Here is a 224,697-nt window from a genome sequence, read left to right as displayed (position 1 = left end):
GGGCCGGCGCGGACCTGTCGGAGGAGCAGCAGGCCCGGCTGCGGGAGCTCAACGAGGAACTGTCGAGGCTGTCCACCGAGTTCTCGCAGAACCTGATCAAGGCCTCGACGGAGTCGGCGCTGGTCGTCGAGGACCCCGCCGAGCTCGACGGGCTGGACGAGGCCCAGATCAAGGCGCTGGAGAAGGACGGCACGTACGTCCTGCCGCTGCTGAACTTCACCAACCAGCCGGCGCTGGCCCAGCTGACCGACCGCGACGTGCGCCGCCACCTGTACACGCTGAGCGTGGAGCGGGCGCCACAGAACTTCGCGCTGGCGATCAGGACGGCGACGCTGCGGGCCGAGCGTTCCGCGCTGCTCGGCTTCCCCAACCACGCCGCCTACGCGGTGGCCGACCAGACGGCCAAGACCGTGGAGGCGGTGGAGTCGATGCTCGGCCAGCTGGTGGAGCCCGCCGTACGCAATGCCCGCAAGGAGGCGGAGGCGCTGGCCGAACAGGCTGGGTTCCCGATCGAGCCGTGGGACTGGTCGTTCTACACCGAGAAGGTGCGCGCGGCGCGTTACGACTTCGACGCCGACGCGATGCGGCCCTACTTCGAGCTGAACCGGGTCTTCCTGGACGGCGTCTTCTACGCCGCGACGCAGCTGTACGGCGTCACGTTCACCGAGCGGACCGACCTGAAGGGCTACCACTCGGACGTGCGGGTCTTCGAGGTGTTCGACAACGGAGCGGCGAGCCGGCTCGGAGAGAGCGAGCGCAGCGATGCCAACGGAGAGCCGAGGGAGCGCGACCATGAGCACGCTGGCACGCTGGGGCTGTTCGCGCTCGACCCGTACGCACGGCCCACCAAGCGGGGCGGGGCGTGGATGAACAACCTGGTCGACCAGTCGTTCCTGTTCGGCGAGAAGCCCGTGGTGATGAACAACCTCAACCTCACCAAGCCCGCCGAGGGGCCGACGCTGCTCACCTTCGACGAGGTCAACACCGCCTTCCACGAGTTCGGCCACGCGCTGCACGGGCTGTTCTCGCAGGTGCGCTACCCGCGGGTGTCCGGCACCAACGTGCCGCGCGACTTCGTGGAGTACCCCTCGCAGGTCAACGAGATGTGGGCGACCTGGCCGGAGATCCTGGCCAACTACGCCAAGCATTACGAGACGGGCGAGCCGATGCCGGCCGAGCTGGTGGCGAAGATGACTGCCACCGAGAAGTTCAACCAGGGCTTCAAGACCGTGGAGTACCTGGCGGCGACGCTGCTCGACTGGGCCTGGCACAAGCTGGGCGAGGGCGAGACCGTGGCGGACGCGCAGGCCTTCGAGCAGGCCGCGCTGGAGGCGGCGCAGATCGCTTTCCCGCTGGTGCGGACCCGCTACCGGACGAACTACTTCGCGCACATCTTCGCCGGCGGCTACAGCGCGGCCTACTACTCCTACATCTGGAGCGAGGTCCTCGACGCCGAGAGCGTGGAGTGGTTCAAGGAGAACGGCGGGCTGAAGCGGGAGAACGGCGACCACTTCCGCCGCGAGCTGCTGTCCAAGGGCGGCAGCCTCGACCCGCTGACCCAGTTCCGCAACTTCCGCGGCCGCGAGCCCAGCATCCAGCCCCTCCTGGAGCGCCGCGGCCTGCTCTAACCCTCCCCGCCAGCCACTACACCCCGCCCAATCCTGGACAGGCCACACATCACCGGAGCATCGCGGCAGGGCGTGATCCCGGACGAGCCACGCGCCACCCGAGTGGTGCGCCAGGGCGTGGCCCTGGACGGGGCCAGGCGCCACCGGAGCGGCACGGTAGGGCGTGGTCCTGGGCGGGACAGGGGCTACTGGGGGGTCGGGGCGTGGGGTGATTCCAGCTGGGTCAGGCGGTCCTCGAGCCAGGCGCGTTCTGCGGTGCCGGTGGCTCGGGCGATGAGTAGCATGCCGCGCCGGTTGGGGTCGGGTTCGTCCTCGGCCCTGACCGGGCGGTCGCCCTCGTAGAAGAAGCTGGCGGGTGCGCTCAGGAAGTCGAGCCGGCGGCGCAGCACCGCCGCCTGCTCCTGCTCCGGCAGCACCGACAGGAACGTCAGCAACGCGAAGAACCGGCTCTGGTCGCTGACGTCCAGGTCCGGCGGCTCCCTGAGCCGGTTCGTCAGCTCCTCGCGGCCCTTGCCCGTGAGCGTGATCACCAGCCTGCGCGCCGCCGCCGCGCCCTCCTCCTCGTGCCGCTCGACCAGCCCCTTGGCCTCCAGGCGGGCGACCGCCGGATAGAGCGCGCCGTCGCTGAGCGGCCGCAAGTGGCCGCTCAGCGCGTTGAGCCTGGTCTTGAGCTCGTAGCCGTGCATCGGCCGCTCGTTCAGGAACCCCAGGATGGTGAGAGTCAGGTCACCGCCACTTGCCATGGGCGCATCGTATCGCTATACATCTAAACGATATATAGCGAAACGAGGTAAAAATCATGATCCGGTTGGCTCTGCCGGTCTATGTGGAGTTGCTCACGGCCGTGGTGGCGGTGAGCGTGATCGACCTGCTGTGGGTGTCCGGGCTCGGCCCGGAGGCGATCGCCACGGTCACCGTGGCCACCACGCTGGAGTACCTGGCCTACGGGGTGTTCCTGGCCATCCCCTTCGGCCTGACGGTCGTGGTGGGCCGCCTCGACGGCCGCGCTCCCCTGGGCCCGGCGATCAGGTCCGGCTGGGCGCTGTGGGCCGCGGCGTCGGCGGTGATCGTGATCCCGGCGCTGCTGCTGCGGCATGTACTGGCGCTGGGCACGCACGCCGAGGGGTTCCTGCTGATCTCGCTCGGCGGGCTGCCCGTGTACTTCGCCCAGACGGTGGCCGACGGCATCGTCAAGGGCCTCGGCAACACCCGGATCCCGATGCGCAACGCGCTGATCTGCAACGCGCTGGTCATCGCGCTGGACCCGCTGTGCATCTACGGGCTCGGCCTCGGAGTGAACGGCGCCGCCTGGGCCACGCTGGCGGCCCGCGCGATCACGCTCGCGGTCTCCTGTCGGACGCTGGTACGGCTGACGCGGCCCGGAGCCCACAACGGGTCCTCAGCCGAAGCGACGCGGCCCGGAGCCCGCACCACAGGGCACAGGTCCTCCGCCGAAGCGATGCTGGAGAATGCCGGAAACATCATGAAGGCCGGACTGCCCATGTCCGGAGATTTCCTGGCACGCGACATCGTGGGGTGGCTGCAGACCGGGCTGGTGGCTTCCTTCGGCACCGCCGCGCTGGCCGGGTTCGGCATCGGGCAGAAGATCATGCTGGCGGGCGTGATGGCGTTCTACGCACTCAAGCAGGCGGCCATGATCCAGACCGCCCGCTCCCAGGCCTCCGGGTCGCCGCTGTGGCTCGGGCTGGGAGCGGGGGTGGTGGTCGCCGCGGGATTGAACCTGCTCGCCGTACCGGCTGCTGGGTTGTTCACCGCGGACCCCGAGGCCGCGGTGAGCTACCTGCGGTGGATGGCGCTCTACTTGGTGCCGTTCGGCGGGCTGATCGCCGTGGGCGGGCGCATGCAGGCCGACGGCAGGGGCGGCCGGCTGCTCGCGGCCACGCTGGCCGGCTTCGCCGTACAGCTGCCCCTGGCCTATCTGCTGAGCGCCCGGATCGGCGTCACCGGGGTGTGGCTGGCGTCGGCGGCGGGCGCCGTCGTCAGCCTCGCAGGCGTGCTAGCGCGGCGCGGATCCGCTCCTGCGACCGCTCCCGGCCGAGGACCTCGATCGACTCGAACAGCGGCAGCCCCACCGTCCGGCCGGTGATGGCCACCCGGACCGGTGCCTGTGCCTTGCCGAGCTTGAGCCCCTGCGCGTTGCCGACCTCCTCGAGCGACTCCTTGAGCGACTCGGTGTCCCAGCTGACGATCTCGAGCTTGGCCAGGTAGCCGGAAAGGATCTCCTCCGCCGAGCTCTTCATCGCCTTGTCCCAGGAGGCCTGGTCGAAGACGGGCTGGTCGAGGAAGAGGAAGTCGACGTTCTGCCTGATCTCCGACAGGACCGTGAGGCGGGTCTGGGCCAGCGGCGCGACCTTGCTGAAGGTCTCCAGGTCCCACAACGGGTCGAGGTAGGGCGCGCAGCGCTCCTCGAACACCTCGGCGGGCAGCGCGCGGATGTACTCGCCGTTGAAGGCGCGCAGCTTCTTCTCGTCGAAGAACGCGCTGGCGGAGTTGACGTTGTCCAGCTTGAACAGCGGCATCATCTCCGACCACGGCAGGATCTCGCGGTCGTCGCCCGGGCCCCAGCCCAGCAGCATCAGGTAGTTGACCATGGCCTCGGCCAGGTAGCCCTCGGCGCGGTAGTCCTCCAGGGCGACCTTGTCGCGGCGCTTGGACAGCTTCTTGCGCTGCTCGTTGACGATCACCGGCAGGTGCGCCCAGACCGGCGGGGTGGCGCCGAGCGCGGGCCAGAGCAGCTGCTGCTTGGCGGCGTTGCCCAGGTGCTCCTCGCCGCGCACGACATGGGTGATGTTCTGGGTGATGTCGTCGACGGCGTTGGCCAGCACGTACAGCGGCGTGCCGTTGGTGCGGGCGATGACGAAGTCTTCCTGGGCCTCGTTGGGGAACTCGACCCGGCCGCGGATCACGTCGTCGACCACCGTGATGCCCTCGTCGGGGGTGCGGAAGCGGACCGCGCCCTCGGCCAGGCCGCGGTCACGGCAGTAGCCGTCGTAGCCCTTGTGCTCCGAGCCCGTCCTGGCGACCAGGTCCTCCCTGGTGCAGTCGCAGTAGTAGGCGCGGCCGTCGGCCAGCAGCTTGGCCACGGCCTCACGGTGCTGCGGCTCGAAAGCGGACTGGAAGTAAGGTCCCTCGAAGACCGGGTTCGAGCCGTTGATGCCGATCCAGTCGAGCGCCGAGATGATGCCCTCGGTCCACTCCGGCTTGTTCCGGCTGACGTCGGTGTCCTCGATGCGCAGCACGAACTGGCCGCCGGACTGCTCGGCCATGGCCCAGTTGAACAGCGCCGTGCGGGCGCCACCCACATGGAACATGCCGGTCGGGGACGGGGCGAAACGCACCCGGAGATCAGTCACGGGAGACCACCTTGTTCGTCAGGGTGCCGATGCCCTCGATGCCGACGCTGACCTCGTCGCCGACCTCCAGCGGGCCCACGCCCGCCGGGGTGCCGGTGAGGATCACGTCGCCGGGGATCAGCGTCATGACCGCGCTCACGTATGCCACGAGCGCGGGGATGTCGTTGATGAGCTGGCTGGTGCGAGTGCTCTGCCGTACCTCGCCGTTGACCGTGGTCGTCAGCGCCAGGTCGCTCGGGTCGAGGTCGGTCTGGATCCACGGGCCTAGCGGGCAGAAGGTGTCGAAGCTCTTGGCCCGGGTGAACTGGACGTCCTTCTTCTGCAGGTCGCGCGCCGTGACGTCGTTGGCGCAGGTGTAGCCGAAGATCACGTCCTTTACCCGATCGACCGGCACCTCGCGGCACAGCCGCCCGATCACCACGGCCAGCTCGCCCTCGAAGTCGACCCGGTCGGACAGCGCCGGATAGGCGATCGCCTCGCCGTGGCCGATCACGGAGGTCGACGGCTTGAGGAAGATGAGCGGCTCTTCGGGGACCTCGTTGCCCAGCTCCTTGGCGTGGTCGGCGTAGTTCCTGCCGATGGCGACGACCTTGCTCGGCAGCATCGGGGCCAGCAGCCGCACCTGGCTGAGCGGTTGCCGCTCGCCGGTGAACTGCACCTGCCCGAACGGGTGGCCGGAGATCGTGGAGATGAATTCCTCGCCCGAGCCGCCCTCGACGACGCCGAACGACACGCCTTCGCCTGTGGAGAACCTAGCTATACGCACGTGACAAGGCTATCGCTGGCGTCCAATCCAATTCGCCGTCCCCAACCTCCCACCGCATGCCATAGAGGTGCGAAAAGGAAGTCACCAGGGTCCCCCATGGGGTTCGCGCTCACGGCCGAGGAGTTGGAGCCCGTGGCGTGGGCGGGACGCACGAGCGAGGGGCCCGTGTCGACGCGACGATGCGGCTGAGTCAGGAATGCCCCACAAGCGTCTATAGAGTGCGTCTTCAGGCGCATTTTTCCTGAATTGGCGGTAATTGTCCCGAGCATAGTGACTCAGCGAACGTCGGGGGTGACGGATCGTGGCGGACCCAAGCGTCAAAGAGCAAGCGCCGGCGGTCCCGGGGCAGAGGACCCAGGAAACCGCAGCGCTCAAGAGCGAGAAGGGCTCGACCACCATCGACGACGCCGTCGTCGCCAAGATCGCCGGGCTGGCCGCGCGTGAGGTGGACGGCGTGTACGCCATGGGTGCCGGCACCGCCAGAGCGCTGGGCGTGATGCGCGGCATGGTGGGCGCGGAGAAGAGCGTCGCCCAGGGCGTCTCCGTCGAGGTGGGCGAGCGCCAGGCCGCGTGCGACCTGGCCCTGGTCGTCGAGTACGGCACCGCGATCCCGGAGATGGCGGCAGCCGTACGCGCCAGGGTCATCGCCGAGGTCGAGCGGATGTGCGGCCTGGAGGTGACCGAGGTCAACATTAAGGTCGACGACGTGCACCTGCCGGGAGAGAAGACCGAGACCTCAGATCAGCCCCAACCCCGGGTCCAGTGAGGGAGGCGTGATGAACAACAGCGCAGTACTGCCGCTGATCTGCATGGCCGTGGGCATCGTGCTCGGGCTGGCCGGGGCCTTCGGCGGGCTCGGGGCGTTCCTGCTGGTGCTCGTCCTGGGGGCCGTCGGGCTCCTGGTCGGCCGGATTCTGCAGGGCGGTGAGATCACTCTGCCCAACCTCACCGCGAAGAGACGATGACCACCGCCGCCGTCGGGCAGCGCGGGCGCACGCGGATCGCGGACCGGGTGGCCACCCGGATCGCCGTCCAGAGCGCGGCCGAGCTGCCGGCGGTGCTGCGGGTCGAGGCCGGCGGGCTGCCGTGGTCGCCCACCTCGGATGCGAAGGTCGCCGGCGACGTGATCGCGATCCGCCTGGCGGTGACCGTGGCCTACCCGGCGCCGCTGCGCGAGCTCTCGGCGCAGATCAGGGATTACGTGGCTCACCGGGTGGCCCAGCTCACGGGACTGTCGGTCTCGCGGGTGGACGTGACGATCAACACGGAGCATCCCTCATGAACGCCACACCGGCAGACAAGGCGGCGCTGAAGGCGTTCCGCCCGTCGCGGACGGTCCTGTCCTCGGTGGTCGCGCTGCTGATCACGGTGGTGGGCGTGCTGGTGGCCGTCGAGGTCGTCTCGGCGCTGCTCAACCGCCCGGTGGTCTCCTACCTCAGGCTGTACGGCTGGGCCGCCACCAATCCGTGGCGCAACCCGCTCGTCCTGCTCGTGGCCCTGCTGATGCTCCTGGCCGGGCTGGCGTTGCTGGTGACCGCGTTCCGTTCCGGGCGTTCCAGCGTGATTCCGGTGCGCACCGGCGATCCGGAGCTGATCGTGGGGGTGCGGGCCAAGAGCTTCGCCGGCGCCCTCGGGCATGCCGCCGAGCAGGTGCCGGGGGTCTACGAGGCGCACGCCTCGATCCGCGGGCCCACGGTGACCGTCACCGGCCGCATCGCCGGGCCGGAGAAGGAGCAGGTGACGGAGGCCGTACGGGATGCCGTGCTGACCAGGATGGCGGCGCTGGAGCCCGTGACGCCGCTCGCGGTGCGAGTCAACCTCAAGGAGCGGACATGAACCGGCGGACGGCGCGCGGCAACAGGATCGGCCTGACCGTGGTCGGCGTGCTGCTGGTCGTGCTCGGCGTGCTGGGCGTGCTGCTGTGGCTGATGGCGCCACTGCGCCAGCCGGTCCTGCTCTCGCAGCTGCGCGACCCGATGGCCTGGTGGGGCGTGGCGGTGGTCGCGGCGATCGTGGCGCTCCTCGGCCTGCGCTGGCTGGTGGTCCAGGGCCGCCGTGCCACGACCGGCATGATACGGCTGGAGTCGGGGCCCACGGGGGTGACCAACGTCTCCTCGAACGGCATCACCCAGGCGGTGGCCGCCGACGTGGCGGCCAGCCCAGCGGTGTTGAAGGCCAGCGCCAACCTGGGCGAGTCGGGTGAGGTACGGCTCAACCTGGTGGCCGACGAGCAGGCCCCGATGGGCCAGGTCGTGGCCCAGCTGTCCGACGTGGCGATCCCGCGCATGCGCTCGACGCTGGAGACCGAGCACCTGCCCGCGGTGGCCCAGGTGACGCTGGAGCACGCGCAACGGCGGGTGGTCTAGCGGTCCAGCGGGTTGGCCGCGATGCGCTCGGCGACGCCGGAGCGCACGAAGCGGCCCGCCACGCTGTCGGGCTTGCGGGCCCCCTGGTCGGTGACGCAGGCCGTGAACTCCTTGGCGATGTCCAGTCGCGGGTAGCGCGCCAGCACGTCCGCGCGCACCCCGCTGGGGATCTCGTCGGTGCGGCGGCCGGAGATGTCCATCCCGGTGGACAGCTCGAGCAGGTGCCCCTCGGGGTCCTGCTCGACGGGCACCTCGTCCCACATGTGGCGGATGATCACCTCGGCGGCGCGCACTCTGCGCTCGACCGGCCAGCCGGCGCCCGCGCCGAACACCCACGCCACGTGCCCGCCGGCCTCCTCGAAGGGCACGGTGTGGCTGTCGAACTGCGGGGTGAGCCCGATGTCGTGCAGCATCGAGGACACGAACAGCAACTCGTCGTCGAACCCGATCCCGTGCTCGCGCCCGTAGGCGGCGGCGAACAGGTAGGCCCTGATGGAGTGGTTCAACAGCGACGGCGTGTGGTACTCGGTCGCGACCTCGAGGGCGGTACGGCAGGCAGGGGTGTCCGGGAAGTGCGTCATGCGTCCACCATGTCGTGAGGTCGCGGGGTAGCGCGAGTGGCCGGGTGGTCCGCTTCCGCAATATTCCGGCCAACGGCCAGCCCGGCGGCCAGGCAGATCAGCGGTACGGCGGGCAGCACGTACCGGTGGTCGAAGGCGGCGATGAGCACCGGCACGACCAGCAGGGCCACGCCGACCGTCCACGGCAGCAGCACCGCTCCCCCGAGACGCCGCCAGCGCGCCACGACCCCGGCCAGCCCGATCGCGAGCAGCACGGCCAGGAAGGGCCCGCGCAGGAACCCGAATTCCTGATATTTCCGGATCAGACCGGCGTAGGGCTCGACGGTCATCGCCTCGCCGGTGAAGCCCTGGTAGGCGGTCGTGAGCTCGGCGGCCGTCCTGCCCTGGGAGGCGGGTCCCTTCTTGAAGGGCGCCGGGTGCTCGGGGAAGACGTAGGCGCTCTGCGGCCCCTCTACCGGGTACACCCACCGGTCCCAGGTGAACACGTGTGCCACGTCCCCCAGCCCGGTGAGCAGGAAGTCCAGCGGCTGGGCCAGGATGATCCGCTTGGCCTCGGCTCCGGCGGCCGCGTCCCTGCCGGCGGAGTCGGTGCCGAGCCGGTTGATGGGCGAGTCGGCGCCCCAGATGTACTCCGGCGGCGCCTTGCGCTGGCCCAGGGGCTCCTTGGGGCACAGGCCGTGCCCGGGCTCGCACTCGGCGAAGGTCATGGTCCGCGCCCACAGGAACGTGTTGCCCCGGCTCAGCCCGAGCTGGCCGTACTCGCTCTGGAACCAGAGGGCGTAGCCGGCGAGCGGGACGGCGCAGGCGGCGGCGAGCGCGACGAGCGGCCGCCAGCCCGCGCGGCGCAGCAGCAGCCCGACCAGAACCACCGCGATCACCGGCAGCCCCATCGTGCGTGTCACCGTGGCCGCGGCCAGCAGCAGGCCCGCGCACGCGCCCATCCACACCGTGGGGCGGCGCCGCCACAGGACCAGCGTCACCGCGGCCATCACCAGGAAGACGAACAGCAGGTCCGCCATGATCAGGTGCTCGAGCTGGATCTGGAAGGCGTCGAGCAGCGCCGGCAGCGCGAACAGCGTGGCCGCCCAGCCCGGCAGGGTCGTGAGCCGGCGCAGCAGCAGGTAGATGAACACGCCGACGGCCAGGCCCATCAGGTGCTGGACGACGACCACCAGCTCCAGGCTGGACAGCGGCTTGAGCGCCCACAGGAACAGCGAGTAGCCCGACGTGCGCGACTCCAGCGGCCGCGGGTCGAGCGCGGCGCCCAGGTAGGCGAAGGAGTCCGCCCAGAACCAGATCGCCGGCCGGTACCCCAGCAGCGCCACGAACCGCAGGGCCAGGCCCGCCAGCAGCGCCACCAGGAAGATCGCGTGCGTGCGGACCTGGGACATAGCCCCCGACAATACCGGCGAAAACGCCATAACGATCGCGCATTCCGGCTTGACCGGTAGATCAGGATTCCGTCAGCATGTCTCGCTCTCATCTTTCATCCGGAAGGAACCGGCGTGCGCCGCCTCGCGATACCCCTTGCCCTCGTGCTGGCCCTCGGCGCCGCGACGAGCCCCGTCCAGGCCGACACGAAGCAGGGCGCCGTGAAGCGCACCGCCCAGTGCCAGGGCGACTGGCTGCCCGCCACGCCGACCGCCGACGACGTCATGCGCGGCGACATCTCGCTGGTCGGGCTGCCGTCCTACAAGCTCGGCAAGAAGATCAACTGGGGCGCGAGCCCGTACCACAACCGCTCGTGGGAGTTCGTCTTCCAGTCGCTGCGCTGGATGGGCACGCTGGTCGTCGCCTACGAGGACACCGGCGAGCAGCAGTACCTCGACCGGGCCAAGGAGATCGCCAAGGACTGGGTGGACCACAACAAGCGCGGCGCCGCCGGCACCAAGCCCTACGTATGGAAGGACCACCCCGTCTCGCTGCGCTCCCAGGCGCTGATCTGCCTGAGCATGCACGTCAAGGACGGCTGGCTCAAGGACAGCCTGCAGGTGCACGCCAAGCTCCTGTCCGACCCGCGGCTGTACAAGAAGGGCCACAACCACGGGATGGACCAGGACATCGCGCTCATGGGCATCGGCTGCCGCTACGGCCGGTCCGACTGGACCGCCCTGGCCACCAAGCGCCTGGTCGGCACCGTGAAGCTGGACATCGACTCGCAGGGCGCGCTGATGGAACAGGCGCCCCGCTACGCGGTCTACGTGTACGGCAGGCTGCAGGTCGCGATGGAGAACATGCGCGCCTGCGGGCGCAAGGTGCCCGGCGAGATCGCCCACCGCGCCGACGCGCTCAAGGACTTCGTCGCCCACGCCACGCAGCCCAACGGCTACATGGTGCCCATCGGCGACGGCGACGCCGAGACCGAGCCGAAGATGGACACCGGCACCCCGAAGGACGCGGTCAAGGTCTACAAGGCCGGCTACGTCTTCGGCCGCACCGAGTGGAACAAGCCGGAGTCGGCGTTCTACTCGATCCGTTTCGGGCCCGCCATGAAGTTCCACGGCCACGAGGACCACCTGGGCGTCACCTACTACGCCAAGGGCCGCGACATCCTGGTCGACGGCGGCTTCAACTCCTACGAGAAGAGCGCCTACCGCTACTGGACGCTCGGCCCCACGGCGCACAACATCCCCGTCGTCGTGGGCGAGCGCTTCAGGCCCCGTACGGCGAGCAAGCTCGTCGAGACCGCCTACGGCAAGGACCGCCAGGCCTTCCGGTTCACCGACAAGGCCTACGGCACGGCCAGGACCCGTTCGGTGCTGGTCAACCACGGCGCGGACTTCATGGCGGTGCTCGACAGCGCCGCGGGCGGCAAGAAGATCCAGAGCCTGTGGCGCTTCGACCCGTCGCTGAAGGTCGTCTCCAACGACGGCGGCCGGGTCGTGCTGTCCGACGGCAAGTTCCGCGTCACGCTGGTGCAGCTGTCCGGGTGCAAGCCGATCGGGGGCCAGCGCGTGGAGCGCGGCGGCAAGCTGGGCTGGGTCTCGCCCGCGTACCTGTCCAAGAAGCGGACCAACGTGGTGATCTCGCCGCAGGCGAGCGACCTGCTCACCGTCATCGTGCCCGGCGACTCGCCCAGCGTGTCGTGCTCGGGCGGCAAGGTCTCCGTGGAGGGCGTGAAGCTGCCGGCCAACCTCCTCTGAGAATCCGGGGTTGACGCTTCTGGCTAATGGCATTAGCTTTCTGGTTATAGCCATTAGCCACTTGGAGGCGGCCATGATGCTGAACATCGACGGCGGACAGCTGGCGTACGACGTCATCGGCGAGGGCCCGCTGATCGTCCTGGCCCACGGGATGGGTGACAACCGGTCCGCCTTCGCCGAGCTGGCCGACCGGCTGGCCGCCTCCGGATACCGGGTGGCGAGCCTGGACCAGCGCGGCCACGGCGAGTCGAGCACCGGCTGGGCCTCCTACACCCGCACCGACGCGGCCGGCGACCTGCTGGCGCTGGTGCGGCACCTGGGCGGGCCCGCCGTCCTGGTCGGCCACTCCTTCGCCGGCGGCGCCGCCACGATCGCCGCCGCCCAGGAGCCCGGCCTGGTCACGGCCGTCGTCGAGATCAGCCCGTTCACCCGGGCGCAGAAGATGGACGCGGGCGCGCTGTTCTCCAACGCCCGCTACCGCACGGGCATGACGCTGCTGATGGGCACCGGCCTGCTGCGCAGCCTCGGCCTCTGGAAGCGCTATCTCGACCACGCCTACCCGGGCACCAAGCCCGCCTCCTACGCCGGGCGCATCGCCGGCCTCGATGCCGACCTGCGCCGTCCCGGCCGGATGGCCGTCGTCGCCAAGATGGGCATGTCGGCCCCGACGGACGCGGGCGCCCGCCTGGCCGACCTCCGCTGCCCCGCCCTCGTCATCGAGGGGACTCTCGACCCCGACTGGTCCGACCCGCGCGCGGAGGCCGAGGGCATCATCGCCGCGATGCCCGCCGGCCTGGGCAGGATCGAGATGATCGAAGGTGCGGGCCACTACGCCCACGCCCAGTTCCCCGACCAGGTCGCCGACGCCATCCTGCGCTTCCTCAAGGACGGTGACCGTGACTAGGACAGAACCTTCCGGCAGCCCGCGGATCAAGGATGGTGGACGTGGCTAGGGCGGCGCTCTCCGCTGAGGCGGTCGTGGACGTGGCGTTGCGGATCGTCGACGCGTCGGGGCCCGGCGCGCTCACGCTGGCCGCCGTGGCGGGCGAGGCCGGGGTCGCCACGCCCTCGCTCTACAAGCACGTGCGCAACCTGGCCGAACTGCGGGAGCTGGTGTCGTCACGCATCCTGGGCGAGCTCGCGGAGCAGGTCGGCGCGGCCGTGCTCGGGCGGTCGGCGGACGAGGCGATCAGGGAGCTCATGCTGGCCTGGCGCCGCTACGCCCTGGCCCACCCGCACCGCTACACCGCCATCATCCAGGCCCCCGTGCCCGGCACGATCGCGGCCGGATCCCGCATCATCGACGTCATCCTCGCGGCGCTGCGCGCCTACGGCTTCACCGACTCGGCCGCGGTCCACGCTGCCCGATGCCTGCGGGCCGCCATCCACGGCTTCGCCATCCTCGAAGCGGAATCCGCCTTCGGCCTCCCCGAGGACCTCGACGAAACCTACGACCGCCTCATCGCCCTGCTCATCGCCGGCCTGAGCGACGCTGGCGGGGGCTCCCCTGAGGGAGCCCCGGGACGCTAGGAGGGTTCGCGGCCGGCGCGCAGGAGGCCGTAGGTGACCGCCTGCTCGAGAGCCTGCCAGGAGGCGTCGATGATGTTCTCGGCGACGCCGAGCGTGGCCCACTCGGAGGTGTCGTCGCTTGAGGTGATGAGGACGCGGGTGATGGCGTCCGTGCCGTGCGTGCCCTCCAGTATGCGGACCTTGTAGTCGATGAGCTCCAGCTTGGCCAGCTCGGGATAGAGCTTCTCCAGCGCCAGGCGGACCGCGCGGTCGAGGGCGTTGACGGGGCCGTTGCCCTCCCCGGTGGCCACGATGCGCTCCCCCTTGGCGTGCAGCTTGACCGTCGCCTCGCTGACGAGCTCGCCGCCCTTGGTGCGCTCGACGATGACGCGCCAGGACTCGACCTCGAAGTGGCGCTTGCGCTCGCCGTGGACGGTGTCGCGCAGCAGCAGCTCGAAGGAGGCGTCGGCGGCCTCGAAGGTGAAGCCGCGGGCCTCGAGGTCCTTGACGCGGTCGACCAGCGTCTTGGTGTGCTCGGGCGTCAGCGAGTAGCCGAGCTCGCGGCCCTTGAGCTCGACGGAGGCGCGCCCGGCCATGTCCGAGACGAGCATCCGCATGTCGTTGCCGACGGCGGCGGGGTCGATGTGCTGGTAGAGGTTGGGGTCGACCTTGATGGCGCTGGCGTGCAGGCCGGCCTTGTGCGCGAAGGCGGAGGTGCCGACGTAGGGCGCGTGCGAGTTGGGGGTGACGTTGGTGACCTCGGTGATGGCGTGCGCGATGCGGGTCATGTCCGCGAGCGCCGTCGGGGGCACCAGGTCGAAACCGCGCTTGAGCTGCAGGTTGGCCACCACGGTGAACAGGTTGGCGTTGCCCGAGCGCTCGCCGTACCCGTTGGCGCAGCCCTGGACGTGCGTGGCGCCGGCCCTGACGGCGGCCAGGGTGTTGGCCACGGCACAGCCGGTGTCGTCGTGGCAGTGGATGCCGACCCGGGCGCCGAGCTGCGCGACGTCGTGCACGACCTCGCCGAGCTCGTCGGGCAGCATGCCGCCGTTGGTGTCGCACAGGGCGATGACGTCGGCTCCGGCCTCGGCCGCGGCGAGCAGCACCTCACGGGCGTAGGCTGGGTTGGACTTGTAACCGTCGAAGAAGTGCTCGGCATCGAGGAAGACTCGCTGTCCCCCCGCACGAAGGTGAGAAACCGTATCGCGGATCATCGCGAGGTTCTCCTGGAGAGTCGTGCGGAGGGCCAGCTCCACGTGCCGGTCGTGGCTCTTGGCGACAAGGGTCACGACCGGCGCGCCGGATTCGCGCAAGGCGGCTACCAGAGGGTCATCTGCGGCCTTCACACCGGCCCGGCGGGTCGCGCCGAACGCGGCTAGTTGCGCGTGCTTCAGGTCGAGCTCGGTTCGAGCCCGCCGGAAGAACTCGGTGTCCTTGGGGTTGGCGCCGGGCCAGCCCCCCTCGATGAAGCCGACGCCCATCCCGTCCAGATGACGCGCGATCGCCAGCTTGTCGGCCACCGTGAGGTTGAGGCCCTCCTGCTGGGCGCCGTCACGCAGCGTCGTGTCGTAGACGTGGAATCTGTCGTCGGCCATCTCAAGCTCCTGTAGAAACGAAAAAGACCCCTCACGGACGTGAGAGGTCTGCGCGCTGGCGTTGTCCCTTGTCAGCCAGCGCGCCTGCCGATAATGAGCAGACTGTAGAACATGGTGCGACCGAGTCTGCCACATGAAATCACCATGTGGCACATCGATCTCACGTTGTGGACAGCAAAGCTTTCAGACAGTGGTTCCCTGGCCGCCGGTGATGGCCCGCTCGAGCGCGGCGGCGTCGAAGGCGGCGTCGCCGAGCTGCTGCCCGTCCAGGACGACGGTGGGCGTGCCGTCCAGCGGGATCCTGTTCGACTGCGCCAGGTGCTCCTGGGCGTAGGACTGGCGGGTGATGCACGAGTCCACGTCGGTCGCGCCCGCCTGATGGGCGGCCTTGACCAGTTCCTCGACGGTGAAGCCCGAGGCCTCGCCGTGGGGTGCGGGCTGCATGCCGTACAGCTCGTCGCGGAAGGCCAGCCAGCTCGTCTCGGGGACGCAGCGCGCGGCCGCGGCGGCGCGGATGGAGTTGGAGCGCATCGGCTCGTCTCGGAAGATCGTCACGGTGTGGAAGACGACCTTGACCTTGCCCTCCCTGGCCAGCCTGAGCACGGTGCCGTTGACCCTGCTGTGCAGCTCCTTACACACCGGGCAGTCGAAGTCCTCGTAGAGGTCCAGGACGGGTGCGCTGCCCTGCGATGCGGCGAGCACCATCGAGCCGTCCTGCTGCCGCACCAGCCCGACCACCCCGGCCGATCTTCCCGGCGCCGCGAGAGCGACGATGCCGAGAACGGCCAGTGCCGACACGGCGGCGATCAAGAACCTCGTTCTCACCGAGCACCTGCAGGCTGGAGGCCCCGTCCTTCAGGGCGGGGAGGAAGGCCGGAACGGTGGCGCATTTTGGTCTCGCCGCCATCCCGGAGCCGATCCCCGCGCCCGGGACGGGTGAGATCGTGGGATTGGACCGGGGCGTTACCGTGTCCGCGGCGCTGTCTACGGGCCAGATGCTGAACGCGCCCACTCGGCGGGAGAGCGAGAAGCGTCGCCTTCTCCGACTGCTCCGTAGGCTGGCCCGCGCCAATCGAGGCTCCAATCGGCGCGGCAGGGTCAAGGCCGCGATTGCGCGGCTGAAAGCACGCGAGACGGACCGGCGCAGGGATTGGGTCGAGAAAACCAGCACTGACCTGGCCAGGCGTTTCGATGTGATCGCCGTCGAAGACCTGAAGATCTCCAACATGACCCGTTCGGCCAAGGGAACGATCGACGCGCCAGGGGTCAACGTCCGGCAGAAGGCCGGGCTCAACCGTTCGATCCTGGCGGCGGGCTGGGGTCAGCTTGTCCAACGACTGGAGCACAAGGCCCCCGGCCGCGTCCAGAAGATCAACCCGCGTTACTCGTCGCAGACCTGCAACGTCTGCAAGCACATCGCCAGGGAGAGCCGCGAGAGCCAAGCCCTCTTCCTGTGCGTCGCCTGCGGGCACCGAGACAACGCCGACGTTAACGCGGCCAAGAACATCCGAGACACCGCCGTGGGGCACACGGTGGCTGCGCGGGGAGGCACGCCATTGGGCGGGCCCGTGAACCGCGAACCTCAACACGACCTCCTCCTCGTGGGGTAGTTGCTGTTGGAATCCCCCGCCTTCAGGCGGGTGGAGGATGTCAACGTGGTGACCCTACACAATGGGGTTCATGAAGGCATTTCTGCTCGATGAGGCCGTTGCCCAGTACATCCTCGACCACTCCACCCAGCCCGACACCCTGCTGCAGGACTTGGCGGAGGAGACGCGCGCCGCGACCGGCGACAGCGCGGGCATGCAGATCTCGGTGGACCAGGGCCAGCTGCTCACCATGATCACCCAGTTCGTGGCGCCCGAGGTGGCGGTGGAGGTGGGCACGTTCACCGGATACTCCTCGCTGTGCATCGCGCGCGGGCTGTCGGGTGGCCGCCTGCACTGCTTCGACGTGAGCGAGGAGTGGACGGCGATCGCCCGCCGCTACTGGGAGAAGGCCGGGGTGGCCGACCGGGTCACGCTGACCCTGGGGCCGGCGGTGGAGACGCTGGCGGCCTTCGACCAGCGGATCGACCTGGCCTTCCTCGACGCCGACAAGCCGAACTACCCGGCCTACTACGAGCTGCTGGTCAGCAGGCTGCGCCCGGGCGGGCTGCTCATGGTGGACAACACGCTGTGGACCGGGTACGTGGCCGACCCGGCGCACAACGAGGCGACCACGGTGGCCATGCGCGAGTTCAACGACCTGGTGGCGGAGGATCCGCGGGTGAGCGTGGTCATCCTGCCGGTGGCCGACGGGCTGACGCTGGTCAGGAAGCGCTAGATCACCACCAGAGCTGGAGCACCATGCGGATGACGTCCCTGTCCTTTTGCTTCTCCGGCTCCGAGAGCAGGTTGTAGGGCAGCTTCTGCTCGGTCGAGGCCCACTCCCCGTTGCGCCCCAGCCATTTGTCGTGCACCACCGAGGAGGACTGCTCCATGAACTCGGGGCTGTGGACGTCGACGCCGCTCGCGCGGGCCTCGTCGACCAGCTGGACTCCGATGCGGGCCGACTCCCGGTTCTCCAGCTGCCAGTCGGCGGGCAGGTGGCGGTAGCGGGTGTTGGCGATGTCGACCTGGTCGGTGCCGTGCTTTTTGATCCAGGCCTGGTCCGTGGTGGTCTTCATCCTGGGCTCGTAGGTGCCGTCCGGCAGCCGGCGCCCGGCACGCCACTCGTCGTGGAAGCGGGCCGCCACTCGATCGACCCTGCGCTTGGTCAAGGTCTTGGACATGCCGCGCATGATCGCGCCGATGCGGGCGGTGATCTCGCGGAGCCGGTGGACCAGCTTCGCGGCCATGGTCCTGAGCTTGGCGAGCAGCTCGGGGTGGACGGCCACGGCCAGGGCTAGCGCGCCCAGGCCCACCAGCATGCCCTCGACCCACACCAGCACGCCCCTGGTGACGCGCAAGGCGCCGGCCGTCCTGGAGAAGCGGTCCGCGAGGTGGTCGGCCACGTTCGCCTCGGCCAGGTGGGCGTCCAGCGCGTCGCTGGCGGGGCCGCTGTTGCCGGCGGCCAGCAGCTGGGCGCCGCGGCCCGACTCGGACAGGCTCCTGTGGTGGGCGGCAGCCTGCTCCAGCTCCGCGATGTGCCGGTCGATGCCCGCAACACCGGGCAGCGGCGCGACGTCGAGCAGCGCTAGCCCGTTCACGCCTGCTCGACCCGTTCGTTGACCGCGGCCATGAGCACCTGCCCGTCACCGACCTGGCGCAGCGTCCGTGTGAGCTGCTCGCACGACTGGCGCAGGCCGTCACGCAGCTCCCGGTACGGCCCTGCGAGCTCCTCGAACGGCAACGGCTCGTCCTGCGACCAGGTCAGGCCCCGTTCGTACTCCTCCGCCAGCCTGCCGAACGAACGCCCGGAGGCGTCGCGCCCGGCGGCGTCGATGATGATCTCCATCAGTCCGCGAGCCTCCTGATCGTGTCGTCGAGCAGCGCGGTCAGGTGCTCGAAGTCGCGGGCCGCCTGGACCTCCAGCTCGTCCAGCCGTCTGGACAGGTCGCCAGGGTCGAGGGCGGGTGGCGCCACGTGCCTCAGCTGCGCCGCGCGCACCACCCCGAGCAACCGCTCGGCGAGCTCTCCCGAGCCCAGCCGCATGGCCCGCGGATCGATGCGAATCCGCGTGACTAAACCGTCTTCGCCGACGTCGGCGCCCACTAATCCATCCATGATCAGCGGGATTCTAAACGAGCACCGTTCCACCGTCGATAGTCAGGACCGCCCCCGTGGCGAAGGGCTGGGTGACGAACGACAGGTAGGCGCGGGCGATGTCGTCCACCTCACCCACCCTCCCGGCCGGGATCGCCCCGCCGACCTGCTCGAAGAAGGCCTCGGGGTCGGGCATCGCGGACCACAGCGGCGACCGCACGACGCCCGGCGCCACCGCGTTCACCCGGATGGGCGCGAGCTCGACCGCGAGGGCCTTGGTCAGCGACTCCATCGCGCCGCAGATCCCGGCCGCCACCGCCCAGCCAGGCCCAGGCCGGTCCTTGGCGGTCCCGGTGGTGAGCGTGATCGATTCTCTGACGTACGGCAGGGCCGCGTGCACCGCCCACAGCGCGCCGAAGAAGCGCAGGGTGAAGAAGTCCTTCGCGCTAGCCAGGTCCAGGTCGGCGACAGGCATCAGCCGGAGCGGCTCCCCCGCGGTGTACACCAGGTGGTCGAAGGCGCCCAGCTCGCGGAAGAGGGCCTCCACCGCGGCGGGATCCGTCAGGTCGGCCACGTGCCCGGCGGCGGGCACCTCCGCCACGGCCCGCGCCACGCCGGCGGGGCGGCTGGACACCACGACGACCTCGGCCCCCTGCGAGGCGGCGAGCTTGGCGGTGGCCAGGCCGATGCCCGAGGTGCCACCGAGGACGACAATGCGCTGGTCATTAAGTTCCATGCCGTCCACGATGCCGCCGCGATGCCGCGGGCGTCCAAGACCCTTTTCCGGCGCTGTAATACCTTGAGGGTATGAGCGGGGATCTGGACCTGCGCAAGCTGCGCTACTTCGTGGCCGTGGCCGAGCACCTGAACTTCGGCCGCGCGGCCCAGGAGCTGCACATCGCGCAGCCGGTGCTGTCACGCCAGATCAGGGCGCTGGAGGACGACCTGAAGGCGCGCCTGTTCGACCGCACCAGGCGGGCCACGACGCTCACGCCGGCCGGGCAGCGGCTGCTGGAGGACGCGCGGCCGCTGCTGGCCGCGGCCCGGGCGGCCAGGCGGCGCGTGACGGGCGATCCTCTGGTGCTCACGGTCGGCTTCATGCCAGGGCTCATCGTCACACCCGCCGTACGGGCCTTCGGCCGGCGCCATCCCGAGGTCACGGTGGAACTGCTGCGCACCAGCTGGGACGACCAGGTGGCGGTCATCCACGACGGGCGGGTGGACCTGGGCTTCGTCCGGCTGCCGATCGACGAACGCGGGCTGGAGGTACGCCCGCTGCTCGAGGAGCCGCGGGTGGCGGTGCTGCCGCGGGATCACCCGCTGGCGGGCAAGGAGCGCGTCACCCTGGCCGACCTGGAGGCCGAGCCGCTCCTCCAGGCTCCTTCCGTGGTGCCCGAGTGGCACGGCCGTCGCCCTCGCGAGCTCCCGCCTCAACGCAGCGTCGAGGAGAAGCTCGAACACGTGGCGGCCCACCACGGCATCATCATCCTGCCCCTGTCGGTGACCACGTTCTACACCCGACCAGACGTCACCCACGTCCCCGTCGACGGTTTGGCGCCCAACCGCGTCGCCCTGGCCTGGCCCGCGACCCGCCGCACGCCCCTCCTCCTCGACTTCGCGGAAGCCGCCCTTACGGCGTGCGACCCGGGATCGCCGGGACAGGGGTCCCGTGCGCCGTAGCGGCGGGCAACCGTCACCGACTCGCCGGAAGCGCCGGGCGCGGGCCCTCAGGCGAAGTACGGCGGGCGGCCGGGAGGCGTGGCCCGCCGTACAAGAACCTTGAGAAAAGGTCTAGGCGATCTTGTGGATCCAGTCGTGGGCGTCGGGGCGGGAGCCGTACTGGACGCCGACGAGCTCCTCGCGGATGCGCATCGTCACCGGCCCTGGGGTGCCGTCGCCGATGGTCCAGGCGCGGCTGACGCCCTTGACCGAGCCGACCGGCGTGACCACCGCGGCCGTGCCGCAGGCGAAGACCTCCGTGAGCTCGCCCGACTCGCACCCGGCCTGCCACTCGTCGATGCTGATCGTGCCCTCCTCAGCCTCGAGCCCGAGGTCGGCGGCGAGGGCGAGGATCGAGTCGCGGGTGATGCCCGGCAGCAGCGTCCCGGTCAGCGCGGGGGTGACCAGCTTGTCGCCGAAGACGAAGAACAGGTTCATCCCGCCCATCTCCTCGACGTAGCGGTGCTCGTTGGCGTCGAGCCAGACCACCTGGTCGCAGCCGTTCTCGATGGCCTGGCGCTGGGCGACGAAGGCCGCGGCGTAGTTGCCGCCGCACTTGGCGGCGCCGGTGCCGCCGGGGGCGGCGCGGGTGTACTCGGTCGACAGCCACACCGACACCGGCTTGATGCCGCCGGTGAAGTAGGAGCCGGCCGGCGAGGCGATGACCATGAAGGTGTAGGTCTTCGACGGGTAGTTCACGCCGAGGCCGACCTGCGTGGCGATGATGAACGGGCGCAGGTAGAGGCTGTGCCCCTCGGTCGTCGGGACCCACTCGCGATCGGCCTGGACGAGCAGCTCCAGCGCCTCGACGAAGAGGTCCTCGGGGAGCTCCGGCATGGCCATGCGCACACAGGAGCGGTTGAACCTGGCGGCGTTGGCGTACGGGCGGAACGTCGCGATGGACCCGTTGACCTGGCGGTAGGCCTTGAGGCCCTCGAAGAGCTCCTGGGCGTAGTGGAAGACCGAGGTCGCCGGGTCGAGCGAGAGCGGCCCGTAGGGGTGCAGGCGCGCGTTGTGCCAGCCCTCGCCCTCGGTGAAGTCGATCGAGATCATGTGGTCGGTGAAGTGCTGACCGAACCCTGGGTTCGCCAGTACCTGCTCCCGCTCGGCCGCGGTGCGAGCGTGGTCGGAATGCTGCACATCGAAGCTGAGCTTCTGAGCGATGGTCATGACGTGGGTTCCTTCTCTCTACGGGTGCCAGATAAGTACTAGTGTCTCGCTATTTGGGATGGCAAGGGTTGTCGGGCATGCAAAAGCGCCTGGCGGTCCTTTGGAGGAACCGCCAGGCGCGTTTCTGAGCTAGGCGGCCCTAGCCGGATACTCGCGCGGTGATGTCGTCGCCGATCTCGTGCGTGGTGCGGCCGGTCCAGCCGGTGAGGCGGTCGACGATGTCGTCGGCCACGGCCTGCTCGACCTTGGCGGCCTCCGCGTGCAGGCCCAGGTGGTCGAGGAGCATGGCGACCGACAGGATCGTGGCCGTCGGGTCGGCCTTGCCCTGGCCGGCGATGTCCGGGGCGCTGCCGTGGACCGGCTCGAACATGCTCGGCGCGGCGCCCTCCGGGTTGATGTTGCCACTGGCCGCCAGGCCGATGCCGCCCGCGATGGCGGCGCCGAGGTCGGTGATGATGTCGCCGAACAGGTTGTCGGTGACGATCACGTCGAAGCGCTCGGGCTGGTTGACGAAGAACATCGTGGCCGCGTCGATGTGCACGTAGTCGGTCTCGACGTCCGGGTACTCCTCGGCCAGCCGGTTGACCGTGCGCTGCCACAGGTCGCCGGCGAAGGTCAGCACGTTGGTCTTGTGCACCAGCGTGAGCTTCTTGCGCGGCCGCGTCTTGGCCTTCTCGAAGGCGTAACGCACGACGCGCTCGACGCCGTAGGCGGTGTTGATCGACTCCTGGGTCGCGACCTCGTACGGCGTGCCCTTGCGCATGATGCCGCCCGTGCCCGCGTACAGGCTCTCGGTGCCCTCGCGGACCACGATCATGTCGATGTTCTCGGCGGGCGTGTCGGCGAGCGGGGTCTCCACGCCGGGCAGCAGCTTGATCGGCCGCAGGTTGACGTAGTGGTCGAAGTCGAAGCGGATGCGCAGCAGCAGGTCACGCTCGAGCAGGCCCGGCGGCACCTTGCGCGGGTCGCCGACGGCGCCGAGCAGGATCGCGTCATAGCCGCGCAGCTCCTGGAGCACCGAGTCGGGCAGCACCTCGCCGGTCCTGTGGTAGCGCTCGGCCCCCAGGTCGTAGTGGGTGATGTCGAACTTGGGCCCGACGGCCTCCAGAACCTTCAGCCCCTCGGCCACGACCTCGGTACCGATCCCGTCGCCGGGGACGACGGCCAGGCGAATGTTGCGCGACTCCATGGCCGGTACCTTACCTGCTCGTCTCGGCTGCCGAACACCTCATCTCACTTCCCGGACATGGTCGCTTTAACCGATTTGCGCCCTTTTGACCGTTTCGTTAGAGTCCCCCCCGCCTAATCCGTGGAGCCCCTCCACGGAGCCGGGGACCCACTTTCCCCCTGGGGCGAATCCGATCTTTTTCGGTAGGGCGCCTTCCACGTCCGAGCCCGTCAGCTAACCCGGCCGGCCTCATGGAAGGACAGACCCCTGTCTACCATTGCCACTTTGGCATTCCTGGCGATCGCCGCCACGTCCCCCACCCCCTCCTCTGATTCGACCGTCACCCTCACCGGGGCGCAGGTCAAACAGGTCCAGGTATCCCATCTCCCGACCCCCGCCTGGAAGATCGCCCTGAAGTTCGCGATGGCCAAGCGCGGCACGCCCTACGTCTGGGGCGGCACGGGCAACGGCGGTTACGACTGCTCCGGCCTGATGCTCCGTGCGTACGGCAAGGCCGGCATCACCCTCCCCCGCACCGCCGCCGAGCAGTACTCGGCCTTCTCCCGCAAGATCGCCTGGAAGGATCTCCGACCCGGAGACCTGGTCTTCTTCCACGACCTCGGCCACGTCGGCATGGTCTCGCGACCGGGCTACATGGTCGACGCGCCCCACACGGGCGACGTGGTCAAGGAAGAGCCCCTGTCGGGCTGGCGCCGCTCCAGCTTCGCCGGCGCCGTCCGCCCTGACCCCAAGGGCGTCAAACAGTGGGCCAACCAGATCAAACTCCGCAAATCCCCCGCCCCCGCCATGCCCACCGCAACCCTGTAACTCCTCCTCTTTCGGGGCGGCTTGCCGTCGTCCGACAGGCGCGCCGTTGTTCGACAGGCTTGCTGTGGTTCGACAGCTGCTGTTCGACGGACTTGCTGTTGTTCGGCGCTTGCTGTTGTTCGACAGGCTTGCGGTTGTACGGCAAGCCGCCCCACCCGCCGCCCGCCGTCGCGCCTTACCGACGCGCTTGCGGCGCCACGCTCATGGGGTGCCGCTACCTCGCCGTCACGGCGCCCACGACCCGCTTACCCAGGTCCCGCGTTGCCCGGCGTACATGGGCGCCGCCCTCCACCGCACCACGTCTCGCCGACCCGGCGCCTAGGAGAAACCCAGGTGCTGCAGGGATCGGGACCCCTGTGGGCCCTCCCGGCGCCGGGTCGGCGAGACGTGGGACGGCGGTCGGCGGCGCTGTCGTACGGCGGCAAGCCCGGGCCCAGGCAGGTGCATCCCGGGCGCCGTGACGACGAGGTGGCGGCCTCCCGTGAGGGACACGCCGCGAGCGCGCCGGAAAGCCACGACGGCGGGCGGCCGGTAGGGCGGCTTGCCGTACCGGAGAAGACGAGGGAAAGGCCGCGTACCCCAGAGACGCCGGACGGCCTGCCGTACCGGAGAACACGCAGGGAAAAGCCCCGCACCTCAGAGACGCCGGACGGCGTGCCGTACCGGAGAACACGCGGAGAAAAGCTCCGCAGCCCAGAGACGTCGGGCGGGCCGAGGAAGACAGCTATGCCCGGCGGGAGTCGAAGATCAGGTCCCAGGCGCGGGAGCGGGCGTGGGCGACGGCGCCGAGTAGGACGCCGCTGTCACCGAGCGCGCTGGGGACGACCACGGGCCTGAGCGGGCCGAGCTCGTCGATGCGCGACTGGATGGCCTCCCCGAGGAGGTCGAGGTTGCGTCCCACTCCGCCGCTGAGCACGATCACTTCGGGATCAAGGACGGCGGCGACCGTCACCAGGAGGGCGCCGATGCGGCGGCCCTCCGCCTCCACGACCGTGCGCGCCACCGGATCGCCGCCCGCGGCGGCGGTGAAGACCTCCTTCGCCGTGGCGAGGTCGAGGCCGGCCGAGCGGGCCGCGCGCACCACGCCGGTCGCGGCGGCGACCGCCTCCGTCGAGCCGTGCGCCTGGAGATCACCGGTATCCCACGGGTCCTCGGCGGCGGGAACGTAGGAGACCTCGCCGGCGGCGCCCCTGGCGCCCACGTAGAGCTCGCCGTTGACGACGATGCCCATGCCGACGCCCGTGCCGATGGAGACCAGCGCGAAGTTGCTCTTGCCCTGCCCCTCGCCGTAGGCGTGCTCGCCGACGGCCGCCAGGTTGATGTCGTTCTCGATGACGAGGTCGACCGCGAGCGCCGAGCGCAGCCGCTCGGCGATGTCCGGGTCGGGCAGGTTCGGGGCGAACAGCAGCTTGCCCACCGCCTGGTCGTAGACGCCGGGCGTGCCCACGACCGCGCAGGCGATCGAGCTCCAGTCCAGGTCGGCCTCGCGGGCGGCGGCCCTGGCCAGTTGGTCGACCACGGTGGCCAGCTCGGCGGAGCTGCGCGCGGTGTTGCGCCCGTCGGTGCGGCCGACGAAGGCGCCCCGCAGGTCCGCCACCGCCACCCTGATCCAGTCGCGGCCGATGTCGATGCCGGCGACGTGGGCGGAACCGGCGTTCATGTCGTACAGGGACGTGACGGGACCCGGCCTGCCCGACACCTCGCCGACCAGGTGGACGAGCCCGTCCTCCTCCAGTCCGGCCAGCGCGGCCGACACCGTCGGCTTGGACAGCCCGGTGATCTTGGCCAGATCGGCACGCGACGCGGGACCGTGCTCATGGAGCTGGTCGAGCAGCCGTCGCTCGTTCAGCACCCGCAGCAGCCGCGGATTACCCAGCTCACCCCGCATCTTTCGCCTCCTCAGAGGAGAACTCTAGCCAATACCCCTAATAGTAAATTACCTTTCTTACCAAGCAGCCGGCAGAGGGCTCGAGAGGACGATGGGCGATGCATCGAGCATGGCGAACAATTCCTGTTGCGGCGGTCCTGCTGGCCGCTGCCTGCGGGAACAACACGACCACCGCCAGCCAGTCACAGGCGCCGGCGGCGGGTGAGAAGGGCGGGACGATCGCGCTGTTCCTGCCCGAGTCCAAGACCACGCGGTACGAGGCGTTCGACCGCCCGCTGTTCGAGGCCAAGGTGAAGGCGCTCTGCGGCGCCTGCAAGGTCCTCTACAGCAACGCCGAGCAGGATCCCGCCAAGCAGCAACAGCAGGTGGAGGCGGCGATCACGCAGGGCGCCAACGTCCTGGTGCTCGACGCGGTGGACGCCAACGCGGTGGCGCCGCTGGTCAACCAGGCCAAGCAGAAGAACATCCCGGTGGTCGCCTACGACCGGCTGATCTCCGGCATCGACTACGCCTACTACGTCTCGTTCAACAACGTGCGCGTGGGCGAGATGCAGGGCCAGGCCCTGCTGGACGCGATGAACGCGCGCGGCACCGCGGACAAGGGCCAGATCGTGATGATCCACGGCTCGCCGACCGACCCCAGCTCCGCCGACTACAAGAAGGGCGCCAAGAGCGTCCTGGACGGCAAGGTCAAGGTGGGCAGGGAGTTCGACACTCCCGACTGGAGCCCGGACAAGGCTCAGCAGGAGATGGAGCAGGCCATCACCGCCATCGGCCGTGACCAGGTCGTCGGCGTGTTGAGCGCCAACGACGGCATGGCGGGCGGCGCGATCGCGGCCATGAAGCGGGCCGGCTACAAGATGCTGCCGCCCATCACCGGCCAGGACGCCGAGCTGGCCGCCGTCCAGCGCATCCTGACGGGCGAGCAGTACATGACCATCTACCTGGACATCAGGTCGGAGGCGGAGAAGTCCGCGGAGCTGGCGGTCTCGCTCGTCAAGGGCGACAAGCCGCAGGCGACCGACAAGGTCAACAACGGCACCGCCGACATCCCGGCCTTCCTCCTCGACCCCATCGCGGTCACCGCCGACAAGATCAAGGACACGATCGTGAAGGACAAGTTCTACACGGTCGACCAGATCTGCACCGCCGAGGTCAAGCAGGCCTGCGCGAAGGCGGGCATCCAGTAAATGCTCTCCGCGAAGGACATCACCAAGCGGTACGGCGCGGTCCAGGCTCTCAGCGGCGCGAGCCTGGACCTGCGCGAGGGCGAGGTCGTGGCGCTGGTCGGCGACAACGGCGCGGGCAAGTCCACCCTGGTCAAGACCATCGCCGGGGTGGTCAACCCGGACTCGGGCACGATCACCGTGGACGGCGAGCCGGTCAGGATCAGCACCCCGCACGACGCCCAGGCCCTGGGCGTCTCGACCGTCTACCAGGACCTCGCGCTCTGCGAGAACCTCGACGTGGTGGCCAACCTCTTCCTCGGCACCGAGCGCAGGAGGTTCAGCGTCCTGGGCCACATCGCCATGGAGAAGGCCACCCGGGAGCTGCTCCACCAGCTCGACGTGCGGATCAGGGACATCAGGGTCCCGGTCGCCATGCTGTCGGGCGGCCAGCGCCAGTCCGTTGCCATCGCCAGGGCGCTGATCGGTGAGCCCCGCGTGGTCATCCTCGACGAGCCCACCGCGGCGCTCGGCGTGGAACAGACGGCGCAGGTGCTCGCCCTGATCAGGCGGCTGCGCGAGCGCGGCCTGGCGGTGCTGGTCATCTCGCACAACCTCGCCGACGTGCGGGCGGTGAGCGACCGGGTGGTGGTGCTGCGGCTGGGACGCAACGAGGGCGAGTTCGAAACGGCCACCGCGACTCAGGAAGAGATCGTGGCCGCGATCACGGGAGCGAGGCAATGACGGACACGCTGGTGCGCAAGCCGTACACCCCGAAGGTCGCGGTGGAGCGGCTGCGTCAGGGCGATGTGGGCGCCTGGCCGGTCGTGGGCGGGCTGGTCGCGATCGCGATCGTGTTCAGCCTGCTCAACGACCGCTTCCTGGCGCCGGTGAACCTGACCACGCTGGCGCTGCAGATGGCCGCGACCGGAACGATCTCGCTGGGCATCATCATGGTGCTGCTGCTGGGCGAGATCGACCTGTCGGCCGGCTCGGTGAGCGGGCTGTGCGCCACGATCATGACGATCCTGCACGTCAAGCAGGGCTGGAACCCGCTGCTGGCGATCCTGGCGGCGCTGGTGATCGGGGCGGCGATCGGGTTCCTGCACGGGCTGATGCTGACCAAGCTGCGGATGCCGTCGTTCGTGGTCACGCTGGCCGGGTTGATGGGGTGGCTGGGCCTGCTGCTCTACCTGCTGCGCGAGGGCGGGACGATCAACCTGCCGTTCACCGGGTTCATCTCCAAGCTGAGCGACACCTGGCTGCCCGGCTGGCTGTCGTGGGGGCTGGTCGTGCTGCTCGTGCTGCTCTCCGGCGGCTCGTCGCTGCTGGCACGGCGGGCCAGGCTGTCCGCGGGGCTGCCCGTGACGCCGGTGTGGTGGCTGCTGGTCAGGACCGGCGGGCTGGCCGTGCTGCTGGGGGCCGTCGTCTTGATCATGTCGGCGGACCGGGGCGTCCCGCTGCTGCTGATCATCTTCGGCGGACTCGTGGTGATTTTTGATCTCATTCTGCGAAACACCACATTCGGCCGGCACATCTACGCGGTCGGCGGCAACGCCGAGGCGGCCCGTCGGGCCGGCATCAACGTCGTCAGGATCAGGATCCTGGCGTTCATGCTGGCCTCCGCACTGGCCACGGCCGGCGGCATCCTGGCCGCGAGCCGCCTGTCGGCGGTCAACCAGGCCTCGGGCGGCAGCGACATCCTGCTCATGGCGATCGCGGCGGCCGTCATCGGCGGCACCTCGCTGTTCGGCGGGCGCGGCCGTGCCTACGACGCCCTGCTCGGCGTGCTGGTCATCCAGGCCATCACGAACGGCATGTTCCTGCTCAGCGTGGACTCCTCGGTGCGCTTCATGGTCACCGCGGCGGTGCTGGCGCTGGCCGTGGCCATCGACTCGGTGGCCCGCAGAGGCGCGGCCCGGTGAGCCGGGTCCTGGGCATCGACGTCGGAGGTACGAAGGTCGCGATCGGGGTCTCCGGGGCCGACGGTCCGTTCATCCTGACGCGGACCCGGCTGGACACCGGCCCTGACACGCTCGCCCGCGCGCTCGCGGCGGCCAGGGCGCTCGACGGCGCCCCCGCCGCGGTCGGCTTCTCCACGTGCGGGGTGATCCGCGATGGCGTGGTACGGCTGGCCCCGAACGTGCCCGGCTGGGAGGGTCTCGAACTGCCGAGGCTGCTGCGAGAGGAGTACGGCGTCACGCCGGTGGCGATCGACAACGACGTGAACGCGGCCGCGGCGGCGGAGCTGCGCTGGGGCGCGCTCCAGGACGTCTCCACCGGGCTCTACCTGAACCTGGGCACGGGTTTGGCGGCGGCGCTGGTGGCGGGCGGGCGCGTGGTGCCCGGCGCGCACGGCGCCGCGGGCGAGATCGGCTACGTGCAGGTGCGGCCCGGCCGGCCGGCCTTCGCCGAGGGCCGGGCACCGCTGGAGGAGCTCGTCTCGGGAAGCGCGCTCGCCGCCCAGGGCAGCGCGCTGCTCGGCCGCCAGGTGACGGCCGCCGAGGTCCTGTCCGTGACCGACGGCCCGGTGGCCGACCTGGTGGACGAGGCGCTGGCCACGCTGGCGATGAGCGTGGCCAACCTGTGCGCGATGGTCGACCCGGAACGCCTGGTGGTCGGCGGCGGGATGATGGGCGCCGCCGAGCTGATCCTGCCCAGGCTGGCGGACGAGCTCCGGCGGTCCGTGCCGTTCCCGCCGGAGATCAGAGCAGCCAGGTTCGCCGACGACGCGCCGCTGCTGGGCGCGCTGGCCCTGGCCCACGCGGCCACTCAGGACCTGTCTTAGCCGGCCCTCAGCGCTCGGTGGGGGCGCCGCCGTTGTCTCTGCGGTCCAGGGCGGTCTGCAGGGCCTCGGCGGCCTCGTCTTTGCCTTCCTCGGATCGGTTCCAGGGGTACATCTCGTACATGAGTCTCATCTCTCTTCGCGGGCGCGGATGAACGGGAGCCGGACTCCGGTCGCGAATTTGACCGGGTCTGATGCTCGCGAGATCCGGGTCACGGACCTCCGGAGGGAGGGACTTATCGGCCGACACACGCCGCTCCACCGCGGCGAGTCGTCGACCTGCCCTAACAGGCCCCGCCGCGGCAGGTAATAAGTACGAGAACCTGGCGCATTAGTCGCCAGGTTACCTCGGAATCTCGTTGGATGTCCTAGCATCTCACATCTTGAGACGCGCTTGGAGATCGCACTGTGTGACCAGCTGAGTACGTCCTACTCAGGCGGCGAGTGCGAAAAGGCCCCACCGTAGGCGCCAGACAGTACCTAGGGAGGGGAACCAACCATGCGTTTAACGCGCCTGGCCGCCCTCGTGGCGAGCCTGCTCGTCGCCGCGCTGCTGTCCGCAGCGCCGGCGCACTCCACGGCCACCCGGCCACTCGCACTCACCATCACCAAGGTCAAATGCATCGACGACTGCCGCAACGACGGTCTGGAGAGCGATGGCGAGTCGGCCGCCGACTTCTTCACCTTGGTCTGGATCGACGGTGTGCAGCAACCCAGACCTCCCCGAGCCCCCGACGACCAGGAGGAGGTGACTCCGTTCTGGGTGATCCCCGCCAACGTGGACTCGACGCACACGCAGGTGCCCATCACCATCCAGATCTGGGACTGGGACACCACCTCCGGCCACGACCTCGGCGACGCCAGCCCGAACAACGGCGACAACAACCTGGACCTGACCGTCTCGATGGACACCGGCCGCTGGACCGGTGACGTCAACTGGCCACAGGCCTGCTCCATCGGCGACGGCGGCGATGACGACGAGCCGCGGGTGGAGGTCTGCTTCGACATCTCCACCGACACCACCACCGGCGACGCCGACGGCGACGGCCTGCTGGACGGCTGGGAGCGCAACGGCTACAACGACAACGCCGACTCGGTCATCGACGTGGATCTGCCCAAGATGGGGGCGAAGCCCGATCACAAGGACCTCTTCGTCGAGCTGGACTACGTGGGCGACCACTTCCCCTCCAAGGAGGACGTGGAGGCCGTCAGGGCGGCCTACGCCGCCGCGCCTGTCGACGCCGGCGGGGTGCGCAACCCCGACGGCAAGCGCGGCATCACCTTCCACCTGGACATGGGCGCGCGGGCCGATTCCGACCTGCGCGAGGGACAGGCCAAGGGCACCTGCGGCGACGGGATCGACAACGGCGGCGACGGAGACATCGACGGTGCCGACGCCGACTGCACGTTCCTCGACGGCAGCGTCGAGGACCCCCAGCCCGGCAACTGCCTCGACAACGTCGACAACGACGGGGACTCCAAGACGGACGCCCAGGACGACGACTGCCTGATCGGCGACGACTTCCATGACCTGTGGAAGGGGAGCGAGCTCCTCGGCGTCGCCCCGTTCTGCGGGTTCGACGGCAACGCCTTCTACAACACCAAGCGCACGGCCTTCGACCCGGCCAGGCGCTTCATCTTCCACTACGGGATCAGCCTCGCCGGCTCGGCCAAGTGCGGCAAGGGCGGGCAGGGCGAGATCGGTGGCAACGACATAGTCGATCACAACGGCACAGGCCGCACCCTCTTCCACGAGCTCGGTCACAACCTCGGGCTGCGACACGGCGGATTCGAGAACAACCCCTGCAAGCCCAACTACGTCAGCCTGATGAACTACACCTACAAGCCGGGCATCCCACAGCAGCAAGGCGGAGCCATCCTGGACTACTCCCCGCCGCGCACCGCGCTGGACGGCTCCAACCGGGACACGGCTCCGCTCGCCCCGCTGGTCGAGAACATGCTCAACGAGAACGTCATCGTGGATCCCAGCGACAAGGTCAACCGCTTCAACTTCACCGACAAGAAGGGCAACCTGGCACCCCACAACCTCAACGGCAATCCGGACTGGGACGGCGACGGCGCCGACCCGCCGTACGAGAACCCGGTGACCGCCAACGTCGACAACGCCGATCCCAGCGGCAATCCCAAGAAGTGCGTCAACACCAGCACCACCAGCACGCTCAAGGGTTACGACGACTGGAGCCACATCTCCCTGCCGTTCCACGAGTCCGCCGACTCCGCGGACGCCCCCGTCAACCCCGAGACGGAGCCCGAACTCACCGAGGAGGAGATCCAACAGCTCTGGCAGACGTTGAACACCGCCGACCTGTCGGTCGCCCTGTCCGACTCCCCCGACCCGGTCGGCGCGGGCACCGACCTCACCTACACGGTGACCGTACGCAACGACGGCCCGGCTCCTGCGACCTCGGTCCTGGCCAAGGTCACCTTGCCGGCGGAGGTCGCCTATGTCGGCAGCACCGCCACCTGCAACGCCACCGGCTGCCATCTGGGTGAGATCCCGGCGCACGGGCAGCGTTCCTTCACCGTGACCGCCCATGTGCCGGAGGACCTCGTCTACCGCAACGGCGGACCCAAGACGATCAACGCCGTCGCCGAGGTCTCCAACCAGGCCGGTCCCGATCCCGACTCCTCAAACAACCGGGCCCAGGAGAGCACCAAGGTGGTCGCGATGGCCGATCTGGCGGTGACCGGGCTGACCGCCACGGCGCCCGACCAGATCCTCATCGGTCAGACCCAGCAGATCCCGCTCCACGTGACGGCCGCGAACAAGGGGCCTTCCACGCCGATGAACGCCACCGTGAAGCTCTCCGCGAGCGCCGAGTCCGGCGCCTCGATCACCCCGTCCACCGGTGAGCTTGCCGTACCGGCACTGGCTGTGGGCAGCCCACGCGAGCTCGACTCCGACTTCACGGTCGGCTGCACGCGGCCCGGCCACCACACCTACAAGCTGACCGCCTCGATCGAGCCGGCCAGCGCGGAGGACATCGATCCCGAGCCGGGCAACAACACGCGCACCGTCGAGTTCACCCTCGACTGCGTGGTCCCGGTGGCGATCAACATCAAGCCGGGGAGCAACCCCAACTCCATCAACCCGCCGAACGCACTCGTCCCGCTGGCGGTCCTGACGACCACAGCCGGCGAGTACGGCCTGCCACTCGCCTTCGACGCGGCGACCGTCCAGCCCCTCACCGTGCGGTTCAGCCCGCGCGGGACGGCGTGGGCCGGCAACGGCGCGAGCGAGGTGCACCAGCGCGGCCACCTGGAGGATTCCCTCGAGCGAGGAGAACGCGAGACGGTGCGCGACGGCGACACCGACATGGTCCTGCACTTCAACTCCGGTGACGCCGACCTGCAGCCGGCCATGACCGAGGCCTGCGTCAAGGGCTCGTTCACCGGAGAGGGCGGGCAGGTCTACCGCTTCTTCGGCTGCGACGCGGTCCGCGTCCTCTAGGTTCCCACCAAGGGCGGGTACGGCATGCCGTACCCGCCGTCGGGGTCAGTCCTCGAGGTCGACGGTGCGGCCGCTCTCCGCGCCGATCTCCGTGGTGATCTGCTCCACGATGTCCGCCGGGATCACCGAGTCGACCGTGAGGGCGATGAGGGCCTTGCCGCCCTTGGTGTCGCGGGCCACCTGCATCGAGGCGATGTTCACCCCGGCCTCGCCGAGGAGGCGGCCGACCACGCCGACGATGCCGGGACGGTCCGTGTAGGTGAAGAACGACAGGTGCGCCGTCGGCTCGATCTCCATCTCGTAGCCGTTGACCTCGACGATCTTCGTGATCTGCCGCGGACCCGACAGCGTGCCGGAGACCGACACCTGGCGGCCGTCGGCCAGCACGCCGCGGACCGTGACCACGTTGCGCCAGTCGGGGCTCTCGGAGCTGGTGACCAGCTCGACCTCGATACCGCGCTCCTTGGCCAGCAGCGGGGCGTTGACGTAGGTGACCTGCTCCTCGATGACGTCGGCGAAGACGCCCTTGAGCGCGGCCAGCTCGATGACCCGCACGTCCTGGGAGGCGATCTCGCCGCGGACCTCGACGTCGAGCTTGGTGGCCACCTCGCCGGCCAGCGCGGTGAAGACGCGGCCCAGCTTCTCGGCCAGCGGCAGGCCCGGCTTGACGTCCTCGGCCACGACGCCGCCCTGGACGTTCACCGCGTCGGGCACGAACTCCCCGGCCAGCGCCAGCTTGACGCTGCGGGCGACCTGGGTGCCGGCCTTCTCCTGGGCCTCGTGGGTGGAGGCGCCCAGGTGCGGGGTGACGACGACCTGGTCCAGCTCGAACAGCGGGCTGTCGGTGCAGGGCTCCTTGGAGAACACGTCGATGCCCGCGCCCGCGACCCTGCCCTCCTTGATCGCCGAGTAGAGCGCGCCCTCGTCCACGATGCCGCCGCGGGCCACGTTGATGATCCGCACGTTGGGCTTGACCTCGTGCAGCTCCTTGTCGCCGATGAGGCCGACGGTCTCCTTGGACTTGGGCAGGTGGACCGTGATGAAGTCGGCCTGCCTGATGACCTCCTCCAGGCTGACCAGCTTGACGCCCATCTGCGCGGCGCGGGCCGGCGGCAGGTACGGGTCGTAGGCGATCAGCTCGACGCCGAACGGCTGCAGGCGCTGGGCCACCAGCTGGCCGATCTTGCCCAGGCCCAGGATGCCGATGACCTTCTCGTCCAGCTCGACACCGGTGTACTTGGAGCGCTTCCACTCACCGTTCTTCAGCGCGGCGTGCGCCTGGGCGGTGTTGCGGGCGCTGGCCAGGATGAGCGCGAGCGTCTGCTCCGCGGCGCTGGTGATGTTGGAGGTCGGCGCGTTGACGACCATGACACCGGCCTTGGTCGCCGCCTCGACGTCGACGTTGTCGAGGCCGACTCCGGCGCGGGCGACCACGCGCAGCTTGGGCGCGGCGGCGATGGCCTCCGCGTCGATCTGGGTGGCGGACCGCACGATCACCGCGTCCACGTCCGCGAGAGCGGGCAGCAGCTGCGAGCGGTCGGCGCCGTCGGTGTGGCGGACCTCGAAATCGTTGCCGAGCACGGCGAGGCCTGCCGGGGACAGCTCCTCTGCGACCAGTACGACGGGCTTTGTCACGAGTGGATCCTTATGAGGCATGCGGCGGGCTGAGGGACACGTCAACGGGCCCCTCGGGATCCCTCTGAGTCTATCCACGCTTGTGAACGCATTCACGAGGGTCCCGGGATCTGAGACGCGTGGCGCCCTACCCAAGCCGGCCCAAAGTCATCCACGTTGGGCCCATCTTTGTCTTGATCGGGAGATTTGTTGGCTATTAGCCTGTTAAGCCGTGGCCAACTACCTATGGTTCGTCATATGAGCATCGGGAATCCTGCGCTTGCCGACGTGCTCGCCCAGCATGGCTCTCCGCACCGCCTGCTGGCAGCGCTCGCCGACGGTGGGGTCCTGGTGGCTGTGCGGCCGGATCGCTCCGTCGTCCTGGGCACCACCCAGGCCGGCGACCGGGTGCTGCTCGGCTACACCGGGCCCGTGACATACGCCCGGCACCGTGGCAGCCATACTCTGTCGGCCTGTGACGCCGACACCATCCTGGACATCCAGCGTGTCACCGGGGTCCGGGAGATCGTCATCGACGCGGCGGGTCCTGCGGCGGCAGCCGTACCGATCGACGACCTGCAGCGCTATCTGACCTCCACCCGGACGGGACCGACGCCGGTGCTGTCGGGGGCCGTGCCCGCGGCGTACGCGACCGGGGCGATGGCCACGATCTCGCGAGGAGGCGTGGTCGCGCAGGCCGCTCCCGAGACCGTCACCGACGCGCCGCCGCTGCCCTGGATCCCGGCGCCGCGGCCGCACCTGTCGGGGCCGATGCAGCAGGTGGACCCCGGCTACCGCCGGTGCGCGCACCCGATCCTGCCGGCGCTGCGGTACGCGATCGCCCACCTGCTCATGGACTTCCCGCTGGTGCACCACGTGTGGATCTCCGAGGCGCGCACGGCCTCCGGGGCGCCGGGGATCATGCTGCACGTCAAGGTGCACATGTCGGCCGCCGAGGACGTGGTGCGCGACCTGCACAGGGGCGTGCGGGCACGGCTGCCGCAGTTCGCGGCCAGCGAGGCGCCGATCCTGATGGCCCGGGTGGCGGACGCCCGCAGTGAGCGGCGGATGATCGAGATCGGCGCGCACGTGGTGTGCGCGGACGTGACGGACTGAAAACCTTACAAACAAGCGCTCGGTAGGCTTCAATGTGAGGCGTGATCACGGTCTCCCGCGGCGTGCGGCTCGGCTACGGCGTGGGCTCCTTCTGCACGGCCACCTTCGCCGCCGTACCCGGGCTGTTGCTGCTGTACTACATGACCAACTACCTGGCCGTGCCCGCGTGGCTGGCCGGGGCGGTGGTCACCGCGCCCAAGGTCTGGGACCTGGTGATCAACCCGCTGGTCGGCCGCTGGTCCGACCGCACGACCTCCCGGTGGGGCCCGCGCCGGCCGTGGCTGCTCGCGGGCGCGTGCACGCTGCCCGTGCTGTTCTTCCTGGTCTTCGCGGGCCCGCCGCTGCGCGGGGTACCCGCCGCGCTCTACGTGGGCGCCTGCTTCATGGCCGCCGCGACCGCCTACGCCCTGTTCGAGGTGCCCTACAAGGCCATGCCCGCCGAGATGACCGGCGACTACCACGAGCGCACCTCACTGCTGCAGTGGCGGATGGTCTTCATCGGCGTCGCCACCGCGATCAGCGGCATCGCCGCCCCCGCCATCGTCAACGGCTCCGGCTACCGCACGATGGCCCTGGTGATCGCGGTGGTCCTGCTCGCCGCCATGCTCGGCGCGTTCTTCGGTACGGCAGGCGCCCCCATGACCGGGGCTCCCGAGCCCGACGCGGGAGGCTGGCGCGCCCAGCTCGCAGCGGCCAGGGGGAACCCGGCGTTCGTGCGGCTGCTCGTGCTCAGCTGCACGCAGATGGTCGCGGTCAGCATGATGGAGGCGGCCGCGCCGTACTTCGCCGCCTACACGATCGGCGACCCGCGGGCGACCAGCAGCCTCTTCGCGGCGCTCGTCGGGCCGATCCTGCTGACGATGCCGCTGTGGGTGTGGCTGTCGCGCCGCTACGACAAGCGCGGCGCGATGGTCCTGGCCGGCCTGCTGTTCGGCGGCGGAACCCTGGCGGCCACGCTCACGCCGCTGGTCGGCGCCTGGTACGCGCACGTCACCCTGTTCCTGGTCGGAACCGGCATCGCCGGGGTCCAGCTGCTGCAGTTCTCGATGCTCGGGGACGTCATCGCCCTGGACGCCTCGGCGACAGGCAAGCGCCGCGCGGGCGTGTTCACCGGCCTGTGGACGGCCATCGAAAGCGGCGTCTCATCCCTGGGAGCGTTGCTGTTCGGCGCCGTCCTCACGATCGGCGGCTTCGTCTCCTCGGACCCCTCGACCCCGGTCACCCAGCCGGACACGGCCACCACCGCCATCCTCCTCGGCCAGACCGCCATCCCCGCCGTCATCATCTTCACAGCAGTCCTGATGACCTTGAAATACCGCCTCGCCATTCCCGCTGCGGTCCCGGAAGGCCGGTGAGATCGGCGTATTCTGGACAGGGGGTGGCGATGAGGCCGATACTCGGGGCATGAGCTCGACGCATCCGCACTTTCGCGCATCTGATGGCGAACGTGACCGAGCGATCGACGAGCTGCGCGACCGCGCCGTCGAGGGGCGGATCTCGCACGACACGTTCGTGGGGCGGGTCGACCAGGCGTTGCGGGCGCAGAACCGGTACGAGCTCGACGAGCTGGTCGCCGATTTTCCCGAGCGGCCGACGTTCCGCAAGCGGCTGACCGATGTGGTGGCCGCCGTCTCCGACTTCACGACCAAGGTCCAGTCCGCCTGGCGCAAGCCGCGGCTGCCTCGGCTGGCGCTGCCCGATGACAACAGGCTGCGCTACGTCGTGGGGCGGGGCTCCGCCTGCGATCTCGTGCTGTCGGACCTGACCGTGTCACGGGTGCACGCCGAGCTGCGGCGCGAGGAGGAAGGCAGCTGGCTGCTGGTCGACCTCGGCTCGCTCAACGGGACCCGGTTGAACGGCTGGCGGCTGGTGGGGCCCGCGCGGGTGCGCTCCGGGGACGAGGTCTCCTTCGGCGACTGCGGGTTCCTGATCTCCTCGGGGAATCCGTCCGCATAAAGCTCCGATAAATACGGAGATTTGCGGATTCCAAGCCCGTGGGGGCTGGCTCATGATCCCAGGCGAGACCCCCAGTCCTTTGGAGTTCCCATGCGGCGCACCTCAGCCACGCTCGTCGGGGGCGCGCTCGTCGCGGCCCTCGCGTGGGCGTCCAGCCCGACCTCCCCGGCCACGGCGCTCGAGCCCGCGGTCGGCGTGCAGGACCTGACCCAGGACATCAACCAGATACTCAGCGACTCCCGGCTCACGATCGCCCGGGCCGGCGTGGTGGTCCGCAGCGCCGCCAGCGGCGAGGAGCTGTACTCCACCGACGCCGGCAAGCTGCTGACCCCGGCCTCGAACACCAAGCTGTTCACCTCGGCCGCCGCGGTCGACACGCTCGGCCTGGACTACCGCTTCCCCACCACGGTGCTCAATGCGGGCCGCAAGCTCGGCTCGGCGATCACCGGGGACCTCGTACTCAAGGGCACCGGCGACCCGACCATGCTGGCCGAGGACTACGACGCGCTGGCCGCCAAGGTGGCCGACCAGGGCGTGAAGGTGGTGACCGGCAGGCTGGTGGCCGACGACACCTGGTTCGACTCGGTACGCCTGGGCCAGGACTGGGCCTGGGACGACGAGACCGCCTACTACGCCGCCCCGATCTCGGCGCTGACGGCCTCACCCGACAGGGACTACGACGCCGGGTCGGTGATCGTGTCCGTGGCGGCCGACGGCGACAAGGTCAAGGTGTCCACGACCCCGGAGACGGACTACCTCAAGATCGTCAACAAGGCCACCGTGGGCGCCGAGACGGACGTGCTCATCGAGCGGCAGCACGCCAGCCGTACCGTCGTCATCACGGGCACGGTCAAGGACCCCTACCAGGAGTGGGTCGCGGTCGACGACCCCACGACGTACGTGTCCGACCTGTTCCGCAAGGCCCTGGCCAAGCACGGTGTCCACGTGCTCGGCCCGACGGTCACCGGCGCGGCCCCGGCGAACGCCGCCGAGCTGGCCAGGCACGACTCGATGCCGCTGAGCGAGCTGCTGGTGCCCTTCCTCAAGCTGAGCAACAACATGCACGCCGAGATCCTCACCAAGGCCATGGGCCGCAAGGTCGCCGGCGAGGGCAGCTGGTCCGCCGGACTCAAGGTCACCACGGACTTCGCCAAGGCCAACGGCGTCCAGGTGCTCAACATGCGCGACGGCTCCGGCCTGTCGCGACGCGACGGCTTCACGCCCACCTCGATCGCGCAGATCCTGACCGCCGCCCGCGGCAAGCCCTGGTTCAAGACCTGGTACGACGCCCTGCCCATCGCCGGCAACCCGGACCGCTTCACCGGCGGCACGCTCCGCAGCCGGATGCGCGGCACGGCCGCGGCCAACAACGTCCACGCCAAGACGGGCTCGCTGACGGGCGTCACCTCGCTGTCCGGGTACGTCACGGACGCCGACGGGGAGCCGCTGATCTTCTCGATCATGCTCAACCAGTACCTGTCGGGAGCGCCCAAGGACATCGAGGACAAGATCGCGATCCGCCTGGCCAACTTCTCCCGCACCAAGGCGGTCGATTCCGTTTCCCCGCTCCGCGCATCCACCGATTCCGGCGACCTCGAGTGCTCCTGGCTCAAGCCCGCGGAGTGCTGACGTCTCGTTCCTAGTCGTTCCTAGGAGCTCCTGTACCGCTCATTCTTAGGAGCTCCCGAACGGCAGGGCCGCCCCACCGCCAGTCACCGCACTTCGGCCGGGCTCTGTCCAGGGAGACGCTCCTCCGGTGACACATGGCTGGGCGCCGCTACGGCGCCCAGCCATCCGCGTCCCCGGGCATGCGAACCGTGGCCGACGGAACGGTTGGGGCTCCAGGTGTTGGTGGGTTTTGGGGGACATGCGGCTTTTGCGGGGTCCAGAATGCGGGTTCGACGCAGTGTCTAACCCCCATCGGAGGACAAAGTGCGCAGACAACTCCAGGCGCTGGCCTGCCTCGGAAGTCTGGCGGCATTGAACATCCCCGTGCCGGCGATGGCCCAGGCGGCCACCGCACAGGCGTGCCGCGTCACGGCGGCCAAGCCGTACGTCGACGGCAAGGGCATGATCAGGGGCATCGCTTCGAGAGTCGGCTGCACCGACACGGCACGGCTGCGCGTACGGATCGTGCAGGTCGTCGCCGGCAAGAGCCGCGCCGTCAAGAGCGGCTCGCGCGACGTCGCCACCGGCCGCCTCACCACGACCGTCCGCTGCACCACCACTCCGCGCCGCTACTACGTGGTCGCGATGGACTACAAGAGCGCGCCCGCGAAGTCCCCGGTCGCCACCCTGTCCTGCAAGACGCCCAGGACGCCCACCACGCCCGCGACCGGCGGTTCGAGCGTCGAGGACCAGGTGGTGAGCCTGACGAACAAGGCCAGGGCGAGCAACGGCTGCCGCCCGCTGGTCAGCGATCCCAAGCTGAGCGCCGCGGCCCGCGAGCACTCGGCCGACATGGCCGCCAAGGGCTACTTCGACCACACCTCCAAGGACGGCAGGTCGCCGGGCGACCGCATCAAGGCGGCCGGCTTCTCCCCCATCAGCACGTGGGGCGAGAACATCGCGATGGGCCAGCGCACGCCCGCCGACGTGGTCGAGGGCTGGCTGAACAGCCCCGGGCACCGCGCCAACATCATGAACTGCGCCTTCACCCACATCGGCGTCGGCTACGCCAAGCAGGGCCCACTCTGGACCCAGGTCTTCGCCGCCCACTGACTCACGCAGGCGGGTTATGCCAGGTCATGACATGACAGTTCGGAGGTTCGCACGATACCGGCGGGTCCGGTTTACTCGGTCTCATGCGGCCCAAAGCGGAACTCCACCTGCACATCGAAGGCACCCTCGAGCCGGAGCTCGTCGTCGAGCTCGCCCTGCGTAACCGGCTCGAGCTGCCCACCTTCGACCCGGAGGCGATCAGGGCCCGCTACGACTTCGCCGACCTGCAGTCCTTCCTGGACATCTACTACGAGAACATGGCGGTGCTCCGCACCGAGCAGGACTTCTACGACCTGGCCGCCGCCTACCTGCGCCGCGCCCAGGACCAGGGTGTACGGCGGGCCGAGATCTTCTTCGATCCCCAGGCGCACCTGGTCCGCGGCGTGCCGCTGGAGGTGGTGTTCGGCGGGCTGACCGCGGCGCTGAAGGACAGCCCGGTGTCGGCCGACCTCATCCTGTGCTTCCTGCGGGACCGGGGAGCGGAGGAGGCCGAGCGGGTGCTGCGGGCGGCCCTGCCGTACCGGGAAGGGTTCATCGGCGTGGGGCTGGACTCGGCGGAGGTGGGCTACCCGCCGTCGCTGTTCAGGCGCGTGTTCGAGATCGCTGCGGCCGAGGGGCTGCACCGGGTGGCGCACGCGGGCGAGGAGGGCGGGCCCGACTACGTGTGGGAGGCGCTGGACATCCTGCACGTATCCCGCGTGGACCACGGCATCCGCGCCATGGAGGACCCGGCGCTGGTGGCGCGGCTGCGCGACGAGCGGATCCCGCTGACGGTGTGCCCGCTGTCGAACGTGCGCCTGCGCGCGGTGCCCTCCCTGCAGGACCACGTCCTGCCCGCGATGCTGGACGAGGGCCTGCTGGTCACGATCAACTCCGACGACCCCGCCTACTTCGGCGGCTACGTCGAGGACAACTACCGGGCCCTTCAGCGGGAACTCGGCATGACCGACGACCAGCTCGACCTACTCGCCCGCAACAGCCTCGAGGCGGCCTTCGCCTAGCCGCCGAACCAGGTGCCGACCACGACAGTCGCGCCCAGCTCGTCGTCGAGCCGCACCTCCGCCGCCAGGCCCGCCGCGCGCACCAGCCCTGCCGCCTCGCCGGCCTGCCGCTCGCTCATCTCCACCAGCAGGCTGCCGCCGTCTGCCAGCCACTCGCCCGCCTCGGCGGTGACTCTGCGGACCAGGTCGAGCCCGTCCGCGCCGCCGTCCAGCGCCATGCGCGGCTCGTGCTCGCGCGCCTCCGCCGGCAGCAGCGTGATCGCCTCGGTCGGGACGTACGGCGGGCTCACCACCAGCAGGTCGACGGTCCCCCGCAGCTCGCCGGGCAGCGCCTCGAAGAGATCCCCCTCGTAGACGTGCGAGAGGTTCCGGCGAGCGCACCGCACCGCCGCCGGGTCGAGGTCCGCCGCGTACACGCGGGAACCCGGCAGCCCCTGGGAGATCGCCAGCCCGATCGCCCCCGTCCCGCAGCACAGATCGACGATCGTCGACCCGCCCAGGGAAACGGCCTGGGCCACGAGGAACTCGCTGCGGCGCCGGGGCACGAACACCCCCGGCTCGACCGTGATGCGCAGCCCGCAGAACTCCGCCCATCCGAGCACCTGCTCGAGCGGGAACCCTGCCACCCTCCGCTCGACCATGGTGTCGAGCTCATCAGGGCTGGAGGCGGCGGAGACGAGCAGGTCGGCCTCTTCCTCGGCGAACACACAGCCCGCCGCCCGAAGCCTGGAAACAATCGACATGGAGCGCCTTTCGATCAGGGCGCCCCCGCGTGATCACCTATACCCGGTGAGCGCCCAACCACCTGTCCGTACGGAAATGGGTCTCACCTCCTAGGCCGATTCCTGCATTGGCGACCAGTACTGTACCCCGTCCGCGGGCAGCAGGTGATCGAGCCCCTCCTTGCAGGCCTTCGCGGCCTCCACCGAGCGGGGCATCATGACGCTCTCGTAGGCGCGCACCGCCGCCTCGACCGTGGGCTCGGTCACCAGAGCGGTCGCCAGTTCGGCGCCGTCGAGCATGGCCAGGTTCGCGCCCAGGCCGAGCGGCGGCATCAGGTGCGCGGCATCGCCCACCAGCGTGAACCCGGGCACGTCCCGCCAGACGTGCGGCACGGGCAGCGCGTACAACGGCCGGTGGATGAAGGGGCCGTCGTTGTCGCGCAGGAGGTCCCGCAGGTTCTCGCTCCACCCGTCGTACAGGCGCAGCAGGTGCGCGCGCACCCCCTCGGCGTCGTCGAAGTCCAGCCCTGGATTCTCGGGCGCGCGCACAGCGGCGTAGACGCGGATGTGGCCGTTGCTGTTGCGCTGGGCGAACAGGCCCTTGCCCGGCACCTTGGCCACCATGGTTCCGTTGCCGACCAGGTGCGCGATCCGCGGATGCCGCCGGTCGGTGTCGTCGAACCAGGCCTCCACGAACGTCACGCCCGTGTACTCCGGCACGGCCCCCGTCACCGCCGCGCGAACCCGGGACCAGGCCCCGTCGGCCCCCACGACCAGGTCGAAGTCCTGGCTGGTGCCGTCCTCGAAGACCACCCGCCCAGGCGGTGCGACCGCGGCCACCCCACGCCCCCACCGCACCGTCCCCTCGGCCAGCGCCTCCAGGAACAGGCCGCGCAGCTGCCCCCTGTCGATCTCGGGCCGGTCGTCGTCGGGCCAGTCGTGCCCCACCACGGTGCCGTCGGGCGTAAGCGTCCGCCACTCCTGCCCCTCCGGCCGTGACAGCGCGCGAAACCGGTCGAGCAGCCCCGCCGTACGCAGCGCGACCTGCCCCGAGTCGGCGTGAACGTCGAGCGTCCCGCCCTGGGAGCGGGCACCGGGGGACGGCTCACCCTCGAAAACGGTGACCGAGCGGCCACCCATCTGAAGTATCCGGGCGCAGGCCAGGCCACCAAGGCCGGCGCCCACTATGGCGATGTTCATGCCCACAGAAAAGCACAGTCACTAAAAAAAGGGCAATCACTACACTTTTTTAGCGAGTACGGCTTGCGGTATCGTTGGGCACGTGACGGAGACGATCGGGCGCAGGGAGCGCAAGAAGGCCCAGACCCGCCAGGCCCTGGCCGACGCGGCGCTGAGCCTGTTCCTCGAGCGAGGCTTCGACCAGGTAGGCGTCAAGGACGTGGCGGAAGCCGCGGATGTCTCGCTCACCACGCTCTTCAAGCACTTCCCCAGCAAGGAAGCGCTCCTGTTCGACCAGGACGCGGACATCGAGGCCGCCCTGATCGCCGCCGTCCACGACCGTCCCGCGGGCTGGTCGATCCCCCGCGCCCTCGGCGAACACATCCTCCGCTCAACCACAAGCTCCCAGACCCCGGAGATGGCGGCCTTCATGCGCCTCATCCAGGACACCCCCGCCCTGCAGGAGTACGGGCGCAGAATGTGGATGCGCCACGAAACGGCCCTCGCCCACGCCATCGCCCAGGAAACCAGCGCCCCCGCGGACGACGTCACCTGCGCGGCCCTGGCCCGCTTCACCCTGGACTCCCGCGACCTCATCCACCGCTCTCCGGACCCCCGCCAAGCCACCGACCAGATCATCACCCTCCTGGAATCCGGCTGGCCCGGGACTACGACTTCTGGGCCGAGATGATCATGTGAGTGCCGAAGAACTTCTTCTTCCACGCTATGGAGGCGAAGCCGACTCGACGCAGGATCGCGGCGACCTCGGTTGGAGTCATGAATCCGAGCGTGGACTTCTCCAGGTACGCGTATGACTCACGATCGCCTGCGACCAGCTGGCCGAGTAGGGGAATCAAGACTCGAACACCCAGAGTCACCGGGTATCGGAGCGGTCCTCGCGGTGGGCAGGTCTCCAGAATGACGACCCGGCCTCCGGGTTTGAGCACCCGGTACTGCTCTTCGAGCACGCGCTCGGCATCATCAACGTTGCGGAGGAGGTAACCATGCGTGACGGCATCGAAGGACTCGTCACCGAAAGGCAGCTCGTTCGCATCCGCATGCTGCCACGTGATGGCGGAGGCCCCCGGTTTGCCCGCTGCTTCCGTCAGCATCCGCTCCGAGAAATCGACGGCATGGATGGTCGAGTTCGGATACTTCTCCAGTGCGGCAAGAGCGATGACACCGGTTCCGGTGGCGACATCGAGCATGCTTCCGCCTGAAGGGACTTTCGCACTCGCTGCGACGTCACGACACCAGGCGGCATGTCGCCCCAGCGTCATGATGCGATTCATGCGGTCGTAGTAGTCAGTGATCTTGTTGAACGTCCGCTGGACCTCCAGGCCCTTGGACAACACCGGATCATGCTCAGTCACCCTGCCACTCTGCCAGGGGTCACCGCCGCCCTTCCTCCCCCGCACGGGGGATCACGCACCACCCAGAACACCGACGATCCTGTCGTATGGACCGACACCTGGCCGAAGCCAAAGCGCTCCTCACCCCGGGCGGACTCGGGTGGGCGTCAGATGGGTGGAAGGCCAGGTGGGTGCCGGGTGGGTTTCAGAGAACGCGTCTGAGCGAAGTGAAGGCCTCTTTGCGGGAAGGCCCAGCCACCGGGGTGGCTGGGCCTGCCGTACGGGAGTCAGGCCTTCAGCCAGCTCATCATGGGGCGGAGCTTGGCGCCGGTCTTCTCGATCGGGTTCTCGGCGAGCTCCTCGCGGTAGCGGGTGAACTCCTTCTGGCCGCCGTCGAACTCGGCGACGAGCTCGCGGGCGAACGCGCCGTCCTGGATCTCGCCCAGGATGCGGCGCATCTCGGCGCGCGTCTCGTCGGTGACGATGCGCGGGCCGCGGGTGTAGCCGCCGTACTCGGCCGTGTCGGAGACCGACCAGTACATCTTGGAGATGCCGCCCTCGTACATGAGGTCGACGATGAGCTTCATCTCGTGCAGGCACTCGAAGTAGGCGACCTCCGGCTGGTAGCCCGCCTCGATGAGCGTCTCGAAGCCCGCCTTGATGAGCTCGGACACGCCGCCGCACAGCACGGCCTGCTCGCCGAACAGGTCGGTCTCGGTCTCCTCGGTGAACGTGGTGCGCAGCGCGCCCGCGCGGGTGCCGCCGATGCCCTTGGCGTACGAAAGGGCCAGGTCGAGAGCCTTGCCGGAGGCGTCCTTCTCGACGGCGACGAGCACGGGCACGCCGCGGCCTGCCTCGAACTGGCGCCTGACCAGATGCCCCGGACCCTTGGGGGCGACCATGCAGACGTCGACGCCCTCGGGGGCCTCGATGAGGCCGTAGCGGATGTTGAGGCCGTGGCCGAAGAAGAGCGCGTCGCCCTCGACCAGGTTCGGCGCCACGTGCTGGGAGTACAGGTCGCGCTGGATGTGGTCCGGCGCGAGGATCATGGTGAGGTTGGCCTCTTCGACGGCCTCGGACGGGGTCAGCACCCGCAGCCCGTCGTTCTCGGCCTTCTCGCGGCTCTTGGAGCCCTCGGGCAGTCCGACCCGGACGTCGACGCCGGAGTCACGCAGGGAGAGCGCGTGGGCGTGGCCCTGGCTGCCGTACCCCAGCACGGCCACGTGACGCCCCTGGATGATCGACAGGTCGGCCTGGTCGTCGTAGTAGATCTCGGTCATGTGAACGAAGAAACCTTTCAGGCGGTACGGTCCAGTGCCCTGAGGGACCGGTCGGTGATGGAACGGGCGCCGCGGCCGATGGCCACCATGCCCGATTGGACGAGCTCCTTGATCCCGAAGGGCTCGAGGACCTTGACGAACGCCTCGAGCTTGTCGGGAGTGCCGGTGACCTCGATGGTCACGGCGTCGGACGCCACGTCGACGCAGCGGGCGCGGAAGAGCTGGACGAGCTCGAGCACGTGCGAGCGGCTGTCGGCGTCGGCCCTGACCTTGATCAGCATCAGCTCGCGCTGCACCGACTGGGATGTGTCGAGCTCGACGATCTTGAGCACGTTCACCAGCTTGTTGAGCTGCTTGGTGACCTGCTCCAGCGGCAGTTCCTCGACGCTGACCACGATGGTCATGCGGGAGATGTCGTCGTGCTCAGTGGGCCCGACGGCGAGCGAGTCGATGTTGAAGCCGCGCCGGCTGAACAGCGCGGAGACCCTGGCCAGGACACCGGGCTTGTTCTCCACGAGCACCGACAGCGTGTGCCTACTCATCTTCACTCCACTTCGGCGCCATGTGCCGGGCGATCTTGATGTCGTCGTTGCTGGTGCCCGCGGCGACCATGGGCCAGACCATAGCGTCCTGGTGGACCACGAAGTCGACCACGACGGGCACGTCGTTGATCTCCATGGCCTTCTTGATGGTCGCGTCGACGTCCTCGGGGCGCTCGCACCGCAGGCCAACACAACCATAGGCGTCGGCGAGCTTGACGAAGTCAGGGATGCGGCGTGTCGTCTGGAGATTGGTGTTGGAGTAGCGCTGGTCGTAGAAGAGCGTCTGCCACTGGCGGACCATGCCGAGATTGCCGTTGTTGATGACGGCGATCTTGATCGGGACGCCCTCGAGCGCGCAGGTGGCCAGTTCCTGGTTGGTCATCTGGAAGCAGCCGTCGCCGTCGATGGCCCACACCGTCGACTCGGGCCTGCCCATCTTGGCGCCCATGGCCGCCGGGACCGCGAAGCCCATCGTGCCCAGGCCGCCGGAGTTGATGAACGTGCCCGGGTTCTCGTAGTCGATGAACTGCGAGGCCCACATCTGGTGCTGGCCGACCCCTGCCACGTAGTACGTGTCGGGTCCGGCGATGGCGCTCAGCCGCTCCATGACGTACTGCGGGGCCAGCGATCCGTCCTCGAACTCGTCATAGCCGAGGGGGTAGGTCTGCTTGATGGCGTTGAGCATCGACCACCAGGCGGAGTAGTCGCCCTTCTGCCCTGACGCCTCGATGGCGGCGATCAGGTCGCCGATGACCTCCTTGCAGTCGCCCACGATCGGCACGTCCGCGTGGCGGTTCTTGGAGATCTCGGCCGGGTCGATGTCGGCGTGGACGACCTTGGCGCCCGGCGCGAACGAGGACAGCTCGCCCGTCACCCGGTCGTCGAAGCGGACACCCAGGCCGATGAGCAGGTCGGACTTCTGCAGCGCGCCCACGGCGGACACACTGCCGTGCATGCCCGGCATGCCCATGTGCTGCGGATGGCTGTCGGGGAACGTGCCGCGGGCCATCAGCGTCGTGACGACGGGGATGCTCGTCAGCTCGGCCAGGCGGAACAGCTCGGCGGACGCGCGCGCCTTGTGCACGCCGCCGCCGACGTAGAGCACGGGCCGCTTGGCCTCCGCGATCAGCTTGGCGGCCTCGCGGATCTGCTTGGAGTGCGGCCGGGTGACCGGACGGTAGCCAGGCAACTGCATGGTCGGCGGCCAGTGGAAGTCAGTGTCCGCCTGCAGCGCGTCCTTGGAGATGTCAACGAGCACGGGCCCGGGCCGGCCGGTGGAGGCGATGTGGAACGCCTCCATGATCGTACGCGGGATGTCGGCGGCGTCGGTCACCAGGAAGTTGTGCTTGGTGATCGGCATGGTGATGCCGGAGATGTCCGCTTCCTGGAACGCGTCGGTCCCGATCGCGGCGCTCGCAACCTGCCCGGTGATGGCCACGATCGGCACCGAGTCCATGTAGGCGTCGGCAATGGGGGTCACCAGGTTCGTCGCGCCGGGGCCGCTGGTGGCCATGCACACCCCGACTCGCCCGGTGGCCTGCGCGTACCCCTCGGCCGCGTGACCGGCGCCCTGCTCGTGTCGTACGAGCACGTGCCGGACCTTGGTCGAGTCGTAGAGGGGATCGTAGGCGGGGAGGATGGCGCCGCCAGGGATCCCGAACACGGTGTCGACGTCCATGTGCTCCAAGGCCCTCACCAGGGCCTGTGCACCAGTCATCCGTTCGGTCATTCGGCTCGTTCCTTGCGTGGCTACACGTTCAGGACATAAAAAATGCCCCTCACCACCGGGAAAGGTGGGCTGGGGCGGCGCGCAGGTCGACGTGCTTCGCTATCGGCCTGCGCGCCGGCGAAGTACTACGAGAATCTCACTGCGAAGCATGACCACACCTTAGCCTCCCGGCGGGCCCCGGTGTCAACTTCGTGGACATGAGTCTCAGACTGTGAGACTCGTCCGCATCAGCGAGTCCACCCCGCGGGCCGCCATCGGCCGTGCGACGAGGAAGCCCTGGCCGCGCGTGCAGCCCATCTCACGCAGCTTCTCCAACTGCTCGGGACGCTCGATGCCCTCGGCCACCACGATGAGCCCGAGGTCGTGGCCGAGCCGCACGATCGTCCTGGTCAACAGCGTCAGCGTCTCGTCGCGCCCGAGCCCGGACACGAAGGACGGGTCGATCTTGATCATGTCGACGGGCAGCTGTCTCAAAAAGGCCAGCGAGGCGTAGCCCGTGCCGAAGTCGTCGATGGCCAGCCGCACACCCAGGGACCGCAGCTCGGACAGCCGGCGGATCGTCTCCTCGGCGTCCTCGACCAGCATCTCCTCGATGACCTCGAGCGTCAGCGCCGAGGCGGGCAGCCCGCTTTCGGCCAGCGCCTCCTCCACGGTCTCCACGAAGCGCGGCGCGGTGATCTGGCGCGCCGACAGGTTCAGCGACAGGCCGATGTCCCACGACGAGGCGCGCCAGGCGGCCACCTCACGGCAGGCCTCGCGCAGGATCCACTCGCCGAGCGGCACGATCAGCCCGGTGTCCTCGGCGGGCCCGAGGAACTGGTCCGGCGGCACGAACACCGACCCGCGCCACCAGCGCACCAGCGCCTCGACCGCGGTCACGCGCGAGGTCGCCAGGTCGACGACGGGCTGGTACTCGATGGCGAACTGGTTCTCGATCAGCGCGCGCTGCAGGTCGGCGGCCAGCTCCAGGCGGCGCACCACGTCGGCGTGCATCTGCGCGGCGAACACCTCGACCCGCCGCCCGCCCAGCTCCTTGGCCCTGGCCATGGCGACGTCGGCGTTGCGGATCAGGTCGCCGGAGGGCATGTCGTCCTCGGCGAAGGCCACGCCGACGCTCGCGGTCAGCGCCACGTCGCGGTCGGCCACCCGGAACGGCTCCTGCGAGACGGCCCTGACCAGCCGCTCGGCCAGGTCGACCGCCAGCTGCGCCTCTCCCCCGGTCTCCACCAGCACCGCGAACTCGTCGCCGCCCCAGCGGGCCAGCGTGTCGTCGGGGTGTACGGCGCCGCGAAGGCGCCTGGCCGCCTGGCCGAGCAGCGTGTCGCCGCTGGCGTGGCCGACGGAGTCGTTGACCGAGGTGAACCCGTCCAGGTCGAGGAAGATGACCGCCGACTGCCCCGAGGTCCTGCCGGACAGCACCTCCCGGGTGCGCTCCTCGAAGTAGGCCCGGTTGGGCAGCCCGGTGATGCCGTCGTGGAAGGTCAGGTGGGCCACCTGGTTGCGCAGCGCCTCCTGGTCGCTGACGTCGCGCGTGGTGACCAGGAGCATGTCCTCGCCGCCGACGTGGCGGGTGGCCACGGACTCGGTGGGCCGCCAGGTGCCGTCGGCCGCGCGTACCCGGCAGGCGATCAGGCAGGCGCCGGGCGCGGCGTTCTCCTCGTCCAGGCCCATCTGCCGCAGGGCCGCCTGGATCCCCGGCACGTCCTCGGGGTGGATGTAGTCGAAGATGGAGCCGCCCACGAGGTCGTCGGGGCGGTAGCCGTACGTGACCTCGACGCCGGGGCCGATCTCGCGGACGACGCCGTCGTAGTCGCACAGCAGCACCACGTCGCCCGTGCTCTCGGCCAGCTCCCTGAGCTGCCTGTCGCCGAGCGAGACCAGCCTGCGCAGCCGGATGTTGGCCCCTGACAGCACGAGCATGCGCACCAGCAGCACCAGCACCACCGAGGCGGCCAGCGCGACGACGCCGGTGACGGCCTTCTCCCTGCCGCCGGCCACCGAGACCAGCAGCGTGCAGGTGGCGAGCGCGACCAGGGCCAGCGGCAGCATCGCGGTGAAGTTGCCGACCGCCGAGCCCGCGGGCGGGCGGGCGTCCTCGGACTCCAGGTCGGTCTGGGCGACCGCGGCCAGCAGCAGGAACGCCAGCGGCGCGAGCACCACGCTCCACATCGGCGGCGGCCCGCCGCCCAGCCGGGCGACGGCGGAGGCCATGGCCGACACGGTGGAGGTCGCCAGCACGCCGATCCCCGCCAGCCCCAGCGACCAGGCGCTCGACCTGCTGCGCAGGACGGAGGGGATGACCGCGAACATGACGAGCAGCGAGACCATCGGCGGCAGCAGCGCGAAGGTGAACGCCGCGGGGTCGGCCGCGTCGAAGTAGACCTGACGCAGCGCCACGACCCAGCCGATGAGGAAGAGCGAGGCCGCGCTGAGATAGGAGTCGGTCAGGTGGCGAGCCACGATCCTGCCGGGCACGCGGCGGCCCGCGGCGATCAGCGTCCCGCTGGCCAGCAGGACGGTGCCGACCAGCACCAGCAGGTCGGCGAAGCTGACCACGATGCTGGTGCTCTCCGCGATCGGCCGCACGCCGACCCCTGCGGCCCACACCAGCGCGCCGCCGCTCATCCAGCGCGCGCCCATCGCCGCCGACCCGCCGAGCCTCGCCGAGGCGAGCAGCAGCGACCCCGCCGCCAGCAGCGCCGCGAGCACACCCGCGATCGCGCCGGTACGCAGGGCAGGGCCGCCGGCCAGCAGCGCGGCGGCGACGCCCACGGCACCGGCGGCCGCCGCGGCGGTCAGCGGTGCTCGCGGATCACGCCAGCGGATCAATGTCGTTGCCCATCCCGTCTAGAACTCGGCTCTGTGCCCCGAGGGGCTCATCGCCAGTGTGTGCGGTTCCGGGTGCGCGGGGGGTGACAACGGCGATGTCGTCACCGATCTGATAACCACACAGACCAATTCCCTTCGAGGATCTCCTTGACAGCTAGTCAGGAACCCCTGGTAGACGACTACCGTACGCACCGAAGGTCACGGGCCAGCCACGTTCCGGATTCCTCTCAGTACGCGTCGGTGATCACATTGTTCAACCGCTCGCCTGCGAGGTAGCGCAGCACTTGGGAGCGGATCAACCGCAGCGTCCTGCGCTGCGAGGCGGGCGTGCTGCCCGCGATGTGCGGGGTGAGGAACAGCCCCGGCGCGCTCCACAGAGGGTGACCGTCCGGCAGCGGTTCGGGGTCGGTCACGTCCAGGGCCGCCCGCAGGCGGCCGGTCGTCAGCTCGGCCAGCAGCGCGCCGGTGTCGACGACCGAGCCCCTGGCGGCGTTGACCAGCAGCGCGCCGTCCTTCATCCGGGCCAGGAAGGCCTCGTCCACCATCCCGGCGGTGTCGGCAGTGGCGGGCACGAGCAGCACCACCACGTCGGCCTCGGGCAGCAGGGCGGGCAGCTCGGCCATGCCGTGGACGCCGTCGCGGGCGGTCCTGGCCACCCGCACGACCTCCACCTCGAAGCCGGACAGCCGCCGCTCCAGCGCCGCGCCGATCGAGCCGTACCCGACGATCAGCACGCGCGAGTCGGCCAGCGCGCCGGTGTGGTGGTAGGTCCACTCGCCCCTGCTCTGCGCACCGGCGAAGCCGGGGAACTCGCGCTGTACGGCGATCATCACGCCGACCGCCCACTCGGCGGTGCCCGCGTCGTGCACGCCGCGGGCGTTGCACAGCACCACGCCGGGCGGCAGGTGCGGCCGGTAGGCCTCCACCCCGGCCGAGACCGTCTGGAGCAGGCGCAGCGAGGTCATCCTGGCCAGCGTGCCCGCCAGATCGGGCACGTAGATCAGCGGCGGGACCCACACCTCGACCTCGTCGATGCCGTCGGGCAGCGGGCCGCTGCCGTCGTAGACCGACGTCTCCAGGCGGGGCAGATCCTCCAGAACCCCGGCACTCTCCTCGGATGGGACCCAGATCTTCATGCCGAGAACTTTAAGGCTCTTGAGTAAGTATGGAGGACATGAGGAACCTCTGGATGATCACGCTCCTGGCCCTGGTGACCGGCTGCGCCGATGTGGCGAGCGTGGCGCCTGAGGCGGGCGGGGTGACTCCCACGGCGGCCGTTTCCGCCGCCTCCGCGCCCGGCGAGCCCCGGGTCGTCGCCTCCGGCCTCGCCGTCCCGTGGGGGATCGCCTTCCTTCCCGGCGGCGACGCACTGGTGACCGAACGCGACTCGGCCCGGCTGCTGCGGATCACCAGGGCGGGCAAGGTCAGCGAGGTCGGCCAGGTGGACGGCGTCGAGCCCGGCGGTGAGGGAGGCCTGCTGGGCGTGGCGGCCAAGGACGATTTCGTCTTCCTCTACTTCACCGCCGCCGACGACAACCGGATCGTCCGATATCGCCTGGTCTCGGGCCGCCTGGCGGAGCCGAAGGTGCTGGTCCACGGCATCCCCAAGGGCCCGATCCACAACGGCGGCAGGCTCGCCTTCGGCCCCGACGGCTACCTGTACGCGGGCACGGGCGAGACCGGCCATGACGAGCTGGCCCAGCGGCGGGACTCGCTCGGGGGCAAGATCCTGCGGATGACCGTCGACGGCACCCCGGCCCCCGGCAACCCGTTCGGCACGCTGGTCTACTCCTACGGCCACCGCAACGTCCAGGGCCTGGCCTGGGACCCGTCGGGCCGGATGTACGCCTCGGAGTTCGGCCAGAACACCTGGGACGAGATCAACGTCATCAAGCCGGGCGGCAACTACGGCTGGCCGGAGGTCGAGGGCAAGGGCGACGACCCCCGTTACGTGAACCCCATCGTCACCTGGCCCACCGACGAGGCCTCCCCCTCGGGCCTTGCCTACGCCGACGGCTCGCTGTGGGTGGGCGCGCTGCGCGGCGAGCGCCTCTGGCAGGTCCCCCTCGGCAAGGACGGCTCGCCGGGCAAGCCGGTCGCCCACTTCAGGGGCGAGTACGGCAGGCTGCGCGCGGTCGTGGCGGCCCCCGGCGGCGAGCTCTGGGTGTCGACCAGCAACCAGGACGGCCGGGGTGACCCGCGTCCAGGCGACGACAAGATCCTGGCCGTCACCCCGTAGCGCAGACCACCTGCGCCTGCGGCCGGTACTTGGTGGTCAGCTTCTTGTCCCGCTTGACCTCCTTGTCGTCCTGGTAGAAGACGCGGGTGACGTCGATGGTGAAGCCCTGCTGCCCGGCCGTGGCAAGGCAGTTCGGCCCGCTGACCGTCTCGCGGCGGAACGGGGTGGTGTTGCGCTTGTCCGACTCGTCGGCCTCGATCTTGTCGTAGCGCTTGGTCCCCCACAGCGTGACCGTGACGGAGGTGGGCGTGCTGGCGGCCTTGATCAGCACACCGTCCGGCGAGTCGTTGCGCCACTTCAGATCCAGGTCAGGGTAGAGCAGCGCCGCGTCGCGCCCGGCCGGGTAGCGGGTGGCGAAGTAGTCCATCGGCGTGTGGTCGACCTCTTCGTAACCGCCGAAGAACACCGCGTTGTAGAGCGTGGTGGCGAACTGCGACGTGCCGCCGCCGACGATGTTGACCATCCGCCCGCCGACGATCTGACCGGCATCCACGTAGCCGCCCTCGTGGGTGCGCTCGCCGGCGACCTGGTTGAGCGAGAACGTCTCGCCCGGCTTGACCACGTAGCCGTCCAGCTGCTCGGCCATCCGCCTGATGTTCGTCACGCGCGGCTGGCAGCAGTCGAACGTGGTGGTGAACTCGGCCACCTGCTCCTTGATCCCCAGCCCGCTCACCTGCGTGGTGGTCACCTTGGGCCTGACGGTCGCGAGCTCCACGGCGATCGTACGGCTGCCGCCGGACTTGACCAGCTTGACCACCGCGGCGGCCAGCTTGTCGTCGTCGATGCCGCGCCCGGCGCGGGCGGGCACCAGGACGGGCTTGCCGTTCACGATCTGGTACGTCGCGTCGCGCGGCGCCTGTGCGGCGTCGACGAGGCTGCTCTCGACCGTGTCGCACGCCTTCGAGGCGTCGAACTTCGGCTCGAGCCCGCCCTTGCCATCGGGGACGAACGACAGGTTGGCGGCGATCACGGCAGGGGTGAGCTGTGCCTGTTTGCCGCCGAGGGTCAGCGTGATGGGCGCCGAGATCGCCTTCGTGGCGTCGGCGGCGGCCTGCTTGACGGCCTCGAGCGTGGTGTCCGGCTTGGCGGGCCTGAGGGTGAGCGCGACAGAGCCTCTGCCCTGCAGGAACGCGTCGCTGATCTGCTTGACGGCGTCGCCGCGGTCGAGCAGGACCCCGTCGCGCGGGGTGACGATCTGCCGCCGCAGGCCGGCGAAGGACACCTTGCCCTCGCGCGGCGCCTTGTCGACGCTCTCTGCCAGGCCCTCAACGGTCCTGGTGAGCTGGGCGGGGTCGATGGTGATCTTGGGATCCAGGTTGGTGGCGGCGGTGAGTCCCCGCCACACCTCGGTCGGGCTGGGGAAACCGCTGGAGGCCTGCCCGATGGTGCCCACCACGTCGAGCTCCAGGCCCGCCTCGTCGGCCTGGATGGTCTCCTTCTGGCTGCCGATGTCGACCACGACCGGCTTGGCCAGCTTGGCGGACAGCTCCGTGCGCAGCTTGTCGGCGGCCTGGGTGACGGTGAGCCCGCCGATGTCGATCCCGCCGACCTTGGTGCCGCGCAGCACCGATCCCGACATGATCACGGCGGGCGCGAGGTAGGACAGCGCGATCAGGACCACGACGACGACCACGATGCCGGGCAGGATGCGGCGGCGGGGCGGCTCCGGCTCGATGAAGGCCGGCAGCCGCTCGGGCGGCGGGGCGATGCCGCCGAACACGGGCGGCGCGGGAGGCTCGTGCGACTGGTCGTCGTTCATCGGCCACGGCTGCGGTGGCGGGGCGACCGGGGGCAACGCGCCGCCGCCCCTGGCCTGCGGGCCGCTCGACGGCTGGGGCCCCTGGGCCTCCTGGTGCTGGTCCTGTGGTCCGAAGATCTCGCGGGAGACACCCGGAGGTAATCCCTCGACCCGCGGCTTGCGCGCGCCGGGCGTCGGCAGAGGCACCGAGGCGAAGGGGTCGGTCGGTGATTCGATCGGTCCGGCGTTAGGCACGCCTCAATCTCCTCCCGCTCCGCCGCCATTCCTCAGGCAACAGTAAGGCACGCACATCCGTATATGTCACTGGAAATGGCAACTGTGTCATCCGATCCAACGGTAGCGGTGCTCGGGCCGCCCGGCTGTGCCGTACCTGGGATGGAGCTCCGCCCTTCGCACGACGCACAGGTACTCGAGGTAGCGGCGGGCGCTGACCCGGGACAAGCCCGCGCGGGCGGCGGCCTCGGCTGCCGACAGGTCGCCGCCAGCCTGGCGCAACGTCTGCTCGACCAGCGCGCAGGTCGCCGCCGACAGGCCCTTGGGCAGCGGGTCGGTGCCGGTGGGCGTGCCGAACAGGCGGTCCACGTCGTCCTGGCGGGCCTCGGGGCCGATCGCGGTCAGGCGCCTGCGGGTGCCGGCGTACTGCTGGAGCCGCTCGGCCAGCGCGTCCGCCGAGAACGGCTTGATCAGGTAGTTCACGGCGCCGCCGCGCATGGCCTCCCTGACAGTGGGCACGTCGCGGGCGGCGCTGATCATGAGGACGTCCACGTCGTGCAGCTGTTTGAGCACCTCCAGGCCGGAGAGGTCGGGCAGGTAGATGTCCAGCAGCACCAGATCCGGCCGGTGCTCGGCCACCGCCTGCAGCGCCTCGGCTCCCGTGTGCACGGCGGCCACCACCTCGAACCCGGGCATCCGGGAGACGTATCCGGCGTGGATCCTGGCGACCATGAAGTCGTCGTCCACCACCAGGACCCTGATCATGGCAGGAGTGCCGTGAACACCGCGCCTCCCGAGTTGCGGACGCGGACCCAGCCTCCGCGGCGCAGGCAGGCCTGACGGGTGAGCGCCAGCCCCAGCCCGCGCGGGCCCGAGTGCGCCGCCTTGGTGGTGAAGCCCTCCCTGAAGACCTCTTCGACCAGGCCGGGCGCGATGCCGGGCCCGGAGTCGCCGACCCGCACGTGCAGCCCGTCGGCGTCCGCGCGGACCGAGACCTCGATCGTGCCGGGAGCGCCGTCGAGGGCGTCGATGGCGTTGGCCACCAGGTTGCCGACCACGAGCACCGCGTCCTGCGGGTCGCGCAGCGTGCCCTCCCGCACCGAGGAGTCGGCCGCCAGCTCCAGCGTGGCGCCGCGCTCCGCCGCCTCCGCCGACTTGGCCAGCAGCAGCGCCGCCAGGGTCGGCTCCTGGACGCGCTCGCGGAGGCCGGCCGCGTAGGTGCTGCGCGTGGAGCGGGTGATGAACGCGATCGCCGCATCGTGCTCGCCCAGCTCCAGCAGGCCGACCACGGTGTGCATGCGGTTGGCGAACTCGTGGGCCTGCGCCCGCAGCGCCTCGGTGGCCGAGCTGGTGTCGTCCAGCTCGCGCGCCAGCCGTACCAGCTCCGTCCTGTCGCGCAGCGTGACCACCCAGCCGCGCTGCTGGCCGCGGACGGACACAGGCGTGCGGTTGAGCACGAGCACCCGATCGCCGTGCAGCACGATCTTGTCCTCGCCCGGGTCGGCGCCGCCGAGCACGTCGCGCAGGCGGTCGGAGACGGGCATCCCGGCCAGGTCGGGGCCGACGTCGCCGAGCAGCTCGCGGGCGGCGTCGTTGACCAGCGTCACCCTGCCGGTCAGGTCGAAGGCGAGCACGCCCTCCTTGACACCGTGTAGCACGCCCTCGCGCTGCTCGAGCAGCGCGGCGATCTCGCCGGGCTCCAGGCCGAAGGTCTGCCTGCGTATCCGCGCGGTGATCAGCGCGGCGGCCGCGAGCCCCGCCAGCAGTACGGCCAGCGCCGTCCACAGCAGCGGCGGCAGCGCCGTCCAGAGCTGGCCCATGACCGTGGTCTGGAGCACGCCCACCGAGGCCAGGCCGATGACGTTGCCGTACTCGTCGAAGATCGGCGCCTTGCCGCGCACGGTGGTGCCGATCGTGCCGGTCTCGGTGCCGACCCAGCTCCTGCCGGTTCTGAGCACGGTCGCGCCGTCGGTGGACAGCTTCTTGCCGATGAGCGCGGCGTTGGGGTGGGCGTAGCGGGTCTGCTCGTTGTTGGCGATGACCACGTAGTCGGCGCCGGTGGCCTGCTGCACGCCCAGGGCGAGCGGCTGCAGCACCGTCTCCGGGTTGCGCCGGTTGAAGGCCTCCCTGACCTGCGGGAGCCCGGCGACGGATTGGGCGATCGCCAGCGCGCGCTGCTGGTGCAGCGCGTCGAGCTGGTTGCGCGTGTGCACCGCCCAGACGGTCGCGGTCCCTCCTACGGCGAGCAGCACGATCACCATCTGCAGCACGAACAGCTGGGTCCCGAGTCTCACCATGCCGATGGAAACACCCCCAGGTCACGGACGGGTCGCGACAGTGACCGAGCGCAGCGAGGGCACCATCAAACACAGCGACCTCGGGCGTTTTGGTCTGCGCGAAGCAGTCGCGGAGACCAAAACGACCAATACGAGAGGTAGTTGCGATTTATGGCTTTCTCTGGGGATGCGGCTCACGATCCGGTGTCACCCCCTGTGAGGAGACACCCATGCGTCTACGCATACTCGCGGCCGTCCTGCTGGCCGCACTGACCGCCTGCGGCACCGGCTCTGGCGGCGGCACCGGCTCGCTGCGCATCATGGCCCCCGCCGCCCCGGGCGGAGGCTGGGACCAGACGTCCCGCACGGCCGAGCAGGCGCTGAAGTCCGCCGATCCCCAGCGCAAGGTCGAGGTGTTCAACGTGCCGGGCGCGGGTGGCACGATCGGCCTGGCCCAGCTGGCGGGCGAGAAGGGCAACGGCAACCTGCTGATGACCATGGGCCTGGTCATGGTGGGCGCGATCGAGCAGAACAAGTCCAAGGTGACGCTGAGCGAGACCACGCCCATCGCCAAGCTGACCGAGGAGTACGAGATCGTCGTCGTGCCCGCCTCCTCCCCGCTGAAGTCGCTGGCCGACCTGGTCAAGGCGTGGAAGGCCGACCCGGCAAAGGTGTCGATCGCGGGCGGCTCGGCGGGCGGCACCGACCACATCCTGGCCGGGCTGATGGCCAAGGCCGCAGGCGTCGACCCCAAGCAGATCAACTACGTGGCCAACTCGGGCGGTGGCGAGGCGCTCAACCTCCTGCTCGGCGAGAAGGCCACGATCGGTGTCTCGGGTCTGGGCGAGTTCGCCGAGCACGTCAGGTCCGGCAAGCTGCGCGCCCTGGCCATCTCGGCCCCGCAGCGGGTCAGCGAGCTGGACGCGCCCACGATCAAGGAGGGCGGTCTGGACGTCGAGCTGGCCAACTGGCGTGGCTTCGTGGCCCCCGCCGGCATCAAGGACGAGGACAAGAAGGCGCTGACCGACCTGGTCACCAAGATGCACGACTCGCAGTCGTGGAAGGACGCCGTGGCCAAGAACGGCTGGATCGACTCCTTCCAGACCGGGCAGCAGTTCGCCGACTTCCTCGGCGCCGAGCAGACCCGGGTCAAGGGCATCATCGCCGAGATGGGGCTCGTGTCCTGATGCTCACGCGGTTGTGGCGGACCGAGCTCGGGCTGGCCCTGGTCGTGCTCGGGCTCGGGGTGTTCGTCGTGGTCGGGACGCTGGACGTCTCGGCCGCGGCCTCCACCCTGGGCATCGGGCCGCGCTTCTTCCCCATGCTCGTCGGCGGCTCGATGATCGTCGTGGGCGCCTGCTACGTGGCCGACGTGCTCCGCGGCGGGCACGGCGATCCCGAGGAGGGCGAGGACGTGGACGCCGACGCGCCCGCCGACTGGCGTGCCGTGCTGCTGATGGGCGGGATCTTCCTGGCGTTCACCGCGGTGCTGGAGTACCTCGGCTGGGTGATCTCCTCCAGCCTGCTGTTCTGGGGCGTGGCCGTGGTGCTCGGGGCCGATCACAAGGTCAGGGCCGGGATCGTGGCGGTGGCGGTCGGCGTGGCGACGTACCTGCTGTTCGTCGAGGTGCTCGGCGTCTCGCTGCCCTCGGGGGTGTTCTAGGTGGAGTCGCTCCAGCTCCTGCTCGACGGGTTCGGCGCCGCGCTCACCCCGGTGAACCTGATGTACGCCCTGATCGGCGTCACGCTGGGCACGCTGGTGGGCGTGCTGCCCGGCATCGGGCCCGCGATGACCGTGGCGCTACTGCTGCCGATCACCTTCACCGTGCCGCCGACCAGCGCGTTCATCATGTTCGCCGGGATCTACTACGGCGGCATGTACGGCGGCTCGACCACGTCCATCCTGCTCAACACGCCCGGCGAGTCGTCGTCGATGATCACGGCGCTGGAGGGCAACAAGATGGCCAGGCGAGGCAGGGCCGCGCAGGCCCTGGCCACGGCGGCGATCGGGTCGTTCGTCGCGGGCACGATCGCGACCGCGCTGCTGGTCGTGGCCGCGCCCGCGGTGGTCAGCTTCGCGATCGCCTTCGGACCCGAGGACTACTTCGCGCTGGCGATCCTGGCCTTCACCGCCGTCTCGTCGGTGCTGTCGCGCTCGGTCGTGCGCGGGCTGGCCTCGCTCGGGCTCGGCCTGGTGATCGGGCTGATCGGCATCGACCAGCAGACCGGGCAGGCCCGGCTCACGCTCGGCATCCCGCAACTGCTGGACGGCATCGAGGTGGTGGTCGTCGCGGTCGGCCTGTTCGCGCTGGGCGAGGCGCTGTACGTGGCCTCCCGGCTGCGCCATTCGCCGCCCGAGGTGATGCCGGTCGGGCGGGCCTGGATGGGCCGCAGCGACTGGCGCCGCTCCTGGGGGCCGTGGCTGCGCGGCACCGCGCTGGGCTTCCCGTTCGGCGCGCTGCCCGGCGGCGGCGCGGAGATCCCCACGTTCCTGTCGTACGCGGCCGAGAAGCGGCTGTCGGGCGGCGACGAGTTCGGCAAGGGCGCCATCGAGGGCGTCGCCGGGCCCGAGGCCGCCAACAACGCCTCCGCCGCGGGGACTCTCGTGCCGCTGCTCACGCTGGGCCTGCCCACGTCGGCGACGGCCGCGATCCTGCTCGCCGCCTTCCAGCAGTACGGCCTACAGCCCGGCCCCCAGCTCTTCGACCACAACCCGGCGCTGGTGTGGGGCATGATCGCCTCGCTGTTCATCGGAAACACGATGCTGCTGGTGCTGAACCTGCCGCTGGCGCCGCTGTGGGCGCGTGTCCTGCGGATCCCGCGGCCGTACCTGTACGCAGGGATCGTGGTCTTCGCCGCCCTCGGGGTCTACGCGCTGAACGGGTCCCTGGTGGACCTGTGGGTGCTGTTCCTGCTCGGGCTGCTGGGCTTCGCGATGCGCCGCTTCGGCCTTCCCGTGGCTCCGGCGGTCATCGGTCTCATCCTGGGGCCGATGGCGGAGGTCCAGCTGCGGCGGGCGCTGGCCATCGGGGCGGGCGACGTGAGCGTGCTGGTGAAGAGCCCGATCGCGGTGATCCTGCTGGCGCTGGCGGTCCTCGCCCTGCTGGCCCCGCTCGTCAGGAGGCTCTGGGCACGCCGTAGCGGCGAACCGGTCACAGCCTCGTCTCAACAGGACTGACCTGGGCCGCTTCCGGGCATTCCCTAGCTGGTTCTTGGGGCCCCGCCGGACCTTGTCCACCCGGCGGGGCTTGCCGCTTCACACGGGCACGACCTCGCGCACCCGCCGCGCGGCGCGCGCGTGGGGCGCGACCCAGAATCCGGCCAGTGCCATCACCAGGGCGGCGGCGTAGACCGTCCAGTAGCCGGACCCGGCCGCGGTGAACAGCGCGCCGGTGACCGCCACCGCCACCACCGAGAAGACGGCCTCGCCGACCTGCAGCGCCGAGGTGTTCACGCCCTGCTCCCCTGGCTGGGAGAGCTCCAATGTGAGCACCGACAGCGTCGGATAGACCAGCCCCATGCCGAATCCGGTGACGATCCAGGACGGGTAGGCCAGCCACACGGGCACGGCCGCGAACGTCACCAGGCCCATCGCCAGGATGCCCAGCGCGATCAGCGCCGACCCGCCGCGCAGGTTGGTCATCCGGTCGAACACTTCGCGCCCCTGCAGCCAGGAGCCGAGCGACCACGTGATCGCCCCGCCGGTGAGCGCGAACCCGGCCACCAGCGGCGACAGCCCGCGCTCGTCGACCAGCATGAGCGGAACGATCACCTCGGCGGCGAACATCGCCCCGGTCGCCAGGCCACGCAACGCCACCACCGCGGGCAGCCCGCTCGCGGCTCGCAACGTGCCCGCTGGGAGCAGCTTGGGCAGCGCCACCAGCAGCACGATCAGTCCGAGGCCGACCAGGGCGAGGTTGTTGCCGCTGCCGTACTGCATCAGCCCCGCGCCGACGGCTGTGACGGCGGCCCAGCCCATCTTTCCCAGCAGGCCCGGCGCCGGCGTGGCCTGTCCGCCCGCGATCGGCTGCCCGGCCAGGCCACGCACCAGAACCGCCCCGGCCAGCGCGGTCAGGATCGGCACGCCGAGGAACACCCAGCGCCATCCCACGGTCTGCACCACGACGCCGACGACCGCCGGGCCCAGCATCGACGGCACGACCCACGCGGTGGCGAACAGGGAGAAGATCCTGGGGCGGAGCTCTTCCGGGTAGGCCCGGGCCACCACCACATAGAGCGCCACGCTGACCAGAGCGCCACCGAAGCCCTGGATGAGCCGCCCCAGGATGAGCACCTCCATGGCCGGTGCGAGACCCGCCACGATCAGGCCTCCCGCGAACGTCGCCACTCCCGTCCACAGCGGGGCGAGTGGGCCGCGCAGGTCCGCCCACCGGCCGCCCAGCACGGTCCCGATCACTCCGGCGGCCGCGGATCCGCTGAAGGCCAGGCCGTACAGCGGCACTCCGTCGAGTTCCTTGGCCACCACGGGCATCGCGACCGCGACCGCCATGTACTCGAAGGCCACCAACGTGACCATGGCCACCAGACCTGCCGTCAATGCCCTGCGCGTCATGATTTCGACGTTAGGGATATATGCGGATTAGCACCTCCCGCGAGAGGCCTACGCAGATGGGCCTAGGACTCCAGCTTCTCGAAGAAGAACTCGTGCTTCATGAACGACGTGTCGTACTCGACCCCCGGATACGGCGGGATCAGCTGCGACGCCTGGAAAAGTCGCCAGCCGTCGTGGAGTGCGTGGAGTCCGCTCTCGTAGGGCGGCTCGTCGCTGTCGCCGGTGGTCGGGTTCGTACGGCCGGTGCCGTCGTAGTTCGCCCAGCCGACGACCTTCGAGTCCAGGGCCGAGGTGGCCAGATAGAGGACCAGGACCTGCTGCTTCATACGGCACTCACCCGGGTTACCCAGTAGTCGATGTCGAAGGTGTCGTCGGCGGTCAGCGCCCGCCACAGTTTGACGCGGTTGTAGATCTCCAGCCTTCCCGCGGCCGGCTCGTACCACGGAAAGCTGGTGTCCAGCTCCTTTTCGACCGCGGGGTCGCCGAGGTCGGCCGTGTCCCAGAGCCTGACCTGCGGCATCGTCGGGTTGAAGCGGATCTTGAACATGTACCGCGGCACGTCGCTGTCGTTGCGCCTGCCGCCGTGCCAGATGCCGTGGTGCACGAACATCACGGTCCCCGCCGGGCAGGTGAGCCGGGTCTGGCCGAGCAGGTTCTGGTAGCGGCCGGTGTCGCTCTCGTTGGTGCGGCGCAGGTGGCTGCCCGGCACGACCAGGGTTCCGCCCATGTCGGCGGCCACCTCGCGCGGGTAGTACATGAGCTGCACGTCGAAGGCGTCCCGCCGGACGTCGATGATCGCGTCGCCGTGCAGCGGCTGGGCCTCGCCGCCGTGCGGCTCCCTGATGTGCACGGCATGGTGGTCCACGGTCGGGTCCTGGCCCACCAGGCTCTCCAGGGCCCCGGCCACCTCGGGCACCTCGACCAGGCTCCGGGCGAAGGATCCCGCGGGAAACGCCTCACGCAGCGGCGTGCCGTACGGGACCTCGGGGATGCCCTGGTCGAAGACCTGGATCGCCTGCCGGTTGAGCTCGTCCGGCACCACCCCGTCCAGGCGCAGGTAACCGTGCGCGACGAACCTCGCCATCTGGACTGAGGTCAACTTAGTGGTTCGCATGCATCAAACGGTATTTAGTGGGATTCGCCCTGTCGTGGGGTGTATTCGGCGTCTACTGGTAGTTTTTCACCATGGATCGGGTGGAGCTGGCGCTCAGCGAGCCGCCCGTCGTGGCCAACGTCGGCATCGGCGTCCACGGCACGCGCGGGCCCACCGACGTCTTCCGGCTGCCCGACCTGTGGCAGCTGCACCTGTACGGCTATGCCGCCACGCTGACCGTGCACGGTGCCGCCCATCCGATCCGGCCGGGACACGTGAGCCTGGTCCCGCCGGACGTCGAGGTGCGCTTCGACTACCTCGGGCGGTCCACGCATGTCTTCGCCCACTTCCGGTTGCCGGGCCTCTCGGACCGGCGGACGGTTCCGCTGATGCAGGACGCGGGTGCCGAGACGCCCCTGCTGTCGGGCCTGATGCGCGCGGCCGTCATCGCACCGCCCGCCCGCGCGTCGGCCGAACTCTGGACGGTGTTGTGGCGCGTCGCCACCCTGACCCTGCCCTCGCAGAACGGCCCCCACCCGGCCGTCTCGGCCGCCATCGCGCACATCGAGTCCAACCTCGCGGGCCCGCTCACGGTCCCCGCCATCGCGCGGGCCGCCGGCCTGTCGCACAACCACCTCACGAGGTTGTTCCGCGCGGAGACGGGCGCCACGATCGTCGCCTACATCCGGCAGCGCCGCATGGAACGCGCCCGCCACCTGCTGCGCGCCTCCACCCAGTCGATCGCCTCGATAGCCGCCGAGGTCGGCATCCCCGACCTCCAGGCCTTCAACAAGACCTGCCGCCGCGACCTCGGCGCCTCTCCTACTGCTCTGAGGGAATCATGAAACCACGGTCCTCCGCGCAGATCCGCGGCTACCTCATCGATCAGCTCAACCTGGCGCTCACCCGCCCGAGCATGTTCGGCGGCGAGCTGTCACTGCGGATACTCGTCGATCACCTCGCCTATGCGACAGGCGAGGACCTCCTCTGGGAGGAAGAACTGCGGTTGATGGTGGAGCGCGGAGCCTGCTGCGCGACCATGGTGAAGGGCGCTTTCCGTGCCTTGTTCGAGGGCATCGACGAGCATGCCCCGGCCTCGGTCTACGCGGAGTTCGCTCGGAATCGCAGATGGCTCTCAGTGGACAGAACGCTGAGGATCGCCGAGTACGAGTCCCTGCGGCAGGGGCTTGGCACGTGGACCGTAGAGGATCGCACGCTCGGCGACGTGGTCGAAGCATTCGGCACGCCTTCGCTGTGGATCGGCGGCACCAACCCGTCTTTCGGGAAGACGCTTGGTTACGCGAGCGAGCGGGTCGGCGATCCGATGGTCTTCTTCCACCTGTGGAACGACTTCGAGTACGACCAGCCCATTCTGCTCGCCGTCCGCTGCGGCACCGGCCCGTTCCGGGAAACGTTCACGTTCACCCCGGAAGGGCGCAAGCGGCGGAACACCGCAGGCGCGGCCAGCTGAGGGGTGCGCGGGCCTTCGCCCCGACAGCGAGCCATCCGAGATTCCGGCATCATGCGGGAGTGATGCCCAAGACTGCTGATCGCCTTTGGGCTCACCGGGCCGACCGTGCACCGTTCGCGGGTGGTCCGGGTGGGTTTGGGGCCCGTGGAAGCACAGTCCTCGCCTTGGCGAGGGCCCTTGCGCGCCGTAGGCGCGAACACCATCGATCAAACAGCCCTCGCCGGAGGCGAGGTCGGCGCGGGTGCAGGGGCGCGCCCCTGCCAGGGGGCCGTGGGGGGCTGGGCCCCCCACTTAGGGCAGCCCGAAGCTGATCCGCGCGGAACGCGGCAGTGTCGAGGCCCATGCGGTTGGCGGTGCGATTTGGATGGGCCCCATGGGCTCGGGTAGGTGGCCGAGCCCATGGGGTTCGGTTACTCCGTTACGCCGAGCTTCTCCAGGATGAGCTGGCGGGCTCGGGCGGCGTCGGCCTTGCCGCGGCTGGCCTTCATGACGCCGCCGACCAGGGCGCCGACAGCGGCGACCTTGCCAGAGCGGACCTTGTCGGCCGCGTCCGCGTTGTCCGCCAGCACCTGGTCGATGATGGCCGACAGCTCGCCCTCGTCGTTGACGATCTGCAGGCCCCGGGAGGCGACGACCTCGTCAGGCGAGCCCTCGCCCGCCAGGACGCCCTCCAGGACCTCGCGGGCCAGCTTGTCGTTGAGCGCGCCGGAGGCCACGAGTTCCGTCACGCGGGCGATCTGCGTGGGCGTGATGGGCAGGTCGGCGAGAGCCGTACCGCGCTCGTTGGCCGTGCGGGCCAGCTCGCCCATCCACCACTTGCGAGCGTCCGCGGCCGGGGCGCCGGCGGCGACGGTGGCCTCGACCAGGTCGATGGCGCCGGCGTTGTGCATCGACTCCAGATCGTGGTCCGACACGCCCCACTCGGCCTGCAGGCGCTTGCGCCTGGCCAGCGGCATCTCCGGCAGCGCGGCCTTGAGCGAGGCGACCCAGGCGGGGTCGGGCGCGATGGGCACCAGGTCGGGGTCCGGGAAGTAGCGGTAGTCCTGCGCCTCTTCCTTGGACCGGCCGGGCGTGGTGACGCCGCTTTCCTCGTGGAAGTGGCGGGTCTCCTGGATGATGCGCCCGCCCTCCGACAACACGAACGCCTGCCGTTCGATCTCGCCGCGGACGGCGCGCTCGACCGAGCGGAGGGAGTTGACGTTCTTGGTCTCGGTGCGGGTGCCCCACTCGGACGCGCCGCGCGGCATCAGCGAGACGTTCACGTCGCAGCGCAGGGAGCCTTCCTCCATGCGTACGTCGGAGACGCCCAGAGCCCGCATGACCTCGCGCAGCTCGGTGACGTAGGCGCGCGCCACGTCGGGGGCGAGCCGGTCGGTGCCCTCGATCGGCTTGGTGACGATCTCGACCAGCGGGATGCCGGCGCGGTTGTAGTCGACGATCGAGTAGTCCGCGCCCTGGATGCGGCCGGTGGCGCCGCCCACGTGCGTGGACTTGCCGGTGTCCTCCTCCAGGTGGACGCGCTCGATCTCGACGCGCACGGTCTGGCCGTCGACCTCGACATCGAGATAGCCGTTGGTGCACAGCGGCTCGTCGTACTGCGAGATCTGGTAGTTCTTCGGCATGTCCGGATAGAAGTAGTTCTTCCGGGCGAAGCGGCACCACTCGGCGATCGTGCAGTTGAGCGCCAGGCCGATGCGGATCGTGGACTCGATCGCCTTGGCGTTGGCCACCGGCAGCGAGCCGGGGAAGGCCAGGCAGGTCGGGCAGACCTGAGTGTTGGGCGGCGCGCCGAACGCAGTGGCGCAGCCGCAGAACATCTTCGACTCGGTGCCCAGCTCGACGTGGGTCTCCAGGCCGAGGACCGGCGCGTACCGGCCCAGGGCCTCCTCGTAGGCCATCACGGTCATAGCGCTGGAGCCTCCTTGAGCAGAGGGCCGCCCCAGCGGCTCTCCAAAGCCTTCTCCACGGCGGCGCCGACCCGGTAGCAGCGGTCGTCGCCCAGAACGGGAGCCATGATCTGCAGGCCCACCGGCAGGTTGTCCTCGTCGGCCAGGCCGCACGGCACCGAGATGGCGGCGTTGCCCGCCAGGTTGGACGGGATCGTGCACAGGTCGGCCAGGTACATCGCCATCGGGTCGTCGGCGCGCTCGCCGATCGCGAACGCCGTGGTCGGCGTGGTCGGCGAGATCAGCACGTCGACCTGCTGGTAGGCGGCCTCGAAGTCACGCGAGATGAGCGTGCGGACCTTCTGGGCCTGGCCGTAGTAGGCGTCGTAGTAGCCGCTGGACAGCGCGTACGTGCCCAGCATGATGCGCCGCTTGACCTCGGGACCGAACCCGGCGGCCCTGGTCAGCGCCATGACCTCCTCGGCGCTGCGGGTGCCGTCGTCGCCGACCCGCAGGCCATACCGCATGGCGTCGAAGCGCGCGAGGTTGGACGAGCACTCGGAGGGCGCGATCAGGTAGTAGGCGGGCAGCGCGGTGGTGAACGTCGGGCACGACACCTCGACGACCTTGGCGCCCAGCGACTCCAGCAGCTCGATCACGTCGTGGAAGCGGGCCAGGACGCCCGGCTGGTATCCCTCGCCGTCGAACTCCTTGACCACGCCGATCCGCATGCCGGAAATATCGGCATTACGAGCGGCCGCCACCACGTCGGGCACCGGCTCGTCGACCGAGGTGGAGTCCATCGGGTCGTAGCCGGAGAAGGCCGCCTGCAGCAGCGCGGCGTCCAGGACGTTCCGCGCGAAGGGGCCGGGCGTGTCCAGCGAGGACGCGAAGGCGATCAGCCCGTACCGGGACGAACCACCGTAGGTCGGCTTCATCCCTACGATGCCGGTCACCGCGGCGGGCTGCCGGATCGAGCCGCCGGTGTCGGTGCCGGTCGACAGCGGCGCCTCGTAGGCCGCCACCGCCGCCGACGAGCCGCCGGACGACCCGCCGGGGATCTTGGACAGGTCCCACGGGTTGTGCGTCGGGCCGTAGGCCGAGTTCTCCGTCGAGGAGCCCATCGCGAACTCGTCGAGGTTCGTCTTGCCCAGGATGACCAGCCCGGCCGCGCGCAGACGCGCCGTCACGGTCGCGTCGTACGGCGGGCGCCAGCCCTCCAGGATCTTCGACCCGGCCGTGGTCGGCATGTCCTTCGTGGCGAAGATGTCCTTGTGCGCGATCGGCACCCCGGCCAGCGGACCCAGCTTCTCGCCCGCGACCAGGCGGGCGTCGACGGCCCTGGCCTGCGCGACCGCGGACTCCCTGTCGACGTGCAGGAACGCCTTGACCTTGGGGTCGACCTCTTCGATCCGGTCGAGGTGAGCCTCGGTGACCTCTTCCGCCGTCACCTCGCCGGCGGCGATCAGCGCGCCCAGCTCCGCGGCGGTCTTGTGAATAAGGCTCATTCCTCCTCCCCCAGGATGCGCGGCACGCGGAAGCGGTCGTCCTCGACGGCGGGCGCGCCGGAGAGCGCCTGTTCGGGCGTGAGGCACTGTCGCACTTCGTCGTCGCGGAAGACGTTGGTCAGAGGCAGCGCGTGCGACGAAGGCGGCACGTCCACGGCGGCGATCTCGCTCACCTTGGCCACCGCGCCGATGATGACATCGAGCTGGGTGGCGAAGTGGTCGAGTTCATCGTCGGTGAGCGCCATGCGGGACAACCGCGCCAGGTGCGCGACTTCATCGCGGGTTATGGCGGACATGTGTCGGAGAACCCGTTTCGTGGTTGGTGTTCGGTCACTTGTCATCCTAGGGGCCCTGACTGAGCGTGTCCGAACCATTAACCCGCGATACCGTCGTCAGATGAGGCTCACCATGCTCCAGGGTGACATCACCGGCCAGGCGACGGACGCGATCGTCAACGCCGCGAACTCCTCCCTCATGGGCGGTGGCGGGGTCGACGGCGCGATCCACCGCCGCGGCGGCCCCGCAATCCTCGATGAATGCCGAAAAATCCGGTCAAGTCGGTACGGCAAGGGCCTCCCCACCGGCAAAGCCGTCGCCACCACCGCGGGAAACCTGGACGCCAGGTGGGTCATCCACACCGTGGGCCCCGTCTACTCGGCCACCGAGGACCGCTCGGACCTGCTGGCCTCCTGCTACCGCGAATCCCTGAAGGTGGCGGATGAGCTGGGCGCCAAGACCGTCGCCTTCCCCGCCATCTCCACCGGCATCTACCGCTGGCCGCTGGAGGACGCCGCCCGCATCGCCCTGGTCGCGGTCCGCTCCGCCGACACGCAGGTGGAGGAGGTGCGCTTCGTCCTGTTCGACCAGCAGGCCTACGACGCGTTCACACGCTGACCCCGGCCGGGGCCTCCTCCACGTTCCCGCCCACGCGCTCGCGCAGCCACACCGTGGCCTCCGCGGCCGGCATCGGCTGGCTGAACAGCCAGCCCTGGCCCATGTCGCAGCCCATCTCGGCCAGCCGTATCGCGATCTCGTCCGACTCCACGCCCTCGGCCACCGACCGCAGCCCGAGCGAGCGCACCAGGTCCACGATCGAGCGCACGATCCGGTCGTCGTCCTGCGACTCGGCGATCCGCGTCACGAACGAGGAGTCGATCTTCACCTCGGACACGGCCAGCCGCTGCAGCCGGATGAGCGAGGAGTACCCGGTGCCGAAGTCGTCCAGCGCCAGCGGCACCCCCAGCGCGGCCAGCGCCTTGATCGTGTCGTGCGACTGCTCCCCGGTCAGCACCCGCTCGGTGACCTCCAGCTGGATCGCGTCCGGCGGCAGGCTGTAACGGGCCAGGCCCACCTCGAGCTGGTCGGGCAGCGCCAAGTCGAGCAGGTCGCGGGCCGAGACGTTGACCGCGACCTGCACCCGCAGGCCGGCGTGCCACCAGCGGGCGGCCTGCTCGAGCGCGCCCTCGATGACGTACTCGGTGATCTGGCGCATCAGGTAGGACTGCTCGGCCAGCGGGATGAACTCCGACGGCGCGATCGTCCCACGCACCGGGTGCCGCCAGCGCAGCAACGCCTCCATGCCCTGCACGCTGCCGTCGGCCAGGTCGAGCTTGGGCTGGTAGTGCAGGCGCAGGTCCCGGTTGTCGACCGCGCGCCGTAGATCGCCGAAGAGGCCGAGCCGCTCGGGCGAGTTGCGGTCCTTGTCGGCCTGGTAGAGCTCGACCCCGTTGCGGCTCTCCTTGGCCAGGTACATGGCCACGTCGGCGCGCTGGAGCAGCAGCTCGAAGTCGGGCGCGTGGTCGGGGTAGAGCGCGATGCCGACCGAGCCGTCCAGGTCGAACGACATGCCCTCCAGGCGCACCGACTCCGTCAGCGCCACCCGCAGCCGGGCCGCCACCTCCCTGGCAGCCTGGACGTCGCGGATCCTCGGCAGCAGGACGGCGAACTCGTCCCCGCCCAGGCGGGCCACGACGTCGCCCGGCCGTACCGAATGTGTGAGCCTGTGCGCCATCAGCTGCAGCAGCCGGTCACCGACGGGGTGGCCGAGCGTGTCGTTGACCTGCTTGAGACCGTGCAGGTCGAGCAGGAAGAAGCCGACCTTGTCCCCCTCGCGGGCCTCGGCCAGCGCCTCCTCGGTGCTGACGTTGAGCAGCTTGCGGTTGGGCAGGCCGGTCAGCTCGTCGTGCATGGCCTGGTGGTCGTGGCGCATGGACAGCGTGGCGGTGAAGTAGACGGCGGCCAGCGGCGCCACGAACAGCGGCACCAGCCCGGGCGACTCGTCCATCACGATCACGACCAGCGGCGCGAGGCCGAGCAGGCCGGCGTAGACCAGGCTCTGCGGGCCGGCCGTCGACTTCAGCACGCGCAGCAGCGACCTGCGCTCGTGCAGGGCGACCGCGCCGCACACCAGCAGGGCGCGGGTCGCGAAGTAGGCCACCCCCGCCAGCGCGATCGCCGGCAGGTCGGCGCCCCTGGGCACCCACGGCACTGCCGGGTTCGGCACGACGCCGAACAGCCCGAGCACGACCGCCGCGGCGGTCAGCGCCAGCGTCGACTGGGCCACGTTGAACATCACCCGGAACCAGGCCTTGCGGGTGACGACGCCGTTGATGACCACGGCGACGGTCTGCATGAGCACGGCCACGGGCAGTCCGAAGTGGAGCAGCACCGCGAAGGTGAACATCGTCGACGGGTACGTGCCCCCTACCGCGGTGGCCGACGAGACCATGACGGGCCGCAGTTCCCCCAGAATGACCAGCACCGCCAGCACCCAGAACAGCGGCGTGCGGGCGAGATCGACCACCTCGCCCATGTGCAGCCTGAGCATGGCCACCACCAGCGCGGTGATGCCGATCACGTTGACGCCGGCGAGGAACGCCCACAGCGGCGTGCCGACGCGCGGCCCTGTATCGCGGGTGTCGGTTGGGTCAGCCATCGGTAACAGAACCCCCATTAGGTCACTATGGGAGGGTACGACCTCAACCCCACTTCGCGAAACCAACCGCGCACGTTCCGTCACACTTGGCTGGAGAAGGAGGTACGTCATGGCGAAGCTCGTGGTATCCGAATTCGTGACCGTGGACGGCTACATGGAGGATCCCGGCGGGGCGGAGAAGTCCGCGCGGGGCGGCTGGGCCTTCCAGTTCAACCGCGGCGACGAGGGCGACCGTTTCAAACTGGACGAGGTCCTGGCCGCGGAAGCCCTCCTGCTCGGCCGGCACACCTACGAGGGCTTCGCGGCCGCCTGGCCCGCCCGGCCCGAGGGCGACTTCGCCAACAAGATGAACGACATGCCGAAGTACGTGGTCTCGGCATCCCTCGACAAGGCGGACTGGAACAACTCCACGATCCTGCGCGGAGACCCCGCCACCGAGGCGGCCGACCTCAAGCAGAACATCTCGGGCGACCTCCTGGTGTACGGCAGCGCCACCCTGGTGGGCGCACTCGCCGCCAACGACCTGGTGGACGAGTACCGCCTCATGATCTTCCCCACGCTCCTGGGCCAGGGCAGACGCCTCTTCACCGACTCCCCCGCCGCGCTCGGCCTCCGCCTCACCTCAGCCCGCCCCGTCGGCGACGACGGAGTCGTAGTGCTGACCTACGAGCCCCGCCACTGACCCACCTACCCGACAGCCATCTCGTACGGCAAGCCACCCCACCGGCCGCCGACCGCACTTCGGCTGAGGACCCGCGCCCGGCGCTTCCGGCGAGTCGGCCCTCCTAGCTCGCCGCAACGGTGCCCGGGACCCGGCTGTGTGGGTCGCCCTTCGTGACTCTCTGTAAACGATAAGATGTAGGAGTACACTTCTTAGAAGTATACTCCTATAACTTGGACGCCAAGTGATCGCGAAGCCCGACCGAATCTTCAACCGAGACTTCGAATGGCGGCACCTGACCAGGTTCGCCGAGCGCACCGGTCGGACCGCCCAGCTCGGCGTGGTCAGCGGCAGGCGGCGCCAGGGCAAGACCTTCCTGGTCGAGGCACTGGCCGACGCGACGAACGGCTTCTACTTCAGCGCGACAGAGGCGACGGAGACCGAGTCACTCCACCTGTTCTCGCTCGCCCTCAGTGAGTATGTCCAGGCGCCCACCCCTTTCAGGTTCACCGCCTGGGACGAGGCGATCCGCCAGCTCTTCGCGATCAGCGCCGAACGGCGTGAGCTCATGGTGATCGACGAGTTTCCCTACCTGAGCGGTGTGACACCGGCGCTGCCGTCGATCATCCAGCGCGAACTCGACCGGGCCGTGGCGACATCCGCCCCTGTGTCGCTCCTGCTCTGCGGCTCGGCGATGTCGGTGATGGGCCGCCTGCTGACTGGCACCGCGCCTCTACGCGGACGGGCCTCGCTGGAACTCGTGGTCCGCCCCTTCGAATACCCCCTCGCCGCCGAGTATTGGGGGATCGACGACCCGTTGCTGGCCGTCCGTACGCACGCCATCGTCGGAGGGACCCCCGCCTACCTGCGATTCGTCGGCGATGACAGACCCGCGGGCCCCGACGACTTCGACGACTGGGTGCTGAGGACCGTGCTCGACCCCGGCACTCCACTCTTCCGCGAGGCCCGCTACCTCCTGGACGCCGACGGTGACGTGCGCAGCTCAGGCATCTACCACTCGGTGTTGGCGGCCGTCGCGACGGGCAACGGCACGCGGGGCGGCATCGCGGCGTACATCGGCCGCAAGGCCACCGACATCGGGCACCACCTCAATGTCCTGGAGGACAGCTGCCTGCTTCGCAGGGAAGCCGACGTCTTCCGGCCATCCCGCTCCGTCTACCGCATCGCCGAGCCGCTGATCACCTTCTACCAGGTCGTGATGCGACCGCGCTGGGGTCTGCTGGAAAGCGGTCGCGCCGCGCCGGTGTGGCAGGACTCGCGCGGCCGGTTCAGCGACCAGGTCCTCGGCCCGCACTTCGAGGAGATGTGCCGCCAGTACGCCAGGCTGGAGCCCGCCTTCGGCGAGCTTCCCGGCGAGGTAGGCGCCGGCGTGGTCGCCGACCCGGTCCGCCGCGATCAAATCGAGGTCGACGTCGTCGTCTTCGCCCCCGCCCTACCCGGCGAACCGCAGCGCATCCTCTCTCTCGGAGAAGTGAAGTGGGGCAAAACCATGACCCCCAGGCACAGCGCACGACTCCGGCGAGCCAGGGAACTACTGGACGCCAAAGGCTACGACGTCCGAGACACGGTGCTGGCCTGCTACAGCGGATCCGGCTTCGACGACCGCCTCCGCGTCGAGCCCGACGTCCGGACAATCGACCTCACCGACCTCTACACACGCTCCCCCGCCTCCTGATCCGCTGCCGGACCACCTCCCCCTCTCCCGGCCATTCATCTCGTGCCGTCATTGATCACGTACGGCAAGCCGCCCCACCGGCCGCCCGCCGCACTTCGGCTGAGGGCCCGCGCCCGGCGCTTCCGGCGAGTCGGCGCCCCTCACCCACCGCCACGGCGCCCGGAACCAAGGGCGGGTGGGCATGAGACGGCTGAGGACCCGCGCCCGGTGTGGCCCACCATGCACGTGGTGCAGGCTGACACGGCCGACCGGCGGGGCAGGTGCTCTCCCGAGACCCGGCCGGGCGGTGCCGACTCTGATGGGCGCAGGCACCAGACCACAGAACGCGGGTTCGGGATGACGCCCAAGCGGAGCGAGGACCGACGTGGGGCAAGCCCGCTGCGGGGCGTGGGTCACTCGGCGATCGCGGTGCGTTCGAACCACTCGTAGATCGGCAACCGTCCTTCGTCGGTCTCCTCATGCCGGGAGGTCAGCCTGAAGTGCTCATACCCACCGCGGTGGGGGATCTTCAGCTCGCTTCCGGGCGGAGTGATCGGAACGACTCGCTCGGGCAGGTCGTCTGGACCGCCAACGAGGAATGCCTTCGATGAAGCCATGAGCACAGTATCGGGGCGACCACCCAGCCTGGTCAGACCTTGGCGGTCTACCTCCGGGATAGTCTTCGTGATCAATGCTTCAAGTAGACCAGGACTGGCTACTTCTCGGGGTGGTGGCGACAGAGGTCTTCGAGTCGTTGGACCGCCGTAGTGCATCGATCGCATGAACTCCCTGGCCGATCTACTCAGCTCCCCTGCCTTCGAGGAGTGGCTGCGCGGGGTCCCACGTGGTCCCGTCCCTGTCGTCGCGGCGACGCCGCGCCATCCCGGACAGCGCCTCGAGGATCACGCGGTTGCCCAGGTAGGAGGTGATGTCGGAGACGTCGTAGGGCGGTGAGACCTCGACGACGTCCACCCCGAGCAGCGGGAGCTCGTAGGCGATCCTGCGGACCGCGTCGAGGAGCTGGCGTGAGGTGAGCCCCCCGGGTTCCGGCGTACCCGTGCCCGGCGCGTGCCCGGGGTCGCAGACGTCCACGTCGACGGACAGGAACACCCCGTCGCAGTCATCCATCGCGATGGCGAAGGCCTCCGTCAGGCAGACCTCGAACCCGCGGGCCACGATCTCGGTCATCTCGTAGGAGCGCATCTTCTGCTCCGCCATCCACCCCAGGGTGTCCGGTCCGGGCCAGTAGCCGCGCAGCCCGAGCTGGAGGAAACGGTCGCCGCGTACCGCGCCGGACTCGATGAGCCTGCGCATCGGCTGGCCGTGCCCGATCAGCGAGCCGAACTCGACATCCCCCGTGTCGGCGTGGGCGTCGAAGTGGATCATCGAGACCCGGCCCCAGCCGTGATGCTGGGCGACTCCCGCCGCGTCGGGCCAGGCGATCGTGTGGTCACCGCCGAGGATCATCGGGACGGCGCCGTTCGCGGTGACGGCGTGCACCGCCTCCTGGAGGGCGTGAACGGAGCGTTCCGCGTCGCCGGAGTACATCTCGACGTCCCCCGCGTCGTACACGCGCAGGTCCCGCAGGGCGTCGACCCGCATCGCCAGCGACGGCCGCGACCCGTCATGCGGCATGTAGTCGGTCTGCCGGATGGACTGCGGGCCGAAGCGGGCTCCCGGCCGGTGGGAGGTGCCGCCGTCGAACGGGGCGCCGAGGATCACGACGTCGGCGTCGGCGTAGGTCGACGCATCCGTCCAGTCGCATCGGTCGACACCGAGATAGGTGATGTCCGGGCCGAATTGAACGCCATATCGAGTCATTCAGATTCTCCTGTGTTGGGGGTAGAGCCGGTTCACGAGCGCCACGTACACGACCGTGGAGCCGATCGGACCCACGAGGCTGGACAGGTCGCCCCGTCCAGCCACCGGGCCACGGGGCCGACATAGGCGGTGGTGGCCAGGCAGGTCACCGCGGCTGCGGTGCCGATGACGAGCGCGGCGAACCATGTACGCCTCCGGTCTGCAATTGGGCGCATGCCCAATAGCATATTGGGCACGAATTCAATAAGGTGATGGCCGTGACGTCAAGAGCCGAGCCCCGGAAATCGCGCCGCACCAGGAAGACTCCCGAGGAGCGCCGTGCCGAGATCGTCTCCGCGGCCTGCCGGATGGCGATGGAGGACGGGCTCGGCACACTGAGCCTGCGCTCGGTCGCCGACGATCTGGGCATCACCGGCGGCCTGGTCGGCCACTACTTCCCGTCGGTGGACGAACTGCTCGCCGAGGTGTTCAGGACGATCGCCGCGGCCGAGGTCGACAAGATCTTCTACGACGTCGGCGCGTCGGACGGTCCGCTCGAAGGGATGCGGGCGTTCATGCGGCACCTCCTGTCGGACGAGCGGGACCGCATCAGCCTGCTGTGGATCGACGGGTGGAACGCCGGCCGCAAACGACCCCTGCTCATGGCCGAGGTCGTGCGCCAAGCCCGCGCCTGGCTGGACCGCGTCGCGGCCCTCATCGAGGACGGCCGCGCGACGGGAGTCTTCCGCACGGCCGATCCGGTCGCCAACGCCATGCGGATCCTGGCCGTGTTCGACGGGCTGAGCATCAAGGCCGTGATGGGCACGACGATCGACTATCGGACCGTCAAGGATCTGGTCCCCCAGATCGCCGAGCAGGAACTCGGCCTCGCCACGGGGACGCTGGCGTAACTTCTTTCAGGCAGGGCAGGTCCCCCTGCTACGCCGACGCTCGTCCTGGCCTGCTGCGGTCCGGTACGGCTCACGCCCCGCACCACAACCCACAGCGGGAGATCACCTACCGCTCCGGCCGCCCCGGGAACGCGAGGCGATAAAGACCTCCAGGCTGTCGAGGATGCGCTGGAGGCCGAACTCCCGCCCGGTGGCGTCGGTGAGACCGTCCACGGTCGAATCCATGGCGGCGGCCGCTCCATCGCGGGCCTGGCCCGCCGGTCGGCGTTCCAGGGCTGCGTACCTGCGCGCCCCCAAGACCGCGCCCTTCGCCCGGGAAGAACGCCTGAGCGCAGCGAAGACCTCGCCTTTGGGGTGGGTTACTCCTCGGTGGCGGTGGCGACGGGGGTGGCGGCTTCGGGGCCTTCGTTGAGGAGGGTGTGGAAGCCGGTCACGTCGAGGATGGGGACGCCGAGGGAGATGGCCTTGTCGTACTTGGAGCCCGCGTTCTCCCCCGCGATGACGAAGGACGTCTTCTTGGAGACCGAGCTGGCCACCTTGCCGCCGCGCGTGGTGATGGCCTCGGCGGCCGAGTCGCGGGTGAAGCCCTCCAGGGTGCCCGTGACGACGAAGGTGTGGCCCTCGAGGATCTGCGGGCCCTTCTCGGGAGCAGGCTCGTCCTCCATGCGCACCCCGGCCGCCCGCCAGCGGGTGATGATCTCGCGGTGCCAGTCGACCTGGAACCACTCGTGGATCGTGGCGGCCACCTGGGCGCCGATGCCCTCGACGGCCGACAGCTCCTCGACGGAGGCGCCGGCGACGGCGTCGATGGAGCGCATGGCGTCGGCCAGGGCGCGGGCGGTGGGCGGGCCGATGTGGCGGATGGACAGGGCGACCAGGATCCGCCAGAGCGGCACCTGCTTGGCCTTGTCCAGCTCGTCGATCAGCAGCAGCGCGAGCTGGCTGGGGTTGCCGTCCTTGTTGGAGAAGAGGTTGACGACCTTCTGCTCGCCGGTCTTCGGGTCGATCTTGGGCAGCCCGGTCTCCATGTCGCGGACCACGGACTTGATGGGGATCAGCTGCTCGAGCGTGAGGTCGAACAGGTCGGCCTCGGTCCGGACGACGGGCTCCTGCGGCGGCAGCGGCTGCGACAGCGCGGTGGCCGCGACGTAGCCGAGGCCGTCGATGTCGAGCGCGTAGCGCCCGGCGGCGAAGTAGAGGCGCTCGCGGATCTGCGCGGGGCAGCCGCGGGCGTTGGGGCAGCGCAGGTCGGCGTCGCCCTCCTTCTCGTAGGCCAGCTCGGTGCCGCACTCGGGGCAGTGGGTGGGCATGACGAACTCGCGCTCGGACCCGTCGCGCAGCGCGGCGACCGGACCGACGATCTCGGGGATGACGTCGCCCGCCTTGCGCAGCACGACGGTGTCGCCGATGAGCACGGCCTTCTTGACCACGATGGCCGCGTTGTGCAGGGTGGCCCGCTCGACCGTGGATCCGGCCACGACGATGGGCTCCATCACGGCGTACGGGGTGACCCGGCCGGTGCGGCCGACGCCCACCTGGATGTCGATGAGCTTGGTGTTGACCTCCTCCGGCGGGTACTTGTAGGCGATCGCCCAGCGCGGCGCCCGCGAGGTGGAGCCCAGCTCCCGCTGCGTACGGAAGTCGTCGATCTTGACGACCACACCGTCGATCTCGTAGGCGGGGTCGTGCCGGTGGACCCGGTAGTGCTCGATGAACTCGTTGATCTCGGTGAGGTTGGCGACCACCTTGTACAGGTCGGACACGGGCAGGCCGAACTCGCGCAGCCGGTCGTAGACCGCGGACTGGGCCTGCGGCTCGGCGGTGCCCTCCCAGACGCCGACGCCGTGCACGATCATGCGCAGCGGCCGCTGGGCGGTGATGCGCGGGTCCTTCTGCCGCAGCGTGCCCGCGGCGGAGTTGCGCGGGTTGGCGAAGGGCGCCTTGCCGTCGGCGACGAGCTGCTCGTTGAGCTTCTTGAAGTCCTCGACCGGGATGTAGACCTCGCCGCGAACCTCGACGAGCGACGGGATGTCGGCGCCCTTGAGCCGGTGCGGCACACCCTTGATCGTGCGCACGTTGGCGGTCACGTCGTCGCCGGTGCGGCCGTCGCCGCGGGTGGCGCCCCGCTCGAGCTTGCCGTCGCGGTAGACCAGCGCGATGGCCAGCCCGTCGATCTTCAGCTCGCACAGGTAGGGCCCGGGGTCGCCTTCCGCCAGGCGCTCGGCGCGGGCCATCCAGGAGGCCATGTCGGCCTCGTTGAAGGCGTTGTCGAGGCTCTCCATCCTGGCCAGGTGCTGGACCTTGGCGAAGTCGCCCGAGACGGGCGCGCCCACCTTCTGCGTCGGCGAGTCGGGCGTCTGCAGGCTCGGGTAGGCCTCTTCCAGCTCGAGCAGCTCGCGGAACCAGGCGTCGAACTGGGCGTCGCTGACGGTGGGCTCGTCGAGCACGTAGTAGCGCCAGCGGGCTTCCTCTGCCAGCTCGCTCAGCTCCGCGTGCCGCTTCAGCGCGGTCACCGGCACGCCCTCGACCTCGGCGCTCATCCTGCGACTCCCCTCGTCGTCGTTCTGAGGAGAACGCTATCTAAGTGCACTGACAAGAGCACAGGTCAGGAAAGGATGTTGGGATCCGAGCCACGTCCGATCGACTCGTGCGAATCCTCCCTGGTCACCTTCGCCCACATGGCCGTGACCGGGCTCTGAGTTCTGATGGTGAATGATCCCCGTTGGACACCGTTCCCGCTGTTTCTGACCGCGTGGCTGTGAACGGCCCCGCCCTCCCTGTAGAAGACCGTCAGAACGGCGACGTGCCCGGGCCCGCCGTCCTCCAGCCGCCAGGTGATCGCATACTTTTTGGCCCCCTTCCGACCCGGCCGCACCGTGATGGACGCGTCCGACTTGTGGGAAGCCGACGGCAGCGGCGTCGTGACTCCGGCCACTTGCTTCTCACTCTCCACCATTCGTCTGCCCCTCCGAACATTCGATCAGTGCGCACGCGGTCGCCAGCGGCCGTGCCATGGCATCGGCTGAAGAGCGGAAATCCCACCTGATAACCCCGCCTTGGACGTTACTTGCGAATATCGAGTAGGTGCCAGGCCCAAATGCCAGCCCGATCCCGGCACGGGAAAGCAGCTGAATCTGCCGGGGCCCGGCCGGATCGCGAATGAGCCACACGCGCACGGTCTCGTCGGTCCCCGCGGTCGCGGCCAGGTCCCCGTTCAGCGCGACCTCTCCGACGGAGTCCAGGTGCCCGAGCAGCGTCCCCGCCGCGCGCAGCGACGCCGGCCCGGTGATCTCCCACAGCGCGGCCTTCCTGTCCGCGCCCCCGCTCAGCACCCGCCCATCCCGTACGGCGAGGCCGAGCACGTCCCCCCGGTGCGCCTCCACCGGCTCGCCCTGCCGTGGCGCGTAGGGGTCGCGCAGGTCCCACGGCACCAGCCGCCCTCCTGACCCGGTGACCCCGAACAACCCGTCCTCGCTCAGGCCGACGGCGGTGGCGGTCCCGGGCAGGACGACCTCCCGCCCCGAGGCCCACAGCACCACCCCGTCAGGCCCACCGACCAGCGCCCGCCGCCCGGAAGCGCTCAACGCCACCGACCACACGCGCCGTCCGACCGCCAGATCCCGCACACCCGACATATCCGATAAATCGGCGCCTCGCTTCCCCCCGACGAGGGCGACCGTGCCGTCGCGCGACAGCGCCACTCCCCCGGCGGCGTCGGGGAAGCGGGTGACGGCCCTGCCGCCCTCCCACAGCGTCCCCGTGTCGTCCGCGTCCCTGGTCAGCAGCCTGGCCCCGCCGTACGCGATGGCCTGTGGAGTCCCGGGCAGCACCCGGACGTGCGGCGGCGTGGCCACCCGCCAGGCGATGGCGCTCTGGTCCCCGCTGCCGGTCAGCACGAGCCCGCCCGGCCCGGTGGCCACGGACAGGACCGGGCCCTGGTGACCGGTCAGCCGCCTGACCAGCCGGGGGCTCGACGGCACCGCCAGGTCCCACACGATGGCCGTCTGGTCGTCACTGGCCGACACCAGCTCCTGGTCGCCGGGCGCGAAGGCCAGGTCGGCGATCCAGCTGTCGTGCCCGACGAGGAAGGCCGCGAGCCGCGGCCTGCCGGAGGAGACGTCCCACACCCGGTCACCGGCGACGGCCGTGCGCCCGTCGCGGGACAGCGCCACGCCCAGGTTGGGCTGCGCGTCGGTGACGGGCGCGGGCAGCCGCATCGACGACCCGTCGCGCAGGTTCCACAGCCGCGCGGAACCCTGCGGGTCGCCGGCGAGCAGCCGGTCCCCGGCAAGGGCGACCTTGGCGGCCGCGCCGGGAAAGCGTGAGAGTCGCCGCCCCGAGAGGTCCCACAGCGAGACGCCGTCCAGCCCGGCCACGGCCACGCGGGACCCCGAGACATCGGCCGCGTAGGCGGGTCCGCCCAGCCTGCCGACCAGGGTGGGGCCCGACAGATCCCAGATTTCCGGACCCACGTCCCGCCACACCACCACGGCCGACGTCGGCGAAAGGAACCGCACGCCGTACACGGAGCCCTTGCCGGTCGAGGGGATCTCTGCCAGCCGGCGCGAACGGGTCAGATCCCAGTACAGCAGCCGCCCGGCCCAGTCGCCGGTCAGCGCCCGGGTCCCGTCGGGCGAGACAGCCACGGCGTTCACCGAGGCGGACATCCCGGTCAGCCGGCTACGGAAGGCCATCCCTGCCGCGTCCGCGGCCAGGGCCGCCTCGGTCTCCACGCCGGGATTCGCCCGGACGGCCGCCACGCTCGCGCGCAACGCGGCGGCGGGGTCGGCCTGCCGTACCGCGTCCGCCTGGAAGATCAGGGCACGGCCTGCGGCGACCTTCCGCGCGCGCTCGGCGTCCTGGTACTTCAGTACCGCGACCACCGAGGCGATCAGCGCGACCACGAGCAGCCCCGACAGCACCCCGGTGACCAGCACCCGCCGCCTGGCCTGGCGTTCGGCCGCGCCGACCGAGGCGGCCACGAAGCGTTCCGCGGCGGGCCCGAGGGCTCTGCCGGTGGCGTACTCGCGGGCCAGCGCGAGCCGGGACCCGCGATACAGCCCGCCAGGATCCCCGTCCCACGAGGCGGCCGCCTCGACGAGGTGCTGCTCGATCAGCATCCCGGCGCGATCGGCGTCGAGCCAGGAGCGCAGCGCCGGCCAGGCGGTCAGCAGCGCCTCGTGGGTGATCACCACGGTGTCGCTGTCCAGCGTGAGCAGCCTGGCGTCGTCGGCGGCGAACGCATCGATCACCTCGCGCCCGAAGGCCAGCTCCTCGAGCGGCACCCGCCGCCGGGTGTCGTCGGTCCCCTCGCCCACCCGCACCAGCCGCCGGAAGATCGCCCGCGCCGTGTCGGGGGAGTCCAGCCCGGCCAGCACGTCGTCGGCGGTGGCCGCCAGCGCCCCGGCGATGCCGCCCGTCTGCCGGTATCCGGCCACGGTCAGCGCGGGGCCGCGCCGCTGCTGCCAGGTGGCCAGCAGCGCGTGCGAGAGCAGCGGCAGCCGTCCAGGCTCGGTGCCCAGGTCGCGCAGCAGCAGCTCGACCAGGCCGGGCTCGAGCGTCAGCCCGTGTGCGAGCGCGGGCCGCTCGACGGCCTCGCGCAGCTCCTGCTCGGTCATCGGCCCGACGACCACCTGGCCGCGTTCCAGCGCGGTCCGCAGCCGCGGATCCTCGGCGCAGCGGCCCAGGAAGTCGGCGCGTACCCCCAGAACCAGCAGCCCGTCCCTGGCGAACACCGCCTCAGGCAGCTCCGCCTCTTCGACCTGGTCCACGATCAGCACGTCCACGTCCGGCACGGGCTCGCCCGGCGTGATCACGGCGGCCGTCGCCGGGAAGCCGAGCCCGCCCTGGGCCAGCGCGGGCACCAGCCCGGCCCGTAACAGCGACGACTTGCCCGATCCCGACGCCCCCGTCACGATCAGCGGGGCGGGGTCGGCGTGCCGCTCGGCCAGCTCCCTGACCAGGGTCGCCACCAGCCGCTCGCGTCCGAAGAACAGCTCGGCGTCCGCCTCGCCGAACGCCGCCAGCCCCTTGTACGGCGACCCGCCCCGCCTGCCCGGCGGCGACAGCCGTACACCCTCAGCGCCCTGGCCGTGCGCCGGGTTGGGCGCGAGCCGCAACTCGCCGACGCGTCCTGTGGAGCGGGCGCGCGGCCGCGGGAACCCGCCCGCGGGCAGCACCCTGCTCAGCTGCCGGTGCACGTCCTGCAGGCTCAGGTACGGCGGGCCGCCGGGAATCCCCTCGGCCAGCAGCCGCAGCAGCGCACCGGAGAAGGCGGTGTGCGCGAGCCCGGCGGGCGCGAACGACGGCTCGGAGCGCCCCGCCGAGGTCAGCACGTAGGCGCCGGTGATCTCCGCCAGCCCGGCGACCTCGTCCCACGGCGGCGACATGCCCTCGATGGCCCGCCCGGAGAAGCAGCAGTCGAGCACGACCGCGACGGGCGCGTCCACGTTGTCGAGCAGGTAGCGGCGCACGGTGTCGTACGGCAGGCCGGTGTGCTCCAGGTGGAGCGGCCCCGAACGGGTCACCCCGGCGGCCAGGTAGAGCGCGCCCCGGCGGCTGACCAGCCCGTGACCCACGTAGTACACGATCAGCGGGCCGGCGGCGGACGCGGCCGCCTCGGAGACCACCGCGCCCAGCTCGAGCGGCGTGGCCAGGTCCCGCTCGATCCTGACCTCGCCGAGGCCGCACCGTTCGAGCAGCGCGGCGCGCAGGTCGTCGAGCGTTCTGGCCACGGCGGGGATGTCCGGCAGGTCGGAGCCGGGCAGGTGCGTGCCCGTGCCGATCAGCAGCGCGCTCGCGCCGGCGAAGTCCACGCCTTCGAGTGCAGCACAGAACTCCGCCTACGCGGATGGGTAGGGCGTACTCAGCCGCCCTGCGCCCAGACGCCCTCCCAGATCGAGCACCTGCCGGTGATCTTCTTGCTGGTGCCGCGGCAGAGCTTGCCCTCGATCTGCAGCATGTAGCCGGTCGGGAAGGAGAACTTCAGCGGCTTGGTCTCGTCACAGGTGTGGAAGGTCTTGTAGCCCTTGCCGCCGCTCTCCTTGGTCCAGCGGAACTTCAGCCACGAGCACCCCGCGTGGCCGGGGAAGTCGTAGAGCTTGCCGTTGATCTGGAAGCCGGGACGGTCGAGGACGATCATGCCCTTGGCCTTGCCCGCCTTGTCGGCGGAGTAGATCGAGCCCCAGTGCCACGTCTCCGGGTTGGCGGACGCCGCGGCCATGGCGGGGGCGGCGATCGACGCGGAGGCCACCAGGAGGGCGGCGCCGATCGCGATGCTGCGGAGAATCATGGCAAGAGGCTAGGTCAGGAGGGTTGCAGCCCACTTGCAGGATCGTCCCTGAGTACCTGCGCCGCCTTGACGCACGACGCCAGCGCCGCCCTGGCGTAGCGGGGCGAGGCGCCCGCCAGCCCGCAGGCAGGGGTGAGCACCACCTGCTCGGCCAGCCGGTCGGGGGCGAAGCCGAGCCGCCGCCACAGCTCGATCGCGGGCCTGGCGATCACGCCCACGTCGGGCAGCCGCGTGTCGGTGCCGGGCACCACGCCGAGCAGCAGCGTGATCCCCTTCTCGATCGCCTCGCCGACGGCGTCCTCGTCGCGCCTGCGCAGCAGCGAGGCGTCCAGCGAGATCCCGCGGACGTCCTTGAGCACGCCGAACGGCACCCCCGGCGCGCAGCAGTGCACGACCGGGTCGGGGAAGCCGCGCAGGGACTCCTCCACCACATGGGGCTCGATCGCGCGCAGCCGGCCGAACCCGGAGGCGGTCGGCACGGTCCCGGCGAGCACCCCCGGCAGTCCCGGCTCGTCGAGCTGCAGCACCACCTCGGTGACGCCGGGCAGGCGCCTGCGCACCTCGGCCACGTGGTCGGCCACGCCCTGCTGCAGCGAGGCGGTCAGGTCACGGACGGCTCCCGCGTCGGACAGCATCTTGTCGCCGTGGCGTAGCTCGATCGTGCCCGCCAGCGTCCACGGCCCGCACACCTGCAGCTTGAGCGGCCCCTCGTAGCCCTGGGCGACCTCCTCGAGGCCGTCCAGGTCGCGCCGCAGGTGCTCGACCGCCCGCTGCATGTCGCGCCCGGGCCGGTCGGACAGCCGCCAGCCCGACGGCTGCACCTCCGCCGACAGATCGATCAGCAGCGAGGCGGTCCTGCCGATCATGTCGGCGCCGACGCCCCTGGCAGGCAGCTCCGGCAGGTACGGCAAGCCAGGCAGCTCGCCGAACACCACCCGCAGCGCCTCCAGATGATCCTCACCCGGATGCGACCCGGCCCCAGTCGCTCCCCACGTCACCATGGGACAAGCGTAGGGTCTTGCGCATGAAGCTCACGAAGTACGGCCACGCCTGCTGGCGCCTGGAGAAGGACGGCAAGGTCCTGGTCATCGATCCGGGGACGTTCAGCGGGCAGGGGCTGCTCGACGGTGCCGACGCCGTGCTCATCACGCACGAGCACTGGGACCACCTCGACGCCGAGCTCGTCAAGAACGCTCCCGACCTGGAGGTCTGGACCTGCGAGGCGGTCGCGGAGGAGCTTTCCGGCGCGGCGGGCAAGGTTCAGACGGTACGGCACGGCGACGCGTTCACCGCGGCGGGCTTCGAGGTCAGGGCGTTCGGCGAGTGGCACGCGCGCAACCACCCGGACATCCCGGTCGTGCAGAACGTCGGCTTCCTCGTCGACGACGAGGTCTTCTACCCCGGCGACGCGCTGACCGTCCCCGAGGCGCGCGTGGGGACCCTGCTGGTGCCCACCGGCGCGCCCTGGCTCAAGCTGGGGGACATGGTCGGCTACCTGCGCGAGGTCCGCCCCGCGCGGGCGTACTCCACCCACGACGGCCTGTACAACGACATCGGCTACATGCTGATCGACGGCTGGCTCGAGGGCGAGGCCGAGCACCAGAAGGCCGACATCCGCCGCATCCCCGTCGGGGAGTCCGTCACGCTGTCGTGACCATCGTGGCGGAGCCGATGACGGTCTCGCCGGAGTAGAGGACCGCGGCCTGTCCCGCCGCCACCCCGGTGGCGGGGCGGTCGAGGTGGATGCGCAGCCCGCCGAGGGTCTCCTCGACGCGGCAGCCGTACACCTCGCCGTGCGCCCTGAGCTGGACCGTCAGGTCGTCCCTGGTGTCGGGGCCGTTCCAGAGCGGAGCGCCGCAGGTGATCTCGGTGACCTCGAGCGCGGAACGCGGGCCGACCGTGACCGTGTTGGACACCGGCTCGATCGACAGCACGTAGCGCGGGCGGCCGTCGGGCGCGGGCCGGTCGATGTGCAGGCCCTTGCGCTGGCCGATGGTGAAGCCGTGGGCGCCCTGATGGCTGCCGACGACATCGCCCGCCTCGTCCACGATCGGGCCCTCGGCCGCGCCCAGGCGCTTGGTCAGGAAGCCGCGGGTGTCACCGTCGGCGATGAAGCAGATGTCGTGGCTGTCGGGCTTGTCGGCCACGGTCAGCCCGCGCCGCGCCGCCTCGGCCCGCACCTCGGCCTTGGTGGAGTCGCCCAGCGGGAAGATCGCGTGGCTGAGCTGATCGCGGGTGAGCACGCCGAGCACGTAGGACTGGTCCTTGCCCTCGTCCACGCTCCTGGACAGCACCCCGTCGACCAGCTTGGCGTGGTGACCCGTGGCCACCGCGTCGAAGCCGAGCGCCAGCGCCCTGTCGAGCACCGCCGCGAACTTGATCTTCTCGTTGCAGCGCAGGCACGGGTTGGGCGTGCGGCCGGCGGCGTACTCGGCGACGAAGTCCTCGATCACGTCGCGCTGGAACCGCTCGGCCATGTCCCAGATGTAGAAGGGGATGCCGATCACGTCGGCGGCGCGGCGGGCGTCGCGCGAGTCCTCGATCGTGCAGCAGCCCCTGGCGCCCGTACGGTGGGATTGGGGGTTGGCCGACAGCGCCAGGTGCACACCGGTGACATCGTGGCCGGCCTCGGCGATCCGGGCGGCGGCCACGGCGGAATCGACTCCGCCTGACATGGCGGCTAGAACACGCACCTCCTCAGACTACTGTCCCGCCCGGCCTAGCACGTTCGTCCTGGATGCTCGTCGCCCGTGGAAGGATTGACAGCATGCGACTGTTCGGGCGCAAGGGCGAAGAGGAAGAGCCGGTCGAGCCTGCCGACCGCATTGCCGGATTCTGGCAGTGGTGGGAGGCCACCAGGCCTGAGCTCGACGCCATGGTGGCGGCCGAGGAGGCCGAGCGGCTGTCGGAGAGGCTGGCGCCCGCGGTGGCCGCCGTCCATCCCGGGCTGGTCTACGAGGTGGCGCCGGGCAGGAACGCCATCCACGCGCTGGTCGTGACGGCCGCGGGCGACGCCGAATTGCGCTCGCTGGCGCACCGGTGGGCCAAGGCCGCGCCCGAGCCCGACATGCTGTGGGAGTTCCACCCCTCGCGCCAGGCCAACCCGCAGGCGCTCGAGCTCACGCTCAGCGTGGGCGGGTTCGAGTTCTCGCTGGACAAGCTGATGTTCGGGCTGCGCGTGCCGCCCGGCACGATCCGGGTCGACGTGGCGGCCTACCATCCGATCTTCGGCGAGCTGGACGAGGAGACCCGGCTGGAGGCCACGCTGCTGGCGCTCGACTGGCTGCTCGGCGAGGACGACGTGGCGCGCTGGGTGGGCGAGATCACCCCGGCCACGTTCCAGCCCATCGACTCCGTGCCCGCCGTCCACCTGCCCGCCGTGGTGGCGGATGTGGCCTCCGGCTACGAGGACGAGCAGTGGGCGCTGCTCGAGGGCCAGACGGCCAGCGGGGCGCCGCTGATCGCCACGGCCCGCTACCCGCTGCGGCCCGTCGACTACCCGCTTTACGACCAGCTCATCACGATCACGCTGCCGTACGCGCACCGCGACGAGAACGGGCTGCCCGTCGGCGACTCGCTGACCGCGCTGCGCGACTTCGAGGAACGGCTGGCGGCCAGGCTCACCAAGCCGCACGCCGAGGCGGTGCTCGCGGCCCATCTGAGCGCCGAGAGCACCCGGGTCATCCACGTCTACGCCGATCCGACCGGCGACGCGGCCATCCACGCCAAGGAGCTGATCGTGAGCTGGGAGCAGGGCGAACCCCGCGTGGACGTCTCCGCCGACCCCGCCTGGACCGCGGTCGCGCCCTTCCTGTCCTAGCCTGCCCGGGCGCTAGCTGAGGCCGGCGCGGCGGGCGCGCTCGACGACGCCGGGCAGGACCTCGACCAGGCGGTCGACGTCCTGCTTGGTCGAGGTGTGCCCGAGCGTGAAGCGCAGCGAGCCCCTGGCCGAGGCGGTGTCGGCGCCCATCGCCAGCAGCACGTGCGAGGGCTGGGCCACGCCCGCCGAGCAGGCCGACCCGGTGGAGCACTCCACGCCCTTGGCGTCCAGCAGCATCAGCAGCGCGTCGCCTTCGCAGCCGGGGAAGGAGAAGTGCGCGTTGCCGGGCAGCCGGTCGACCGGGTCGCCGTTGAGCAGGACGTCGGGGACGGCCTGCCGTACCCGCTCGATGAGGTCGTCGCGCAGCGCGGTCAGCCGCTTGTTGAGCGCCTCCTGGCCCTTGGTGGCGGTCTGTACGGCTGCCGCCAGCCCGGCGATCGCGGGCGCGTCGAGCGTGCCGGAGCGCACGTCGCGCTCCTGGCCGCCGCCGTGCAGCACGGAGACCGGTGTCAGCCCCCTGGCCAGCAGCAGCACGCCGACGCCCATCGGGCCGCCGAGCTTGTGGCCGGTCAGCGTGAGCGCGTCGGCGCCCGACTCGGCGAACGACACCGGCAGCTGGCCGACCGCCTGCACGGCGTCGGTGTGGAAGGGGATGCCGTGGTCGTGCGCGACGGCCGCCAGCACGCGCACGGGCTGGACGGTGCCGACCTCGTTGTTGGCCCACATCACGCTGACCATCGCCACGTCGTCGGGGGCCCGTTCGATCGCGGCCCTGAGCGTGTCGGGGTGCAGCCTGCCGTACTCGTCGACCTCCAGCAGCTCGACCTCGGCGCCCTGGCTGGTGGACAGCCAGTGGGCGGGGTCGAGCGCGGCGTGGTGCTCGATCGAGCTGATCAGCAGGCGCTTCCTGGGCCGGCGCGACCAGTACAGGCCCTTGATGGCCAGGTTGTCGGCCTCGGTGCCGCCGGAGGTGAACACGACCTCGCTGGGGCGGGCGCCGAGCGCGTCGGCGATGGCCTCGCGCGACTCCTCGACCACCCTGCGCACCTGGCGGCCGGCCGCGTGCAGTGAGGAGGCGTTGCCGACCCGGCCGAGTTGTTCCGTCATCGCCTCGATGGCCTCGGGCAGCATCGGCGTGGTCGCCGCGTGATCAAGATAGGCCGACGTCACGTGCTCAGGGTATCTCGTTTGCAACTGTACCGTCCGGACGGTACAGTTGAGGCATGAGGAGAGACGAGCTACTGGACGCGGCGGAGGGCCTGCTGTGCGACCAGGGTTCGGAGGCCCTCACCCTGGCGGCCGTCGCCGAGCGCGCCGGAGTGAGCAAGGGCGGGCTCCTCTACCACTTCGCCAGCAAGGAAGCCCTGATCAAGGGCATGGTCGAACGCCTGATCGGCGAGTTCGACGAGCTGCTGGCGACCTCACCGGGCGACACCTACACCAAACGATACCTGGCGGCCACGCTCACGGCCGTCAGGGCCGGCAAGCTGCGACGATGGGCCGTCGTCACCGGGGCGTCAGGGAACGTGTTCCTGCTGACGCCGCTCCGGGAGGCGATGGCCCGCTGGCACCGCGAGGGCCTGTCATCAGAGCCCGACCCGGTGGCCTCGTCGATCGTGCGCCTGGCGTGTGAGGGCCTGTGGGACGTGGCCAGCCACGACCCCGACACCCACTCGGAAGCCGACCTCGAGGCTCTCGAGGCCCGCCTCCTCGCCATGCTTTGACACGCTCTCCGGCGTGAACGCCGAAGATTCTGGCCTGTGCCGCTCGCGCGACACTTCCGTGGCTTCCTGCTTCACTGACCCGCGCCACCGGAGTGGTCTTACCGGGTCTCCACAGGCTTTCGGATCTTCCGATCCCGTTCCCGCCCGTCCGGCGGTACCTAACACGATCAACTTACCAGGCGCCGATTCGCCCCGAGGGCGAATCGGCTTGCCGTACCGGCTCAAGCGGGCCGACCCCAAGTAACCCCACTGAAGAAGCAACAACCCTGAGAGGTGCACCCCATGACCCGCAACCTGAGGACCGCCCGCAACGGCGCGATCCTCACCTTCGTCCTGGCCGGACTGATGGTCGGCACGATGACCGTGCGCATCCCCGCCATGACCGACAAACTCGGCCTGTCCGAGTCCGCCGTCGGTCTGATCCTGCTCGCGTGGGGTCTGGGCGCGCTGGTCACCATGCAGTCCATGCGCGGCGTCATGGCGAGAGCGGGCAGCAGAGCGGTGCTCAGAATCGGCGGCCCGCTGACCGCGTTGAGCCTGGTCGGGGTGGGCCTGGCGCCGAACGTGCCGACGCTGATGGCCGCCGCGGCGCTGTTCGGGATGGCCTTCGGCACGGTCGACATCGCGATGAACGCCCAGGGCTCCACCGTGGAGCAGGCCTACGGCAGGCCGCTGATGAACGGTATGCACGCCGGCTGGTGCGTGGGCGCCATCTCGGCGGGCGGCCTCGGAAGCCTGTCCATCGCGCTTGGCGTGCCGTTCACCCTGCACCTGACCCTGATCGGCCTGGTGTCCGTCCCGCTGACGGTCGCGATCGGCCGCACCTACCTGCCCGAGCGGCCCGTCGCGCAGACGGCCGAGCAGGCCCGCCGGCGGATGCCGCCCATCGTCTACCTGCTGGGCGCGATCATGTTCTTCGCGTTCATGGTCGAGGGCACGGTCGCCGACTGGAACGGCCTGTTCATGCGTGACAGCCTGGGCGCGCCGGAGGCGCTGGCGGCTCTCGGCTACCCGGTGTTCGAGGTGGGCATGCTGGTGGCCAGGCTGTCGGGCGACCGGATCAGGTCGCGGTTCGGCGCGCGCGGCATGATGACCGTGTCAGGGCTGGCCACGGCCGGGTTCTTCGCGGTCGTGCTGCTGGCTCCGACGCCTCTGGTGGCGGTCTTCGCGATGTTCTTCGTGGGGCTTGGCGTGGCTACGATCTCGCCGATGACGCTGTCGCTGGCGGGCACTGCCACCGGCAACCCCGGCCCGGCGATCGCCCAGGCGGGCGCCATGGGCTACGCGGGCCTGCTGCTCGGCCCGGTCGTGATCGGCTTCCTCACGGACGTCACGTCGCTGCGCACCGCGCTCGGCCTGGCCATCGTGCTCGGCGTCCTGATCACGATCGCCGCCCGCTTCCTGCCCCGCCGCGAGCACACCACGGTCATCACCTTCCCTGCCGAAGCCGAACCCGCTCGCGAGCGCGTCGCCGCCTGAGACGCCGGCGTACGGCAGGCCAGTCCGCCACGTGGCGCGCATCGGCCCGCCGTACGGCCGGGACATTTGTCCTGAGTAGGACAGGACAGCCCCCACTGACCGGTACGCGGTGGGGGCTGGCACGCTAGGGGCCATGTCCAGGGTCCCCCTCGCCTCCATCGCGGTCGTCGCCGTCACGGCCGTGCCCAGCCTGCTCCAGTTCGCCGTCCCGGGGCTGGAGCCGGCGCTCATGCGCGATCCGGCCGCCATCTCGCACGGCGAGTGGTGGCGGCTGGCGACGGCGCTCGTCGTCCAGGACGGCGGCCTGTTCGGCACCGTCTTCAACCTGGCGACGCTGGCCGTGCTGGCCTTCCTGGCCGAGCGCACGCTGGGGCCCGCGCGGATGCTCCTGCTGTACGTCACGGGCGCCGTCGTCGGCGAGGCCACCGGGTACCTGCTGGGCGTGGCGGGCGCCGGCAACTCGATCACCGTCTGCGCCCTGGCGGGCGGCCTGGCCGTCGCCGCCGACCGCCTGGCCGCCTCCGTGGCGGCCTTCTACGCCGTGGTGATGGCCGTCTCCCAGCTCTTCCCCAGCTCGCTGATCGCGCTCGTCATCGTGTCCGCGGCGGCCTTCCAGCTGGTCAACCTGCGTGCCCGCATCCCGGCGTGGGCTTTCCCCGCCCTGGCGGGCGTCGCGGGCCTGGCTCTCGCGGCCTTCGCCAACCTCCACGGCCCGCCCGTGCTGGCGGGGATGGTCGCCGGATGGCTCGTCACCGCGCGCCGTACCAGGGCCCAGGTGGCCTGAGCGGGCAAAGCGAAGCGGCGCCGCGGAGAACCGCGGCGCCGCTTCGTGTGATCGCAGAGGCTACTTGCGCTTCCTGACCTCTTCGGTCAGCTGCGGGACCACCTGGTGGAGGTCTCCGACCACGCCGTAGTCGGCGAGCTCGAAGATGGGCGCCTCCGGGTCCTTGTTGATCGCGACGATCGTCTTGGCCGTCTGCATGCCCGCCCGGTGCTGGATCGCGCCCGAGATGCCGGCCGCGATGTACAGCTGCGGCGAGACGGTCTTGCCCGTCTGGCCGACCTGGAACTGGTGCGGGTACCAGCCGGCGTCCGTGGCGGCGCGGGAGGCGCCGACAGCGGCGCCCAGGGCGTCCGCGAGGCCCTCGATGACCGAGAAGTTCTCGGCCGAGCCGACGCCGCGGCCGCCGGAGACCACGATGGCGGCCTCCGTCAGCTCGGGACGGGCGCCCTTGTCCTGCTTGACCCTGTCCACGATCTTGGCGGCCTTGGCGCCTTCGGACAGGGACAGCGAGACCTCCTCGACCGCGCCGGCCCCGGCGGCGGGCGCGGGGGCCGTGGAGTTGGGGCGTACCGCCACGATCGGGGTGCCCTTGGCCACGCGCGACCGGACGTTGACGCCGCCGCCGAAGATGGACTGGTCGGCGACGAATCCCTCACCCAGGCCGACGGCGTCGGTGATGACGCCCGAGTCGGTCTTGACGGCCAGGCGACCGGCGATCTCCTTGCCCTCGGCGGTCGAGGCGACCAGGACCGCGGCGGGCGACTTGTCCGCCACGAGCTGGGCCAGCAGCTCGGCGCGGGGCGCCACCACGTAGTCGACCACGTCGGACGACGGGGCGTTGTAGACCTTCTCGGCGCCGTACTCGGCCAGCTTGGCCGTGGCGGCGTCGGTCAGGCCGGGACCCGCCCAGACGGCGGACGGGGAGCCGAGCGAGCGGGCCAGGGTCAGCAGCTCCAGCGTGACCTTCTTGACCTCGCCGTCGACCTGCTCGACGAGAACGAGAATCTCCGACATATCAGCAAACTCCCGCTTCTCAGATGAACTTCTTGGACGCGAGGAAGTCGGCGGCCTTCGCGCCACCGTCGCCCTCGTCCTTGACGATCGTGCCCGCGGCGCGCGGCGGCGCGGCGGCGAAGTCCACCACCTCCGACCACGCGGCACCAAGCCCGACAAGGCCACCGTCGGCCGCGACGTCGGCGACGCCGAGAGTCTCCACCGGCTTCTTCTTGGCCGCCATGATCCCCTTGAACGAGGGGTAGCGCGGCTCGTTGATCTTCTCGACCACGGACACGACGGCGGGCAGCGAGGCCTCGACCTTGTCGTAGCCGTAGTCGGTGATCCGCTGGATCGAGATCGACGAGCCGTCGACGTCGACCTTGTTGGCCAGCGTGAGCTGCGGCACGCCGAGCCGCTCGGCCAGCATGGCCGGCAGCATGCCGGTACGCGCGTCGGTCGACTCGGAACCCAGGATCACCAGGTCGAAGCCGATCCGCTGCAGGGCCTGCGCCATCGCGTAGGAGGTCGACAGCGCGTCGGAGCCGTGCAGCGCGTCGTCGGTGAGGTGCACGGCCTTGTCGGCGCCCATGGCCAGGGCCTTGCGGATGGTCTCGGTGGCCTTGGCGGGACCCATGGTGAGGACGGTGACCTCACCGCCGTGGGCCTCCTTGAGCTTCAGCGCCTCCTCGACCGCGTACTCGTCAAGCTCGTTCACCACGCCGTCGACGGCGTCGCGGTCGAGCGTCTTGTCATCGGACCGGAGCTTGCGCTCGGTCGCCGTGTCGGGGACCTGCTTCACGCAGACGACGATGTTCATGGCCGGTGGCCGACCTCCCGTAATCGCATGCTCGGAAAACTCGCTGTCCAGACTGCCAGGTGCCCTACCCAAGTCACCACCTGGGGGGGCTCCCCACGGCCATGTTACCCATGAGTAGCTTCAGGGCGAACCAGCAGCTCGGACCACGATACCGAACTTTGTTCGGGAGCCTGACTATGGCCCCCATCGGAAAACGCGATCAGGACGAGACCAGGAACACGATGGCCACGACGACGGCCGTACCGGCGAACAGCGCCAGCGTGAACGTGCTGAAGAAGGTGCTCAGCCCGAAGCACAGCGCGGCGGTGCCCGCGATGCTGAGCAGGTCCACCACCATGCGCGAGGTCCTGTAGGGGCTGCGGGAGAACAGCGCGACCCCGGCGTCCGCCATGATCGCCAGCGCGTAGACGGCCAGCATGAACAGCGCCACCTCGGGCAGCGGCACCCGCGCCGCCGCGGCGAGCAGCGACACGAACAGGCCGGACCCGATCACCCAGCGCCTGCGCACCTGCTCCCGGTGTATCGCCCTGGACTCCTCCACGGACCTGCGCCGCGGCACCTGACCCGGCCGCCACTCGCGGGTGGCCAGATCCTCGATCCTGGGCTGCACCGCCGTACCGGAGCCGACGGGGGCGGCGAGATGGCGGCCGCGGGGCTCCGCGCTGACGCCGAGCCGGGCGCAGATCTGCGCGGCCGTCGGCCGCGCAGCCGGATCCGTGGCCAGGCATTCGCGCAGCAGCGGCGCCAGCCACTCGGGCACCCCGTCCAGGTCGGGCTCGTGATGGACGACCCGGTAGGCGACCGCTGACGCCGGCCCCTGCCCGTACGGCTGGCGCCCGGTAGCGGCGTAGGCCAGCGTCGCCCCGAACGCGAAGACGTCGGTCTCCGGACCCGACGCCCGCCCCTCGAGCACCTCGGGAGCCAGGTATCCGGGCGTCCCCACGACGGCGCCGGAGGCGGTCACCGACAGCGAGTCGAGCGCCGAGGCGATGCCGAAGTCGATGACGACCGGCTCACCCTCGCTCATCATCACGTTGGCCGGCTTGAGATCGCGGTGCACCACGCCCGCCTCGTGCATGTCGAGCAGCGCCGCCGCCAGCCCGGTCGCCAGCAGGTGCAGGTCGGCCACGGGCAGCGGCACCGCACTGAGCGGCTTGCCCTGGACGTAGCGGGTCACCAGGTACGGCCTGGCCGCCTCGAGCGAGGCGTCGAGCACCTCGGCCACGTGCGCACCGCGGACCCGGCGCATGGTCTCGACCTCGCGGTGCAGCCGGGCCAGCGCGGCGCCGTCGGCGGCCACGTGCGGGTGGAGCAGCTTGACCGCGACCGTGCGGCCCTCGGGGTCGAGTGCCAGGTGCACCTCGCCGAAACCGCCCGAGCCGAGCCTGGAGAGCAACTGGTAGGGGCCGAGGTGCTCACTCATACCCTTCCTCCTCCCCCGGGAACGCCTCCGGCGAACTCAGGACCAAGGTGAGAGGAAACCCAGCCCGGTGCTGTGCAACAGGTCGTCGACCAGGCCGGTGAGCACCCCGATGGTGCTGTCCTGCGCGCTCCTGGTCAGCTGCCTGATCACGGTCTCCGGCGCCTTCCACGGCGCCCAGGTCGGGTCCTGGCTCATCGCGAACAGGACCGCGAAGAGCGCGGCCGTGCCGACGACGACGATGCCGATCAGCGCCGCACCCGGCGAGCGCAGGACGCCGGTCAGCGTACGCGTGACCGCCTTGCGCGGCGCCCCGCCGCCGGGCAGCACGAACAGCCCCAGCGTGAAGGCGCCGGCGGCGTAGGAGGCCGCCTCGTTGACGGGCATCTGGCCGCCCCAGCGCAGCACGCCCCACACGCAGACGCCGAACAGGATCGACAGCGGCACGTGCAGCACGGTCACCGCGGTGGCCTTGACCAGCGCCCACGGCGTGCCGACCACCGCCAGCAGCGGGTCGGCGGCGCTGCTGCCGCGGATCTGCCGGCGGCTGACCAGGTCGCCGAACAGGTACTCGCCCACCCGCAGCACCAGCGCGACGGCCACCGAGACGGCGCCCATCACGACCGGCATCATCACGGTCAGCGCGACCAGCGTGACCAGGAGCAGCATGCCGATGACCTGGCTGCCGACCAGGTAGCGCTTGCGCTCGGCAGGAGGCGCCGGCGGCGTGTACGTCCGAGGCTGAGGCTGAGGCTGGCGCGGTGCCGGGTATCCGGCCACCCGCTGGTCGGCGCGCGGCGCCGGCACCGGAGGCCTGGCCTGGACGGGCGCGGGCACGTAGGGCGGCGGCTTCTCCACAACGGGAGGCGGCGGCGCCGCCTTGGCGTACTCCACGGGCGGCAGCAGGTCCGAGTACGTCTCGCTGACCGGCAGCCGCTTGGTCCCGTTGGGCGTCGTCGGCTGGTGGAAGGTCGATTCGTGGAAGGAGGTCACCGTCGGGTCGAGCTGCCTGGCCGTCCGCAGCAGCTCGTGCGCGCTGGGCCGGCGGCCGGGGTCGACCTGCAGGGCCCGCGACAGCCACCCGCGCAGCCACGCCGGGGCCCTGTCGAGCTGGGCCCGGCCTTCCATGATGTTGAAACAGACCGCCTCGAAGGTCCCCGTGCCGAACGGCGGGGCCCCGACGGCGGCGAAGAACACCGTGGAGGCCAGCGCGTGCACGTCGGCCGCCTGGGTGATCTCGGAGTCGCGGATGATCTCCGGCGCCAGGTAGCCCGGCGTGCCGACGAACATCCCGGTCTGGGTGAGCCGGGTGGCGTTGACCAGGTGCGCGATGCCGAAGTCGATGACCAGCGGCTCGTCGCCGACCAGCATGACGTTGGACGGCTTGAAGTCGCGGTGGACCACCTCGGCCGCGTGGATGGCGACCAGGGCCTGACAGAGCCCGTTGACCAGCCTGATCAGCTGACGCGGCTCGAGCGGGCCCGACTCCAGGACGATGTCCTCCAGCGTGCGGCCGGGTGCGAAGCGGGTCACGACGTACGGCTGGCCGCCCACGAGCTCGGCGTCGACCACCTCGGCCACGTACTGGCTGCGGACCCGGCGCATGGTCTCGACCTCGCGGGTCAGCCGGTCGCGGGCCTTGAGGTCGGCGGCCACGTGCGGGTGCAGCACCTTGATGGCGACCTCGCGGCCCTCCACGTCGATGCCCAGGTGGACGACACCCATGCCGCCCTCACCGATCTTCCTGACCAGCCGGTACGGCCCCAGCCTGGACTGCGCCTGGATGCCGCTCATCGCCTTCGTCCCCGCATCATTTCCCCGAACTGCCATTCAGCCCCCTGAGCTGCGTCACAAGCGTCTCCACGCTCACTGGCGCCCATATGGCCTCCCTCGGCGGTCTGGCCCCGAACGTGCTGTAAGCGAGGATCAGGGAGAGCGCGGCCCCCGCCGCGAAAACTCCCGCCATCACCATCGCTGCTGCTCTCGAGGGTACGAGGGATGAGAGCGTTCTGCGCATTTGTCTGCTAGGTCCCTCTACTCCGGGACCCGCGCAGAGTGTCCACAGGGCGATCGCCACACCCCACGCCAGCGCGTTGTGCGGCTCCATCTTCAGCACCACCGTGAGCAGCAGTGTCACGGGCAGGCCGAGGATGGCGGCGTAGAGCACCAGGGCGAGCGTGATGCCCACCGACTTGGCCAGCGCCTGGGGGTGACCGAGGACGCGCAGCACGTCCACCGCGGCCGAACCGGCCGACCTGCGGGCGATGAGCGCCGGCTGGGCCAGGTCGGCGGCGCGCAGCAGGATCGCCACGGGGATCGCCACTATCGCGACCAGCGTCGGCGCCAGCGTCGCCAGCACGATCATGATGATCAGCAGCATCGCGCCCGCCACGCCGTACGCCTTGGAACGCTGCAGGGCCTGGCCCGGCAGCGCGCCGGGGATGAACGGCTCGCGCCGGGTGCGCGGGTCGGGCATCGGCTGCTGCTGGTGGTGCTGTTGCTGCTGGTGATGCGGCTGGGCGTGCTGCTGCGACTGGAGGTGCGGCTGCGACTGGGCCTGCACGGGGATGTAGGGCGACGGCGGTTGCGGCGTGTCGGACCTGACCCGCCGCGTGGGCACGTCGCTCTCCGGCGGCGGCATCGCGTGGCCGTGGTTGTTGGCCTGCGGCCACGGCTGGCTGGCCGGGGTGCCCTCACGCTGCATCTGCCGCAGCTCCTCCGGGGTCACCCGGCGGGTGGGCCACGGGTCGCCGTCCTGGCCAGGCAGCAGCGAGACGAAGGGCTGGTCCTGCGGCGCCGGCGGCGCAGGCGCGGGCTGGTGCACCTGCTCGCGCGGCGTGACCGGAGGCGTGGCCATCTCCGCCGGCGGCTCGGTGCGGTCGGTGCGCGGCACCGTCGAGATCTCGTCCACCACGTTGGTCTGCGACCTGGGCAGCATCCTGGCCGTCTGCTCGGCCAGTTCCGCGGCCTTGGGCCGCTTGCTCGGGTTGCGCTGGAAGGCGGCCTTGAGCAGCGGCTGCAGGGCCGCGGGCGCGGCGCTGACGTCGGCCTTGCCCGCGGTGATGTTGTAGAAGATCATCTCCAGCGTGCCCTTGCCGAAGGGCGGCTGGCCGGTGCCCGAGTACAGCAGCGTGCCCGCCCAGGCGTGGATGTCCACCTCGGGCCCGGCCTCCTGGCCCTCGATGATCTCGGGGGCGAGGTATCCGGGCGTGCCGATGAACATGCCGGTCTGCGTCAGCCGGGTGGCGTCGACGGCCTGCGCGATGCCGAAGTCGATCAGGACAGGCTCGCCGTCCAGGATGAGCACGTTGCCCGGCTTGAGGTCACGGTGGATCACGCCGACGGAGTGAACGGCGGCCAGCGCCGTGGCCACGCCGTGGGCGATCCTGATCAGGGCGGGCAGGTCGAGCGGCCCGTCCTCCTTGACGATCTCGTCGAGCGGGCGTCCGGGGACGTAACGGGTGACGATGTAGGGCCGATGACCGGTCACGTCGGCGTCGAGGACCTCGGCGATGTACTTGCTGCGGACCCGGCGCATGGTCTCGACCTCGCGCGACAGGCGCCGCCGCGCCACCTCGTCCCCCGCCACCTCGGAGCGCAGGACCTTGACCGCCACCTGCCTGCCCTGCGGATCCACGGCGAGGTGGACAACACCCATTCCGCCTTCACCTAGCCGCCTGAGCAGCCGGTAAGGGCCAAGTCGGTCATCGTTCATGGCATGAAGCACCATACCGGCTTAATCACCGCCCACGAGATGAACCATGAGGCCACATTCCCACTCGCACAACGTCCAGGAACGCCTGATCGGTTTCCCATCACACGGTCTCGATATCGTCACGCCCGCTCGATCCTTCGCCGGCATCGTTCCTCACCCTCTTGGACCGAGCTCCTGCGTTCAGTTGGCCAGGGCGAGCACCTCTGCTCCCTTGAGCCCGGCGAGCGTCGCCCCCGGCACGGCGAGCTTGGATCTGCGCACCCCGCTGCCGATGACCGCCCAGTCGAGCGCGGCGACGTTGACGTCCACCAGGATCGGCCAGTCCTCCGGCAGTCCGATCGGGGTGATGCCGCCGTACTCCATCCCGGTGAGCTCCACCGCCTGATCCATCGGCGCGAAGCTCGCCTTGCGCGCGTCCAGGTGCTTGCGTACGACGCCGTTCACGTCCACCCGCATCGTCGCGAGCACCATGCACGCCGCGTACCGCGTCTCGCCGCCCCTCTTGGTCGCGACGATCACGCAGTTGGCCGACGCCTCCGGTGCCACGCCGTAGCGATCGCAGAACGCCGCGGTGTCGGCCAGCTCCGGGTCGATCTCCGCGACCTCGGCCTCCTGTACGGCACGCCGTACGGGATCGGCCAGGAGATCCGGCCTGTCGCTCGCTCGCACCCACACCAGTTTCTCATTCATCACCAAGGACCCTACGTCACGCGGACTGCAACACCCGCTGGTGCAGCTGGGTGACCGCGCTGCGGGCGGACTCCATGGCGCCCGCCTGCCAGGCGATCAGATGTGTCAGCCAGTCGCCCGCGAGGTAAACCCTCCCGCTGGGTCGTTGCAGAAGAGTGAACGACGAATCAAAGGCCGGCCAGCGCACCCAGCCTCCCTGGATGTGCTCCTGCCGGTCCCAGGCGATCGAGACGCTGGACTGCAGGTCCCTGCCGTACTTGTCGCCGTGGATCTTCCTGCCCTGGGTGAGTGCTCTGCGCCTGCGGTCCTCGGGGGTGAGCGCGCCGTACAGCTCGGCTTCCTTCTCGGAGGTGTAGTAGCCGACGATCAGGCCGCGCTCGGAGTGGAAGCCGTAGGAGGGGTACCAGATGTGCGTGATGTCCAGGTCGGTCTCGGTGATGCCGCCGTAGATGCGGTCCTCCAGCTCCCACCACCGCCTGCCGTACTCCAGCCCGATCTTGCCGGCGGCGACCGGGACGGGCGTCCTGAGCGCGGAGGTGACGGCGGCGCCCAGGTTGTGCGGAACCCTGGCCAGCACGTGCGGCGGGAGCGTGGCGATGCAGTAGTCGGCCTTGAACTCGCCGCCGTCCCAGGTCACCTGGACGCCGTCGGGCAGGTTCGTGATCTTGTTGACCTTGACGCCGGTCCGGATGCGGTCCTCGCCGACGGCCTGCTTGAGCCTGGTGACGATGGCGTCCATGCCGCCGACGGGCTGGAACATGGGGGTGGCCTGGTCGTAGCCGAAGTCGTTGGTGATCGCCCTGCCGGTGCCCGCGGCCAGGACCTGCTGGAGGGTGCCGGGGGGCGCGACCGGCGTGCCGCCGTCCGTCGTTGGATATTTCATGAAACCGCGGCGGGTGGAGCCTTCGTAGTCGAGCTTGGGACCCAGGTCGCCGAAGCGGCGCAGGAACTCCAGCAGCCGTTCCCTGTCGTCCCTGGTGAGCCGCCTGTCGAGCCGGCCGGCGTTGGTGGCCTTGGCCAGCAGCTCGGCGATGTATCCGTACATGTCGGCGCGGGCGGCGCGGGCCCTGACGGTCTGGCCGTGGGTGTTCACGTAGGCCTGCGCGTTGTTGTTGATGAACGGCTCGATGGGGACGCCCAGCTCGCGGCAGTAGTCCAGGGTCACCATCCACTGGGCGATCCGTCCGGGTCCGGCGTTGAAGTAGACGCCGTCGCCGAACCTGACCTCCTGCGTGGGTCCGTTCATCTCGGCCAGGCGGTCGCCGCCGCGCAGCGTCCTGTTCCTGCCGCCGGCGCGGTCACTCGCCTCCAGCAGCGTGCAGTCGTAGCCGGCCTTGCCCAGCTCGTAGGCGGCGATCAGGCCCGCCACGCCCGCGCCCAGGATGACCACCTTCGCGGCGCCCTTCCCGGTCAGGTGGAAGTCACTCTTCTGCGGGGGGGTGTACGCCTTGTCCTGCTCGCTCGGCGCCAGGCCGAGCGCGCCCATCGCCGCGTACATCGCGCCCGCGCCGCCGGCCGCGCCGATCCCGACCAGCAGCCCGCGTCGTGTCAGCGCCTGCACGCCGCTCTCCTCTGTGCTGTCGTACGGCAAGCCGCCCTTCCGCCATGCATGGTGCGTGGTCAGCCGTAGGGGCCGGCGTTGCAGGCCACCTGGCCCGCGATGGAGGCGAAGAGCCCGAACAGGGCCATGATCTGGGGGAACTCGTCCGTGGTGAACTCCGTGTGGCGGGGACCCGCGAGCTTGACGCCGGGGATGAGGGAGACGGCGCTGGCGATGGCGGTGGAGTTCCACTCGACGCCGAGCGTGTAGGGGGCGGGCTCCACGTAGGGCGTGAAGTCCGTCAGGCGGTCGAGCGCCCGCGCGGTGGCCTCGCGGATGCGGGCCTGGGCGAGCGCGGGCGGCAGGAGCTCGGCGGAGAACTTGTCGATGCCCTTCTTGACCGCGACCGTCTCGACGTCGCCGAGCAGCGCCCTGGCCTCTTCACCGACCGCCTCGTCGCCGGTCACCAGGACCACCGGCACCCCGTGGTAGCCGGCGCAGGCCGCCACGACGCGGGTCTCGCCGCAGGCCGTGCCGTTCAGGTAGACGTTCTGGATCTCCTTGCCCATCCACGTGTGGTTGAGCACCCCGTCGGGGACCCCGGCCATGGCGTGGTAGCCGACGAAGCAGGCCGCGTCGAAGGTGCCGTCGAGGCCGTGGGCCATGCGCTGGGCCTTGCCAGGGCCGCGGATGAGCGTGGCCCGCGGGTCGAGCAGGTCGATGCGGAGGTTCTTGGTGGAGCCGTGCGCGTCGTTGACCAGCACGGCGCCGGCTCCGGCGTCGTAGGCGCCGTGGACGGCCGCGTTGGCGTCGGCGGTCATGAGCTCGCATCCGCGCTCGTAGCCGCGCTTGCCCGCGTGCATCTCCTCCGGATCGGTCAGCCCGGTCACACCCTCCATGTCCACCGACAGGTAGACCCTCACGTGCCCCACTCCTCCACCTTGCGGACCTCCTCGGGCGTCATCAGCCCCACCTCGGCGGTCATGAACTCACGGACCTGCGCCCGCCAGCGATCGGGGATCTCCTCCAGCGCCGGCGGGTAGCAGTGGTCGAGCCACGACGTCGACTCCAGCGACGCGTCGAAGTACTCCGCGGCTCCGCCGAAGAGGCTCGACTCGATCCCCGGCACCCTGGCCAGGCCGTACTCGACCATCTCCTGCCCGCCGTACGGCGGCGGCCGCAGCCACTTGCGCGCCACCGGCCGGTCGGCGGTCAGCGGCGTGTCCAGCGGCCGGCCCTCGACGGCGGCCTGGATGAGCTCCTTGTACAGGCACTTGCCGCAGGTACGGCACGGCCCGTCGACCCCGCGCAGGCACCACCGCAGCTGGTCCTTCAGCGGCGAGTTCAGCGCCAGCCGCATCGTCACGGCCTCGCTCACCCCGCCCACCGGCAGCACGATGTGGACCCCCGCCGCCGCGAACAGCCGGCCCCACGCGCCGTGCGGCGCCCACATCGGGTTGTCCGGCGTGAAGCGCAGCAGGTAACGGTCGCCGCCCAGCCAGCGCGAGCCCAGCTCGTAGCCGAAGGCCAGCCCGCCCAGGTCCAGTTCGTCGGCCAGCAGCAGCGCCCCGGCCGCGACGGCGTGGTGCTCCGGGTACCCGGGCCGCGGCTCGGCCAGCGTGAACTCCAGGTCCGACGAGACCACCGTGAGCTCCCGCCCGGTCTGCGCGGCCAGCCTGGCCAGCACGTCCGAGCGGTAGTGCGACCACCGGTTCGGCACCCGCGGATGCGAGACCCGCTTGAAGTGCACGAACGGCGCCTCGGGCAGGATCGCCGCCGCCGCCACGGAGTCCGCGCCGCCGCTGTAGGAGATCGCCAGCACCGATCCGGTACGGCGTGCCGTACCGGAGACCGGGCCCGCCTCGATCCCCCAGCCGTCGTGCAGCGCCGCGGCCAGCTCGGGCGAGACGCCCCGGTCGAAGGCGATCCGGCGCCGGGTCCAGGGGGCGACGATCGTCCAGGCCGCGACCGCGTACAGGTCGGGATGGGCGTCGGCGGGCACGCCGTGGACGTGGCAGGTGTTGGTGGCCAGCTTGACCGGGTGATCGTCGGCGGCCCTGCCGGTGATCTCGTCCTCGGGGTCGAGGCGGAACACCAGCTCGTCGCCGGACCAGGTCACGCGCATGGTTGCCGCTCCCCGCGCAGCTCGTCGATGGCCTGCCAGATGAGCACCTCGTTCTGCAGGACCCCGTCCAGCGCCTTGGCCGTCTCCTCGGCCAGGCGCCGGGTGTCCTGGTCAGCCTTGGGCGCGGGCACGGGCGCGGAGGCGGCCCTGCGCAGCCGCTGGACCTCCGCCTGCAGGGTGGTCACCTCGCGGCGGAGCGTCTGTACCTCCCAGAGGGCGTCGCGGATGTCCTGCCGGTGGTCGGCGATCGAGATGTAGCGGGAGTCGAACCACGAGCGCACGACCTTGCGCAGCCGTGCGGGGACCAGGACGCGCAACATGAAAAGTCACGATACTGGGAAATTCCCGATCAGCGGCCCGTGAACTTCGGCCTGTTCTTCTCCATGAAGGCGCGCATGCCGACCTTGGCGTCGTCGGTGGCGAACATCCCGGAGAACTGCAGCCGCTCGATCTCCAGCCCGGTCTCCAGGTCGGTCTCCAGGCCCCGGTCGACGGCCTGCTTGGCGGCCCGCAGCGCGACCGCCGGCCCGTCGACGAAGGTCGCGGCCCACTCCAGCGCCGCGGTGTACACCTCGGCGTCGTCCACCACCCGGTCCACCAGCCCCAGCTCGAGGGCCTCGGCGGCGGACACGTGCCGGCCGCTGAAGATCAGGTCCTTGGCCTTGGCGGGGCCGATGAGGCGCGGCAGGCGCTGTGAGCCGCCCGCGCCCGGAATGAGGCCGAGCAGGATCTCGGGCTGGCCGAGCTTGGCGGACTCGCCCGCGACCCTGAAGTCGGCGCACAGGGCCAGCTCGCACCCGCCGCCGAGCGCGTAGCCGGTGATCGCGGCGATGACGGGCTTGCCGATCTGGGCGACCGCGTTGAAGCAGTCCTGCAGCTCGCCGGAGCGGGCGGACATCTCCGCGTAGGACATGTCGGCCATCTCTTTGATGTCCACCCCGGCGGCGAACACCCGGGCGCCTCCGTAGACGACCACGGCGTGCACGTCGGCATCGGCGTCCACGGCGAGGGCACTCGCGCGGAGCTCGCGCTGCATCTGCGCGTTGAGCGCGTTCATCTTCGGCCGGCCCAGCTCGATGGTCGCGATGTGGTCGGCCACCTCGACGCCTACGAATTCACCCATGGTCTCGACCCTACAAGTGACCCGCCGGGCCTCACAGCACCGCCTTGCTGAGGTACGGCGAGCTGCGGTGCTGGCGGCGCACCAGTTCCACCAGGTCGGTCTCCGGCGCCCAGCCGATCAGCGAGCGCAGCCGCCGCGTGTCGGCCAGGGAGTCCCCCGGCTCGACCGGCGAGGCGGGGACGACCTCGCAGGTGATCTCCGCCCGGGTGACCTCGGCGACCGCCTGGATCATCGCCGCCAGGCTCATTCCCCTGCCCGTGCCGATGTTCACGATCCCGGGGACGCCCGTGAGGTCGATCAGGGCGCGGGCAACCTGGCGGACGTCGGTCACGTCGCGGGTGCGCTCGAGCGAGCCGAGGACCCGCAGCGGCCGGCCCGCCTCGGCGGCGGACAGCCACGTCGCCAGCGCCATGTCGGGGCGCTGGCCCTCGCCGGCGACCGTGAACGGGCGGGCGATGGTGACCGGGCGGCCGGCGCACAGGCGTTCCATGGCCAGCTTGCTCTCCGCGTAGCCGCCGATCGGGCGGGGGCGGTCGGATTCCCTCGACGGGCGGCCGTGTCTGGCCCCGCCGTACACCGAGCTGGAGGACGTGACCACAAGCGGGACGTCGGGGGGCGTGAGCGCGAGCACCCGGGCGGCGGCCAGCACGTTGTCGCGGTGGCGGCACGCGGCGACCGCGGGGCCCTCCTGGCGCACGCCGGGGCGGCCCGCCAGATGGTAGACGGCGTCGGCGTGCAACGGCGCGCGCAGATCGAGGATGTCGCTGCCCACGATGGTGAGGCCCGGTCTGGGAGACTGGGGGCGGCGGTCGATGCCGATCACCTGCTCGCCCGCCGCGAGCAGGGCGTCGACGAGGGCCTGGCCGATGAATCCCGCGGACCCGGTCACGATCGCCGTCACTTGCCACACCATAAGGCGTTAACGACTGAAAAATTCCTTCGCAAAGCTCTCGCCTAAGAAAGAAAATGTTGAGACGCTGACTGCGCCAAGCACCCCCTCAGTCAAGGAGCGGTACATGCGCAGAGCGTTGGCGATCGCGGCGATCGCCGTCCTGCCATTAGCGAACGTGACCGCCGCGCGGGCCGAGGAGCCCGGCGACCGTCAGCAGGCGTTCACCACCGCGGCCAAGGAGTTCCAGGTTCCGGAGAGCGTCCTGCTCGGCGTGTCCTACCTGGAGTCGCGCTGGGACGCGCACGCGGGACAGCCCAGCAACGAGGCCGGATTCGGGCCGATGCACCTGACGGACGCCGAGGCGTTCACGGGCACCAACCACCACGGCGACGGGGAGGAGGACGCACGCGGCGACGACAGCAGGCCACTCGCGCCCGTGGCTCAAGCCGCTCCCGTCACCGAGATCCCGGCCTCGCTCAAGACCATGGACAAGGCGGCCGAGCTGACCGGCGCCAGCCACGAGCAGCTGCGCACCGACGCGGCGGCCAACATCCGCGGCGGCGCGGCGCTGCTGGCCTCCTACCAGAAGGAGCTGGGCGCGCCGCTGAGCGACGACCCGGCCCAGTGGTACGGGGCGGTCGCCCGCTACTCGGGGGCCGACAACCAGGACGCGGCCAAGGCCTTCGCCGACGAGGTGTACACCACGATCAAGCAGGGCACCGAGCGGGTCACCGACGACGGGCAGCGGGTCACGCTGCCGCCGATCCCCGACGTCGGCGAGATCCTGAAGTGGCTGGAGAAGCTGGGACTTCCCATGCCGCGCAAGGACGGCGTGGAATGCCCGATGTCGGTGTCCTGCGAGTGGATCCCGTCGGGCTACGCGCAGCTGCCCGGCGACGACTACGGACACTACGACCTGGGCAACCGGCCGGTCACCCAGAAGATCGACTACATCGTCATCCACGACATGGAGGGCTACTTCCTCCCGTCGATCAAGCTGAACCAGGACCCCGCCTACGGCGCGAGCTGGCAGTACTCGATCCGCTCCACCGACGGCCACATCGCCCAGCACATCAAGGCCAAGGACGTCGCCTGGCAGGCGGGCAACTGGTACATCAACGCCAAGTCCATCGGCATCGAGCACGAGGGCTTCCTGGCCGAAGGCGGCACCTGGTACACCGAGGCGATGTACCGGGCCTCGGCCAAGCTGGTGCGCTACCTGGCGTTGCGCAACGGCGTCCCGCTGGACCGGGCGCACATCCTGGGCCACGACAACGTGCCGGGCACCACGCCGGCCACCGTCAGGGGCATGCACGAGGACCCGGGCCCGTTCTGGGACTGGGCGCACTACTTCGAGCTGCTCGGCGCCCCGCTGCACCCCTTCGGCGGCCCCCGCTCCGGATCGATCATGATCAAGCCGGACTTCGCCACCAACAAGCCGTACTACTACGGCTGCGACCGCAAGAACCCGGAAGCCCCCTGCCCGCCCACCCCGTCGGCGGCCGTCTGGCTTCGCACCGAGCCGCGCGCTGACGCGCCGCTGGTCAAGGACATCGGCAAGCACCCGACCGGCAACCACGACTCGCTCTACAGCGTCTACGACCACAGCGCCCGCGCCACCACCGGCCAGCGCTTCGCCGTCGCCGACCGCCAGGGCGACTGGACCGCCATCTGGTACCTCGACCAGAAGGCCTGGTTCTACAACCCGGCCTCCGCGCCGACCGCGGTCCCGTCCATGGGCCTGGTCGTCACGCCCAAGCCGGGCGCCGCCTCGGTCCCGGTGTACGGCAGGGCCTATCCGGAGGCCGAGGCCTACCCGTCAGGAGTCCCCGTCCAGTCGGTCGTGCCGCTGCAGTACACGTTCTCCGCCGGGGAGAAGTACACCCTGGCAGGGGCCGCCCCGGCCGAGTACTTCTACGCGGTCACCTTCGACGGCTCCCGGCACACGGTCGTGCGCGGCAAGACCAAGTACCTGGAGATCCAGTTCGGCCACCGCGTGATGTTCGTCAAGGCTGACGACGTGCAGGTGTCGTTCTCCGGGTGAACTCCTCGACGGCGCGCCTGGTGCTCTGCAACGCCTCCTGCGAGGAGTCGAACGTGCGCTGGGCGACGCCGACGAACACGCAGTCGACGACGAGGAGCTGGCTGATACGGCTGGCCAGCGCCCCGGGGCGGAATTCCGTCTCGCGGCCCGCCGAGATCAGCACGTGCTCGGCCAGCTCCGCGATGCTGGAGCGGGGGTTGTTGGTGATCGCCACCGTGGTGGCGCCCGCCTCCGCCGCCCGCCTGATCGGCTCCAGCACGTCAGGCGTCTCGCCACTGGTGGAGATGCCGATCGCCACGTCGCCGGGCTTCAGCAGGACGGCGCTGGTCAGGGCCAGGTGGGCGTCCTGGAAGCCGTGACTGGACAGGCCGATGCGCAGCAGCTTCTGCGCCATGTCCTCGGCCACCAGGCCGGAGGCGCCCACGCCGTAGGCGTCGACCCGGCGGGCGTCCGCGATCGCCTCGACCACCAGGCCCAGGCGTTCGGAGGTCAGCTGGGCCACCGTGTCGTTGATGGCCTCCGACTCGGCCCTGGCGACCTTCTGTATCACCTCCGACAGAGGGTCGTCGGGCGCCAGGTCACCGGGGACCAGCCGGTCCGGCTGCGCCGCAGCGGCAGCCAGGGCCAGCCTCAGCTGCGGATACCCGGCGAAGCCGAGCAGCCGCGCGGTCCTGACGATCGTCGCCTCGCTGGTGCCCGACGCGGCGGACAGCTCGGTGATCGTGCTCCGCGCCACCGTCGCGGGGTCTTCCAGGATCAGGCGGGCAACGGTCTGCGCGGCGGGCGTCAAGGACGGCAGGACACCGCGGACCGTGGCCACCAGTGTGTCGGCCCGCAGGCCGTTCCCCTTGTCGTCCACGTGCCGATTATGCCGCTCATATCTCCTGGATGCGCCGATCCCACCCTCGCCCGGCAGCCGCCCCGCCTGCGCGGGGCGGCTGCCGGGGGTCAGCGAAGGGTGCCGTTGGTCATGCCGGCGGGTTCCTCTGGGACGGCGATGAGGCCCAGTTCGGCGGGAGAGGCCGCGAGCGGGTGGTGCGGGACCGCGCGGACCGTGTAGCCGAAGGCGCCCGTGCGGTCGAGCGGGACCGTGCCCGTGTAGTGGGCGCGGCCGTCGTCGTCGGCCGAGTCGGGGCTGAGATCCACGTAGTGGGGGTGGATGAGCTCGTCGTGTTCGCCCACCCGGCCGTAGGCCGCCTGGACGCGGACGTCGGTGGTGTCCAGGTCTCCCAGGGCGATGGTGGCGTGGATCATCAGGGTGGCGCCCACTTCCGGCGTGTCGCCCACCCCTGAGGCCTCCACGTGTTCCACGCGGACCCCCGGCCAGGCCCTGGCGAGGCGCAGACGCCAGGCGGCGTACGCCTTGGCCTGGCCGTAGGAGTCGGCGGACAGGGCGCGCGCGGAGGCGGCGGCGGGCGAGTAGAGGCCGACCACGTAGTCGCGCAGCATCCGGCCCGCCAGCACCTTGGGGCCGAGCGAGGTGAGCGTGTGCTTGACCATCTCCATCCACCGGCGCGGCGGCCCGGAGGCGCCACGGTCGTAGAAGCGGTCGGACACCTCGTGCTCGATGAGGTCGTAGAGTCCGGCGGCCTCGAGCTCGTCGCGGCGGTCGGTGTCGGAGACGCCGTCGGCGGTGGGGATGGCCCAGCCGTTGGTGCCGTCGTACCACTCGTCCCACCAGCCGTCGCGGATCGACAGGTTGAGCCCGCCGTTCAGCGCCGACTTCATGCCCGAGGTGCCGGAGGCCTCCAGCGGGCGCAGCGGGTTGTTGAGCCAGACGTCGCAGCCCTGGACCAGCAGCTGCCCGAGTGCCATGTCGTAGTCGGGCAGGAACACGATCCGATGCCGCACCTCGGGCGAGTCGGCGAATTTCACGATCTGCTGGATGAGCTTCTTGCCGCCCTCGTCAGCCGGATGGGCCTTGCCCGCGATCACGATCTGCACCGGCTTGTGCGGGTCGAGCAGCAGCGAGGTCAGCCGCTCGGCATCGCGCAGCATGAGCGTGAGCCGCTTGTAGGACGGCACCCGCCGGGCGAAGCCGATGGTCAGCACCTCGGGGTCGAGCGCGTCGTCGATCCAGCCCAGCTCGGCGTCGGAGGCCCCGCGGTCGCGCCAGGACTTGCGCAGCCGTACCCGGGCGCCCTCGACCAGGCGGCCGCGCAGCTTGCCGCGGATGTCCCAGATGTCGGCGTCGGAGATCTTCTCCACGCCCTCCCAGCCGCGCGACCTCTCCAGCACCGACGGCAGCTCCCGCCCCGCCAGCTCCATCAGCTCGCGGCCCACCCAGGTGGGCGCGTGGACGCCGTTGGTGATCGAGCCGATCGGCACCTCGTCCACGTCGAAGCCGGGCCACAGGTCCTTGAACATCTCCCTGCTGACCTCGCCGTGCAGCTCGGACACGCCGTTGACGCGCTGGGCCAGGCGCATGCCCATGACGGCCATGTTGAAGCGGCCGGGCTCGCTCTCGGCGCCGAGCGCCAGGATGCGCTCCACGGGCACGGTCGGCCAGGCGTTGTCGCCGCCGAACTGCCGCTCGATCATCTCCACCGGGAACCGGTCGATGCCGGCGGGCACCGGCGTGTGCGTGGTGAACACGGTGCCGGCGCGGACCGCCTCGAGTGCCTCGTCGAAGCTGAGCCTGGCCTCGGTCAGCTCCCTGATCCGCTCCAGGCCGAGGAAGCCGGCGTGGCCCTCGTTGGTGTGGAAGACCTCGGGGTCGGCGTGCCCGGTGATGCGGCAGTAGGCGCGGATGGCCCGCACGCCGCCCACGCCGAGCAGGAGCTCCTGCATCAGCCGGTGGTCGGTGCCGCCGCCGTAGAGCCGGTCGGTGACGTCGCGGGCGGCGGTGTCGTTGTCGGCCACGTCGGAGTCGAGCAGGAGCAGCGGCACCCGGCCCACCTTGGCGACCCAGAGCTGGGCGTGCAGGGCTCGCCCGTCGGGCAGGCCGATGCGGATCTTGACCGGGGTGCCGTCGTCCTCCTTCAGCAGGCTCAACGGCAGGCCGCCGGGATCCAGCGACGGGTAGTGCTCGAGCTGCCAGCCCTCGGGCGAGAGCGACTGGGTGAAGTAGCCGTGCCGGTAGAGCAGGCCGACGGCCAGGATCGGCACGCCCAGGTCGCTGGCCGTCTTCAGGTGGTCGCCGGCCAGGATGCCCAGGCCGCCCGAGTACTGGGGCAGCGCGGCGGCTATGCCGTACTCGGGAGAGAAGTAGGCGATGGCGCGGGCGGCGTCGGGCAGAGTCTGGTACCAGCGTGGCGCGGTCATGTACTCGCGCAGGTCGTCGGCGGCGTCGGCGAGCCTGCGCAGGAAGCGCCGGTCGCCGGCCAGCTCGGAGAGCCTGGCGGGGCCGACGGCGCCGAGCAGCGCGACCGGATCGTGGCCGACCTGCTCCCAGAGCTGGGGGTCGACCTCGGCGAACAGGTCAAGCGTCTCGGGATGCCAGGACCAGCGCAGGTTTTGCACGAGCTCGCCGAGGGCGGCCAGCTCCGCGGGCAGGACGGTGCGGACGGTGAACCGGCGGATTGCTCTCACGTTTCTGAACCCTAGGGGGTAGTCGGGACCTCTGACGTCCTTCACCGGGGACATGCCGCTTGAAACCCCTTCCGCGAAGAAGCATGAAGAGAGAGCATTGGGGCATCTCCCGCATATGGCTATCCCGGGCGCGACTCGGGATGCTGGTCCGCCGTTAGCCGCCCTCGAGATGCAAGGATCGTTCTTGCCCTGGAAGCCTCCGGCGACGCCTGACGTGCCGCCGCAACCGAGAGATGCGATGATCGGTCGAATTCCCATCACGGACATCCACCCCGTAGTCGACTGCGGGCAGTGGGCCGCCAAAGCGGTCGCCGGTGAGACCTTCGAGATCGCCGCGACCGTCTTCCGCGAGGGCCACGATGCCGTGGCTGCGGGGGTGGTACTCACCACACCCGACGGACAGCGAGAACGCCTGAAACCGATGCGCGAGCAGGCCAAGGGGACCGACAGGTGGGACGTGCCCGTGTGCCTGCCGTCCGAGGGCGAGTGGCAGTTCCGGGTGGAGGCCTGGAGCGACCCGATCGCCACCTGGCTGCACGACGCCGAGATCAAGATCCCGCGCGGCATGGACGTGGATCTGATGTGCGAGGAAGGCGCCCGCCTGTTCGAGCGCGCCGCGAAAGCCGTACGGCTGGCCGACTGCCCTGCCCCGCAGGAGGGCAACGGCCGCGGCAAGAACGGCGGCGAGGGGGCGTGCGGGCACCGGGCGGCGCTGCTGGCCGTCTCGGCGACCCTGCGGGATGAGAACCTCGACCCGCGGGCGCGGCTGTCGGTCGCGCAGCTGCCGGAGACGGCGGCGCTGCTGGCGGCGCACCCGCTGCGGGACATGGTGACGCGCTCGAAGCAGCAGCGTATCCGGGTCGACAGGCGCAGGGCGCTGTACGGCTCGTGGTACGAGTTCTTCCCCAGGTCCGAGGGGGCGATCGTCAACGATTCCGGCATCTCCAAGTCAGGAAATCTCCAGACCGCGGCCAAGCGGCTGCCCGCGGTCGCCCGGATGGGCTTCGACGTGGTCTACCTGCCGCCCGTCCACCCGATCGGCAGCACGTTCCGCAAGGGACGCAACAACACGCTCAGCCCGGAGCTGGACGACCCGGGCTCACCGTGGGCCATCGGCTCGGAGGACGGCGGGCACGACGCGCTCCATCCCGACCTGGGCACGATCGACGACTTCGACGAGTTCGTCGACCGCACGCGGGAGCTGGGCATGGAGGTGGCGCTGGACTTCGCGCTGCAGTGCTCGCCCGACCACCCGTGGGTCAAGGAGCACCCGGAGTGGTTCACGATCAGGGCCGACGGGTCGATCGCCTACGCCGAGAACCCGCCCAAGAAGTACCAGGACATCTACCCGATCAACTTCGACAAGGACCCCGAGGGGATCTACGCCGAGGTCAGGCGGGTGCTGCGGCACTGGATGGACCACGGGGTGCGGATCTTCCGGGTGGACAACCCGCACACCAAGCCGGTCGCCTTCTGGGAGCGGCTGCTGGCCGACATCCGCACGACCGACCCTGACGTGATCTTCCTGGCCGAGGCGTTCACCCGGCCGCCGATGCTGCAGATGCTGGCCAAGGTGGGCTACCACCAGTCGTACACGTACTACACCTGGAAGAACTCCAAGTACGACGTGGAGACCTACCTGACGGAGCTGGCCCAGGAGACCTCGTACTTCCTGCGGCCCAACCTGTTCGTGAACACGCCCGACATCCTGCACGAGTTCCTGCAGCAGGGCGGGGTCCCCGCGTTCAAGCTGCGGGCGGTGCTGGCGGCGCTGGCCTCGCCCACGTGGGGCGTCTACTCGGGGTACGAGCTCGCGGAGAACGTCCCGGTCCGCCCGGGCAGCGAGGAATACCTGGACAGCGAGAAATATCAGTACAGACCTCGCGACTGGGTCGCCGCGGAGCGAGAGGGCCGCAGCCTCGCGCCCTTCATCACCCAGCTGAATTTGTTCCGAAGAGCCCATCCGGCACTCCAGGAATTGCGTAATCTACGGTTCCACCAGGTCGACCACCCGGACATGATCTGCTTCTCCAAGCGGCTGCCCGGCGCCTACGATCCGGCCACACGAAGGCACGGGCTGGGCGACGTCGTTCTGGCGGTCGTCAATCTGGATCCACACAACACCCACGAGGCGACGGTCGAGCTCGACCTGCCCGCTCTCGGTCTCGACTGGAACGCCGAGTTCGTCGTCGACGACGAGCTGTCGGGCGAGTCGTATCGTTGGCGGCAGAGGAACTACGTCCGCCTCGATCCCCACATCCAGCCAGCCCACATCCTCACCGTACGAGCCGCGCCACGGTAGATCAGAATTCAGCGGGGAGTCTTCAACATGCGTGAAAACACCTCCTTCTCGGGCGAAGCCTCATGAGCGCTGCCCCCATCCCCAATTCTTTCGACGAGGAGAAGCCTCGCGATCCTTACTGGTACAAGCGAGCGGTCTTCTACGAGGTGCTGATCCGGGGTTTCGCCGACTCCAACGGCGACGGCACCGGCGACATCAAGGGCCTGATCAGCAAGCTCGACTACCTGCAGTGGCTGGGAGTCGACTGCCTGTGGCTGCTGCCCCTGTACGAGTCGCCGCTACGCGACGGCGGCTACGACATCGCCGACTTCATGAAGATCCTCCCCGAGTTCGGCGACCTCGGCGACTTCGTGAAACTGGTTGACGAGGCGCACAAGCGCGGCATGCGGGTCATCGCCGACCTGGTGATGAACCACACCAGCGACGCCCACCCGTGGTTCCAGGCATCCCGGCACGACCCCGAGGGACCATTCGGCGATTTCTACGTGTGGTCCGACTCGGACGAGCGCTACCAGGATGCCAGGATCATCTTCATCGACACGGAAGCGTCCAACTGGACCTACGACCCGGTGCGCGGGCAGTACTACTGGCATCGCTTCTTCCATCACCAGCCGGACCTCAACTACGAGAACCCGGCGGTGCAGGACGCGATGCTCGAAGTGCTGCGTTTCTGGCTCGACCTGGGCATTGACGGGTTCCGGCTGGACGCCGTGCCGTACCTCTTCGAGGAAGAGGGCACCAACTGCGAGAACCTGCCCAGGACCCACGAGTACCTCAAGCGGGTCAGGACCGAGGTCGACCGGCTCTTCCCCGACAGGGTGCTGCTGGCCGAGGCCAACCAGTGGCCGTCGGACGTGGTGGAGTACTTCGGCGACCCGGTGGGCGGCGGCGACGAGTGCCACATGGCCTTCCACTTCCCGCTCATGCCGCGCATCTTCATGGCGGTGCGCCGCGAGTCCCGCTACCCGATCTCCGAGATCCTGGCCCAGACGCCGAAGATCCCGGAGAACTGCCAGTGGGGCATCTTCCTTCGCAACCACGACGAGCTGACGCTCGAGATGGTGACGAGCGAAGAGCGCGACTACATGTACACGGAATACGCCAAAGATCCGCGCATGCGGGCAAATGTCGGGATTCGTCGCAGACTCGCCCCTCTGCTGGAGAACGACCGCAACCAGATCGAGCTGTTCACCGCCCTTCTGCTGAGCCTGCCGGGCTCCCCGGTGCTGTACTACGGCGACGAGATCGGCATGGGCGACAACATCTGGCTCGGCGACCGCGACGGCGTCAGGACCCCGATGCAGTGGGATCCCGACCGCAACGCCGGGTTCTCCGACTGTGACCCCGGCCGCATCTACCTGCCGGTGATCATGGACCCGATCTACGGCTTCCAGGCGATCAACGTCGAGGCGCAGCAGAAGAACGCCGCCTCGTTGCTGCACTGGACGAAGCGGATGATCGAGATCCGCAAGCGGCACCCGGTGTTCGGCACGGGCGAGTTCATCGAGCTCAACTCGTCGAATCCGTCCGTACTGGCATTCGTCCGCGAATTCGGTGATGATCGCATGTTGTGCGTCAACAACCTCTCGCGGTTCCCACAGCCTGTGGAGCTCGACCTGCGGAGATTCGTCGGCGTCTCGCCCGTCGAGACGATGGGCGGGGTCCCATTTCCAGCGATTGGCGAACTTCCGTATCTTTTGACGCTTCCTGGGCATGGTTTCTACTGGTTCACCCTCCCACCGGCCGCCGTCCAGGAGGAGTAAGACGTGCTTGAGGAGCTCCTTGCCCGTTGGATCACCCATCAGCGCTGGTTCGCGGGCAAGGGGCGCCCGATCGACTCGCTCGGTGTCGAGTCCGATCTCACGCTCCACGCCGACGACCCGGGGCTCCGGCATCTGATCATCTCTGTCTGGCAGGCGGGCTCCCGCGACCGCTACCAGCTCCTGCTCGGCACGCGGACCGAGCTGCCAGACCGCCTGTCCCACTCCCTCATCGGGGTGGATGACGGCACCTACTACTACGACGCCGCGCACGACCCGGCCCTCACCTGCTGGCTGCTGGAGGGGATGGCCACCGACCGGGCCTGGGACGGCGTCCGATTCCGCCACATGCACGGCCTCGACATCGACACCTCGCTGCGCAGCCTGGTCCTGGGCGCCGAGCAGTCCAACACCTCGCTGGTGTACGGCGACGCCTACATCTGCAAGCTCTTCCGCCGCCTCATCCCCGGCGTGAACCCCGAGCTGGAAGTGGTCACCGCGCTGGCCGAGCGCGACGCTCCCCATATCGCCCGGCCGTACGGGTGGATCGAGACCGACCTGGACGGCACGGCCACGACGCTGGCCTTCATGCAGGAGTTCCTGGCGACCGCCAACGACGGGTGGGGGCTGGCGCTGGCCAGCGTCCGCGACCTGTACGGTTCGCTGCCCGAAGTGACCGGCGAGCTGGCCGGCGGCGACTTCGTCGCCGAGTCGCGGCGGCTGGGCATGGCCACCGCCCGCATCCACGTGGAGCTGGCCGCAGCCTTCCCGACGGATGTGATGGACCCGGCCGAGGTCAGGCGGATGGCCGAGGGTTTCCTCCGCCGGCTGGCCCTGGCCACCGCCGAGGTCCCGGCGCTGCGCGAGAACGCCGAGGTGGCCGAGGCGGCGTTCCTGGCGGTGGAGGGGCTGTCCAGGCCGGTCCCGGTGCAGCGCGTCCACGGCGACTACCACCTGGGCCAGGTCATGCGGACGCCGACCGACTGGATCGTGCTCGACTTCGAGGGCGAGCCGGGGCAGCCGCTGGCCGAGCGCCGGGCGCTCTACTCGCCGCTGCGGGACGTGGCGGGCATGCTGCGCTCCTTCGAGTACGCCTCGCGCCACCTGCTGGCCGACCACCCCGACCCCAAGCCCCTGGAGCCCCGGGCGGCCGAGTGGGCCGACCGCAACAAGGCCGCCTTCCTCGAGGGGTACACCAAGGGCGGCGGTCATCTGGACGCCGCCGACGCCACGCTGCTGCGCGCCTTCGAGCTGTCCAAGGCCGTCTACGAGGTCGTCTACGAGGCCCGCAACCGGCCCAGCTGGCTGCCGATCCCGCTGGCCGCCTTCCAGGAACCCGAATGAGATGATGGGGTCATGGTCCTCGACCCGCACCTGCTCGCATTGTTCATGGTGACCACGGTCATCGCGATGATCACTCCGGGGCCGGACATGCTGTTCATCCTGGGGTGCGGGATGCGCGGCGGCCCGCGTGCGGGGCTGCTGGCCACGGCCGGGGTGGCCACGAGCGAGGCCGTCCACGTCGCGGTGGCCGCCGCGGGCCTGGCGGCCCTGTTCGCCGCCGTCCCGCTCGCCTTCACCGTGGTCCGGGTGGTCGGCGCCGCCTACCTGATCTACCTGGGCGTGCGGACGATCCGCCACCGCAAGGACACCCAGGGGCTGGATCCCGCCTCCGGCCCGCGGATCTCCGGTCGGCGCGCCTACCTCAACGGGCTGGTGACCAACCTGCTCAACCCGAAGATGGTCACGTTCACGATCGCGTTCCTGCCGCAGTTCATCAGCCCGGCGCTGGGCCACGTGTGGCTGCAGTTCGCGGTCCTCGGCGTGATCCTGATCGTGCTGGAGTTCATCGTCGACGGCACGGTCGGGGTGCTCGCCGGGCGGATCGCCGGCTGGCTGCGCCGCCGGCAGGCCGCCAAGCGCGGCATCGACATCGCCACCGGCGGCATCTTCATCGGGCTCGGCATACGCCTGGCCGTAGATCGCTGACGTGTGCAGCTGGCCGTCGGACGCCGAGGAGTACGGCGGTCTGTCGATCGCTGACGTGTGCGGCAGCCCGTCGGACGCCAAGGAGTACGGCGGCCCGTCGATCGCTGACGTGTGCTGATCACAGGCGGCGGTGCGCGTAGCCCGCGGCCTCGGTGCGGTTGCGCACGCCGATCTTGGCGAAGGCGTTGTTGATGTGCGTTTTCACCGTGGTCTCGGCGATGACCAGGGTGGCGGCGATCTCGGCGTTGTTGAGCCCGCGCGCGATCAGGCGCAGCACCTCCACCTCCCTGACCGTGAGCCCGTCGGGCGGGTCCGCCACCGGGCCAGGCTCCCGGCGTGACAGGGCCTCGACCAGGCGCCGGGAGACCGGCTCGGCGAACGTGGACTGCCCCGCCGCCGCCGAGCGGAGCGCGGCCGCGATCTCGGCCCTGCCCGCGTCCTTGGTGAGGTAGCCGCGGGCGCCGGCCAGCAACGCGGCGGTGATCGACTCGTCGTCGTCGTAGGTGGTCAGGACCAGGACGGCGACCTCGGGGTGGTCGCGGGTGATGCGCCTGGTGGCCTCGGCGCCGTCCATGACGGGCATGCGCAGGTCCATCAGGACCACGTCGGGGCGTTCGGCGGCGACCAGGCGCAGCGCCTCCTCGCCGTTGGCGGCGTCGCCTGCCACCTCGATGTCGTCCATCAGTTCGATGAGCGCCACCAGGCCCTCGCGCATGATCTGCTGGTCGTCCACCACCAGCACCCTCATCCCGGTACCTCCGCCGTGACCCGCCACTCCCCCTCGCGGGGTCCCGCCTCCAGTGTCCCGTCGATCAGCGCCAGCCTCTCCCGCATCCCCGCCAGCCCATACCCGCCCAGGCGGGGTTCGCGGTGCTGTGCCGTACCGGGGAAGGGGTTGTGGACGCGGAGGGTGACGGCGCGGTCGGTGAAGGTGAGGGTCATCGACACAGGCAGGGCAGGAGCGTGTTTGGCGGCGTTGGTGAGCGCCTCGCGGGCCGTGCGGAGCAGGGCGACCTCGACGGCCGGCGCGACGGGGCGGGGCGTGCCGGCCGTGCGGGCGTCGACCTGCGTGTCGTGGTCGCGGCGGTGCGCGGCGGCGAGCGCCGACAGGGCCTCGGGCAGCGGCGGCACGTCCTCGCGCAGCGCCGCCACCGCGGCCCTGGCCTCGATCATCCCGTCGGTGGCCAGCCGCAGCGAGCGCCTGACCCGCTGGGCGGCGCCCTCGACGTCGCCCTTCTCGGTGAGCATGGCGTCGGCCACCTCGAGCTGCACGCGCAGCGCGCCCAGCGAGTGGGCCAGCACGTCGTGCAGCTCCCTGGCGATCCTGGTCCGCTCGTCCAGCGCCACCGCCCGCGCCCTGTCGAGCTGCCCCTGCCGGAACTGCCGCCGGTGCAGCGCGAACAGCAGCGTCATCACCAGGACCGCCGCGTGCGTGGCCATCGACGTGGGATCCCTGCCGAACCACAGCATGCCGCCCAGCATGAGCGCCATGTCCGCGGCGGCCACGGCCAGGATCGCCCACACCGGAGGCGTCAGGTGCGCGGCGAACAGCAGCAGCGTGGCGAACAGGAAGATGATCCCCTCGCTGCCGTCGGGCCCGACCGCGAGCGCCGCCACGGCGGAGCCGAGCGCGAGCGCCGCCAGCGCCACCCGGTGCGCCCGCCTGTCCAGCGCCACGAAGCCCAGCCAGCAGGCCAGGCTGACGCTCAGCGCGGTCCACACCAGCGCCGGCGCGGCGGCCGGGGCGGCGAAGGCCAGAGTCAGCCCGAGCAGCACCGTGATCACGTATCTGACCAGCTGCCCCGTCTCCGGGTCGTCGGCCGACAGCAGGCGCTTGACCCGCTCCCACACCTCCGCCATGTCGTTAGTGCGATCCCCTCATGTTGAGAATCATCTCCACCATCAGCAGGCGGAACGCGATGAACCCGACGACGACCACCGCAGCGGCCACGATGAGCGCGATGATGACTTTCCCGTTCATCTTCCCTCCGTTCGCCTCCAGGATTCGCCGGAGCACGTAGAGCACTTTGTCCATGCCGCGAACCTAGGAAGCGACCCGGGTGGAGCCGTACCTCCTAATGGTGGAGATCCGGGTGGAGCTCCTCGAAGAGGCTGGACAGCGACTGGTCGCCGTGGCCGCGGGCGACGCGGCGAGCCGTCAGGTCGCGCAGCGGCGCCAGCAGCTCGAACGGGACGCCCTGCTCGTCGAAGGCGCGCGTGAGGTTGACCAGACCTGAGGCGTTGATCTCCAGGTTGGACACCTCCGTGGCGTACGACTTGGCCTCGATGTCGCGCGCCCAGGCCGGCAGCAGCTCCAGCATCGACCGCATCCACGGCACCAGCCGCGTCCGGGTGAACTCCACCGGCCCCACGCCCGCGGCGTCCACCAGCGCCGCCGCCTGGAGGAATCCGGCGATCTGCCCGTACATGCCGGTCAGCATCGCCAGGTCCTGCAGCGAGGCCATCCCGGGGTCCTCCCCCAGATAGCTCGGTACGGCCAGCGGCTCGAGCACCGCCTGGTACTGCTCAAAGGCCGCCCGCGACCCGCTGTAGAGGATCGAGGCCCCCGGCCCGCCGATCATCTGGGGCACCGCCATGATCCCGCCGTCCAGGTACTCCACCCCGCGCCCGGCGGCCCACCCGGCCGCCTCCCGCGCCTCGGAGGGCCGCCCGGTGGTCAGGTTCACCAGCACCTTGCCCTCCAGGTCGACGCCGTCGAGCGTCTCGTACACGGCCGGGTAGTCGAGCACGCAGGCGATCACCAGCCGCGCCGCCGCCACGGCCTGCGCCGGGGTCGAGGCGCGAGCCACCTCCAGCTCCGGGGCCCGGCCCGGCGTCCTGTTCCACACGGTGACGGAGTGGCCCGCCGCCGCCAGGGTGCGAGCAAGCGCCCGCCCCATCAGTCCAAGCCCGAGAACGACCACAGTTTCCGACATCTCACTACTCCTTTCAGATGGTCTTCACCCTGGCCGGGGCGCGTTATGGTCGGATTTCGATGGGGTTATGGGGGGATGGATGCGGTTCGGGGTGCTGGGCCCGCTCGCGGTCTGGACGGACGACGGCGAGCCCGTCGCCGTTCCCGAGGCGAAGGTCCGCCTGCTCCTGGCCGTGCTGCTGGCCGGCCGCGGCCGTCCCGTCTCCACCGGCCGCCTGGCCGAGGATCTGTGGGGCGAACGGCCGCCCGGCAACGCGCTGGCGGCGCTGCGGGTGAAGGTGTCCCAGCTGCGCAGGATCCTGGGCAAGGACGCGATCACGTTCGGCGCCGCCGGCTACACACTGCACGCCGGAGCCGTGGACGCCGACCACTTCCAGGACCTGGTCGCGGGGAAGGCGTTCACCGAGGCGCTGGCGCTGTGGCGCGGGCCCGCCTACGCCGGGTTCGAGGACGAGGAGTTCGCCAAGGCCCCGGCGGCCAGGCTGGAGGAGTTGCGCCTGGCGGCGCAGGAGGAGCTGGCCGGGCTCCGGCTGGAGCGCGGGGAGCACGCCGCGCTCGCCGCGGACCTGGGCGACCTGGTGGCCTCGCACCCGCTGCGCGAGCGGCTGCGCGCCGTACACCTGCGCGCCCTGTACCGGGCCGGTCGGCAGGGCGAGGCGCTGGCCTCCTACGAGGATCTGCGGGTACAGCTGGCGGACGGGCTCGGCGTGGACCCCTCGCCCGAGCTGACCGCCCTGCACCAGGCCATCCTGCGGCAGGACCCCGGCCTGTCCCTGGCCGAGCCGCCGCGCACCAACCTGCCGGCCCCCGTCAGCGACCTGATCGGGCGGGAGGAGGCCGTGGCCGAGGTCAGGGCCCTGCTCGAGGGCAACCGGCTGGTCACGCTGACCGGGCCGGGCGGCGTGGGCAAGACGCGCCTGGCGCTGGAGGCGGCGGCCGAGCCGGGCCTCGCCTTCCCCGGCGGGGTGTGGCTGGTGGAGCTGTCGTCGCTGAGCCCGGGTACCACCGTCGAGGTGGCCGAGGCGGTGGCCGGGGTGCTCGGGCTGCGCGACGACGGGACCGAGCCGGTCGAGCAGCGGCTCGCGGGCGTCCTGCGGGGCGCCGAGACACTGCTCGTGCTGGACAACTGCGAGCACGTGGTGGACGAAGTGGCCGCGCTGGCCGGCCGCCTGCTGCGGGCCGCGCCAGGACTGCGGGTGCTGACCACCAGCCAGGAGCCGCTGCGCATCGCGGGCGAGGCGGCCTGGAGCGTGCCCCCGCTGCCGCTGGAGGCGGCGGTGCGCCTGTTCAACGCCCGCGCGGGCCTGGCCGACTCCGAGCACGACAGTGAGGCTGTGGCGGAGATCTGTGCGCGGCTGGACGGGATCCCGCTGGCGCTGGAGCTGGCCGCCACCCGGGCGCGGGTCCTGACACCGCGCCAGCTGGCCGACCGGCTCGACGACCGGTTCGGCCTGCTGGCCGCCGGCAAGCGCGACGCGCCCGCCAGGCAGCGGACGCTGCGCGCGATGATCGACTGGAGCTGGGAGCTGCTGCCCGATCAGGAACGCCTGGTCCTGCGCCGCCTGGCCGTCCACGCCGACGGCTGCACGCTGGAGGCGGCCGAGGCCGTCTGCGCCGAGCCCGGGCTGGACGTCCTGCCCCTGCTGGCCAACCTCGTCGACCGCTCTCTGGTGACGCGTACCCCCACCGGCCGCTACCGGCTGCTGGAGTCCGTCGCCGCCTACTGCCGCGAGCGCCTGGCCGAGGCGGGCGAGCAGGCCGCGGTCGAGCTGCGCCACGCCCGCCACCACGCCGCCCTCGCCGCCCGCGCCGCTCCCTGCCTGCGCGGCGACGACCAGCGCCGCTGGCTCGCCGTCCTCGACGCCGAGGCCGCCAACCTCCGCGCCGCACTGGAAACCGCCGTACGGCAGGCGACGGCGTCCGACCTGGAGCCCGCTGTACGGCAGGCCGCCGCGGACACCGCGTCCCTGCTGGTCGGCTCCCTGGCGTGGTACTGGATCCTGCGCGGCCGGCTCGGCGAGGCCCAGCGGGCACTGGAGTCGGCGCTGACCGTCTCCCCCGACGCCCGCACCGAGGTGTGGCTGGCCGGGCTGCGGATGCTGGCGGGGCACGGACCGGCGCCGGGCGGGCGGCGGCACGAGGAGATCGCGGACCCGCTGGAGCGGGCGCGGGCCGGCTGGTTCCTGGCCTTCTCGCTGTTCGGCTACGACGACGCCGCGACCGTGGAGGAACTGCTCGGCGCGGCGCTGAAGGAGTTCGAGGCGCACGGCGACCGCTGGGGCGTCGCCGCCGCGCTGAGCGTGCGGGCCAGGCTGGCGCTGTTCCGCGGCGACCTGGCCGCGCTCGAACGCGACGGCGAGCGCGGACTGGCGCTGTTCCGCGAGACGGGCGACCGGTGGGGCGAGGCGCGGGCCGCGGAGAACCTGGCCACGCTGGCCGAGATCACCGGCGACTACGCCAGGGCCGAGGAGCTGCGCGGCGAGGTGCTGCGGGCCGCCGAGGAGCTGGGACTGGCGGCCACGGCGACCGACGCGCTGTCCAAGCTGGGCAGGATCGCGTTGCTGACCGGCGACCTGGAGCGCGCCGAGGACCTGCACGAGCGGGCCAGGCGGCTGGCGCTGGCGCAGTCGAACCGGCCCGCGCAGGAGTTCGCCGAGATCGGGCTGGCCATCGTCGCCCGCAGGCAGGGGCGGCTGGAGGAGGCCGAGCGGTACCTGCGGACCTGGCTGGGCTGGGTGCGCGAGGTGGCGGGCGATCCAGGCGCCGCGTTCATCCTGGCCGAGCTGGGTTTCGTGGCCGAGCAGCGGGGCGACGCCGAGGCCGCGCTCGGGCTCCACCGCGAGGGGCTGGAGACGGCTCGCCGTACCGGGGATCCGCGGGCGATCGCGCTGGCGCTGGAGGGGCTGGCCGGGGCGCACAGCCTGCGCGGGGATGCGGCGGAGGCGGAACGGCTGCTTGCCGAGGCCGGGGAGCTGCGGCTGTCGGTGGGCGCGCCGCTGCCGCCGGGCGAGCGGGGCGACGTCGACCGGATCGCCGCTCGGATCCGGGCGCTCTGACGAGGGATTACACCGGTTTTCCTGATCGCGGGATCCGCTTTGGCTACTCTTCGTGGGCGATTGCCAACTAAGAGTAAAGGAGCTGGCATGCGGCGAGTAGTGGTGCTAGCCGCCTCGTCCCTGGCGGTGCTGGTGCTCGCGGGTGCGGCGCTGCTGCTGTCCGGCGACGACGCGCCGCAGGCGGCCGGGGTGGCGGAGACGGCCCCCGCGCCGGGCGATCCGCTCACGCCGGGCGAGGTCAGGCGCGCCACGGAGATCGCCATGGTGGGCTCGCGCGGCCACCTCGCGGCCGGCCGGGCCGAGCTGCTCTACGTCGAGCGCGACGACGACAAGGCCGAGCAGGACTCCCGGCGGGCCGAGGCCTACATCTACGACTACACGGCCGACTCGCTCATCGTCCGCACGGTCGACCTGGGCGAGGGCAAGGTCGTCAAGGAGTCGGCGGGCAAGGGCGTCCAGCCGCCGCCCTCGCCGCACGAGGAGCTGCGCGCGGGCGAGCTGCTGCTGGCCGACCCCAAGCTGGGCAAGGCCGTACGGCAGGCCTACGCCAGGGCGGCGGGCCGGCCCCTGCGTTCGGCGGCCGACCTGGGGCTGCGCGGGCTGATCTACACCGCGCCGAGCGGGCCGTGCGCGACCCACCGGTGCGTGCGGCTGTTCGTCCGGCTGCCCGGCGGCAAGTTCCTCGACACCAGCCGCATCGTCATCGACCTGTCGGCTGGGCAGGTCCGGACCCTGGAGTGGTGAGTTGTTCCTCCGACTGGCCTTAGCGGCCTTCGTCGCGGCCGCCGGACACGTCGTCCCGCCCGTGGCGACCACGGCGAACGCCAACGTGTGCGGCTCGCCGTACCGCATCGACGAGACCCTGCCCGACGGGGCGCGCTGGCGGATGTGCTGGGAGATGCGCAACGTCGAGGGGCTGACCCTCAACCGGGTCAGCTACACCCCCAAGGGCGGCGCCGAGGTGAGCGTGCTGCGCAGCGCGGCGCTCGCGCAGATCCACGTGCCCTACGACAGCGGCGAGCCGCGCTACCACGACATCGGGTCGCTCGGGCAGATGGCGATCCCGCTGACCGGCGCCGACTGCCCCGGTGGGGAGCGGCGCACGCAGCTGGTGTGCGTGACGACCAGGGAGCGCGGCCTCGGCTACCTCAAGGACGGCTACGGCGACCCGGCCGAGCGCAGGTCGCGGCAGGCACGCGAGCTGGTGGTGCTGTCGGCCTACCAGGTGGGCTGGTACACCTACATCGCCGAGTGGGTCTTCGGCGACGACGGCTCCATCACGCCACGGGTGGGCGCGACCGGCTCGCTGGCCGGGACCGTGACCTCGCCCGGTCACGGCTGGCCGATCGGGGTGGGCCGCAAGCACTTCGAGGAGTCGCACAGCCACAACATCTTCTGGCGGATGGACTTCGACATCCAGGGCAGCGCCCACGACGTGGTGGAGCAGTACGACTTCGCGGGCAACGGCACCGGGAAGCGCACCATGATCCGCACCCCCCTCACCCGCGAGGCCGGCGCCGTGAACCGGCCGATGCGCTGGTGGCGGGTGGTCGACCCGCGGGTACTCAACTCCGACCACCACCCGGTCTCCTGGCAGATCGACAACTCCGACAGCGCCGATTACCGGGGCCCTGCCGACGAGGCGTTCACCCACGCCGACCTGTACGTCACCCAGTACCACGCGTGCGAACGGCTGGCCACGATGAACGCGGCCCCGCACTGCCGCACGTCGGTCGACAGGTACGCGGGCCACGAACGCGTGACCGACCCGGTGGTCTGGGTGAACGTGGGCTTCCACCACGTGGCGCGCGACGAGGACGCCGACCCGATGCCGACCCACTGGCAGGGCTTCCGCGTCACGCCGCGAGACGTCTCTCCGCGGAACCCTTACTGATCATGAGGCGGACGCCGACCCCGGCCGTACGGACGATCAGCATGGCGAAGGCCATGAGGACGAAGAACGCGGCCCACGCGCCGGGGTCGGCGATGTGGTGGTCGGCCATGAACTCGCCCAGGCTCTGCCGGAACCCCGGCGAGTACTCCGCGCCGTAGACGAAGGCGATCCTGCCCAGCAGCGACACCACCCAGATCCCCAGGTACGGCCAGCCGGCGACGGTGTACCACTTGCCGTCCGCCCGCTCGACCCGCATGTTGGCCACCAGGGCGACCCCGAGCGCGACGCCGATGAGGGTGCCCCAGACCGCCAGCCACAGGGTGCCGCCCTCGAAGCGGACGTCGCCCAGGTACGTCGGCCCGAAGTAGGCCAGCGCGCCGAACGACAACAGCAGCCGCCACCACAGGATGCGGTGCCTGCCCATCTGGGTGAACAGGACCAGCAGCAGGAAGGCGCCGGAGAAGATCAGAGCCGCGGACATCGGGTCTCCTGAACGTGGGGGAATCCAACGCCTCCCGACGCTAGGTTTCCGCGGCCTCCGGCGGATCGGAGCCAGGGTGGGATCTGTCTCCACCCCCAGATGGAGTTCGCAGGGAATGTTCATCATGAGGACACTGGCGAGTCAGAGAACGGTTCCCTGGGCAGACTTGGGTCGCGTGTTGTAGGCCGGTTCCTCACCATCTGGCGGTGTCCATGTCCGTTTCACGTCGTAACTTCCTGCGCGGCGGCGCCGCGAGCATCATGATCGCCGGGAGCGTGGAGGCGATCGCCAACCCCGCCGCGGCCTCCACCGTCGGGTACGGCCCGCTGGTTCCGGACCCGAACGGGCTGCTGGCCCTGCCGCAGGGGTTCTCGTACAAGATCGTCGCCGAGGCGGGCAAGACGCTGCTGGAGAGCGGCGAGCCGACGCCGAGCGACGCCGACGGCACCGCGAGCTTTCCGAGCAGGAACGGGTCCACTCTGGTCAACAACCACGAGATCGGTGGCGGCGAGCCGTACCGGGTGCCGGCCCTGCAGGGCCTGACCTACGACCCGGGCGCGGGCGGCGGCACCACCAACATCGACGTCGACCGGCACGGCACGCGCGTCCGCGAGTACGTCAGCCTGGCCGGCACCCACAACAACTGCGCGGGCGGCAAGACGCCGTGGAACACCTGGCTCACCTGCGAGGAGACCGAGCAGAAGGCCGGCGGCGCCTTCCAGAAGGACCACGGCTACGTCTTCGAGGTCGACCCCTTCGACCAGCAGGCCAACCAGGACCCGGTGCCGCTGAAGTTCCTCGGCCGCTACTCACATGAGGCCGTCGCGGTCTCGCCGCGTGATGCCAGGATCTACCTGACCGAGGACGCCAACGGCCCGCATGGCCTGTACTACCGCTGGACGCCGCCGCGCGGCTTCCACGGCGGCAAGGGCACGCTGCGCGAGCTGGCCGCGGCCACCGGCGGCGACACGGCGGGCCAGCTGCAGGCCATGAGCTGCTACCACGGCTCGCAGCACATCGCCGACCTGTCCGAGGCCACCCGGCCCGGCACCCGGTACAAGGTGCGCTGGGTGGACGTGCCCGAGCGCGACGCCAAGACCACCTCGGTCCGCAAGCAGTTCACCGACGACCAGGTGACGCGCAGCCGCAAGCTGGAGGGCGCCTGGTGGTCGCACGGCGGCGCGTACTTCGTGGCCAGCTACGCCAGGCAGAGCGACGGCAGCGTCAACGAGCACGACGGGCAGGTGTGGTTCTACGACCCGGAGAGCGAGACGGTCACGCTCAAGACCATCTTCGGCGTCAACCCCGACCCCACCCAGGACACCGCTTTCGACGGCCCCGACAACATCACGGTCTCGCCGTACGGCGGGGTCATCCTGGCCGAGGACGGGGAGGGCATCAACCACCTGGTCGGCGTCACGCCTCGGGGGACGGCCTACCCGCTGGCGCGCAACGACTTCAACGACAGCGAGTTCACCGGGCCCAACTTCGACGTGACCGGGCGGATCCTGTTCGCCAACATCCAGACGCCGGGCTACGTCTTCGCGATCACTGGACCCTGGCAAGGCTAGTACGGCGGGCCTCCTGGAACCCGGTGATCTTCCAGACGACGACGGCGGCCAGCCCGGCCGCCACCACCACTACCCCGTCGATCACCGCGTCGAGGCGGTACGTCAGCGCGCTGACCTCCGGGAACACGGCACTGACCGCGATGCCGGAGAGATTACTGAGCAGCCAGGCCGCCCACCACGCCCGCACCAGCCCGGACCGGTGCTGTTGCGAGCGGTCGCCGGAGGCGTTCCAGATGTCGTCAACGATCCGCTTGGGGAACCAGAGGTTCACGACAGGCACGGCCCAGCCCCAGGTCAGCCACCTGCGACCGTGCCGATGCTCGTCCGGGCTCAGCACCTCGGCGTTGTCCCGCACCCGGTAGAGCCAGTTCACGAAGAGCAGGGCGGCCATGACGAACGTGCCGAAGAGCGTCATGGCGACGCCGTAGTCAGTGACGTCGCTCGCGTCGAACTGCGCCATGGAGACGCTGTCCGGATCGGCCACGTAGCGGTCCATCAGGGCGGCGTCCTGAAGGTCGGCCCATGCGGCCCCGATGTACGCGAGTGAGACAAGGGCCAACGCTGTCAGCGCGAACACGGCAGGCAGCCTGGCCGAGCGTAAGGGATGCATGGCGGGCAAGTATGGCGCGCGATCGGCCGGCGCGGAGGGATCTTCAGCGAAGAAGGGCCTCGGCGCGGGTGAGGGTTTCGCGGACGTTGGGCTCGTCGGTCAGCGCGTGCGCCTCGGGGAAGGTGAGCCAGCGCAGCTCCGCCCCCGGCTTCTCCGGCCGGATCTCCTCTGGCGAGTCCGTGGCCAGGATGTAGCGCAGGTCGGCGTGCTCGTGGGCGGGCTCGTGCGGCGCGGCGGGCACCGAGACGACGACCACGTGCACCAGATCCGAGCCCGGCAGCGGCTCGAGGTCGCGCAGGCCTGTCTCCTCGTGGCCCTCCCTGAGCGCCACCTCCAGCGGGTCCGTCTCCCCCGGGTCGGCATGGCCGCCGACCTGGATCCACGACTGCTGGCGGGCGTGCCAGCGCAGCAGCACGCGCCTGGTGGGCGGGTGCACGATCAGGGCGGAGGCGGTGAAGTGCATCGCCGTCGCCCGCGACCACGGATCGCCGTCGACGAGCGCGTCGCGGATCCTCGACAGATCGGCCGACTCCTGGGCGGTGGACGGGGAGTACCCGGGCAGGATCACGCCCGACAGCCTAGCCGCCTGCGCGAACAGCCCCTCCCGATGCCCTTGCAGCGGGTTCCGCAGGGATTGGGTAGACACGCGGGTTCCTGCGTAGAAAGCGAGCGCGGATGCGGCAGGATCGTGATCAACGGCCGAGAGTCCACGGTTTTCTCGCGCAATCCGTGATTAAAGCGGTGAAAGCGGGCAGGGCCTGGGATGGCCGGCCGGACTAGGGCAGGGTTAGGGGCATGCCGATGGCGACTGAGCTGGACCGCCTCGCAGGAGGGGCGCACCACGATCCGCATTCGATCCTCGGGGCGCACGCGGCGCCAGGAGGAATGACGTTCAGGTGCCTGCGACCGCTGGCCGAGCGCGTCCAGGTGGTCTTCGACGACGGCACGGCGCACGACCTGCGCCACGTGGCGCACGGCGTCTTCGAGGTCACCGTGCCGGGGCTGGACAAGGTCCCCGCGTACCAGCTGCGGATCCAGTATCCGGGCGGCGCGCCGTACGACATGCTCGACCCCTATCGGCACTGGCCGACGCTGGGTGAGGTGGATCTGCACCTCATCGGCGAGGGCAGGCACGAGCGGCTGTGGGAGGCGCTCGGCGCGCGGGTGCTGCGGCACGAGGACGTGGACGGCGTGGCGTTCGCCGTCTGGGCGCCGAACGCGCGGGGCATCCGCGTCGTGGGCGACTTCAACCACTGGGACGGACAAGGGCACCCGATGCGGTCGCTGGGCCGGTCGGGCGTGTGGGAGCTGTTCGTGCCCGGCCTCGGGCAGGGCCAGAGGTACAAGTTCCAGATCCTCGGCGCCGACGGTGTGTGGCGCGACAAAGCCGATCCCATGGCGAGAAGGACCGAGGTACCGCCGCAAACGGCCTCGGTCGTGGAGAAGTCGGAGCACGTCTGGGACGACGACGCGTGGACGACCCAGCGGACCGAGCAGCTGCCGCAGAAGTCCCCGATGAGCATCTACGAGGTACACCTCGGCTCCTGGCGCCCCGGACTCGGCTATCTGGAGCTGGCCGACCAGCTCGGCGAGTACGTCAGCGACCTGGGCTTCACCCACGTCGAGCTGATGCCGGTGGCCGAGCATCCCTTCGGCGGGTCCTGGGGCTACCAGGTGACCTCCTACTACGCCCCGACCGCCCGCTTCGGCTCCCCCGACGACTTCCGCACGTTCGTGGACCGGCTGCACCAGCGCGGCATCGGCGTGCTGCTCGACTGGGTGCCCGCGCACTTCCCGATGGACGACTGGGCGCTGGCCCGCTTCGACGGCACCCCGCTGTACGAGCACGCGGATCCGGCCAGGGGCGAGCACCCCGACTGGGGCACCTACGTCTTCGACTTCGGCCGCAGGGAGGTGCGCAACTTCCTGGTGGCCAACGCGGTGTACTGGCTCAAGGAGTTCCACGTCGACGGGCTGCGGGTGGACGCGGTCGCCTCGATGCTCTACCTCGACTACTCCCGGCGCGAGGGCGAGTGGACCCCCAACGTGTACGGCGGGCGCGAATACCTGGAGGCCGTCGACTTCCTCAAGGAGATGAACGCGGTCGCCTACCGCGAGGCGCCGGGCATCTCGACCATCGCCGAGGAGTCCACGGCCTGGCCGGGGGTCTCGCGCCCGGTGCACCTGGGCGGGCTCGGGTTCGGCTTCAAGTGGAACATGGGCTGGATGCACGACACCCTGGCCTACCTGCGGCACGAGCCGGTCTTCCGCCAGTATCACCACCACCAGCTGACCTTCTCCCTGATGTACGCCTACAGCGAGAACTTCGTGCTGCCGCTGTCGCACGACGAGGTCGTGCACGGCAAGGGCTCGCTGCTGGGCAAGATGCCGGGCGACGAGTGGCAGCGCTTCGCCCAGCTGCGGGCGCTGCTGGCGTTCATGTGGGCGCATCCGGGCAAGCAGCTGCTGTTCATGGGCGGCGAGTTCGGCCAGGGCTCGGAGTGGTCGGAGGAGCGCGGGCTCGACTGGTGGGTGCTGGAGTTCGACGGGCACCAGGGCGTGCAGAAGCTGGTGCGCGACCTGAACCACCTCTACCGCGCCACGCCCGCCCTGTGGGAGCAGGACATCTCGCCCGAGGGCTTCCGCTGGATCGACGCCGACGACGCGCCGGGCAACACCTTCTCCTTCATCCGCTACGCCGCCGACGGGTCCGCGCTGGCGTGCGTGGTCAACTTCAGCGGCGCGCCGCACGAGAATTACCGGCTCGGCCTGCCGTACGGCGGGCAGTGGGAAGAGGCGATCAACACCGACGCGTACGGATACTGGGGAAGCGGGGTCGGCAACCTGGGCGCGGTGGAGGCCGTCGAGGAGCCTCGGCACGGCCTGCCGTACTCCACCACGCTGCGCGTTCCCCCTCTCGGGGCGGTATGGCTGTATCACGAACGGTAATTCGCAGGAATCCCCCTCTGTCCGGGTGGGAAAAATCTTCCTAGACTCCGAGACGTGCGACTACGTCCTCTGATCGCGTCCGCGGCGTTATGCGCCGTCCTGATGCCGGCCGTACCGGCATTCGCCGACGGCCCGGTGCCGGTCCCGAGCGCGTCGGAGGACAAGCTCGAAGAGGGCTTAGCCGTCGACACCGGCAAGGTGCGGGCGATCGTCGAGCTGGCGAGCCCGGCCGAGAAGGCGCCCGTCGCGGCCCAGGCCACCTCCGACAGCCTGAACGTGGTGCTCAAGCCGGACACGCAGCCCTTCGTGGTCGTCGAGGGCAGCGCGGAGGAGCTGGCCGCGCTGGCCAAGGACCCGCGCGTCACCTCGATCCACCGTGACCGCGCCTTCCCGCCCGCCGCGGTGTCCAACCTGCAGCTGATCGGCGCCGACCAGGCGCACGCCAAGGGGTTCCAGGGCGCGGGACAGGTCGTGGCCGTGCTCGACACCGGCATCGACACCGACCATCCCTACCTGCAGAACAGGGTCGTGGGCGAGGCCTGCTTCTCCGCGGCCGACCAGGGCGCCGAGTCGCTGTGCCCGAACGGCCAGACCAGCGAGTTCGGCCCGCGAGCCGCCGACTCGATGACGGCCAAGTGCGTGGCCGACGGCGTGAACCTGTGCGAGCACGGCACCCACGTGGCGGGCATCGCGGCCGGCAGCGGCGGCGTCGCCCCCGCCGCGGGTATCTACGCGGTCCAGGTCTTCAGCCGCGTCAACGACCCCGACATCTGCGGCGAGCCGTCGTGCATCCTGGCCTTCGAGTCGTCGCTGCGCCTGGCGCTTGACCACGTCACCTCGATCACCGGCACCCTGCCGATCGCCGCGGTGAACATGAGCCTGGGCGGCCAGCTGTCGGAGTCTGCCTGCGACGACGACGTCTTCAAGCCCAAGATCGACGAACTGCTCGCCAAGGGCGTGGCCACCGTGGTCGCCGCCGGCAACGAGTCCTTCGAGGGCGCCTCGTTCCCCGGCTGCATCTCCTCGGCCGTGACGGTCGGCGCGGCCTCCGGCGACGACACGATCGCCGACTTCTCCAACCGCGGCGCGCTGCTCGACCTCTTCGCGCCCGGCGTCGACATCGACTCCTCGGTGCCGGACAACCAGATGGCCGTGCACAGTGGCACCTCGATGGCCGCCCCGCACGTGGCGGGCGCGATCGCGCTGCTCAAGGCCGCCTCGCCGCAGACGCCCGTGACGCAGCTGATCGACAAGCTCAAGCAGTACGGCCGGCCGTACGTCTACCAGGCCAACGGTGCGGAGGTACGCACTCCCCGCCTGGATCTCATGGCCGCCATCAACGGCTCGGGAACCCAGCCGCCGATCACCCAGAACCCGTCGGCGCCTCCCTCGGCCTCGCCCGAACCGTCGGGCAGCGGTCCCACCCCCGAGCCCTCCTCGCAGCCGTCCCAGCCGGACAAGCCCGCCCCGATCCCGCTTCCCACGGTCACCGTGACGGTCACGGTCACCGTCGCGCCCGCCGCCCCCGTCTGCACGCGCGGCACGGCCGTATCGCGCATGACAGCCGCGCAGTGGGTGGTGGAGATGCACCGCAACAGCGGCACGATCCCGGACGCCACGCTCACCTGCTACCTGGGCCTGGTCCAGAAGGCCAGCGCCGTCTTCCCCGAGCTGACCAAGGCCTCGTCGCTCGGCAAGGCCTACCGGGTACTCAAGTCCCCCAAGACGGACAGGGATCGCCTGGACAGCGCCCTGCTGGCGGGCTGGCTCAACTGGGCCCACGGCGTCAACGGCACGACCTCCCTCAAGGCCGCAGAGAAGACCCGCCTGAGCCCCAAATCCACCCCCACCACCCTCCAGAAGGCCGCCGCCACCCTCAGATGAGCGTCGTTCCTGCGATCACGGTCCTCGTTGGAGGGTCGCACCAAACGTGTGGCCCTCTATAGCGAGATGTGTCGCTTAGGGTGGCATTTATGGACGCAGGCAAGGTGATCTTCGAAACCGTTGACAGGCTTCGCCAGCGGCGCACCGGCCCGCTGGTGCTGGAGCTGGATCTCACCGAGGGGCTGACGGAAGGCCCGCCCGCGGACCCGCTCGCCGCTCTGCTGTCCATGCGCAGGCCGCGCCTGTCCGACGTGCTGGCGGGGCTGAAGCGGGCCCGGCAGGACTCCAGGGTCAAGGCGCTGATCGTGAAGATCGGCGGGAACCTGGGGCTGGCCATGGTGCAGGAGCTGCGCCAGGCCGTCGTCCAGTTCCGCGCGTCGGGCAAGCTGACCGTGGCCTTCGCCGAGACGTTCGGCGAGTTCGGCAACGGGACCGTGCCGTACTACCTGGCCAGCGCGTTCGAGCGCGTCTACCTGCAGCCCAGCGGCGACGTCGGCCTGACCGGCGTGGCGCTGGAGCAGCGCTTCGTCAAGGGGGCGCTGGGCAAACTGGGCGTCGGGTACGAGCTGGGACAGCGGCACGAGTACAAGACCGCGGCCAACACCTTCACCCAGGAGCACATGACCGAGCCGCACCGGGAGTCGATGACCCGGATCGTGGAATCGGTGGTCGAGCAGATGATCGCCGGGATCGCCGACGGGCGCAGGCTGGATCCCGAGAAGGTGCGCGAGCTGATCGACCGGGGCCCCTTCATCGGCTCCGAGGCGCTCGAGGCCGGGCTCGTCGACGGGCTCGCCTACCGCGACGAGGTGTACGACGAGGTCAAGAAGGCCGGCGGGGCCGACACCCACCTGCAGTTCGTCTCCCGGTACCAGCGCGGCGCCGCCGTACGCAAGCTGCCGCATCCGACCGCGCCGAGCATCGCGCTCGTCCACGGGAACGGGCAGATCAGGATGGGCCGCAGCGGGCGCAGCCCGCTCGGCGGGGGCGGCGCGATGGGCTCGGACACGGTCAGCGCCGCACTGCGGTCGGCGCGGCGGGACGAGCACGTCAAGGCCGTGGTGTTCCGGGTCGACAGCCCCGGCGGATCGTACGTGGCCTCGGACACGGTCTGGCGCGAGGTCGTGCTGACGCGGCAGGTCAAGCCGGTCATCGTGTCGATGGGCGATCTGGCGGCCTCGGGCGGCTACTTCGTGTCGATGGGCGCGGACGTGATCGTCGCCCAGCCGGGCACGCTGACCGGGTCGATCGGCGTCTTCGGCGGCAAGCCGGTCCTGTCGGAGCTGCTCGACAAGATCGGCATAAATTCGGAGATGGTGGCTGAGGGGGCTAACGCGGGGATGTTCTCCGCCACGCGCGCCTTCTCGCCCGAGGAGTGGGAGCGGGTCAACGCCTGGCTCGACCGGATCTACGATGACTTCGTGGGCAAGGTCGCCGAGGGGCGCAAGCTCACCCGCGACAGGGCCCACGAACTGGCCCGCGGCCGCGTCTGGACCGGCGCGGACGCCCATGAGCGCGGCCTGGTCGACGAGCTTGGCGGGCTCGAGGACGCGCTCGCGATCGCCCGCAAGCGCGCCTCCCTGCCGGACGGCGCGCCCGTGCGCAGCTACCCGCGCCTCCACCCGCTGGAGCGCCTGCGCGGGCCCGAGTCCAGCGAGGACAAGGCCGCCGCGCTCGCCCGGATCCGCCTCGAGTCCTGGGGTCCCCTGGCCCGCCTCTCCGCCGACCTCGGCCTGCCCCTCGCGGGTCCGCTCGCCCTGCCCTCCTGGTACCGGATCAGCTGACACCTGTACGGCGAGCCGCCGCAACCGGCCGCCCGCCCTACGGGGCTGACGACGCGCGTCACGGGCACGCGGGCTGGTAGGGCAGGTCGGGGGCGTACTGGTGCCACTCCTCCCGCGTCAGCGAACGGGCAGCGCGGGTGCAGACGGCGGCCAGGACCGCGGAGGGGTTCAGTGGGATGTCGTGGTAGGTGCCGTCGTGGCCGATGACGCGGAGATGCGTGCCGTCCGCTGTGAAGGCGGCGCGGGTTTCCGGGGCGTAGTCGGTGGAGTGGGCGACGGCGGCGGGCCAGGGCATGCCTAGCTGGGTGCCCGTGCGGAGGTCGAAGAGGGCGACCCAGTCACCGTAGAGGACGGCGAGCAGGGAGCCGTCGCGCGAGATGGACGCGGCGGTGACGTCGCCGTTGACGCGGAACAGGCGTCCAGTGGGCTGCCAGGTGCGCGTGTCCCAGAGGGCCACGGTCCTGGTGCCGCTCGGCGCCGCCGCGAGGTCACCGCTGGGCGAGAGCGCGAGCCACCGGTTCGGATTGGTACGGGACGTCACACGCTTCGTGGTGAGGTCGATCAGCGTCATCCCCAAGGGGTCGCCGGTGGTCAGGTAGCGGCTGTCGGCGCTGAAGAGCGCGATCGTGGAGGTGGACAGGTGCGAGCGCCTGAACAGCTGCTTGCGCGTGCGGGCGTCGTAGACGACCACGGCGCCATGAGCGTAGTAGTCGTTGTCCTGGATGTAGGTCACCGCGAGCAAGCGTCCGTCGGGGCTGAAGGAGTGGCTGGCGCTTGCGCCGAGGAGCGGCAGTTCGACCGTGCCGAGCGCGCGCCCCGACCTGGCGTCCCAGAAGCGCAGCGGCCCCACGGTGGAGTCGCTGCTCGTGACGACCGTCTTGCCGTCGGGGCTGACCGCGACGCCGAGGTCACTGTTGGCCGCCTCGTCGCGGGGCACCTCGATCGTGGTGCCGTGCTCTCGCAGAGAAGGAATCGTCAGCGTGTGCACCCGGTTGGCGACCGCCGTGGCGGCCAGGGTGCCGTCGGCGGTGAGTTGCGCCGTCCCCGCACCTGGCGGGGTGGACAAGACGGTTCCCGTCAGCTGAGCGATGTCATAGACGGTCACCTGTCCGGTGTCGTCGAGCAGGGTCAGGAGCCGGTTGCCCCGGCTGAACCTGGGCAGTTCGTTCACCCGGGCGGAAAGCGTGAAGCGCAGCAGCCGGGCCCCGTCCCGGACGCGCCAGAGCGTCACAGTGGTGTTGTCGATCCCTGTCGTGGTGATCAGGAAGGCCCCGTCGGCGCTGAAGCTCGCCTGGTCGCCCTCGTGGAGCTCATCGAAGGAGATCTTGGTGGGCTTGCCCGCCGCCACGTCCCACAGCCTGCCCGCGGCCACGGCGTAACGGCCGTCGGCGGTGAAGGCGTCGGCCACGCCGGGAATCCGGAGGCCGCTCCAGGTGCCGAGCCCGGGAAGCGCCACGGTCTTCTTGCCGGACATCACGAACCGGTCCCCCGGCCCCACGGCGTACCAGAGCGCGTCCTTGGCCAGAACCCGGCGCGTGGCCACGCTCCACAGGGCCGCATGCGGCCCGCCCCCGCCGCTGAAGGCGGTCAGGTAGCCACTGCCGGGGCTGAAGCGCAGGACCGTGGCGGGATCGAACCCCGGCAGAGCCCCCTCACCGAGCGCCTTCCCGGTACGCAGGTCCCACAGCGCGATCTTCTGGTCCAGGCCGAGCGCGAGCGTGTTCCCGCTGACCGCGGCGCCGCCGAAGGGCGTCACCTGGCTGACACGGAAGGACGTCTCCCGCTTACCCGACAGCACGTCGTACACCGCCACTTTCCCGCCGCCCGCGCTGATCAGACGGCTGCCGTCAGGGGTGAGCGTCCGCGTGGTGTTGGCCAGCGCCGGGTCCTTGAAGACGCGGTACTCCTGCTGCGCCAGCGAGCTGAACACGGCGGCCCTGGCCTCGGGCACCGGGGCGAGGCGGTAGGCGGCGGCGCTGAGCAGCATGGCGCGCACCGGGTCGGTCTTGCGCAGTGAGTCGGCCTGCAGCGCCAGGTTCCTGGCCGCCGCCTGGGTGCGCGCCAAGGCCAGGTCCCGCTCGCTCGCGTCGCCGCGCAGCGACTGCTGCCAGGCCATCGCCCCGGCCGTGAGCGCCACGACCAGCAGCCCCGCCAGGCCGGTCACGACCAGGCGGCGCCGCCCGCGCTGGCGGGCCGACTGGGCGCGGCTCTCCTCCAGGAAGGCCCGCTCGACCGGGTTGAGGGTCAGCTGGGACGGCACGTCGGCCGCCCACGCCAGCGCATCCCGCAGTGCCGTACCGCGCAGCAGGTCCTCCGCATGGCGGCCGCCGTCGAGCCAGCGGCGGGCCGCCTCGCCCAGCCTGCGGTGGCGGCGCAGCGCGTCGCGGTCGCCGGAGACCCAGGCGTTCAGTCGCGGCCAGGCGCGTAACAACGCGGCCTGGCGGACCGCGAGCGTGTCCTGGCCGCGCTCGATGAGCGCGGCCTGCTCGAGCGCGGCGACCACCGGCTCGGCCGCCGCGGGATCGGGCAGCTCGCCGAGCGCGGCCCGCCGCGGCGACTCGTCCGTGTCGTGCACGTCGACCAGCCGGAGCAGCACCTGCCTGGCGACCTCGCGCCCGTCGGCGGTCAGCGCGGCGTAGACGCGTTCGGCGACCGCGCCCAGCGGGGGAGTTCCGGCCAGTTCCGAAGGGGGGCGGACCGCCGCGGCCGTCCTGGCGCCGTCCGACAGCGAGGCGCGCGTGCCGAGCAGGTGCATCAGTAGCTCCTGCGCGGTGGGCCGCTCCCCCGGCTCCTTGCCCAGGGCGGCGGCCACCAGCTCGCGCAGGCCCTCGGGGATGTGGGTCAGGTCGATCGAGGCGGTCAGCAGCCGGTTGATGACCGCGACGGTGGTGGGCGCGGCGAAGGCGTCCCTGCCGGTGGCGGCGAAGTAGGCCATGGCGCCCCAGGCGAACACGTCGGCCGCCGGCTCGACCTGGCCCCCGTCGAACAGCTCGGGCGCCATGTACATGGGCGTGCCGACCAGCTCGCCCGTCGAGGTCATCGACAGCCCGACGGTCCTGGCGATGCCGAAGTCGATCACGCGCGGCCCGTCGGGGCCGAGCAGCACGTTCTCCGGTTTGAGGTCGCGGTGCACCACGCCGGCCTGGTGGATCGCGGCCAGCGCGGTCGCCATGCCGACGACCAGCCGGTGCAGCCCGTCGCCCGTCACCGGTTCGGTGATGGCGCGGCGCATGCTGGGGCCCGGGACGAACTCACTGACGATGTAGGGCCGCTCGCCGGTCAGATCGTGGTCGAGCACGCGCGCCGTACAGAAGGCCGCGACGCGCTGCGCCGCGGTCACCTCCCTGACGAAGCGCCGCCGCAGCTGGTGGTCGCCGGGCAGGTAGGCGTGCAGCACCTTGACCGCCACCCGGTTGGCGGCCTCGTCGTACCCCTCGTAGACGACGCCCTGTCCCCCGGATCCGAGCCTGCCGGCCAGCCAGTAGCCGCCGAGCCGTTCAGGGTCCCCCGCGCGTAGCGGCTCAGAACTCATGTGCTGTTAGACGCACATGTCACTCTTTTGTTCAGTACGGCGCGTTACACCGGGCGGTACCGGCCGCGCAGCCGTACCAGAGGCTGGAGAGAAGACGTCACGTACGTGACGCCCAGCACCCCGGCGATGAAGAGCGTGTGATCACCCGCGGGCACCACCTGGGAGGTCTCCACCTCCAATGCGGCCACCCCGCCCTCGACGATCAGGGCGTCGCTGTGCCGGCCGCGGTGGTGCGGGACTCCGGCGACCAGGTGGCGGGCGCTGGGCCGGCCCGCGGTGGCGAAGCGGCTGGCGATCGCGGCCTGCCCCGCCGACAGCAGGGAGGCCGCCCAGCGGTCCTGGCGCAGCAGCACCTCCGCCAGGTAGCCGCTGCTGGTCAGCGAGGCCAGGATCAGCGGCGGCTCCAGCGAGACCGACATCAGCGCCGAGACGGTGACCCCGAGGTCGTCGCGGTCGTCCCTGACCGTGATCACCGCGACCCCGGCCGCCAGCTGCGTCATCGCCTCCGTGAACTCGCTCACGAGGAGGGCCTCCGAACGCCGGAGACCCTCCTCGCGCGGGTCAGCCGAGGCCGTTGGAGGTCAGCCATTCCTTGGCCACCGTGGCGGCGTCTTCCTTGTCGATGGACAGCTTCTTCATCATCTCGACGAGCTGGTCCGTGGTGAGCTTGGCGGAGATCGCGTTGAGCGTGGAGGTGACGGTGTCGTTCACCCCGGCCTTGTTGACCAGCGGGGTGATGTTCTGGGCACTGAAGACGCTCTTCGGGTCCTCCAGCGACACCATGTTGTTGATCAGGATCTTGGGGTCGGTCGTGAAGACGTTGCCCGCCTGGATCGTGCCGTTCTTGATGGCGTCGGCGGTGGTGTCACCGGTGGGCTTCCACTCCTTGAACGCCAGGCCGTACACGTCCTTGAACTGCTGCTCGCGGCGCTTCTTGAACTCCGGCGGGCCGCCCACGGCCATGTCCTTCGACACCTTGGCCAGGTCCTCGATGGTCTTGAGGCTGTACTTGGCCGCGGTGTCCTTGGTGACCGTCAGGGAGTCGTTGTCCTGGGCCGCCGAGGAGTCGAGGATGTCCAGCTCGGGCGGGAGCTTGCTCTTCAGCTCGGTGTTGACCTGGTCGGTCGAGGCGGCCGTGGTCTTGGGGTCGAGGTAGGCCAGCAGCGCGCCGTTGTACTCGGGGAGCACCGTGAGACCGCCACTCTTGATCTGGCCGATGAGCACCTCGCGGCTGCCGATGTTCGGCTTCTCCTCCACGTCGACGCCCTTGGCCTTGAGCGCCTGGGCGTAGATCGAGCCGAGCAACACGTTCTCGGGGAAGTTGGCGGAGCCTACGACGACCTTGCCGCCCGCCGCCGCGGAGGAGCCGGAGGGCGCGGCGCTGGCGCTGGTGAGCGGGTTGCCCCCGCCGCCGCACGCCGACAAGGCGAAGATCGCCGCGGTGACGACCGCCGCGGTGCCGAAAATGCGTCTCATAGTGAGATTCCCTTTCTTAGCGGGGGGTATTGCAGACATTAGCGGACTCGCACGCGCTGGCTCACCCCAGGGGAGACGGTTATCCTCTGGGCGATCGTGAACACCGCCTGCGCGGCGAGCGCGAACAGCACAATCAGTACTGAACCCCCGACCACCTGGCTGTAATCCTGGGTCGCCAGTCCGTCGATGATGTAACGCCCGAGACCTCCCAATCCGACGTAGGCCGCGACCGCCGCGGTGGCCACGACCTGCACCGCCGCCAGCCGTAGCCCCAGCATGATGAGCGGGAGCGCGACCGGCACCAGAACCCTGAACAGGACCTGCGGCCCGCGCAGGCCCATCCCGTAGGCCGCGTCCCGCAGCTCCGGGTCGGCTCCGCGGATGCCCTCGAAGGCGTTGACCAGGATGGGCGGCACGCTCAGCGCCACCAGCGGGATCAGCACCGGCCAGATCGACCCGGTGCCGAGCAGCAGCACGAGCAGCACGAGCAGGCCCAGCGTGGGCAGCGCCCTGGCCAGGTTGGCCGCGACCACGACGACCACGCTGCCGCGGCCGGTGTGGCCGATGAGCAGCCCGAGCGGCACCCCGATCAGCGCGGCCAGCACCAGGGCCAGCACCGAGAAGCCGAGATGCTCGAGCAGCCTGACGGGGATGCCGTCGGGGCCCGACCAGTTGTCCGGGTTGCCGAAGAAGTCGAAGAGGTAGTTCATCGTGCCCTCCTCGCCCGCACCCACGGCGTGAGCAGCCGCTGCACGGTCAGGACGATGCCGTCGGCGACGAGGGCCAGCAGCACGATCAGCACGATGCCCACGATCGCCGGGGTGTAGAAGTCACGCTGGAAGGCGTCGATGAAGTAGTTGCCGAGCCCGCCCTGCCCGATCAGCGCGCCGACGCTGACCAGGCTGATGCTCGAGACCGCGACCACGCGCACTCCGGCGAGCACGACGGGGACCGCGATCGGCAGCTCGACCCCGATCAGCCGCCGCAGCGGCGTGTACCCCATCGCGACGGCCGACTGGCGCACGTGGTCGGGCACCGAGCCGAGCCCGTCGACCACGGCCGGGATGAGCACGGCCAGCGCGTACAGCGTCAGCGGGATGATCACCGTGGTGTAGGTGAACCCCGTCATCGACAGCAGGATCGTGAACAGCGCCAGCGACGGCAGCGCGTACACCGTGTTCATCAGTCCCGCGACCGGCTGGTAGAGCCAGCGCCAGCGCACGCAGGCCAGGCCCAGCGGCAGGGCCAGGATCAGGCCGAGGATCACCGGAACGCCTGCCATCACGGTGTGCGCCTGGAGCAGGTTGACGATGCTGTTGGGCGTGTCGTTGTCCCAGTTGCTCGTCACCCAGCTCCACTTGAACAGCGGCTGCTGGTCATCCATCCGCGGCCTCCGACAGCGCCTCGTCCAGCGCCTCCCTGGTGGCCACGCCCACGACCTTGCCGTCGCCGTCCACCGCCGCCGCGCAGCCCGAGGGCGACAGCAGGGCCGCGTCCAGCGCCGTGCGCATCGACGACTCGCCGTAGGTGAACGTCCCGTACGGCTCCACCTCGCCGGGCCTGTCGCGGGAGATCCAGCCCACCGGGCGGTCGTCGGGGGTGACCATGAGCAGCCACGGCTCGTCCGAGGCGCCCTCGAAGCCCTCGGGCACGGTCAGGTCCGTGCGCAGCCGCAGGCCGTCGGCCTTGATGAACTGCAGGCGCCTGATGCCCCTGTCGTGGCCCAGGAACTCGCGGACGAAGTCGTCGGCGGGGTCCGACAGCAGCGTCTTCGGATCGGCCAGTTGGGCCAGCTTGCCGCCCACGCGCAGCACCGCCACCCGGTCACCGAGCTTGATGGCCTCGTCGATGTCGTGGGTGACGAAGACGATGGTCTTGTTCAGCTCGGACTGCAGGCGCAGCAGCTCGTCCTGGAGGCTGGTGCGGACGATCGGGTCGACGGCGCTGAACGGCTCGTCCATGAGCAGCACCGGCGGGTCGGCGGCCAGCGCCCTGGCCACGCCCACGCGCTGCTGCTGCCCGCCGGACAGCTGGAAGGGATACCTGTTGGCCAGCGCCGGGTCGAGCCCGACGCGTTCCAGCAGCTCCATGGCCCGGTCGCGGGCCTTCTTCTTGTCCCAGCCGAGCAGGTAGGGCACGGTCGCGATATTGTCGATGATCTTCCTGTGCGGGAAGAGTCCTGCCTGCTGGATGACGTAGCCGATGCCGCGGCGCAGCGTCGGCGGGTCGATCCCTTGCACGGGCTCTCCGTCGAGGAGGATCTGACCCTCGCTGGCGTCGATCATCCTGTTGATCATCCGTAGGGACGTCGTCTTACCGCAGCCCGAGGGACCGACGAACACGGTGATCTCGCCGGTGGGCGCCTCGAGGGTGAGGCAGTCAACGGCGACCGTTCCATCTGGGTAGCGTTTGGTGACAGCGTCGAATGTGATCACGCGCGACCTTCCGCTTTCTGGCAGGGCCGCGGCCCCCCTGCCACGACCGCCGCATGATCTATTGAACGACCACCCTACGGGGATCCGCCCTGGTCTGTCCCCCCACCCCGCCCTTAAACGCTTCACCCGACACCGACTTTTAACACGACCGCAATTAACCCCTCGCGCGATACCGCCGGACCCGGCCGCCTGGGGCGCGACGGGCGCGTCAGGGAGGTGTGATGGGTTTCATATCAAATCTGGATCTAATAGTGCGGGGGAGATGCGGGAGTTGGCATGATTGACCTCACAATCTTCGACGCCGCCCCCTCACCCCCTGCGTCCCGATAACTGCCAGAGGATCGGCTCAGTGACCACTTCGCTCACCGATCAGCGCTCGCGTGCCCGCCTGATCGCCGAGCTCTACGACCGTCACGCCACCGGGCTGTTCGCGTACTGCGCCGACCAGCTCGGCGACCCGGGCTCGGCGGCCGACGCGCTGGTCGCCGTGCTGGCCGGCGTTCCCGCCGTGCCACCGCCGCGCGCCGCGCTGTACGCCTGCGCCCGCCGGGAGATCCAGCGGCGCGACATCGTCTACTCGCCGCCGGTCGTCGACCCGCTCGTCGACCCGGCCTCCGCGCTGGTCGAGCGGACGCTGCGCGAGCTGCGCCCGCACCAGCGCGAGGTGCTGCTGCTGTGCGAGGTGTGCCGCCTGGACAGGGCCGAGCTGGCCTGGGTGCTCGACGTCGCCCCCGACACCGCGGAAGAGCTGGCGATCAGCGCCGCGCACCGCTTCCGCCAGACGCTCGCCACCGCGCTGGCCTACACGGGCGCGCGAGTCCCCGAGCCGGTGGCCGACGTGTACGGCGCGCTCGAGGTGGCGCCGCTGCGCGACGTGCTCGGCCGCCTGCCCTGGCCCGCGCCGCCCGCCTCGCTGCGCGTGTACTTCGCGGGATCCCGTACGGCTCCCGCCGCGCCGCTGTTCGTCAAGCCGCTGTGGCCCGTGCCGCCGCGCTGGCCGCTTCCCCTCGGCGAGGCCGATCCGGCGACCAGCACCGGGATCTTCCCCGCCCACCTGCTGGCCAAGGTGCACGACCGCCCGGCGCCCGAGGTGCACGACTACTCCGCGCCGGACGTCTCCGACCGGGACCACGAGGCGACCACCGCCCCCATGCCCCGGCTCAGGCACCCGATCGCCAGGCCGATGATGCTGTCGGCGCCGGTGCCCGCCGACGTGCTGGACGACGATCCCGTCACCCAGGAGCTGCCGGCCGTGGGCGACGTGCTGGTGGCCGGCTCAAGGGAAAGCCTCTTCACGCCTCCTCCGCGGGGCAGGGAACCCGTCTACCTGATGCCGGAGCAGCCCGCCGTACAGGACGCGCTCGCCGTAGAGGACTCGACCGCCGCAGCCGAGCCCACGATTACCGAGCGACCCGCAGAAGCCGGCGACACGGCGACAGCCGAGCCCGCCGCGCCGCGGAAGGGGACGGCGAAGAAGAAGTGGAAGGTGCGGCGGGAGCATCACTACGACTGGCTGTGGGAGCTGGTCGGGTTCCTGATCTGCGTGGCGATCGCGATGATCGTGTTCTTCTCGATCCCGTCGATCGTCAGCCCGTGATCACATCGTGTGGAGGATCAGCCCGATGTGGGTGAAGTAGTTCAGCGCGCCGAACAGCGTGAACGCCAGCCCGGCGAGCCCCCAGCACACCCCGCAGACCGTGGCCGTTTGTTACCCTGCGTTACCGCTCAGAATCAGACCGCTCGTGGGGACGCCCGTGCCCGCGGTGACCAGCACGTTGTGGACGCCGGACACCTGGTTGACCGAGGTGCCGCGGATCTGGCGCACGGCCTCGGCGATGCCGTTCATGCCGTGGATGTACGCCTCGCCCAGCTGGCCCCCGTGCGGGTTGACCGGCAGGCGGCCGTCGAGTTCGATGCCGCCGTCGCGGATGTAGTCCTTGGCCTCGCCCCGCCCGCAGAAGCCCAGCTCCTCCAGCTGGGCCAGGACGAACGGGGTGAAGTGGTCGTAGAGGATGGCCGTCTGGATGTCGGCCGGGGACAGCCCCGACATCTCCCACAGGCCCCCGCCGACCACCGACATCTCCGGAAGGCCGCTCATGTCGTCGCGGTAGTAGCTGGTCATCATCATCTGCCCGGCGCCCGAGCCCTGCGCGGCCGCCGTGATCACGGCCGGTGACCTGCGCAGGTCGCGGGCGCGCTCGGCGGAGGTGACGACCAGGGCGACCGCGCCGTCGCTCTCCTGGCAGCAGTCGAGCAGGTGCAGCGGCTCGACCACCCACCGCGACGCCTGGTGCTCGGCCAGCGTGATGGGCCGCTGGTAGAACCAGGCGGCCGGGTTCGTGGCGGCGTGCCTGCGCATGGCCACCGCGACCCGCCCGAAGTCCTCGGAGGTCGCGCCGTAGGTGTGCAGGTAGCGCTGAGCGAACATGGCCACCCACGCGGCCGGGGTCATCAGTCCGTAGGGCACGTGCCAGCTCATCTCCAGGCCCTGCGACGACGGCTCCGCGCCGAGCCCGGCGTCCGGCTGGCCGAACCTGCGGCCCGAACGCTCGTTGAAGGCCCGGTAGCACACCACGGCGTCGGCGACGCCGGTGGCGACGGCCATCGCGGCCTGCATCACGGTCCCGCAGGCGGCTCCCCCGCCGTAGTGCACGCGGGCGAAGTACGTCAGGTCGCCGGCGCCGATCTCGCGGGCGACGGCGATCTCCTGGTTGGCGTCCTGGGTGTAGGTGACCATGCCGTCGACGTCCTGCGGCGTCAGCCCGGCGTCGTCGAGCGCCGCGAACACCGCCTCGGCGGCCAGCTGCAACTCCGAGCGTCCCGAGTTCTTGCTGAACTCGGTCGCGCCGATGCCGGCGATCGCGGCCTTGCCCTTCAACACGTGCGACTCCTGGTTCCTAGGGGTGTTTTCCGTACGGCCACGCCGGCGTCTCGCCGTGGCGGCGCGCAACCGGTCCGCCACGAGCGCAACCGCCGGTCGCGCGTCCTCAGCCCCGTGCGGCGGGCGGCGGGTGGGGCGGCTTGCCGTACGGCATCAAGCTCAACGTGGGAGGGAAAGCACGATCGTGCCGGTGGCGTGGTCGCCGAGGGACACCTTGCCGCGGACCTCGACCGTCACCTCGCCGGCCTCGCACGAGACCACGGTGCCGTTGAAGGAGAGGCGGTCGCCCGCGTAGGCGGGGACGCCCAGCTTGACGTTGATGCGCCGGATGACCGCCTCGGGCCCCGCCCAGTCGGTCACGTAGCGTTCCACCAGCCCCATCGTGGTGAGGATGTTGAGGAAGATGTCCTTGGATCCCTGGGCCCTGGCCAGCTCGACGTCATGGTGCACCGGGGTGAAGTCCATGGTCGCGAGCGCCGTGGAGACGACCAGTGTGGGGGTGAGATCGAGGGACAGCTCGGGGAGGACCGAACCGACCTCGACCTGATCTTCGGTCAGCGTACGCATCACGACTCCCGTGGCCCCCACATGGGGAGGATCAGTTCGTCATCCATCGCGCGGTAGGTGACGCGCAACGACATACCGATACCCACCGCGTCGACGGGGCAGTCCACAACGTTGCCCACAATCCTCACCCCTTCCGGCAGTTCCACCACGGCCACCACAAAGGGCGTCTCCCGTCCCGGGACGGGCGGGTGGTGGTGAACGACGTAGCTGTAGACGGTGCCCTGGCCGCTCGCCACGACGTGCGTGCGGTTCGTGGAGCGGCAGGCGGGACAGACCGGACCCGGCGGGTGCCGCAGCTCGCCGCAGTCGGCGCAGCTCTGGATGCGCAGCTCGCCCTGCTTCACGCCCTCCCAGAAGAACGCCGTGTCCCGGTTGATCGCGGGCTTCAGCGGATACGCCTTCTGCGGCTTCGCTTTCTCGGGTGGGCGAAATTTCAGTACTCGGAACATCATCTCGGTCACTGGTTCGTCGAACTCGTCGTACCAGGTGACGTTCCAGGTGGCGAAGTAGCCGACGCCGAGCGCGGTCTTCTTCGGCCCGGCCAGATCGGTGAAGCGGGTACCCGGAGTCAGGCGCTCGCCGACCCGGGCGTAGCGGTGATAGGTCTGCTCGCAGTTGGTGGCCACCACGCCCGTGTACCCCTGGGCGTCCAGCTCGGCCATCAGGTCGTCGACCGGCGAACGTTCCTTGGCGCCGCGGCGCACCCCCGGCATCGTCCACACCTGCGACATCGCCGGCGGGGCGACCCCTTTCTCCAGGTAGGCCGGGTTGCCGTCGCCCATGGCGTCCAGCCAGTGGCGGATCATGGGCTCGTTGACGGGGTCCGCCGCCGGGGCGCCCCGCAGCTCCCCCATGGCCACCTGCCTGGCGGCTAGCTCGTGCAGATCCGTCATCGCGGCGGCCTCGGCAGGCTCAGACCCAGCATGGCGATCAGCTCCCGCTGCACCTCGTTGACGCCGCCGCCGAACGTCAGCACCACGGCGCCCTTGACCCCGTGGTCCATCCGTTCCATGAGCTCCCTGGTCTCCGGGTCGGCGGGATCGCCGTACCTGGCCAGGACGTCGCAGACGATCCGGCCGATCTCCTGCATGCGCTCCGAGCCGTAGATCTTGGTGGCGGAGGCGTCGGGGGCGCCCAGCCAGCCCAGGTCCATGTTCGCCGCGACCTGCCAGTTGAGCAGCTCGTTGGTGCGGAAGTAGGCGCGGACTCGCCCCAGGGCCCGCCGTACGTCCGGATTGTCCACCAGGCCCGCCCGGGTGGCCCAGGCCAGGAAGCGGTCGTAGGTCTGGCCGAGGTTGCCTGCGGGCCCGAGGGTGACGCGTTCGTGGTTGAGCTGGTTCACGATGAGGTCCCAGCCCTTGTCCACTTCACCGACGACCATGCTGACGGGCACACGCACGTCCTGGTAGTACGTGGCGTTGGTGTGATGGCGGCCGTCCATGGTGACGATCGGCGTCCAGGAGAAGCCGGGATCGTCGGTGGAGGCGATCATCATGGTGATGCCCTTGTGCTTCTTGGCCGTGGGGTTCGTGCGGGCGGCCAGCCAGATGTGCTGGGCGTAGTGCGCTCCGCTGGTGAAGACCTTCTGTCCGTTGACGACGTAGTGGTCGCCGTCCAGCACCGCGGTCGTCTTCAGCGAGGCCAGGTCCGTGCCGGCCTCGGGTTCGCTGTAGCCGATGGCGAAGTGGCACTCGCCTGCCAGGATGCGCGGCAGGAAGTACTCCTTCTGCTCGGGCGTGCCGTACTGCATCAGCGTCGGGCCGACCGTCTGCAGGGTGATGATCGGGTAGGGGATGCTCGCCCTGGCGATCTCGTTGGCGAAGAGCTGCTGCTCCAGCGGGCCGTAGCCGCCACCGCCGTACTCCTTGGGCCAGCCCAGGCCGAGCTTGCCGTCGCGGCCGAGGCGGCGGCAGTGCTCCATGTAGGCGTCGCCGAACGGATCCTCGGCGATCTTCTTGCGGTCCTCGTCGGTGAGACAACCGCGGAAGTACTCGCGCAGCTCGTCGCGGAGCCGGCGCTGGTCGGGGGTCAGGTCGATCAGCATCAGGCGAGCGCTCCAATCCGGTCGAGCTGCGCGTCCGCGCCGCCGAGCAGGTGGGTCAGGTGCTTGGCGTGCGCGAAGTAGCGGTGCAGCGGGTAGGTCACGTCGAGCCCGAGCCCGCCGTGCAGGTGCTGGCAGGTGTAGAGCGCCTTGAACGCCTCCGACACGTGGAAGGCGGCGATCGCCAGGTCCTCCTCGGCGGGCAGTCCCTCGGCCAGCCGCCAGGCGCCCGACCACATCGCCACGTCCAGCGCCCGCCCGGCGATGTAGACGTCGGCGATCTGCATGGTCACGGCCTGGAACTCGGCCAGCGCCCGGCCGAACTGATTCCTGGTCCTGATGTACTCGGTGGTCAGCTTGAGCGCGCCGGCCAGCACGCCGCCGGCCTGCGCGGCCACGGCGGCGGTGTAGAGCCGCCTGGTCTCCGCGGCGGCCTCCGCGCCGGCCATGCGCTCGCCCTCCACGGTGATCGTCGCGGCGGGCTCGCCGGTGGAGGTGAACTCCGCGATCGCCGCCACCGGGCCCGGCGCCAGGTAGAGCCCGTCGTCGGCGGCCAGCAGGATCACCTCGGCCTGCTCGGCGTACGGCACGCCCTGCCATCTCTGCGCCACGGTTTCCGCGCCGGTGGCCACCGTGCTGATCGTGGCCGACGCCACCCGGTTCTGCTGCTCGGCCGTGCCGTACCTGGCGACGGCGAGCGTGCTCACCAGCCTGGCGAGCATCGGGCCCGGCGCCGCCCGCGCGCCCACCTCGCGCAACACCACGGCCATCTCCACGGGCCCCAGCCCGGCGCCGCCGGCCCGCTCGGGCAGGCACAGCGACAGCAATCCCGCCTGGTCCAGGGCCTGCCACAGCTTCTCGTCGTACGGCGCGCCGCCGCGCTCGTGGGCCTCCAGGCGCTCCTGCGAGGCCTCCTTGGCCAGCACGTCGGCGGCCAGGTCCCGCAGGTCCCGTTGCGTCTCGTCCAGGTTGAAATCCACTAGCCCTCCAGCAGGTCGTGCCGCCCGTGCCTCACGAACGCGTCCTCGATGTCCGCCAGGTCCCTCTCGCCCATCAGACGGAACTCCTCCCGTACGGCGGGCCGCCACCAGACCGGGTCGGTGGTGCGCCACCCCTCCTTGGCCAGGAGGCGCTTGATGATCTTCTGGGAAGCCGTCAACGGAAACTCCCGACAGACCCGGATATATCGGGGTAACGCCTTGGTGCCGAGATCCGCGCGGTCTGCCAGGAACGTGGCGAAGCTTTCGCCGTCGAACGGCCCGTCCAGGATGAGCGCGGCCATCACCTGGTCGCCGGCGGCCGCGTCGGGCACCGGGTAGACGGCGGCCTCGACCACGCCCGGGTACTCCCGCAGGGCGGCCTCGATGGGCGCGACCGCCAGGTTCTCCCCGTCCACGCGCAGCCGCTCGGTACCCCGCCCGGCGAAGAAGACGTAGCCGCTTTTATCGGCATAAGCGAGGTCGCCTGACCAGAACGCGCCCTGCCTGATCCGCTCCGCGTCGGCCTCCGGGTCGTTGTAGTACCCCTCGAACAGGCCCAGGCCCGTGACGTTGACCAGCTCCCCGATCGCCTCGTCCGGGTTCACCAGCCGCCCGTCCACAACCTCGGCCGGCGGGCACGCCTTACCGGTGAACGGGTCCCTGATCTCGATCCCCTCGGGCAGCCTGCCCAGCGACCCCTTCGGGCCTGTGGGGTCGGGCGAGATGGAGATCGCGGTCTCCGTCGAGCCGAAGGCGTCGATCACGTGGCATCCGAACCGCTCGCCGAACCGCCTGGTCGCGCTCGCGCTCCCCTCGTTGCCGAAGGCGAACCGCAACGTGTTGCCGGCATCGTCGGCCCGCTCCGGCGTGGCCAGCACGTACGACAGCGCCTTCCCCACGTAGTGCAGGTAGGTGACCCCGTATCGCCGGATGTCCGGCAACAGCCCCGACGCGGAGAACTTCCGCCGCAGCACCAGCGCGGCCCCCGACGCCACAGCCGGGGCGAAGGCCGCCATCACGGCTCCCGAGTGGAACAGGGGCATCGGGCAGTACACGACGTCGTCGCCGGTCAACATCCCCGCCAGCGAGCGCCCCGGCACGGCCACCTTCCGCTGCGTCACCCGCACGGCCCGCGCCCGCCCCGCCGTCCCCGACGTGAAGATCAGCATCACGAGCTCCCCCGGATCCCTCCCCACCGATACGGCAAGCTCCGGCCTCGCCCCGTCGAGGTTCTCCTGCTGCACCCGCCCCGGCTCCTCGACCTCTCCGCGACTCACTTGCCCCAGCGCCCGGTGGTCTCCCAGGGCCTCCGGCCTCGGCTTCTCGGCGTCTCGCGACGGCACTCTCTGCGCCGGTACGGCGAGCGGTGGTACGGCGGAGCCCGGCGCAACGCGGTCGGCGCCCAGCCCCTCGACCGGACCCACGGGAACGCCTCGCCCCCCGACCGGACCCACGGGAACGCCTCGCCCCCCGACCGGACCCACGGCGCCCAGGCCCTCGGCCGGGACCACGGGAACGCCGAGGGCGTCGCCCACGTGCTGAGCCTGGTCCCTGTACGGGTCGCCCCACACCACCAGGTCGACGTCCGTGGCGCGGGCGTCCCGCTCGAGCTCCACGACCGACCTCGTCGGGTTCAACGCCACGACCACATGAGGGCTGACCCCCGCGGCTCCCAGGAGGAACGCGAACTCCGGCACGTTGTCGCACAGCACACCCACGTGCACCCCGCCCGCCGTACCGGATCCCGTGACGCCGGCCGTACGGGAGAGCTGGTCGGCGACCGCGAGGCAGCGCGCGACGTACTCCCGCCAGGTCCACGTCCGATCCTCGAAGCGCAGCCCGGGACGGTCGTCGGTGGCGCGCGCCGCCAGCAGGGCGGCGAGGGTGTCCGCGGTCATCGCGCCTCCCAGCAAGCGCTCGTTCAGCCGTTCCGCAAACTAGAACAGATTCTAATCTCTGTCTAGTCACCGCGCATGCCGACAAATCCCGAAATGTAGGCGAAGCACGCCAGACATGCGTCTATGCGGTTTCTTTGTGACCCGTGAGTAACAAGCCGGGAAATCGAGAAATCAGATAACGTGTTCTTATGCGCACCACGCAGGCGAGCACCGCCGCGCCCACCAGCGACACAGAGGGGGCCACGGTGCCCCAGCAGCCGCACGGCGGGCACAGCGTCCGTACGCGCAGCCAGCACCAGCGCCGCAAGCGCATCGTCCAGGCCGCCGCCGCCCTCGCCTCACGCGGCGGCGTCGAGGCCATGCAGATGCGCACGGTCGCCGAGCGCGCGGGCGTCGCCCTCGGAACGCTCTACCGCTACTTCCCCTCCAAGATGGACCTGGTCGTCGCCGTCGTCGGCGAGGAGATCGACCTGCTGGAGAACAGCATCGAGCGCCGCCCGCCCGGCGCCGCCACCCCCGCGGGCCGCGCGGTCGACGTCCTCATGCGCGCCACCCGCGGCCTCATGCGCGAGCCCGAACTCGCGGACGCCCTCATCCGCTCCCTCATCATGGCCGAGGTCGAAACCCCCTTCGGCGACCGCATGACGGGCCTCCTCCTCCGCGTCTCCGCCAACGGCCTGACCCGCGACCAGGCCTCGGAGGAGCAACTGGCCCTGGCAGGATCCCTGTCGAGCATCTGGGTCCAGGAACTCCTCGAGATGCTCCGCGGCCGCCGCACCTACGACCAGATCCAACGCCGCATAGAAATAGCCGCCGACCGCCTCCTCCGCGACCTCTAACCCACCCCAACCCCGCGCCCCCAGGAATCACGCGCACAGGCGCCAGGACACCCGTGACACGCGGCAACTCGTGCCGCGCCGGCCCACGACCGTGACGCGCGGGCTCAGGAACCACGGCACGGGGACCAGGACACTCATGCCGCGCAGGCCCAGGACACCGTGACGCGCAGGCCCAGGACACCGTGACGCGCTGCCCAAGACAGGGACGCTGCGGCATGCAGATACGCAGGACCACGCCACGACGAGAACACACCCCACCCACGAGCACGCCCCCAGGCGCCGCGTCGGCGAGACGCGGCACGGCGAAAGTCGGCGCCCCATACGGCGGGGACGGTGGGACCGGGGGACGTGGGTCGCAGGGCGTCGTTGCGGCGCGCAACCACGCGTCGCCGGAGGAGCGTCTCCCTGGACAGGCCCGGGCCGAAGTACGTCGGGTGGCGGTGGCGGCGGCCTGCCGTACCGCTATTTGAGCATGCCGAACTGCCACGTGAGCCTGCCGAACTACCACGCGAGCCCGCCGCACTGCCACATGCGCCCGCCTACCATCGGCGCCAGATCGGCGCGCGCCAGGAGAGCAGGCGGCAGAAGAGCGGGCGTCAGGAGGGCGGGCGGCGGGAGAGCGCGCGACGGGAGGGAGGGGTCAGGCTGTGCGGAAGGTGCGGCGGTAGGTGTGGGGGGAGATGCCGAGGGTGGCGTTGAGGTGCTGGCGGAGGGACGCCGCGGTGCCGAAGCCCGCCCGGGCGGCGATCTGGTCGACGGGAAGGTCGGTGGATTCCAGGAGGTGCCGGGCGAGGGCGACACGTTGCTGGGTGAGCCACTGCCCGGGGCTGAGCCCGACCTCGAGCCGGAAGCGCCGGGTGAACGTGCGGCGGCTCATGCGCGCGTGATCCGCGAGGTGGGCGAGCTGGAGCGGTTCGTGGAGGCGTTCGAGGACCCAGGCGCGGGTGGGCGCCGTGCCCGAGGTGAGGAGCTCGGGCACCGGGCGCTCGACGTACTGGGCCTGGCCGCCGTCGCGCCAGGGCGGGATGATGCACCGCCTGGCGACCTGGTTGGCGACCCGGCTGCCGTGGTCGCGGCGGACGAGGTGCAGGCACAGGTCGATGCCGGCGGACGCGCCCGCGGAGGTGAGGACGTCGCCGTCGTCGACGAACAGCACGTCGGCGTCCATCCGCACGCGGGGGAAGAGCCGGGCGTGGTCGGGCGCGTGCCGCCAGTGCGTGGTCGCGGGCCGGTCGTCGAGCAGCCCGGCGGCTGCCAGGACGTACGAGGCGATGCAGATCGACACGAGCCGGGCGCCGGGCCGCAGGGACGACAGCGCCTCGGCGAGCCCGGACGGCAGCGACGAGGGGCCCGTGACCAGCGGCATCCAGACCGAGGGCGCCAGGACGACGGTGTCGGCGGTGGCCAGGATCCCGGCGTCGTGCGTGACCGCGATCGAGTAGTCGGCCGAGGTGGTGACGGGCCGCCCGTCGAGCGTGCAGGTGAGGACCTCATACAGTGACTCGCCGTCCGGGCTCAGCGCGGCGCCGAAGATCTTCGCCGGAACGCTCAGCTCGAAGGGGATCACACCGTCCAGGGCGAGTACGGCGACGCGGCGCATGGCCCAATCCTTCCATATCTTGGCCATCGGGCCACTTGGGCGGGCACACGGGCGTGAGCATGCTGGAAGGCATGAAGATGCGTGCGATCGTCCAGGACGAGCTGGGCGGCCCCGAGGTGCTGAAGCTGGCGGAGATCGACAGGCCGGAGCCCTGCCCGACCGAGGTGCTGGTCCGGGTGAAGGCCGCGGGGGTGAACCCGACCGACTGGAAGACCAGGGCGTCCGGCGGCCTGCTCGGGCCGCCGCCCTTCCGGGTGGGCTGGGACGTGTCGGGCGTGGTCGAGCAGGTGGGATTCGGAGCGGCGCTGTGGAAGCCGGGCGACGAAGTGTTTGGGATGCTGAAATATCCGGAAGGGGCGGGGGCGTACGCGGAGTACGTCACCGCGCCCGCCCGGCACTTCCGCAAGAAGCCGGAGAGCATCGACCACGTCCAGGCCGCCGCGATCCCCCTGGCCGCGCTGTCCGCCTGGCAGGCCCTGGTCGACACGGGCGGGCTGAAGGGCGGCGAACGCGTCCTCATCCACGCCGCCGCCGGCGGGGTGGGCCACCTGGCCGTCCAGATGGCCAAGGCTCGCGGCGCCTACGTGATAGGCACCGCGAGCGCGGCCAAGCACGGGTTCCTGCGCGGCCTGGGAGCCGACGAGCTGGTCGACTACACCACGACCGACTTCTCCGGGACCGTCAGGGACGTCGACCTGGTGATCGACCTGATCGGCGGCGACTACGGCCCCCGCTCGCTCCGGACGCTGCGCCCGGGCGGGACGATCGTCTCCCTGGCCCTGTCGCGACTGGACCCGACCCTCCACGAGCAGGCCGCCGCCCTGGACATCCGCGACGAGGCCATCCTGGTCGAGGCGGACCAGGCGGGGCTGAAGGCGATCGCCGCCCTGGTCGACGCGGGGCGCCTGCGCGTCGAGGTGGCCGCCGCCCTGCCCCTGGAGGAAGCGGCCAAGGCACACGAACTGGGCGAGACCAACAGGACGGCCGGCAAGATCGTCCTCATCTGCGACTGACCGGCCGGCGGGAACTCCTCGGACTTGTCGGTGCGGGATTGTATACAGGGGTCATGACATCGAACGAGGAGTTCCTCCGGCAGGCGGACCCGCTGCGGCGCGAGCTGCTGGCGCACTGCTACCGGATGATGGGCTCGGTGCACGACGCCGAGGACCTCGTCCAGGAGACATACCTGCGCGCGTGGAAGGCCTACGACGGGTTCGAGGGCCGCTCGTCGCTGCGGACCTGGCTGTACCGCATCGCGACCACGACCTGCCTGACGGCGCTCGACAGCCGTAACAGGCGGCCGCTGCCGACCGGGTTGGGGGCGCCGAGCTCGGAGCCGACCGCCGAGCTGGTGCAGCAGCCGGAGGTGCCCTGGCTGGAGCCGATGCCCGACTCCATGATCGCCGCGGGCGTCGACGACCCGGCCACGATCGTGGGTGCCAGGGAGAGCATCAGGCTCGCGCTCATCGCCGCGCTGCAGCACCTGCCGCCGCGGCAGCGGGCGATCCTGGTCCTGCGCGACGTGCTGCGCTGGAAGGCGACCGAGGTGGCCGAGGCGCTCGACACCACGGTGGCGGCCGTCAACAGCGGCCTGCAGCGGGCGCGCGCCCAGCTGGCCGACGTCGCCCCGAGCGAGGACGACACCTACGAGCCGCTCACGCCCGAGCAGAAGGAGCAGCTCGACCGCTACGTGGCCGCGTTCGAGAACTACAACGTGTCGGCCATCGTCGAGCTGTTCACCCGCGACGCCGTCTGGGAGATGCCGCCCTTCATCGGCTGGTACCAGGGGCCCGAGAACATCGGCACGCTCATCGCCACGCAGTGCCCCGCCAAGGGCCCCGGCGACCTGCACCTGGTTCCCACCTGGGCGAACGGGCAGCCGGCGTTCGGGATGTACCTGCGCGACGGCGACGTCTACCGGCCGTTCGGGATGCCGGTCATCACCTTCGAGGGCGACAAGGTCAGCCATGTCGGGATGTTCTTCGACCTGAGCCTGTTCGAGACGTTCGGCCTGCCGAGCTCTATCGAAGCAAAGTAGAACGCGTTACAGTCTCCACCAGAGCATCGTTCTGGAGGCGACTGTGGGCACACCGGTGATCGTCGAGGCCGTCCGTACTCCGATCGGCAAGCGCAACGGCCTGCTGTCGGGGCTCAAGCCCCAGCAGGTGCTCGCCGCGGCGATGAACGGCGTGGTCGAGCGGGCCGGCATCGACCCGGCCGTCGTCGGCCAGGTGTTCGCCGGGTGCGTGACCCAGGCGGGCGAGCAGGGCGGCCACGTCGGGCGCTACTCGTGGCTGTATGCCGGGCTGCCCTACCAGACCGGGGTGACGACGCTGGATGCCCAGTGCGGCTCGTCGCAGCAGGCCGTACATCTGGCGGCGGCGCTGATCCAGGCGGGCGTGGTCGACGTGGCGATCGGCTGCGGGGTCGAGGTGATGAGCCGGGCGCCGCTCGGCAGCAACGTGCTGCCCGCCAAGCCGCGGCCCGACGACTGGAGCATCGACATGCCCGACCAGTTCACCGCGGCCGAGCGGATCGCCGCCAGGCGGGGGCTCACCAGGGAGCGGCTTGACTGGTTCGGCGCCCGCTCGCAGCAGCTGGCCGCCAAGGCGTGGGCCGACGGCCGCTTCGAGCGCGAGATCGTCCCCATCGGCGACGTGCGCAGGGACGAGGGCCTGCGCGAGACCACGGCCGAGAGTCTGGCGGCGCTCAAGCCGGTCATGCCCGGCGCCCTGCACACCGCGGGCACCTCCTCGCAGATCTCCGACGGCGCCGCCGCCGTCCTGCTGATGAGCTCAGAAAAAGCTCGTGAGTACGGCCTGCGGCCCCGCGCCCGCATCCTGGCCCAGGCCCTCGTCGGCGCGGAGCCGTACTACCACCTCGACGGGCCGGTGGACGCCACGGCCAAGGTCCTGACGGCGGCGGGCATGACGATGGGCGACATCGACAGGTTCGAGGTGAACGAGGCCTTCGCCTCGGTGGTGTTGTCGTGGGCGAGCGTGCACGAGCCGGACCTCGACCGGGTCAACGTCAACGGCGGCGCGATCGCGCTCGGCCATCCCGTCGGGGCCACCGGGGCCCGGCTGATCACCACGGCGCTGCACGAGCTGGAACGCTCGGAGTCGGCCACCGCGCTGGTCACGATGTGCGCGGGAGGGGCGCTGGCCACGGCGACCATCCTGGAGCGGGTGGCGTGAAAACCGCTGGCCGCCGCCACGCCACCTCAGCGAGACTCGGAGCACCATGAAGACGTCGCGGCGCCAGCCGTACTCACAGCAACGGCCGCAGGACCTCGGGGACGGGGTGTGGAGCGTGCCCGTGCCGATCCCCGGCAATCCGCTCGGTTACACGCTCGTCTACGCGATCGAGTCGCCCAGGGGGCCGGTGCTGGTCGACGCCGGGTGGAACCATCCGGACGCCTGGGCCGCGCTGCGCGACGGGCTGGCGGCACTGGGCCTGGACGTCTCGGACGTGAGCGGGGTGGTCGTCACCCATTTCCATCCGGATCACGCGGGGCTGGCCGGGCAGGTCAGGGAGGCGTCCGGCGCCTGGATCGCGCTGCACGAGGCCGACGCGGCGCTGGTCAGGCTCATGCACTCCTTCGGCGACAGCGAGCACCGCAGCTTCCAGGCCGACATGCTGCGGCGGGCCGGCGCGGGCGACGAGGACGCCGAGGCGGCCACCGAACGCAGGCTCTCCGCGCCCGCGCTGCCCGATCGGGAGCTGCGCGACGGCGATCTGGTGGACCTGCCGGGCAGGAAGCTGCGCGCCGTGCACACGCCCGGGCACACACCCGGTCACGTGTGCCTCCACCTCGAGGACGCCGACCGGCTGTTCACCGGCGACCACGTCCTCCCCGACATCACCCCCCACATCGGGATTTATCCGTATGACCGGGATGATGTCGATCCTTTGGGCGATTTCCTGGAGTCTCTTGAGCGGGTGCGCACGCTGGGCCCGCTCGACGCGCTCCCCGCGCATGAGTGGATATTTCCGGATGTGGCCGCGCGGGCGGCCGAGATCCGCCACCATCACGAGGACAAGCTCGTACGGCTGGCCGCCCTGCTGGCCGAGCGGGCGGAGCCGCCGACCATCTGGGAGACCGCCGCGATGATGACCTGGAACAGGCCGTGGGACCAGCTGTCCCCCATGCTGCGGGGCATGGCGGCCGGCGAGGCGGCCGCCCATCTGCGTGCCCTCGAGGTGCGCGGCGTGGTCGGGCGGGTGGCCGGTGTCGATCCCGTGCGCTTCCAGGCTCTAGACTCGTAGACATCCGATGTCTAGGGAGAAGAGCGTGGCGGTCACCGACGCGGCGATCGACAAGATCAAGCAAATGATCCTCTCGGGCGAGCTGACCCCGGGCGACCGGCTGCCCAAGGAGGCCGACCTCGCCGAGCGGCTGGGCCTCTCGCGCAACTCGCTGCGCGAGGCGGTGCGCGCGCTCGCGCTCATCAACGTGCTCGACGTACGGCAGGGCGACGGCACCTACGTCACCAGCCTGGAGCCGCACCTGCTGCTCGACACCATGTCGTTCGTCCTCGACCTGCACCGCGACGACACCGTGCTGCAGTTCTTCGAGGTGCGCAGGATCCTGGAGCCGGCCGCGACGGCGATGGCGACCAAGCTCATGACGGACGAGGAGATCGACGAGCTGCGCGTCATCCTGGAGTCGCTGCCCGCCGAGCCCACGATCGAGGAGCTGGTTGCCAACGACCTGCGCTTCCACCAGCGCATCGCGCAGGGCTCGGGCAACAGCGTGCTGTGCTCGTTCATCGAGAGCCTGTCGGGGCCGACCACCCGGGCCCGGATCTGGCGCGGCCTCACCCAGGAAGGCGCGCTGGAGAAGACGATGGAGCAGCACACCGCGATCTACGAGGCCATGGCCGGCCGCCAGGCGGACGTCGCCCGCTCCTGGGCCACGGTCCACGTGGCCGGCGTCGAATCCTGGCTGCGCCACGCCCTCGCCTGACCTTCCCTCGCCCGGGGATGGGTATGGGCTCTTCGTGGCCGACAAACTGGAGAACTATCGCAGCAAGCGTGACCCGGCGCGCACCCCCGAGCCGATCCCCGAGGCCGAGCACCCCGGTGACGGCAACGCCTACGTGATCCACGAGCACCACGCCCGCGCCCTCCACTGGGACCTGCGGCTGGAGCGCGACGGCGTGCTGGCCTGCTGGGCGATCCCCAAAGGCCTGCCGCAGGACCCCGGCACCAACCACCTGGCCGTGCACACGGAGGACCACCCGATCGAGTATCTGGACTTCTCCGGCGACATCCCCAGGGGCGAGTACGGCGGCGGCGCCATGACCGTCTGGGACCGCGGCGTCTACGAGCCGGAGAAGTGGTCCGACCGCGAGGTCAAGGTCGTCCTGCACGGCGAGCGCGTCTCGGGCCGCTACGCGCTGTTCCAGACCAGGGGCAAGGACTGGATGATCCACCTCATGGGCGCCGCCACGCGCGATCCGCTGCCGCCGCTGGAGCCCATGCTGCCGGTCGAGCGCGCCAAACCGCCCAGGGACGCCGACGCCTACGCCTTCGAGTTCGCCTGGGGCGGGCAGCGCCTGCTGGTCCCGATCGAGGGCGGGCGCACGGACGCGGCCCGCGAGCATCCCTGGCTCCGCCCGCTGGCGGCCTCCTTCGGCACCCGCACCTCGATCCTGGACGGCGAGATCGTCACCCTCTCGGGGACGCGGGTCTTCGTGGCCTACGACCTCCTCTACGACGACGGCCGCTCGCTGACCACGCAGCCCTACACCGCTCGTCGCGAGGCCCTGGACGCGCTCGACCTCACCGGTGCGCGCTGGCAGACGGCGCCCTGCTGGCCTGGCCACCCCGAACCCGTCCTGCAGACGGCCCGCGCCCAGCACCTGCCCGGCATCCTCGCCAAACGCCTCTCCTCCTCCTACGAGCCCGGCGTCTCCAAGTCCTGGCTCTATATCCCCACCCCTTAGGTCATGGGGGTGGGAAGAGCCGGCGTTCGAGGTGGCCGGAGCGGCGGCCGAGGGAGATCTTGAGCGGGACCAGGATGAGCCAGAGCAGCGCGACCTGGATCGTCACGTCGTCGACGCGCACGACGTGCAGGAAGATGCGGCGGTTGGCGCGCCACAGGGCCGCGATGACCAGGAAGCTCAGCGCGTAGGCGCCGACCTTCGGCAGTACGGCGTGCAGAGCGGCCAGGAACTCGGTCGGGGACAGGTCGGCGCCGATGGAGATGTCCAGCACCAGGAGCGTGACCGCGATGGCGTAGACGCCATCCGTGAGCACCAGCAGCCGATCCGGCTCGGAAGCCCGCAAACCCGTCAGTGGTGGAACCCCTTCCTGGCGTGGTCGGGCGGCGTCCCCCTGGTCAGCCGCTCGACGGAGCGCTCGATGTCGTCGCCGAGCAGCGAGACGGCGTCCCGCCCGATGCCGTGCCGGACCAGGACCCGCTGGATGACCGTCTCCTGCCTGGCGGGCGGCAGCGGGTAGGAGGGCACCTGCCAGCCGCGCATGCGCAGCTGGTCGCTCAGGTCGTACAGCGACCAGCCGGGGTCGCCCGCCAGCTTGTAGGAGACCGCGGGCAGCGCCGTACCGCCGTCGTAGAGCAGCTCGAACGGCCCCGTCGCGGTGATCCGCTCCGCCAGGTACTTGGCGGTGTCGGCGCAGGCCAGGTGGACCTTGCGGTAACCCTCGCGGCCGAGACGGAGCAGCGTGTAGTACTGCGCGATGATCTCCCCTCCCGGGCGGGAGAAGTTGAGCGCGAAGGTCGGCATGTCGCCGCCCAGGTAGCTCACCCGGAAGATGAGCTCCTCGGGCAGCGCCGCCGCGTCGCGCCAGACGATCCAGCCGCATCCCAGGGGCGCCAGGCCGTACTTGTGCCCGGAGGCGTTGATCGAGGCGACCCGGTCGAGCCGGAAGTCCCACACCACGTCCGGCTGCACGAACGGCGCGACGAAACCGCCGCTGGCCGCGTCCACGTGCAGCGGGATGTCGAGGCCCGTGTCGGCCTGGATGGCGTCCAGCTCCGCGGCGAGCTCGGCGATCGGCTCGTAGTCGCAGGTGTAGGTGACGCCCATGATGCCGACGACGCCGATGGTGTTCTCGTCGACGTGGGCGCGCAGCTGGTGCGGCCGCAGGCCGGTGGCGTCGGGCTCGAGCGGCACCTGGCGCAGCTCCACGTCGAAGTAGCGGGCGAACTTCTCCCAGCACACCTGGACGGGACCGCACACCAGGTTGGGCTGGCCGGTGCCCGTGCCGCGCTTGCGCCAGCGCCACTTCAGCGCGAGCCCGCCGAGCATGGCCGCCTCGCTGGAGCCGGTGGTCGAGCAGCCGGTCGTGGTCCGCTCGCTCGGCGAGTTCCACAGGTCGGCCAGGATGTGCACGCAGCGGCTCTCGATCTCGGCCGTCTGCGGGTACTCGTCCTTGTCGATCATGTTCTTGTCGAGGTTCTCGTCCATCAGCCGGTGGACTTCCTCGTCGGCCCAGGTCGTGCAGAACGTCGCCAGGTTCTGCGCGGAGTTGCCGTCCAGCGCCAGCTCGCCGCGGAGCAGCGCGTAGACCACGCGCGGATCGGACTCGCCGACGGGCATGCGGTATTTGGGCAGCGTCTGCTCGCTCAGCGGCATGGTGTAGACGTCCTCGAAGGCGGACTTCGCGGACACTTTGTGCAGAGCCATGCCGAGGGGCGTTCCCCCTTTCGGGATTCGGTCAACTACCGACTGTCTCCAGCTCTGCCCAAAGCTCCTCGGGGATCTCGCGCTCCCACAGCGCGGCGTTGGCCCTGACCTCCTCGGGCGAGCGGGCTCCGAGCACGACGGAGGCCACCGCCGGGTGCCGCAGCGGGAACGCCATCGCGGCCTGCGGCAGGGCGACGCCGTACGATTCGCAGATCTTCGCGATCTTCCTGGCCCGGTCCACCATCGGCCCGGGCGCGGGCACGTAGTCGAAGGTGCTGCCGGGCTCCCTGGTGGCCAGCATGCCGCTGTTGAACACCCCGGCCGCCAGCACCCGGACGCCGCGCTCGGCACACAGGTCCAGCAGCGGCAGCCCTGACCGGTCGAGCAGCGTGTACCTGCCGGCCAGCATGACCACGTCGAGGTCGGTCTCCCTGACGAAGCGCGCCGGGACGCGCCACTGGTTCATCCCCACGCCGACCGCGCCGATGACGCCCTGGTCGCGCAGCTCGGCCAGCGCCGGGTAGGCCTCGTCGAGCGCCTGCTCCACGTGGTCGTCGGGGTCGTGGATGAGCGCGATGTCGATCCTCGGTACGGCCAGCCGTACCAGAGACTCCTCCAGCGACCGCAGAACCCCGTCGCGCGAGAAGTCCCACGTGCGCCGCAGGTCGGAGACGATGTCGAACCCCTCGGGGTCAGGCCCTGCAGGACCGGGGAGCAGCAGCCGGCCGACCTTGGTCGACAGCACGTACCCGGAGCGGTCGTGCAGCGCCTCGCCCAGGCGCCGCTCGGACAGCCCGAGCCCGTAGTGCGGCGCCGTGTCGAACAGCCGCACCCCCGCCTCCCACGCGGCGTCCATGGTCGCGCGGGCCTGCTCGGGGCTGACCGCCCGGTACAACCCCGCGATCGGGGCGGCGCCGAAGCCGTGGCGCGGCAGCTCGATCACGTCATCTCCCAGACCAGCTTCAGGCCCGAGGAGTCCTTGTCGAACTCGCCGTCCAGCAGGCGGTTCATCTGCTTCTGCCAGGCCTGGTCGGCCGGGTGGTCGCGCAGCGCCTCCTGCAGGACGGCGTAGTCGTCGACCTCGACGAAGTGGAACAGGTCGAGCCCATCGCGGAAGATGCGCCAGGAGCGCACGCCGTGCTCGCGCATGGCCGCCTCGAGCTCGGCCGGGATCGTGGCGTGCTCGCTGTCGTAGGTGTCCTCCATGCCGGGCTTGAGTCGGGTGTGGATGGCCAGCCGTTCCATCAGTCCTGCGCCTTTCCGCCCGCGATCCGGCTGATCATCAGCGCGATCAGGATGATGCAGCCGTAGACGACGGGCTGCCAGAAGCCCGAGACGCCCTTCAGCGTGAGGATGTTCTGCACCAGGCCGATCACCAGTACACCGGTGAGCGCGCCGAGGATCGTGCCCTTGCCGCCGTCCATGCTGACGCCGCCGATGACCGCGGCGGCGAAGACCATGAAGATCCAGCCGACGCCCTGCCCGTTGCCGATGGCTCCCAGGCGACCTGTCTCCAGCACGCCGGCGAGCGCGGCCAGCACGCCGCCGAGGATGAACACGCCCCACAGCACCCGGTCCACCCGGATGCCCGCGGCCCTGGCGGCATCGATGTTGCCGCCGATGGCGTACAGCGCGCGGCCGATCCGCAGATAGCCCATGCCGAAGATGCCGAGCGCGAACAGCACGCCCGCGATCCAGATGGAGGCCGGCAGGCCAAACCACACGGCGCTGCCCAGGTACAGGATCGAGTCGGGCAGCTGGAAGAGCGTCTTGCCCTGGGTCGGCCCCTGCAGCAGGCCGTGCACGATGATCAGCATGGCCAGCGTGACGATGAACGCCGACAGCTGGAACCTGATGATCAGGAACCCGTTGAACGCCCCGATGGCCGCCCCGATCAGCAGCGCCAGCGGGATCACCAGCACCCCTGGCAGGTTGAGGCCGAACCCGCCTGCCGCGGCCGGGATCACCAGCATCACCGCGAGCCCGGGCGCGGTGCCGACCGTCGACTCCAGCGACAGGTCGAACTTGCCCGCGATCAGGATCATCGCCTCGGCCAGCACCAGCAGCGAGATCGAGGCCTGCTGCTGCAGCACGTTGGTCAGGTTGCCCGCCGTCAGGAACGTCGGGTCCAGGATCGCGCCCACCACGAGCAGCAGCACGATCACCGGGACCAGCGTCAGGTCCCTGAACCTGGCCATCCGCACGCGGGGGGTGGGCGCAGTCAATGTGGTCACTCTTCGATGCCTTCCATCACGGCCACGAGCTCGTGGTCGGTCCAGCCACGCGGCACATCCTTGACGACCCTGCCGTGGAACATCACCAGCACCCGGTCGCAGATCCGCAGGTCGTCCAGCTCGTCGGAGACCACCACGGCCCCCGCCCCACGCTCGACCGCGTCCTCCACGGCGCCGAGCAGCGCCTGCTTGGCCTTCACGTCGACCCCTGCGGTCGGGTTGATCACGACCAGCGCGGACGGGTCGTCGACCAGCGCCCGGGCGAACACCACCTTCTGCGCGTTCCCGCCGGACAGGTCTCCGACCGGCTGGTCGGGCCCCTCGGTCTTGATGTCCAGGTCCTTGATGAGCTGTACGGCTTTCGCCCGGCGCTTGGCCGGGATCACCATGCCGAACCGGCCGAGCTTGCGGGCGATCGGGATCGTGGCGTTCTCGCCCACCGACAGCAGCGGGACGAAGCCCTCATGGTGGCGGTCCTCGGGGACGAAGCCGAGCCCGGCCTCCAGGGCGGCGGGCACGTCGCCGGTTTTCACGGGCCGGCCGTTGATCGTCACCGTGCCCGCGTCCGGCTTGCGGAGGCCCACCAGGGTTTCCGCGACGCTGACCTTGCCACTGCTGCCGGAACCCGCCAGGCCGACGACCTCTCCCGATTTAACGGAAATATCAACATCGGTGTAGCGGCCGGCCAGCGACAGGCTCTCCCCCGCCAGGACCACGTCGGTGCCCGCCGTACGGGAGCGAGACTCGTAGGCCAGGGTGGCCTCGCCGGTCATGGCCGCGACGAGCTCGTCGTGCGGCAGGTCCGCGACCTGCTTGGTGAGCACGTGGCGGGCGTCGCGGAAGACCGTGACGCTCTGGCAGATCTCGTACACCTCGTCCAGGTGGTGCGAGATGTACATCATCGTCACGCCCTGCTCGCGCAGCGCCCGCATGCGGGTGAAGAGGCGCTCGATGGCCGGGCCGTCCAGCCTGGCCGTGGGCTCGTCGAGGATGATGAACCTCGCGCCGAACGACAGCGCGCGGGCGATCTCCAGCAGCTGGCGCTGCTCCACGCTCAGCGAGCCGGCCAGCGCCTCGGCGTCGACGTCGACCTCGTAGGTGGCCAGCAGCTCGCGGGCCCTGGCACGCAGGTCACGCCACTTGATGTAGGTGCCCTGCCGGTTGAGGAAGAGGTTCTCGGCCACGGTCAGCGCGGGGATGATCGTGGACTTCTGGTAGACGCAGGCCACGCGCTGCCGCCACGCGTCCCTGTCGGCGAGGACGGGCGCCGCCTCTCCCGAGTACAGCACCTCGCCCTCGTCCGGCCGCTGGAGCCCGGTGAGGATCGACACCAGGGTGGACTTCCCCGCGCCGTTCCTGCCGACGAGCGCGCGGGTCTCGCCCTCGGCGATCTCGATGCCCGCGCCGTTCAGCGCGGTCGTCGGACCAAAGCGCTTCGTGACATTTCGAGCTTCAACGTGATTTTTCATTACTTGACCTGGTTGCCCCAAAGGGTCTTGTCGTCGACGTTGTCCTTCGTGACCAGCGGGGCCGGAAGCTGGTCCTCCAGACCGTTGGGCAGCTGGATGATCGTGCTGTCGTGGTCCGTCGGGCCCGGCTTGAACGTCTTACCCTCGATCGCGGCCTTGGCGTAGAAGAGCGCGTACTTGGCGTACAGGTCGGCCGGCTGGGAGACCGTCGCGTCGATCTCGCCCTTGCGGATCGCCTCGTACTCCTGCGGGATGCCGTCGTTGGAGACCACGAAGACGTGCTTGGGGTCGCTCGGCGGGACCAGCAGGCCCTTCTGCTTGAGCACCTGCAGCGTCGGCGCCAGGTGGACGCCGCCGGCGTGCATGTAGATCCCCTTGATGTCCGGGTTCTGCTCCAGGCGGGTCTGCAGCATGGACGCGGCCTTGCTGCCCTCCCACTCCGTCGGCTCGCTGAAGACGGTGATGCCGGGGAACTTGGTCTTCATGCAGTCCAGGAACGCCTCGGACCGGTCACGCCCGTTGACCGACGACAGCGCGCCCTGCAACTGGACGACCTTGCCCTTGCCGCCCAGTTGCTGGCCGAGGAACTCGCAGGCCTTGGTGCCGTAGGCGCGGTTGTCGGCGCGTACCACCATGTAGACCTTGCCCTTGTCCGGGCGGGTGTCGACGGAGATGACCGGGATCTTCTTGTTCTCCAGCTGCTGGAGGGTCGTGGCGATCGCGCCGGTGTCCTGCGGGGCCATGATGATCGCCTTGGCGCCCTGGCCGGTCAGCGCCTGGACGTTGCTGACCAGCTTGGTGACGTCGTTCTGCGAGTTGGTCGGCGGCATCAGGTCGACCTTGAGCTCACTGGCCATCTGCGGGACGTACTTGATGTAGGAGTTCCAGAAGTCCGAGTCGGCGCGCGGGTGGTCGATGCCGACCTTCCCGCCACCGCCGCCTCCTGAGGCGGTGGTGCCGTTGGAGCAGGCCGCGAGCAGCACGGCCGCTGCCGCTGTCGCGAGGGCTGGTGCGAGCTTCATGGGAGGTACCTTCCTTAGTTCGTCGGCCGGAGCCGCAATCCCTGCATCCCGCCGTCCACCGCGAGCGAGGTGCCCGTGGTGGCGCCGGCCTCCGGCCCGGCCAGGTAGGCGATCGCCGCGGCGACCTCCTCCGCCCTGACCAGGCGGCCCATCGGCTGCCTGGCGTTGAGTGCCATGCGCTCGGCCTCTGGATCGTCGGCCGCGTCCAGCAGCCGGCCGACCCACGGCGTGTCCGCGGTGCCCGGGTTGACGCAGTTGACCCGGATGCCCTCGTGGACGTGGTCGGCCGCCATCGCCAGCGTCAGCGACAGCACCGCGCCCTTGGTGGCGCTGTAGAGAGCCCGGTTCGGCAGCCCGGCCGTCGCCGCGATCGAGCAGGTGTTGACGATCGAGGCGTTCTCCGACCCCCGCAGGTACGGCAGGGCCGCCCTGGCCACCCGGACCATGCCGAAGACGTTGACGTCGAACACCCGCTGCCATTCGGAGTCCAGATTGTCCTCGATCGTGCCCTGGGCGCCGATGCCTGCGTTGTTGACGACGACGTCGATGCCGCCCAGCCGCTCGGCGGCCTCCGCGACCGCGGCGCGTACCTGGGCGTCATCGGTGATGTCGACCTTGATGCCGACGAACGGGTCGCCGGGCGGATTCACGTCGAGACAGGCGACCTGCCACCCGCGCTCGACGAAGAGCGTCGCGGTGGCCAGGCCGATCCCGGATCCGCCACCGGTCACGAGCGCCTTCAGTGGGGCTCTCATTGGTCCCTCCAGACCTCGCCGCCGGGGTAGCTGTGGGCGACGATCGATTCCTCGTGCATCTCCGCGCTGAATCCGGGCCGTTCCGGGGCGGCGTACCGGCCGTTGGTGATGACGACCGGGTCGACGAAGTGCTCGTGCAGATGGTCGACGTACTCGATCACCCGGTCGTCCATCGACCCGCTGATCGACACGTAGTCGAACATCGACAGGTGCTGCACCAGCTCGCACAGCCCGACGCCGCCCGCGTGCGGGCAGACCGGGATGCCGAAGCGGGCCGCCAGCAGCAGGATCGCGATGTTCTCGTTGACACCGCCGACCCTGGCCGAGTCGATCTGCAGGTAGGAGATGGCTCCCGCCTGCAGGAGCTGCTTGAAGACGATCCGGTTCTGCACGTGCTCGCCGGTGGCCACCGGGATGGGCTTGATGCCCTCGGCGATGGCGGCGTGGCCGAGGACGTCGTCCGGGCTGGTGGGCTCCTCCACCCAGTGTGGGTTGAAGTGGCGCAGCGCGTTCACCCACTCGATGGCCGAGGAGACGTCCCAGCGCTGGTTGGCATCGATCGCGATGGGGAAGTCGGGGCCGCACACCTCGCGGGCGGTGGTGAAGCGGCGCACGTCGTCCTGCAGGTCGGCGCCGACCTTCAGCTTGATCTGCTTGAACCCCTGGTCCAGGGCCTCCTTGCAGAGCCTGCGCAGCTTGTCGTCGTCGTAGCCGAGCCAGCCAGGGGACGTGGTGTAGGCCGGGTACCCATGCGCCTTGAGATGATTTATCCGCTCTTGCTTGCCCTTTTCAGCATTTTTCAGGATCTGGAGGGCTTGCTCCGGGGTCAGTGCGTCGCTGAGGTAGCGGAAGTCGACCAGGTCGACGATCTCCTCAGGCGTCATCTCCGACAGCAGCACCCACAGCGGCTTGCCCGCGCGCTTGGCCTTCAGGTCCCACAGCGCGTTCACCACGGCGGAGATCGCCATGTGCATGACGCCCTTCTCGGGCCCCAGCCAGCGCAGCTGCGAGTCGTTGATCATCTCCTTGTAGAGGGAGCCCAGGTCCTCGGCATCCTTGCCGATGACGTGCGGCTCCAGCGCGCTGATCGCCGCCGTCTGCACGTCGTTGCCGCGCCCGATGGTGAAGGCGAACCCATGCCCGGAGTAGCCGTCGTCGGTCCGCAGGATCACGTAGGCGGCCGAGTAGTCGGGATCGGGGTTCATGGCATCGGAACCGTCGAGTTCCCTCGAGGTCGGAAAGCGGATGTCGTGGGTCTCCATCCCCACGATCCGGTAGCTCATGCTTGCCCCACTGTCTGCCGCTGGCGGCCCAGGCCGTCGATCTCCAGCTCCACCACGTCCCCCTCACGCAGGTACGGCTGGCCGGGCATCCCCATGGCCACTCCGGCGGGAGTGCCGGTGTTGATGACGTCGCCCGGTTCGAGCACCATGAACTGGCTCAGATACCGGACGATCTCGGCCACCTCGAAGATCATGTTCTTGGTGTTGCCGTTCTGGCGCCGCTCGCCGTTCACCCACAGCCGCATCCCCAGGTCCTGCGGGTCGGACACCTCGTCGGCGGTCACCAGCCACGGGCCCATCGGATTGAACGTCTCGCAGGACTTGCCCTTGTCCCACTGCCCGCCGCGCTCCAGCTGGAACTCCCGCTCGGACACGTCATTGGAGATCGCGTACCCGGCGATCCGGCTGAGAGCCTCCTCCCGGGACTCCAGGTAGCGGCAGGTCTGGCCGATCACCACGGCCAGCTCGACCTCCCAGTCGGTCTTCGTGCTCCCCCTGGGCACGAGCACCTGGTCAGCGGGGCCGATCATCGTGTTGGGCGCCTTCATGAACACCACGGGCTCACTCGGTACGGCGGCGCCGGACTCGGCGGCGTGGTCGCTGTAGTTCAGACCGATGCACACGATCTTGCCCGGGCGCGCGACCGGGGCGCCGACGCGCAGTCCCTCGGCGTCGACCACGGGCAGGGCGTCACGCTCCAGCGCGTCACGGACGCGCGCCACTCCCCCGGAAGCGAGGAAAGCCCCGTCGATCTCGGGCTCCCCGATGTCCCGCAGGTTGCCGGCGGCGTCCATCACCACCGGGCGCTCCTGGCCGACAGGTCCTACTCGCAGCAGCTTCACACCGCATCCTTCGCCTATACATCGGATGTCTCTAGCCCCGATGCTTGTCTCAGGAGGTGGGCGCTGTCAAGGCTTCGGAACGCGAAACATCCGATCTGTGGAGATCACATTCGTTGGACGCGCACGACAAACGGTTGCAAAGGGTGTTGTTGCCCCCTTCAGCTCCGATCTTTGATGGTTCTGGCGATGCCGCCATCTGGTTCGGCCAAAGACCCGATGACTGCGACTTTATGGTCACCGTAGCAAGATCCTGTTCTAGTGAAGGTTGACTCAGGCCGGAAGGCGTAATAGAACACGTTTCAATACGGCTATTTAACCAAGCGCTTGATCAAGGGTGGTTGGAGTGCACATCGACCTCGTCGACCGGGACCACTACGCGACCGCGGGGCCACCCCACGAGCAGCTGCGCTGGTTGCGGGCGAACGAACCCGTCTACCGGCACGCGGGCGAGCCCGGTTTCTGGGCCGTCACCCGCTACGAGGACGTCGTCCACGTCTCGCGGCACTCGGAGCTCTTCTCCTCGCACCGGCGGCTCGCCCTGTTCGACGAGGTGCCGCAGGAGCAGGTGGAGCTGCAGCGGCTGATGATGCTCAATCAGGACCCGCCCGAGCACACGCGGCGGCGGTCACTGGTCAACCGCGGGTTCACGCCACGCACCATCGGGGGCCTCGAACAGCACATCCGCGACATCTGCGACGACCTGCTGGACAAGTGCTCCGGGGAGGTCGACTTCGTCACCGAGGTGGCCGCGCCGCTGCCGCTCTACGTGATCTGCGAACTGCTCGGCGCGCCCGTCGAGGACCGCGACAAGCTCTTCAACTGGTCGAACCGGATGATCGGCGCCCAGGATCCCGACTACGCGGCCTCACCCGAGGAGGGCGGCGCCGCGGCCGGCGAGGTCTACGCCTACGCCAACCAGCTGGCCGCCCAGCGCCGTGCCGCGCCCCGCGACGACATCGTCACCAAGCTCCTGCAGCCCTCGGAGGCGGGCGAGACGCTGGACGAGAGCGAATTCGACCTGTTCGTGCTGCTGCTGATCGTCGCGGGCAACGAGACCACCCGCAACGCCGCCTCCGGCGGGATGCTCGCCCTCTTCGAGCATCCCACGCAGTGGGAACGCCTGGTCGCCGACCCGTCGCTGGCCCGCACGGCCGCCGACGAGATCGTGCGCTGGGTCTCGCCGGTGAACCTCTTCCGGCGTACGGCCACGGCGGACCTCACGCTCGGCGGGCAGCAGATCAAGGCTGACGACAAGGTCGTCGTCTTCTACTCCTCGGCCAACCGCGACACCTCGGTCTTCCCTGACGCGGAGGTCTTCGACATCGGCCGCGACCCCAACCCGCACATCGGCTTCGGCGGCGGAGGGGCGCACTTCTGCCTCGGCAACCACCTGGCCAAGCTCGAACTCCGCATCCTCTTCGAACAACTGGCCCGCCGCTACCCCCACCTCCACCAAACAGGCCAAGCCCGCCGCCTCCGCTCAAACTTCATCAACGGCATAAAAGAACTCCCCGTATCCCTCTCCTAACCCCCACCACCCCCCAACCCACGCCGCCACCCCAACCCGCACCCTCCCACCACGGTCACGGTTGCCCCGGGACGCAACTCCCAGGAAACGGCCTCCCAACACGTAGCCTCCCGGCCCGCGCCCCTGCCCCTCCCACGACCATGCCCCCTCCTGGCGCCGGGTCGGCGAGACGCCGGACGGCGGTCCTCGGCGCCCTGAACGGCGGCCCGCCGAGACCCGGGGTACGCGGCGGCCCCAGGACGCAACCTCCCAGGACACAGCCCCCCGACACGCAGCCTCCCAGGATGCGCGCCCCCTGCCCCCTGCCCCCTGCCCCCTGCCCCACGGCAACGCCCCTCCTGGCGCCGGGTCGGCGAGATGTTGGTCGACTGTCGTCGGCGCCATTGAACGGCGGCCCGCTGAGGCCCTGGGATGTGGGCTACAGGGCGTCGTAGTGGCGGCCGGCCACGCGCTGGAGGAGCGTCTCCCTGGACGGAGCCCTGCCGCGTGCGGCGGGTGGCGGTGGGGGTGGCCTGCCGTACCTCTGGGGAGGCCGGAAAGCCGCGTGTAGGACAGCAGCGCTCAAGGACAGCCCTGCTCAAGGACAGCAGCGCTCAGGGACGGCAGCGCTCGGGGAGGGGAAGCGTCGAAGCGGCTAGGAGGCCTCGCGGTACGTGCCGGGGGTGAGGCCGAAGTAGCGGGTGAACCAGCGGGTCAGGTGGCTCTGGTCGGCGAAGCCGGTCTCGGCGGCGACCTGCCCGAGCGGGACGCCTGCCGCGATGAGGCGGCGCGCCACGCGGAGGCGGAGCTGGCGCTGGTAGTCGCTGGGCGGCATGCCGTAGCGGGCGCGAAAGGCCCGATAGACGGCGAACCGGCTGGTCCCCGCCACGGCGGCCAGCTCCTCCGGTGCCAGGTCGTCCAGGAACCGATCGTGGATGAGCTCCCGAACGCGCCCCGCGACCCCGGTCCCCCGCGCATGACGAGAAGTGAGCCCTTGGAGTGAGGTGGCGCGCGGTGGGCTGGCGGCGGCGCGCCGTACGATCGCGGCGACCGTGGCGTTGAGGAGCTCGTCGCGGCGGAGCTGCCCCGCGCCGCCCAGCAGCGCGGCGTGCAGGTCGCGCAGCGCCTCGGCCAGCAGCGGGTCGTCCACCACCGGCACGGCGAAGAGCGGCAGCCCGCTCACCCGCCCGGTGACATCGTCGAGCACGCCGGAGACCAGCTCCGGACCTATGTGGACGATCCGGTAGGTGAACCCGAGCGCGTCGGCGGCGTGGCCGTCGTGCGGGTCGTCGGGGTTGAAGGCCATGACCATGCCCGCGGCGCTGGTGTGGCGCGACCCGCGGCAGCTGAAGGACTGCGCGCCGTCCTCGGTGACGCCGAAGGAGTAGGTGTCGTGGCTGTGGCGGTGGTAGACGTGCCGCTCGAAGTGGGCGTGCATGGCCTCGAGCGGGCGCTCGCGCTCCCGCCAGTACCGAGCCCAGTCTCCGGCCTCGCTCATGCCCCCATCCTCCATCAATGTCGGCCCATCCCGCGCAAACCCCCTCTCACCCTTGGAGATCTATTGACAAGGAGGATTTTTATGTAAAGGATTGTTTTTGCGATGAGAGATGTCCTGTATCTGGAGCAGATCGAGCAGGCCGAGGCCCTGCTCAAGCCGCAGCGCGTCGAGGTGCTGCGGCAACTGGCCGAGCCGCGGACCTGCGGCGAGGTCGCCGAACGGCTCGGGCAGAGCCCGCAGCGCGTCTACTACCACGTCAAGCGCCTGGTCGAGGCGGGGCTGGTGGAGCAGGTGTCCGAGCGCAAGGTGCGCGGGATCCACGAGGGGATCTACCAGGCGGGCGCCCGTTCCTACTGGCTGTCGCCGCGCCTGGTCGGCCGCATCGGGCTGCACCGCGCCCAGGACGAGCTCAGCCTCGGCTACCTGGTGGACCTCATGGAGGAGGTCCAGCGCGACATCGCCGGGCTCGACCGCTCGGCGCCGGAGCTGCCGTCGTTCGGCCTGTCCGGGGAGATCCGCGTCCAGCCGGAGCTGCGCAAGCAGTTCCTGGAAGAGGTGCAGAGCCTGATGCAGGATCTTTTCGCCCGGTACGGCGGAGCGGAAGGGGACCCCTTCAAGCTCGCCATCGCCTGCTACCCCAAGGGAGAGGACCATGAGTGATCCGATGATTGTCCGTGCCTGCGTCGCCGCGCCGCTCAAGAAGGTGCACGAGGCGCTGACCGACCCCGCGGCGCTGCGCGTGTGGCTGGCGGAGCACGCCGAGGTCGATCCGCCCGACCGCTACGAGTTCTGGGGCCGCTACACGCCCGAGGGTTCGGCGCCGCACCAGAGGCTCCTGCACCTGGACGAGCGCACGGTGCGCTTCGCCTGGGATCTGGACGGCGAGCGGACCACGACCGAGTTCTCGCTGGAGGAGGACGGGCCCGACGCGACGATCGTGTCGGTGTCGCAGACGCACTTCTCCTTCGAGGAGGCGCTCGCGGAGTCGTCGGTCCGTGGCGTGCTGATGACGTACTGGTGCCTGGCGCTGGCCAACCTGGCCGAGTACATCGACGGGCGGCCGCTCACACCCAAGGTCGACTTCACCGCGCCGGACCTGCGTGCCTCGGTCCTGATCTCGGCCACACCGCAGGCTGTGTTCGAGTCGCTCGTCGATTCGGAGGCGGTCACCCGCTGGTTCGGATACCCGGTCGAGATCGACCCCGTCGTCGGCGGCCGCGTCGCCATGGGCGACGGCGACGGCGACGGAGCCAAGATCCTCGAGCTGGAGCCCGGGGCCAAGCTCACCATCGACTGGGGCAGCCCTGGCGTCTCGACCTGGGAACTGGCGGATTCGGACGGCAAGACCCGGCTCACGATGATCCAGAGCGGCTTCGACGGGACCCGCCCGCCCTACGCCTCCTGGGCCGGCAGCCTGTCGGGCCTCTCGGAACTCCGCCGCTACCACGAGATCCCCAACTGGGCCCCCATCTGGCGCCACTCCCCCACGGGCGCCGTCTGATCCCTCGGCCCTTCCTGGGAGCACCCAGCTCACCGCGGCGCTCCCAGGGACCGCGGTCGAGTCAGCGGCCGCCTCCGGGCCTTTCACAAGGACGGGTTGTTAGCCGCACCAGCGTTCAAGACGCTCCCTCGGTGTTCGAGGGAGGGTGGTTCGCATGCGTTTCGATACGAAGATCGGCATTGTGGTGCGGTCTGACCTTGCGGTCTGGCAGAAGCTCAACGTCACGGCGTTCCTGGCGAGCGCCGTGACCGGCTCACACCCGGAGACCATCGGCGCCCCCTATCGGGACGGATCCGGTGTCGAGTATCTGTCGATGTTCCGCCAGCCGGTCCTCGTGTACAGCGCCTCCTACGACGAGCTCGCCCAGATCCGCGACAAGGCCAAGTCCCGGGGCCTGGACGTGGCCGTCTACATCGACGAGATGTTCAAAACAGGCCACGACGAGGCCAACCGAGCCGCCGTCGAAGCCGTGGAGTCCGCGGACATGCGCCTGGCCGGCCTGGCCATCTACGGCCCCAAGAACCCCCTCGACAAAACCCTCAAAGGCCTCCCCCTCCACCCCTGAGCCCACCCACGGCACTCCCGCGGCATGACTCACGCCCGCAGACCGCACACCACCCGGGATAGAGCATGACTCACACCCGTGCAGACCGCACACCCTCCCGGGTAGAGCCCGCCGCACGCCTCACCCACGGGTCGAAGGGGCTTGGTGATGTAGTCGACGGCGCCCACGGTGTAGCCGCGTAAGGCGGCGCCCGCGCCGATGTCGGTGCCGGTCAGGAAGATCGGCACGTCGCGTGTCTGGTCAAGGGCTTGACGTGGGCTGGCGTCTCGATGCCGTCCATGCCCGGCATCAGCACGTCCATCGGAGGGTCCGCCGCACGATCCGCACCACCGGGGTGGGGGCTAGGGGCCGGATTGGGCGGCTCGGATTTCGGGGTTGTGTTCTACCAGGCGGGCCAGGACCGTTTCGGAGATCGAGGCCAAGACCTCGAGCTGGTCCGGGGTGAGCAGGTCGACGAAGTGGCGGCGCACCGACTCGACGTGGTCCGGGGCGGCAGCTTCGATGGCGCGCATGCCGGCGTCCGTGAGGACCACCACGGCTCCCCGGCCGTCGGTCTCGCACTCCTCGCGGGTGACGAGGCCGCGCTGCTCCATCCGGCTGATGTGGCGTGACAGGCGGCTCTTGGACCAGAGCATGCGCTGGGCCAGGCTGGTGAGCCGCCACCGGCGCCCCTCGGTGGACGACAGCGCCGACAGCACGTCGTAGTCAGGCGCCGACAGGCCCGAGTCACGAGCCAGGTCCCGCGTGATCTGCGCTTCCAGAAGCAGGCGCATCCGCCGGTACCCGATCCAGGCCCGCTGCTGCTCGTCGTCCAGCCATCTCGGCTCCCCGTCCATGCCCTCCACCTTAGTCGTTGACGTGTAACCAAGTTTTGGGTTACATGTAAACCACTTGAGGCGGCGCGACCCTTTGAGGACGTGTCGTAGGCCGTGGAGAAGGGTGAGTGGTCATGGGGATGGCGATGTTCGGGCTCGGGATCTCGCCTTCCGCGAAGGCGGGGGCGGATCCGGTGCGGGATGCGCGAGAGGCCGAGAATTTGGGGTTCGACTTCGTGTCGTGCTCCGACCACCCCTCCGGCGCCTCTCCGACGTACGAGGTGTGGACGATGTTGACCTGGGTGGCCGCGGCCACCTCGCGGATCCGGCTGGCGACGCGGGTGCTGGGCGTGCCGTACCGGTCGCCGGCGATGGTGGCGAAGATGGCCGAGTCGTTGCACCGGCTGTCCGGCGGACGGCTCATCCTGGGCCTCGGCGGAGGGTATTCCGACGAGGAGTTCCGCGGGTTCGGGCTCGGGGTGCCGACGGCGCGGGAGAAGGTCGACGGGATGGTCGACGCGATCCACATCATCCGCGGGCTGTGGTCCGAGACCTCCTTCACCTACCAGGGGACGCGGTACGGCACCCAGGATGCCGAGATGTCGCCCAAGCCGGACACGCCGATCCCGATCTGGCTGGGGACGTACGGCAAGCGCGCCCTCGCCGCCACCGGGCGACTCGCGGACGGGTGGATCCCGTCGCTCGGGTTCGCTCCACCCGCCGAGGCCGTGGCCATGCGGGCCCGCATCCTCGAGGCGGCCGCCGAGGCCGGGCGGTCTCCGGAGGACGTCGCCTGCGTGTACAACGTCTCCTTCCTGATCGGCGCCCAGGATGCCGACTCGGACACCGTCTCGGGATCGGCCGCCGTGGTCGCGGAGCGGTTGCTGGAACTGCAGGCGCTCGGCTTCACGTCCATGAACTTCATGCCCGCCGGTCCCGACCCTCGAGCGCAGGCGGCCGCCTTGGCCCAGGAGGTCCTCCCGGCCCTTCGCGCCAACGCCGCCTAGCCCTGCTGCCACGATCCAGTACGGCGAGCCCTCAACCCCTGCCCACGGCAGCGCGAGGCGGATTCCGCGACACCGGCCAAGCAGCACCGCCAGGCACATGATTGCCACGCGCGCCCGACGCGGGGTCGGGGATGGGTGATGGTGGGGTGGGTTAGGGGGAGGGGCGGCGGCGGGTGGTGCGGATTTGGCGGAGGATGCGGAGGGTTTCTTGCGGGGTGGGTTGCCAGCCGCATTCGATGAGGGCGTTGGCGACCGTTTCCAGTAGGTGGGACGTGTGGGCGGGGATGACGTCGCGGCCGACGGCGATGACGCGCCAGCCGTGGCAGCACAGTTCCTGGCGGCGGAACTCGTCGCGGCCACGGTCCGTGGGTGAGGTGTGGTGGGCGCGGCCGTCGTACTCGACTGCGAGTCTGTACTGCTCCCAGCCGAGGTCCAGGTAGGCGACCCGGCCGCCGGTGAGGGGGACGCGGATCTGGGTCGCGGGCCGTGGCAGGCCGCCGTCGACGAGGATGACGCGCAGCCAGCTCTCCCTGGGCGAGGCGGCACCCGGGTCGGCCAGGCAGAGGGTGTCGCGCAGCCGCCAGAAACCGGTGGCTTGGCGCAGGAGCACGTCGAGGTCGACGCCTCGGCGCAGGAACTGGTCCAGTGCGGCGACCGCGTCCAGCTTCGGCAGCCAGCGGGCGCAGTCGAGAGCGGTGCGGTCGGGCGTGGTGACGCGGACGCCTCTGTGGTGGGTGACGTCGCGCTCGGGAAGGTGGCCGAGGTGGGTCACGCAGTCGGGCCTGGCCAGGTGGGCGGGCGCCACGATCTGCACCGGCCAGTCGTCTTCACGGGTGTTGCACGGGAGGGCGCGCAGGCCCCAGACGTGGGCGGCGGTCTGCCGGCACGCCACGGCCAGAGGCACGGCCCGGGTGAGGCGCCGGGCACGTTCCAGAAGGGTGGGGTCACGCGCCCGAGGATCTCTCGTGCGCGCGTACGGCAGGCGGCCCGAACCGAATTCTGTGGACACCCAACCGTCATCCACAGGCACCGCCCACGCTCACGCATGCACCAGGGGCCCAGCGTCAAGAGCTGCCCTGGGGTAGCGGCGTTGGTTAGGGCCAGGAGCTGTCCTGGTCGGGGTCGCCGCCGTTGGTCAGGAGGCGGAGGTCTGATTCGACCATCATGGCGATCAGGTCGTCGAACGACACCGTCGGCTCCCAGCCGAGCTGCACCCTGGCCTTCTTCGGATCCGCGCAGAGCAGGTCGACCTCCGCCGGCCGGTGGAGTGCCTGGTCGACGAGGACGTACTGCTCCCAGTCCAGCCCGGCCGCCGTGAAGGCCGCCTCGACGAGCTCGCGGACCGACTTCATGTGGCCCGTCCCGATCACGAAGTCCTCGGGCGTCGAGGCCTGCAGCATGAGGTGCATGGCACGGACGTAGTCACCGGCGAACCCCCAGTCGCGGCGCGCCTCCAGGTTGCCCAGGCGCAGCTCCGTGGCCAGGCCGAGCTTGATGCGGGCCACCCCGAGCGTGACCTTGCGCGTGACGAACTCCGCGCCACGCCGCGGCGACTCGTGGTTGAACAGGATCCCCGAGACCGCGAACATCCCGTACGACTCGCGGTAGTTCTGCGTGAGGAAGTGCCCGTAAGCCTTGGCCACGCCGTACGGCGAGCGAGGGTGGAACCCGGTGGACTCGTTCTGCGGCGTCTCCGTGACCTGGCCGAACATTTCGGATGACGAAGCCTGATAAAAGCGGATATTGCCGACACCGGCGCCGACCCCCCGCGAGACCCCCGAGCACACCCGGATCGCCTCGAGCATCCGGAGCACGCCCATCCCGGTCACCTCGGCCGTCAGCTCGGCCTGCTCCCACGACATGGGCACGAACGAGATGGCGCCCAGGTTGTACACCTCGTCGGGCTGGACCCGCTCCACCGCCGAGATCAGCGACCCCTGGTCGAGCAGATCCCCGCGCACCACCTGGACGTCGGACAGCAGCTTCCGCATGCGCGAAACCCGCGGGTTGGCCTGGCCACGGGCCAGGCCCCACACCTCGTACCCCTCCGAGAGCAGGTGCTCCGCCAGGTAGGAACCGTCCTGGCCAGTGATACCGGTGATCAGAGCGCGCCGGGGCAACGGGTCCTCCAACTATCGCAACCGCGTCCGTTGGGACGGGAATGTACATCCATGTCCCCTGGTAAGCACCAGGATAGGTAGAACGTGTTCTACCGAATCCCGCTCGGTCAAGCCAACGTCGCAGTTCGCATGGCCTGTAGCGGAAGGTAGTAACAATTCCAGATGACCTACCGGATGGTAGCCTTTTCCGACTAAGGTCATCTTTCACGGTACACGCCCGTCTCAGGGTGCCTACCGGCGGAGAAAGGGGTGTCCGTGAGCGACTCGCTGCGGATCGCGCTGCTGTCCTACCGCAGCAAGCCGACCTGTGGAGGGCAGGGCGTCTACCTCCGGCACCTGAGCAGGGAACTGGTCGCACTCGGACACCACGTCGAGGTGTTCTCCGGCCAGCCCTACCCCGAACTCGACGAGGGCGTCATCCTCAACAAGGTGCCGAGTCTGGACCTCTACCGCGACGAGGACCCGTTCAGGACCCCCAAGCTGCACGAGTACCGCGACTGGATCGACTGGCTCGAGGTCGGCACGATGTGGAGCGCCGGGTTCCCCGAGCCGCTGACGTTCACGCTCCGCGCATACCGTGAGCTCAAGAAACGCCAAAAAGACTTCGACGTCGTCCAGGACAACCAGACCCTCGGCTACGGCCTGCTCGGTATCAAGAAGCTCTTCCCCGTGGTCGGCACCATCCACCACCCGATCAGCGTCGACCGCCGCATCGAACTGGAGGCCGCCGAGGGCGCCAAGCGGCTGAGCCTGCGCCGCTGGTACGGCTTCGTGAAGATGCAGGCCAAGGTCGCCCCGCGGCTGAGCCCGATCCTGACGGTCAGCGAGTCGTCACTGGCCGACATCCACCGCGACTTCAACGTCCCGCAGGCCAACATGCGCCTGATCCCGCTGGGCGTAGACACCCGATATTTCCACCCACGCCCCGAAAAAGCGCGGAAAAAGGGCTCCATCGTGGCGGTCGCCAGTGCCGACTCCCCCATGAAGGGCGTCGCCACACTCCTCAGGGCGGTCGCCAAGCTGGCCACCGAGCGAGACGTCAACCTCACCGTGGTCAGCAAGCCCACCCCGGGCGGCCCGACGGAGCAGCTCGTCCAGGAGCTCAGCCTCCAGGACAAGGTGCGGTTCGTGCACGGGATCTCCGACGACGAACTCGGCGAGCTCATCGCCACCTCCGAGATCTCCGTGGTTCCGAGCCTCTACGAAGGCTTCTCGCTGCCCGCCGTCGAGCATATGGCCTGCGCCACGCCGCTGGTGGCCAGCCGTACGGGAGCGCTGCCCGAGGTCGTCGGGGATGCCGCCATCCAGGTCGCGCCCGGCGACCCGGAGGAGCTGGCAGCTGTGCTGCGCAGGCTGCACGACTCGCCCGAGGAGCGGGAGCGGGTCGGCAAGGCGGGATACGACCGGGTCATGGAGCGCTTCACCTGGCACGTCGTTGCAAAGCGGACCGTCGAGGCCTACGAAGAGGCCATTGAGGAGTACGGCAAGTGCTGACCGTGGACTTCGCCCGGCTACCCGTCGGGCCCGGAGTACGGGTGCTCGACCTGGGGTGCGGAGGCGGAAGGCACGCCTTCGAGGTGCTGCGCAGGGGTTCGGACGTGGTCGCGTTCGACATGGACCAGGCGGAGCTGGACAACGTGGCCGCCATGTTCGTGGCCATGGACAAGGCGGGCGAGGTGCCGCTCGGCGCCACCGGCCAGACGATCCAGGGCACGGCGCTCGACATGCCCTTCGAGGACGGCAGCTTCGACCGGGTCATCGCGGCCGAGGTGCTCGAGCACATCCCGGACGACATGGCGGCGATGCGGGAGATCTTCCGGGTGCTCAAGCCCGGCGGCACCGCCGCGATCACCGTGCCGAGCTTCCTGCCGGAGCGGATCTGCTGGGCGCTGGACGAGGCCTACCACACGGCCCCCGGCGGGCATGTCCGGATCTACACCCTGGCGGAGCTGAGCGCGAAGCTGAAGTCGATCGGGTTCGAGATCGGTCCCCACCACCACGCGCACGGGCTGCACGCGCCGTACTGGTGGATCAAGTGCGCGGTCGGCGTCAACAACGACGACCACCCGCTCGCCAAGGCGTACCACGAGCTGCTGGTCTGGGACATCATGAAGCGTCCCGCGGCCACCAGGATCGCGGAGGCGCTGCTGAACCCGCTGATCGGCAAGAGCGTCGTCCTGTACGTCAAGAAGTCATGAGGTCGCGCGAGGACGTCGTCCAGACGGCCATGAGCATCGCGGCCATCCAGCGGGACGACGGGGGTATCCCCTGGCCTGAGGGCCATGTCGACGCGTGGAACCACATCGAGTGCCTGATGGCGATGACGGTCGCGGGCCTGCCCGTGGACAAGGGCTACGCCTGGCTGGCCAGGCACCAGCGCGAGGACGGCTCGTGGCCCATGAAGATCGTCGACGGCACGCCCGTCGAACGGGGCGGCGAGTCCAACCACGCCGCCTACATCGCGGTCGGGGTCTGGCACCGCTACCTGGTCACCGGGGTCATCGAAGACTGGGCGATGGTCAAGCGCGCGCTCGACTACGTGGTCGGCCTGCAGACCGAGCGCGGCGAGATCGTCTGGGAGCGCGACGCCCAGGGCCGTGCCGCCTCCTACGCCCTGCTCACCGGCTGCTCGTCCATCCACCAGGGCCTGCGCTGCGGCGTCCTGCTGGCCGACCACCTCGGCGACCCGCAGCCGCACTGGGAGCTGGCGGCCGACCGCCTGGCCCACGCGCTGGCCGCCCATCCGGAGGCCTTCGCCGACAAGAGCCGCTACTCGATGGACTGGTACTACCCGGTGCTCGGCGGCGCCGTGCGCGGCGCGGCCGCCTTCGAGCTGCTGCACCGCGACTGGGCCACGTTCGTCGTGCCGGGCCTGGGCATCCGCTGCGTCTCCGACGAGCCCTGGGTCACGGGCGCGGAGACCTGCGAGCTGGCCCTCGCGCTGGACGCGCTGGGCGACCGCGCCCGCGGGCTGACGCTCTTCACCGACGTGCAGCACCTGCGCCACGAGGACGGCTCCTACTGGACGGGCTGGCAGTTCGCCAACCGCAGGCACTTCCCCCACGAACGCTCCGGCTACACGGCCGCCGCCGCCATCCTCGCCGCCGACGCGTTCTTCGGACTCTCCCCCGGTAGTGGGATATTTCGGGACATAGCTGCGCCGTCCGTTACCTCCTCCGACCCCGACCAGTGCGGCTGCGCCCCGGCGCCCAATCCTCGCTGAGAGGTTCATCCCGTACGGCAAGCCGCCGCCACCGCCACCCGCCGCACTCCGGCTCAGGACCTCCAGGGAGACGCCACTCCTGAAGAGGCGGTGGCTGATCGCCGTGACGACGCACGGAATCCACGCGCGCGGGATCTTCAAACCCGCAAGGGGTTTTCCCACTTCTTTGCCGATCAAGGCCGGAGCGGCTCCCTGAGGGCGGGCATTGGGGTTACTACCGTCGGGAGCGGCCGGTACGAGGCGTCTTCGGGGGAAGCGTGGGCGACACGGGCACAACAGCGTTCCTTGAACAGGTCGGGATTGAGCCGACAGTGGCCCCATCCCGCGGTCTGCGGGGGTTCCTGCGGAAGGATCCGCGCGAAGCGGACCTCAGCAGGCGCAGATTCCGGCTCCGGGAGGGGCACTCCCGGAGAGTCCTCGAGAACGCCGAGGAATCGTACGTGTTCGGCTTCAACGCCACGCTGGCGCGCGAAGCCGACAAGATCGAGCTGATCGAGCAGGCGCGGCGCGGCTTCGCCTACGAGGGCGCGGGAGCCGCGTGCACCGTCCTCGATCTGCTCACACTGACCAGGGGCCGGCGCCTTCACGAGCTACTAGCCGGCCCCGCCAAGCATTACCGCCACTCGGTCTACCTGGGCGCGGGCCGGGGTTACGCGCTGCTGCGGATGCGCCCGATGCGCGGCCTGCGGCGCGCGCATCCGCTGCTGCGGTGGCTGGTCGTGGACGGGTTCGGCTTCCAGCAGGGGCTGGCGCGGGCCGACAGGATGGTGGGCGAGCGGAGCATGCCCGACCTGCTCACGCGCAGCCACTGCGCCATCTTCGACCAGGGCCTGGGGCGCCTGCTGTGGTATCACGACTGCGCCCAGCCCGACGAGGTGGCGGCCAGGATCGCCGGCTATCCGGTGGGCCGCAGGGGCGATCTGTGGAGCGGGGTCGGGTTCGCCGCCGCCTACACGGGCGGCGCCGAGCTCGAGGAGCTCCAGCGACTGGCCGCGCACGCCGGCGCCGACGGTTTCCGCGGCCACCTGGCCCAGGGGTGCGCGTTCGCGGTCACGGCCAGGACGCAGGCGGGCCCGGTGCCCGAGCACACCGCCGAGGCGGCCGCCGTGCTGGCGGGAGCCGTACCGGAGGAGGCGGCGTCGTGGGCGGACGCGGCGCTCATCGCGCTCGGCCACGACCCGCACACGCACGAGGACTACCAGAGCTGGCACACCGGCGTCAGGCGGACCTGGGCCAGGCGCAACCGCTAGATCCGCTCCAGCACCCGCAGCGAGCCCTCCACGAGCACCTCCTTGAACGCGCCCGTCTCCAGGGCGTGCTGGTAGACGCGGTAGGGGGCCTGGCCGCCGTCGGCGGGGTCGGGGTAGATGTCGTGGAAGGCCAGCGCGCCGCCGGGCATGAGATGCGGGGACCAGCCCTCGTAGTCGCGGGTCACGGGGTCCTCGGAGTGGCCGCCGTCGATGAACAGCATCGACAGCGGCGTGTTCCACAGCGCGGCGACCCGCTCGGAACGGCCGATGATCGCGATGACCTCGTCCTCCAGCCCGGCGGCGGCGATCGTGGCGCGGAAGGTGGGCAGCGAGTCCATCATGCCGAAGCGCGGGTCGACCAGCGTCGGGTCGTGGTAGGCCCAGCCGGGCTGGATCTCCTCCGAGCCGCGGTGGTGGTCGACGGTGACCACCACCGTGCCCGCCTGCCGGGCGGCCGCGCCCAGGTAGATCGCGGATTTGCCGCAGTAGGTGCCGATTTCGCAGATCGGACCCCGCTCGCCGTACCGCAGCGCGGTCTCGAAGAGCGCCAACCCCTCCTCCGGCGGCATGAAGCCCTTGGCGTGCTCGGCTGCGTAACGCAGGTCAGGCGGCATCGTCATAGCGCAGCACCCTAGTAGAACCGAACAACATTCCGTCCACCTCTTGAAACCGGAATCTGGAACCTGTTCTACTGGCAGCGTGAATCAGCGCGCTCGCATCGCGATGTCCGACGACGAGGTCACCGCCTTCCTCGAGGGGGCGAAGAAGCTGCAGCTGGCCACGATCAACCCCGACGGGACGCCGCACCTGGTGACCATGTTCTACGGCCTGGACGAGGGGCGGATCGCCTTCTGGACCTACGCCAAGGCGCAGAAGACACGCAACCTGGAGCGCGATCCGCGGGTGAGCTGCCTCGTCGAGGCGGGCGACGACTACGCTGAGCTGCGCGGAGTCCTGGTGTACGGCAAGGCGGAGCGGATCGAGGACCGTGACCACGTGCTGGCCGTCGGAATGGAGATCGCGCGCAGGATGACGCCGGGGGTGGACGACGAGCTCCTGCGGACCTACGTGGAGCACACCGGAAGGAAACGGGTCGCCTACGTCGTCGAGCCCACCAAGGTGGTCTCATGGGACCACAGGAGGCTCACATGAAGATCAAAGTTGACTATCTCGTCTGCGAGGCCAATGCGGTGTGCATGGGACTCGTACCCGAGGTTTTCGAAGTGGACGACGACGACAACCTGCACGTCCTGCAGCCCGACGTACCCCCGGAGCTGCTGGACAAGGTACGGCACGCCGTCCGCTCCTGCCCGAAAGCCGCCCTCTCGCTCGTAGAGGAATAGCCGAGGAGGAACCCCCCATGCGCGCCGCGCTTCTGCACGCCGTAGGCGATGACAAGCTCGATATCCGCGACGACGTCACCCTGGCCCCGGTGGGGCCCGCCGAGGTCCGGGTCAGGATCAGGGCGACGGGCGTCTGCCATTCGGACCTGTCGGCCATGAACGGCGTGCTGCCGCAACCCGTGCCGCTGATCCCCGGCCACGAGGGCGCGGGAGAGGTGGTCGAGGTGGGCGACCACGTCACGTCGGTCTCGCCGGGCGACCACGTGGTGATCAGCTGGCGCCCGTCCTGCCAGGAGTGCAACCTGTGCCTGGGCGGCCAGCCGTACCTGTGCATGAAGTACGTGATCGAGTCCTTCACCAAGGGCAACTTCCGCTTCGGCGGCGACACCACCGCCTTCGGCATGGCCGGCTGCGGCACCTGGGCCGAGGAGATCGTCGTCCCGTGGCAGGGCGCGATCAAGATCGACCCTGAGGTGCCGTGGGAGGTGGGGGCGCTCATCGGCTGCGGCATCACGACCGGCGTGGGCGCGGCGATCAACACCGCGCGCGTCCGTCCCGGCTCGACGGTCGCGGTGATCGGCTGCGGCGGCGTCGGCCTGTCGGTCATCCAGGGCGCTCGCGTGTCGGGGGCCAGGACGATCCTGGCGATCGACCCGCTGACGTCCAAGCACGAGCTGGCCAAGAAGGTCGGTGCCACGCACGCCGTCACCCCCGACGACGTGCCCGGCGCGCTGAACGAGCTGACCGGCGGCGGCGGCTTCGACTACGGCTTCGAGGTGGTTGGCAAGTCGGCGACGATCCAGAGCGCCTGGCAGGTCACCAGGCCCGGCGGCGACGTCATCGTGGTGGGCGCGGGCGCGATGGACGACATGGTGTCGATCTCCGCCTTCAGCCTGCTCTTCGAGGGCAAGAACCTGCTGTCCAGCCTGTACGGCGAGGCCGACGTACGGCACGACTTCCCGTACTTCGCCGACCTCTACAAGGCGGGCAAGCTGGACCTGGAGTCCATGATCAGCGCCAGGATCAAGCTGGCCGACCTGAACGACGCGGTGTCGGCGCTCAAGAGCGGCGAGGTGCTGCGTCAGATCGTGCTGATGGACTGACGCCGATGGGCATGGCCTCCACCCGGATGCATCAAACTTGATGCATGGATGGGATCGAGTTGTTCCTGCTCGGCCGGACGCTGATGAAGATCGGCGAGGAGGCCATGCCCACCGACACGGGCGGCGTCAGGACCGTGCTGATCGTGGTGGCCGACCTGCGCGAGCACGAGGTGACCTCGGTCGGCGAGATCGCGACCCGCACCGGGCTGCCGCAGAGCGCGGTCTCGGCCGCCGTGGCGCGGCTGCGCCAGGTGGGCTCCATCGTGACCGAGCCCGATCCGCGCGACCGCCGGCGGCAGCTCATCCGGCACGCCCCGGCGCTTTCCGAGCGGGTGTCCGAGGTGCGCGCCACGCCGATCGACTCCGCGCTGGCCGCCGCGCTCGGCACCGACGACGAGGCCGAGGTGGCCGCCCTGGTGGCCGAGCTGGAGCGGCTGGCCCGCCGCCTCACCCCGAAGTCCCTGACCCGGCTGCGAGCAGCGGACGGCTGACCAGCGGCGTCACCGCGCCCGCCACCGCGAACAGCGCCGCGAGCACACCCCAGGTGACCCCGCCCGCGCTCTGCAGCAACCCGGTGACCAGCACCGGCCCGAGTACGTAGCGCCCGAACGAGCGCCCCATCCCGAAGGCGGCCAGGTACTCGGCCCGCCGCTCGCCCGGCGCGATCGCGTACGACAGGGTCCACGCGGCGGACACGGTCACCAGCTCGCCCAGCGTCAGCAGCACGATCCCCGCCACGAACAGCGGGGCCCACCCCGGCGCGAACCAGAACAGCAGGCACGCCGCCGCCAGCAGCCCCGCCGCCGCCACCTGGCAGAGCCGGGCCGCGGCCACGGTCCTGGCCAGGCGCGTCACCGGGACCTGGAGGATCACTCCGAGAACGGTGTTGATCGCGTACAGCGGCCCGATCCACGCCTTGGGCAGCTGGCCCGAGGCGGCCAGCCAGAGCGGGAAACCCAGGTTCAGCACCGGCAGCCACAGCTGCAGCACGGTGTCGACGGCCGCCAGCCGCAACAGCCGCCCGTCGCGCAACGCGGCCAGCCCCGGAGCGGGCGGGGTGGCGCGCCGCCGCTCGGGGATGGTGGCCAGGACGAGCGCGACCAGCACGTAGGCGCCCGCGTTGACCAGCAGCGGCACCCTGACCGCGCCCACGCCCATGAGCAGCCCGCCCAGCGGCCCGCCCACAGTGATGCCCAGGTTGGCGATCGTGCGGTAGGCGGCCAGCACCTTGCCGCGCCGCTCCCCGGTGGCCAGCTCCGCCACGAAGGCCTGGGTGAGGGCGGCGATGGCCTGGTCGGTCACGGTGACCACGGTGACCGCGGCCAGGAATCCCCACCACTCCCCGATCACCGCGTAGCTCGCCGTACCCGCCGCCCTGGCCAGGTGCAGCACCACCAGTGTGCGCCGCACGCCCACGCGGTCGGCCAGCTTGCCCAGCGGCGCGGCCGTCACCAGCGCCAGGCATCCGGCCAGGCCGAGGCCCAGGCCGACCGAGCTGATGGACAGGCCGACGACCTCGGTGAAGTACACGGCGGAGAAGGCCAGGAAGAACCCCGCCCCGAGGTAGTCGACGAACCCGGCACCCATTAAGCGACGCACACTATGTTGTGTCATAGACACAGTATTCTGCACTCATGACGGATCCCGCAGAAGCGATCGGCCACGCTCTGGCCACGAACCTGCGCGCGGCCAGGCAGGCGCGCGGATGGCGGCTGGAGGACCTGGCCACCAGGTCGGGCGTCAGCCGCGGCATGCTGCAGCAGATCGAGACGGGCAGGACGAACCCGAGCATCGCCACGCTCGCCCGCGTCTGCGCCACGCTCGGCATCTCGGTCGGGCAACTGGTCGAGCCGCCCGAGGAGCTGGGGTTCGTCGCCCGCGCCCACGCGATCCAGGTACGGCGGGCGGGCGCGGCCAGCTCGGCACGGCTGCTGGTCAACGACGGGCAGGCCCCGTTCGTCGAGCTGTGGGACTTCCTGATCGCACCGGGCGACGAGATCGTCTCGGACGGGCACCCGCCGGGCACCAGGGAGCTGCTCCACGTCCACGCGGGCGTGCTGGCGGTCACCGTGGGCGGGGCGGCGTTCGAGCTGGAGGCGGGCGACGCGCTCAGGATGCGCGGCGACCGCCCCCACGCCTACCGGAACCCGGGCACGGAGCCCACCAGGCTCACGATGACCGTCGTCTACTCAGGCGAGCAGGATCCCCGCTTCAGTTCACGGGGGTGAGCGGCGCGGCGCCGGACAGCACGGCGGCCGCGTTGGCCACGGCCAGGCCGCACATGCGCTCCCTGGTCGCGGCGCCGGCGCTGCCGATGTGCGGGGTCAGCACCACGTTGTCCAGCTCCAGCAGCTCGGGGTCGACCCTCGGCTCGCCCTCGAAGACGTCCAGGCCGGCGGCGGCGATCTCGCCGCCGCGCAGCGCCTCGATGAGCGCGCCCTCGTCGACGATGCCGCCACGGGCGGTGTTGACCAGGACCGCGGTGGGCTTCATGCGGCGCAGCGCTCCGGCGTCGATGAGGTGGCGGGTCCGCGGCGTCAGCGGGACGTGCAGGGTGACCACGTCGCTGCGCTCCAGCAGCTCGGGCAACTCGGCGAACTCCACCTCGTCCCCGTCGTCCGGCCTGGAGCTGGGCGTGGCGAGGATCTTCATGTCGAAGGCCCGGGCCCGCCTGGCCACCGCCCGCCCGATCCGGCCGTAGCCGACGACGCCCAGCGTGGCGCCCGCGCTCAGGTCGAGGCCCACCAGCATGCGCGGCCCCCACACCCACGGCGTGCGCTCGCGCAGCAACCTGTCGCCCTCCAGCACACGCCTCGAGGCCGCCAGGATCAACGCCATCGTCAGGTCGGCGGTCGCGCCGTCGAGCACGCCCGGTGTGTTCGTCACCTTCACCCCGCGCCTGGTGGCGGCCTCGACGTCGATGTTGTCGTAGCCGACCGCCACATTGGCCACCACCTTCAGCCCCGGACCCGCCGCGTCGAGGAACTCCTCGTCGATGCGCTCGGTCAGCGTGCACACCACGGCCTCGGCCCCCGCCGCCAGCCGCAGCAGCGTCTCCCGGTCCGGCGGGTCCTCGCCGCCGGTCACCACCGGGCGTCCCAGCGCCTTCACCTCGGCCATCGCCGCGTCGGTCAACAGCCGCGTCACACAGATCATGGCTCCCTTTGTACGGCATGCCGTACCCCGTTGACATTCTCTGCATTGATGCAGATACTTATCTCACACAGAAATTGTTCCAAGTGAGAGGCATTGACATGAGCGCGAACGAGATCCGCGACCTGCTCCACCGGACCGTCGAGGCGTGGAACAGTGCCGACGGCACCGCCTACGGCGAGTTCTTCACCGAGGACGCCACGGACGTGACCTTCGTCGGCACGATCTACCGCGGCGGCAAGGAGATCGGCTCGGCCCACCAGGTGATGTTCGACAGCTTCCTGAAGGGCACGCGACTGGCGATGGAGATCGTGGACATCCGCTTCTACGGCCCGGACACGGCGGTGGCGGTGACGCGCGGCGAGACCTACAAGGGCAAGCCCAAGAAGCCCGGCAAGGTCGCGACGTACCTGATCGTCCGCGGCGCCGACGGCGAGTGGCGGATCGCCGCGGTCCAGAAGACCAAGCGCAACGCGCTGCTCGAGGGCATCTCCTTCCGCTTCCAGCCGAAGAGCAGGCCTCGGGCATGAGCCACATCGCCGTCGTCGGCGCGACCGGCCGCACCGGCCGCCTCCTCGTCGACCTCGCCCGTACGGCGGGCCACACGGTCACCGCCATCGCACGCGACCCATCGGCCCTGCCCCCTGGCCTCGACAGGGCACCCATGGACGCGCTCGGCCAGGTCCTTCCCGGGCACGACGCGGTCATCTCGGCCGTCGGGGCCGCGGGCCGCGGCCCCACCACGGTCTACTCGGCGGTCACCGCGACCCTCATCGAGGCCATGCCCACCGGCGGCCGCCTGGTCGTCATCTCCTCGGCCGGCCTGTCCACCCCGGACGGTGCCGGCCCCCTCACCCGCCTCGGCGGCCGGCTCCTCCACCAGGTGATGCGCCACGTCTACACCGACATGGAACGCATGGAGTCACTCCTGACCGCCTCGCCCCTGACGTGGACGGCGATCCGCCCCACCGGCCTCACCGACGCCGCCGCCGCGGGCCATCCCCGGGCCTCCGTCGGCGCCACCACCCCGGTGGGCCCCCGCACCTCCCGCACGGACCTGGCCGCCTACATCCTCACGCACCTGACCGACCCCGCCACCTACCGCCGGCCCGTGGCCGTCTCCTCCTGACCTGACCATCATTGCGTAACTAACCGGCTATTTCCATTTTGGGGGTTGACCTTTGTGGAAATTAACCAATAACGTGGATTTTGCCGGTTAAGGAGGTAGCTCATGCGAGCAGGGCATGTGGGATTGAACGTGACGGATCTGGATCGGTCGGTGGGCTTCTACACGAAGGTCTTCGGGTTCCAGGTGACGGGCAGCGGCGACGGGTTCACCTTCCTGGGGTTCGACGGGGTGCCGCACGTGACGCTGTGGCGGCAGAGCGCCGAGGGCTTCGCCACCGATCGCTCGGGGCTGCACCACCTGGCCTTCCAGGTGGACTCGATCGAGGAGGTCCGGCAGGCCGAGGGGGTGCTCAAGGCACTGGGCGCCGAGTTCGCCTACGACGGCGTGGTGCCGCACGGCGAGGGCAGGGCCTCGGGCGGGATCTTCTTCACCGATCCCGACGGCATCCGCCTGGAGATCTACGCGCCGTCCGGGGCCGAGGAGGCCACGGCTCCCAACCCGGGCGCGCCGACCTGCGGTTTCTTCTAGCCATGGGATACCACCGGGGCGAGCTGGACGTGCAGGAGCAGGCCGGGCTGCGGCAGCAGGCCGGCAACGCGCTGCGCGGGATCCGGGAGGCCGTGCCCGAGGTCGCCGCGGCCTTCCTGGCCGCCCAGCCGATGATCGTGATCGGTGCCGCCGACCGCGCCGGACGGATGTGGGCCTCGCTGGTGACCGGCACGCCCGGCTTCCTGCGCACACCCGACCCGCGGACCCTGGTCGTGGACGCGCTGCCCCTGCCGGACGACCCGCTGGCCGACGCGCTGGCGGGTCCCGCCAAGGTGGGGATGATCGCCATCGAGCCCGCCACGCGGCGCAGGATGCGCGTCAACGGGCGCTCGGCGCCCACGGGTGGCGGGCTCCGCGTCGACGTCGACCAGGTGATCTCCAACTGCCCGAAGTACCTGCAGGTGCGGATGCCCGCCGTACCCGCGGCGGACGAGCGGCCCGTGACGACCACGGGACGGTCGCTGAGCGGGGGCCAGCAGGAGCAGATCCGCCGGGCGGACACGTTCTTCGTGGCCACGGCCACGGCCGACGGCGACGCCGACGCCTCGCACCGCGGTGGGAACCCGGGCTTCGTGGAGGTGGTCTCCCCCACCCGGCTGCGCTGGCCGGACTACCTCGGCAACTCGATGTTCCTGACTTTGGGCAACCTGGCGGTCCACCCGGCGGCGGGCCTGCTCGTGCCCGGCTGGGACACCGGCTCGACGCTCCAGCTCACCGGCAGCGCCCGCACCGTGTGGGGCCCGGCGCGGCGGTTCGTCGAGTTCGAGGTCGAGGCCGTCCACGAGACCCGGCACGCCACCCGCCTGCGCTGGGGCGCGCCGGAGTACTCGCGGTTCAATCCTTAGCCGACAACGCCGCGTCGAAGGCCGTCGTGGGCGGCGTCGGCGAAGTCCAGGATGAACGCCACCGGGTCCAGGTCCTGCCAGACCATGTGGCTGGGGTCCCAGTTCAGGCCGAAGGCGGGGCGGTGCCCGATGGCCTCCAGAGTCCTTGAGCCCGTACTTGTCCAGCTGGGCCAGCTTCCGCGGGACGTAGCCGGAGTCGTCCAGGGCGGCGGCCACGTCGAAGTGGTCGCCCGAGCAGGCGATCTCCAGGCCGTCGTAGCCCTACTCGGCCGCCAGGCGGCACACCTCTTCGAAGGGCAGGTCGGCCCACTGCCCGGTGAACAGCGTCACAGGCCTCTTGCGATCTCCTTGAAACAGCCCCCGGCGGCGCTCTGCTCGACGGCCTCCAGTACCTGCTGCACGCGCAGCCCGTCGGCGAACGACGGCGACGGATCGGTGCCCTGCGCGATCGCCTCGAGGAAGTCCTTGATCTCGTGGGTGAAGGTGTGCTCGTAGCCGAGTCCGTGCCCCGGCGGCCACCACGCCCCCGCGTAGGGGTGGTCGGGTTCGGTGACGAGGATCCTGGTGAACCCCTCGTCGCCGGAGGAGACCCAGAGCTCGTTCATGGCCTCGAAGTCGAAGTACAGGCTGCCCAGCGAGCCGTTGAGCTCGATGCGCAGCGCGTTCTTGCGCCCCGTGGCGAACCGGGTGGCCTCGAAGGACCCGACCGCCCCGCCCGACAGGCGGGCGACGAAGAGCGCGGCGTCGTCCACGGTGACCCGGCCGCCGGGACGATCCCGGATGAACGTCTCGGTGAGTCCGGAAACCCCGACGATCTGCTGGCCGCTGACGAACTGGGCGGCGTCGATGATGTGCGCACCGATGTCGCCGAGCGCCCCAGACCCGGCCTTGTCCTTCTGCAGCCGCCACACCAGCGGGAAGTCCGGGTCCACGATCCAGTCCTGCAGGTACTGGGCCCGCACATGCCGGATGCTTCCGAGCTTGCCCTCCGCGACCATCCGCTGCGCGAGGGCCACCGCGGGCACCCGCCGGTAGTTGAAGGCCACCATGCTCTTCCCCGCCGCGGACTCGGCCGCGGAGACCATCGCCTGAGCCTCCGCGACCGTGTTGGCCAGCGGCTTCTCGCACAGCACGTGCTTTCCCGCCGCCAGGGCCGCGATCGCGATCTCGGCGTGCGAGTCACCGGGGGTGCAGATGTCGACGATGTCGACGTCCGGATCGTCGATCACCGCACGCCAGTCGGTCACCGCCGCCGACCAGCCCATCTTGACGGCCGCCTCCTCGGCCGCCTCCTTCGACCGGCCGCACAGCACCCGCATCGAGGCGGATACCGGCAGGTCGAAGAAGGCGCCCACGGTGCGCCAGGCCTGGGAGTGCACGCGTCCCATGAACGCGTACCCGATCATGCCAACGCCCAAAGTCCTCAAGATTCGAACCCCAGCGGTAGGTACTTCTCGACGTTCTCCTTGGTGATGGTCTCCGACGCGAGCGTGATCGACTGCGGGACCTGGTTCTCCACCAGGTCGCTCATGCCCTTTCCCTGGGCGATCAGTCGCGCCAGCTTGACCGCCGAGGAGGCCATCGTGGGGCTGTAGGTCACCGTGGCCTCCAGCACCGAGCCGCCCGACTGGATCTCCTTCATCGCGTTCAGCGAGCCGGCGCCGCCGACCATGAAGAACTCGTTACGGCCGGCCTCCTTGATCGCGGCCAGCACGCCCACGCCCTGGTCGTCGTCGTGGTTCCAGAGCGCGTCGATCTTCTTGTGCGCCTGCAGGAGGCCGGTCGCCACCTGGTTGCCCGTCTCGACGGTGAACTTGGCGTCCTGCTTGGCCGTCACCGTGAAGCCGTAGGTCTTGAGCGCGTCGGCGAAGCCCTTGCTGCGGTCCTGCGTGAGCGGCAGCGTCGCGATGCCCTGGATCTCCACGATGACCGGGTTGGACACGCCCTTGTCCTTGAGCTTCTTGCCGACGTAGTGGCCGGCTGCCACGCCCATGCCGTAGTTGTCGCCGCCGATCCAGGTCCGGTAGGCCAGCTTGTCGGGGAAGATGCGGTCGAGGTTGACCACCGGGATCCCGGCCTGGGTGGCCTGCATGGCGACCTGGTTGAGCTGTTGACCGTCGTTGGGCAGGATCACCAGCGCGCTCACCTTGGCCGCGATCAGCGATTCGACGGCCGAGATCTGCTGGTTGATGTCGTTGGTCGGCTCGACGGGCTTGAAGTCCACGTCGCCGTACTGCTTGGCCGTCGCCTGCGCGTTCTTGGCGATGGCCGCGATCCAGCCATGGTCGGCCGCGGGCGCCGAGAACCCGATCGTCACCTTGGTACCCGGCTGGTCGTTCCCCGAGGCCGCCGGAGCGGGGGCGGGAGCGGCGCTCGACGGCGCAGCCGCGGGCTGGTTGCTGGTGCAGCCTGTCACTAAGAGGGCAGCCCCGCCGACGAGGAGGCCTCTGCGTGCCACGGTCATGGTGCTCTCTCCTTCAGATTCCGCCGCTGGAGAAGGACGGCGACGACGATGATCAGGCCCTTGGCGATCAGCTGGTCGCTGGTGTTGAGCCCGTTGAGGATGAACAGGTTGGTGATGACCGTGAAGATCAGCAGGCCCAGGATCGAGCCCACGATCGTCCCCCGACCGCCGGTCAGCAGCGTGCCGCCGATGATCACGGCGGCGATGGCGTCGAGCTCGTACAGGTCGCCGTGAGTGGACGACCCCGTCGTGGTGCGCGCCATGATCAGGATGGCCGCGATGCCGCAGCACAGCCCCGACAGCGCGTACAGCAGCATCGTGTGCCTGCGCACGTCGATTCCCGCGAGCCTGGCCGCCTCGGGGTTGCCGCCGACCGCGTAGGTGCGACGGCCGAACGTGGTGCGGTTCAGCAGGATCCAGCCGAGCACCACGACCAGCGCGAAGATGTAGACCAGCAGCGGGATGCCGAGCAGCCGCGTGGTCGCCAGGTCCACCACAGCCGAGTCGGCGTCCTGGATGAGCTGGGTCTTCCTGTCGGACATGCGCTGCGCCAGTCCGCGCGCGGCCACGAGCATGGCCAGCGTGGCGATGAACGGCACCAGCCGCCCGTACGCGATCAGCAGCCCGTTCACCAGCCCCGCCCCGGTCCCGACCAGGATCGCGCACAACGCCATGACGGCCGGGCCGTACGACTGCGTGGCGAGCGTGGTGGCCCAGACCGAGGCCAGCGCCATGACCGCGCCCACGGACAGGTCGATGCCGCCGCCGATGATGACGAACGTGGCGCCGACCGTGATCACGCCGATCGTGGCGGCCAGCGACAGGATGCTGACCACGTTCGAGGCGGTGGCGAAGTTGTCCGGCTTGGTGACCAGCCCGACGATCGCGAGCAGCACGAGCGCGCCCACCAGTCCCAGGTGCCGGCGAAGTGCGGTCATCGGGCCGCGCTCCCTTCCATGATCATGTCGAGCACCCGGTGCTCGTCCAGCTCGTCCGCGTCCCCCTGGTGGATGACGGTCCCCTCGCGCAGCACCAGCACCCGGTCGGCCAGCCCGAGCACCTCCGGCACCTCGCTGGAGACCAGCAGCACGCCGATCCCCTCGTCGGCCAGCCGCCTGATCACCGCGTACAGCTCGGCCCGCGCGCCCACGTCCACTCCCCGGGTGGGCTCGTCGAGCAGGAGCAGCTTGCGCCCGCCGACCAGCCATCTGGCCAGTACGGCCTTCTGCTGGTTGCCGCCCGACAGTGTCTTGATCGCCCGCTCGGGATCGGGCGGCCGGATGCCGAGCAGGTCGACCAGCCGCCGCGCCTCCGTCCGCTCCCGCGCCCGGTCCAGCCACCCGAACCTGGCGAATCCCGGCAGGCTGCCCAGCGTGATGTTGGCGGTCACGCTCTGGTCCAGCAGCAGCGCCTGCGCCTTGCGCTCCTCGGGCGCGAGCCCCATCCCGCGCTTGACCGCTGTCGTGGTACGGCGGGGCAGCACGGATCCCATCAGCGTCACCCGCCCGGAGGCGGCCCGCGCACCGTACACGGCCTCGAGGACCTCGGAGCGGCCCGAGCCGACGAGCCCGGCCAGGCCCACGATCTCGCCCGCGCGTACCTCGAACGAGACGCCGGTGAAGGCGCCCGGCGAGGTGAGGTGCTCGACCCGGAGCACCACCTCCCCTGGAGGCGATTTAGTGGATTTATCGGGAAATATGTATTCGACGTTCCGGCCGGTCATCAGCGAGACGATCTCGGAGGTGGGGGTGTTCTTGGCGGGCAGGCCGACGGCCACGGTCCTGCCGTCCTTCAGGACGGTCACGCGATCGCCGATCTCGCGGATCTCCTCCAGCCGGTGGGAGATGTAGACCACGGCCACGCCCTGGGCGGTGAGCTCGCGGATGATGCGGAAGAGGTTGCCGACCTCGTCGTGGGCCAGCGCGGCCGACGGCTCGTCCATCACGATCAGGCGGGCGTCGTGCGACAGGGCCCTGGCCATGGAGACGATCTGCTTGGCCGCCGGGGAGAGCCCGCCGACCTCGGTGGCGGGCCTGATCTCCGGGTGGCCTAATCGCTTGAGCACGTCGGCCGCATAACCATTTGTCACCCTTTTGCGGATAAATCCGGTATTTGAGTGTTCGTGGCCGAGGTAGATGTTCTCGGCCACGCTGAGCCCGTCGACCAGGTCGAGCTCCTGGTAGATGGTGGCGAAGCCGAGCCGTAGCGCGTCCACCGGGCTGCCGGGCCGCACCTCCCGCCCGTTAAAGGTGATCGTGCCCTCGTCCGGCCGGTGCGCGCCGGCCAGCACCTTGATCAGCGTGGACTTGCCGGCGCCGTTCTGACCCAGCAGGCAGTGCACCTCGCCCGCCTCGACCTCCAGGTCGACGCCGTCCAGCGCGCGCACGCCAGGGAACTGCTTGACGATGCCCCTCATGACGAGCATGGGAGGGTCACCCCTTCATGAGCCTGTTGATGTTGTCGGGTGACAGGTAGTGCTCGATCGCCAGCAGCCCGGCGCCGAGCGCGGCCGCGTTGATGCCGGTCTGGCTCGGCACGATCGACAGGTGGTGGGTGGCCAGCGGGAGTGACCGGCGGTAGACGGTCTCCCTGATGCCCGCCAACAGGTGCTCGTGGACCCGTGACAGGACGCCGCCGATGACGATGGCCTCGGGGTTGAAGAAGTTGACCAGGCTCGCCAGCACCTCGCCGATGAGTCGGCCCGCCTCCCTGACCAGGCGTAGCGCCTGGGTGTTGCCGCCCTGGACGAGCGCGACCACGTCGGCTCCCGACTCGGCGGGGATGCCCAGCTCGGTGAGCCTGCGCGCGAGCGCCGCTCCCCCGGCCACGGCCTCCAGGCAGGCACTGTTGCCGCAGCGGCAGCCGGCGTCCTCGTGGCCGCTGACGCGGATGTGGCCGATGTCGCCGGCCGAGCCCTGCGCGCCCCTGTGCAGCCGGCCCTCGGCCACGATGCCGCAGCCGATTCCGGTGCCCACCTTGACGAACAGCAGGTGGCTCGTGCCGGCGAACGCGGCCCGGTGCTCGCCCAGCGCCATCACGTTCACGTCGTTGTCCACCAGCACCGAGACGTCGCCGAAGTGCTCGGGGATCGGGTACTCGTTCCACCCCGGCATGATCGGCGGATTGTTCGGCCGCCCGGTGGCGAACTCCACCGGCCCCGGCACGCCCATCCCGATCGCCTTCAGCGCCTGCCTCGGCCTGCCGGCCCGGACGAGCAGCTCGTCCAGCCGCCTGTCGACGTGGGGCAGCACGACCTCGGGCCCCTCGGCGATCTGCAGCGGGTCCTCGCACTCGGCCAGCACGCCGCCGGCGATGTCCATCAACGCCACCCGGCAGTGCGTCGCCCCCAGGTCCACGCCCGCGAAGGCGTGATCCTCGGTGTGCATCCGCAGCAGCCGCGGCGGCCGGCCGCCCGTCGACTCGCCGGTCTCGATCTCCTCCACCAGCCCGCTCTCGATGAGCTGGTCGACCCTCTGCGACACGGTGGACCTGGCCAGCCCGGTCAGCTTGGCCAGATCGGCCCTGGTCGTGGCGGAACCGGCGGAGATCAGCGTCAGAACCTCGCCCGCCGACCCAGGAGGAGCTCCCATGCCCGCGACCCTATGACCGAGATTCCACAGAATCAAGCCTTATTTCGACATAAGCCCCGCGACTTCCGCCGACAATCAAACAAAGCTGGTCGCATGCTTAGATTGGCCGGTGTTTCGTCGATTACCCACATTGGCGGTGATCGTCGTCCTCCTGACGGCCTGGTGGGGCTACACCGAGCTCACCACCCAGACGGACGACGCCCTGCGCGCCCAGCGGCCGACCTGGAGTCCGTGCCCCGACAAGCCGGCGCTGCAGTGCGCCACGCTCCGGGTCCCGCTCGACCACGACAAGCCCGAGGAACGCACGCTGGACCTGGGCATCGCCAAGATCCCGGCCAAGGACCAGGCGCACAGGATCGGCTCGCTCCTCGTCAACTTCGGGGGGCCGGGAATCTCCGGCATCGCCACCCTCGGCTGGAGCCCGGGGATGTTCGAAGCGCTCAACGCCCGCTACGACATCGTCACCTTCGACCCGCGCGGCGTCGGGCGAAGCGCCAAGCTGGTGTGCCGCGGCGAGCGCGAGTTCGCCGCCTACGAGGACGCCGACCAGACCCCGGAGACCCCCGAGGAACGCGCCGCCCTGGTCAAGGCGCTCGAGGCGGATGCCGCGGCGTGCGGGCGGCGGATGGGCTGGCTGATCCCGCACCTGTCCACGGAGGAGACGGCCAGGGACATGGACATCCTGCGGTCCGTGCTCGGCGACGAGCGCCTGACCTACCTCGGCTACTCCTACGGCGGCGCGCTCGGCACCGCCTACTCCCAGCTCTACCCGGACCGGGTGGGCCGCATGGTGCTTGACTCCCCCGGAATCGCCTTCCCGTGGACGGGTGAGGAGAACGACTCAGACGTCGCCGCGCTGAACAACGCGATCAACGCGTTCGCCGCGGACTGCGTCAAGGAACGCGACTGCCCGCTGGGACACAAGCCGGATGCGGCCGTCGACAAGATCCAGCACTTCGTCGAGGGCTTGGACAGCCAGCCCCTCCCCGTCGGCGGCGGCAGGCTGACCGATGGCCTGGCGGTCGCCGGGATCTCCGCCTACCTGTACTCGCCCGACGACTGGGGCGAGCTGCGCAGGGCGCTGTCGGCGGCCTTCGAGGGCCGCGGCCAGCAACTCTTCGACGCCGCCACGTCCGACAGCTCCGGCACCGACTCCCCCGATGCCCGCCTGGCCATCGACTGCGCCGACACCTCCTACCGGCCCACGCCCGACGAGGCCGAGCACGCCGCGGAACTCAAGGGCGTGGTCTCGCCGATCTTCGGACCGTGGCTGGGCTGGGGAAGGCTCTCCTGCCACGGCTGGCCGACGGGCCACGGCCAGTACTGGCTGGCGGGGCCGTCCATCCGGTCCGCGCCCTTCCTGGTCATCGGATCCAAGGCAGACCCGATCACCCCCTACGCCGACGTGAAATGGCTCGCCGGCTGGCTCCAGGGCGCGAAGCTGGTGACGGTGGACGGCACCCAGCACACCGCCTACCTGCGCGGGAACCGGTGCGTACATCGGACCGTCGAGGACTACCTGCTCAAGGGCGTAGTCCCCGACGGCGACGTCGACTGCTAGAGCATGGCCTTCATGGAGTCGGCGGCGGTCAGGACGTAGGGCTGTTCCGTCATGATGGACTGCCAGTTGTCCGCGATCGCCTCCGGCGTGATGTCGTCGGTCTTCCAGCCGGGGCCCTCGGCGACGAAGACGCGGGCCACGCGGCCGCCGCCGACCGAGAAGACCTCGCTGGTCGACTCGCACGACTCGTGCGCCAGGTAGGCCACCAGCGCGCTGACCCGCTCGGGCGTGAACCTGGCCTCGAACTCCGCCGGCAGCAGCGACTCCGTCATCCGGGTCCAGGCGATCGGCGCGATGGCGTTCGCCTTGATGCCGTTGCGCGCCCCCTCGATGCCGAGCGTCTTGGTGAGCCCGACCAGGCCCATCTTGGCGGTGGAGTAGTTGGCCTGACCGAAGTTGCCGAACAGCCCGGCCGGCGAGGAGGTGTTGACGATACGGCCGTAGCCGGCCTCCTTCATGTGCGGGTACGCCGCCTGGCTCACCAGGTAGGAGCCTCTGACGTGCACGGCGAGCACGCCGTCGAAGTCCTCCACGGACATCTTCCCGAACGACCTGTCGCGCAGGATCCCGGCGTTGTTCACGACGATGTCGACCTTGCCGAACGCGTCGACGGCCGCCTGGACGATCGCGCGGGCACCCTCAGGGGTGGCCACGTTGTCGGCGTTGACGACGGCCTGACCGCCGTTCTTGGTGATGAGCTCGACGACCTCGGCCGCCGGGCCCGTGGAGGCGCCGGTGCCGTCGAGCGCGCCGCCCAGGTCGTTGACCACGACCTGGGCGCCCCGCTCCGCCAGCAGCAGCGCGTGCGACCTGCCGAGGCCGTGCCCGGCCCCTGTGATGATCGCGACTCTGTCATCGAACCGAAGCATCGAACCTCCACACGGTAGGAGAACAACATTCTAGAGTCTGCCCAAAAACCGGGGCGGAGGCCAGCGTTACTGATCGTTGCGGATAGTGATCGTGGGGCTCTTTTTCTGCTAGAGTTCTGGGCTCCGCGAGGCCGTCCACCCCGGATGGAGGCCCACATATGCCCGATCTGCGCGTGGTCCAATGGGCTACCGGCGCCGTCGGCCGCTATGCCCTGCGCAGCGTTCTCTCCAGACCAGGACTCGAGCTCGCGGGCGTCCTCGTCTACGACCCCGACAAGGTGGGCCGTGACGCGGGGGAGCTCGTCGGCCTGCCGCCCGCCGGCGTGTCATGCACCGACGACGTGGAGCGCATCCTGGCGCTGGACGCCGACTGCGTGCTGCACACGCCGCTGCCGGCCGCCTACTTCGGCGACGACCACGCCGCCGACCTGGAGACGATCTGCGCGCTGCTCGCCGCGGGCAAGAACGTCATCACCACCACGGGCTTCGTCTATCCCCGGTCGTACGGCCCGGCCGTGGTCGACCGTCTGGAGGCGGCCTGCGCCCGCGGCGGCACCACGGTGCACGGCACGGGCGTCAACCCCGGCTTCATGAGCGACTACCTGCCGCTGGCGCTGACCGGCCTGTCGGAGCGGGTCGACCACATCTACGTGCGCGAAGCCTCCGACTTCCGCGGCCACCCGTCGCGCCAGGTGGTGATCGACCTGGTCGGCTTCACCCGCTCGGCCAAGGACTACACCGCCGCCGTCCGGCCGTACCGCGCCTTCCAGCGGCAGCTGTTCGCCGAGAGCGTCCAGCTCGTGGCCGACGCGCTCGACGTGCGGCTGGACGAGGTGGAGGAAAGCGACGAGTTCGAGCTGGCCTCGCACGAGTTCGAGATCGCCGCCGGGCTCGTCCGCGAAGGCACGGTATGCGCCTCCCGCTGGGTCTTCTCCGGGCTCGTCCACGGCCGCCCCTTCATGACGGTCGAGGTCGTCTACAAGGCCGACGCCACCCAGGTCGCCCGCTGGCCCGACCCCGGCTTCACCATCCACATCGAGGGCGTCCCGCAGATGACGATCGCCGTCGAGGAGGTCTCCCACGGCCTGGCCGCCGCGGCCGCCCATGCCGTCAACGCGATCCCCGCCGTCTGCGCGGCCTCCCCCGGCATCCGCACCGTCCTCGACCTGCCCCTGCCCACCGCCCGCGGTCGCGTCCGCCTCTACTGACCTTTTGCGTCGGTGCTCGATTCGCTTGTATGGCGAGCCGCCGCCACCGGCCGCCGTCCGCACTTCGGCCAAGGGCCCGCGACCGGCGCTTCCGGCGAGTCGGTGCCGGTTTCTCACCGCCACGACACTCCGTTCCCCAGCCACCACGGCCCCTACCCACCCAGCTCACGCCCCTCCGCAACCCGGCCACCACCGTCACTACCCACCCAGGCCACGCCCCTTCGTAACCCGGCCACCACCGTCACTACCCACCCAGGCCACGCCCCTTCGTAACCCCAGGCACCCCGGTTCCCTTGCCCCGCCGTACCGGGCGCCGGACGACCGCCGCACACCCTCCTCGCCGACCCCGGCGCGGGAAGACCCCGCGCGCCGCACTCGGGCGTGGGTGGGCCGGGGCACCGTACCTGGGTCTCGGGATGCTCGCGCTCTCGGGTCCCGGCGGGTTTGCCAGGCGCCGGGTCGGCGGGATGCGGGTCGGCGGAGGACGGCGCCCTGTACGGCGGGAACCCGGGGCCGAGGGACGCGGGTTCCGAGCGCCGTGGCGGTGAGCAACCATCACCGACTCGCCGCAAGCGCCGGTCGCGGGCCCTGAGCCGGAGTGCGGCGGGCGGCCGGTGACGGCGGCCTGCCGTACGACAGGAGGCTTGTCGCACGGCAGGAGGTCGCACGGGAGAAGGCTTGTCGCACGGCAGGAGGTTGGACGGCGGGAGGCTTGTCGTGCGGCGGGAGATTTGTCGTGCGGCGGGAGGCACTACACGGGAGAAGGGATCAGTGTGGGAGGAAGCGGCCGTATCGGCCGCGGTGGTAGAGGAGGGGGCGGGCGCGGCCGGTGGCGGCGGCCGTGACGAGGCCCACGACGAGGACGTGGTCGCCGATGTCGACCGTCGTGTGGGGGACGCAGATGAGGTGGGCCGAGACGTCGTCCAGCAGCGGCGTCTCGTGGGGGCCCGGACGCCAGCGCGTCGGGTGCCCGAAGCGGTCGATGCCGCGGCGGGCGAAGCGGGTGGCCAGGTCGTGCTGGTCGCCCGCCAGGACGTTGACGGCGAAGTGGTCGGCCAGGCGGAGCCAGGGCCAGGTGGTCGAGGAGCGGTCGACGTAGAAGGACACGAGTGGCGGGTCGAGGCTGACCGAGGAGAACGAGGTGGCCGTGAGTCCGACCGGCACGCCCTCCGGCTTGGCCGTGACCACGACGACGCCGGCGGCGTGCTGGGCCAGGGCGGTGCGGAACTGGCCGGCGTCCACGCCGGTCTCGGTGATCGTCATCGCAGTGCCCCCTGCCTGGCCGCGATCTGCGGGGTGACGAGGTCCGCCCACCGGGCCAGCGTCTCGCCGCCCGGTAGCTCGGATTCCAGCAGCGCCAGGCCGGGTGTCGGGACGAAGGCGCCCAGCTCGGTCAGCAGCGGGCGAAAGTGCACCTCCACCGCCAGGGCGTGCCTGGCGTGACCCATCACCAGCAGCGGGAGCGCGACCTGCCCGGCCAGCGCGTTCGGCGGCAGCCGGTCGGCGAACGCCTTGAGCAGCCCGGTGTAGGTGGCCTTGTAGGTGGGGCTGGCGAACACCGCGACGGCCGCGCCGGTCACCAGCTCCAGCGCGATCTCGACCCCGGCGTGCGCGCCCGGGTCGAGCAGCAGCGGGCCGAGCGCGGACAGGTCGACGACGTCCCGCGGCCCCTCGTACCCGAGCCGGTCCACGATGGCGTCGGTGGCCGCGACCGCCGCGCCGTACGTCCGGGAACCGGAGCGGGGGTTGCCGATAACCGTGACGATGCTCATCGAGCCTCCACCAGAGACAGTCCGTACCGGTCACGGAGGGTGCGGCCTTCGTATTCCGTGCGGAACAGGCCGCGGACCTGGAGCTCGGGCACGACGTGGTCGACGAAGTCGGCCAGGCCGCCCGGCAGGTAGGGGGGCATGATGTTGAAGCCGTCGGCGGCGCCGTTCTCGTACCATTCCTGCAGCTCGTCGGCGATCTGCTCGGGCGTGCCCGCGATCACCCGGTGGCCGCGCCCGCCGGCCAGCTTGTTGATCACCTCGCGGATCGTCAGGTTGCCGCGCGCGGCCAGGTCCTTGATGAGCCGCACCCGGCTCTGCTGGCCGTCAGGGTTGCCGGGAACGTCCGGCAGCGGACCGTCCAGCGGGTGCCCGGTCAGGTCGACGCTGAGGATGTTGGACAGCTGCTGGAGCCCGTAGGCCGGGACGATCAGGTCCTCCAACTCCTTCTCCAGCCGCAGCGCCTCCCGCTCGGTCGAGCCGATGATCGGCGAGATTCCCGGCAGGATCTTCAGCTGGTACGGCTGCCGCCCGTGGCGTGGCAGGCGCGCCTTCAGGTCGGCGTAGAACTCCTGGGCGTCCTCCAGAGTCTGCTGGGCGGTGAAGACGGCCTCGGCGTGGCGGGCGGCGAACTCCTTGCCGTCCTCCGACGAGCCCGCCTGCACCAGCAGCGGCCTGCCCTGCGGAGCGCGCTGGATGTTGAGCGGACCCTTGACGGCGAAGTGGGTCCCGCGATGGTCGATGGGGTTGATCCGCGAAGTGTCGGCGTAGATCCCGGTCTGGCGGTCGTTGACGATCGAGCCTTCCGCCCAGCTGTCCCACAGGGCGTTGACGACGTCCAGGAACTCCTCGGCGCGCTGGTAGCGCTCACCGTGCGCCGGGCGCTCGATGCCGAAGTTGTGCGCCTCGGCCTCGCCCGCCGAGGTCACGATGTTCCACCCGGCCCTGCCGCCGCTGATGTGGTCGAGCGAGGCGAACTTGCGCGCCACGTGGAACGGCTCGTTGTAGGTGGTGGAGACCGTGGCGATCAGGCCGATGTGGTGGGTGACGGTCGCCAGCGCCGCCAGCAGCGTGAGCGGCTCCAGCCCGCCGAGAGCGTTGTGCTTGACGTTGCCCCACAGCGCCAGGCCGTCGGCGAGGAACACCGAGTCGAGCTTGCCGCGCTCGGCGATCCTGGCCAGCTCCTGGAAGTGCCCGATGTCGGTGATACGGCTCGGCTCGGTCAGCGGGTGCCGCCAGGCGGCTTCGTGGTGGCCGACGCCCATCAGGAAAGCGTTGAGATGCATCAGGTCCTCCACGTCGAGAAACGGCGCTCCAGGCGGACGAGGAGCAGGTTGACGGCCAGCCCGAGCACGGAGATCGTGATGATCCCCGCGTACATGTCGGGCACCCGGAAGTTGAACTGGGCGTAGTTGATGAGGTAGCCGAGCCCGGCCTTGGCGCCGACCATCTCGGCGGCGACCAGGACGAGGATCGAATACGCGCCGGCCAGCCGTACACCGGTGAAGACGGTCGGGACGGCGGCGGGCAGGATGACCTTCTGGAACAGCCTGGCCGGCCCCAGCCCCATCGACCGGGCCGACTTGATCAGCAGCGGGTCGACGCCTTTGACGCCCGCGATGGTGTTGAGCAGGATCGGCCAGGAGCAGGCGTAGAGGATGATCGAGATCTTCGACGTCTCGCCGAGGCCGAGGATCAGCACGAAGACGGGCAGCAGCGCGAGCGCCGCCGTGTTCCTGAACAGCTCCAGCACTGGGTTGAGGAAGTCGGCCACGGGCCGATACCAGCCGATCAACAGCCCCAGCGGGATCGCCGTGACGACCGCGAGCCCGAAGCCCGCGCCTGACCTGATCAGGGATGCCTCGACGTGGTCGACCAGCTCGCCCCCTCGGAGCAGCTCGAACCAGGCGGCCAGCACCTGGCTCAGCGGCGGCAGGAACGTCGGGTCCACCACCTCCAACCTCGGAAGCGTCTCCCAGACAGCCGCCAGCACGACGATCGCCGCACTGGCTCGTCCCGCTTTCCCTAGTACGGCGAGCCATGCGCGCCCGTGTACGGCGGCCCATGCTCTCCCGCGTACGCCGGGCCAAGCGCTCCCGTCTACGGCGGGCCGCCCGCTCTCACGTGGCTCCGCCTCCCCTTCGGGCCGTGGTTTCGTGGTCGTCGCTGGTTGGGCACCGTTCGAGGGCGCCGAGCTCCGCCGTACCCCTCCTCGCCGACCCGGCGCCTGGGAGCGCGGCCCGAGGGAGAGCTCCAGCTCGCTGCCGCTCGCCGTCGCAGCCACGTCTGTCGGCGCCGCGTTGCTCGACGTCGCCGCGCTGGGCGCCGTCGCCGTGCTGCTGTTGATAGGTGGGGTTGAGGTGCCGGTCAGGGCGTCGGTGAGGGTGAGGGGGTTGGCGTCGAGGGCGGAGGCGGACAGGCCGGCGCTGGCGGCGGAGGGTCTAGGCAACGGGGGTCGCCTCCTCGTGGAGCAGGGTCCAGATGGCGTGGCGGTACTCGCCGAAGCGGGGAGCCGCGCGGAGGTCGCCTTCGCGGGTGGGGAAGGTGACGGGGATGACGTCCCGGATGCGGCCGGGCGTGGGGGTCATGACGGCGACCCGCTGGCCCAGGTAGACGGCCTCGTCGATGGCGTGGGTGATGAAGATGATGGTCTTGCCGGTCTTGGCCCAGATCTGCAGCAGCTCCTCCTGGAGCGACTCGCGGGTCTGGGCGTCGAGCGCGGCGAAGGGCTCGTCCATGAGCAGCACGTCGGGGTCGAAGGCGAGGCTGCGCGCGATGGCCACGCGCTGCCGCATCCCGCCCGACAGCTCGTGCGGGTAGCGGCCGTCGAAGCCGGACAGCCCCACCAGATCCAGATATTTCCGGGCCAGCGCGGGCCGATCCCGCCGCGGCACGTCCTTGGCCTCCAGCCCGAACTCCACGTTGGCCAGCGCCGTACGCCAGGGGAAGAGCGCGTACTGCTGGAAGACGATCCCCCGGTCCAGCCCGGGCCCCGTGACGGGCGAGCCGTCGATGAGGATCAGGCCGCTGGTCGGCGTGGCCAGCCCGGTGAGCAGGTCGAGCAGCGTCGACTTCCCGCACCCGCTGGGCCCCACGAGCGTCAGGAACTCCCCTTCCCTGACGTCGAGCGATACCTCCGACAGGGCGGTGAAGCGTTCCCCGCGGACCGCGAACTCCTTGGTCACGTTCACGAACTGGATCTTCATCGGGCACCCCCGGCGAACGGGTTGTAGGCGTTGGTGAAGGCATTGGCCGCCTTGACCTGGCCCGGCTTGATCTCGCCCGAGCCCTCGAGCCAGTCGATCCACCGCTGGAACTCCTGCGCGGCGATCACCCCGCCGTTCGCGGTGACCCCGCTGCTCTTCCAGTAGCCGACCGAGGTCGCGTCCTCGTTGCGGTGCCGCCGGGCGATGATGTCCTTGAACTTGGCCACGACCTCCTCGCGGCTGTGCGTCTGGGTCCACTGGATGGCCTTGGCGACGCCGTCGACGAACTTCTTGGTCGTGCCGGGGTTCCTGGCGATGAAGCGGTCGGTGAGCACGTAGGTCCCGGCGGAGAAGTTCCCGAACAGGTCCACGTCCTTGAACAGCGGGTGGATGCCGCCGCGCTCCAGCGCCTTGTCGCGCAGGATGCCGCCGAGCACGGCCACGTCGATCTGCTTCTGCCGCAGCGCCTGCTCGGTGTTGACCGGCGGCACCACGACCTCCTCGACCTGCTTGGCCTCTTCGGGGCTCACGCCTCCGCGCTTCAGATACTCCTTGAGTACGGCTTCCGCGTGCGCGCCAAGCGTGTTCATGCCGACCTTCTTGCCGACCAGGTCGCGGGCGGACCTGATCGGGCTACCGTCCAGCGCGTAGTAGCCCAGGTAGGAGTTCTGGTCGCTGCCGTAGTAGCTGATGACGGCCTTGATCGGGGCTTTGGCGGCGATGAGCTTGATCACCGCGCCGTTGAACGCGCCGCCGAAGTCGGTCTGTCCTGTCGCGGCCGCCTGGATGTCCTGCGGCCCGCTGATGGTGTTGCCGATCCACTTGAGTTTGACGGGCTTGAGGTAGCCGAGATCCTCGGCCAGCTCGGGGAAGGTGACGGCGCCGACGCTGCCCTGGTATCGCAGCTCCTGGGTCTCGGTGGAACCCTGCGCGGTGCCGCACGCGGTCAGCAGGAAAATGAGGGGAATGAGACGTTTGATCACGATATGTCCTCTTCGGTGGTAGAAGGGGGCGAAAGATCGTGATCAGCGACACTGTGCGCTGACGACGCGGCAGTAGTCGACATGCGCGCGCCGGGTCAGGACCGGGCTCATGTCTTCGACGTTACGCAGGCCCGGCCGTAAAGTCAACTTTCCCTACTTGATTTACATGAAATACTGCGGCCCTGTACGGCTAGCGCACGTCCGCGAACCAGAGATCCGGCTCCCCCGCCTGCCTGCGGACCCGGCCCTTGGCCTCCAGCCAGACCAGGTGGGCCAGCGTCTCGCCGTTGGCCGAGCGGCGCATGAACGGCGGGATCGTCTCCCACGGCCGCGACCAGGTCAGCCGGGTGGCGATGTCCCAGCAGCTCAGCCCCTGGGCCGCCCGCTCGACCTCGGCCAGCCGCTCGTCGTGGTGCGCCATCACATAGTCGACCCGCTCGGCCAGCTCCAGGAAGCGGTACTCGTGCGCGGGCAGCACTTCCTCCACGTCGAACTTGCGCACGGCGGCCAGCGAGTCGAGGTAGTCGGCCAGCGGGTTCGGCCCGGACTGCGGGTGGACGGCGACGATCGGGGTGATCTTGGCGAGCACGTGGTCGCCGGAGAACAGCAGCCGCCGCGACTCCGACACGAAGCACAGGTGGCCGGGTGAGTGCCCGGGCGTCCAGACCGCCCGCAGGTCCCATCCGGGCAGGCCGAGCCGCTCGCCGTCCTCGACCAGCCGGTCGGGCTTGGCCATCGAGACCATGTGCCTGATCATCATCGAGGCGCCGGCCAGCTCGTCCAGCGTCAGCGCCGGGACCCCGGCCTTGACGAGCAGCCTGCGCTCCTTCTCGACGAGCTGGTCGATGGCGCTGTCGTCGTAGCGCTCGTGCACCAGCGCGGCGTCCTTCGGATGCAGCGCGATCCACGCGCCGGAGACCTCCCTGATCCGCCCGGCGAGCCCGTAGTGGTCGGGGTGGATGTGGGTGACCAGGACGCCCTTGACATCCGTGATCTCGTACCCCGCGACTCGCAATCCGGCGACCAGCCCGTCGTAGGCCTCGTCGGTGTTCCATCCGGCGTCGATGATGGCCACCCCATCGGGCAGCTCCAGCGCGTAGACCAGCACGTACCGCAGCGGGTTGATGGGAATCGGAACCGGGATGGACCACAACCCGGGCCGCACCCGCTCGACCGCGGGGACCGTCCGGTCCATCCACGCGTCGCGCTGCGCCTCGTTCGCCGGGGTAACCACAAACTTCGCCATGGACACGATTGTGCCCCCAGATCCCGAATCATGTTCTACTGGGGTGATGAAGCTAGGTCGCGAGATCGCGGACGACGGCCGCTTCGTCCGCCAGCCGAACCGGTTCACCGACCCGCTGGGGCCGCCCGAGCCCGGCCGCTACCGGCTGTACGCCTCCTTCGCCTGCCCGTGGGCGCAGCGGGTGCTGATCGTGCGGGAGCTGCTCGGCATCCAGGACCTGCTCGGCGTGACGATCGTCGATCCGATCAGGGACGAGAAGGGCTGGCGCATCCCCGGCGGCGATCCGGTCACGGGTGTGGAGTACCTGTCGGAGCTGTACCTGGCCACCGATCCCGGCTACACCGGCAGGTACACGGTTCCGTGCATCTGGGACGCCCACGAGAATCGCCTGGTCACCAACGACTTCCCGCGGATCACCCTGGACCTGGAGAGGTCGTGGAGGGGCGGCGGGGCCCCTGACCTGTATCCGGAGTCCGGGCGCGACCAGATCGACGCCATGAACGAGCGCCTCTACCGCGGGCTCAACAACGCCGTCTACGAGGCGGGATTCGCCCGCGGCCAGGCGGCCTACGAGGAGGCGGTCACGCGCGTCTTCCAGACGCTGGACTTCCTGGAGGAGCGCCTGGCCGACCGGACGTACCTCTTCCACGGGCTGACCGACAGCGACGTGCGGCTCTACACCACGCTGGCCCGCTTCGACGCCGTCTACCACTACCACTTCAAGTGCTCGATCAGGCGGCTGGTCGACTATCCGAATCTGTGGGCCTACGCCCGGCGCCTGTACGCGATCCCGGCCTTCCACGACACGACGGACTTCGACCAGATCAAGCGCCACTACTACGTCACCCAGACGAACGTGAACCCGTCGCGGATCGTGCCGCTCGGCCCGGAGCTGGACTGGTCGCCGGCATCCTGACGAACAGCGCGGCCGAGGCCAGCGCCACCACGGCGGCCACCGACCAGGCGGCAGCCGTACCGGACTGGGAGGCCAGCGCGCCCAGGGTCAGGTTGGCGGCCGCGCCGCCGCCCTGCAGGGACAGCGAGGCGACGGAGGTGAGCGTGGCGCGCTGGTCGTCCGGGACGGCCTTGTGCGTCATCTCCAGCGCGGGCACCTGCGCCGCGGCCAACCCCGAGAACATCACGACATAGGCGACCCCTGCCGAAACGAGCCCGGCCGACCCGGCCAGCCCCGAGGTGGCGGCGAGCGTCCCGAGCGCCACCGCCGTCAGCGCCACGCCCGCCATGCTGCCGCGTGCCGGGGTGCCGAGCAGCCGGACAAGGCGCGGGGCGAGCAGGCTGCCCAGCGCGCTGCTCGCGAAGCCGAGCGCGGCGACCACCGCGTAGGCGCTCGTGCCCAGCTCCGCCGTGCCGGCCAGCGCGGCGAGCCGCCCCGGCGTGAGCAGCTCGACCGAGCAGAGCGCCACCCCGTTGGCCGCCGCGAGCAGCATCAGCCTGCGCAGCACCCCGCGCCCGAACGCCATCCGCGCCCCCGCCAGCATCGTCGCCGACAGCCCCACCGAGGCCCCGCGCGCCCTGGCCGGCTCCGGCATCGCGACCAGCACCACCACCAGCAGCACCGCCGCCGCCACCGCCCCCAGCAGCGGCGGCACCGCCAGCGGCATGATCACGCCCTCAGGCACGGCCAGCGGCACGAACCCGCCCGCCAGCACGCCGGCGCACAGCGCCACCGACCCCGTCGCCCCGCCCTTGGCCAGCCCCGGCTTCAGATCGGAGTCACGGCCGACGGTGTCGACGTACCAAGCCTCGGCAGGACCGCTGGACAGCGCCCGGGCGATCGCCTTGAGCACGGAGACGACGAGGAACATCCAGAACGTGGTGGCCACGGCCATGCCGGCCATCGCCAGCACGAGGAAGGCCGCCGAGATCGCCAGCACGGTCCTGCGCCCGATCACGTCGGCCAGCCCGCCGGTGGGTAACTCCAGCGTGACGGTCACGACGTTGAACACCGTGGTGACCAGCCCGATCTGGGCCAGGCTCAGGCCGCGCTCGGTCATGAGCAGCACCATCGGCCCCATCATCAGGCCGATCGGCAGCCAGGTGAGGAAGCTGACCAGCAGGTAGCGGCGCAGGGGGGTCATTCCTCCTCCTGCTGTTTGCGCGGCAGCGCCGCGTACCAGACGCTCACCTGCTCGGCCGCCGGATCGTCCGCGTCCCGTTCGGCCAGCTCGCGGATGATCGCGCCGACCCGCTCCTCCAGCTCGCTCACGGCGGCGGGTGTGAGCCTGACGACCGCGTCGTTCATGCCGCTCACCGAGACCCACTCCCGCGGCCACTGGCCCGCGTCGAAGATCTCGACGCTGCGCGCGAGCACCTCGAGCTGGCGCATGTGCATGATCCGCACGCTCTCGCGCCCCTCGGGCGTGCGGGCCATCTCCGCGTTGTCCCATGAGGTGTAGCGGTGGCGGGCCCGCCAGCGCCGCTCGCGCCCGTCGGGCGAGGGGTCCTCCTCGATGAAGCCGTACTTGGCCAGCTCGCGCAGGTGGTAACTGGTCGAGCCGGAGCTCTCGGCCACCTTCCGCCCCAGCTCGCTGGCCGTGGCGGGCCCGTCGGTGCGCAGCAGCCCGAGCAGCCGCACCCGCAGCGGGTGGGCCACGATCTTGAGGACCTGCGGGTCGCTGATCTCGAAGCGCTCGTCCATGGCCATCACGGTAAATCCGCAAAGGCAATTTTGCAAATTGAACTTTGCGGTCTCCTCGCCTAAGCTTCCGGGCATGCTGGACGACATCTGGGTGGACGACGCGATCTACGAGCTGCGCCCCGACTTCGCGGTGCTGGTCATCACGGCTCACGGGCTGGTCAACGGGCCGACCGACGACCGGTCCCGTGCGTGGCTGGCCGACGCGTCGGCGGTAGCCGTACAGACCGAGAAGATCGAGGCGTGGAAGGACGCCTACCGGGCCTTCGGCGCCAAGCCCCAGCGGACCCGCCCCTCGGTGGACGCGCTGACGCGCAGGCTGCCGCTGCCGGAGATCAACCAGGTCGTCGACGCCTACAACTCGATCAGCGTCAAGCACGCGCTGCCGATCGGCGGCGAGGACCTGGACGCCTACCGGGGTCCGGCCAGGCTCGTCAGGGCGACCGGCGAGGAGGCGTCGGAGGAGGCGCTGGGCACGCCCGAGCCCGGCGAGGTGATCTGGCGCGACGACCTCGGCGTCACCTGCCGCAGGTGGAACTGGCGCCAGGTGGCGCGCACCCGGCTCACCGAGGAGACCAAGAACGCGATCTTCCTGCTGGAGCGGCTGGAGCCGATGTCCCTCGAGGAGCTCCAGACCGCCGGCGAGGAGCTGACTGAGCTGCTGTCCGAACTGTCCCCGGACGCGCAGATCGCTACCAGATTGGTATCCCAAGGGAAATAAACCTGATGTCGAGGTGTTGATACCAAACAGTAATAATGGCTGCACCACCTGGATTGACTAGGGGGGCGTGACCTCTTGGGACTGTCCTGAGAGGATCAGGCGAGGTGGCGGCGCCTCATAGGCGCGCGCTGCCGGTCCAGGCGAGTAGCCTTGGACAGGTTCTCTAACATCAACGCCGATCTGCGGAAGAGGGCGATTTCCGCCGTGTCGTCTGAGTCGTCGCGGTCAAACCCGCTGGCAAGCTTTGGACAGAACGAATGGCTTGTCGACGAGCTGTACCAGAAGTATCTGCAGGACCCTGAGTCGGTAGACAAGGCCTGGTGGAACTTCTTCGCTGACTACAACCCTGATTACGGTCCAGGCCGGACCACGGGCAAGGAGGCGGCGAACGGCACAGCGACCGCGCCCTCCTCCGCTCCCGTGGCGGCACCAACCAAGCCGGTGGAGAGGCCGACCGCCGAGAAGCCGGCCGCGGAGAAGCCGAAGCAGCCGGCCGCTCCGGTGCCCGCGGACGCCGAGGAGGTCAAGCTTCGCGGCGCCGCGGCGCGTACCGCGCTCAACATGGAGCTCTCGCTGTCGGTCCCGACGGCGACCAGCGTCCGGGCGATCCCCGCCAAGCTGCTCATCGACAACCGCATCGTCATCAACAACCACCTGAAGCGCGGTCGCGGCGGCAAGGTGTCCTTCACGCACCTGATCGGCTTCGCCATCGTCAAGGCGCTGAAGGCGATGCCGGAGATGAACTTCTCCTACGCCAAGGTCGACGGCAAGCCCACGCTTGTCAGGCCCCAGCACATCGGCATCGGCCTGGCCATCGACGTCCAGAAGAGCAACGGCGAGCGCCAGCTGCTCGTGCCCTCGATCAAGAGCGCCGAGTCGATGGACTTCCGGCAGTTCTGGATGGCCTACGAGGACATCGTGCGCAAGGCGCGCGCGGGCAAGCTCGGCGTCGACGACTTCGCCGGCACCACGATCTCGCTGACCAACCCCGGCACGATCGGCACCGTCCACTCCGTGCCCCGCCTGATGCCCGGGCAGGGCACGATCATCGGCGTCGGCGCGATGGAGTACCCGGCCGAATACCAGGGCGCCTCCCCCGACACGCTGTCGAGGCTGGCCGTCTCCAAGGTCATGACGCTGACCAGCACCTACGACCACCGGATCATCCAGGGCGCCCAGTCGGGCGACTTCCTGCGCCAGATCCACCGGCTGCTGCTGGGCGAGGACGGCTTCTACGACGAGATCTTCGAAGCCCTCCGGATCCCTTACGAGCCGGTCCGCTGGGTGCAGGACATCTCCGCCTCGCACGACGACGACGTGGCCAAGTCCGCTCGCGTCATCGAGCTGATCCACGCCTACCGGGTGCGCGGCCACCTCATGGCCGAGACCGACCCGCTGGAGTACAAGCAGCGCAAGCACCCCGACCTGGACATCCAGTCGCACGGCCTGACGCTGTGGGACCTGGAGCGCGAGTTCGCCACCGGCGGTTTCGGCGGCCGGGCGCTGATGAAGCTGCGCGAGATCCTCGGCGTGCTGCGCGACTCCTACTGCCGCACGGTCGGCATCGAGTACATGCACATCCAGAACCCCGAGGAGCGGGCCTGGATCCAGGCGCGGGTGGAGAAGCCGCACGCCTCCCCCGACCGGGAGGAGCAGCTCAACATCCTGGGCCGGCTCAACACCGCCGAGGCGTTCGAGACGTTCCTGCAGACCAAGTTCGTCGGCCAGAAGCGCTTCTCGCTCGAGGGCGGCGAGTCCCTGATCCCGCTGCTCGACTCGGTGATCAGCGACGCCGCCGAGGAGGGCCTGGACGAGGTCGTCATGGGCATGGCCCACCGCGGCCGGCTCAACGTGCTCGCCAACATCGTCGGCAAGTCCTACGGGCAGATCTTCGGCGAGTTCGAGGGCAACATCGACCCGCGCACCGCGCACGGCTCCGGCGACGTCAAGTACCACCTGGGCTCCACCGGCACCTTCACCGCACCGAGCGGCAAGACCATCAACGCCTCGGTGGTGGCCAACCCCTCGCACCTCGAGGCGGTCGACCCGGTGCTCGAGGGCGTCGTGCGGGCCAAGCAGGACCTGCTGGAGCGCGGCGAGGAGGGCTTCACCGTCCTGCCCGTGCTCATCCACGGCGACGCGGCCTTCGCCGGCCAGGGCGTGGTGGCCGAGACGCTGAACCTGTCGCAGCTGCGCGGCTACCGCACCGGCGGCACCGTGCACGTGGTGGTCAACAACCAGGTCGGCTTCACCACCTCGCCCGCCTCGTCCCGGTCCAGCGTCTACGCCACCGACGTGGCCCGGATGATCCAGGCGCCGATCTTCCACGTCAACGGCGACGACCCCGAGGCCGTGGTCCGCGTCGGCCAGCTGGCCTACGAGTACCGCCAGGCCTTCCGCAAGGACGTGGTCATCGACCTCATCTGCTACCGCCGCCGCGGTCACAACGAGGGCGACAACCCGGCCTTCACCCAGCCGCTGATGTACGACCTCATCGACGCCAAGCGCTCGACCCGCAAGCTCTACACCGAGGCGCTGATCGGGCGCGGCGACATCACGGTCGAAGAGGCCGAGCAGGCGCTGCGCGACTACCAGGCCAAGCTGGAGCAGGCCTTCACCGAGACGCGCGAGGCGGCCAAGAAGCCGCAGGAGAGCGACCTGAAGGTCCAGCCGGCTGAGGTCGTCAAGTGGTCGCACGACGACACGCCCACGGCGATCTCCGACGAGACGCTCAAGCGCATCGTCGACACCCAGCTCAACCTGCCCGAGGGCTTCACCGTCCACCCGCGTCTGGCACCCGTGCTGCAGCGGCGCGGCCAGATGGTGGAGACCGACTCGATCGACTGGTCGATGGGCGAGACGCTGGCGTTCGGGTCGCTGCTGATCGACGGCCACCCGGTGCGCCTGGTCGGGCAGGACTCCCGCCGCGGCACGTTCACGCAGCGGCACGCCGTACTGGTCGACAGGATGTCCGGCGAGGAGCACACGCCGCTCAAGACCTTCAACCAGGACACCTCGAAGTTCTACGTCTACGACTCGCTGCTGAGCGAGTTCGCGGCGCTGGGCTTCGAGTACGGCTACAGCGTCGTGCGGCCCGAGGCCCTGGTCGCCTGGGAGGCCCAGTTCGGCGACTTCGTCAACGGCGCTCAGACGATCATCGACGAGTTCATCTCCTCCGGTGAGCAGAAGTGGGGGCAGAAGTCCTCGGTCGTGCTGCTGCTGCCGCACGGCTACGAGGGCCAGGGCCCCGACCACTCCTCCGCCAGGATCGAGCGGTTCCTGCAGGTGTGCGCGCTGGACAACATGACCGTCGCCCAGCCGTCCACGCCGGCCAACTACTTCCACCTGCTGCGCTGGCAGGTCGAGTCCGGCCGGCAGAAGCCGATGGTCGTCTTCACGCCCAAGTCGCTGCTGCGGCACAAGCGGGCCACGTCCAAGGCGTCGGACTTCACCACCGGCACCTTCCAGCCGGTGATCGGCGACACCAAGGTCGATCCGGCCAAGGTCACCAAGGTCCTGCTCTGCTCGGGCAAGGTCTACTACGACCTGGAGCAGGGCAGGGAGCAGTCCGGCCGCGACGACGTGGCGATCGTCCGGCTCGAGCGGCTCTACCCGTTCCCGGCCGAGGAGCTGACGGCAGAGCTGGCCCGCTACGGCTCGAACGTGCAGCTCAACTGGGTGCAGGACGAGCCGGTCAACATGGGCCCGTGGCCGTACCTGGCGCTCAAGCTGGCCGAGGACCCGCAGTTGCTGGGCGGGCGCCCGCTGGTCCGCGTCTCGCGGACCCCGAACAGCTCGCCCGCGACCGGATCCCACAACGCTCACGACACCGAGCTGGAAGAGATCCTCACGCAGCTGTACGCCTGACAGATCACCCGTGAAAGGCCCCCGCCCCGGCGGGGGCCTTTTCCACATCATGAGGGAGTTCCACGACATGTACTTCACCGATCGCGGGATCGAGGAGCTCGTCCAGCGGCGGGGCGAGGAGGAGGTCACGCTGGCCTGGCTCGGCGAGCGGCTGCGCGAGTTCGTCGATCTCAACCCGGAGTTCGAGACCCCCGTCGAGCGGCTGGCCACGTGGCTGGCGCGGCTGGACGACGAGGACGAATAGACGCGATACATCTTGAGTTCTCGCTGAACGCGACATATCGTGTCTCTAGACGCCGTCATTGGGAGGGGACATGAACCAGTGGTCGATCGAGGGACCCGAGACGCTCACGTTCGGACCGGTACGGTCCCTGGACGTGCGGATCGTCGCGGGCCGGCTGAACGTGCTGGCCAGCGACGGGCCACCGACCCTGGAGGTGGCCGAGGTCGACTCGTCGCCGCTGATCGTGACCTACGACGAGGAGCATCAGGAGCTCGTCGTCGCCTACAAAGACCTGACCTGGGAGGGCCTGCTCAGCTGGCTGCGCCGTGACAGGCGCAACTCGTCGGTGACCCTCACGGTTCCCAAGACCTGCGCGGTCAACGCCGGGGTCGTCTCGGCCCAGGCCGTGGTCGCCGGCTTCGAGAACATGACGCAGGTCAGGTCCGTCTCCGGCGACATCGTGCTGGACGGCGTGAGCGGCGACGTGAGCGCCACCACGGTGTCGGGTGCCGTGGAGAGCCGGGCCATGGAGGGCGACCTGGCCTTCAAGAGCGTCTCCGGCGAGCTGACCGTGGCCGAGGGCACCCCGCGCAGGCTGCGCGCCAACTCGGTGGCCGGCCGGATCACCTGCGACCTGCGGCTGCGGCCCACCGGCCACGTGACGCTCAACAGCGTCTCGGGCGACATCCTGGTCAGGCTGCCGGAGAACGTGGAGACGGACGTCAACATCCGCTCCACCTCGGGGCGCCTGGTCAGCACGTTCGACGAACTGTTCACCGCGAACAACCCCGGGAGCAAGACGCTCCAGGGGCGGCTGGGCGGCGGCATGGCCTCCCTGTCCGCGACCACGGTCTCGGGCGAGGTCGCGCTGCTCAAAGGGGAGAAGGAATGAGCCCTGTCTTCGGTCATGGTCGGTTGCGGCTGTATCTGCTCAAGTTGCTGGAGGAGAGCCCGCGGCACGGCTATGAGGTGATCAGGCTGCTGCAGGACCGCTTCCTCGGCGTCTACTCGCCCTCTCCCGGCACGATCTACCCGCGCCTGGCCCGCCTGGAGGAGGAGGGCCTGGTGACGCACGAGGTGGTCGACGGCAAGAAGGTGTTCTCGATCACCGACAAGGGCCGCGAGGAGCTCAACTCGCGCATGGACGAGCTCGCCGACCTGGAGCAGGAGATCTCCGCCTCGGTGCGCGACATCGCCCGCGAGGTCAAGGAGGACGTCCGCGACACCGTCAGGTCGCTGCGCGACGAGCTGACCAGGATGGCCAAGGACGTGGGCACCGGCACCCGCCAGGACGCCAAACGCATGCGCGACCAGCAGAAGGCCGAGTTCCGCCGGCTCAAGGAGGAGCAGAAGCGCCAGTGGATGGAGCACGCCCATAACTGGCAGGGCGAGAGCGAGCGCCTGAACAGGGAGTGGCGCAGGATCTGGACCGAGGCCTGGGCCACGCTGGGCGGCGCGCCCGCCAACCGGGTGGAGCTCGACAACGAGCTGGGCGGCCTGCTGGCCGACTTCGTGGCCGACGTACGGCAGGAGGCCTCGGGCGGCGACCTGAGCCGCCAGCGGCTGAACGAGGTGCGCGCCGCGCTGAAGGAGGCCGCCGACAAGATCCGCCAGACGCTGGAGCGGTGACTAGGCGGCCAGCCTGCGCGGATTCCTGGCGGCGCGGCGGGCGTGGTAGGCGATCGGCATGTAGCGCAGCCTCTCGGGCAGCCTGGGCGCGATCACCGCGACCGCCCGCCCGACCTGCCGCAGCCGCCGCTCCTCCCGCGCCGACCAGGTCAGCCCCAGCTTCTCGCGTACGGCTGGCGGCAGCGTGCCCACGGTGACGAAGTAGTTGAACTCCCCCGTCCCCATGCCGAACGGCTTCCACAGCGCCTCGGGCAGCCCCGGCGGTTTCGGGCTGCGCCGCAGTTGCCCGAGCACGTCGAGCGCGGTCGGATGGGCCTCGAGCCGGTTGGCCACCATGTCGTCGAAGTAGGCCCAGAAGGACTTCAGGTCCTGCGGCATCTCCCGCTCCGGCACCCGCAGGATCCGCCCGAGCCGGCGCGACTCCTCATACAGCCGCTCCTGCTGGCTGGTGCTGTACGGCGTGCCGAAGTACCGCCGCAGCACGATGAAGCGCTCGAACAACGACAGGTGCACGAACGCCCAGGCCTCGCCGTTGAGCGCGTGGTATTCGCGGCCCCGCTCATCGACGCCGTTGATGGTCCGGTGCAGCTCGCGCAGGCGGAGCCCCTCGGCGGGCCCGTCCTGCCCGCCGTACACCCAGGTCTGGACGGAGGTGAGGGTGCGGTTGAGCCTGCCCCAGGGGTCGGTCTTGTAGCTGGAGTGCTCGGCGACGGCCGCGCCGACGGCCGGGTGCATGGTCTGGATCACCAGGGCGCTGCCGGCCACGAGCAGGTTGCGGTATTCGCCGGCCGTCTCCCAGTGCATCGAGCCGGGGCCGAACGTCTCAACGTCCATGGTCACGCCTCCCGCGTGATACAACACCTCCTTCTTTGTATCACCCGGGAGGCACGGAAGTAACCCATCACTTATCTCAGACGGTGAACACGATCTTGCCGAAGACGTCGCCTGACTCCAGCGCGGCGAACCCCTCGCGCGCCTCGGTGAGCGGCAGCGTGCGGTCGATGAGCGGGCGGACGCCGGTCTGCTCCAGGAAGACGGCCAGCCGGGCGAGCTGGTCGCGGGTGCCCATGGTGGAGCCGATCACCGACAGCTGCAGGAAGAAGACCCGGTTGAGGTCGGCGGGCGGGACCGCGCCGCTGGTGGCGCCGGAGACCACGATGCGACCGCCCGGCTTGAGCGCCTTGAGCGAGTGGTCCCAGGTGGCCTGGCCGACGGTCTCCATGACCGCGTCGACCCGCTCGGGAAGCCTGGCGCCGGTCTCGAAGGCCTGGTCGGCGCCGAGCTGCAGGGCCCGTTCCCGCTTCTCGGCCGAGCGCGAGGTGACCCACACGCGGTAGCCGCCCGCCCGGCCGAGCGCGATCAGCGCGGTGGCCACGCCGCCGCCGGCGCCCTGCACCAGCACGGTCGAGCCCGGCTGGAGCCCGGCCTTGTCGAAGAGCATGCGGTAGGCGGTCAGCCAGGCCGTGGGCAGGCAGGCGGCCTGTTCGAAGCTGAGCGCGGCGGGCTTGGGCACCAGGTTGCGCCGGGGTACGGCCACCCGCTCGGCGAGCGTGCCGTCGTACACCTCCGACAGCAGCGACCGCTTGGGGTCGAGCGTCTCGTCGGCGCCCGAGTAGGTGTCACCGGCGATGACGGAGTGGACGATGACCTCGTTGCCGTCCTCGTCGAGGCCGGCCGCGTCACACCCGAGCACGATCGGCAGCCGGTCCTGCCTGATGCCGACACCCTTGAGCGTCCACAGGTCGTGGTGGTTGAGCGCGGCGGCCTTGACGGTGACGGTGGTCCAGCCGTCCGGCGTCTTGGGATCCGGGTGCTCGCCGAGCGTCAGCCCGGCCAGAGGATTGTCGGGATCGGTCTGTGTGGCGGTTACGGCGAACATGGCCGCACCCTACTTCAGGGTGATCCGCACTCCTGCGATGGCCCGCTGGACGAAGTCCGAGTCTCCGGAGGCCGCGACCTGCACGTCACCCCTGCAGACGAACCTGGCCGGCCGGCCCTGCCCGTCGACCACGGACGGCATCCTGGCCTTGTGGCGGCAGTCGGGGGTGGGGATCAGCGCGAGCATGTCGCCGCCGTCGCCGCCGAACCACAGCTGCGGCCCGACGGGGTCGCCACGCGCGTTCTCCCCCGGCGCGGCCATGCGCACGATGCCCTTGCCGCTGAGCACGAGGAAGCCGCCGGAGGCCACCCTGCCGCGCAGGTCGCCGGCCGCGGCGATGCGCTGGTCGAACTCCAGCCCCTCCGGCTGGTCGTACAGCGCCATCTTCCAGCGCCCGAAGGTGTACAGCAGCACCTCGCCGTCGGAGGGGAAGCCCGGCTGGTGCGGCCAGAGCGTGACGTTCGAGGTCAGCTTCCTGATCGGCATCCCGCCCTTGGAGATCTCGACCTCGCCCTCATAGGGCGCGACGAGCTCCAGGTACTGCCCGGCCACCCACACGCCGCGGAAAGGCCGCAGCCCCAGCTTCTCCAGCCCGACGTCGGCCGGGTAGCGCACCTCGGCGGTGCGCCCGTCGGGGAAGACCACCCGCATGCTCGCCTGCGGGCCCGTCACGACGGGTTTCGGATGCAGGACGTTCGAGGCGCCGCTGATGGTGACCACCATCGAGGGGACCGGGTTCGGCGTCGGCGTGGGCTTCGGAACGGCTCCCGGCTCGCGGCTGGCCAGCAGGCCGATGATCGGCACGGCCAGCAGCCCGAGCACCACCAGCAGGCCGATCCACCGGCGACGGCCCCGCTCACCCGCTTCGATGACGTCGAACTGATCGGACATGCGCCCTCCGAACCCAGTTCAGTCGAGTGCGGGCGGGCGGCGCTCTTACCAGACGGCTACATTGACCTTCCCATCGGTGGTGACCCTGACGGCCTGCCCGACCAGCTCGCGCGACTCGGCGTCCACGATGAGGTCCTGGCTGGTCACGTGCGCGTACGCGCGGGTCCGATCGGGCAGGTCGAGCACGAGGATCCCGCGCTGCGCCGCCCCGTCGCGCCCGTGCGCGACCGTGTAGCCGGCCACGACGGCCTCGCCCTCGTAGGCGGGCACGATCTCGACGGGCTTGGCGGTGAACACCGGCGTCCCGTCGCCCGGCCGGCCGCCCGGCTCGGTGGACCAGACGGCGTAGGCGTGCTTGGTCAGGTGCATGCCCACCGCCGTGACCAGGCCGTGCCCGCCCTGCTGAGGTAGCAGCCCGGCCATGGTCGCCGTCGAGTGCAGGACGTAGTCGCTCGAGGGCCCTCCGGCGTACGGCAGGCCGCCCGTGACCGTGAGCCCGCGGGGATCGTAGGGGTCCAGCCCGATCGCGTCGCAGGCCTGACGCAGCGCGATGGCGAAGCAGCTATAGACGTCGAGGGCGCCCATGTCGCCGAGGGACAGCCCGGCCCGCTCGAAGGCGTTCCGCGCGGCCTCACCGATGGCCGGCGAGGATCCGAGCTCGGGCCGCGCGGCCACCTCCCAGGTGTCCTCCGCGTACGCCCAGCCCCGCAGGTAGACCCGCCTGTCGCGGGGCACACCCAGTCGGTCGGCCAGTTCGGTGCTGACCAGCAGCACGGCCGCCGCCTGGTCCACCTCGATGACCGCGACGGTGTTCCTGGTGTACGGCCAGCCGACGAACCTGTTGCCGGTGACGAGCTCCTCCGGAGTGCGCGCGGTACGCCGCCAGGCGTAGGGGTTGGCCGCGGCGACCTCGGTCATCGGGGCCATCATCCGGCCGCGGTCGGCCATCTCCTCCTCGATGCTCCACCCCCGGGCGGCCCGGCGGGCGGTCTCCATGATCGCGTAGGTGTGCACGGGCAGGAACAGCTCGTGCGCCAGCTCGCTGGGGTGCGGCGGCCGTTCCCAGCCGTAGGCCGGCTTGGGGTCGGCCGGGTGACTCCACGGCGCGTGCTCCTGCCGCCGGCGGTAGTAACGCTTGGTGGCCAGCGCCTCGGCCCCGGCGACCAGGGCGGAGTCGAGCTCCCCCGCGGCGATCCTGGCGGCGGCCTCACCGATCAGCAGCTGCGGTGCCGTACCGCTGACCTTGGAGTAGGCGCGGTGCCCGGGCGCGGCGCCGAGCCGGGCGGCCAGGCGGTCGACCGGGGCGTCGTACTGCCAGGAGTCGGTGTAGACGAGCTGGATGGACTCAAGGCGATCAGGGGCCAGGCCGGCCTCGCGGGTGGCCTCGCGGGCCACCTGCTCCCACAGTTCGAGCGGCTCGGGGCCGGGCTGCTCGCGCACGGTGCGCTGGGCGGCACCGACGAGGCAGGGGGTGCGTGGATCCATGACCCCATCTAACCAGAACGCGATTCGGTTGCAATTGATAAGTCGTGTTACCGGTGTTACCAGAGAAATTTCCCACCTGCGGAAATACTTTCTGCGAATACATGCGGTTTCGTTATTTCCATAACGGATCGGGAACCGAACCATGCTTTTTCACGTCGTTCCGTGGCCGATCCCCGGCGGGATTCATTAACGTTCCGATCGTTTTCCTGGCCCACCGGGGCGCAGTACCCCGCTCTGGGCCGCCGAGAACTTTTGGAAGGAGCTTCATGAATTCCCGAGCAAGGCGCATCGTGTTCCCGATCGCCGGACTCGCGGCCGTCGGACTGGCCGCCGGACTGGTGAACAGCACCTCGGCGAACGCATCCTCACCCAAGGACGTCGTGTCCAGGAACGCCACGACGCCCGCGGCCCAGGCCGTCCAGTTCTGGACGCCGGACCGCATCAAGCAGGCCACCAACTTCGACAACTCCGTGGGCGCCCGATCCAAGGGCGTCAAGGGCAGCAACTCCGCTCCCGACGGCCCTCCCGGTTCCGTCCCGCCGATCGGCGAGGAGAAGACCAAGACCGTCAAGAGCAAGCAGGTCAACCTGCCCAACACGGTGGGCCGCGTGTTCTTCACGCTGCCAGGGGCGAACCCGAACGACCCGCGCAGCTGGCGCTACTGCTCGGCGAGCTCCGTGCAGAGCAAGTACCGCAACCTGGTGGCGACCTCCGCGCACTGCGTCTACGACACCCAGAAGAACGTCTTCTACGACAACTGGATTTTCATCCCGTCGTACTGGGACGGCGACAACGCGTGGGAGGGCAAGGCGCCCTACGGAATCTACGCGGCCAAGACGTTCAACGCGCACGACGATTTCGTGGTGAAGGAGGACTACGACTTCGACTACGCGTTCGTGAACGTCTACAACGGCATCAAGGTCAAGTGGGAGAAGGTCAACGGCAAGTGGCAGTGGACGGTCAAGAACGTCGGCCGACTGGGTGACAACGTCGGCGGTCAGGGCTTCACCTGGAACCGCAGCACCAAGCTGAACGTCTTCTCCTTCGGCTACCCGGCCGGCCCGCACCCCGACGGCGACAAGCCCTACACCGGTCGCACGATGAAGTGGTGCTACGGCAAGACCGCGCCGATGCCCGAGGCCAAGAAGTACAACGCCCAGGAGCACATCGGCTTCAAGTGCTCCTTCACCGCCGGCGCGAGCGGCGGTCCGTTCATCTACAACTACAAGAGCGCCACGCGCACCGGCTACCTGGCCGGCGTGAACAGCATCGCGTGGGACACCGACGGCAACGACCGCTACGACCACATCTCGTCGCCGTACTTCAACACCGACACCTACAAGGTCTACAAGGCCGCCGCCAACCTCTGGACCGGCAACATGCCGTAACGGACGGCCTGCTCGCCAGGCCCCGGCCCCTCTCCCTGGCCGGGGCCTCTGAGCTGCAAGAACACCTGTTTGACGTGGCTCTTATGTAACGCACGGCACCCTTGATCAGATAACAAATCCCCATCCGAGCTGCAATACGGTCTGTGGATCTGGAAAAATCCACCCTTACGACCCCAAGAAAGGCATTTCATGATCCCCCCGGTCCGGCGCCTGCTGGCGGCTGCGCTCTTCGGCGCGCTGCTCGTGCTGCCCGGATTCACAGGGACTTTCGGCCTCGGTGGGGTCGCGCGGGCCGACACCAGTGTGCAGACCGTGTCGCTGGCCAAGACGGCCGCCGATGTGCAGAAGGTCGCCAACTACTGGAAGCCGGACAAGCTCAAGAAGGCTGACAACTACTCCCCCGCCACCCCGGCTACCAAGCCCGCCGCCACGGCCACCTCCACCGCCGCGGCCACCGCCGGGCCGGTCACCAAGGTGCTCAAGGGCCGCAGCGCGCCGCGCGTGTCTCCCGCCGCGCCGAAGAAGGGCGGGGTGGCCAGCACCATGGGCAAGGTCTTCTTCCGCTTCGGCGACAAGGAGTACTGGTGCTCGGCCAGCTCGGTCGCGGCAGGCAACCGCAGCGTGGTCGCCACCGCCGGGCACTGCGCTTACGACCCGCGCCAGGGCGTGGCCGCCGAGTACTGGATCTTCGTGCCCAACCCCGGACCCAACGGCGAGACGCCCAACGGGATCTACGTGGGCTCCTCGATCAGCATGCACCTGGACTGGGCCGGCAAGGGCGACTACGACTTCGACTACGCCTTCGTCACCGTGCACCGCGGGTTCACCTGGACCGAGAAGGACGGCAGGTACGTCATGACCGACGTCGGCCGGCTCCAGGACAACGTCGGCGGCGAGGGCCTGGCGATCAACCAGAAGACCGGCAACGTGGTCATCGCCTTCGGCTACCCGGCGGGCCCGGAGCCCGATGGCAGCCGGCCGTACAACGGCCTGGCCCTCGAGCTGTGCAAGGGGCTCACGTCCTGGACCGTCGCCCCGGGCCTCGACCTGCAGAAGGGCGTGCAGCTGCAGCCGTGCAGCTTCACCGCAGGCGCCAGTGGCGGACCCTGGCTGATCAACTACAACCCGGCGCAGAAGCTGGGCGACCTCACCGGGATCAACAGCCTGACCTGGAACCGGGACGCCAAGGGATCCTACGACGCGGTCTCCTCGCCCAACTTCGACTCGGTCACCGGCGAGATCTACCGACACGCCGCAGCGCTCACCACGCCGTCAAAAGTGACGTAAGTCACATCTGACCGAACCTCCTCCTTGCTGATCAGCGACGATACGATCACGCTCCGGTTTTGGATCTTTGACTGGCCTTTGACCAGGCATACCGGAAATTCCCATGACCAGAGTCAGACCGGTAGGTTCCTGCGCTGACCATCTGCTGATTTGTCGGGCGCGCCCGGTTACTCAGCGCAAGGCAAGCCTGGAGTCTTTACCGTGAAGCGAATCCTTCTCCCGGTCGGCGGCGCCGTCCTGGCGGCCGGCCTGCTCACCGCGAGCCTGGTGGGCGGCCCCGCCCAGGCCGCCGGCGACATCGCCAAGGACCCGATGGCCACCAACACCGGACAGGCCTCCAAGGTCGCCGCCTTCTGGGCGGCCTCCAACTTCGCCGCTCTCCGCCAGGCGACCCAGTACACCTGGGACTCCAAGGAGGTGTCGAAGAAGGTCGTCTCCAAGGGCGGCTACACCCCCGACGGACGCCCGGGCTCGGTCTCCCCGATCGGCCAGGACAAGGCGCCGGCCGTCAGGGCCCAGAACGTCAACATCCCCAGGACCATCGGCAAGGTCTTCTTCGTCGACGGCCAGGGCAAGTTCCGCTGGTGCTCGGCCACCTCCGTCCAGTCGCAGTACCGCAACCTGGTCGCCACCGCCGGCCACTGCGTCTACGACACCGACGCCAACACCGACGTGCTGGACAACTGGGCCTTCGTGCCCGGCTACTACCAGGGCAAGATGCCGTGGGGCATCTACGTGGGTAAGCAGGCCTTCACCCACTACGACTTCGACACCTACGAGGACTACGACCGCGACTTCGCGTTCGTCACCGTTTACAACGGCATCCTCTTCGACGGTGTCAAGCAGGTCGACGCCAAGGACTACGGCCAGTTCAGCGGGCCCAAGTGGAGCCACGGCGGACACAACTACATCCTGGTGTCCAAGGACGCGGGCCGCCTCGGCGACGCCGTCGGCGGTCAGGGCGTCGCCTGGAACCAGCCCACCGGCAAGACGGTCCGCACCTTCGGTTACCCCGCGGCCCCCCACCCCGACGGCAACCGGCCCTACTCCGGGGTCACGCCGAAGACCTGCTACGGCGCGACCACCGCGAAGGCCGTCGGCGCGCCCTGGCTCAAGATCGAGGAGCACATCGGGCTCAAGTGCGCCGTCACGCCCGGCTACGACGGCGGCCCTTGGCTGATCCAGTACAACAACGGGCGCCGCCTCGGCCTGGTCAACGGTGTCACCAGCACCTTCGCCGACCAGGACGGGAACGACCGCATCGACACGATCACCTCGCCGTACTTCGACGGCGAGACGGCCGCGGTGTACAACGCGGCCAAGAGCGTCTGGTCCGGCAAGATCGTCGGCCCCAACGGCGAGCTCTACAAGTAACCCCCTCCACCCCTCCAAAGGGCCCGGCACCACTCACGGTGCCGGGCCCTTCTTTTTTTGCGCACCACTCCCGCCCATTACGTGCGGCTCCCACCTATTACGTACGGCCCGCTCCCCGGCGTACGGCTCCCGCACTCCCGACCCGCACGTCCCCTGTTCCCTCTGCGCCACCTCTCACCTCGGAACCAAGCCCCCTCAGCCAGACCACCCTGGGCAACCGCCCGCGCTCGGGCACCCCGGCACCGCCCCCGACCCCTCAGCTACGGGCGCCCCCTGGCGCCGGGTCGGCGAGCTGTTGGTCGGCGGTCGTCGGCGCCCCTGAACGGCGGCCAGCCGATCCTCGGGACGTGGCCCATGGGGCGTCGTAACGGTGGCCGGCCATGTATCGCCGGAGGAGCGTCTCCCTGGACAGGGGCCAGCCGAAGTGCGGTGGTTGGCGGTGGGGTGGCCTTGCCGTACGAGAAGAGACCTCAGACCACGCACGGACGGAGCCCAGAGCGAGGCATCGCACCGCGAAGTGACCTCAGCACGGGGCGACTCCCCGCGAAGGGAGCCCTGGAACGGGCCAACTCACGGCGAAAGAGCCCGCAGAACGGGCCCCGTGGGGCGCGGAAAGGGCGGTGGCGGCGCGAACCTGAAGATCTCCTGTGAGTTGGGGAGCGAATTAGACGGAGATCGGGCCGATCCGGTTCCTGTGATCTGAGTCACATTGTGTAGCTCACGGATCGTGGCGTGCCACTTACGGCGCTTTCGCGCCATCCGCTACAACCCCCCGCATACCCAGTAAGAACGTGGCGAGACGATCACTCGCCGCGAAGATCTCTGACTGGTAACAGCACGGTCACGACGGTAAGGGTGACTACCAGATCGCCCAAAGCGGCTTTTACCTGCGGAGATCACCGCGCTATGTTCCTGGCTATCCCTTTACTGACGCATGGGACGCGTGTTGCGACCCACGACAGAGCAAGGAGCAGTTCCCTTGAAGCGCATCCTCATCCCCGCCGGTGGTGCCGTTCTGGCTACCGGCCTTCTGGCTGCCGGCCTGGCCGGCACCGCCACGGCCGCCAGCGACGTCGCCACCGACCCGATGGCGGCGAGCGCGGCAAATGCGAAGGCCATCGCACAGTTCTGGGCCGAGTCCAACGGCGCCGCCCTGAAGTCGGCCACCGAGTCCAACGTCTGGGACAAGGCTGACGTCGCCAAGCTGCAGAGCAAGGGCGGCTACAGCCCGGACACGAAGCCCGGCTCCACGGCCCCGATCGGCCAGGAGAAGAAGACGTCCTCGAAGTACCAGAACGTCAACATCCCCAAGACGATCGGCAAGGTCTTCTTCGTCAACGGCAAGGGCGAGAAGAAGTGGTGCTCCGCCACCTCGATCCAGTCGAAGTACCACAACCTGGTCGCCACGGCCGGCCACTGTGTCTACGACACCCAGAGCAACGTCGACACCATGTCGAAGTGGGTCTTCGTGCCCGGCTACTACCAGGGCAAGGCGCCCTGGGGCATCTACGTGGGTAAGCAGGCCTTCACCCACTACGACTTCGACAACTACGAGGACTACGACCGCGACTACGCCTTCGTAACCGTCTACAACGGCATCAAGGTGTCGGGGGTTACCCCGAAGCAGGTGTCGAAGGCCGAGTTCGACAAGTTCACGGGCATCAAGGATGCCAAGGACGTGGAGATCACCCAGGCCGACTACCAGAAGTGCAAGGACCTCAACGGCGGCGAGACCCCGGACTGCTGGGCCAAGACCGACACCAAGATCGAAGAGGTCGGCCCCGACTACCCCGGCGCCGTCAAGGCCTTCACTGAGGTGACCAAGGAGCAGTACGACGCCGCCCCCAAGGGCAGCGGCAACGGCTCCCAGGCCCCCGCCCAGACCAAGGCCGAGAACGTCACGAAGTCGGAGTACGACGCCTACAAGGGCCCGGGCTACCGCAAGATCGACGCTCGCGGCAACTACACCATCACCCACTACTTCACCAAGCACTGGGTGAAGAAGACCGACATCAAGGGCTACTACAAGACGGTCTTCTACATCATCGAGAGCTCGGCGCTGGACGCCGGTCGTCTCGGTGACGCCGTCGGCGGCCAGGGCTTCGCGTGGAACCAGCCCACCGGCAAGTACGTCCGCGTGTTCGGCTACCCGGCCGCTCCCCACCCGGACGGCAACAAGCCCTACACCGGCGT

At 70.2% G+C, this 224,697-nt stretch carries 205 protein-coding genes, 1 pseudogene and 1 riboswitch (2 of these 207 only partly in view); of the genes and pseudogenes, 91 read left to right on the top strand and 115 right to left on the bottom strand.

Translation table 11 applies throughout. The features are described 5' to 3' along the window. Positions 1–1,628 carry the 3' portion of a M3 family metallopeptidase gene (locus ACIBHX_RS17270; RefSeq protein ID WP_397068080.1) on the top strand. 412 nt of this gene lie to the left of the window's left edge, so 1,628 of the gene's 2,040 nt are visible here — the last part of the coding sequence; its start codon lies beyond the left edge, outside the window; its stop codon occupies positions 1,626–1,628. 185 nt (positions 1,629–1,813) lie between these two features. Here the strand turns inward: ACIBHX_RS17270 and ACIBHX_RS17265 are convergent, their stop codons facing one another. Next, positions 1,814–2,371, bottom strand: a complete 558-nt coding sequence (locus ACIBHX_RS17265) for a PadR family transcriptional regulator (protein ID WP_397068079.1) — start codon at positions 2,369–2,371, stop codon at positions 1,814–1,816. Positions 2,372–2,427: 56 nt separating this feature from the next. Between ACIBHX_RS17265 and ACIBHX_RS17260 the strand changes: the two genes are divergently transcribed. Next, positions 2,428–3,735: an MATE family efflux transporter gene (locus ACIBHX_RS17260; protein WP_397068078.1), complete on the top strand. Its 1,308-nt coding sequence runs from the start codon at positions 2,428–2,430 to the stop codon at positions 3,733–3,735. Here ACIBHX_RS17260 and gltX read toward each other — a convergent pair. Then, positions 3,629–4,960, bottom strand: coding sequence for a glutamate--tRNA ligase (gltX, locus tag ACIBHX_RS17255; RefSeq protein ID WP_397068333.1), 1,332 nt, complete (start codon positions 4,958–4,960; stop codon positions 3,629–3,631). The two genes, ACIBHX_RS17260 and gltX, sit on opposite strands and share 107 nt — an antisense overlap. A 34-nt stretch (positions 4,961–4,994) precedes the next feature. Next, a complete protein-coding gene (locus tag ACIBHX_RS17250; protein WP_397068077.1) occupies positions 4,995–5,768 on the bottom strand; it encodes a fumarylacetoacetate hydrolase family protein in 774 nt (257 codons plus the stop codon). 301 nt (positions 5,769–6,069) lie between these two features. Here ACIBHX_RS17250 and ACIBHX_RS17245 point away from each other — a divergent pair, with 301 nt between their 5' ends. From ACIBHX_RS17245 to ACIBHX_RS17225, 5 genes are read left to right on the top strand one after another with little or no spacing between them, the layout of a single operon-like run. After that, positions 6,070–6,534 (top strand): Asp23/Gls24 family envelope stress response protein, encoded by a 465-nt coding sequence (locus ACIBHX_RS17245; protein ID WP_397068076.1) that lies wholly within the window; start codon positions 6,070–6,072, stop codon positions 6,532–6,534. 10 nt (positions 6,535–6,544) lie between these two features. Continuing rightward, the gene (locus ACIBHX_RS17240; protein WP_397068075.1) at positions 6,545–6,733 is read left to right on the top strand and encodes a hypothetical protein; all 189 of its coding nucleotides are present in this window, start codon (positions 6,545–6,547) and stop codon (positions 6,731–6,733) included. Beyond that, positions 6,730–7,050: an Asp23/Gls24 family envelope stress response protein gene (locus ACIBHX_RS17235; RefSeq protein WP_397068074.1), complete on the top strand. Its 321-nt coding sequence runs from the start codon at positions 6,730–6,732 to the stop codon at positions 7,048–7,050. Before ACIBHX_RS17240 ends, ACIBHX_RS17235 begins: the two co-directional genes overlap by 4 nt. Then, positions 7,047–7,604, top strand: a complete 558-nt coding sequence (locus tag ACIBHX_RS17230; RefSeq protein WP_397068073.1) for a DUF6286 domain-containing protein — start codon at positions 7,047–7,049, stop codon at positions 7,602–7,604. Before ACIBHX_RS17235 ends, ACIBHX_RS17230 begins: the two co-directional genes overlap by 4 nt. Continuing rightward, positions 7,601–8,134, top strand: a complete 534-nt coding sequence (locus tag ACIBHX_RS17225) for a hypothetical protein (RefSeq protein WP_397068072.1) — start codon at positions 7,601–7,603, stop codon at positions 8,132–8,134. The genes ACIBHX_RS17230 and ACIBHX_RS17225 overlap by 4 nt, the downstream gene beginning before the upstream one ends. Here the strand turns inward: ACIBHX_RS17225 and ACIBHX_RS17220 are convergent. Together ACIBHX_RS17220 and ACIBHX_RS17215 are read right to left on the bottom strand one after the other, a co-directional pair. Then, positions 8,131–8,715, bottom strand: a complete 585-nt coding sequence (locus ACIBHX_RS17220) for an HD domain-containing protein (RefSeq protein WP_397068071.1) — start codon at positions 8,713–8,715, stop codon at positions 8,131–8,133. The two genes, ACIBHX_RS17225 and ACIBHX_RS17220, sit on opposite strands and share 4 nt — an antisense overlap. Continuing rightward, positions 8,712–10,106, bottom strand: a complete 1,395-nt coding sequence (locus tag ACIBHX_RS17215; protein WP_397068070.1) for a hypothetical protein — start codon at positions 10,104–10,106, stop codon at positions 8,712–8,714. The genes ACIBHX_RS17220 and ACIBHX_RS17215 overlap by 4 nt, the downstream gene beginning before the upstream one ends. 114 nt (positions 10,107–10,220) lie before the next feature. On the opposite strand from ACIBHX_RS17215, the gene ACIBHX_RS17210 reads away from it, so the two are divergent. The 3 genes from ACIBHX_RS17210 (at position 10,221) to ACIBHX_RS17200 (ending at position 13,388) form a co-directional block, all read left to right on the top strand. Further along, entirely contained in the window at positions 10,221–11,858 is a 1,638-nt protein-coding gene (locus tag ACIBHX_RS17210; RefSeq protein WP_397068069.1) for a heparinase II/III family protein, read from the top strand. Positions 11,859–11,931: 73 nt separating this feature from the next. Next, positions 11,932–12,762: an alpha/beta fold hydrolase gene (locus tag ACIBHX_RS17205; protein WP_397068068.1), complete on the top strand. Its 831-nt coding sequence runs from the start codon at positions 11,932–11,934 to the stop codon at positions 12,760–12,762. 41 nt (positions 12,763–12,803) lie between these two features. Beyond that, positions 12,804–13,388 carry a TetR/AcrR family transcriptional regulator gene (locus ACIBHX_RS17200; protein WP_397068067.1) on the top strand — a complete coding sequence of 195 codons (585 nt, stop codon included), beginning with the start codon at positions 12,804–12,806 and terminating at the stop codon, positions 13,386–13,388. Here ACIBHX_RS17200 and cimA read toward each other — a convergent pair. Together cimA and ACIBHX_RS17190 are read right to left on the bottom strand one after the other, a co-directional pair. Beyond that, a complete protein-coding gene (cimA, locus tag ACIBHX_RS17195) occupies positions 13,385–14,962 on the bottom strand; it encodes a citramalate synthase (RefSeq protein ID WP_397068066.1) in 1,578 nt (525 codons plus the stop codon). The genes ACIBHX_RS17200 and cimA overlap by 4 nt on opposite strands. A 183-nt stretch (positions 14,963–15,145) precedes the next feature. Next, positions 15,146–15,787 carry a DsbA family protein gene (locus ACIBHX_RS17190; RefSeq protein ID WP_397068065.1) on the bottom strand — a complete coding sequence of 214 codons (642 nt, stop codon included), beginning with the start codon at positions 15,785–15,787 and terminating at the stop codon, positions 15,146–15,148. Positions 15,788–15,843: 56 nt separating this feature from the next. Between ACIBHX_RS17190 and ACIBHX_RS17185 the strand changes: the two genes are divergently transcribed. Together ACIBHX_RS17185 and ACIBHX_RS17180 are read left to right on the top strand one after the other, a co-directional pair. Further along, positions 15,844–16,572, top strand: coding sequence for an RNA-guided endonuclease InsQ/TnpB family protein (locus ACIBHX_RS17185; protein ID WP_397068064.1), 729 nt, complete (start codon positions 15,844–15,846; stop codon positions 16,570–16,572). A gap of 70 nt (positions 16,573–16,642) precedes the next feature. After that, positions 16,643–17,287: an O-methyltransferase gene (locus ACIBHX_RS17180; protein ID WP_397068063.1), complete on the top strand. Its 645-nt coding sequence runs from the start codon at positions 16,643–16,645 to the stop codon at positions 17,285–17,287. 1 nt (position 17,288) lies between these two features. Here the strand turns inward: ACIBHX_RS17180 and ACIBHX_RS17175 are convergent, their stop codons facing one another. From ACIBHX_RS17175 to ACIBHX_RS17160, 4 genes are read right to left on the bottom strand one after another with little or no spacing between them, the layout of a single operon-like run. Next, entirely contained in the window at positions 17,289–18,152 is an 864-nt protein-coding gene (locus tag ACIBHX_RS17175; protein ID WP_397068062.1) for a hypothetical protein, read from the bottom strand. Next, complete coding sequence (locus tag ACIBHX_RS17170) at positions 18,149–18,400, bottom strand: hypothetical protein (RefSeq protein WP_397068061.1); 252 nt, start codon at positions 18,398–18,400, stop codon at positions 18,149–18,151. The genes ACIBHX_RS17175 and ACIBHX_RS17170 overlap by 4 nt, the downstream gene beginning before the upstream one ends. Next, positions 18,400–18,669: a hypothetical protein gene (locus tag ACIBHX_RS17165; protein WP_397068060.1), complete on the bottom strand. Its 270-nt coding sequence runs from the start codon at positions 18,667–18,669 to the stop codon at positions 18,400–18,402. Before ACIBHX_RS17165 ends, ACIBHX_RS17170 begins: the two co-directional genes overlap by 1 nt. 13 nt (positions 18,670–18,682) lie before the next feature. After that, positions 18,683–19,384: an SDR family oxidoreductase gene (locus ACIBHX_RS17160; RefSeq protein WP_397068059.1), complete on the bottom strand. Its 702-nt coding sequence runs from the start codon at positions 19,382–19,384 to the stop codon at positions 18,683–18,685. 71 nt (positions 19,385–19,455) lie between these two features. Between ACIBHX_RS17160 and ACIBHX_RS17155 the strand changes: the two genes are divergently transcribed. Next, positions 19,456–20,328 (top strand): LysR family transcriptional regulator, encoded by an 873-nt coding sequence (locus tag ACIBHX_RS17155; RefSeq protein ID WP_397068058.1) that lies wholly within the window; start codon positions 19,456–19,458, stop codon positions 20,326–20,328. Positions 20,329–20,439: 111 nt separating this feature from the next. On the opposite strand, the gene ACIBHX_RS17150 is transcribed toward ACIBHX_RS17155, so the two are convergent. Beyond that, a complete protein-coding gene (locus tag ACIBHX_RS17150) occupies positions 20,440–21,537 on the bottom strand; it encodes a branched-chain amino acid aminotransferase (protein ID WP_397068057.1) in 1,098 nt (365 codons plus the stop codon). 139 nt (positions 21,538–21,676) lie between these two features. Further along, positions 21,677–22,726, bottom strand: a complete 1,050-nt coding sequence (locus tag ACIBHX_RS17145; RefSeq protein WP_397068056.1) for a 3-isopropylmalate dehydrogenase — start codon at positions 22,724–22,726, stop codon at positions 21,677–21,679. A 100-nt stretch (positions 22,727–22,826) separates the two neighbouring features. Continuing rightward, positions 22,827–22,969, top strand: a riboswitch (cyclic di-AMP (ydaO/yuaA leader). Positions 22,970–22,990: 21 nt separating this feature from the next. On the opposite strand from ACIBHX_RS17145, the gene ACIBHX_RS17140 reads away from it, so the two are divergent. Beyond that, positions 22,991–23,533, top strand: a complete 543-nt coding sequence (locus ACIBHX_RS17140; protein WP_397068055.1) for a C40 family peptidase — start codon at positions 22,991–22,993, stop codon at positions 23,531–23,533. 724 nt (positions 23,534–24,257) lie between these two features. Here ACIBHX_RS17140 and ACIBHX_RS17135 read toward each other — a convergent pair. Then, the gene (locus ACIBHX_RS17135) at positions 24,258–25,421 is read right to left on the bottom strand and encodes an ROK family protein (protein WP_397068054.1); all 1,164 of its coding nucleotides are present in this window, start codon (positions 25,419–25,421) and stop codon (positions 24,258–24,260) included. A gap of 98 nt (positions 25,422–25,519) precedes the next feature. Between ACIBHX_RS17135 and ACIBHX_RS17130 the strand changes: the two genes are divergently transcribed. The 5 genes from ACIBHX_RS17130 (at position 25,520) to ACIBHX_RS17110 (ending at position 32,844) form a co-directional block, all read left to right on the top strand. Further along, positions 25,520–26,611: a sugar ABC transporter substrate-binding protein gene (locus ACIBHX_RS17130; RefSeq protein ID WP_397068053.1), complete on the top strand. Its 1,092-nt coding sequence runs from the start codon at positions 25,520–25,522 to the stop codon at positions 26,609–26,611. Then, complete coding sequence (locus ACIBHX_RS17125; protein WP_397068052.1) at positions 26,612–27,331, top strand: ATP-binding cassette domain-containing protein; 720 nt, start codon at positions 26,612–26,614, stop codon at positions 27,329–27,331. It abuts the gene before it with no gap. Continuing rightward, complete coding sequence (locus ACIBHX_RS17120) at positions 27,328–28,512, top strand: sugar ABC transporter permease (RefSeq protein WP_397068051.1); 1,185 nt, start codon at positions 27,328–27,330, stop codon at positions 28,510–28,512. The genes ACIBHX_RS17125 and ACIBHX_RS17120 overlap by 4 nt, the downstream gene beginning before the upstream one ends. Continuing rightward, complete coding sequence (locus ACIBHX_RS17115) at positions 28,509–29,375, top strand: ROK family protein (RefSeq protein ID WP_397068050.1); 867 nt, start codon at positions 28,509–28,511, stop codon at positions 29,373–29,375. Before ACIBHX_RS17120 ends, ACIBHX_RS17115 begins: the two co-directional genes overlap by 4 nt. Positions 29,376–29,871: 496 nt before the next feature. Continuing rightward, entirely contained in the window at positions 29,872–32,844 is a 2,973-nt protein-coding gene (locus ACIBHX_RS17110) for a hypothetical protein (protein WP_397068049.1), read from the top strand. A gap of 45 nt (positions 32,845–32,889) precedes the next feature. On the opposite strand, the gene serA is transcribed toward ACIBHX_RS17110, so the two are convergent. Next, positions 32,890–34,479 carry a phosphoglycerate dehydrogenase gene (gene serA, locus ACIBHX_RS17105; protein ID WP_397068048.1) on the bottom strand — a complete coding sequence of 530 codons (1,590 nt, stop codon included), beginning with the start codon at positions 34,477–34,479 and terminating at the stop codon, positions 32,890–32,892. A 237-nt stretch (positions 34,480–34,716) separates the two neighbouring features. On the opposite strand from serA, the gene ACIBHX_RS17100 reads away from it, so the two are divergent. The 6 genes from ACIBHX_RS17100 (at position 34,717) to ACIBHX_RS17075 (ending at position 41,252) form a co-directional block, all read left to right on the top strand. Next, positions 34,717–35,574 (top strand): hypothetical protein, encoded by an 858-nt coding sequence (locus ACIBHX_RS17100; RefSeq protein WP_397068047.1) that lies wholly within the window; start codon positions 34,717–34,719, stop codon positions 35,572–35,574. 41 nt (positions 35,575–35,615) lie between these two features. Continuing rightward, a complete protein-coding gene (locus tag ACIBHX_RS17095; protein WP_397068046.1) occupies positions 35,616–36,929 on the top strand; it encodes an MFS transporter in 1,314 nt (437 codons plus the stop codon). Positions 36,930–36,978: 49 nt separating this feature from the next. Beyond that, complete coding sequence (locus tag ACIBHX_RS17090; protein ID WP_397068045.1) at positions 36,979–37,530, top strand: FHA domain-containing protein; 552 nt, start codon at positions 36,979–36,981, stop codon at positions 37,528–37,530. A gap of 90 nt (positions 37,531–37,620) precedes the next feature. Beyond that, positions 37,621–39,159, top strand: a complete 1,539-nt coding sequence (gene dacB / locus ACIBHX_RS17085; protein WP_397068044.1) for a D-alanyl-D-alanine carboxypeptidase/D-alanyl-D-alanine-endopeptidase — start codon at positions 37,621–37,623, stop codon at positions 39,157–39,159. Positions 39,160–39,462: 303 nt separating this feature from the next. Further along, complete coding sequence (locus ACIBHX_RS17080; protein WP_397068043.1) at positions 39,463–40,251, top strand: CAP domain-containing protein; 789 nt, start codon at positions 39,463–39,465, stop codon at positions 40,249–40,251. A gap of 83 nt (positions 40,252–40,334) precedes the next feature. After that, entirely contained in the window at positions 40,335–41,252 is a 918-nt protein-coding gene (locus ACIBHX_RS17075) for an adenosine deaminase (RefSeq protein WP_397068042.1), read from the top strand. Here ACIBHX_RS17075 and ACIBHX_RS17070 read toward each other — a convergent pair. Then, positions 41,249–41,995, bottom strand: a complete 747-nt coding sequence (locus ACIBHX_RS17070; RefSeq protein WP_397068041.1) for a putative protein N(5)-glutamine methyltransferase — start codon at positions 41,993–41,995, stop codon at positions 41,249–41,251. The two genes, ACIBHX_RS17075 and ACIBHX_RS17070, sit on opposite strands and share 4 nt — an antisense overlap. A gap of 90 nt (positions 41,996–42,085) precedes the next feature. Continuing rightward, on the bottom strand, positions 42,086–43,174 hold the full coding sequence (locus tag ACIBHX_RS17065) for an FAD-dependent oxidoreductase (protein ID WP_397068040.1): 1,089 nt from the start codon (positions 43,172–43,174) through the stop codon (positions 42,086–42,088). An 82-nt stretch (positions 43,175–43,256) separates the two neighbouring features. Here ACIBHX_RS17065 and ACIBHX_RS17060 point away from each other — a divergent pair, with 82 nt between their 5' ends. Then, positions 43,257–43,844 carry a TetR/AcrR family transcriptional regulator gene (locus ACIBHX_RS17060; RefSeq protein WP_397068039.1) on the top strand — a complete coding sequence of 196 codons (588 nt, stop codon included), beginning with the start codon at positions 43,257–43,259 and terminating at the stop codon, positions 43,842–43,844. Here ACIBHX_RS17060 and ACIBHX_RS17055 read toward each other — a convergent pair. The 6 genes from ACIBHX_RS17055 to ACIBHX_RS17030 all read right to left on the bottom strand — a co-directional run bounded on the left by ACIBHX_RS17055 (position 43,822) and on the right by ACIBHX_RS17030 (position 52,021). Beyond that, positions 43,822–44,526 (bottom strand): ubiquinone/menaquinone biosynthesis methyltransferase, encoded by a 705-nt coding sequence (locus tag ACIBHX_RS17055; RefSeq protein WP_397068038.1) that lies wholly within the window; start codon positions 44,524–44,526, stop codon positions 43,822–43,824. The genes ACIBHX_RS17060 and ACIBHX_RS17055 overlap by 23 nt on opposite strands. Before the next feature lie 266 nt (positions 44,527–44,792). Beyond that, on the bottom strand, positions 44,793–45,785 hold the full coding sequence (gene ilvC, locus ACIBHX_RS17050) for a ketol-acid reductoisomerase (RefSeq protein ID WP_397068037.1): 993 nt from the start codon (positions 45,783–45,785) through the stop codon (positions 44,793–44,795). Positions 45,786–45,802: 17 nt separating this feature from the next. Continuing rightward, a complete protein-coding gene (gene ilvN, locus ACIBHX_RS17045; protein WP_397068036.1) occupies positions 45,803–46,327 on the bottom strand; it encodes an acetolactate synthase small subunit in 525 nt (174 codons plus the stop codon). Then, entirely contained in the window at positions 46,320–48,056 is a 1,737-nt protein-coding gene (locus ACIBHX_RS17040; RefSeq protein ID WP_397068035.1) for an acetolactate synthase large subunit, read from the bottom strand. The genes ilvN and ACIBHX_RS17040 overlap by 8 nt, the downstream gene beginning before the upstream one ends. Positions 48,057–48,260: 204 nt before the next feature. Beyond that, positions 48,261–50,885, bottom strand: a complete 2,625-nt coding sequence (locus ACIBHX_RS17035) for a putative bifunctional diguanylate cyclase/phosphodiesterase (protein WP_397068034.1) — start codon at positions 50,883–50,885, stop codon at positions 48,261–48,263. A 227-nt stretch (positions 50,886–51,112) separates the two neighbouring features. After that, positions 51,113–52,021 (bottom strand): 2-hydroxyacid dehydrogenase, encoded by a 909-nt coding sequence (locus ACIBHX_RS17030; RefSeq protein ID WP_397068033.1) that lies wholly within the window; start codon positions 52,019–52,021, stop codon positions 51,113–51,115. A 38-nt stretch (positions 52,022–52,059) separates the two neighbouring features. Here ACIBHX_RS17030 and ACIBHX_RS17025 point away from each other — a divergent pair, with 38 nt between their 5' ends. Further along, positions 52,060–53,124, top strand: a complete 1,065-nt coding sequence (locus ACIBHX_RS17025; RefSeq protein ID WP_397068032.1) for a PQQ-dependent sugar dehydrogenase — start codon at positions 52,060–52,062, stop codon at positions 53,122–53,124. Here the strand turns inward: ACIBHX_RS17025 and ACIBHX_RS17020 are convergent. The 3 genes from ACIBHX_RS17020 to ACIBHX_RS17010 form a co-directional block, all read right to left on the bottom strand. Next, complete coding sequence (locus tag ACIBHX_RS17020) at positions 53,114–55,117, bottom strand: VanW family protein (protein WP_397068031.1); 2,004 nt, start codon at positions 55,115–55,117, stop codon at positions 53,114–53,116. The two genes, ACIBHX_RS17025 and ACIBHX_RS17020, sit on opposite strands and share 11 nt — an antisense overlap. 87 nt (positions 55,118–55,204) lie before the next feature. After that, positions 55,205–55,861: a response regulator gene (locus ACIBHX_RS17015; RefSeq protein ID WP_397068030.1), complete on the bottom strand. Its 657-nt coding sequence runs from the start codon at positions 55,859–55,861 to the stop codon at positions 55,205–55,207. Continuing rightward, positions 55,858–57,393: an ATP-binding protein gene (locus ACIBHX_RS17010; RefSeq protein WP_397068029.1), complete on the bottom strand. Its 1,536-nt coding sequence runs from the start codon at positions 57,391–57,393 to the stop codon at positions 55,858–55,860. Before ACIBHX_RS17010 ends, ACIBHX_RS17015 begins: the two co-directional genes overlap by 4 nt. Positions 57,394–57,602: 209 nt before the next feature. Between ACIBHX_RS17010 and ACIBHX_RS17005 the strand changes: the two genes are divergently transcribed. The 3 genes from ACIBHX_RS17005 to ACIBHX_RS16995 are packed head-to-tail and all read left to right on the top strand — an operon-like array spanning position 57,603 to position 60,550. Further along, entirely contained in the window at positions 57,603–58,559 is a 957-nt protein-coding gene (locus ACIBHX_RS17005) for a Bug family tripartite tricarboxylate transporter substrate binding protein (protein WP_397068028.1), read from the top strand. After that, positions 58,559–59,035 (top strand): tripartite tricarboxylate transporter TctB family protein, encoded by a 477-nt coding sequence (locus ACIBHX_RS17000; RefSeq protein ID WP_397068027.1) that lies wholly within the window; start codon positions 58,559–58,561, stop codon positions 59,033–59,035. Before ACIBHX_RS17005 ends, ACIBHX_RS17000 begins: the two co-directional genes overlap by 1 nt. Then, positions 59,036–60,550: a tripartite tricarboxylate transporter permease gene (locus ACIBHX_RS16995; protein ID WP_397068026.1), complete on the top strand. Its 1,515-nt coding sequence runs from the start codon at positions 59,036–59,038 to the stop codon at positions 60,548–60,550. A gap of 78 nt (positions 60,551–60,628) precedes the next feature. On the opposite strand, the gene ACIBHX_RS16990 is transcribed toward ACIBHX_RS16995, so the two are convergent. From ACIBHX_RS16990 to ACIBHX_RS16980, 3 genes are all read right to left on the bottom strand, one after another. Further along, positions 60,629–61,945, bottom strand: coding sequence for an MFS transporter (locus ACIBHX_RS16990; RefSeq protein ID WP_397068025.1), 1,317 nt, complete (start codon positions 61,943–61,945; stop codon positions 60,629–60,631). Between the two features lie 62 nt (positions 61,946–62,007). Beyond that, a complete protein-coding gene (locus ACIBHX_RS16985) occupies positions 62,008–62,271 on the bottom strand; it encodes a hypothetical protein (RefSeq protein WP_397068024.1) in 264 nt (87 codons plus the stop codon). Then, the gene (locus ACIBHX_RS16980; RefSeq protein WP_397068023.1) at positions 62,268–63,059 is read right to left on the bottom strand and encodes a phytanoyl-CoA dioxygenase family protein; all 792 of its coding nucleotides are present in this window, start codon (positions 63,057–63,059) and stop codon (positions 62,268–62,270) included. Before ACIBHX_RS16980 ends, ACIBHX_RS16985 begins: the two co-directional genes overlap by 4 nt. 71 nt (positions 63,060–63,130) lie before the next feature. Between ACIBHX_RS16980 and ACIBHX_RS16975 the strand changes: the two genes are divergently transcribed. Both ACIBHX_RS16975 and ACIBHX_RS16970 read left to right on the top strand, forming a co-directional pair. Further along, entirely contained in the window at positions 63,131–63,883 is a 753-nt protein-coding gene (locus ACIBHX_RS16975) for a helix-turn-helix domain-containing protein (RefSeq protein WP_397068022.1), read from the top strand. Continuing rightward, positions 63,880–64,509 (top strand): hypothetical protein, encoded by a 630-nt coding sequence (locus ACIBHX_RS16970; RefSeq protein WP_397068021.1) that lies wholly within the window; start codon positions 63,880–63,882, stop codon positions 64,507–64,509. The genes ACIBHX_RS16975 and ACIBHX_RS16970 overlap by 4 nt, the downstream gene beginning before the upstream one ends. Before the next feature lie 410 nt (positions 64,510–64,919). Here ACIBHX_RS16970 and gatB read toward each other — a convergent pair whose 3' ends face one another. The 3 genes from gatB to gatC are packed head-to-tail and all read right to left on the bottom strand — an operon-like array spanning position 64,920 to position 68,199. Beyond that, entirely contained in the window at positions 64,920–66,407 is a 1,488-nt protein-coding gene (gene gatB / locus ACIBHX_RS16965; RefSeq protein WP_397068332.1) for an Asp-tRNA(Asn)/Glu-tRNA(Gln) amidotransferase subunit GatB, read from the bottom strand. 5 nt (positions 66,408–66,412) lie between these two features. Next, entirely contained in the window at positions 66,413–67,903 is a 1,491-nt protein-coding gene (gene gatA / locus ACIBHX_RS16960) for an Asp-tRNA(Asn)/Glu-tRNA(Gln) amidotransferase subunit GatA (protein WP_397068020.1), read from the bottom strand. Then, the gene (gene gatC / locus ACIBHX_RS16955; RefSeq protein WP_397068019.1) at positions 67,900–68,199 is read right to left on the bottom strand and encodes an Asp-tRNA(Asn)/Glu-tRNA(Gln) amidotransferase subunit GatC; all 300 of its coding nucleotides are present in this window, start codon (positions 68,197–68,199) and stop codon (positions 67,900–67,902) included. The genes gatA and gatC overlap by 4 nt, the downstream gene beginning before the upstream one ends. Positions 68,200–68,299: 100 nt before the next feature. Between gatC and ACIBHX_RS16950 the strand changes: the two genes are divergently transcribed. Next, positions 68,300–68,797 carry an O-acetyl-ADP-ribose deacetylase gene (locus ACIBHX_RS16950; protein WP_397068018.1) on the top strand — a complete coding sequence of 166 codons (498 nt, stop codon included), beginning with the start codon at positions 68,300–68,302 and terminating at the stop codon, positions 68,795–68,797. On the opposite strand, the gene ACIBHX_RS16945 is transcribed toward ACIBHX_RS16950, so the two are convergent. Continuing rightward, the gene (locus ACIBHX_RS16945) at positions 68,787–70,838 is read right to left on the bottom strand and encodes a putative bifunctional diguanylate cyclase/phosphodiesterase (protein ID WP_397068017.1); all 2,052 of its coding nucleotides are present in this window, start codon (positions 70,836–70,838) and stop codon (positions 68,787–68,789) included. The genes ACIBHX_RS16950 and ACIBHX_RS16945 overlap by 11 nt on opposite strands. Positions 70,839–70,947: 109 nt before the next feature. On the opposite strand from ACIBHX_RS16945, the gene ACIBHX_RS16940 reads away from it, so the two are divergent. Both ACIBHX_RS16940 and ACIBHX_RS16935 read left to right on the top strand, forming a co-directional pair. Next, positions 70,948–71,520 (top strand): dihydrofolate reductase family protein, encoded by a 573-nt coding sequence (locus ACIBHX_RS16940; protein ID WP_397068016.1) that lies wholly within the window; start codon positions 70,948–70,950, stop codon positions 71,518–71,520. A 223-nt stretch (positions 71,521–71,743) separates the two neighbouring features. Beyond that, positions 71,744–73,195, top strand: coding sequence for an ATP-binding protein (locus ACIBHX_RS16935; RefSeq protein WP_397068015.1), 1,452 nt, complete (start codon positions 71,744–71,746; stop codon positions 73,193–73,195). A 392-nt stretch (positions 73,196–73,587) separates the two neighbouring features. Here the strand turns inward: ACIBHX_RS16935 and ACIBHX_RS16930 are convergent, their stop codons facing one another. After that, positions 73,588–73,791, bottom strand: coding sequence for a DUF5988 family protein (locus tag ACIBHX_RS16930; protein WP_397068014.1), 204 nt, complete (start codon positions 73,789–73,791; stop codon positions 73,588–73,590). A gap of 181 nt (positions 73,792–73,972) precedes the next feature. Further along, positions 73,973–74,995 (bottom strand): agmatinase, encoded by a 1,023-nt coding sequence (gene speB, locus ACIBHX_RS16925; RefSeq protein WP_397068013.1) that lies wholly within the window; start codon positions 74,993–74,995, stop codon positions 73,973–73,975. Between the two features lie 257 nt (positions 74,996–75,252). On the opposite strand from speB, the gene ACIBHX_RS16920 reads away from it, so the two are divergent. Then, positions 75,253–75,885 carry a TetR/AcrR family transcriptional regulator gene (locus ACIBHX_RS16920; RefSeq protein ID WP_397068012.1) on the top strand — a complete coding sequence of 211 codons (633 nt, stop codon included), beginning with the start codon at positions 75,253–75,255 and terminating at the stop codon, positions 75,883–75,885. Positions 75,886–75,987: 102 nt separating this feature from the next. Here ACIBHX_RS16920 and ACIBHX_RS16915 read toward each other — a convergent pair whose 3' ends face one another. The 6 genes from ACIBHX_RS16915 to ACIBHX_RS16890 all read right to left on the bottom strand — a co-directional run bounded on the left by ACIBHX_RS16915 (position 75,988) and on the right by ACIBHX_RS16890 (position 84,177). Continuing rightward, complete coding sequence (locus ACIBHX_RS16915) at positions 75,988–76,110, bottom strand: hypothetical protein (protein ID WP_397068011.1); 123 nt, start codon at positions 76,108–76,110, stop codon at positions 75,988–75,990. Positions 76,111–76,244: 134 nt separating this feature from the next. Continuing rightward, positions 76,245–78,425 (bottom strand): NAD-dependent DNA ligase LigA, encoded by a 2,181-nt coding sequence (gene ligA, locus ACIBHX_RS16910; RefSeq protein WP_397068010.1) that lies wholly within the window; start codon positions 78,423–78,425, stop codon positions 76,245–76,247. A gap of 65 nt (positions 78,426–78,490) precedes the next feature. Beyond that, a complete protein-coding gene (locus tag ACIBHX_RS16905; RefSeq protein WP_397068009.1) occupies positions 78,491–78,841 on the bottom strand; it encodes a hypothetical protein in 351 nt (116 codons plus the stop codon). Beyond that, on the bottom strand, positions 78,828–82,700 hold the full coding sequence (locus ACIBHX_RS16900) for a hypothetical protein (protein ID WP_397068008.1): 3,873 nt from the start codon (positions 82,698–82,700) through the stop codon (positions 78,828–78,830). The genes ACIBHX_RS16905 and ACIBHX_RS16900 overlap by 14 nt, the downstream gene beginning before the upstream one ends. A 50-nt stretch (positions 82,701–82,750) precedes the next feature. Continuing rightward, a complete protein-coding gene (locus ACIBHX_RS16895; protein ID WP_397068007.1) occupies positions 82,751–83,176 on the bottom strand; it encodes a hypothetical protein in 426 nt (141 codons plus the stop codon). Positions 83,177–83,190: 14 nt separating this feature from the next. Next, positions 83,191–84,177, bottom strand: coding sequence for a methionine synthase (locus ACIBHX_RS16890; RefSeq protein WP_397068006.1), 987 nt, complete (start codon positions 84,175–84,177; stop codon positions 83,191–83,193). 23 nt (positions 84,178–84,200) lie between these two features. Between ACIBHX_RS16890 and ACIBHX_RS16885 the strand changes: the two genes are divergently transcribed. Then, entirely contained in the window at positions 84,201–84,830 is a 630-nt protein-coding gene (locus ACIBHX_RS16885) for an MBL fold metallo-hydrolase (protein WP_397068005.1), read from the top strand. Here the strand turns inward: ACIBHX_RS16885 and mnmA are convergent. After that, positions 84,817–85,851 (bottom strand): tRNA 2-thiouridine(34) synthase MnmA, encoded by a 1,035-nt coding sequence (gene mnmA / locus ACIBHX_RS16880; RefSeq protein ID WP_397068331.1) that lies wholly within the window; start codon positions 85,849–85,851, stop codon positions 84,817–84,819. The genes ACIBHX_RS16885 and mnmA overlap by 14 nt on opposite strands. A 92-nt stretch (positions 85,852–85,943) precedes the next feature. On the opposite strand from mnmA, the gene ACIBHX_RS16875 reads away from it, so the two are divergent. Continuing rightward, on the top strand, positions 85,944–86,996 hold the full coding sequence (locus ACIBHX_RS16875; RefSeq protein ID WP_397068004.1) for a DUF695 domain-containing protein: 1,053 nt from the start codon (positions 85,944–85,946) through the stop codon (positions 86,994–86,996). Positions 86,997–87,008: 12 nt separating this feature from the next. Here the strand turns inward: ACIBHX_RS16875 and ACIBHX_RS16870 are convergent, their stop codons facing one another. Next, entirely contained in the window at positions 87,009–88,166 is a 1,158-nt protein-coding gene (locus ACIBHX_RS16870; protein WP_397068003.1) for a cysteine desulfurase family protein, read from the bottom strand. 53 nt (positions 88,167–88,219) lie between these two features. On the opposite strand from ACIBHX_RS16870, the gene ACIBHX_RS16865 reads away from it, so the two are divergent. The 3 genes from ACIBHX_RS16865 (at position 88,220) to ACIBHX_RS16855 (ending at position 90,983) form a co-directional block, all read left to right on the top strand. Next, positions 88,220–88,720, top strand: a complete 501-nt coding sequence (locus ACIBHX_RS16865; protein ID WP_397068002.1) for a TetR/AcrR family transcriptional regulator — start codon at positions 88,220–88,222, stop codon at positions 88,718–88,720. Between the two features lie 282 nt (positions 88,721–89,002). Then, positions 89,003–90,199: an MFS transporter gene (locus ACIBHX_RS16860; protein WP_397068001.1), complete on the top strand. Its 1,197-nt coding sequence runs from the start codon at positions 89,003–89,005 to the stop codon at positions 90,197–90,199. Positions 90,200–90,332: 133 nt separating this feature from the next. Next, positions 90,333–90,983 (top strand): rhomboid family intramembrane serine protease, encoded by a 651-nt coding sequence (locus tag ACIBHX_RS16855; protein ID WP_397068000.1) that lies wholly within the window; start codon positions 90,333–90,335, stop codon positions 90,981–90,983. Between the two features lie 60 nt (positions 90,984–91,043). Here the strand turns inward: ACIBHX_RS16855 and ACIBHX_RS16850 are convergent, their stop codons facing one another. The 12 genes from ACIBHX_RS16850 to ACIBHX_RS16795 all read right to left on the bottom strand — a co-directional run bounded on the left by ACIBHX_RS16850 (position 91,044) and on the right by ACIBHX_RS16795 (position 104,310). Then, on the bottom strand, positions 91,044–91,997 hold the full coding sequence (locus ACIBHX_RS16850; protein WP_397067999.1) for an electron transfer flavoprotein subunit alpha/FixB family protein: 954 nt from the start codon (positions 91,995–91,997) through the stop codon (positions 91,044–91,046). A gap of 19 nt (positions 91,998–92,016) precedes the next feature. Beyond that, a complete protein-coding gene (locus ACIBHX_RS16845; protein ID WP_397067998.1) occupies positions 92,017–92,796 on the bottom strand; it encodes an electron transfer flavoprotein subunit beta/FixA family protein in 780 nt (259 codons plus the stop codon). 199 nt (positions 92,797–92,995) lie between these two features. Continuing rightward, positions 92,996–94,219 (bottom strand): serine/threonine-protein kinase, encoded by a 1,224-nt coding sequence (locus ACIBHX_RS16840; RefSeq protein ID WP_397067997.1) that lies wholly within the window; start codon positions 94,217–94,219, stop codon positions 92,996–92,998. 36 nt (positions 94,220–94,255) lie between these two features. Further along, positions 94,256–96,010 (bottom strand): serine/threonine-protein kinase, encoded by a 1,755-nt coding sequence (locus tag ACIBHX_RS16835; RefSeq protein WP_397067996.1) that lies wholly within the window; start codon positions 96,008–96,010, stop codon positions 94,256–94,258. 16 nt (positions 96,011–96,026) lie between these two features. Next, positions 96,027–97,931 carry a serine/threonine-protein kinase gene (locus ACIBHX_RS16830; protein WP_397067995.1) on the bottom strand — a complete coding sequence of 635 codons (1,905 nt, stop codon included), beginning with the start codon at positions 97,929–97,931 and terminating at the stop codon, positions 96,027–96,029. A 180-nt stretch (positions 97,932–98,111) separates the two neighbouring features. Then, positions 98,112–98,621, bottom strand: coding sequence for a YbaK/EbsC family protein (locus ACIBHX_RS16825; protein ID WP_397067994.1), 510 nt, complete (start codon positions 98,619–98,621; stop codon positions 98,112–98,114). Positions 98,622–98,637: 16 nt separating this feature from the next. Continuing rightward, a complete protein-coding gene (locus ACIBHX_RS16820) occupies positions 98,638–100,182 on the bottom strand; it encodes a flavin monoamine oxidase family protein (protein WP_397067993.1) in 1,545 nt (514 codons plus the stop codon). A 59-nt stretch (positions 100,183–100,241) separates the two neighbouring features. Then, the gene (locus tag ACIBHX_RS16815; protein WP_397067992.1) at positions 100,242–101,084 is read right to left on the bottom strand and encodes a M55 family metallopeptidase; all 843 of its coding nucleotides are present in this window, start codon (positions 101,082–101,084) and stop codon (positions 100,242–100,244) included. Beyond that, positions 101,081–102,286, bottom strand: coding sequence for a DUF6395 domain-containing protein (locus ACIBHX_RS16810; RefSeq protein WP_397067991.1), 1,206 nt, complete (start codon positions 102,284–102,286; stop codon positions 101,081–101,083). Before ACIBHX_RS16810 ends, ACIBHX_RS16815 begins: the two co-directional genes overlap by 4 nt. Further along, positions 102,277–102,606, bottom strand: a complete 330-nt coding sequence (locus ACIBHX_RS16805) for a hypothetical protein (protein ID WP_397067990.1) — start codon at positions 102,604–102,606, stop codon at positions 102,277–102,279. Before ACIBHX_RS16805 ends, ACIBHX_RS16810 begins: the two co-directional genes overlap by 10 nt. Before the next feature lie 29 nt (positions 102,607–102,635). Beyond that, positions 102,636–103,409, bottom strand: coding sequence for an enoyl-CoA hydratase/isomerase family protein (locus ACIBHX_RS16800; RefSeq protein ID WP_397067989.1), 774 nt, complete (start codon positions 103,407–103,409; stop codon positions 102,636–102,638). Positions 103,410–103,440: 31 nt separating this feature from the next. Next, the gene (locus ACIBHX_RS16795) at positions 103,441–104,310 is read right to left on the bottom strand and encodes an NAD-dependent epimerase/dehydratase family protein (protein WP_397067988.1); all 870 of its coding nucleotides are present in this window, start codon (positions 104,308–104,310) and stop codon (positions 103,441–103,443) included. Between the two features lie 115 nt (positions 104,311–104,425). Between ACIBHX_RS16795 and ACIBHX_RS16790 the strand changes: the two genes are divergently transcribed. Then, a complete protein-coding gene (locus ACIBHX_RS16790; RefSeq protein ID WP_397067987.1) occupies positions 104,426–106,345 on the top strand; it encodes an N-acetylmuramoyl-L-alanine amidase in 1,920 nt (639 codons plus the stop codon). Here the strand turns inward: ACIBHX_RS16790 and ACIBHX_RS16785 are convergent. Together ACIBHX_RS16785 and glgP are read right to left on the bottom strand one after the other, a co-directional pair. Continuing rightward, positions 106,308–107,204 (bottom strand): MurR/RpiR family transcriptional regulator, encoded by an 897-nt coding sequence (locus ACIBHX_RS16785; protein ID WP_397067986.1) that lies wholly within the window; start codon positions 107,202–107,204, stop codon positions 106,308–106,310. The two genes, ACIBHX_RS16790 and ACIBHX_RS16785, sit on opposite strands and share 38 nt — an antisense overlap. Positions 107,205–107,293: 89 nt before the next feature. Beyond that, positions 107,294–109,876, bottom strand: coding sequence for an alpha-glucan family phosphorylase (glgP, locus tag ACIBHX_RS16780; protein WP_397067985.1), 2,583 nt, complete (start codon positions 109,874–109,876; stop codon positions 107,294–107,296). A gap of 238 nt (positions 109,877–110,114) precedes the next feature. Here glgP and ACIBHX_RS16775 point away from each other — a divergent pair, with 238 nt between their 5' ends. The 4 genes from ACIBHX_RS16775 to ACIBHX_RS16760 all read left to right on the top strand — a co-directional run bounded on the left by ACIBHX_RS16775 (position 110,115) and on the right by ACIBHX_RS16760 (position 115,927). Then, a complete protein-coding gene (locus ACIBHX_RS16775; protein WP_397067984.1) occupies positions 110,115–112,178 on the top strand; it encodes an alpha-1,4-glucan--maltose-1-phosphate maltosyltransferase in 2,064 nt (687 codons plus the stop codon). A 62-nt stretch (positions 112,179–112,240) separates the two neighbouring features. After that, complete coding sequence (gene treS / locus ACIBHX_RS16770) at positions 112,241–113,941, top strand: maltose alpha-D-glucosyltransferase (RefSeq protein WP_397067983.1); 1,701 nt, start codon at positions 112,241–112,243, stop codon at positions 113,939–113,941. A gap of 3 nt (positions 113,942–113,944) precedes the next feature. After that, positions 113,945–115,282, top strand: coding sequence for an aminoglycoside phosphotransferase (locus tag ACIBHX_RS16765; RefSeq protein WP_397067982.1), 1,338 nt, complete (start codon positions 113,945–113,947; stop codon positions 115,280–115,282). A gap of 12 nt (positions 115,283–115,294) precedes the next feature. Next, entirely contained in the window at positions 115,295–115,927 is a 633-nt protein-coding gene (locus ACIBHX_RS16760; protein ID WP_397067981.1) for a LysE family translocator, read from the top strand. 118 nt (positions 115,928–116,045) lie between these two features. On the opposite strand, the gene ACIBHX_RS16755 is transcribed toward ACIBHX_RS16760, so the two are convergent. Genes ACIBHX_RS16755 through ACIBHX_RS16740 form a run of 4 tightly spaced genes read right to left on the bottom strand, consistent with a single transcriptional unit; the run spans position 116,046 to position 118,863 of the window. After that, positions 116,046–116,675: a response regulator gene (locus ACIBHX_RS16755; protein WP_397067980.1), complete on the bottom strand. Its 630-nt coding sequence runs from the start codon at positions 116,673–116,675 to the stop codon at positions 116,046–116,048. Next, positions 116,672–117,787, bottom strand: a complete 1,116-nt coding sequence (locus tag ACIBHX_RS16750) for a sensor histidine kinase (RefSeq protein WP_397067979.1) — start codon at positions 117,785–117,787, stop codon at positions 116,672–116,674. Before ACIBHX_RS16750 ends, ACIBHX_RS16755 begins: the two co-directional genes overlap by 4 nt. 4 nt (positions 117,788–117,791) lie before the next feature. Then, the gene (locus ACIBHX_RS16745) at positions 117,792–117,962 is read right to left on the bottom strand and encodes a hypothetical protein (RefSeq protein ID WP_397067978.1); all 171 of its coding nucleotides are present in this window, start codon (positions 117,960–117,962) and stop codon (positions 117,792–117,794) included. 40 nt (positions 117,963–118,002) lie between these two features. After that, positions 118,003–118,863 carry an NAD(P)-dependent oxidoreductase gene (locus ACIBHX_RS16740; protein WP_397067977.1) on the bottom strand — a complete coding sequence of 287 codons (861 nt, stop codon included), beginning with the start codon at positions 118,861–118,863 and terminating at the stop codon, positions 118,003–118,005. A gap of 79 nt (positions 118,864–118,942) precedes the next feature. Here ACIBHX_RS16740 and ACIBHX_RS16735 point away from each other — a divergent pair, with 79 nt between their 5' ends. The 3 genes from ACIBHX_RS16735 to ACIBHX_RS16725 all read left to right on the top strand — a co-directional run bounded on the left by ACIBHX_RS16735 (position 118,943) and on the right by ACIBHX_RS16725 (position 123,812). Next, a complete protein-coding gene (locus tag ACIBHX_RS16735; protein ID WP_397067976.1) occupies positions 118,943–121,918 on the top strand; it encodes a BTAD domain-containing putative transcriptional regulator in 2,976 nt (991 codons plus the stop codon). An 87-nt stretch (positions 121,919–122,005) separates the two neighbouring features. Then, positions 122,006–122,662 carry a hypothetical protein gene (locus ACIBHX_RS16730; RefSeq protein WP_397067975.1) on the top strand — a complete coding sequence of 219 codons (657 nt, stop codon included), beginning with the start codon at positions 122,006–122,008 and terminating at the stop codon, positions 122,660–122,662. 1 nt (position 122,663) lies between these two features. Continuing rightward, positions 122,664–123,812 carry a copper amine oxidase gene (locus ACIBHX_RS16725; protein ID WP_397067974.1) on the top strand — a complete coding sequence of 383 codons (1,149 nt, stop codon included), beginning with the start codon at positions 122,664–122,666 and terminating at the stop codon, positions 123,810–123,812. On the opposite strand, the gene ACIBHX_RS16720 is transcribed toward ACIBHX_RS16725, so the two are convergent. Then, positions 123,775–124,293: a hypothetical protein gene (locus tag ACIBHX_RS16720; protein ID WP_397067973.1), complete on the bottom strand. Its 519-nt coding sequence runs from the start codon at positions 124,291–124,293 to the stop codon at positions 123,775–123,777. The genes ACIBHX_RS16725 and ACIBHX_RS16720 overlap by 38 nt on opposite strands. A gap of 212 nt (positions 124,294–124,505) precedes the next feature. On the opposite strand from ACIBHX_RS16720, the gene ACIBHX_RS16715 reads away from it, so the two are divergent. Beyond that, positions 124,506–125,864, top strand: a complete 1,359-nt coding sequence (locus ACIBHX_RS16715; protein ID WP_397067972.1) for an alkaline phosphatase PhoX — start codon at positions 124,506–124,508, stop codon at positions 125,862–125,864. On the opposite strand, the gene ACIBHX_RS16710 is transcribed toward ACIBHX_RS16715, so the two are convergent. Next, complete coding sequence (locus ACIBHX_RS16710) at positions 125,842–126,474, bottom strand: DUF4328 domain-containing protein (protein ID WP_397067971.1); 633 nt, start codon at positions 126,472–126,474, stop codon at positions 125,842–125,844. The two genes, ACIBHX_RS16715 and ACIBHX_RS16710, sit on opposite strands and share 23 nt — an antisense overlap. 43 nt (positions 126,475–126,517) lie before the next feature. Next, a complete protein-coding gene (locus ACIBHX_RS16705) occupies positions 126,518–127,120 on the bottom strand; it encodes an NUDIX hydrolase (RefSeq protein ID WP_397067970.1) in 603 nt (200 codons plus the stop codon). Between the two features lie 155 nt (positions 127,121–127,275). On the opposite strand from ACIBHX_RS16705, the gene glgB reads away from it, so the two are divergent. The 3 genes from glgB (at position 127,276) to sppA (ending at position 133,091) form a co-directional block, all read left to right on the top strand. Then, entirely contained in the window at positions 127,276–129,423 is a 2,148-nt protein-coding gene (gene glgB, locus ACIBHX_RS16700) for a 1,4-alpha-glucan branching protein GlgB (RefSeq protein WP_397068330.1), read from the top strand. Between the two features lie 54 nt (positions 129,424–129,477). Next, complete coding sequence (locus tag ACIBHX_RS16695; RefSeq protein WP_397067969.1) at positions 129,478–131,307, top strand: S8 family peptidase; 1,830 nt, start codon at positions 129,478–129,480, stop codon at positions 131,305–131,307. A gap of 89 nt (positions 131,308–131,396) precedes the next feature. Continuing rightward, on the top strand, positions 131,397–133,091 hold the full coding sequence (sppA, locus tag ACIBHX_RS16690) for a signal peptide peptidase SppA (protein WP_397067968.1): 1,695 nt from the start codon (positions 131,397–131,399) through the stop codon (positions 133,089–133,091). A gap of 58 nt (positions 133,092–133,149) precedes the next feature. Here sppA and ACIBHX_RS16685 read toward each other — a convergent pair whose 3' ends face one another. From ACIBHX_RS16685 to ACIBHX_RS16660, 6 genes are read right to left on the bottom strand one after another with little or no spacing between them, the layout of a single operon-like run. Continuing rightward, entirely contained in the window at positions 133,150–136,623 is a 3,474-nt protein-coding gene (locus tag ACIBHX_RS16685) for a protein kinase (RefSeq protein ID WP_397067967.1), read from the bottom strand. Between the two features lie 44 nt (positions 136,624–136,667). Continuing rightward, positions 136,668–137,144, bottom strand: a complete 477-nt coding sequence (locus tag ACIBHX_RS16680) for a flavin reductase family protein (RefSeq protein ID WP_397067966.1) — start codon at positions 137,142–137,144, stop codon at positions 136,668–136,670. A gap of 40 nt (positions 137,145–137,184) precedes the next feature. Continuing rightward, positions 137,185–138,099 carry an ABC transporter substrate-binding protein gene (locus tag ACIBHX_RS16675; RefSeq protein ID WP_397067965.1) on the bottom strand — a complete coding sequence of 305 codons (915 nt, stop codon included), beginning with the start codon at positions 138,097–138,099 and terminating at the stop codon, positions 137,185–137,187. A 38-nt stretch (positions 138,100–138,137) separates the two neighbouring features. Then, positions 138,138–138,809, bottom strand: a complete 672-nt coding sequence (locus ACIBHX_RS16670) for an ABC transporter permease (protein WP_397067964.1) — start codon at positions 138,807–138,809, stop codon at positions 138,138–138,140. Next, positions 138,806–139,483 (bottom strand): ABC transporter permease, encoded by a 678-nt coding sequence (locus tag ACIBHX_RS16665; RefSeq protein WP_397067963.1) that lies wholly within the window; start codon positions 139,481–139,483, stop codon positions 138,806–138,808. The genes ACIBHX_RS16670 and ACIBHX_RS16665 overlap by 4 nt, the downstream gene beginning before the upstream one ends. Beyond that, positions 139,476–140,534 (bottom strand): ABC transporter ATP-binding protein, encoded by a 1,059-nt coding sequence (locus ACIBHX_RS16660; RefSeq protein ID WP_397067962.1) that lies wholly within the window; start codon positions 140,532–140,534, stop codon positions 139,476–139,478. Before ACIBHX_RS16660 ends, ACIBHX_RS16665 begins: the two co-directional genes overlap by 8 nt. 349 nt (positions 140,535–140,883) lie before the next feature. Between ACIBHX_RS16660 and ACIBHX_RS16655 the strand changes: the two genes are divergently transcribed. Then, entirely contained in the window at positions 140,884–142,131 is a 1,248-nt protein-coding gene (locus ACIBHX_RS16655; protein ID WP_397067961.1) for a hypothetical protein, read from the top strand. A 111-nt stretch (positions 142,132–142,242) separates the two neighbouring features. Here the strand turns inward: ACIBHX_RS16655 and ACIBHX_RS16650 are convergent, their stop codons facing one another. From ACIBHX_RS16650 to ACIBHX_RS16625, 6 genes are all read right to left on the bottom strand, one after another. Continuing rightward, positions 142,243–143,412: a lipid-transfer protein gene (locus ACIBHX_RS16650; RefSeq protein ID WP_397068329.1), complete on the bottom strand. Its 1,170-nt coding sequence runs from the start codon at positions 143,410–143,412 to the stop codon at positions 142,243–142,245. A 162-nt stretch (positions 143,413–143,574) separates the two neighbouring features. Continuing rightward, positions 143,575–143,982 (bottom strand): MaoC family dehydratase, encoded by a 408-nt coding sequence (locus tag ACIBHX_RS16645; protein ID WP_397067960.1) that lies wholly within the window; start codon positions 143,980–143,982, stop codon positions 143,575–143,577. Then, a complete protein-coding gene (locus ACIBHX_RS16640; protein ID WP_397067959.1) occupies positions 143,982–144,875 on the bottom strand; it encodes a bifunctional MaoC family dehydratase N-terminal/OB-fold nucleic acid binding domain-containing protein in 894 nt (297 codons plus the stop codon). Before ACIBHX_RS16640 ends, ACIBHX_RS16645 begins: the two co-directional genes overlap by 1 nt. Continuing rightward, a complete protein-coding gene (locus ACIBHX_RS16635; RefSeq protein ID WP_397067958.1) occupies positions 144,872–146,026 on the bottom strand; it encodes an acyl-CoA dehydrogenase family protein in 1,155 nt (384 codons plus the stop codon). The genes ACIBHX_RS16640 and ACIBHX_RS16635 overlap by 4 nt, the downstream gene beginning before the upstream one ends. Beyond that, on the bottom strand, positions 146,026–147,003 hold the full coding sequence (locus ACIBHX_RS16630) for an acyl-CoA dehydrogenase family protein (RefSeq protein ID WP_397067957.1): 978 nt from the start codon (positions 147,001–147,003) through the stop codon (positions 146,026–146,028). The genes ACIBHX_RS16635 and ACIBHX_RS16630 overlap by 1 nt, the downstream gene beginning before the upstream one ends. After that, positions 147,003–148,901 carry an AMP-binding protein gene (locus tag ACIBHX_RS16625; protein WP_397067956.1) on the bottom strand — a complete coding sequence of 633 codons (1,899 nt, stop codon included), beginning with the start codon at positions 148,899–148,901 and terminating at the stop codon, positions 147,003–147,005. Before ACIBHX_RS16625 ends, ACIBHX_RS16630 begins: the two co-directional genes overlap by 1 nt. A gap of 188 nt (positions 148,902–149,089) precedes the next feature. Here ACIBHX_RS16625 and ACIBHX_RS16620 point away from each other — a divergent pair, with 188 nt between their 5' ends. Beyond that, a complete protein-coding gene (locus ACIBHX_RS16620) occupies positions 149,090–149,740 on the top strand; it encodes a TetR family transcriptional regulator (protein WP_397067955.1) in 651 nt (216 codons plus the stop codon). Positions 149,741–150,380: 640 nt separating this feature from the next. On the opposite strand, the gene ACIBHX_RS16615 is transcribed toward ACIBHX_RS16620, so the two are convergent. After that, positions 150,381–151,340: a GlxA family transcriptional regulator gene (locus tag ACIBHX_RS16615; RefSeq protein ID WP_397067954.1), complete on the bottom strand. Its 960-nt coding sequence runs from the start codon at positions 151,338–151,340 to the stop codon at positions 150,381–150,383. A 77-nt stretch (positions 151,341–151,417) separates the two neighbouring features. On the opposite strand from ACIBHX_RS16615, the gene ACIBHX_RS16610 reads away from it, so the two are divergent. The 6 genes from ACIBHX_RS16610 to ACIBHX_RS16585 are packed head-to-tail and all read left to right on the top strand — an operon-like array spanning position 151,418 to position 157,291. Then, on the top strand, positions 151,418–152,353 hold the full coding sequence (locus ACIBHX_RS16610) for an NADP-dependent oxidoreductase (RefSeq protein WP_397068328.1): 936 nt from the start codon (positions 151,418–151,420) through the stop codon (positions 152,351–152,353). Between the two features lie 53 nt (positions 152,354–152,406). Continuing rightward, positions 152,407–153,378, top strand: coding sequence for a sigma-70 family RNA polymerase sigma factor (locus tag ACIBHX_RS16605; protein WP_397067953.1), 972 nt, complete (start codon positions 152,407–152,409; stop codon positions 153,376–153,378). 43 nt (positions 153,379–153,421) lie between these two features. Beyond that, a complete protein-coding gene (locus tag ACIBHX_RS16600; RefSeq protein WP_397067952.1) occupies positions 153,422–154,537 on the top strand; it encodes a steroid 3-ketoacyl-CoA thiolase in 1,116 nt (371 codons plus the stop codon). A gap of 46 nt (positions 154,538–154,583) precedes the next feature. Beyond that, positions 154,584–155,609 carry an MBL fold metallo-hydrolase gene (locus ACIBHX_RS16595; RefSeq protein ID WP_397067951.1) on the top strand — a complete coding sequence of 342 codons (1,026 nt, stop codon included), beginning with the start codon at positions 154,584–154,586 and terminating at the stop codon, positions 155,607–155,609. 25 nt (positions 155,610–155,634) lie between these two features. Then, positions 155,635–156,309 carry a FadR/GntR family transcriptional regulator gene (locus ACIBHX_RS16590; RefSeq protein ID WP_397067950.1) on the top strand — a complete coding sequence of 225 codons (675 nt, stop codon included), beginning with the start codon at positions 155,635–155,637 and terminating at the stop codon, positions 156,307–156,309. A 34-nt stretch (positions 156,310–156,343) separates the two neighbouring features. Then, complete coding sequence (locus ACIBHX_RS16585) at positions 156,344–157,291, top strand: DNA polymerase ligase N-terminal domain-containing protein (RefSeq protein ID WP_397067949.1); 948 nt, start codon at positions 156,344–156,346, stop codon at positions 157,289–157,291. A gap of 1 nt (position 157,292) precedes the next feature. Here the strand turns inward: ACIBHX_RS16585 and ACIBHX_RS16580 are convergent, their stop codons facing one another. Genes ACIBHX_RS16580 through ACIBHX_RS16535 form a run of 10 tightly spaced genes read right to left on the bottom strand, consistent with a single transcriptional unit; the run spans position 157,293 to position 166,600 of the window. Beyond that, a complete protein-coding gene (locus ACIBHX_RS16580) occupies positions 157,293–157,634 on the bottom strand; it encodes a TMEM175 family protein (RefSeq protein WP_397067948.1) in 342 nt (113 codons plus the stop codon). 5 nt (positions 157,635–157,639) lie between these two features. Next, a complete protein-coding gene (locus tag ACIBHX_RS16575) occupies positions 157,640–158,995 on the bottom strand; it encodes a glutamate decarboxylase (protein WP_397067947.1) in 1,356 nt (451 codons plus the stop codon). 31 nt (positions 158,996–159,026) lie between these two features. Further along, positions 159,027–159,938 carry an aldo/keto reductase gene (locus ACIBHX_RS16570; RefSeq protein ID WP_397067946.1) on the bottom strand — a complete coding sequence of 304 codons (912 nt, stop codon included), beginning with the start codon at positions 159,936–159,938 and terminating at the stop codon, positions 159,027–159,029. After that, positions 159,935–160,240 carry an L-rhamnose mutarotase gene (locus ACIBHX_RS16565; protein ID WP_397067945.1) on the bottom strand — a complete coding sequence of 102 codons (306 nt, stop codon included), beginning with the start codon at positions 160,238–160,240 and terminating at the stop codon, positions 159,935–159,937. Before ACIBHX_RS16565 ends, ACIBHX_RS16570 begins: the two co-directional genes overlap by 4 nt. After that, positions 160,240–161,229 carry an ABC transporter permease gene (locus ACIBHX_RS16560; RefSeq protein ID WP_397067944.1) on the bottom strand — a complete coding sequence of 330 codons (990 nt, stop codon included), beginning with the start codon at positions 161,227–161,229 and terminating at the stop codon, positions 160,240–160,242. Before ACIBHX_RS16560 ends, ACIBHX_RS16565 begins: the two co-directional genes overlap by 1 nt. Further along, positions 161,226–162,698 (bottom strand): sugar ABC transporter ATP-binding protein, encoded by a 1,473-nt coding sequence (locus tag ACIBHX_RS16555; RefSeq protein WP_397067943.1) that lies wholly within the window; start codon positions 162,696–162,698, stop codon positions 161,226–161,228. The genes ACIBHX_RS16560 and ACIBHX_RS16555 overlap by 4 nt, the downstream gene beginning before the upstream one ends. Next, entirely contained in the window at positions 162,698–163,720 is a 1,023-nt protein-coding gene (locus ACIBHX_RS16550) for a sugar ABC transporter substrate-binding protein (protein ID WP_397067942.1), read from the bottom strand. Before ACIBHX_RS16550 ends, ACIBHX_RS16555 begins: the two co-directional genes overlap by 1 nt. Before the next feature lie 14 nt (positions 163,721–163,734). Next, on the bottom strand, positions 163,735–164,475 hold the full coding sequence (locus ACIBHX_RS16545) for an SDR family NAD(P)-dependent oxidoreductase (RefSeq protein ID WP_397067941.1): 741 nt from the start codon (positions 164,473–164,475) through the stop codon (positions 163,735–163,737). Then, positions 164,472–165,758: an L-fuconate dehydratase gene (locus ACIBHX_RS16540; RefSeq protein ID WP_397067940.1), complete on the bottom strand. Its 1,287-nt coding sequence runs from the start codon at positions 165,756–165,758 to the stop codon at positions 164,472–164,474. The genes ACIBHX_RS16545 and ACIBHX_RS16540 overlap by 4 nt, the downstream gene beginning before the upstream one ends. Next, positions 165,755–166,600 (bottom strand): fumarylacetoacetate hydrolase family protein, encoded by an 846-nt coding sequence (locus tag ACIBHX_RS16535; protein ID WP_397067939.1) that lies wholly within the window; start codon positions 166,598–166,600, stop codon positions 165,755–165,757. Before ACIBHX_RS16535 ends, ACIBHX_RS16540 begins: the two co-directional genes overlap by 4 nt. A 343-nt stretch (positions 166,601–166,943) precedes the next feature. On the opposite strand from ACIBHX_RS16535, the gene ACIBHX_RS16530 reads away from it, so the two are divergent. Continuing rightward, positions 166,944–168,128 carry a cytochrome P450 gene (locus tag ACIBHX_RS16530; RefSeq protein ID WP_397067938.1) on the top strand — a complete coding sequence of 395 codons (1,185 nt, stop codon included), beginning with the start codon at positions 166,944–166,946 and terminating at the stop codon, positions 168,126–168,128. 634 nt (positions 168,129–168,762) lie between these two features. Here ACIBHX_RS16530 and ACIBHX_RS16525 read toward each other — a convergent pair. Next, positions 168,763–169,605: an AraC family transcriptional regulator gene (locus ACIBHX_RS16525; RefSeq protein WP_397067937.1), complete on the bottom strand. Its 843-nt coding sequence runs from the start codon at positions 169,603–169,605 to the stop codon at positions 168,763–168,765. Between the two features lie 102 nt (positions 169,606–169,707). Here ACIBHX_RS16525 and ACIBHX_RS16520 point away from each other — a divergent pair, with 102 nt between their 5' ends. From ACIBHX_RS16520 to ACIBHX_RS16510, 3 genes are all read left to right on the top strand, one after another. After that, positions 169,708–170,265, top strand: a complete 558-nt coding sequence (locus ACIBHX_RS16520; RefSeq protein WP_397067936.1) for an ArsR/SmtB family transcription factor — start codon at positions 169,708–169,710, stop codon at positions 170,263–170,265. After that, a complete protein-coding gene (locus ACIBHX_RS16515; protein ID WP_397067935.1) occupies positions 170,258–171,106 on the top strand; it encodes an SRPBCC domain-containing protein in 849 nt (282 codons plus the stop codon). Before ACIBHX_RS16520 ends, ACIBHX_RS16515 begins: the two co-directional genes overlap by 8 nt. Before the next feature lie 154 nt (positions 171,107–171,260). Then, the gene (locus tag ACIBHX_RS16510) at positions 171,261–171,671 is read left to right on the top strand and encodes a DUF2000 family protein (RefSeq protein ID WP_397067934.1); all 411 of its coding nucleotides are present in this window, start codon (positions 171,261–171,263) and stop codon (positions 171,669–171,671) included. A gap of 29 nt (positions 171,672–171,700) precedes the next feature. Here ACIBHX_RS16510 and ACIBHX_RS16505 read toward each other — a convergent pair whose 3' ends face one another. After that, positions 171,701–171,898, bottom strand: a complete 198-nt coding sequence (locus ACIBHX_RS16505; protein ID WP_397067933.1) for a hypothetical protein — start codon at positions 171,896–171,898, stop codon at positions 171,701–171,703. 114 nt (positions 171,899–172,012) lie between these two features. Continuing rightward, positions 172,013–172,507 carry a MarR family winged helix-turn-helix transcriptional regulator gene (locus ACIBHX_RS16500; protein WP_397067932.1) on the bottom strand — a complete coding sequence of 165 codons (495 nt, stop codon included), beginning with the start codon at positions 172,505–172,507 and terminating at the stop codon, positions 172,013–172,015. 113 nt (positions 172,508–172,620) lie between these two features. Here ACIBHX_RS16500 and ACIBHX_RS16495 point away from each other — a divergent pair, with 113 nt between their 5' ends. After that, positions 172,621–173,493 carry an LLM class flavin-dependent oxidoreductase gene (locus tag ACIBHX_RS16495; protein ID WP_397067931.1) on the top strand — a complete coding sequence of 291 codons (873 nt, stop codon included), beginning with the start codon at positions 172,621–172,623 and terminating at the stop codon, positions 173,491–173,493. Between the two features lie 151 nt (positions 173,494–173,644). Here the strand turns inward: ACIBHX_RS16495 and ACIBHX_RS16490 are convergent, their stop codons facing one another. Further along, positions 173,645–174,502 carry a hypothetical protein gene (locus ACIBHX_RS16490; RefSeq protein ID WP_397067930.1) on the bottom strand — a complete coding sequence of 286 codons (858 nt, stop codon included), beginning with the start codon at positions 174,500–174,502 and terminating at the stop codon, positions 173,645–173,647. 85 nt (positions 174,503–174,587) lie between these two features. Next, positions 174,588–175,613 (bottom strand): GDP-mannose 4,6-dehydratase, encoded by a 1,026-nt coding sequence (locus ACIBHX_RS16485; RefSeq protein WP_397067929.1) that lies wholly within the window; start codon positions 175,611–175,613, stop codon positions 174,588–174,590. Between the two features lie 249 nt (positions 175,614–175,862). Here ACIBHX_RS16485 and ACIBHX_RS16480 point away from each other — a divergent pair, with 249 nt between their 5' ends. From ACIBHX_RS16480 to ACIBHX_RS16465, 4 genes are all read left to right on the top strand, one after another. Further along, a complete protein-coding gene (locus tag ACIBHX_RS16480; RefSeq protein ID WP_397067928.1) occupies positions 175,863–177,107 on the top strand; it encodes a glycosyltransferase family 4 protein in 1,245 nt (414 codons plus the stop codon). Then, the gene (locus tag ACIBHX_RS16475) at positions 177,101–177,811 is read left to right on the top strand and encodes a class I SAM-dependent methyltransferase (RefSeq protein ID WP_397067927.1); all 711 of its coding nucleotides are present in this window, start codon (positions 177,101–177,103) and stop codon (positions 177,809–177,811) included. The genes ACIBHX_RS16480 and ACIBHX_RS16475 overlap by 7 nt, the downstream gene beginning before the upstream one ends. Then, a complete protein-coding gene (locus ACIBHX_RS16470; RefSeq protein ID WP_397067926.1) occupies positions 177,808–178,836 on the top strand; it encodes a prenyltransferase in 1,029 nt (342 codons plus the stop codon). Before ACIBHX_RS16475 ends, ACIBHX_RS16470 begins: the two co-directional genes overlap by 4 nt. A 257-nt stretch (positions 178,837–179,093) precedes the next feature. Beyond that, positions 179,094–180,086: a DUF1702 family protein gene (locus ACIBHX_RS16465; RefSeq protein WP_397067925.1), complete on the top strand. Its 993-nt coding sequence runs from the start codon at positions 179,094–179,096 to the stop codon at positions 180,084–180,086. Here the strand turns inward: ACIBHX_RS16465 and ACIBHX_RS16460 are convergent. After that, the gene (locus tag ACIBHX_RS16460) at positions 180,083–180,700 is read right to left on the bottom strand and encodes a class I SAM-dependent methyltransferase (RefSeq protein WP_397068327.1); all 618 of its coding nucleotides are present in this window, start codon (positions 180,698–180,700) and stop codon (positions 180,083–180,085) included. The two genes, ACIBHX_RS16465 and ACIBHX_RS16460, sit on opposite strands and share 4 nt — an antisense overlap. Before the next feature lie 85 nt (positions 180,701–180,785). Between ACIBHX_RS16460 and ACIBHX_RS16455 the strand changes: the two genes are divergently transcribed. The 4 genes from ACIBHX_RS16455 to ACIBHX_RS16440 are packed head-to-tail and all read left to right on the top strand — an operon-like array spanning position 180,786 to position 183,023. Then, complete coding sequence (locus ACIBHX_RS16455) at positions 180,786–181,238, top strand: pyridoxamine 5'-phosphate oxidase family protein (protein ID WP_397067924.1); 453 nt, start codon at positions 180,786–180,788, stop codon at positions 181,236–181,238. After that, entirely contained in the window at positions 181,235–181,429 is a 195-nt protein-coding gene (locus ACIBHX_RS16450) for a ferredoxin (RefSeq protein ID WP_397067923.1), read from the top strand. Before ACIBHX_RS16455 ends, ACIBHX_RS16450 begins: the two co-directional genes overlap by 4 nt. Before the next feature lie 17 nt (positions 181,430–181,446). After that, positions 181,447–182,532: a Zn-dependent alcohol dehydrogenase gene (locus ACIBHX_RS16445; protein WP_397067922.1), complete on the top strand. Its 1,086-nt coding sequence runs from the start codon at positions 181,447–181,449 to the stop codon at positions 182,530–182,532. A 44-nt stretch (positions 182,533–182,576) separates the two neighbouring features. After that, positions 182,577–183,023, top strand: coding sequence for a MarR family winged helix-turn-helix transcriptional regulator (locus ACIBHX_RS16440; RefSeq protein ID WP_397067921.1), 447 nt, complete (start codon positions 182,577–182,579; stop codon positions 183,021–183,023). Here ACIBHX_RS16440 and ACIBHX_RS16435 read toward each other — a convergent pair. Continuing rightward, entirely contained in the window at positions 182,980–184,131 is a 1,152-nt protein-coding gene (locus tag ACIBHX_RS16435; RefSeq protein ID WP_397067920.1) for an MFS transporter, read from the bottom strand. The two genes, ACIBHX_RS16440 and ACIBHX_RS16435, sit on opposite strands and share 44 nt — an antisense overlap. Before the next feature lie 35 nt (positions 184,132–184,166). Between ACIBHX_RS16435 and ACIBHX_RS16430 the strand changes: the two genes are divergently transcribed. Next, positions 184,167–184,760, top strand: coding sequence for a helix-turn-helix domain-containing protein (locus ACIBHX_RS16430; RefSeq protein ID WP_397067919.1), 594 nt, complete (start codon positions 184,167–184,169; stop codon positions 184,758–184,760). Here the strand turns inward: ACIBHX_RS16430 and ACIBHX_RS16425 are convergent. After that, the gene (locus ACIBHX_RS16425) at positions 184,744–185,679 is read right to left on the bottom strand and encodes a 2-hydroxyacid dehydrogenase (protein ID WP_397067918.1); all 936 of its coding nucleotides are present in this window, start codon (positions 185,677–185,679) and stop codon (positions 184,744–184,746) included. The genes ACIBHX_RS16430 and ACIBHX_RS16425 overlap by 17 nt on opposite strands. Positions 185,680–185,786: 107 nt before the next feature. Here ACIBHX_RS16425 and ACIBHX_RS16420 point away from each other — a divergent pair, with 107 nt between their 5' ends. From ACIBHX_RS16420 to ACIBHX_RS16405, 4 genes are all read left to right on the top strand, one after another. After that, complete coding sequence (locus ACIBHX_RS16420; RefSeq protein ID WP_397067917.1) at positions 185,787–186,215, top strand: SgcJ/EcaC family oxidoreductase; 429 nt, start codon at positions 185,787–185,789, stop codon at positions 186,213–186,215. Continuing rightward, positions 186,212–186,814, top strand: a complete 603-nt coding sequence (locus tag ACIBHX_RS16415; protein WP_397067916.1) for an NAD(P)-dependent oxidoreductase — start codon at positions 186,212–186,214, stop codon at positions 186,812–186,814. The genes ACIBHX_RS16420 and ACIBHX_RS16415 overlap by 4 nt, the downstream gene beginning before the upstream one ends. 102 nt (positions 186,815–186,916) lie before the next feature. After that, complete coding sequence (locus ACIBHX_RS16410) at positions 186,917–187,342, top strand: VOC family protein (protein ID WP_397067915.1); 426 nt, start codon at positions 186,917–186,919, stop codon at positions 187,340–187,342. Between the two features lie 2 nt (positions 187,343–187,344). Further along, positions 187,345–188,208 carry a pyridoxamine 5'-phosphate oxidase family protein gene (locus ACIBHX_RS16405; protein WP_397067914.1) on the top strand — a complete coding sequence of 288 codons (864 nt, stop codon included), beginning with the start codon at positions 187,345–187,347 and terminating at the stop codon, positions 188,206–188,208. A 35-nt stretch (positions 188,209–188,243) separates the two neighbouring features. Here ACIBHX_RS16405 and ACIBHX_RS16400 read toward each other — a convergent pair. The 6 genes and pseudogenes from ACIBHX_RS16400 to ACIBHX_RS16375 form a co-directional block, all read right to left on the bottom strand. After that, a pseudogene (locus ACIBHX_RS16400) lies at positions 188,244–188,565 on the bottom strand (hypothetical protein); the annotation flags it as partial. After that, positions 188,535–189,614 (bottom strand): Gfo/Idh/MocA family protein, encoded by a 1,080-nt coding sequence (locus ACIBHX_RS16395; protein WP_397067913.1) that lies wholly within the window; start codon positions 189,612–189,614, stop codon positions 188,535–188,537. The gene ACIBHX_RS16395 and the pseudogene ACIBHX_RS16400, both read right to left, overlap by 31 nt. Before the next feature lie 17 nt (positions 189,615–189,631). Then, the gene (locus tag ACIBHX_RS16390) at positions 189,632–190,672 is read right to left on the bottom strand and encodes an ABC transporter substrate-binding protein (protein ID WP_397067912.1); all 1,041 of its coding nucleotides are present in this window, start codon (positions 190,670–190,672) and stop codon (positions 189,632–189,634) included. After that, entirely contained in the window at positions 190,669–191,610 is a 942-nt protein-coding gene (locus ACIBHX_RS16385; RefSeq protein WP_397067911.1) for an ABC transporter permease, read from the bottom strand. The genes ACIBHX_RS16390 and ACIBHX_RS16385 overlap by 4 nt, the downstream gene beginning before the upstream one ends. Further along, positions 191,607–193,097 carry a sugar ABC transporter ATP-binding protein gene (locus ACIBHX_RS16380; RefSeq protein ID WP_397067910.1) on the bottom strand — a complete coding sequence of 497 codons (1,491 nt, stop codon included), beginning with the start codon at positions 193,095–193,097 and terminating at the stop codon, positions 191,607–191,609. The genes ACIBHX_RS16385 and ACIBHX_RS16380 overlap by 4 nt, the downstream gene beginning before the upstream one ends. A gap of 7 nt (positions 193,098–193,104) precedes the next feature. Continuing rightward, on the bottom strand, positions 193,105–194,262 hold the full coding sequence (locus ACIBHX_RS16375) for an ROK family protein (protein ID WP_397067909.1): 1,158 nt from the start codon (positions 194,260–194,262) through the stop codon (positions 193,105–193,107). A gap of 136 nt (positions 194,263–194,398) precedes the next feature. Here ACIBHX_RS16375 and ACIBHX_RS16370 point away from each other — a divergent pair, with 136 nt between their 5' ends. Then, on the top strand, positions 194,399–195,823 hold the full coding sequence (locus ACIBHX_RS16370) for an alpha/beta hydrolase (RefSeq protein ID WP_397067908.1): 1,425 nt from the start codon (positions 194,399–194,401) through the stop codon (positions 195,821–195,823). On the opposite strand, the gene ACIBHX_RS16365 is transcribed toward ACIBHX_RS16370, so the two are convergent. Continuing rightward, positions 195,820–196,692 (bottom strand): SDR family oxidoreductase, encoded by an 873-nt coding sequence (locus ACIBHX_RS16365; RefSeq protein ID WP_397067907.1) that lies wholly within the window; start codon positions 196,690–196,692, stop codon positions 195,820–195,822. The genes ACIBHX_RS16370 and ACIBHX_RS16365 overlap by 4 nt on opposite strands. A 158-nt stretch (positions 196,693–196,850) precedes the next feature. On the opposite strand from ACIBHX_RS16365, the gene ACIBHX_RS16360 reads away from it, so the two are divergent. Further along, positions 196,851–197,900: a dihydrodipicolinate reductase gene (locus tag ACIBHX_RS16360; RefSeq protein WP_397067906.1), complete on the top strand. Its 1,050-nt coding sequence runs from the start codon at positions 196,851–196,853 to the stop codon at positions 197,898–197,900. A gap of 768 nt (positions 197,901–198,668) precedes the next feature. Here ACIBHX_RS16360 and ACIBHX_RS16355 read toward each other — a convergent pair. From ACIBHX_RS16355 to ACIBHX_RS16325, 7 genes are all read right to left on the bottom strand, one after another. Beyond that, complete coding sequence (locus ACIBHX_RS16355; protein ID WP_397067905.1) at positions 198,669–199,163, bottom strand: flavin reductase family protein; 495 nt, start codon at positions 199,161–199,163, stop codon at positions 198,669–198,671. Next, entirely contained in the window at positions 199,160–199,672 is a 513-nt protein-coding gene (locus ACIBHX_RS16350) for an NADPH-dependent FMN reductase (RefSeq protein WP_397067904.1), read from the bottom strand. Before ACIBHX_RS16350 ends, ACIBHX_RS16355 begins: the two co-directional genes overlap by 4 nt. Next, entirely contained in the window at positions 199,669–200,955 is a 1,287-nt protein-coding gene (locus ACIBHX_RS16345) for an LLM class flavin-dependent oxidoreductase (RefSeq protein WP_397067903.1), read from the bottom strand. Before ACIBHX_RS16345 ends, ACIBHX_RS16350 begins: the two co-directional genes overlap by 4 nt. Continuing rightward, positions 200,955–201,620, bottom strand: coding sequence for an ABC transporter permease (locus tag ACIBHX_RS16340; protein WP_397067902.1), 666 nt, complete (start codon positions 201,618–201,620; stop codon positions 200,955–200,957). The genes ACIBHX_RS16345 and ACIBHX_RS16340 overlap by 1 nt, the downstream gene beginning before the upstream one ends. Before the next feature lie 490 nt (positions 201,621–202,110). Beyond that, the gene (locus ACIBHX_RS16335; protein ID WP_397067901.1) at positions 202,111–202,875 is read right to left on the bottom strand and encodes an ABC transporter ATP-binding protein; all 765 of its coding nucleotides are present in this window, start codon (positions 202,873–202,875) and stop codon (positions 202,111–202,113) included. Beyond that, complete coding sequence (locus ACIBHX_RS16330; protein WP_397067900.1) at positions 202,872–203,858, bottom strand: ABC transporter substrate-binding protein; 987 nt, start codon at positions 203,856–203,858, stop codon at positions 202,872–202,874. The genes ACIBHX_RS16335 and ACIBHX_RS16330 overlap by 4 nt, the downstream gene beginning before the upstream one ends. Positions 203,859–204,048: 190 nt before the next feature. Beyond that, positions 204,049–205,104 carry an MBL fold metallo-hydrolase gene (locus ACIBHX_RS16325; protein ID WP_397067899.1) on the bottom strand — a complete coding sequence of 352 codons (1,056 nt, stop codon included), beginning with the start codon at positions 205,102–205,104 and terminating at the stop codon, positions 204,049–204,051. 46 nt (positions 205,105–205,150) lie between these two features. On the opposite strand from ACIBHX_RS16325, the gene ACIBHX_RS16320 reads away from it, so the two are divergent. After that, complete coding sequence (locus ACIBHX_RS16320) at positions 205,151–206,020, top strand: glutathione S-transferase family protein (RefSeq protein WP_397067898.1); 870 nt, start codon at positions 205,151–205,153, stop codon at positions 206,018–206,020. Here ACIBHX_RS16320 and ACIBHX_RS16315 read toward each other — a convergent pair. After that, on the bottom strand, positions 205,947–207,203 hold the full coding sequence (locus ACIBHX_RS16315; protein ID WP_397067897.1) for an MFS transporter: 1,257 nt from the start codon (positions 207,201–207,203) through the stop codon (positions 205,947–205,949). The two genes, ACIBHX_RS16320 and ACIBHX_RS16315, sit on opposite strands and share 74 nt — an antisense overlap. Further along, positions 207,200–207,763: a winged helix-turn-helix domain-containing protein gene (locus ACIBHX_RS16310; RefSeq protein ID WP_397067896.1), complete on the bottom strand. Its 564-nt coding sequence runs from the start codon at positions 207,761–207,763 to the stop codon at positions 207,200–207,202. The genes ACIBHX_RS16315 and ACIBHX_RS16310 overlap by 4 nt, the downstream gene beginning before the upstream one ends. A gap of 73 nt (positions 207,764–207,836) precedes the next feature. On the opposite strand from ACIBHX_RS16310, the gene ACIBHX_RS16305 reads away from it, so the two are divergent. The 5 genes from ACIBHX_RS16305 (at position 207,837) to ACIBHX_RS16285 (ending at position 214,200) form a co-directional block, all read left to right on the top strand. Beyond that, positions 207,837–208,481 carry a B3/4 domain-containing protein gene (locus ACIBHX_RS16305; RefSeq protein ID WP_397067895.1) on the top strand — a complete coding sequence of 215 codons (645 nt, stop codon included), beginning with the start codon at positions 207,837–207,839 and terminating at the stop codon, positions 208,479–208,481. A gap of 204 nt (positions 208,482–208,685) precedes the next feature. Beyond that, a complete protein-coding gene (locus tag ACIBHX_RS16300) occupies positions 208,686–212,348 on the top strand; it encodes a multifunctional oxoglutarate decarboxylase/oxoglutarate dehydrogenase thiamine pyrophosphate-binding subunit/dihydrolipoyllysine-residue succinyltransferase subunit (protein WP_397067894.1) in 3,663 nt (1,220 codons plus the stop codon). 67 nt (positions 212,349–212,415) lie between these two features. Then, positions 212,416–212,592, top strand: coding sequence for a DUF6104 family protein (locus ACIBHX_RS16295; RefSeq protein WP_397068326.1), 177 nt, complete (start codon positions 212,416–212,418; stop codon positions 212,590–212,592). Positions 212,593–212,662: 70 nt separating this feature from the next. Continuing rightward, positions 212,663–213,463 (top strand): DUF4097 family beta strand repeat-containing protein, encoded by an 801-nt coding sequence (locus ACIBHX_RS16290; protein ID WP_397067893.1) that lies wholly within the window; start codon positions 212,663–212,665, stop codon positions 213,461–213,463. Next, entirely contained in the window at positions 213,460–214,200 is a 741-nt protein-coding gene (locus ACIBHX_RS16285) for a PadR family transcriptional regulator (protein WP_397067892.1), read from the top strand. Before ACIBHX_RS16290 ends, ACIBHX_RS16285 begins: the two co-directional genes overlap by 4 nt. On the opposite strand, the gene ACIBHX_RS16280 is transcribed toward ACIBHX_RS16285, so the two are convergent. From ACIBHX_RS16280 to ACIBHX_RS16265, 4 genes are all read right to left on the bottom strand, one after another. Continuing rightward, a complete protein-coding gene (locus ACIBHX_RS16280; RefSeq protein ID WP_397067891.1) occupies positions 214,201–215,034 on the bottom strand; it encodes an oxygenase MpaB family protein in 834 nt (277 codons plus the stop codon). Between the two features lie 76 nt (positions 215,035–215,110). Beyond that, entirely contained in the window at positions 215,111–216,079 is a 969-nt protein-coding gene (locus ACIBHX_RS16275; RefSeq protein WP_397067890.1) for a zinc-binding dehydrogenase, read from the bottom strand. 9 nt (positions 216,080–216,088) lie between these two features. Further along, entirely contained in the window at positions 216,089–216,970 is an 882-nt protein-coding gene (locus ACIBHX_RS16270; RefSeq protein ID WP_397067889.1) for a hypothetical protein, read from the bottom strand. 45 nt (positions 216,971–217,015) lie between these two features. Continuing rightward, a complete protein-coding gene (locus ACIBHX_RS16265) occupies positions 217,016–218,455 on the bottom strand; it encodes an acetyl-CoA synthetase (protein ID WP_397067888.1) in 1,440 nt (479 codons plus the stop codon). Between the two features lie 266 nt (positions 218,456–218,721). Between ACIBHX_RS16265 and ACIBHX_RS16260 the strand changes: the two genes are divergently transcribed. From ACIBHX_RS16260 to ACIBHX_RS16245, 4 genes are all read left to right on the top strand, one after another. After that, complete coding sequence (locus tag ACIBHX_RS16260) at positions 218,722–219,843, top strand: trypsin-like serine peptidase (protein WP_397067887.1); 1,122 nt, start codon at positions 218,722–218,724, stop codon at positions 219,841–219,843. 189 nt (positions 219,844–220,032) lie between these two features. Then, the gene (locus ACIBHX_RS16255; RefSeq protein ID WP_397067886.1) at positions 220,033–221,130 is read left to right on the top strand and encodes a trypsin-like serine peptidase; all 1,098 of its coding nucleotides are present in this window, start codon (positions 220,033–220,035) and stop codon (positions 221,128–221,130) included. Between the two features lie 201 nt (positions 221,131–221,331). Beyond that, on the top strand, positions 221,332–222,504 hold the full coding sequence (locus ACIBHX_RS16250; protein WP_397067885.1) for a trypsin-like serine peptidase: 1,173 nt from the start codon (positions 221,332–221,334) through the stop codon (positions 222,502–222,504). 979 nt (positions 222,505–223,483) lie between these two features. Next, a protein-coding gene (locus ACIBHX_RS16245; protein WP_397067884.1) for a trypsin-like serine peptidase crosses the window boundary here: on the top strand, positions 223,484–224,697 show its 5' portion. It continues 295 nt past the right edge of the window; only the first 1,214 of its 1,509 coding nucleotides appear in the window; the start codon lies at positions 223,484–223,486; the stop codon falls past the right edge of the window.

The sequence above is a fragment of the Nonomuraea sp. NPDC050536 genome (genome assembly GCF_044457685.1).
In the GTDB taxonomy this organism is placed as follows: Bacteria; Actinomycetota; Actinomycetes; order Streptosporangiales; family Streptosporangiaceae; genus Nonomuraea.
The sequence above is the reverse complement of the archived record's forward strand: the minus strand, read 5'-3'. Positions and strand labels throughout refer to the sequence as shown.

Bases quoted from the DNA above. Each gene is read 5' to 3' on its own strand.
- ACIBHX_RS17265 (WP_397068079.1), bottom strand. From the start codon at position 2,371: ATGGCAAGTGGCGGTGACCTGACTCTCACCATCCTGGGGTTCCTGAAC.
- ACIBHX_RS17260 (WP_397068078.1), top strand. From the start codon at position 2,428: ATGATCCGGTTGGCTCTGCCGGTCTATGTGGAGTTGCTCACGGCCGTG.
- gltX (WP_397068333.1), bottom strand. From the start codon at position 4,960: ATGTTCCATGTGGGTGGCGCCCGCACGGCGCTGTTCAACTGGGCCATG.
- ACIBHX_RS17240 (WP_397068075.1), top strand. From the start codon at position 6,545: ATGAACAACAGCGCAGTACTGCCGCTGATCTGCATGGCCGTGGGCATC.
- ACIBHX_RS17235 (WP_397068074.1), top strand. From the start codon at position 6,730: ATGACCACCGCCGCCGTCGGGCAGCGCGGGCGCACGCGGATCGCGGAC.
- ACIBHX_RS17230 (WP_397068073.1), top strand. From the start codon at position 7,047: ATGAACGCCACACCGGCAGACAAGGCGGCGCTGAAGGCGTTCCGCCCG.
- ACIBHX_RS17225 (WP_397068072.1), top strand. From the start codon at position 7,601: ATGAACCGGCGGACGGCGCGCGGCAACAGGATCGGCCTGACCGTGGTC.
- ACIBHX_RS17220 (WP_397068071.1), bottom strand. From the start codon at position 8,715: ATGACGCACTTCCCGGACACCCCTGCCTGCCGTACCGCCCTCGAGGTC.
- ACIBHX_RS17215 (WP_397068070.1), bottom strand. From the start codon at position 10,106: ATGTCCCAGGTCCGCACGCACGCGATCTTCCTGGTGGCGCTGCTGGCG.
- ACIBHX_RS17205 (WP_397068068.1), top strand. From the start codon at position 11,932: ATGATGCTGAACATCGACGGCGGACAGCTGGCGTACGACGTCATCGGC.
- cimA (WP_397068066.1), bottom strand. From the start codon at position 14,962: ATGGCCGACGACAGATTCCACGTCTACGACACGACGCTGCGTGACGGC.
- ACIBHX_RS17180 (WP_397068063.1), top strand. From the start codon at position 16,643: ATGAAGGCATTTCTGCTCGATGAGGCCGTTGCCCAGTACATCCTCGAC.
- ACIBHX_RS17170 (WP_397068061.1), bottom strand. From the start codon at position 18,400: ATGGAGATCATCATCGACGCCGCCGGGCGCGACGCCTCCGGGCGTTCG.
- ACIBHX_RS17165 (WP_397068060.1), bottom strand. From the start codon at position 18,669: ATGGATGGATTAGTGGGCGCCGACGTCGGCGAAGACGGTTTAGTCACG.
- ACIBHX_RS17160 (WP_397068059.1), bottom strand. From the start codon at position 19,384: ATGGAACTTAATGACCAGCGCATTGTCGTCCTCGGTGGCACCTCGGGC.
- ACIBHX_RS17155 (WP_397068058.1), top strand. From the start codon at position 19,456: ATGAGCGGGGATCTGGACCTGCGCAAGCTGCGCTACTTCGTGGCCGTG.
- ACIBHX_RS17150 (WP_397068057.1), bottom strand. From the start codon at position 21,537: ATGACCATCGCTCAGAAGCTCAGCTTCGATGTGCAGCATTCCGACCAC.
- ACIBHX_RS17145 (WP_397068056.1), bottom strand. From the start codon at position 22,726: ATGGAGTCGCGCAACATTCGCCTGGCCGTCGTCCCCGGCGACGGGATC.
- ACIBHX_RS17135 (WP_397068054.1), bottom strand. From the start codon at position 25,421: ATGCGGGGTGAGCTGGGTAATCCGCGGCTGCTGCGGGTGCTGAACGAG.
- ACIBHX_RS17130 (WP_397068053.1), top strand. From the start codon at position 25,520: ATGCATCGAGCATGGCGAACAATTCCTGTTGCGGCGGTCCTGCTGGCC.
- ACIBHX_RS17125 (WP_397068052.1), top strand. From the start codon at position 26,612: ATGCTCTCCGCGAAGGACATCACCAAGCGGTACGGCGCGGTCCAGGCT.
- ACIBHX_RS17120 (WP_397068051.1), top strand. From the start codon at position 27,328: ATGACGGACACGCTGGTGCGCAAGCCGTACACCCCGAAGGTCGCGGTG.
- ACIBHX_RS17110 (WP_397068049.1), top strand. From the start codon at position 29,872: ATGCGTTTAACGCGCCTGGCCGCCCTCGTGGCGAGCCTGCTCGTCGCC.
- ACIBHX_RS17100 (WP_397068047.1), top strand. From the start codon at position 34,717: ATGAGCATCGGGAATCCTGCGCTTGCCGACGTGCTCGCCCAGCATGGC.
- ACIBHX_RS17090 (WP_397068045.1), top strand. From the start codon at position 36,979: ATGAGCTCGACGCATCCGCACTTTCGCGCATCTGATGGCGAACGTGAC.
- dacB (WP_397068044.1), top strand. From the start codon at position 37,621: ATGCGGCGCACCTCAGCCACGCTCGTCGGGGGCGCGCTCGTCGCGGCC.
- ACIBHX_RS17075 (WP_397068042.1), top strand. From the start codon at position 40,335: ATGCGGCCCAAAGCGGAACTCCACCTGCACATCGAAGGCACCCTCGAG.
- ACIBHX_RS17070 (WP_397068041.1), bottom strand. From the start codon at position 41,995: ATGTCGATTGTTTCCAGGCTTCGGGCGGCGGGCTGTGTGTTCGCCGAG.
- ACIBHX_RS17065 (WP_397068040.1), bottom strand. From the start codon at position 43,174: ATGAACATCGCCATAGTGGGCGCCGGCCTTGGTGGCCTGGCCTGCGCC.
- ilvC (WP_397068037.1), bottom strand. From the start codon at position 45,785: ATGACCGAGATCTACTACGACGACCAGGCCGACCTGTCGATCATCCAG.
- ilvN (WP_397068036.1), bottom strand. From the start codon at position 46,327: ATGAGTAGGCACACGCTGTCGGTGCTCGTGGAGAACAAGCCCGGTGTC.
- ACIBHX_RS17040 (WP_397068035.1), bottom strand. From the start codon at position 48,056: ATGACCGAACGGATGACTGGTGCACAGGCCCTGGTGAGGGCCTTGGAG.
- ACIBHX_RS17030 (WP_397068033.1), bottom strand. From the start codon at position 52,021: ATGAAGATCTGGGTCCCATCCGAGGAGAGTGCCGGGGTTCTGGAGGAT.
- ACIBHX_RS17025 (WP_397068032.1), top strand. From the start codon at position 52,060: ATGAGGAACCTCTGGATGATCACGCTCCTGGCCCTGGTGACCGGCTGC.
- ACIBHX_RS17015 (WP_397068030.1), bottom strand. From the start codon at position 55,861: ATGATCAGGGTCCTGGTGGTGGACGACGACTTCATGGTCGCCAGGATC.
- ACIBHX_RS17010 (WP_397068029.1), bottom strand. From the start codon at position 57,393: ATGGTGAGACTCGGGACCCAGCTGTTCGTGCTGCAGATGGTGATCGTG.
- ACIBHX_RS17005 (WP_397068028.1), top strand. From the start codon at position 57,603: ATGCGTCTACGCATACTCGCGGCCGTCCTGCTGGCCGCACTGACCGCC.
- ACIBHX_RS17000 (WP_397068027.1), top strand. From the start codon at position 58,559: ATGCTCACGCGGTTGTGGCGGACCGAGCTCGGGCTGGCCCTGGTCGTG.
- ACIBHX_RS16990 (WP_397068025.1), bottom strand. From the start codon at position 61,945: ATGACGCGCAGGGCATTGACGGCAGGTCTGGTGGCCATGGTCACGTTG.
- ACIBHX_RS16985 (WP_397068024.1), bottom strand. From the start codon at position 62,271: ATGAAGCAGCAGGTCCTGGTCCTCTATCTGGCCACCTCGGCCCTGGAC.
- ACIBHX_RS16980 (WP_397068023.1), bottom strand. From the start codon at position 63,059: ATGCGAACCACTAAGTTGACCTCAGTCCAGATGGCGAGGTTCGTCGCG.
- ACIBHX_RS16975 (WP_397068022.1), top strand. From the start codon at position 63,131: ATGGATCGGGTGGAGCTGGCGCTCAGCGAGCCGCCCGTCGTGGCCAAC.
- ACIBHX_RS16970 (WP_397068021.1), top strand. From the start codon at position 63,880: ATGAAACCACGGTCCTCCGCGCAGATCCGCGGCTACCTCATCGATCAG.
- gatB (WP_397068332.1), bottom strand. From the start codon at position 66,407: ATGGCCTACGAGGAGGCCCTGGGCCGGTACGCGCCGGTCCTCGGCCTG.
- gatA (WP_397068020.1), bottom strand. From the start codon at position 67,903: ATGAGCCTTATTCACAAGACCGCCGCGGAGCTGGGCGCGCTGATCGCC.
- gatC (WP_397068019.1), bottom strand. From the start codon at position 68,199: ATGTCCGCCATAACCCGCGATGAAGTCGCGCACCTGGCGCGGTTGTCC.
- ACIBHX_RS16950 (WP_397068018.1), top strand. From the start codon at position 68,300: ATGAGGCTCACCATGCTCCAGGGTGACATCACCGGCCAGGCGACGGAC.
- ACIBHX_RS16945 (WP_397068017.1), bottom strand. From the start codon at position 70,838: ATGGCTGACCCAACCGACACCCGCGATACAGGGCCGCGCGTCGGCACG.
- ACIBHX_RS16940 (WP_397068016.1), top strand. From the start codon at position 70,948: ATGGCGAAGCTCGTGGTATCCGAATTCGTGACCGTGGACGGCTACATG.
- ACIBHX_RS16930 (WP_397068014.1), bottom strand. From the start codon at position 73,791: ATGGCTTCATCGAAGGCATTCCTCGTTGGCGGTCCAGACGACCTGCCC.
- speB (WP_397068013.1), bottom strand. From the start codon at position 74,995: ATGACTCGATATGGCGTTCAATTCGGCCCGGACATCACCTATCTCGGT.
- ACIBHX_RS16915 (WP_397068011.1), bottom strand. From the start codon at position 76,110: ATGGATTCGACCGTGGACGGTCTCACCGACGCCACCGGGCGGGAGTTC.
- ligA (WP_397068010.1), bottom strand. From the start codon at position 78,425: ATGAGCGCCGAGGTCGAGGGCGTGCCGGTGACCGCGCTGAAGCGGCAC.
- ACIBHX_RS16905 (WP_397068009.1), bottom strand. From the start codon at position 78,841: ATGGTGGAGAGTGAGAAGCAAGTGGCCGGAGTCACGACGCCGCTGCCG.
- ACIBHX_RS16895 (WP_397068007.1), bottom strand. From the start codon at position 83,176: ATGATTCTCCGCAGCATCGCGATCGGCGCCGCCCTCCTGGTGGCCTCC.
- ACIBHX_RS16890 (WP_397068006.1), bottom strand. From the start codon at position 84,177: ATGGTGACGTGGGGAGCGACTGGGGCCGGGTCGCATCCGGGTGAGGAT.
- ACIBHX_RS16885 (WP_397068005.1), top strand. From the start codon at position 84,201: ATGAAGCTCACGAAGTACGGCCACGCCTGCTGGCGCCTGGAGAAGGAC.
- mnmA (WP_397068331.1), bottom strand. From the start codon at position 85,851: ATGTCAGGCGGAGTCGATTCCGCCGTGGCCGCCGCCCGGATCGCCGAG.
- ACIBHX_RS16875 (WP_397068004.1), top strand. From the start codon at position 85,944: ATGCGACTGTTCGGGCGCAAGGGCGAAGAGGAAGAGCCGGTCGAGCCT.
- ACIBHX_RS16865 (WP_397068002.1), top strand. From the start codon at position 88,220: ATGAGGAGAGACGAGCTACTGGACGCGGCGGAGGGCCTGCTGTGCGAC.
- ACIBHX_RS16860 (WP_397068001.1), top strand. From the start codon at position 89,003: ATGACCCGCAACCTGAGGACCGCCCGCAACGGCGCGATCCTCACCTTC.
- ACIBHX_RS16855 (WP_397068000.1), top strand. From the start codon at position 90,333: ATGTCCAGGGTCCCCCTCGCCTCCATCGCGGTCGTCGCCGTCACGGCC.
- ACIBHX_RS16850 (WP_397067999.1), bottom strand. From the start codon at position 91,997: ATGTCGGAGATTCTCGTTCTCGTCGAGCAGGTCGACGGCGAGGTCAAG.
- ACIBHX_RS16845 (WP_397067998.1), bottom strand. From the start codon at position 92,796: ATGAACATCGTCGTCTGCGTGAAGCAGGTCCCCGACACGGCGACCGAG.
- ACIBHX_RS16840 (WP_397067997.1), bottom strand. From the start codon at position 94,219: ATGAGTGAGCACCTCGGCCCCTACCAGTTGCTCTCCAGGCTCGGCTCG.
- ACIBHX_RS16835 (WP_397067996.1), bottom strand. From the start codon at position 96,010: ATGAGCGGCATCCAGGCGCAGTCCAGGCTGGGGCCGTACCGGCTGGTC.
- ACIBHX_RS16830 (WP_397067995.1), bottom strand. From the start codon at position 97,931: ATGAACGATGACCGACTTGGCCCTTACCGGCTGCTCAGGCGGCTAGGT.
- ACIBHX_RS16825 (WP_397067994.1), bottom strand. From the start codon at position 98,621: ATGAATGAGAAACTGGTGTGGGTGCGAGCGAGCGACAGGCCGGATCTC.
- ACIBHX_RS16810 (WP_397067991.1), bottom strand. From the start codon at position 102,286: ATGCGCGTGACCTGGTCCGGCGACGAGCTGGTGTTCCGCCTCGACCCC.
- ACIBHX_RS16805 (WP_397067990.1), bottom strand. From the start codon at position 102,606: ATGTTGCGCGTCCTGGTCCCCGCACGGCTGCGCAAGGTCGTGCGCTCG.
- ACIBHX_RS16800 (WP_397067989.1), bottom strand. From the start codon at position 103,409: ATGGGTGAATTCGTAGGCGTCGAGGTGGCCGACCACATCGCGACCATC.
- ACIBHX_RS16790 (WP_397067987.1), top strand. From the start codon at position 104,426: ATGCGCAGAGCGTTGGCGATCGCGGCGATCGCCGTCCTGCCATTAGCG.
- ACIBHX_RS16775 (WP_397067984.1), top strand. From the start codon at position 110,115: ATGATCGGTCGAATTCCCATCACGGACATCCACCCCGTAGTCGACTGC.
- treS (WP_397067983.1), top strand. From the start codon at position 112,241: ATGAGCGCTGCCCCCATCCCCAATTCTTTCGACGAGGAGAAGCCTCGC.
- ACIBHX_RS16760 (WP_397067981.1), top strand. From the start codon at position 115,295: ATGGTCCTCGACCCGCACCTGCTCGCATTGTTCATGGTGACCACGGTC.
- ACIBHX_RS16755 (WP_397067980.1), bottom strand. From the start codon at position 116,675: ATGAGGGTGCTGGTGGTGGACGACCAGCAGATCATGCGCGAGGGCCTG.
- ACIBHX_RS16750 (WP_397067979.1), bottom strand. From the start codon at position 117,787: ATGGCGGAGGTGTGGGAGCGGGTCAAGCGCCTGCTGTCGGCCGACGAC.
- ACIBHX_RS16745 (WP_397067978.1), bottom strand. From the start codon at position 117,962: ATGGACAAAGTGCTCTACGTGCTCCGGCGAATCCTGGAGGCGAACGGA.
- ACIBHX_RS16740 (WP_397067977.1), bottom strand. From the start codon at position 118,863: ATGTCGGAAACTGTGGTCGTTCTCGGGCTTGGACTGATGGGGCGGGCG.
- ACIBHX_RS16735 (WP_397067976.1), top strand. From the start codon at position 118,943: ATGCGGTTCGGGGTGCTGGGCCCGCTCGCGGTCTGGACGGACGACGGC.
- ACIBHX_RS16730 (WP_397067975.1), top strand. From the start codon at position 122,006: ATGCGGCGAGTAGTGGTGCTAGCCGCCTCGTCCCTGGCGGTGCTGGTG.
- ACIBHX_RS16720 (WP_397067973.1), bottom strand. From the start codon at position 124,293: ATGTCCGCGGCTCTGATCTTCTCCGGCGCCTTCCTGCTGCTGGTCCTG.
- ACIBHX_RS16715 (WP_397067972.1), top strand. From the start codon at position 124,506: ATGTCCGTTTCACGTCGTAACTTCCTGCGCGGCGGCGCCGCGAGCATC.
- ACIBHX_RS16710 (WP_397067971.1), bottom strand. From the start codon at position 126,474: ATGCATCCCTTACGCTCGGCCAGGCTGCCTGCCGTGTTCGCGCTGACA.
- glgB (WP_397068330.1), top strand. From the start codon at position 127,276: ATGGCGACTGAGCTGGACCGCCTCGCAGGAGGGGCGCACCACGATCCG.
- sppA (WP_397067968.1), top strand. From the start codon at position 131,397: ATGGACGCAGGCAAGGTGATCTTCGAAACCGTTGACAGGCTTCGCCAG.
- ACIBHX_RS16685 (WP_397067967.1), bottom strand. From the start codon at position 136,623: ATGAGTTCTGAGCCGCTACGCGCGGGGGACCCTGAACGGCTCGGCGGC.
- ACIBHX_RS16675 (WP_397067965.1), bottom strand. From the start codon at position 138,099: ATGAGACGCATTTTCGGCACCGCGGCGGTCGTCACCGCGGCGATCTTC.
- ACIBHX_RS16670 (WP_397067964.1), bottom strand. From the start codon at position 138,809: ATGAACTACCTCTTCGACTTCTTCGGCAACCCGGACAACTGGTCGGGC.
- ACIBHX_RS16665 (WP_397067963.1), bottom strand. From the start codon at position 139,483: ATGGATGACCAGCAGCCGCTGTTCAAGTGGAGCTGGGTGACGAGCAAC.
- ACIBHX_RS16645 (WP_397067960.1), bottom strand. From the start codon at position 143,982: ATGCGTACGCTGACCGAAGATCAGGTCGAGGTCGGTTCGGTCCTCCCC.
- ACIBHX_RS16640 (WP_397067959.1), bottom strand. From the start codon at position 144,875: ATGACGGATCTGCACGAGCTAGCCGCCAGGCAGGTGGCCATGGGGGAG.
- ACIBHX_RS16635 (WP_397067958.1), bottom strand. From the start codon at position 146,026: ATGCTGATCGACCTGACCCCCGACCAGCGCCGGCTCCGCGACGAGCTG.
- ACIBHX_RS16625 (WP_397067956.1), bottom strand. From the start codon at position 148,901: ATGACCGCGGACACCCTCGCCGCCCTGCTGGCGGCGCGCGCCACCGAC.
- ACIBHX_RS16620 (WP_397067955.1), top strand. From the start codon at position 149,090: ATGCGCACCACGCAGGCGAGCACCGCCGCGCCCACCAGCGACACAGAG.
- ACIBHX_RS16615 (WP_397067954.1), bottom strand. From the start codon at position 151,340: ATGCGCCGCGTCGCCGTACTCGCCCTGGACGGTGTGATCCCCTTCGAG.
- ACIBHX_RS16610 (WP_397068328.1), top strand. From the start codon at position 151,418: ATGCGTGCGATCGTCCAGGACGAGCTGGGCGGCCCCGAGGTGCTGAAG.
- ACIBHX_RS16605 (WP_397067953.1), top strand. From the start codon at position 152,407: ATGACATCGAACGAGGAGTTCCTCCGGCAGGCGGACCCGCTGCGGCGC.
- ACIBHX_RS16595 (WP_397067951.1), top strand. From the start codon at position 154,584: ATGAAGACGTCGCGGCGCCAGCCGTACTCACAGCAACGGCCGCAGGAC.
- ACIBHX_RS16575 (WP_397067947.1), bottom strand. From the start codon at position 158,995: ATGGCTCTGCACAAAGTGTCCGCGAAGTCCGCCTTCGAGGACGTCTAC.
- ACIBHX_RS16565 (WP_397067945.1), bottom strand. From the start codon at position 160,240: ATGGAACGGCTGGCCATCCACACCCGACTCAAGCCCGGCATGGAGGAC.
- ACIBHX_RS16555 (WP_397067943.1), bottom strand. From the start codon at position 162,698: ATGAAAAATCACGTTGAAGCTCGAAATGTCACGAAGCGCTTTGGTCCG.
- ACIBHX_RS16550 (WP_397067942.1), bottom strand. From the start codon at position 163,720: ATGAAGCTCGCACCAGCCCTCGCGACAGCGGCAGCGGCCGTGCTGCTC.
- ACIBHX_RS16545 (WP_397067941.1), bottom strand. From the start codon at position 164,475: ATGAGAGCCCCACTGAAGGCGCTCGTGACCGGTGGCGGATCCGGGATC.
- ACIBHX_RS16540 (WP_397067940.1), bottom strand. From the start codon at position 165,758: ATGAGCTACCGGATCGTGGGGATGGAGACCCACGACATCCGCTTTCCG.
- ACIBHX_RS16525 (WP_397067937.1), bottom strand. From the start codon at position 169,605: ATGAGCGAGGCCGGAGACTGGGCTCGGTACTGGCGGGAGCGCGAGCGC.
- ACIBHX_RS16520 (WP_397067936.1), top strand. From the start codon at position 169,708: ATGAGAGATGTCCTGTATCTGGAGCAGATCGAGCAGGCCGAGGCCCTG.
- ACIBHX_RS16515 (WP_397067935.1), top strand. From the start codon at position 170,258: ATGAGTGATCCGATGATTGTCCGTGCCTGCGTCGCCGCGCCGCTCAAG.
- ACIBHX_RS16510 (WP_397067934.1), top strand. From the start codon at position 171,261: ATGCGTTTCGATACGAAGATCGGCATTGTGGTGCGGTCTGACCTTGCG.
- ACIBHX_RS16500 (WP_397067932.1), bottom strand. From the start codon at position 172,507: ATGGACGGGGAGCCGAGATGGCTGGACGACGAGCAGCAGCGGGCCTGG.
- ACIBHX_RS16495 (WP_397067931.1), top strand. From the start codon at position 172,621: ATGGGGATGGCGATGTTCGGGCTCGGGATCTCGCCTTCCGCGAAGGCG.
- ACIBHX_RS16470 (WP_397067926.1), top strand. From the start codon at position 177,808: ATGAGGTCGCGCGAGGACGTCGTCCAGACGGCCATGAGCATCGCGGCC.
- ACIBHX_RS16460 (WP_397068327.1), bottom strand. From the start codon at position 180,700: ATGCCGCCTGACCTGCGTTACGCAGCCGAGCACGCCAAGGGCTTCATG.
- ACIBHX_RS16450 (WP_397067923.1), top strand. From the start codon at position 181,235: ATGAAGATCAAAGTTGACTATCTCGTCTGCGAGGCCAATGCGGTGTGC.
- ACIBHX_RS16445 (WP_397067922.1), top strand. From the start codon at position 181,447: ATGCGCGCCGCGCTTCTGCACGCCGTAGGCGATGACAAGCTCGATATC.
- ACIBHX_RS16440 (WP_397067921.1), top strand. From the start codon at position 182,577: ATGGATGGGATCGAGTTGTTCCTGCTCGGCCGGACGCTGATGAAGATC.
- ACIBHX_RS16430 (WP_397067919.1), top strand. From the start codon at position 184,167: ATGACGGATCCCGCAGAAGCGATCGGCCACGCTCTGGCCACGAACCTG.
- ACIBHX_RS16420 (WP_397067917.1), top strand. From the start codon at position 185,787: ATGAGCGCGAACGAGATCCGCGACCTGCTCCACCGGACCGTCGAGGCG.
- ACIBHX_RS16415 (WP_397067916.1), top strand. From the start codon at position 186,212: ATGAGCCACATCGCCGTCGTCGGCGCGACCGGCCGCACCGGCCGCCTC.
- ACIBHX_RS16410 (WP_397067915.1), top strand. From the start codon at position 186,917: ATGCGAGCAGGGCATGTGGGATTGAACGTGACGGATCTGGATCGGTCG.
- ACIBHX_RS16405 (WP_397067914.1), top strand. From the start codon at position 187,345: ATGGGATACCACCGGGGCGAGCTGGACGTGCAGGAGCAGGCCGGGCTG.
- ACIBHX_RS16395 (WP_397067913.1), bottom strand. From the start codon at position 189,614: ATGATCGGGTACGCGTTCATGGGACGCGTGCACTCCCAGGCCTGGCGC.
- ACIBHX_RS16390 (WP_397067912.1), bottom strand. From the start codon at position 190,672: ATGACCGTGGCACGCAGAGGCCTCCTCGTCGGCGGGGCTGCCCTCTTA.
- ACIBHX_RS16385 (WP_397067911.1), bottom strand. From the start codon at position 191,610: ATGACCGCACTTCGCCGGCACCTGGGACTGGTGGGCGCGCTCGTGCTG.
- ACIBHX_RS16380 (WP_397067910.1), bottom strand. From the start codon at position 193,097: ATGCTCGTCATGAGGGGCATCGTCAAGCAGTTCCCTGGCGTGCGCGCG.
- ACIBHX_RS16375 (WP_397067909.1), bottom strand. From the start codon at position 194,262: ATGGGAGCTCCTCCTGGGTCGGCGGGCGAGGTTCTGACGCTGATCTCC.
- ACIBHX_RS16365 (WP_397067907.1), bottom strand. From the start codon at position 196,692: ATGCTTCGGTTCGATGACAGAGTCGCGATCATCACAGGGGCCGGGCAC.
- ACIBHX_RS16360 (WP_397067906.1), top strand. From the start codon at position 196,851: ATGCCCGATCTGCGCGTGGTCCAATGGGCTACCGGCGCCGTCGGCCGC.
- ACIBHX_RS16355 (WP_397067905.1), bottom strand. From the start codon at position 199,163: ATGACGATCACCGAGACCGGCGTGGACGCCGGCCAGTTCCGCACCGCC.
- ACIBHX_RS16350 (WP_397067904.1), bottom strand. From the start codon at position 199,672: ATGAGCATCGTCACGGTTATCGGCAACCCCCGCTCCGGTTCCCGGACG.
- ACIBHX_RS16345 (WP_397067903.1), bottom strand. From the start codon at position 200,955: ATGCATCTCAACGCTTTCCTGATGGGCGTCGGCCACCACGAAGCCGCC.
- ACIBHX_RS16335 (WP_397067901.1), bottom strand. From the start codon at position 202,875: ATGAAGATCCAGTTCGTGAACGTGACCAAGGAGTTCGCGGTCCGCGGG.
- ACIBHX_RS16325 (WP_397067899.1), bottom strand. From the start codon at position 205,104: ATGGCGAAGTTTGTGGTTACCCCGGCGAACGAGGCGCAGCGCGACGCG.
- ACIBHX_RS16320 (WP_397067898.1), top strand. From the start codon at position 205,151: ATGAAGCTAGGTCGCGAGATCGCGGACGACGGCCGCTTCGTCCGCCAG.
- ACIBHX_RS16315 (WP_397067897.1), bottom strand. From the start codon at position 207,203: ATGACCCCCCTGCGCCGCTACCTGCTGGTCAGCTTCCTCACCTGGCTG.
- ACIBHX_RS16310 (WP_397067896.1), bottom strand. From the start codon at position 207,763: ATGGACGAGCGCTTCGAGATCAGCGACCCGCAGGTCCTCAAGATCGTG.
- ACIBHX_RS16305 (WP_397067895.1), top strand. From the start codon at position 207,837: ATGCTGGACGACATCTGGGTGGACGACGCGATCTACGAGCTGCGCCCC.
- ACIBHX_RS16295 (WP_397068326.1), top strand. From the start codon at position 212,416: ATGTACTTCACCGATCGCGGGATCGAGGAGCTCGTCCAGCGGCGGGGC.
- ACIBHX_RS16290 (WP_397067893.1), top strand. From the start codon at position 212,663: ATGAACCAGTGGTCGATCGAGGGACCCGAGACGCTCACGTTCGGACCG.
- ACIBHX_RS16285 (WP_397067892.1), top strand. From the start codon at position 213,460: ATGAGCCCTGTCTTCGGTCATGGTCGGTTGCGGCTGTATCTGCTCAAG.
- ACIBHX_RS16280 (WP_397067891.1), bottom strand. From the start codon at position 215,034: ATGGACGTTGAGACGTTCGGCCCCGGCTCGATGCACTGGGAGACGGCC.
- ACIBHX_RS16275 (WP_397067890.1), bottom strand. From the start codon at position 216,079: ATGTTCGCCGTAACCGCCACACAGACCGATCCCGACAATCCTCTGGCC.
- ACIBHX_RS16270 (WP_397067889.1), bottom strand. From the start codon at position 216,970: ATGTCCGATCAGTTCGACGTCATCGAAGCGGGTGAGCGGGGCCGTCGC.
- ACIBHX_RS16265 (WP_397067888.1), bottom strand. From the start codon at position 218,455: ATGGATCCACGCACCCCCTGCCTCGTCGGTGCCGCCCAGCGCACCGTG.
- ACIBHX_RS16260 (WP_397067887.1), top strand. From the start codon at position 218,722: ATGAATTCCCGAGCAAGGCGCATCGTGTTCCCGATCGCCGGACTCGCG.
- ACIBHX_RS16255 (WP_397067886.1), top strand. From the start codon at position 220,033: ATGATCCCCCCGGTCCGGCGCCTGCTGGCGGCTGCGCTCTTCGGCGCG.